Raw genomic sequence first — 195,013 nt, 5'->3', positions numbered from 1 at the left:
CACCGCCTTGCTGCGGTGGCAGCAGCGGCTCGATCACCGCCCACGCTTTATCCGTCAACTCACCGCGACCAACCACCGGACACGACTACCAGAGGTCCAGCTCAACCACTTACAGGACACGCCCTAGACGAACGAAGCGCCACGGAATCGACACGACTAGCGTGCCGGGTATGAGCGACGTGAGCCGGTTTCCGGTGGTGGAACTCGAAGACCTGCCCGAAGACCTGCGTGCGCGCGTCGGCGTGATCGCGGAGAAGTCCGGGTTCACGCCCAACATCTTCCGCGCCCTCGGCCACCGCCCCGCCGAGCTGCGTGCCTTCCTCGACTACCACGACGCCCTCATGGAACGCTCCGACGGCTTGAGCAAGGCCGAACGCGAGCTCGTGGTCGTCGCGACCTCCGGGGCGAACCACTGCACCTACTGCGTTGTCGCGCACGGCGCCATCCTGCGCATCCGCGCCAAGGACCCCGAGCTGGCCGACCGCGTGTCGAGCAACCCGTGGCAGGTCGAGCTCGACGAACGCGGCCGCGCCATCGTCGACCTCGCGCTCGCCCTGGCCCGGGAGTCCGCCCTGTTCGGCGAGGGTGACATCGAGGCCGCGCGCAACGCCGGCCTCACCGACGACGAGATCTGGGACGTCGGCGCGATCACCGCGTTGTTCGCGATGTCCAACCGGCTCGCGCACCTCACCGCGCTGCGCCCGAACCCGGAGTTCTTCCTGCTCGGTCGGGTGCCGCGCTAGAACGTCAGGCGCCAGGTCTCGTCGGTCAGCTTCGGGCCCCAGTCGTCGAAGTCCTGTTCCGCCACGAGCTCGAACCCGGTCGCTCGGTAGATCGAGCGCGCCGCGGTGAGGATCGAGACCGTCGACAGCTCCATCCCGCGGTAGCCGTGCGCCTTGGCGAAGGAAACGCACTCGCTGACCAGCCGCTTGCCGACGCCGTGGCCGCGGGCCGACGGCTCGAGCAGCAACAGCCGCAGCTTCGCGGTGCCGGTGTCCGGCCCGCGCGTGCACGCGATGCCGCCGACGCGCTCGCCGTCGAGCTCGGCGATCCAGAACGCCTGCCCGGGATCGTCGCGCGTGTCGACGAAGTCGGCGACGATCCGGGCCACGAGCCCCTCGAACCGGTCGTCGAAGCCGTACTCGCGGCCGTAGAGCGTGCCGTGCCGTTCCACCACCCAGCCGAGGTCACCCGGTCGTGGCGGGCGGAGCACGAGGGCCGGGTCGCGACGGCGGTCGCCGACGAGGTCGCCGATCGTGCGCATCGCGGCGAGGAGACGCTGCTGGTCCTCGTCGGCGAAGCGGCGCAGCAGGCCGCCGATCTGTTCGGTGGACCGGGCGTTCAGCACCGCGAAGGCGCCCCGGCCGGCCGGCGTCGGGCGCACGAGCTGGCGACGGGCGTCCTCATCGGACCGTTCGCGGGTGATCAACCCGCGGGATTCGAGGCGGGCGAGCAGCCGGCTCGCGTAGCCGGCGTCGAGGTCGAGGCGTTTCCGCAGCTCGGTCACCGGCAGCGGGTCCTGGTGGGCCAGTTCGAAGAGGACCCTGGCCTCCGGCAGCGAGTACTCGGCGTCGGCCGGGCCCTCGTCGAGCACCCCGATGACTCCGGTGTACAGCCGGTTGAAGGCCCGGACCTCGGCCACCCGGTCGGTTAGCTGCGCGTTGTTCATTGACCACCTCAACAAACTCGTTGACGAAGTCAAAGAATACTGCGGAAGCCGGCGGCGGCAAGGGGATTTCGTACCCCGGACATGGGAAACCCCGCGATGCTGCCAGGTCGGGGGTCCGCCAGCATCACGGGGTCGTAGTGGGTATCGACGCGGCTTCGCGCGGCGTTACACCTCGCACACTATGTGGCATAGGTCACTCGAATGGGCGACCGCCACGGGGTGAGTGTCAGCGCATGTAGCCCGAGCGAGCCTGCGCGATCGCGATGAGTTCCTGACGGACCGTCGCGGTGGCGGCGGTGTCGATCGCCCGGTTCAGCGCCCGGCGAGTGCGAACCTCGGCGCGACGGGCACGGAGCTTGGCGGCGATGTTGTTCATCGGTTTCTGCATCCCCTTCGAGGGTCTTGGTGGCTTGTGCCTTAAGTATGCTCCTTTTTTCACAAAGATTCCAACGGATATCCGGTGATGTGCGGCACTTGCCGATGAATCGTCGGCGACGGGGGCGTACAACCGGATGAATCGTGGTGTCGGCGGTCACGCTGAAGCAACCCCGCTACGGGGTTCTAAGTAAATCTAGAGATTTTCCGATACTCGGCTAGCGATGGCGAGAGTCAGTCGCGTCCGAGCAGGTAGTGGCCGAAGTGCGGCACGGTGAAGGCGATCTGCCCGCGCTCGGCGGAGTAGACGAGGCCCTTCTTCATGAGGCTGTCGCGGGCCGGCGACAGCGACGACGGCTTCCGCCCGAGGAACACGGCGACGTCGGCGGTGCCGGCGGGCTCGTCGCGGCCCTGGGTCAGCTCGGCCATCGCCTGCAGGTACTCGCGCTCGGCCGGCGTCGCCCGGTCGTAGCGCGACCCGAAGAAGCCGACGGCCAGCTCGGACTCCGCCTCGGGCGCCGCGACCTGGACGTCCTTGACGGTGATCGGGTCGGACGGCGCCGCGTCCCAGGCCGCCTTGCCGTAGGCCTGGATGAAGTACGGGTAGCCGCCGGACGCGTCGAAGAGCGCGTCGAGGGCTTCCGGCTCGATGCCGGCTTCCTCGCGCTCGATCGGCGCCATCACGGCGTAGTCGGCGTCCTCGCGGTCGAGCCGGTCGATGCGCGCGTACCGGAAGAGCCGCTCGGAGTACGACTTCGACGCCGAGAGCACGGCGGGCACGTGCGGCAGCCCGGCCCCGACGACGACGAGCGGCGCCCCGGACTGCGAAAGCTCGTGGCAGGCCGCGCACAACGCCGAGACGTCGTCGGGCTGCAGGTCCTGGATCTCGTCGATGAACAGCGCGGCCCCGGTCCCGACGTCCGCGGCCAGCTCGGCGACGTCGGTGAACAGCTCGACGAGGTCGATCTCGATGTCCCCGGAGTCGGCGCGCCCCTGCGCGGCGGGCACGTCGATGCCCGGCTGCCACCGGTCGCGCAGCTTGGCGTCGGCCTTGTTGGCCCGCAGCGCAAACGCTTTCAGCACGCCGAGCACCTCTTCGACGCGGTCCGGCGCGCGGTGCCGCACGGCGAGGTCCCGGATGGCCCGGTGCAGCGCGGCGGACAGCGGCCGCCGCAGCTCGGCGTCCGGGCGGGCTTCGATCTTCCCGGCACCCCACTTGTGCCGCACGGCCATCGCGCGCAGCTCCCCGAGCAGCACGGTCTTCCCGACCCCGCGCAGCCCGGTGAGGACGAGACTGCGTTCGGGTCTCCCCCGCGCCACGCGTTCGAGCACGACCTCGAAGGCCTTGAGCTCGCGCTCGCGACCGGCCAGCTCGGGCGGCCGTTGCCCGGCGCCCGGCGCGAAGGGGTTGCGGATGGGGTCCACTCTGCCAAGCTATCGACGTATCTAGCGCGAGCCCGATATTCCGCCATAGACGGCTAGGCGTGTCGCCGAGGTTCGACCGGATGGCCGTACATAGGGACGAACAGGTCTGCAGCCCTGCTCGTCCCTACCCCCAGCGCGCACTACGACGTCGCGCTACTCGCCGAGGTTCCGTTCCGCGTAGATCTTCATCGCGTCGCGCACCAACTCCGCCGTCGCGCCTTCGAGCCCGTAGCGCGGGTCGTCGACGTACAGCTGTCCCAAGCCCGCGAAGTAGCCCGCGGACACCGACGACACCGCCGGTCGCAGCCACGCGTGCAGTCGCCGCGTGATCGCCTGGACGTCGTCCGAGCCGGCCGCGAGTCCGGCCGCGTGCGCCGCGCCGAACGCCGCCGCGATGTCGGCCTGCTCCTGCTGGTGGGCCTTCTTCTCGTCGGCCGAGAGCGAGCGCCACCACTCGTCGCCGCGCCGGTACGCGTCGGCGCCCCAGCGCGTGGTGACTTCCTTCTCGTACTTCGTGTGGTCGAAGCCGTCGAAGACTTCCTCTGCCATCAGTCGTTCACCTCCCTTCAGTTTCCGCAACGTGGTCCGGACCGAGCCGATCTGCCGTTCGATCCGCAGCTGCTCCTGTTCGAGCAGCTCCAGGTGGGTCTCGAGCGCGGCGACGCGGTCGCGTTGCCCGGCCAGCACCTCCGCGATGGCCGGCAGCCCGAGGCCGAGTTCGCGCAGCAGCAGGATCCGCTGCAGCCGGACGAGCGCCTGCTCGTCGTAGTAGCGGTAGCCGTTGCTGCCGACGCGGCTGGGCTCGAGCAGGCCGACCGCGCCGTAGTGGCGCAGCGTCCGGCTCGTGGTCCCGGCCGAGCGGGCGATGTCCTGGATCGACCACTCCATGTCGAAGACGATAGAAGTTGACGCAGCGTCAAGGTCAACCGCTAAAGTTTTCTAGGCCTATCTAGCGTCCGGCCGATATTCGCGCAGAAACACCGATGAGGGTTCGAGCGCGGGCCGAGCGGGCACTCAGCGAGTAGGTTCGACCAGGCAGCGGCCCGTACGAGGAAGGCAACGACCGTGATACTCCGTCGACTGGCACGTCCCCTGCTGGCAGCGATGTTCGTGACCGGCGGGATCAATGCGCTGAGGCACGCCGAGGGGCACGCGAAGGCGGCGGAACCGTTCCTCAACGGCGCCTTCGACAAGGTCGGCGACGTCGTGCCGGAGCAGGTCCCCCGCGACCCGGTGACGCTCGTCCGCATCGACGCCGCCGTGAAGATCAGCGCCGGCCTCGCGCTGGCCACCGGCAAGGCGCCGCGGCTCGCGGCCGGGCTCCTGCTCGGCAGCCTGGTGCCGACGACGCTCGCGGCGCACAGCTTCTGGACCATCAAGGACCCGGAAGAGAAGCAGAAGCAGCAGATCCAGTTCTTCAAGAACGCGAGCATGGCCGGCGGCCTGCTGCTCGCGGTCAGCGACACGCACGGCAAGCCGTCGGCGGCTTGGCGCGCGAAGCACGCCGCGAAGGACGTCGGCCGCAGCGCCGAGCGGCTGAGCCGCCGGGGCCAGAAGCGCGCCAAGAAGCTCGCGAAGCGAGCCGAGAAGGCCCTCCCCAACTGACACTTTCATAGGGAAAGTGCCGCCCCCGAGGTCCCGGGAGGCGGCACTTTCCCTATGAAAGCTACTTCTCGAGGATCGCGGTGACGCCCTGGCCGCCGGCCGCGCAGATCGAGATCAGGCCGCGGCCGGACCCCTTCTCGTGCAGCAGCTTCGCCAGCGTCGCGACGATCCGGCCGCCGGTCGCGGCGAACGGGTGCCCGGCCGCCAGCGACGAGCCGTTGACGTTGAGCTTCGCCCGGTCGATCGAGCCGAGCGGCGCGTCCAGCTCCAGCTTCTCCTTGGCGAACGCCGGGTCCTCCCACGCCTTGAGCGTGGCCAGCACCTGCGACGCGAACGCCTCGTGGATCTCGTAGAAGTCGAAGTCCTGCAGGGAGAGCCCGGCACGCGCGAGCATCCGCGGCACGGCGTACGCGGGCGCCATGAGCAGGCCCTCGTCGCCGTGGACGTAGTCGACGGCCGCGGTCTGCGAGAACGTCAGGTACGCCAGCACCGGCAGCTTGTGGGCCTTCGCCCACTCGTCGGTGGCGAGCAGGACGGTCGACGCGCCGTCGGTCAGCGGCGTCGAGTTGCCCGCCGTCATCGTGCCGTCCGGGCCGCCGAAGGCCGGCTTGAGCTTGGCGAGCTTCTCCGCGGTCGAGTCCGCGCGCAGGTTCTGGTCGCGCGCGAGCTTGAGGAACGGCGTCACGAGGTCGTCGAAGAACCCGCGCTCGTAGGCGGCGGCGAGGTGCTGGTGGCTGGCGGCGGCCAGCTCGTCCTGCGCCTCGCGGGTGATCTCCCAGGCCTTCGCCGTCAACGCGGCGTGCTCGCCCATCGAGAGGCCGGTGCGCGGCTCGGAGTTGCGCGGGATCGCCGGCACGATGTGCCCGGGGCGGATCTTCGCGACGAGCTTGAGCCGGTCGCCGAGCGTCTTCGCGCTGTTGAGCTGGATGAGGATCTGGCGCAGGTCCTCGTTGACGGCCAGCGGCGCGTCGGACGTGGTGTCGACGCCGCCGGCGATGGCCGAGTCGATCTGCCCGAGCGCGATCTTGTTCGCGACGTTGACGATGGCCTGCAGGCCGGTGCCGCACGCCATCTGGACGTCGGACGCGGGCGTCGCGGGCGAGAGCTTGCTGCCCAGCACGCTCTCGCGGGCCAGGTTGAAGTCCTTCGAGTGCTTGAGCACGGCGCCGGCGGCGACCTCGCCGATCACCTCGCCCTGCAGTGAGAAGCGGCTGACCAGGCCGTCGAGGGCGGCGGTGAACATGTCCTGGTTCGACGCCTTCGCGTACGGGCCGTTGGACCGCGCGAAGGGGATCCGGTTGCCCCCGATGATCGCGACCTTGCGTACAGCGGGAGTCTTCTTCGGCGGCATGACTTCACCTCTCTGGTCGTGTCCCTCACACTGTAACCTACTCGGGAGTAGGTTAGACTGCGACGTGACGCAGACTGCACGGGAGGCAACCGATGGCTGACAGGTACCAGCAGTTCACGAAAACCCCGGTGGGGAAGTTCGTGGTGCCGAAGCTCGGCCTGCCCAACCCCGCCACGCTGCGCCGCTACAAGCCCGGGCAACCCGCCCTCGAGGGTCCCGCACTTCTCGGCGCCGCGCCTGGCGGACGCCTGGAGAAGACCCTGCGCGACCAGCTCGCCGACGCGGGCATCGACGTCGTCACGGCCGCGGTCGACCGGCACGCGGCGCTCGTCTTCGACGCCACCGGGATCACCGACCCTTCGCGGCTGCGTGAGGTCTACGACTTCTTCCACCCGGTGATCCGCAAGGTCGGGCCGTCCGGTCGCGTCGTCATCCTCGGCACCCCGCCGGAGCAGGTCGAAGGCCGCGAGCGGATTGCTCAGCGCGCTCTCGAGGGCTTCGTGCGTTCCGTGGGCAAGGAGCTGAAGCGCGGCGCGACGGCTCAGCTCGTGTACGTCGCCGAAGGCGCCGAAGAGGCGACGGAGTCGACCGTGCGCTTCCTGCTGTCGGCGAAGTCGGCGTTCGTCGACGCGCAGGTCATCCGGATCGGCGCCGAGGGCAAGACGGCGGCCGCCCCCGCGAGCTGGGAGAAGCCCCTCGACGGCAAGGTCGCGCTGGTCACCGGCGCGTCTCGCGGCATCGGCGCGGCGATCGCCGAGGTGCTGGCCCGCGATGGCGCGCACGTCGTCGCGCTCGACATCCCCGCCCAGGGCGGCGACCTGTCGAAGGTGGCCAACAAGATCGGTGGGTCGTCGCTGCAGCTCGACATCACTTCGCCGAGCGCGCCCGCGAAGCTCGCGGAGTACCTGAAGGAGCGGCACGGCGGCGTCGACGTCGTCGTGCACAACGCGGGCATCACCCGCGACAAGACGCTGGGGAACATGAGCGAGAGCGCGTGGGACTCGGTGATCGCGGTGAACCTGGCCGCGCAGCTCGCGGTGAACGACAAGCTGCTCGCGGACAAGGTGCTGAACGAGAACGGCCGGATCATCGGCGTCTCGTCGATCGCGGGCATCGCCGGCAACGTCGGCCAGACGAACTACGCGACGTCGAAGGCGGGCGTCATCGGCATGGTGAACGTCGGCGCCCCGCAGCTCGCGGCGTACGGCGGCACGATCAACGCGGTCGCGCCCGGGTTCATCGAGACCAAGATGACGGCGGCGGTGCCGCTGTTCATCCGCGAGGCCGGGCGTCGGCTGTCGAGCCTCGGCCAGGGCGGGCTGCCGGTCGACGTCGCCGAGACGATCGCCTGGTACGCGAACCCGGCGTCGGCCGCGGTGAACGGCAACGTTGTCCGCGTCTGCGGCCAGGCCCTGCTGGGGGCGTGACGTGGTGATCCGCGAACTCGACAGCACGCCCAGCCTGGCGACGCTGTACCCGAAGGCCCTGCTCGGCTTTCGCAAGACGGGCTCGTCGCTGCCGGAGACGGAGCTGGTGCGCGCCGGTGTCGTCGTCGACCCGGCGCACCTGGCGGCGTACAACACGGTGTGCGGCTTCCGGCTGAGCGACGAGCTGCCGGCGACGTACCCGCACATGCTGGCGTTCCCGCTGCAGATGGCGTTGATGACCGAGCCGGGGTTCCCGTTCCCGCTGCTGGGCATGGTGCACGTGGCGAACCGGATCACGCAGCGCCGGCCGTTGCGGCTCGATGAAGCCCTGACGATCCGGGTGCGCGCGGAGAACCTGCGGGCGCACGAGAAGGGCCGTCAGTTCGACGTCGTCAGCGAAGCCTGGGCCGGCGACGAGCTGGTGTGGGTCGACGTCAGCACGTACCTGCGTCGCGGGGGCGGCTCTTCTGCCGGCCGGCGCGACCAGCTGGTGCCGCCGACGCCGGACGCGATCTGGCGTGTGCCGGGCGACATCGGCCGCCGCTACGCGGAGGTCTCGGGCGACCGCAACCCGATCCACCTGCACCCGCTGACGGCACGCCTGTTCGGCTTCCCCCGCGCGATCGCCCACGGCATGTGGACGAAGGCGCACGCCCTGGCCGCGTTCGAAGGACGGCTGCCCGCGGCGTTCACGGTGGATGTCCGCTTCAAGCAGCCGGTGCTGCTGCCGACGAAGGCGGCCTTCACGTCGTGGTCGTCCCCGGAGGGCTGGGCGTTCGAGCTGTGGAGCAAGGCGAAGCCGCACCTGGACGGCACGATCACCTCACTCTGACGGGAAGCGGCCGGCGATCGCCAGGTTGACCGCGGCGATGTCGAACGCCGCTGGGTCGAATTCGTCGGCCGCTTCCAGTCCGAGCCAGTCCAAGGTCTCTTCGTGGTCCTCGTGGCCGGGGTCGGCGAGGACGTCGAGCAGCTCTTCGTAGCCGCCGATGCCGCCGCAGTCCTCCGGCGGCCCGGCCCGGCGGCCGTCGAGGCAGCGGGGCCGGCCGCGCCCCGGTTCGCGGGCTTCCAGCGTCACCTCGTGCAGCCAGTCGTCCCCGAAGTCGTACAGGTAGCTCAGTGTGTCGGCGGGAGCGTGGAGCAGTTCGCCGATCCGCTTGGACCGGGCGTCGGCGTGGCCGAGCTCGGGATCGGGAAGCCCGTATGCGCCGTCCGCCGTCTCGAACACCCACAGGTGACTGCGCTCCCAGCCGAAGGCGTCCTGAATCAGCTCGTGCACGTCGGCCAGCGAGAAGTCGTCGGGAACAGCGACCCGCCGCCAGATCTTCGGCTTGCTGCCGGCCAAGGTCACTTTCAGCGTGAGTGCGGTCATGCGTTACTCCGAAGGTTTCCAGACTTCGCCCTCGATGAGGTCGTTGAAGCCCAGCCAGACGAGGTTCATCAGCCAGGACGCCAGGACGCCGTCGGAGATGTCGGGGTGATCGAGGGCCCAGTCGGCCAGCGACTCGGCCGCCCCGACCAGCGCCGCGGACAGGCCCTCGCCGGAGAACTCGGCCTGCTCGCCGACGCCCTTGCGGGTGCCCGCGGACACCACGAGCGCGGCGACCAGCTGGATCGCGCGCGCCCGCATGTCGGTGATCTCCGCGGCGAACGCCCCGCCGACGGTGAGCGCCTGCCGGTGCAGCACCGTCCACGACTCGCGGTACTCCGCGACGAAGCGGTAGAACGACCGCAGGCCGTGCCAGAGCTGCATGTCCGGCGGCAGGTCGGGCTGCACGCCGGCCTGGATGGCCTCGAGCAGCCGCGTCGCCTCGCGGCGGATGCACGCGCCGAACAGGTCTTCCTTGGAGCCGAGGTAGGTGTAGATCATCGGCTTCGAGACCCCGGCGACGTCGGAGATCTCGTCCATGGAGGCGGCGTGGTAGCCGTGACGGGAGAAGACCTGGACGGCCGCGTCCAGGATCTGCCGCTCGCGCACGGCGCGTGGAAGCCGCCGGGCCCGTTCGGGCGGACGCTGATCATCCTCTGACACGCTGGACCTCCCTGTTGCTGCCGAGAGACGGTACCGGGCGCTGCCCCGGCAGGGTGATTTCGGCACGCTTGCCCGCCTACCTACTGGCGGGTAGCCTTACGCGTGGGTAACTGGAGAGGGAGTGACGATGGCCGAAACCAGTGCTGATCAGGTCTCGGGGCTCCGCGGGGCGGCGCTGCTGGACGCCCTGGAGCGGCTCGACCCGCTCGGCCGCGAGGCACACGCCCTCGACGTCAACACCCTCGCCGACGCGGTGAACCCCCGCGATCTCGGCAAGGACGACTTCCGAAGACTCTTGAGCGCGCTGCTTCGCCTGGCGGAGCGAGCGCCCGCGTTCGACCTGAGCAAGGTCGACCCGGCGCGCTTCGCCACGTTGGTGTCTTCGGCGTCGCGCGCGCAGCTGGAGAGCGTCGTCGCCGAGCGTCCCCTGCGCGAGCGCGTGCTGGACGAGATCTTCGCCCGGATGGGCGCCCACATCCGCCCGGAACGGGCCCGCGACCTGCACGCGGTGGTCCACTGGCGCCTCTCGGGCGGAGTGGGAGAAGGCGGCTACGACCGCTACGAGACGGTCATTTCGCACGGCGCGTGCACGGTGAGCCGCGAGATGCATTCGCCGCCCCGGGTCACGATCACGCTGGCCCCGGCGGACTTCTTCAGGCTCATCACGCACCAGGCCACCCCGGCGGTGCTGTTCGTGACGGGAAAGATCAAGGTCAAAGGCGATTTGGCGTTCGCGGCGGGCTTGATCGGCTACTTCGACCTCCCGCACCCCGTATAGTCCGACGCCGTGCCCCGAAAAGCGAAATGGCGCCTTTCCCGGCCCCGCGGCGCGCGCGCCGGCCACGCGGTCAACGCGTTCGCGGACAAGCTGGTCATCGCCAACCTGACGCCCGCGCAGTTCATCCAGGTCCTGGAAACACTGCACATGCTGGGTTCGGCGGGAGCGGGCATCGAGCTGAGCTCCCTGACAACGGACGTCCTGGTGGACGTGGTCGGACGCTGTTCCCGAGACCAGCTGAAGGCAATCGCCGACCACCCCGAGCTCCGCGCGGTGTTCCTGGACGAGATTTTCCGCCGAATGTCGGAGCATTTCCTGCCGGAGCGAGCCCGCCACGTGGACTTCGTGGTTTCTTGGCGCTTTTCGGAGGGAACAGGAGAAGACGGCTACGACCGTTTCCAGACGGTGATCGAGGACGGCCTGTGCGTTTCTTCACCGGACTTGTCGAGAACCCCGGACACGACGATAACGCTGTCGGTGGACGACTTCATCAGGATGGCAACGGGCAACGCGGCAGTAGCGGCGATGTTCGTGACGGGCCGGGTGAAGGTGAAGGGCGAGTACGCCCCGGCGGTCCGCTTCTCAAGCTACTTCGACATCCCCAGGCCGACCGTGGACTAACCTAGTTCTCGACGATCCGCCCCTCGATGACGGTCGGCTGCTCCCGCCGGCGCTCCTGCGGCGGAACCACCTCGCTGTCCACCACCATCACCGGCCCCCGTCGCTGGTTGGCGAACCGCACCGCTCGCTTCTCCATCCGCCGCAGCCACCACTTCCGCGCCACCGCGCGTGACGGCGGCAGCATCAGCAGCAACCCGAGCACGTCGCTCACGAAGCCCGGGACCAGGATCAACACCCCGCCGAGTGCGACCAGCATCCCGTCGGTGAGCTCCTTCTCCGCCGGGCGGCCGGAGCGGGCTGCGGACAGGAACGCCCCCATGGCCCGCGCGCCCTCGCGGCGGGCGAGCCATGAGCCCAGGAACGCGCCGGCCAGGAGCAGGCCCAGCGTGCCGAGTACACCGACAGCCGAGCCCACCGCCCAGATCGCGGCGATCTCGGCGATGACGTAGAGCAGGAACGCGACAGCCATACCCGGTCAACGAACAACCTGTCCGATTTGCTCCCGGGCCGTCCGGCCACCGGCTAGTCTCACCCCTCGTGTCCGACTGGCTCCGCTGGCTCCTGATCGCGTTGTGCCTGGTCCTAGCCCTGCTGATCGTCACGCGGGGACATCGGCGGGGGTTCATGTTCCCCGGGGTCACGTGGACCCGCCCGCCCCGGAAAGCTGTTCGGCGCGGGATGGTCGTGTCCGTCGTCGGCTGGCTCGTTGTCGCCCTGCTCGTCGCCGGGGTGACCGGGGGTGGCCTGCTCTGGTTCCTCGGCTGGCCGCGGCTGCCCAGCGCCGCGCAGTTCGACGTCGGCCAAGTGCTCGACCTGCTGAAGATCGCCCTCTCCGTTGTCGCCGGGTTCGGTGGTGTCGTGCTGCTGGCCGTCAACTACCGCAGGCGGCGGGTCGCCGAAGACGAGCACGACCTCGCTGTTCAGCGCGCCGACCGTGAAGCCGTCCAGAAGTTCAACGAACGGTTCGGCAGCGCCGCCGAGCAGCTGGCCAACGACAACGCCGCTGTCCGGCTCGCCGGGGTCTACGCCATGGCCGGCCTCGCCGACGACTGGGCCGACAAGCGCCAGGTCTGCGTCGACGTCCTGTGCGGCTACCTCCGCATCACGCGCGCGGGCGAAGGCGAGGCCGAGGTCCGCGAGGGGATCCTGCGCGTGATCCGCGACCACACCCGCCAGAGCGCGAAACTCTCCTGGTCCGCGCTCGACTTCGACTTCACCGGCGTGACCATCGAGAACGCCGATTTCGCGCGTCGCGAGTTCAGCGGTGAAGTCCTCTTCGACGGCGCGGAGTTCGTGGGCGGGGTCACTTCCTTCGCCGGTGCCGAATTCGGGAAGCTGAGTTGCCACGGCACCCGGTTCTCCGCGGCCGAAACGACCTTCGCCGGCCTGACCATCAGCGGCGGCAAAGCCGAGTTCGTCGGCGCCGAGTTCACCGGCGAGAAGGTGGACTTCGCCGACGGGTACATGCGGTCCTCGTCGGTCGCCTTCTTCCGCTGCCGGTTCGCGGCGCCCCGGGTCGACTTCTCGGCGCTGGACTTCACCTTCGGACGGCTGGTGTTCGACCGTTGCGACTTCGCCGACCTCGAGCTCGACCTCTCGGTCGGCCTCGGCGACCAGCCGTCCTCCCTCGTGCCGGTGCTCGCCGAGCACTGCCGGTTCGAGCGGTGCCGGATCGAGCTGGGCCGGGGTGGCCAAGGGGTCAAGCTAGCGGACTGCGTGCTCGACACCGTGACCGTCCACGACACCGGGGAACACCCGCAGACGCACTCGTGGCCGGGCAACGAGCTGCGCGGTGGCACCTCGCTGCCCGGCCACTACGCGACGCCCTAGCTCGGCACCTCGTCCAAGTACGCCCGCGCCTGGAGCGTGAACAGCTCCGCGTACCCGGCCTTCGCGGCCATCAGCTCCTCGTGCGTTCCGTACTCGGCGACCTTCCCGCGATCGAGCAGCAGGATCCGCTCCGCCTGCCGGACGGTCGAGAACCGGTGCGAGATGTACAACGTCGTCCGGCCCTCGGACAGCTCCCGCAGCCGCGAGAACAGGTCGTGTTCCGCCTGCGCGTCCAACGCCGACGTCGGTTCGTCGAGGATCAACAGAGGTGCCTCTCGCTGGAACGCCCGCGCCAAAGCGATCTTCTGCCACTCCCCGCCCGACAACGAAACGCCCTGGTCGAACCAGCGCCCCAGCGGGCTGTCGTAACCGGACGGCAGGCGCTCGATGCGCTCGTCCGCGCCCGCGCGGCGGGCCGAGTCCTCGATGTGCGGGCGGTCCTCCAGCCGTGCGAGGTCGCCAAGGCCGATGTTCTCCGCCGCCGTGCCCTGGTACGTCACGTAGTCCTGGAACATCGCGCTGATCCGCCTCCGGAGCTCGACCGGGTCGTACTCGCGGATGTCCACGCCGTCGAGGCGAATGACCCCGCCGGTCGGGTCGTACAGCCGGCACAGCAGCTTGAACAGCGTCGACTTGCCCGCGCCGTTGCGGCCCACCACCGCCACCGTCTCGCCCGGGCGGATCTCGAAGCTGACGTCGTCCAGCGCCGGCTCCTCCGCACCCGGGTAGGCGAAGGTCACCGAGTCGAACTCGATGTGACCTTCCACTGTGGACGGGAAGGGTCGCGGTGACGCAGGTGCCGTGATCTCCGGTTTCGTGTCCAGGAAGCGGTACAGCGTGTCCAGGTACAGGTTGTTCTCGTACATCCCGGAGAATGCCGTGAACAGCCCGGACACCGACGTCTGCACCGAAGTCGCCGCGGCCGTGTACAGCGCCAGGTCGCCCAGCGTGAGCCGGCCGCCGACCGCCTCCAGGGCGATGTACAGCGCGATCGCCGAACCCGCGAACGTGCTCAGCAGGCCCCAGGACGTCGAGCTGACGTTGCGCTTCACCGTCAGCTTCCGCTGCCGCTCGTAGGACACGAGCCCGAGCCGGCGGAACCGGTCGACGAAGTACGGGCCGAGCCCGAACAGCTTCGTCTCCTTGGCGTAGGTGTCCGTCGTGACCAACGAGGACAGGTAGTCCATCCGCCGCTTGATCGGCGACATCAGGAACGTCAGCCAGAACGCGCGCGAGCCGTACTTCGACTGCGAGATGAACGCTGGGATCGGCGCCAGCAGCGCGACCAGCGCCAGCAGCGGGCTGATCGAGACGAGCAGCGCGACCATGCTGCCGAACGTGATGAGCGTCCGGACCAGGCCGAGTGCCGAGTTCATCATCGACAGCGGCCGCGTCGGCGCTTCCTGCGCGGCCTGGCGCAGCATGTCGTAGGACGTCGAGCCCTCGAAGTACGCCAGGTGCAGCTCGCTCGCGTGCGCCATCACCTGGTGGCGGATGGTCAGCGTCATCCGCTCCTGCAGCAGCGACTGCGCGATCGATGTCATGGCGCTGCTGAGCGCGGTCGCGGCGAGCACGCCGAACTGGAACAACGCGACGTTCACGATGTCGCCGGTCGTGCCCTTGTGCTGGATCGCCGCGACGACCGAGTCGAGCAGCAGCTTCGCGACGTACGCGGTCACCGTCGGCAGGAGGCCCGACAGCAGCGTGATCAGCGCCAGGAGGATCGTCAGGACCGGGCTGGCCTGCCAGGTCAGCTTGACGACCTTCGGCAGGCCGCGGACCGTGCCCGCCACCGACGTCTTCGCGCGCTTGAGCCGCGAGCGCAGGTCCTTTGGCTGGTCTTCCGGCTTCGGTTCGGGGATTTCGACGGGCCCGGTGAGGCCGCTCTCCGGGACCGTCGACGCGTGCCGGCGTCGTCCTCGCCGCGACAGCATGAACTCCATGCCGCCCCCACCACCCGGGATCACGCGGCCTCCACGGCGCCGTGCAGGAGCACGTCGACCACCTGGCGCGTGGTGGCGGGGTTGTCCTCCGGCGCCATCCGCCGGCCGCCGAACAGCAGGGTGAGGAAGAGCGCCGCCAGCTGCTCCGGCGCCAGCCGCAGCCGGTCCTTCTCGGGTTCGAACAGTTCGGTGATCGCGCCACGCATCGCGGCCATCGACTCGCTGCGGCCGCCCTTCATGGTGCGGTTCTTGAGGCGCTGCTCGGGGTCGCGCTGCTTGTGCCGACCGGACGCGTGCAGGGCGCCCATCAGCGCACCCATCCGCTCGAAGTGGGCGCCGAGCGCTTCGGCGGCCTCGACGAGCCGGTCGGCCAGGGGCTGCTCGATGGGGATCTCGGCGATCGCGTCGAGGACGTGGTCGGGGCGCAGCACCTCGGCGGTGCAGGCGTCGAACAGCTCGTCCTTGTCCTTGAACGCGCGGAAGATGGTGCCCTCGCCGATGCCGGCGGCGCGGGCGATCTGGCTGGTCGTGACCGCGGTGCCGTGCTCGATCAAGAGCGGCAGCACCGCGTGCACGATCATGGCGCGCCGGTCTTCGGCGCTCATGCTCGGCGCTCTGCGCCGGGTTTCGGGTGCTGGTGTCATGCCACCAGTGTGCGGAGTGAGTGCTCACTCCGTCAAATGAGTATGCCGGGAGACCAGGAGCGGAACGTTGCCGAGGGCTAGTCCCTGTCGATCTGCGACGACGTCGTTGCCGGGCCTCGCGACACGTACGCCACGGCGCGGAAGATCAGCTCTGTCATGTGGGGGCGCCAGCTCTCGGGGACCAGATCGGGCAAACGGGCAGCCGATGCGGCGTCGGTGGCCACGATGAACGGCTGCCGTGCCGAGTCGGTGAAGATCGACGCGTCGGTTCGGTCGTCGTGCTGGAGGACTTTTTGCGCCTGGACGCTGAACCTGTCCTGACCCGCGTTGACGGTCAGATCCATGATCTCACCGACCTGTGGCCGCATGAATTCCATTTCGATCTCTCCGGCATCGTGGACACCTTCCGTGTGATACTAGCGTGAGTACGGGTCGATGACGTTCTTCTGCAGCACTTGGTAACTCTTTTGGAAGCGCCACTTCCGCACAAAGAGCCAGACAGTCAGTACGCTGAGTAGCAGTGCGACGCCGAGCAGGGCATTCCGCGAGAAGACTGTCATCAATTCGGGGGTGCACACCGCGGAGCCGGGGCTGCATACTCCGCGCCTGACGACAACGCCGAGCAGTGCGTAAAACGCTGACATCCCGACGGCGAGCAACCCGATCCTGCTCACCAGGGGAATTCGTGGCCTGATGTCGTCCTTGAACGCCCGGGAGAACCAGATCGACGCCAGGCCGGGCAGGGCGACGAACAGCGCGGCCACATCGATCCCCTTGGTGTCGGCGAAGACCAGACCGTCCCAGATCCGCCAAAAGAACCAGAAGAAGATGCTGGCGAACAGGGTCAGCCACATGACCAGCGCTGTCGTCCCCGGTGGACGTTCACGTAGCAGGGTGTACGCGTAGACTTGATCGCCGACCTTGCTGGGAAGATTGCGGGCGTACAGATGAGCCACCGGCCCGCCCGCTTCGTTTTCGCCCTGGGTGGTTGCTTCGCTTTTTCGCAGGCTCTCCTCGAACGTGCCCCGCTGGTGCGTCTTCGGCATGGTCAATGTCTGTTCGTACGCGAACCGCTGTTCGAGGAAGAAAGTGCCGGCGGGCGCGGTCTGGGTGAAGTGGTAGCTGGTGCACAGGCTGTGCATCGAGAGCGGGATCCTGAACTCGTACGGCTCCTGACCCACTGCGCGGCGAGCACCCTCGTCCAGCTGTTTGAAGATGCTCTTCGGTTGATATCGCCCTTTTCGCGGCTTGGGCGAATAGTCGGCAGAAAACCTCGTGCGGTACGAGACGCTGAGCCGAACCGCCTGACCTGGCCTGGCTTTGAGATGGAGCCAGATGAGGTGTCGCTTGGCCATGTAGTTGCCGACGTACTTGAGGCGACCGAGCGCCTCGGGGTAGAACGGCAGGCCGAGTGTCCTCAGTTCACAGACGACGTGCCCCACCCGCGCTTCGGCCGCGTCAGCGTCCAGCGCCGGAACCTCCAGGTACTTCCGCCCGAGTTCTTCGAGCCTGCCGGCGGTGTACGAGTTGCCGGGAGGGGTCAGGCCCACCACCTCCCAGAAGACCCGGAGCATGATCTGGGTCCGCTCCTGACCCTCCCGCTGGCCGCACAGGTAGAGCTTGGCGCCGGCCGGATCTTCGACGCAGAAGTGGTTCATCAGGCGGCCCTTGCGGGCGATGTAGATCGGCAGGACCAAGGTGGGGTTCAGCTCGTTGAAGGACCGTATCGTTTCGGAGTCCTGCATCCGCGGGTCGTCGTGGAGGGCCTCGGCGAGGGTGGGCAGGTGCCAGTCGATGGTCAACCGTCTTCGGCATTCACCGTGGTCGATCTCGACGTTCTCCGAGATGCGGGAAAACGGCCGGTCATTTTCATTGATCATGGCGATGGCGAGCGCGGTGGAATACGCCTTGGCGAGCTCATGAGCCTGTTCTCGGGGACTGCTGCCGTCAACAGGAGACTCGTTGAGGTTCAGGTCGGCAGTCACTGAATTCAGCTCCCGGTTTCGGCGGCTTGTTGACGTAGGTAGCTGTCGCCGGGACGCCGGTGCTTGTTACGTTCAGTTACTGCTTTCCGAGCCCGTCGAATCCTTCGTCAGGGCATAACGCGATGTCATCTGTTCGTGACAAAGGGGGTGTCTCCGAATTCGGAGACACCCCCTTCGCGGACTGAAAACTCAGTACGTCATCGCCATCGCCGGGTCGGCCAGCAACGCGCCGACGTCGGCCAGGAACTCCGAGCCCTGCTGGCCGTCCACCACGCGGTGGTCGAAGCTCAGCGACAGCTGCAGCACCTTGCGGACCTTGATCTCGCCGTCGACCACCCACGGCTGGTCCTTGATCGCGCCGAGGCACAGGATCGCCGACTCGCCCGGGTTGATGATCGGCGTTCCCGTGTCGACGCCGAACACGCCCACGTTCGTGATCGTGATCGTGCCGTTCGCCATGTCCGCCGGGGACGTCTTGCCCTCGCGGGCGACGTCCGTCAGCTTCGTCAGCGACTCCGCCAGCTCCTTCAGCGACATCGAGTCGGCGTCGCGGACCTTCGGCACGATCAGCCCGCGCGGGGTCGCCGCCGCGATGCCGAGGTGCACGTAGTCCTTGTAGACGATCTCCTGCGCCGCCTCGTCCCAGACCGCGTTGATGTCCGGGGTCCGCTTCGCCGCCAGGCACACCGCCTTCGCCGCGAACGTCAGCGGCGTGACCTTCACCCCGGCGAACTCCCGCGACTTCTTCAGCTTCTCGCGGAACTCCATCATCGGCGTGACGTCGATGGTCAGGAACTCCGTGACGTGCGGAGCGGTGTACGCGCTCTGCACCATCGCCGCCGCGGTCATCTTGCGGACGCCCTTGATCGGCACGCGCCGCTCGCGGGCGCCACTGTCCACAACGGACTCGACGACCGGGGTGCCGTTGGCCGCCCGCTCGACGTCGTCCCGGGTGATCACGCCACCTGAAGCGCTCCCGGTCAGCGCGTGCAGGTCGACGCCCAGATCCTTCGCCAGCTTCCGCACCGGCGGCTTCGCCAGCGGGACGTATCCGCCGCGCGGAGCAGCAGGCGCGGGAGGAGCGACAACAGCAGCAGCCGGAGCCGGAGCGGCGGGTTCAGCGCCCTTCCGAGCCCGCCGCTGGGTCACGACGGCCTTGGAGCCGTACCCGACCAGCGGCTTCATCTCTTCTTCTTCAACCGGCGCGGCGGCGGCAGGCGCGGCCGCGGGAGCAGGGGCAGGAGCCGCCGCCCCACCGGGGTCGACGTCGATGGTGAGGATCGGCGTGCCGACCTCCACCGTCTGGCCCGGCTCGACGTGCAGCTCCGTGACCACCCCGGCCCACGGGATCGGCAGCTCGACGGCCGCCTTCGCGGTCTCGATCTCGACCACGATCTGGTTGACCGTCACCGTGTCGCCCGGCTTCACGTGCCAGTTGAGGATGTCGGCTTCGGTCAGCCCCTCGGCCGTGTCGGCCAGGGGGAACTGTTTGTACGTAGGCATTGCGCGGAAATCCCCCTTACCAGGCGAGCGAGCGGTCGACGGCGTGCAGCACGCGGTCCAGGTCGGGGAGGTAGTGCTCCTCGAGCTTGGCCGGCGGGTACGGCGTGTCGAACCCGGTCACCCGGAGGACGGGCGCTTCCAGCGAGTAGAAGCACTCCTGCTGGACACGCGCCGCGATCTCCGACGTCAGCGACGACTCGGACGGCGCCTCCGACAGCGCGATCAGCCGGCCGGTCTTGCGGACCGACTCGAACACCGGGCCGAGGTCCAGCGGCGAGAGCGTGCGCAGGTCGATGACCTCGAGGGACTTGCCCTCGTCCTCCGCCGCGGCGGCCGCGTCGAGCGCGACCTTCACCGAAGGCCCGTACGCGACGACCGTCGCCGTCGTGCCTTCGCGCACGACCTGCGAGGAGGTCATCTTCTGCGGCGGGCCCGCGACGTCGATCTCCGCGCGCAGCGCACCCGAGTGGTACAGCCGCTTCGGCTCGAAGAACAGGATCGGGTCGTCCGACTTGATCGCTTCCTGGATGCCCCAGTACGCGTCGACGGCGTTCGAAATGGACACGACCTTGAGGCCGGGGATGTGCGCGAACAGCGACTCCGGCGACTCCGAGTGGTGCTCGACCGCGCCGATCCCGCCGCCGAACGGCACCCGGATCACGACGGGCATCTTGACCTTGCCCTGCGTCCGGTAGTGCAGCTTCGCCAGCTGCGACGAAATCTGGTCGAAGCCGGGGAAGATGAAGCCCTCGAACTGGATCTCGCAGACCGGCCGGAAGCCGCGCACGGCCAGGCCGACCGCGGTGCCGATGATGCCGGACTCCGCCAGCGGCGTGTCCAGCACGCGCTGTTCGCCGAAGTCCTTCTGGAGGCCGTCGGTGATCCGGAAGACGCCGCCGAGCTTGCCGACGTCCTCACCCATGATCAGGACCTTGGGGTCTTCTTCCATCGCGCGGCGCAGGCCGAGGTTGAGCGCCTTGCCGATGGTGAGTTTCTGGAGGTCGGTCATCAGTGCTCACCCGCCGTTGCGAAGCCGTCGAGGTAGGACAGGAACTCTTCGCGCTGCGCGTCCAGCACCGGGTTGCCCTCGGCGTAGACGTTGCTGAAGATCCGCTCCGGCGGCGGCTCCGGCATGTTGAACGTGTATTCGCGCAGGTCGGCCGCGAAGGCGTCGGCCTCGGCCTGGACCTGGTCGAAGAAGTCGTGGTCGGCGTAGCCGTTGCGGGCCAGGAACGCCCGGACGCGTTCGATCGGGTCCTTGAGCTTCCACTCCTCCAGCTCGTCGGAGAGCCGGTAGCGGGTCGGGTCGTCGGTGGTCGTGTGCGCGTCCATCCGGTAGGTGAACGCCTCGATCAGGACGGGCCCGTTGCCGTGGCGGCACTCGTCGAGCGCCCAGCGCGACACCGCGAGGCACGCGAGGACGTCGTTGCCGTCGACGCGGATGCCGGGGAAGCCGTAGCCGCGGGCGCGCTGGTACAGCGGCAGGCGCGACTGGCGCTCGGTCGGCTCGGAGATCGCCCACTGGTTGTTCTGGCAGAAGAACACCAGCGGCGCGTCGTAGACCGCGGCCCAGACGAATCCTTCGTGGACATCGCCCTGCGAAGTCGCTCCGTCACCGAAGTAGCAGATGGTGGCTTCGCCGTCGTCGTCGCCGACCTTGCCCTCGAACTTCTGCCCCATCGCGTAGCCGGCGGCGTTGAGCACCTGGTTGCCGATCACGATGGTGTACGGGTGGAAGCCCGTGCCCTGGTAGTCCCAGCCACTGTGGTCGGTGCAGCGGAAGATGCCCAGCAGGTCCTTCATGTCGACCCCGCGCGCGTACGCGACACCGTGTTCGCGGTAGCTGGGGAACGCCATGTCGTTCTTCTTGAGCGCCCGGCCCGAGCCGATCTGCGCGGCTTCCTGGCCGAGCAGCGGGACCCAGATGCCGAGCTGGCCCTGGCGCTGCATGGCGTTCGCTTCGCGGTCGGCGCGGCGCACCAGCACCATGTCGCGGTAGAGGCCGCGCAGCGCTTCGGCGTCGACGTCCTCGACGTACTTGTCGAACTGGGGCGAGGGGACCCGTTCGCCTTCGGGGGTGAGCAGCTGAGTCAGCTCAGCGCCACCTTCGCTGGTTGCCCGCAATCCGGCGATCACCTGCTCGGGGGAAGGCTGGGCCGCTACGGCGGCCGGCCCGTCTCCAGGCTCCGGGTGCGTCCACTGTTCGGACGGCATGCGCAGTACTCCTCGGTGTCGGTGCCTCTGGCGGCCGCTTGTGGCGACCACAGCGACTGCACCGGCGGGGACCAGCGCATCGGGTCCGAAGCGCTCGGTCACCGTCGGCGTTGACGGTTCACGCCGACATCCTGGCACGAAGGTCCGCGCTTTGGTGAGTCACGGATGCTGATTTGTTGCTGAGAAAGGGGGTCTGAACAGGCAAAACGTTTGGAAGCCCGAGCATCGGACCTACGAGAGTAGGGAGCCGGTCCGCGCGCTCACCAGGCGTGGCCGCGTGGCCACCCGGCACGGACCTGGCGTGATCACCCACATCGGGTACGACGTTGTGATGTGCCGCACGCCGGAACGCCCGTGGCACGATGGCTCTCGTGGAGCAGAAATCCGTTCGTGAATCCGTCGTGACGTCGTGGACCGGCGACGTCATCCCGAGCCTGTCCGGGCTGGTGGCCATCCCCGCCTTGTCCCCGGCCTTCGACGCCGAGTGGGCGAAGAGCGGTCACCTCGCCGCGGCCGTCGACCACGTCCGCGAGTGGATCGCCGCGCGCGACCTGCCCGGCGCGACCCTGGACGTCGTGCAGCTCGAAGACCGCACCCCGCTGCTGCTCGTCGACGTCCCGGCGACCCCGGGCGCGGCGGACAAGGGCACCGTCCTGATGTACGGCCACCTCGACAAGCAGCCCCCGGTGGGCGGCTGGTCCGAGGGCCTCGACCCGTGGACGCCGGTGATCCGCGACGGCCGGCTCTACGGCCGCGGCTCCGTCGACGACGGCTACTCCGGCTACGCGGCGACGACGGCGATCGAAGCCGTGCACGCGGCCGGCGGCGAGCACGCCCGCATCGTCGTGCTGCTGGAGACCGGCGAGGAGTCCGGCAGCCCCGACCTGCCCGCGTACGTCGACCACCTGGCCGACCGCATCGGCGACGTCTCGCTGGTGGTCTGCCTCGACGCCGGCGGCAGCGACTACGAGCGGTTGTGGCTGGTCACGAGCCTGCGCGGGATGCTGCACCTCGACGTCACCGTGCAGCTGCTGGGCTCGGCGCAGCACTCCGGCGTCGCCAGCGGTGTCGTCGCGAGCTCTTTCCGCGTCCTGCGGAAGCTGCTCGAGCGGCTCGAGGACAGCGCGACCGGGGAACTGCTGCTCGACGAGCTCAAGGTCGACGTCCCGGCGAACCGGCTGTCGGAGCTCAAGGCCGTCTCGCAGGACTTCCCGGGGGCGCTGGCCGAGGCGTTCCCGCTGGTCGAGGGCGGCCGGGTGATCACCGAAGACGCGCTGGAGCTGGCCCTCAACAACACCTGGCGCCCGACGCTGTCGATCATCGGCGCCGACGGCTTCCCCAAGCCGGCCGACGCGGGCAACGTGCTCCGCGAGAGCACGACGTTGACGCTGAGCTTCCGGCTCCCGCCGACGGCCGACGCCGAGAAGGGCCTCGAAGCCGTCAAGAAGGCGCTGACCACGGACGTGCCGTACGGCGCGAAGGTCACCTTCGGCGACAACCCGCAGGCGGAGGACGGCTGGAACGCGCCGACCGAGGCGCCGTGGCTGACGGCGGCCCTGCGCACGGTCAGCGACGAGGTCTTCGGCCGCCCGCACCGCGCGACCGGCATGGGCGGGTCGATCCCGTTCATGGGCCTGCTCTCGCGCAAGTACCCGGAGGCGCAGTTCCTGGTCACCGGCGCCTGCGGGGCCGACTCGAACATCCACGTGCCGGACGAGTGGCTGCACCTGGACTACGCGCAGCAGGTCACCGAGGCCGTCGCGCACATCCTGGACGCGCACGCCCGAGGCTGACGAACGCCCCAATGTGGCCTTCGGTGCGTGAGACGCACCGAAGGCCACATTGGGTGCGTCAGACGCAACCAAGGCCACATTGGGGCGCTAGGCCAGCCGGGTCAGGTGGACCGAGACGTCCAAGGTCGACTGCCCACCCCCGGTGAAGATCCCCTTCAACGGCGCCACATCCGCATAGTCCCGCCCCATCGCCACCCACACGTGCCGCGGCCCCACCGCGATGGCGTTCGTCGGGTCGTAGGCCCACCACCCGCCGGTCCAGACATCGACCCAGGCATGTGACTCGCCCTCGACCACCTCGCCGAGCTTCGCGTCCGGCTTCGTGTGCAAGTACCCCGAAACGTACCGGGCCGGCACCCCGATCGCCCGCAACATCACCAGCGTCACGTGCGCGAAGTCCTGGCAAACCCCTTCGCGTGCCTTCCACGCGTCCGTCGCCGTCGAGTGCACGCCCGTCGTTCCCGGCTGGTACTTCAGCTGCTTGTGCACCCACTCGCACACCGCCAGCACCGACTCCGCCGGATCCAGCCCGCGCCGCAACGAGCGGGCCTCGCGGGCCAGCGCGGCATCACGCGGCGTGTAGTCCGTCGGCGTCAGGTACTCCGTGCGGTGGTCGACGACCGTGTCCGAACGCAGGTCCGGCCACGACGCCGTGCGGATCGGCTCGGCTTCGTCCGCCGTCTCGACCACCGACGTCGCCAGCACCGTGAACTCCGTGTGCGGTGCGTGCAGGTCGAACGACGTCACGACCGTGCCCCAGTAGTCCGTGTACCGGTACGCGCGGGTCGCGGGGGTCGTCTCGATGCGCGTCGCCACCGTCGTCTGGCGGCGGTCCGACCGCGGCGTCAGCCGGGCCTCGTTGTACGACTGCGTCGCCGGCGTCGCGTACCGGTACCCCGTGCGGTGCGCCACCCGCAGCTGCCACGTCACAGCGAAACCTCCGCACCGCTCCACGCCACCCACGGCGACGTGCTGAAGTACTGCAACGACACCGCTTCCCCGATCTCCTTGATCGACGTCTGCAACGCCCCGAGCCGCCCCGGCAGGTTGGTGAGCAGGTCCGACGCGCGCAGGAACTCCAGCTCGCTGCGGGCCCGGCCGAGCTGGCGCAACGCCTCGGACTTCTCATTGCTGCGCGAGCCGCCACCCGGGTCGAGCCGCTGCAGGCAGTCCTCGGCCTGCCGCAGCGCGTGGAACACCGAACGCGGGAACAGCGTGTCCCGCAACAGGAACTGCACGACGCGCCCGGCGTCCAACGCGCCTCGGTACGTCCGGAGATAGGTGTCCTGCGCGCCGGCCGAGCGCAGCACCGTGATCCAGCCCGGCGACGACGCGCGGTCCGCGACCCGGGACAGCAGCAGCCGCACCACCATGTCGGCGCGTTCGATCGACCGGCCGAGCACCATGAACAGCCAGCCGTCGTCGCGTGACATCGTCGAGTCGGCGAGCCCGGCGAACATCGCCGCGCGCTCCTCCACGAACGACAGGAACGCGTGCGGCCCCGCGCGCCGCGCGTAACGCTGCCGGTCGGGCACCGCGTTCCACGTCGCGTTCAGGCATTCCCACAGCTCGGTCGAGACGACTTCGCGCGCGCCGCGCGTGTTCTCGCGTGCCGAGTTGATCGAGCCGACGATCGACGCCGGGTTGTCCTTCGCGTACGCCACCAGCTCGGTCAGCTTCCAGACGTCCAGGGCGTCGCCGTCGGGCGTGTCGATGCCCAGGACGGCCAGGAGCTGCCGGCTCGCGTAGTCCGAGTCCACGGTCGCGTCTTCCAGCAGCTGGTGGACCGAGACGTTGAGGATCCGGGAGGTGTCGTCGGCGCGTTCGACGTACCGGCCGATCCAGTACAGCGACTCCGCGTTGCGTGCGAGCATTCGAACCTCCCTAACCCTGTTGCTGCTGTTGCTGCTGCTGGGACGACGACAGCTCCGGTCCCTGCTCGGCGACCAGTCCGTCCACAGTGGACATCGTGCCGAGCGCCGGCTGCTCCAGCTCCCGCTCGGCGCTCGACGCCCGGGAGGCCAGCACCCACGTGTCCTTCGACCCGCCGCCCTGCGACGAGTTGACGACCAGGCTGCCCTCCGGCAGCGCCACCCGCGTCAGCCCGCCGGGCAGCACGAAGATCTCCTTGCCGTCGTTGACGGCGAACGGCCGCAGGTCGACGTGCCGCGGCGCGAGCCGGTCGTCGACCTTGGCCGGCACCGTCGAGAGCTGGACCACCGGCTGCGCGATCCAGCCGCGCCGGTTCGCCCGCACCTTCCGCCGCAGCGCGGCCAGCTCCGCCGGCGTCGCCTCGGGCCCGAAGACGATCCCGTACCCGCCCGAGCCCTCGACCGGCTTGACGACCAGCTCGTCCAGGTGCGCCATGACGTGCTCGAACTCGTCCGGCAGCCAGCACCGGAAGGTGTCCACGTTGGGCAGCAGCGGCTTCTCGTTCAGGTAGTACTTCACCATCTCCGGCACGTAGGTGTAGACGAGCTTGTCGTCGCCGACGCCGTTGCCGATGGCGTTCGCGACGACGACGTTGCCCGCGCGTGCCGCGTTGAGCACGCCGGCGATGCCGAGCACCGAGTCCGGCCGGTAGTGCACCGGGTCGAGGAACTCGTCGTCGATGCGCCGGTAGATGACGTCGACCTGGCGCTCACCCTCGGTGGTCCGCAGGTAGACGACGTTGTCGCGGCAGAACATGTCGCGGCCTTCGACCAGTTCGACGCCCATCAGCCGCGCGAGCAGCGAGTGCTCGAAGTACGCCGAGTTGTAGACGCCCGGGGTGAGCACGACGACCGTCGGGTCGGCGACGTTCGCCGCGGCCGCCGCGCGCAGCGCCCGCAGCAGGTGCGACGCGTAGTCGCCGACCGGCCGGACGCGGTGCTGGGCGAACAGGTCGGGGAAGACCCGGGCCATCGTCCGCCGGTTCTCCATCACGTACGACACCCCGGACGGGTTGCGGAGGTTGTCCTCCAGCACCCGGAACGTGCCCTCCTCGTCGCGCACCAGGTCCACCCCGGACACGTGGATGCGCACGCCGTTCGGCGGGTTGATGCCGAACGCCTCCCGCTGGAAGTGCTCACAGGAGGTGATCAGCCGCCGCGGCAGGACGCCGTCGCGCAGGATCTGCCGGTCGCCGTAGATGTCGGCGAGGAACGCCTCGAGCGCGCGGACGCGCTGGGCGACGCCGCGCTCGAGCTTCGTCCATTCGGCCGCCTGGATCACCCGCGGCACCAGGTCCAGCGGGAACGGCCGCTCCTGCCCGGACAGCGAGAAGGTGATGCCCTGGTCGACCATCGCCCGGTCCAGCGCCAGCGACCGCGACTGCAGGTCGTGCGCGTCGAGCGCGGCGATCGACTCGTACAGCGCGCGGTACGGGCCGCGGACCGTGCCGTCCGGGGCGAACATCTCGTCGTAGGCGCCGGCGTGCGGCCGCTCCGGCGAGAGGTACCCCTCGAACCGGGCGCCCGGCCGGGTGATCCGGCGGGTCGTGACCTTCCTCGCACGTCGACCGGACGGGGGCAGCCGAGGCGGGGTGGGGTTCATGAACGACATCCTCACTCACACGAGGCCTCATGCGCGACACTCGCCCGCTGGTGGGCGCGGTGCGAAACGTCGCTGTAACTCGACAGTGCTGTGCTTTGGTATGGATGAGTGGCAATATGCGTGCTCTCACGAACTGAGAACTACGAGGAGTGACGACGTGGCCCGAGCAACCCACCTCAAGGCGCTCGCCCTGCTGCCTGCGTTCGCCCTGGTCGGCATGACCATGGCCTGCGGCGCGGGCGGGAGTGGCGCCGGCGACGTCGGCACGAGCAGCTCGGCTGCCGCCCCCGGCACCGGATCGGGTGACGTGGGCACGGTCGCCAAGGACGACGCGCTCGCCGCCATGGTCCCCGCCGACGTCAAGTCCGACGGCAAGATCCTGGTCGGCCAGGACCAGAGCTACCCGCCGAACGAGTTCCAGGACAACGGCAAGGCGGCCGGCTTCGACGTCGACCTCGGCACCGCCATCGGCCAGGTGCTCGGCGTGCAGATGGAGTTCCAGAACGCCTCGTTCGACGGCATCATCCCCGGCATCGGCTCGAAGAAGTACGAGCTGGCGATGTCGTCGTTCAGCATCACGAGCGAGCGGCTGCAGACGGTCGACATGATCTCGTACTACAAGGCCGGCACCTCGCTGGGCGTGCTGAAGGGCAACCCGGACGGCATCAAGGTCGACGACCTCTGCGGCAAGAAGGTCGCCGTGCAGAAGGGCACCACCCAGGTCGAGGACCTCGACAAGAAGAACGCCGCCTGCACCGGCGGCGGCAAGCCGGCCATCGAGATCACGCAGCTGCAGGCGCAGACCGACGTCAACCTGGCCCTCACCGCCAAGCGCGTGCAGGCCGAGCTGGCCGACTCGCCGGTCGTCGACTACGCGGTGAAGCAGACGAACGGCGCGCTCGAGGTCGTCGGCGAGCCCTACGACACCGCCCCCTACGGCATCGTGCTCGGCAAGAACAGCGGTGACTTCGGCAAGGCCGTCCAGGGCGCGGTCCAGAAGCTGATCGACAGCGGCGCGTACAAGAAGATCCTCGACAAGTGGGGTCTCTCCGCGGCCGGCGCGGTCACCAAGTCGGAGATCAACCCGGCTTCCTGAGTCAAAAAGGACTGAGTTCGTGAGCTCCTCCGAAGCGCCTCCCCCCGAGGCGCCGATCGACGCCGAGCCCATCAAGGCCGTCCCGGTGCGCCACTACGGGCGCTGGGTGGCCGGGGTGATCATCCTGTTCCTGGCGTTCATCGTGGTCCGCAGCGTGATCACGAACGACGCCCTGCAGTGGCCGGTCGTCGGGGACTACCTCTTCGACGACCGGATCCTGCGCGGCCTGCAGAACACGCTGATCCTGACGGTGATCTCGATGCTGATCGGGATCATCGGCGGGATCCTGCTCGCCGTCATGCGGCTGTCGCCGAACCCGCTGACCTCGGGTGCGGCGGCCATCTACATCTGGCTGTTCCGCGGCACGCCGCTGATCACGCAGCTGATCATCTGGAACTTCCTCGGCCTGGCCTACTCGCGGATCGGGCTCGGCATCCCGTTCGGGCCGACGTTCGTCAGCTGGGACACCAACGTCCTGATCACGCAGTTCACGGCGTCGCTGCTGGGCCTCGGCCTCAACGAAGCCGCGTACATGGCGGAGATCGTGCGCGGCGGCATCCAGTCGGTCGACGACGGTCAGCTGGAAGCGGCGAGCGCGCTCGGGATGAACCGCACCAAGACCCTGCGGCGGATCATCCTGCCGCAGGCCATGCGGGTGATCATCCCGCCGACCGGCAACGAGACGATCTCGATGCTGAAGACGACGTCGCTGGTCGTGGCGATCGGGTACTTCGAGCTGATGGTCGCGGCGCAGACCATCTACTCGCAGAACCTGAAGACGGTGCCGCTGCTCATCGTCGCCGCGCTCTGGTACCTGTTCATGACGTCGGTGTTGACCCTGGTCCAGATGCAGATCGAAAAGCGCTTCTCCCGCGGCACCTCGCGCGGCGAGGCCACGAAGAACAAGTGGGCGGGCCGGATGCTGGGCTTCCGGTTCGGCTCCGGAGCGAGCGGCGGAGGGGGGAAGGCCTGATGACTCCGGTCGTTTCCGCGCAGAAGATCTGCAAGAGCTTCGGCAGTGTCGACGTCCTCAAGGGCATCGACCTCGAGGTGCACGAGCGCGAGGTGCTCTGCCTGATCGGGCCGTCCGGCTCGGGCAAGTCGACGCTGCTGCGCTGCATCAACCACCTCGAAAAGATCGACGCCGGCCGGCTCTACGTCGACGGCGTGCTCGTCGGCTACCAGCAGCGTGGTGACAAGCTGCACGAGCTGCGCGAAAAGGAAGTCGCGTTGCAGCGCAAGGACATCGGCATGGTGTTCCAGCGCTTCAACCTCTTCCCGCACATGACCGCGCTCGAGAACGTCATGGAGGCGCCGATCCAGGTGCGGCGCGAGCCGAAGGCCCAGGTGCGGCAACGCGCGTTGGAGCTGCTTGACCGCGTCGGCCTCGGCGACAAGGCGAAGAACTACCCGTCGCAGCTGTCCGGCGGGCAGCAGCAGCGCGTCGCGATCGCCCGGGCGCTCGCGATGGAGCCGAAGCTGATGCTGTTCGACGAGCCGACGTCCGCACTGGACCCGGAGCTCGTCGGCGACGTCCTCGGCGTGATGAAGCAGCTCGCCAAGGACGGCATGACCATGGTCGTCGTCACCCACGAGATGCAGTTCGCGCGCGAGGTGGCGGACAAGGTGCTCTTCATGGACGGCGGCGTCGTCGTCGAAGAGGGCCCGCCCGACCAGGTCATCGGGAGCCCGCGGGAAGAGCGGACCAAGTCGTTCCTCGCGCGGGTGTTGAACCCGAACGCCTGACGAAAAGCGTCCGGATTCGCTAGTTTGAAAGCGGGTGATGGAGGGGGCCGCCGTTTTGACGACCGAAAGCGCGCTGCCCCCTCTCGACCCGTTCGGCGGCATCCCGGACCGGCGCTACGAGGTCAAGGCGTCCGACCTGCTGAAACCCGGCAACGCGGGGTTGCTGCGCTGGCGGCGGACGGCCACGAACGCCCCGATCGTCTACGTCGAGGACGCCTACATCACCGGCACGCTCGACCTGCGTGCCGCGGACCTCAAGTACCTCTTCCGGTTCGAACGCTGCCGGTTCGAGCACCCGCCGGACGTGCGTGAGGCGAACCTGCTCGGGCTCGTCTTCCGCAAGTGCTGGCTGCCCGGGCTCAAGGCCCGCAACATGCGCAGCCGCAACGACGTCCGGCTGATCCGCTGCGTCGTGCAGGTCGACGGCGCCGACCGCGAGATCGAGGAGACCACCGTCCAGCGCGGTGACGACCGCGAACGCGGGATGCCGAACGCCGCGGTCAACCTGACCGACGCGGTGATCGAGGGGTCGATGGTGCTGACCCGCACGGTCATCTCGCACCCGCACGGCAAGGCGATCCAGGCGGACCGGCTGGTGCTGACCGGCGCGCTGCTGGCGTACCGGATGGTCGCGAACGGCGAAGTCCGCCTCCCCGGCCTGCGGACCGGCGGTAACGTCAACTTTTCGGGCGCCACGCTCAACAACCCCGACGGGTTCGCGCTCAACGGCAACGGCCTGCACATCGGCGGCAGCCTGCTCTGCGAAGTCGACAACTACGGGCCGGCCAGCCAGCGGAAACGCTTCTCCGCGACCGGGATCATGTACCTGCCGAGCGCCACCGTGGACAGTGACATCGTGCTGCGCGAGGCGAAGCTGACGGTGTCGCAGCACGGCCCGATCGCGGTCGACGCGTGGAAGTCGAACGACCCGTACCTCGACCCGCGCCCGGCGCTGGTCTTCGACCGGATGCGCGTCGACGGGAACGTCGAGCTGTCGGACGGCCTGCAGGCGCTGGGCACGTTGCGCATGGTCAACGCCCGGATCGGCGGCTCGCTGCGGCTGGCCGGCGCCGAGGTGAGCGTCGTGCGCGGCAAGTCGCAGCCGTACTACGACCGCGCGCTGCACCTGGACGGCACCGAGATCGGCGGCGACATCGAGGCGACGAGCCTGCGCGTCCCGGCCGGTCAGCTGCGCCTGGCCGACGTCACGGTCGGCGGCAACTTCCTGGCCTGGAACTCGATGTTCCGCCACCCGGGCCGCGACGTGTTTTCCGCGCGCCGGTCGAAGATCGCCGGGAACTTCCAGCTCACGGACGCGACGATCCACGGCACCCTGCGGCTGCAGGGCGTCGACGTCGGCGGCTCGATCAACCTGGCCGGCACCCGGCTGACGGAGCCGGGCCTGCGCGCGACCAGCAGTTTCTCCTTGGACGTCCGAACGGGCCGGATCGGCCGCGACCTGACGCTGCGCGACAACAACAGCCGCCCGTTCGTCGCGGAGGGCGGCGTCAACCTCGACGGCGCCCAGGTCGCCCGGCGCGTGGACCTGCGGGGTTCACAGCTGGGCTCGCTGCCCCCGTTCGCGGTGGCCCTCGACGCGGGCGACGTCGCGGCGGACGAGTTCACGCTGACCCCGAGCGCCCCGCCCGCCGGCCGGGTCGTGCTGCGCCGGGCCCACTGCGGAACCCTGACCGACAACGAGGCCTTCTGGGCGGCGTCCGGCGGCATCGAGCTGGAGGACTTCCGCTACGACGCACTGGGCAAGGGCATCCCCCTGGCCGACGACAAGGCCTTGGACCACCGGATCGAGCTGCTGAGCAAGGCCATGCGCGGCTACCGGCCCGGCCCGTACGACCAGCTGGCCCACATGCTCCGCGCGGCGGGCAACGAAGAGCACGCGTCGACGGTGGCGTTGCGCAAGCAGCAGTTCAGGTACGAGGCGCTGGCCCGCGGCTTCAAGTTCTTCGGCCCGGGCGTGCGGCTGTGGAGCTGGCTGCAGCGGTCGATGGTGGGCTACGGATATCGTCCGGTGCGGGCGCTGGGCTGGCTGTTCACCCTGCTGGTGCTGGGCAGCCTGTGGTTCGGCTTGCGCTCGGACGACTGCGTGCACTGGACGGCGTCGAACCCGGCGCACCAGATCATCGCGAACGGCGACCGGTGCGTGGTCAACCAGCAGGACACGGGGCTGCAGTGGAACCCGGTGATCTACACGGCGGACCTGCTGGTCCCGATCGTGGACTTCGGCAACAAGTCGAGGTGGTACATGCACGGCCCGGACAACTGGGTGGCCGCGGGCTTCACGGCGTCAGGCTGGATCCTGGCGACCACCGTGGCGGCCGGGGTCAGCCGGATGCTGCGCCGCGAGAGTTGACCTTTCTGCGGCTTTCTAGTGTTGGCCCGATACAAGGCCAGATTGCGGTAGCCCTGTGCCGGCCGCCCGGACTCCCGACACCACCCCGAGCGGCGGACCCCGGAAAGAGGGTGCGCCCTTCACCCTGCTCGGCAGCCTCTTTCCGTTGCTGGAGAACCTTTCAAGCTGTCGACCAGGCGCGGCAGCACGGTGTCCGCGTCGGCGGTGCCCGGAACGGTGACGGCCTGCTCGCCGAGCGCGGTCAGCTTGCGGCGGCCGGCCTTGGCGATCCCCGCCGGGCCGCCGCAGCGGGAGAGGGTCTCCGACACCGCCGGATGCGAGATCTGCGAGCTGGGCTGTCCGGTGTCGACGATCAGCCGGGAACTGGACCGCAACCAGCAATCCGAGGGGACGACCGCGATCACCCGCAGCGAGACCCCGGGGTTCACGGACCCGGTCAGCGATCCGGATCCGCTCGTGCACGCTTACAAAGCGTGCCGACACCACCGGCGGCGCCGGTGGAAGTACTGCGGCCTGGGCGGCCTCGGCGCGCCGACGTTTCGCTCTCCGGTAGTCGACCCCAACCTGCCGGGCCGCTTCCCTGCTGCCTGTTCCCGCTTCCATCAGCGCAAAGCAGGCCACCCGCTCAACGGCCTGGAAGGCCACCGCAGCGCGCAGCTGTCCACATCACCCGAAAGGCATCCACAGGGCTTCACATAACCACGGTCTCTGACATACCCTCGGTATGTCCCTCGACGTGGAGGTCCCATGACCGCACCCAACGCCACCGGCCGGATCGAGATCGACGCCGCCCCGGACGCCGTGTACGCCCTGGTCAGTGACCCCGGCCGGCTCGCCGAAGTTGCCGAAGAGTACGCCGGGCACCGGTGGGTCGGGGGTGCCGCCGGGCCGGTCGTCGGGGCGAAGTTCAAGGGGAGCAACCGGCGTGGCTTCCGGCGTTGGAGCACTCTGTCCACCATCACCGACGCCGATCCCGGGCGGCGGTTCGGCTTCGAGGTGACCTCGGTCGCCGGCCTGCCCGTCTCGCGCTGGCAGTACGACTTCGAACCCCTCGGCGAAGGCTGCGTCGTCGTCGAAAGCATGTGGGAGCGGCGGCCGGCCTGGTTCAAGGTGCCGACCTCGACCGTCACCGGCGTCTGGAACCGGGACACGGCCAACGCCGGCAACATCGCCGCCACCCTGGCCCGGCTGAAGCAGGTCGCCGAAGCTAGTCGATGAAGCGGGACCAGAACGGTATGTACCGCGGGCCGTCCGGCGGGGCCGTGCTGATGCCGCCCGTCGCGAACTCGCGCCGCAGGTAGTCCCGCAGGTCGCTGCCGTAGACGATGATGTCCGTCTGGTAGACCGACAGCACCGGGTAACCCACCGTGTCCGGCAGGCCGGGCAGGTACCGGTGCCCGCAGACCGGCACCAGCTGCGGCACGTCGGCCAGGCGCCGCCGGGCCTCGCGGACCGCGTCCTCCGGGCCGACCGGCCGCGTGCCCCAGTCCGGCAGCCAGCACCCGTTGTGCTCGACGTCGTACAGCACCCCGTCGACCGGCCATGCCAAACGTTTGCGCAGCTGCTCGGCGTTGCCGCAGCGCCAGTCCGGCCAGCGGTCGCCGATCGGGACGCCGGCGGCCAGGAACGTCCGGTGGTCCGCCGCGAAGCGGAAACCGAACCGGCGCTCGACGTCGTCGAGCTCGGCTTCGCTCAGCCCGGGACGCACGGGTTCCCGGAGGTTCTCCTGCAGGTGCCGCGCCTCCTCGGGGGTGAGGGCGCCGGCCGGCTGGACGGGGGTCATGAGGTGAGCCTAAGCGGCGGCTCAGCCCGCCGCGCGTTCTTTTCGCCGCCATCCCGGGGCACCCCCATGGGGTGAGTTTGTTCTCTCATCGGCTGGACTTCGGAACACAGCGTGAGCGCGTGTAGTTCACTCTTGCCGTGACTTCACCCCGACCGCAGGCCCGCGTGCGCGCTCCCGAGCTGCGCGGCGACGTCTGGCTGAACACCGGCGGCCGTCCGCTCACCCTCGCCGAGCTGCGCGGACGCATCGTCCTGCTGGACTTCTGGACCAGCGGCTGCATCAACTGCCTCCACGTGCTGGACGAGCTGCGCCCCCTCGAAGCCGAGTTCGCGGACGTCCTGGTCACGATCGGCGTCCATTCGCCGAAGTTCCTGCACGAGGGCGAGCGCGCGTCGATCGAAGCCGCCGTCCGGCGCTACGACGTGCACCACCCGGTGGTCAACGACCCGAAGATGGAGCTGTGGTCGCAGTACGCGGTCCGCGCGTGGCCGACGCTCGTCGTCGTCGACCCCGAGGGCTACGTCGTGCACGTCGCCGCGGGCGAAGGGCACGAAGAGGCACTGCGGCGCGTCATCGCCGACCTCGTCGCGAAGCACGAAGCGAAGGGGACGCTTCGCCGCGGCGGCAGCCCGTACGTGGCGGTCGAGGAGCAGCACAGCGAGCTGCGGTTCCCGAGCAAGGCCGTCGCGACGGCCGAGGGGCGCGTCCTCGTCGCGGACACCGGCCACCACTCGGTCGTCGAGTTCGCTTCGGACGGCGAGACGGTCATCCGCCGCTTCGGCAGCGGCGAGCGCGGCGGGCAGGACGGCCCGTTCGACGTCGCGACCTTCGCCGAGCCGTCCGGCATCGCGCTGCTGCCCTACGACGTCGCCGAGCGCGCCGGCTACCACGCCGTCGTCGCCGACACGGCCGGGCACCGGCTGCGCGGGCTCGACCTGATCACCGGCGAAGTCCGGACGGTCGCCGGCACCGGCGCGCAGTGGCGCAGCGGACCGGATTCGGGCAAGGGCGTCGACGTCGACCTCACGAGCCCCTGGGACGTCGCCTGGTACGGCCCGGCCGGCGGGATCGTCGTCGCGATGGCCGGCAACCACACGCTGAGCGTGTTCGACCCGGTCTCGGGCGCCATCCGCCGCTTCGCCGGCACGACGGTCGAGGGGCTCAAGGACGGCGACGTCGGCGAAGCGTTCTTCGCGCAGACGTCGGGCCTCGCCGCGGACGGCGACAAGCTGTGGCTCGCCGACGCCGAGACGTCGGCGCTGCGCTGGATCGAGCCCGACGGCGAGTCGTTCACGGTGCACACCGCGATCGGCGTCGACCTCTTCTCGTTCGGCCACACCGACGGCCCGGCCGACCAGGCGCTGCTGCAGCACCCGCTCGGCCTCGCGGTGCTGCCCGGCGACAAGATCGCGATCGCCGACACCTACAACGGCGCCGTCCGCCGCTTCGACGTCTTCACCCGCGAGGTGACCACGATCGCCACCGGGCTCGCCGAGCCGCAGGGCCTGCTCCTGCACGACGGCGAGCTGCTGGTGGTCGAGTCCGCGGGCAACCGCGTCGGCCCGCTGCCGGCGACCGAGCCGACGGTCGTCACCGGCGACGCGCACGCGGTGCGCCGGCCGCCGACCGTGCTCGCGCCGGGCGAAATCGACTTCTCGGTGGTGTTCACCGCGCCGCCGGGCGAGAAGCTGGACGACCGCTTCGGCCCGTCGACGCGGCTGGAGATCAGCGCGTCGCCGCCCTCGCTGCTGGCCGGCGGCGACGGCACCGGCACCGACCTGACGAGGAAGATCCGCCTCGCCGCAGGGGTCACCGAGGGCGTGCTGCAGGTCGTCGCGCAGGCCGCGAGCTGCGACGACGGCGGTGAGCACCCGGCGTGCCGCATCACCCGCCAGGACTGGGGCGTGCCGGTGCGGCTGGAGGCCGGCGGGGCGCGGGAGCTGAGCCTGGTCATGGCGGGTGAGCCCGCCGAGTAGCATTCGAGCCGTGTCTGACGGGCCGAAACTCGAGATCCAGATGCTGCACGACCGGGTGCTCGTGCGGCTGTCCCCGGAAGAAGGCGAGCGCCGCAGCAGCGGTGGCATCGTGATCCCGGCCACCGCGCAGGTGGCGCGCCGGCTGGCGTGGGGTGATGTACTGGGCGTCGGCAACAGCGTGCGGAACGTCAAGGTGGGCGACCGCGTGCTCTTCAACCCGGACGACCAGCTCGAGGTCGAAATCCAGGGCGAAGGGCACCTGGTGATGCGCGAACGCGACATCCACGCGACGGCGACGGAGCGCACAGAGCACGGAACGGGGCTCTACCTGTAGGCGGGGGCGTGGCGGACGACGAGGTGGCGGAGCGCGACAAAGCACCCGAGCCGGCGCCGTCGCAGGCTGAAGACGTGGTCGCGGAGAACGAACCCGCGGCCGAAGAGGCTTCGGCTGCCGAGCCACCCGCAGCTGAGGCCGAGCCGCCCGCTGCCGAGCTGCCCGCTGCTGAGGTCGAGCCGCCCATTGCCGCGGCCGAGCCGTCCGCAGCCGAGCCCACGCTCGTGAATGCCGAGACCTCGCCACCCGAAGCCGAGCCAGCGGCCGGGCCGGAACCCGTCGCCGGCACCGATCTCTTCGCCGATGACCTGCTCGGTGAGCTTCTCGAAACCCCCGCGCTCCCGCCGCCGCCCGAAACGCCCGCTCGCAAGCTTCGCAAGGGCCTCGCGCGCTCGATGATGGTCATCGGGCTCGCGCTGGGGCTCTTCGTCATCCTCTACGCCATCGATCTCATCGCCAGCGCCGGCGACGTGCCGCGTGGGGTCACCGTCGCGGGGATCGACGTCGGCGGGCTCACCCACGCCGAGGCCGAAGCGAAGCTGCGCAAGGAGCTCGAGCCGCGGCTCACCCGGCCCGTGCTCGTCCGGGGCGGGGATGTCCGGGCCGAGCTCGTGCCGGCGCAGTCCGGGCTTGGGCTCGACTGGCCCAACACCCTCGGCCTCGCCGGGCACCAGCCGCTCAGTCCGATCACGCGGATCATGTCCTTCTTCACCAGCCGCGAGGTCGGCGTCGCGACGCGGACCGATCCCGGCCAGATCAGCCAGGCCGTGCGGGCGCTCGCCGACGGCAAGATCAACCACGCCGCCACCGAAGGCGCCGTCGGGTTCATGCCGATCCAGGGCAGCGACGGCGGCGTCACCCCCTACCCGATCCTGCCCCGGCAAGGCCAGCAGCTGACCGACCTCGACCGGGCCGTGCGGACCGTCACCGACCACTGGCTCGACCGCGGTGGCGTCGACCTGCCGATGGCGATCACCCCCGTCAAGGCCACCGCCGCCGGGGTGCAGGCCGCCTTCCGGCAGATCGTGCAGCCCGCCGTCGCCAAGCCCGTCGTCGTGCACGGGCAGGGCAAGGACGTCCCCCTCAAGCCCGACGCCATCGCCGGCTCGTTCCAGTTCGCCGCCGTCGAGGGCGGGGCCGTCGAGGTCCGCATCGACCAGGGCAAGCTGCAGGCCGCCCTCAAGGACGGCCTCGCGAGCACCGAAACCGATGGCCGGAACGCGCAAATCGTCTTCACCGGCGACCAACCGGCCGTCGAACCCTCCGAAGACGCCCGGAAAGTCAACTGGGAGAAGACCTTCCTGCCGCTCATCGACGTCCTCAAGAAGACCGACGGGCGCGATCTCCCCGTCGTCTACAGCGCGTCGAAGCCGGCCGTGACCACCGACGCCGCCGGGGCGCTCGGGATCAAGGAGGTCATCGGCGAGTTCACCACCGGTGGCCTCGCCGGCCCGGCCGCGACGAACAACCGGACGCTCGCCGCCCGCGTCTCCGGCACCATCGTCAAGCCCGGCGAGACCTTCAGCCTCGGCGGCCGCTCCGGCCCGCGCACGGCCGACAACGGCTACGTGCCCGCGCCCGTCGACGAGGACGGCACCGGCGCCGCCGTGGTGGGCGGCGGCGTCTCGCAGCTCGCGTCCACTTTGTACAACGCGGGCTACCTCGCCGGCCTGGCCGACGGCGGCCACCTCGAACACGACCACTACCTCGACCGCTACCCCGCCGGCCGCGACGCCAAGGCCGTCAACGCCGACGGCAGCCCCGTCGAGCTCCAGCTGACCAACGACTCGCCCACCGGGATCGCCATCCAGGCCACCGTTTCCGGTGACTCCGTGACCGTCCGGATCTGGGGCACCCGCCACTACCGCGTCGAGAGCCAGACCGGCGCGCAGACGCCCGGAGATCCCCCACCGGTGCAGTTCGGGGGCACCGAGCCCTGCGCGCCCTCGATCGGCACACCCGGCTTCAGCGTCACCGACACCCGCGTGCTCTACGACGTCGCGAGCGGCGCCGAAGTCCGCCGGACGACGCACACCGCGACCTACGGCCCGCGCCCGACCATCCTCTGTTGAGTTGTCAGCGAAGGACCATGCACCCCGCCTCCTCGAAGTCGCGCAGCCACGCCGGCTCCCGGAAGTGCTTGTTCCACCGCAGATCCAGCTTGTCCAATTTGGACAGCGAAGCCAGTGACGCCGGCAACGTCGTCAACGCGTTCTCCCGCAGGTCGAGCTGACGCAGCTCGGCCAGCGAGCCGATCGACGACGGCAGCGAAGCCAGCTGGTTTCCGCGCAGGTGCAGCTCTCGCAACGCGCCGAGCGCGCCGATCGAGTCCGGCAACGCCGTCAACCTGTTGCGGTACAACCGGAGCTCGCGCAACGAAGAGAACCCGCTGAGGTCCGAAGGCAGCGCCGAAACGTGGTTGTCCGTGCACCCCAGGTACCGCAGCCGACCCAACCCGCACCACGCCGACGGGAACTCCGTCAGCTGGTTGTCACTGACGTACAGGTACTCCGTGAGCCCCGCCAGCTCACCCAGCTCATCCGGCAGCACGTCGAACCGGTTGTGCGCCAGATCGAGCGTGTGCACCGACTTCAACGCCGAAATCCCCGGGGGAAGCGAGGAAAGCCGGTTCGTCGCGAGGTTGAGCACCTCCAGCCCGGTCTGCTCCCACAGCGACTCGGGCACCGCCGAGAGCGCGTTGTCGTACAGGTCGAGGCGGGTGAGCCCGGGTGGCAGCGCGGGGAACGACGTCAGCCCCTGGCCGTTCAGCTCGAGTGCCGTCATGACGACCTCCGCGTCGAAGGCAGCAGCGCCCAGGTGGCCGGGTCGTCCGGAGTCGACACCTGGATCCGCAGGCCCGGCGCCTCGGACACCGCCAGCTCGGTCAGCCGGAGGTTCAGCCGGCCGGCCTGCGGGTGGTTCAGCCGCCGCAGCCGGGCCTGGGGTTCGGCGACCTCGTGCCGCGCCCACAGCCCGGCGAACTCCGGGCTCAGCGCCGACAGCCGGCGGATGTCCTCCTCCCAGGACGGGTCGCCGACGTGCCGGCCGTACTCGGCCCGCATCCGCGCGACCATGTAGGGGACCTCCTCGTCGTAGTTCAGGAAGAACCCGCGCGCGTTCGGCTCGGTCACGCAGCACCACAGCAGGTTCTTGTGCAGGCACGGCAGGCTGTGCCACTCCCAGAACAGCTCCTCCTGCGCCGCGTTCGACGCCAGGATGTCGAACCGGCCGTTGACCACCGTGGCGGGCAACGGATCCAGCGCGCGCAGCACCTCGCGCACCGTGTCCGGCACCAGTTCCACGGTCGAGGGCAGCCGCGACGGCGTGAGCTCCGCCAGCCGGTACAGGTGCTCGCGCTCCGGGTGGTCCATCCGCAGCGTGCGCGCCACCGCGTCGAGCACCTGCGCGCTCGCGTTGATCGGCCGCCCCTGCTCCAGCCACGTGTACCAGGTGATGCCGACGCCGGCGAGCAGCGCCACCTCCTCGCGGCGCAACCCGCTGAGCCGACGCCGGGGGCCGGGCGCGAGCCCGACCTCCGCCGGGCCGATCCGCGCCCGGCACGCCTTGAGGAACTGGCCGAGTTCCTCTCGGCGGCTGGTGTGGACCTGCGTCTGGGTCATGCGGACATCGTGCCCGAGGGGTACGACAGTTTTGGACGGCTCAGCGGACGAAGCAGGTGCTGGCAGTACCAGCATCCCCAGGCTCTCTCCGGAAACAACCGTGGAACCCCAAGGTCGGAGCCATGACTCTGACCACCCCTGTCCCGGCCACCGACCGGGCCGTCCGGTCCGACCGGCGACCGTGGTTCATGCTGGCCGTCCTGCTGCTCGGCCAGTTCATGGCGCTGCTCGACGTCACCGTCGTGAACGTCGCCATGACCGACATCCGCACCGACCTGCACGCGTCCGGCGCCGCGCTGCAGCTCGTCGTGTCCGGCTACACCGTGGGCTACGCGATGCTGCTCATCACCGGCGCCCGCCTCGGCGAGCTGTACGGCCGCCGACGGCTGTTCGTCACCGGCACGATCGCCTTCACCGTCTGCTCGCTGCTCTGCGGCCTGGCGCCGGGCGAAACGATCCTCATCGTCGCGCGGATCGCCCAGGGCGCCGGCGCCGCGCTGATGATGCCGCAGGTCATCAGCCTCATCCAGGCGCGCTTCACCGGCGCCGCGCGGGCCAAGGCGCTCAGCGCGTACACCGCGGTCATCTCGGTCGCGTTCGTGGCCGGCCAGGTGCTCGGCGGCGTGCTCGTCGGGGCGGACCTGTTCGGCGCGGGATGGCGGCCGGTCTTCCTGGTCAACGTCCCGATCGGCGTGCTCGTGGCCGTGCTCGCCGCCAAGCTGGTGCCCGGCTGCGTCGCGAAGGCCGGCCGCCGCCTCGACCTCGCGGGCCTCGCGATCGCCGTGCCGGCTGTCGTGCTCGTCGTGCTGCCGCTGGTGCTCGGGCACGAAACCGGCTGGCCGGCCTGGACGTTCGCCTCGATGGCGGTGGGCGCGCTGCTCGCCGTGCTGTTCGTGGTCGTCGAACGCCGGGTGGCCGACCCGCTGGTCGACCTCGCCGTCCTCCGGATCCGCGGGGTCGCCCCGGGACTGGCGACGCTCGCGGCGGGCGTCGCGTCCTACGGCGGGTTCCTCTTCTGCGTGTCGCTGCACCTGCAGTCGGGCCTCGGCAAGACGGCGATGGCCGCCGGGCTGGCGATGGCGCCCGGCGGCGTCGTCTTCGGCCTGTGCGGGTTCTTCTGGAACCGGCTGCCCCAGCGCGTCCACGCCTGGCTGACCCCGTGCGGCTACGTCGGATCCGCGGTCGCCTACGCGTTGCTCGGTCTGGGCCGCGACGGCGGGACCCTGTTCTTCGTGGCCCTGCTGCTGTTCGGCCTGTCGATGGGACCGGCGTTCGGCTCCCTGATGGTGAACGCGCTGACGCACGTCCCGCTCGAGCGCGCGGCGGACGTCAGCGGCCTGCTGACCACGACGCTGCAGCTCGGGCAGGTCGTCGGCGTGGCCACGTTCGGCAGCCTGTTCCTGACCCTGGCCGTGACGTCTTCGGCGACCGCGATCACCACGGCGATGGCCTGCGCCGCCGCGCTGCTGCTCGTCGGCGCAGGCCTTTCGCTCAAGCGGTAGTGCGGTGACCGCCCTTGACCTTGGCGTAGATCGCCGAGGCCGCGATGACGCCGACGACCGCGGCGACGACCTGGAAGATGTGCCGGATCCAGTCGATGCCCGCGGTGTCGCGGACGCCGAACACCCCGGCCAGCCAGTTGCCGATGAACGCGGCGACGATGCCGACGACGATGGTCAGCCAGATCGGGATCTTCTGGTCGCCGGGTGCGAACAGCCGGCCCAGCACGCCCAGGATCAGGCCTACGATGATCGTCGAGATGATGCCCCAAAGTCCGCCGAGCACAGCTGCCTCCTCGGATAGGCGATGAGCGCCACGGTCGCACCGATCCGGGCGCGACGCGCGCGCTGACCCCCGATGGAGTGAGGCGGGAAAGAGAAGACCCGGCCCGGTCCGCCCCCGACAGCGGACCGGACCGGGCCGGGTCTTCGACTGAGTGCCTACCTGGTCACGCCGCGGCGGCCGTAGGCGCCGGCGGCGATGCTCACGCCGATGGCGGCGAGGACGACCTGCGTCAGGATCTCGAGCCAGTCGATGCCGTTGGTGTCGGCGTACCCGAGACCACGCGCGATGGCCGTGCCGATGAAGGCGGCGATGATGCCGATCACGATGGTCAGCCAGATCGGGATGCTCTGCTTGCCGGGTGCGACCAGCCGGCCGAGGACACCGATGATCAGCCCGACGATGAGTGCGCTGACGATGCCGGCAACAGTCATCACTTGCTCCTCTCAGGGATCCGCGGACCCGGCCATTCGGGTCCGTCGGACTCGGTGAGCGGAGTGCCCCCGTAGCGCGGCGCCGAAACGCGAAAAGGGCCCTCCCCACACGGGGAGAGCCCTTTTCGTGACCTGTCAGAAAGCGGCTTCGTCCAGCTCCATCAGCGCGTTGTCGGCGGCTTCGACGATCGCCCGGCGCGACGTCAGCTCCGGCAGCACCTGCTTCGAGAAGAACGACGCCACGGCGATCTTGCCCTCGTAGAACGGGACGTCCTTGGCGGACGCGCCCGCGTCGAGCTTGCCGATCGCAACCTCGGCGTGCTTGAGCAGCTGCCAGCCGATGAGCAGGTCGCCGACCGACATCAGCAGGCGGACCGTGTGCTGGCCGACCTTGTTGATGTTCTGCGGGTCTTCCTGCGACGACGTCAGGTAGCCGATCAGCGAGCCCAGCATGCCCTGGGTGTCCTCGAGGGCCTGCTTGAGCAGCCCGCGCTCGTTCTTGAGCCGGCCGTTGCCCGCCTCGGACTCGATGAACTTTGTGATCTCGCCGGCGACGAAGGCCAGGGACGCGCCCTTGTCGCGGACGATCTTGCGGAAGAAGAAGTCCAGCGACTGGATCGCCGTGGTGCCTTCGTACAGCGAGTCGATCTTGGCGTCGCGGATGTACTGCTCGATCGGGTAGTCCTGCAGGAAGCCGGACCCGCCGAGGGTCTGCAGCGACTGCACGAGCTGCTCGGTGGCGCGCTCGGAGCCGACGCCCTTGACGATCGGCAGCAGCAGGTCGTTCACGCCGTGCGCGACCTTCTGGTCACCCTCGCCGGTCCACAGCTGGTCCTGGAACGACGCCGTGTAGAGGTACACCGCGCGGAGGCCCTCGGCGTACGCCTTCTGGAGCATCAGCGAGCGGCGGACGTCCGGGTGGTGCGTGATGGTGACGCGCGGGGCGGCCTTGTTCAGCATGTTCGGCAGGTCGGCGCCCTGGACGCGGTCCTTGGCGTACTCGAGCGCGTTGAGGTAACCGGTCGACAGCGTCGCGATGGCCTTGGTGCCGACCATCATCCGGGCGTACTCGATGACCTGGAACATCTGCGCGATGCCGTCGTGCACCTCGCCGAGCAGCCAGCCCTTGGCCGGGGTGCCGTGCTGGCCGAAGGTCAGCTCGCACGTCGTCGAGGCCTTGATGCCCATCTTGTGCTCGACGTTGGTCACGTAGGCGCCGTTGCGCTCGCCCAGCTCACCGGTCTTGGTGTCGAAGTGGAACTTCGGCACGAGGAACAGCGAAAGGCCCTTGGTGCCCGGCTTGGTCTCGATGCCGGGACCCTCGGGGCGCGCCAGCACGAGGTGCATGATGTTTTCGCTCATGTCGTGCTCGGCCGAGGTGATGAACCGCTTCACGCCGTCGATGTGCCAGGAGCCGTCCTCCTGCTGCACGGCCTTGGTGCGGCCCGCGCCGACGTCGGAACCGGCGTCCGGCTCGGTCAGCACCATCGTCGCGCCCCAGGCGCGGTCGATCATCAGCTGCGCCCAGTGCTTCTGCTCTTCGGTGCCGTTCTTGTCGACGATCATCGCGAAGTTCGGGCCCGCCATGTACATGAACAGCGGGGCGTTCGCACCGAGGATGAGCTCGGAGGCGGCCCACTGCACGGTCGGGGGCAGGCCGAAGCCGCCGAGGTCGTTGGTCAGGCCGAGGCGCCACCACTCGCCCTCGATGAGCTGCTGGTAGCTCTTCTTGAACGACTCGGGGATCTTGACGCTGAAGGTCTTCGGGTCGTACACGGGCGGGTTGCGGTCGGCGTCGGCGAAGGACTCGGCGAGCGGACCGGTCGCGAGCTTGTTCAGCTCGGACAGCACCCCGCGGGCGGTCGCCTCGTCGGACTCGGCGAGCACACCCTTGCCCAGGCGCTCCTGCACGCCCAGGACCTCGAAGAGGTTGAACTCCAGGTCTCGGACGTTGCTCTTGTAGTGGCCCATGTCGTCACTCCAATGTGTTCGGCTCCCCGGCCGGGCACATGTTCGCCTTACTCGCCGGTAACTTCAGGATATTACCTGCGGGTAACTGGAGCAAGCAGATCCGCACTTCCGAGTACGAAAATCCGCACGTTTACCGGGTCAACGCTGCCCCGGGAGCGCGGTTGTGTCGGCAGTCACCGGCACGTGACCGTCCTCCGCGCGGGCGACCAGTATCCCGCCGCGGAAGGCGATCGTGACGGCGTGCGTCCGGTCCCGCGCGGAGAGCTTGCGCAGGATGCTCTTCACGTGCGTCCGGACCGTCTCGACGGACAGGAACAGCAGCTTCGCGATCGCCGAGTTCTCGAGACCCTCGGCGACCAGCTGGAGCACCTGGTACTCGCGCCGGGACAGCGGCATCCCGCCACGCGGCGCGGGCGGGCTGTCGTGGGCGAGGCCGTCCTTCGGCACGGTCGAGCGCTTCGGCCGGGCGGTGAGCGCGGCCAGCGCCGGGTCGATGTACCGGCGTTCGGTGTGGGCGCGCCGGATCGCTTCGGCGAGCCGCCGTGAGTCGATCGACCGCGGCACGATCGCGTGCGCGCCGGCGGCGATCGCGGCCGCCAGGTACTGCTGCGTGCGGTTCGTGTCGCGGATGAGCGTGACGAGGATCAGCGCCGGGTCGCCGGCGTTGAGCAGCTTCGTCAGGTGGCAGTTCGGGTCGAGCGCCGAGTCGAGCACGACGACGTCCGGTTTGACCTGCTCGCACAGCTGCAGCGCGGCGTGGTGGCTGGCCGCCTGCCCGGCCCAGTGCAGCCCCTGGCTGCGGTGGACGAGCGCGGCGAGGCCGTCGCGGAAGATCGGGACCGGGTCGACGACCGCCACGCCGAGACTTCGCCCGCCGGGTCCGGTCGGCCCGATCGGCCTGCGGGTGGGCTCGATGCCGTGCATCGTGGGCCTCCGTCTCTGCGCCGTCACTCCTGGGACGCCTGACGCGACCCCTCGGTTCACGCGTCCGGCACCATCCGGTTCCCCCTGCCGGGACCGGCCAAAAGTGACTCCTCCTGTTGGGTACGAGTCGCGATTGCGCAGCTCATGACGCCATCTCCCCCTCATGGCCTAATCGCCCGGTCACAGCAAACTCTAGGTAGAAGACGATCTTGAAGTGACGGTTCGGGTGGGGTGGAGCGGCCCCGATGGGGCGGTTGGCGCTACTGAGGGTTGCCCGCTCTTCGTTCAACGATTTCGACGCTCACCGGATGCGGCTCGCAGCCGCCCGAACTCGGCCGCGAGCCCGGCCGGCGTCCAGTGCGCGTTGAGGCCGCTCGGGTTCGGCAGCACCCACACGTGGGTGTCCCCGATCCGGTGGTCCTGGCACCCGACCCGCGCCTTCGGGAAGCCGAACGCGGTCCGGTACGCGGTGATCCCGACGACGGCCAGCCACCGCGGCCGGTACTCGAGGACCTTCGCTTCGAGGAGCTTGCCGCCTTCGCGGAGTTCGTCGCCGGTGAGTTCGTCGGCCCGGGCGGTCGTGCGGGCGACGACGTTGGTGATGCCGAGCTTCAGCTCGAGCAGCTGCTCCTGTTCGGCGGGCGCGTAGCGGCGTGGCGTGAAGCCGCCGGCGTGCAGGGCGGGCCAGAAGCGGTTGCCGGGCCGCGCGAAGTGCTGGTTGACGGCGCCGGAGTAGAGACCGGGGTTGATCCCGCAGAAGAGGACGTCGAGACCGGGCGCGATGACATCGGCGATGGTCGTGTTGTGCGCGGCGGCCAGCTGGTCCTTGGTGGGTCGGGTGCTCACGGGTCCAGTTTCCGGCACGCTCAGGGTGGAGGCCGCTGAAGCCGGAACCAAGAGTTCGGCCGGGCCGGAGATCGTCCGCGTGTTGCCGGGGCGAGCGCCCGTTCGTCGAGCTGGCCGAGGCTGCTCGACCGGGCGGCCAGCTGGTCCTTGGTGGGTCGGGTGCTCACGGGTCCAGTTTCCGGCACGCTCGAGGGATGGAGGTCACCGCGGACGGGTGTTCGGTCGAGGTCTACCTGCTGCTGCCGCCGGCCGGTGAGCCGGAGATCGTGCACCGTGCCGTGCCGCCGGGGGCGTCGATCCTGGAGCTGGGGTGTGGCACCGGCCGGGTCACCCACCCGCTGGTCGAGCTGGGGCACGAGGTCGTGGCGGTGGACGACTCACCCGCGATGCTCCGGCACGTGCGCGCCGAGACGGTCTGCGCGCGGATCGCCGACCTGCGGCTCGGGCGGACGTTCGACGCCGTGCTGCTCGGCAGCCACCTGATCAACACCGAGCGGGAAGCGGATCGCCGCGCGATGCTCGCGGCCGCGCGGCGTCACCTCGCGCCGGAGGGGCGGCTGATCGTCGAGTGGCACCCGCCCGAGTGGTTCGACACGGTGTTGTCCGGCCAAGGCGGCCGGCTGGGCGAGGTGGAGCTCGAGCTGGCCGACGTGACCCGCGACGGCGACCTGCTCTCGGCGACGGTCCGGTACGCGGCGCGCGGGCGCCGCTGGAACCAAGAGTTCACCTGCCGCCGCCTCGGCCTGGATACCGTCCTGACCTCCGCCGATCTCACCTTCGACGGCTGGCTCACCGCTGACCGGAACTGGTTCGCCGCCCGTGATCGTCGCGGGGGGTGGCGAAGTGACCACGGACCTGCGTAACCTGTTGTGATCTCCCGCACAGCGCCGTACCGAGGAGGATTTCGTGCAGCTTCCGATCATCCTCGGGCTGGTCGCGCTCATCCTGGCCGTCGCCGCGCTCGTTGTCGTGCTCGAGGATCGGCGGGCCGCCAAGCGGGCGGCGCTGCAGCGGAAGGCGCGGCTAGCGCGTCTGGGCGAGGTGGACCCGCTCGCGCCGAGCCGGCTGCACGCGGACCGGTGAACGCAGCAGGGCCAGCAGCAGCGCGCCGAACACCCAGCCGACCCCGGCGCCGAACGTGTTGTTCATGAGGTCGTCGACGTCGAAGATGCGGTAGACGTACGGCGCCGTCCCGAAGTTGGCCGTGACCTGCGTGATCTCGATGAGCAGTGACGCCGTGAAGCCGATCAGGACCGTGCCGGTCAGGCCGCGGCGCCACAGGATCCGCGCGAACACCCCGAGCGGGACGAACAGCAGCACGTTCAGGCAGGCCTGCTGGAACGTCTGCGTCAGGAACCACTCCGAACCGTGCTTGAGCATCTCCGTGTGGATGTCGGCGATCCACTGGAACGGGTGCAGCTGCACCGTCTGGCTGAGCCGCCGGGTGCCCGGGCCGGGCAGCGGCAGGAAGACGACCGCGAGGGTCATGCACGTGTAGAACAGCACCGCGCCGGTGCTGACGATCGCGCGCAGCCGGAGCCCGCTGTGCCGCGCGAGCTGGGTGATCAGCTGCGGCACCAGCACCACGGTCCACAGCGCGAAGAAGCCGATGAGCCCGTACTGCAGGGCGGTGACCTGTGCGTTCGTCATGCCACCGACGTTATGGATCTTGCCCGGCGGTCACTTCGGTCGAAGAGCCGGACGGCCCGGGCGCCCATCGGCCGGTCGGCCGACCCGCGACCGGGCCGATCGGTCAGTCGTCTTCGTTCTCCTCGCCGCGCTCGGCCCGCCAGGCGCTGAACACCGTGCCGCCGATGAGCAGCACGACCACGGCCAGCACCACGAGTACGACCTCGATGCCCATCTGTCCCCCACACGCCGGATTGCCCGCCTCATCGCGCCGGAGTTAATGGGTGTTACCGAACCGGGTGGACGTGCGAACCTGCGGCGATGATCCAGGTGCGACGACTGACTCCGGACGACGGCCCGGTGCTGCGTGAAATCCGGCTCCGCGCGCTCGCGGACACCCCCGAGAACTTCGGTTCGCTCGTCGCCGCCGAAGGCGCGAAGCCGGCCGAAGAGTGGCGAAGCTGGCTTCGCGACCGCGCTTGGTTCGCCGCGTTCGACGGCGAAGACACCGTCGCGCTCGTCTGCGGGTGGCCCGGCGAGCTCGAATGGCTCGTCTTCTCGATGTGGGTTGCGCCACAAGCGCGGGGCCGCGGGCTCGCCGCGGACCTCATCGGCGCCGTGCGCGAGACGGCCGAAGTCGCGGGCGCGGAGGCGATCGTCCTGCACGTCTTCGAGGGGAACGACCGCGCGCGGCGGGTTTACGAGCGGCTCGGCTTCGTCCCCACCGGTGAGTCCGAAGTCATCGACGGCAAAGGGAGACGTAACCGGATGCGGCTTGCGCTGAACCGGGAATGACCACGACGCTCGGCACGTCGAAGTCTTGTGCAGGGCAACGAAAGGAACGCTCATGGCTCCGGTCCGGGTCGGCATCGTCGGGCTCAGCGCGAACGGCGGCTGGGCCGCCACCGCGCACGTGCCCGCGCTGGCCGCGGTGGACGGCTACGAGCTCCGCGCGCTGAGCGGGAGCAGCGCCGAGTCGGCGCGGGTGGCCGGGGAGAAGTACGGCGTGCCGTTGACCTTCGGGGACGCCGGGGAGCTGGCGCGGCACCCGGAGGTCGACCTGGTCGTCGTCGCGGTCAGGGTGTCCGAGCACCAGGCGCTGATCGAGCCCGCGCTGGCCGCGGGCAAGCAGGTGCTGAGCGAGTGGCCGCTCGGCGCGAGCCTCGCCGAAACCGAGGCGCTGGTCGAAGCCGCTCGCGACCAGCGGACCGCCGTCGGTCTGCAGGGCCGGTCCGCGCCCGCGTTGCGCTACCTGCGCGACCTCATCAAGGACGGTTACGTCGGGCGCGTGCTCTCGACGTCGTTGATCGGCTCGGGCGGCAACTGGGGGCCGTCGGTCCGGGCCGGGCGCGACTACCAGCTGCACCCCGAGGGCGGCGCCACCATGCTGACCATCCCGTTCGCGCACACCGTCGACGCGCTCGACATGGTGCTCGGCGGCTTCACCGAGCTGTCGGCGACGGTCGCGACCGTCCGGTCACGCGTGCGGGACGAGGTCACCGGCGAGTCCGTCGCGATGACCGCGCCGGACCAGATCGCCGTCGGCGGCGTCCTGAAGGGCGGCGCGGTGGCGTCGCTGCACCTGCGTGGCGGGACGTCGCCCGCGACCGACTTCCACTGGGAGATCAACGGCACCGAGGGCACGCTGGTCGTCAACGCCGCGGATCCGCTGTTCTGGATCGCGAAGCTGACGTTGCGCGGCAGCCGGACCGGGACGCTCGAGAAGCTCACCGTGCCCACCCGGTACGAGCTGCCGCAGCTGGCCGGGCGCAGCGCCGAGCCGTCGTACAACGTCGCGCACGCCTACGCGCGGCACCTCAAGGGCGACCTGCCGGACTTCGCGCACGCGCTGCGCGTGCACCGCGTGCTCGACGCCGTCCAGCGGTCGGCGGACGCCGGCACCCGGGTTCACCCGGACGCGGAGTAACTGTTACTAGCGGTTGTAGCTTTTCCGCTGCCCCGGACTTACTCTCGGGTAATGGACGACGTTGTCTACGACCGCGCGGGCCGGGGCGAGCCGCTGGTGCTGATCCACGGCATCGGCCACCGCCGTCAGGCGTGGGCGCCGGTGGTCCCGCTGCTCACGCCGCATCGCGACGTCATCGCTGTGGACCTGCCGGGCTTCGGCGAGTCACCCGAGCCGTCCGGCGGGTACGGCGTCGAACCCGCGCTGGTGATGTTCAAGGAGCTCTTCACCGAGCTGGGGCTCGACCGGCCGCACGTCGCGGGCAACTCGCTCGGCGGCCTGCTGTCGCTCGCGCTCGGCCAGGCCGGGCTCGTCCGCAGCGTCACGGCGTTGTCGCCGGCCGGGCTCTGGAGCCGCCCCCAGAAGACGTACGCGATCGCCACGCTGAAAGCGCACCGCGCGCTCGCGCGGCGCACGCCACCGCACATCGTGCGCCGCATTGCCGCGACGGCGGCCGGCCGCAAGGCGCTGACCGGGATGATCGTCGGGAAGCCGGCCCTGCTGACCCCGGACGACGTCGTCGAGGACGCCCACGCGCTCGCGACCGCGCCCGGCTTCGAGCCGACGGCCGCGCAGTCCCGCGGCGACTTCCGCTTCACGGGCCCGGTCACCGGCGTCCCGGTGACGATCGCCTGGGCCGAACACGACCGGATCCTCGCCCGCCCCCGCGTCGCCGACCTGCGGCAGGTCGCTCCACAGGGGACGTTCCGGCTGCTGCCCGGCTGCGGGCACGTGCCGATGAACGACGACCCCGCGCTCGTCGCGAAGGTGCTGCTCGAAGGAAGCTGTTAGGTGACATTCGCTTTACGTCCGTCTTTTGACCCTGGTAGCTGACCTCTTCGCGAGGCAGAATCCTCCGCCGTGCGCCCGTTGGGGACCTTGGGCGCGAATCGGAGGAAATACGCATGAGGCTTTCAACCCGGCTCGTGGTGCTCGCCGCGGCCGCGCTGGCGACGACGGCGGTGACCACCGCACCCGCGTCCGCGGGCCAGCGCCCGGACCCCACCACCGACGTCCGGATCATCGGCTTCAACGACCTGCACGGCAACCTCGAGCCGCCGGCCGGCTCCAGCGGCCGCGTCACGCAGTCCGACGGGACCACTGTGGACGCCGGCGGTGCCGCTTACCTGGCGACGCACGTGAAGCAGCTGCGGGCGCAGGTGCGCAACTCGTTCGTCGTGTCCGCCGGCGACAACGTCGGCGCGTCGCCGCTGACCTCGGCGCTGTTCCACGACGAGCCGACCATCGACTTCCTGAACATGCTGGGCGTCAACGGCTCCGTCGTCGGGAACCACGAGTTCGACGAGGGCTACAAGGAACTGCAGCGCATGCAGTTCGGCGGCTGCCACCCGACCGACGGTTGCCAGTTCGACAAGAAGTTCAAGGGTGCGGACTTCCCGTTCCTCGGGTCCAATGTGTACTTCACCAACGGCCTGCCCGCGTTGTTGCCGTTCACCGTCAAGTTCGAGGGTGGCGTGCCGATCGGCGTCATCGGCGCGACGCTGAAGGACCTGCCCTCGGTCGTCACGCCGGAGGCGATCAAGGGCCTGAAGTTCGGCGACGAGGTCGAAGCGATCAACCGCACCGCGAACCTGCTCGACTACTTCGGGGTCAAGTCGCAGATCGTGCTGCTGCACCAGGGTGACAGCACCGAGCTCGAGGGCCCGAACGACTGCAAGGTCCTGCCGGGCCCGGCCACCGCGATCGCGAAGGCGGTGACCCCGAAGGTCGACGCGATCTTCACCGGCCACAGCCACCAGCAGTACAACTGCGTGATCAACGACCCGGCCGGCCAGCCGCGCACGGTCATCCAGGGTGCGTCCTTCGGCCGGCTCCTGTCGGTCGTCGACCTCAAGATCAACCTGAAGACGCGGGACGTCGTGCGGTCGCAGACCAAGGCGCACAACGAGATCGTCACGCGCACGGTCACGCCGGACCCGGCCGTGGCGGCGCTGGTCGCGAACGCCGTGGCGAAGTCCGGCCCGATCGCGAACAAGCAGGTCGGCACCATCACCGCGGACCTGAAGGCGGCGGGCAACACCGCCGGCGAGTCGGCGCTCGGTGACGTCATCGCCGACGCGCAGCTCGCGGGCACGCAGTCGAACAGTGCGGTCATCGCGATGACCAACCCGGGCGGCATCCGCGCCGACCTGAACTACGCGTCGTCCCCGGCCGGTGAAGGCAACGGCGTGGTGACCTACGGCGAAGCGTTCACCGTGCAGCCGTTCTCGAACATCATGCAGACGATCACGCTGACCGGCGCGAACCTCAAGAACGTGCTGGAGCAGCAGTGGGCGCCGGGGGTGAACCCGAAGTTCCTGCAGATCTCGAGCTCGCTGCACTACAGCTGGTCGGCGTCCGCGCCGCAGGGCTCGCGGGTCTCGAACCTCACGGTGAACGGCACGCCGGTCGACCCGGCGGCGACGTTCCGCGTGTCGGTGAACAACTTCCTCGCCGCCGGCGGGGACGGCTTCACCGAGTTCACCAAGGGCACGAACCTGGCCGGCGGACCGGTGGACCTGGACGCGCTGACCGCGTACCTGGGCGCCCACCCGAACCTGGCCCCGCCCGCGGCGGACCGGATCACGCAGCTGCCGTGATCCGCTTTTTCCAAGACGTCGTGGTGACAATGGAGCCATGACGACCTGGGAAGACGTCGTACGCCTGGCCTCGGCACTGCCCGAGGTCGAGGCGTCGACCTGGTACCGCACGCCCGCGCTGAAGGTGGCGGGCAAGGGGTTCGCGCGGTTGCGCACCGAGGCCGAGGGCGGCCTGGTCGTGCTGTGCGGGCTCGACGAGAAGGCCGCGTTGCTGGATTCCGGCGACGCGGCCTTCTTCACGACCGCGCACTACGACGGGTACGGCTCGATCATCGTCGACCTCGATCGCGTGAACGTCGATCAGCTGCGTGAGCTGCTCGAAGAGGCGTGGCGGCTGAAGGCGCCACGCCGGCTCACCACTTGAGCTCGCCCTTGAGCATGCTCATCAGGATCATGTCGTGCCGCCGGCCGTCACCGGCGACGAACGCCTCGCGGTGGCGGCCGTCTTCGGCGAAGCCGACCTTGCGGTAGACGTGCCGCGCGCGTTCGTTCTCGGCGACGACCCAGAGCGTGATCATGTGCAGCCGCATGGAGTTGAAGCCGTAGCGGCACATCAGGCGCAGCGCCTCGGTGCCGTAGCCGCCGCCGTTGCGGTATTCGGCGTCGCCGATGTAGATGTCCAGTTCGGCGTTGCCGATCTCGGGGGTGGCGTCGCGGAGGTCGACGATGCCGATGAGCTTGCCGTCGGCCTCGATCCCGAGGACGACGAGCTCGTAGTTGTTGACCGGGCGTTCTTCGGCCTTCTTGCGCACCTGCGCGAGCGACCGCGGGTAGCCGCGGTGCATCCACCGGCCGACCTCGGGATCGGACACGAACGCGTGGATCCGCTCGGCGTCCTCCGGCTCCAGCGCGCGCAGCCGGACGAGATCCCCTTCGAGCATGGCTCCCCCTACTCCCGCTTCAGCAGCAGGAAGTCGTGGACGTTCAGCAGGCCGAGGAAGTGCCGCACGGGCGTGGGCATCGCTCGGCGCGACTCATCATGCACGAGCTCGGGGGAACGCACGCGGTAATTACGCCGCCGAGTGACCACGGTGCAACTCTCCGCGGCCAGCACGTTCTTCACCCAGTCGGTGTCGGGGCCGTAGGTGAGCGCGACGACGAAGCCGTCGTCCGTGCGGAAGACGTTCAGCGGGGTCCGGTACTCCCGGCCGGACTTCCGTCCCTTGTGGACGATCATGCCGAAGCCCGGAGCCCAGTTGACGACGTACTTGTTGATCCGGTTGGTCACCACGCGGTTGAAGCGGGCGAGTCCCTTGGGCAGCACCATGCCGCGATAATATCAACGCGTGATGAATTATTCGACCGGGTGACCCCGCTTCCCGGCGCGAGGTCGCCCGATGGTGGGATATGGCGCATGTCGACCGCATGGCCGCTGCGCCAGGACCCGGAAGCGCCGGTGATCATCGCCCTCGCCCTGGTCAACGACCCCGACGCGCTGGGCTTCGTCGTGCTGGACGACGAAGACGACTGGTTCATCAGCGACGGCACCGAGCTGTCCGACGACGTGCTGGTCAACCGCGAGAGCTTCGGCAAGCTGTCGGTGCGGGAAGCCTTCGAGCTGCTCCCGCAGCTGGCCGCGCTGGCCGAGCTGCCGACGGGCATGGCCGCCGACTGGGACCCCGAGCGCCGCACGTGGCTGCTGTCGTCGGTGACCGGCTCGGACGACGAGGACGAGGACATCCGCCTGCTCACCCAGCGCCGCGCGGCCTGGGAGTTCGAGGGCTCCCCCGACGACGAAGCCCAGATCAGCAGCGGTCTCACCGAGATCCCGACCGGCCCGGACGCCCCGGCCCGCGTGGTCCGCCAGGTCGTCCGAGAGCAGGACGGCACCTGGCTGTTCGTCGGCTTCGAGGTCCCGGAAGCGGAGGACTTCGAGGTCGAGGGCCTGGAGCTGGAGCACGTGGCCAAGCTGTACCCGGACGTCCGCACGGTCCTCAAGGCGGCGCCCGGTCAGGTTTACGACCGCGCGACGCCTGAGTCGGCCTGGGAGCTCGTCGAGGGCTAGAGCTTGACCGGCAGGTGGAAGAGCCCGCGTGTGATGGGGCTCGGCCACCACGTCAGCTCTGCTTCGGGCACCGCGAGCCGCGCGGTCGGCAGCCGGCGGAGCACGGTCTCGAAAGCGATGTCGGCCTGCAGCCGGGCCAACGCCGCGCCGATGCACAGGTGCGGCCCGGCGCCGAACGCGATGTGCCGCCGGTCGGCCTGACGTCGTCCCGGCCGGAACGCGTCGGCGTCCTCGAAGGCGGCGGGATCGCGGTTGGCCGCCAGCACCGAGACGAGGATCGGATCGCCGGGCCGCATGACCTGCCCGCCGACCTCGACGTCCTCGGTGGGGAACCGCCAGGTCGCGTTCTGCAGCGGTGCGTGCAGCCGCAGCGTCTCCTCGATGACGGCGGTCCGGTGAGCCGGGTCGGTACGGGCTTTCGCGGCCTCGTCCGGGTGGGTCAGCAGCGCGAGCAGGCCGGTGGAAACCAGCCCGACCGTCGTTTCGTGGCCACCGATCAGGATCAGGAAGGCCGTCGACGTCACCTCGTCCGCGGAGAGCGTGCCCGTGGCCTCCTGCGCGACGAGGTCGCTGATCAGGTCGACGGCCGGCGTCGCGCGCTTGGCGTCGACGACCTCGGTGACCAGCCGTTCCAGCACATCGGTGGCTTCGCGGACCTTCGAGCCGTCGGTGTCGTCGGCCGAGTCGATGACGAGCGACCACTCGTGGACGTCCTCGCGGTAGCGCTCCGGCACCCCGAGCAGGTCGCAGATGACGGCGATCGGCAGCGGGTAGGCGAGTTCGGTGACGAGGTCGCCGTGCCCGCGCCGCTCGACGACGTCGACCAGCTCTTCGGTCACCCGCTGGGCGCGATCGCGCAGGTGCGCCATCCGGCGCGAGCCGAACGCGCCGGCGCAGGCACGGCGCAACCGGGCGTGGTCGGGCGGATCGGCGTTGATCATGTTGGACGCGAGCGACGGCCGGTGGTCGAGCGGCAGGCCCATGCCCGAGCGCTGCCAGTCTTCGTTGCCGGCGAAGGGACTCTTGACCAGGGCGGGGTGGTTGAGGGCCGCCACGGCGTCGTCGTACCGCGTGACCAGCCAGGCCCAGGTGCCGGTCGGGAAGTCGAGCCGGTGCGGTGGCCGTTCGCGCAACCACGCGTACGCGGGTGAGGGGTCGCGATCGAAGTCCGGACCGAACAGCGCGGGCTCTCCCATGCCGGCCACCCTGCCCGGGAAACTTTCTTCGCGGCAAGTGTCCAGCCGCGCGTTCGTCCGTTCGTCCTTACAGTGAGAGCCGGCGATCGGCGCCGGTCAGGATCTGTGAGGAGCTGTCATGCCCCAGTACGCCGCGATCATCTACGCCTCCGACGTCGACCCGACGAAGCCCGAAGCCGCGGACATGATGAAGGACTACAACGACTTCCACGCGGTCGCGGAGACGGTGATCCGCGGCGGCGCGGCGCTGTACCCGACCGCCACCGCGACCACCGTCCGCGTCACCGGCGGCAAGGCCGGCGACATCGTCACCACCGACGGCCCGTACGCGGAGACGAAGGAAGCCCTGACCGGCTTCTACCTGCTCGAGTGCGCGGACCTCGACGAAGCCGTGAAGCTCGCGGCGCAGATCCCCGGCGCCTGGGACGGCGCCGTCGAGGTCCGGCCGATCGTCGACTTCGGCCAGTGACCCACGCCGGTGACGCGGTGGCGCGGCTGGTCCGGGACGAGGGCACCCGGGTCCTGGCCACGCTGGTCCGCGTCACCGGCAGCGTCGACCTCGCTCAGGACGCGGTCCAGGACGCCGTGGTGCGCGCGCTCGAGACGTGGCCGCGCGACGGCGTCCCGGCCAACCCCCGCGGCTGGCTCCTGGTGGCGGCCCGCCGCCGCGCGGTGGACGTCGTCCGCCGCGAAGCGAAGCGGCTCGGGAAGGAGGCGGACGCGATGCCGGCGATCGACCCGCACCCCGACCCGGTCTCCGTCCGCGACGACCTGCTGCGGCTCGTCTTCACGTGCTGCCACCCGGCGTTGTCGCTGGACGCCCAGGTGGCGCTGGCGCTCCGGACGTTGGGCGGGCTGTCGACGGCGGAAGTCGCGCGCGGCCTGCTGGTCCCCGAAGCGACGATGGCGAAGCGCCTGACGCGCGCGAAGCAGAAGATCACCCAGGCCCGGATCCCGTACCGCGTGCCGGCCGCGGAGGAACTGCCTTCGCGCCTGGCCGGCGTGGCGTCGACGGTGTACCTGATCTTCAACGAGGGCTACACGGGCCGCGTTTCGCTGCTGGCCGAGGGAGTCCGCCTGGCCCGCCTGCTGGCGTCCCTGATGCCCGACGAGCCGACGGCGCTGGGGCTGCTGGCGCTGGTGTTGCTCCAGGATGCCCGCCGCGAGGCCAGGTTCTCGGCCGGGGCACCGGTGCTGCTGGCCGACCAGGACCGTTCGGTGTGGGACTTCGAGCTGATCAAGGAGGGCATCGAGCTGGTGGGCCAGGGCCTGCGCCGAACCCCGACGATCCCCAACCTGTACGTGATCCAGGCGGCGATCGCGGCCTGCCACGATTTGGCGCCGTCGTACGCCCGAACGAACTGGGACGCGGTGCTCTCCTGGTACGACGTCCTGTTGTCGGTCCAGGACACACCGGTGGTCCGCCTGAACAGAGCGGCAGCGGTGGCCGAGCGGGACGGCCCATCGGCGGCATTGGCTTTGGTGGACGCCTTGCCGGGGCTGTCGGATTATCCGTGGTGGCACGCTTCGCGGGCGGAGTTGTTGCACCGCTTGGGTTCCGCGTCGGCTTTCGAGGCGTTGGCGCGCGCGGAGGAAACGGGACTGCCCGCGGCGCACGCGGCCCATTTGCGGGCCAGAATGGAAAACGAAAACCCCGGGCAAATGGCCCGGGGTTTCGATGAGAGCGGATGACGGGAATCGAACCCGCGTATTCAGCTTGGGAAGCTGATGTTCTACCATTGAACTACATCCGCAGTGCGTCGCCAGCATACACGGCGGCGTGATCCCCTTGTCCAGGCCCTCCCTCCTTGACTCCTCCGCCTCAAGTGACAACACTTGTTGTCGACCTCGGAGGTGGGTGGCGATGGACGAGCCCGAGCTGTTCCGCCAAGGTGGGTTCCGGCTCGCGTCGCGGCTGTTCATCGATGGTGACATCCGAGGCGACGAGCGGCAGGTCGCGCGGCTGCGGGAGTTCGCGCAGGTCGAGGATCGGCTCGCGGACGACGTCGTCGCCTGGATGGCGCGGCAGCCCAAGGGGCAGGGGCACCGGCTCTTCGAAGACGCGCTGCGGGACGGCGCCGCCGCGGAAGGGCCCTTGAAGGCCTTCTTCGACGAGGTCAACGCCAAGCCCTACTGGGTCGACGACGAGCGGCTCGAGCGCGGCGCGAAAGCCATCACCCGCGCCGGATTGCTCGGTCTCTTCCCGCTCGGTGACATGTCGCTGATGGGTGGCTACCTCGCCTCCCGCGCCACGAAAGCCCTGGTCGGGACCGGGCAGATCGAGTACAAGGCCACCAAGCGGCTCGTCGAGACCGCCACCTGGTGGATCGACGTCACCACGCCCGGCGCCCTCAAGCACGGCGGCCAGGGGTACGCCTCCGCCCTGCGGATCCGGCTCGTCCACGCCCACGTGCGCGCCGCCATGAACCGGCGGGACGACTGGGACTACGCGGCCTGGGACCGGCCCGTCAACCAGGTCCAGACCGCCGGCACCCTGCTCCTCTTCTCCCTCGTCTACGTCTTCGGCACGCAGCTGCTCGGCCTCCGCTACTCCGCCCGCGAGCGCGGCGACATCCTGCACCTCTGGCGCTACATCGGCTGGCTCATGGGCGTCGACGACGAGCTGCTGCCCACCTCCGAAGAGGACGCCTGGCGGCTGCTCTGGCTGCTCGCGGCCACCGAGTTCATCCCGGACGACGACTCGAAGCGCCTCGCCAAGGCGCTGGTCGAGGCCAACGCCGCCGTCGGTGAGGGGCGCGGGGCCGTCGGGAAGGTGCTGTCCCACGTCTCCGTCGCCGTGCACTCGTCGATCAGCCGGCTCGTGCTCGGGAAGACCAACGCCGACTTCCTCGAGCTGCCGAACGACCCGGTCGCGCAGGCCTTGATCGTCGGGGTGGCGGGCGTCAACTTCGCCGCCGAGACCGTGCGGCGGCTCATCCCCGGCGCCACCGCGCTGCAGGAACGGCTCGGTGAGGCCGGGCGCCGCGGGTACGTGAAGCGGCTCGAGAAGGTCTTCGCGCCCGATACCTCCTATGTGCAGCACATGCGGGTCGCCTGAACCCACCGGATAGGCTGCCGGGCGTGCTGCTCAGTGACCGTGACCTCCGCAAAGAGCTCGACGCCGGCCGGCTCGGCATCGACCCCTTCGACGCCGGCATGGTCCAGCCGTCGAGCATCGACGTCCGGCTCGACCGGTTCTTCCGCGTCTTCGACAACAGCAAGTACACCCACATCGACCCGCAGCTGCAGCAGGACGAGCTGACCTCGCTCGTCGAAAAGGAGGGCGACGAGCCCTTCGTGCTGCACCCGGGCGAGTTCGTCCTCGGCTCGACGTTCGAGCTCGTCACCCTCGCCGACGACCTCGCCGGCCGCCTCGAAGGCAAGTCGTCGCTCGGGCGCCTCGGGCTGCTCACGCACTCGACCGCCGGCTTCATCGACCCCGGCTTCTCCGGGCACATCACGCTCGAGCTGTCGAACGTCGCCAACCTGCCGATCACGCTCTGGCCGGGCATGAAGATCGGCCAGCTCTGCATCTTCCGGCTCTCCAGCGCGGCCGAGCACCCGTACGGCTCGAGCGAAGCCGGCTCCCGCTACCAGGGGCAGCGTGGCCCGACCCCGAGCCGCGCGTACAAGAACTTTCACCGCGTCGACACCTGGCGCTAGACGGAAACCTTCTCGTCCCAGTCGATGCGGTGGTCCCACATGAAGGCGTTCGGGTCCTCGTCGAACGGCTTCGCGAACGCCCGCTTGATGAAGAAGTCACGCACGACGCGGCCGACCGGGCCGATCACCTTCTGCTCGCCGTTGCGCTTCCCGGCCGCGACCACGGCCTCCACGCGGCCACGCCGCAACCCCTCGTAGGTGGCCAGCGCCTGTCCGACGTCCGGCACGTCACGAAGGCATTTGCCCAGCGTGACGGCGTCTTCGATGGCCATCGACGCGCCCTGGCCCGCCGCCGGTGACGTCGCGTGCGCCGCGTCGCCGATGATCACCATGCGGCCGCGGTGCCAGACCGGGACGGTCGGGAAGTCGAACGTCGGCCACGCCGGGTAGATCTCGCGGGTCGCGCGGATGACCTCGGTGGCCGGCGTCCGGTCGGGCGCGACCAGGTGCAGCAGTTCGGCGCGCAGCTTGTCGCCGGCCAGCGTCGCCAGCTCCGAACCGGTCGGCTCGGTCTTGCGCGCGGGGTTCGCGAACCACCAGACGCGCCCGTCCGGGCTCACGACGTGGCAGAAGAACACCCGCTTGCCGAACACCATGTTCAGCACGCCCGGCTCGTCCGGCAGGGACAGGCCTTCGGCGAACCCGCCGGTGTTGAGCAGCGGCACGTACCGCGGGGCCGGCGCGTCCGGGTCGATGATCGTGCGGACCCGCGAGCGGAGGCCGTCGGCGCCGACCAGCAGGTCGCCGGTTGCCTGCGAGCCGTCCGAGAAATCGGCTCTGACCTGCGAATCCGTCTGGCTCGCGCCGATCAGGCGCTTGCCGTACTCGGCGTGGATCCCGCGTCGCGCGGCTTCGTCGCGCAGTGCGACGTAGAGGTCGGAGCGCAGCACGGTCTGGCTGACCGTGCCGTCCGGGAGCGGCCCGCCCAACGGGAATTCGGCCAGCTTCGTACCGTTGCCCAGGCCGATCGCCATGCGCGGCGAGTCGAAGCCCGCGCCCTTGACGACGTCCTTCAGGCCGAGCGGGAACAGCGCGTCGAGGCCGTTCACGGCCAGGGTCAGGAACGCGCCGACGCCCTCCGCGCCGCGGTCGTACGCCTCGAACAGCAGCGGTTCGTGCCCGGCTTCGTGCAGGGCGATGGCCGTGATCGTGCCCGCGATGCCGCCTCCGATGATCAGTGCCTTCGTCATGTCGTTCGTCCCCTCGAATCTCTTAGAAACTAATTCGTTCTGTCGAACTAAAGAGTGGGCTAAGCTGACGCCCGTGTCAAGCGAGCGAGCGCGGCTGGTCGAAGAAGTCCTGTTCAAGTCCCGGGAGCTGTCGACCGAGACGGTCATGTTCCACACGGCGATCGCCGAGACGCGCGGGCTGTCGGCGGTCGACACCAAGGTCCTGGACTACCTCGCGCGGTTCGGGCCGCAGACGCCCAAGGACCTGGCTCGGCTGTCGGGCCTGGCGCCCGCGTCGGTGACGGCGATGATCGACCGGCTGGAGCGCAAGGGCATCGTCGACCGGCGACCGCACCCGGACGACCGGCGCCGGGTCCTGATCGCGCTCGACGAGCAGACGATCGCGAACGGCGTGCACCTCTGGGACCACCTCGTCAAGCGCATGTACGAGCTGTGCGACCGCTACACCGAGGACGAACTGCGCACGGTCATCGGGTTCGTCGAAGGCGCCACGGCCCTCACCCACGAGTCGACGGCGAAGCTGACCGGCGCCACGGACGGGTGAGAACCGGCGCGTAACCCCCTCTTCCGTGCCAAGCTCCGAAAGGTCGTCCCGGCCCCGGAGGTAGCGAGGAATGCGGTTGTCCGATAGGCCGCTTCGCTGGATTCCCGTGCTGGCAATGATCTTTTCGGTCGCGGCGGTGACGCCCGCGGCCGGCGCGGCCGACGCGCCACCGTTCGCGGTGGGCTACGACGACGTCGTCTACGGAGACTTCCTGTACGCGGGCAACGGCGTCCTGCGCTGCCCGCTCGATGCCGACCGCGCGCCGGCCACCGGCGCGGTGGCGACCCCCGCGGCGTGCGCGAACACCGCGGACCGCAAGGACACCCTGGCCAACGACGACTTCTTCATGCAGTGGGCCGACGTCGACGCCGACCCCGGCACGTTCGACTCGGCCGGCGCGGCGGTGCGCATCCCGCCCGGCGCCCGGATCGCGTTCGCGCGGCTGAACTGGGCGGGCAACACGACGGCGAAGACCTGCGGCTCACGCGAAGGTCTCCCCGCGGTGCTCCCGGCCGGGACACCCGCGAAGCAGAACGTCCGGCTTTCGGTCGGCAGCGCGAAACCCGTCGACGTCGCGCCTTCGGCGTTCACCGAAGAACCGGGTCAGTACTACTCCGCCCACGCCGACGTGACCGACCGGTTCGCGAACGCGCCGACCGGGACGCCACTGGCGCTGACGGTTGGCAACGTCTGGGCGCCCAAGGGGTTCGACTGCGCCGGCGGCTGGTCGATCGCGCTGGTCTACGCCTACCCGGAGCGCAACCCGGACTTCGCGCCGAACAAGCGCAAGGTCGTCGTCTACGACGGGCACGTCCGGCAGACCGTCGGCGCCCCGCCGGCGGAGACGACGATCACCGGCTTCCGCGCCGCGGCCGCCGACGCGCACCTCGGCGTCACCGCCTACGACGGCGACTGGGGCGGCTCCGGCGACCAGTTCCTGGTCGACGGCGCCCCGGCCGCCGAGCCCGCCACCGGCGGGACGTCGAACTTCTTCATCGCCAACGCCGACAACGCGACCGCGCCCGGCGTGAAGAACAACTTCAGCGTCGACGCCAAGGCGTTCGACGTCGACACCGTCCCCGCGGGCGCGACGAGTGCGAAGCTCGGCTTCGTCACCAGCGGCGACACCTACCTCGCGCAGAACCTCGCGTTTTCGGTGCCGGTGCCCGAACTCCACGTCGCCGTGCACGCGAACCCGCCGAAGGCGCACGCCGGCGAGCCGGTGCCGTTCGCCGTCGCGGTGACCAACCCGGGCACCGTCCCGGCGTCCGGAGTGCAGGTCACCGACGACGTCATCCCGGCCTGCGCCAAGCCACTCGGCACCCTCGCCCCGGGCCAGACGGTCACCTACACGTGCGCCGGCCCGGCCCCGGCCGACGACTTCACCAACGTGGTGAAGGCGACCGGCGCGAGCACGCTCGGCGACCAGCTCGACGGCGCCGCGTCCGCCCGCGTCGACGTCCTGCACCCGGCCGTGGGCATCACGAAGGCGGCCGACCGGCCCGCCTACCACGCCGGCGACACCGCGAACTTCACGATCAAGGTCACGAACACCGGCGACACCGGGCTCCACGACGTGCGGATCAGCGACCCGAAGACGCCTTCGTGCGCGCTCGCCGGCGCCCTCGCCCCCGGCGAAAGCCGGACGGTCACGTGCGCGGCGAAGGCCCCGATCGCCGACGGCGTCAACACCGCGAGCGTCACCGGCGCCGACGAGCTCGGCAAGCAGGTGACGGCCACCGCCGACGCACCCGCGCCGACGATCGCCCCCGCCGTCGAGGTCACCAAGACCGCGACCCCGCCGGTGATCCACGCGGGCGACACCGTGACGTTCTCGGTGTCGGTGAAGAACACCGGCGACAGCCCGCTGGCGCCGGTCGAGGTCACCGACGACACGACGACGTCGTGCTCGCGCGCGTTCGACGGCCTCGCCGCGGGCGCGACGCAGACGTACACGTGCACGGCGAACCCGTCCGCGACGACGACGTCCCACGTGACGGCCACCGGCACCGACCTGGCCGGCCGGCCCGTGACCGCGACCGCGCCGGCCACCGTCACGGTGCTCACCCCGGCGCTGACCCTCGCGAAGGACGCGACGCCCGGCGTGGTCCGCGCGGGCGACCCGGTGACCTACACGATCACCGTCGCCAACGCCGGCGACGCCCCGCTGACCGAGGTCGCCGTCACCGACGACCGCACCCCGGCGTGTGCCAAGGCGATCGGCGCGCTGCCGCCGCAGGGCAAGCAGACCTACACCTGCACCGCCCCGGCACCCGCGGACGACTTCACCAACACGGCGGCCGCCTCGGGGAAGGACGAGCTCGGCCGCACGGTGAAGGTCACCGACGACGCCGTGGTCGACGTGATCCACCCGGCACTCGCGCTCGCCGCGCAGGCGACACCCGCGCAGGTCCGCGAAGGCGACACGGTGACGTGGACGCTCACCGCGACCAACACGGGCGACGTGCCGCTGACCGGGGTGACGGTCACCGACGACATCGCCGCCTGCGCGAAGCCGCTCGGCACGCTGCCGCCGCGCGAGACGCGGACGTCGACCTGCACGACGGTCGCGGGCGCCACCGGCCTGACGAACAAGCCGTCGGTGACCGGCACGGACCCGACGGCCCGCCCGGTGACGGCCGCCGCCGAGGCCGCGTTCGTGGTGCAGCACCCGGCCGTGGCGATCACAGCGCAGGTGACTGCCGGCCCGTTCCGCGAGGGCGACACGGTGCCGCTGCGCATCACGGTGCGCAACGCGGGTGACGTGCCGCTGACCGGCCTGCGCGTCACGGACCCGCAAGCGACCCCTGCGCGAAGCGGGAAAGCCCTGGCCACCGGCTGCGCCCAAGTCCTGGACGGCGCCCTGGACCCCGGCGCCACCCGCGACTTCAGCTGCACCCTCACCGCACCGGCCGACGACGTCACCAGGACCATCCAGGTCGCAGCCACGCCACCCATCGGCGCCGCAGTCACCGCCGAAGCCGCCGCGAAGGTCGACGTCATCCACCCCGCCGTCGCGATCAACCGGACCGTCGATCCGGCGGTCGTGCGTGCCGGGGACACCGTCACCTCGACGATCACCGTCACCAACACCGGCGACAGCGCGCTCCGGGACGTAGCTGTGGTCGACAAAGCAGCGCCAGGTTGCGCCAAAACCCTGGGCCCGCTCGAACCGCGGGCCAAGCAGACCTACAGCTGCACCGAAGTCGCCGGGAACGCCGACTTCACCGCCACCGGGGAAGTGACCGGGACCGACGCCACGAACCGTCCGGTGACTGCGACCGCCGGCGTACCGGTTCGGGTGATCCACCCGGCGATCTCCATCACGAACGACGCGGCACCCGCCCAGGTCCGGCAGGGCGACACCGTCACGTTCTCCCTCGTCGTCGCGAACACCGGTGATGTCCCACTGACCGACGTGTCCATTGCGGACAGTCGCGTTCCGGCGTGCGCTCAGTCCATCGGCACCCTCCCTCCCGGTGCTCTCCAGCACCACTCCTGCACGGTAACCGCGACCACCGACAATTTCGCGAACCCGGCGACCGCCACCGGCACCGACCCGACGAACCGCCAGGTCAGCGCCACCGACGACGCGTCCTACACCGTCGTGCACCCCGGCCTCGCGCTCACCCAGGACACCCAGGGCCCCTTCCGCCAGGGCGACGCCGTGCCGCTCGCGATCACCGTCACCAACACCGGCGACGTCCCGCTCACCGCCGTCGACGTCACCGGCGAACCAGCCTGCGCGAAGACGTTCGGCAAGCTGGCACCGCAAGAAGTCCAGAAGTACGACTGCGCCACGACCGCGCCGGAAGACGACCGCGTCAGCACCGCCGAAGCCACGGCTGCGGCCCCGGTCGGCCCGCCGGTCACGGCCGAGGCCACCACGAAGATCGACGTCATCCACCCCGCCGTGAAGCTCGCGAAGGAGCCAACCCCCGCGGTTGTCCGCGTAGGCGACGAAGTCACGTTCAAGGTCACCGTCACCAACACCGGTGACGTCCCGCTCGCCGCCGTCGACGTCACCGGCGAACCAGCCTGTGCCAAGAAGTTCGACCGCCTCGCCCCCGCCGCGACCCAGACCTTCACCTGCACCGGAATAGCGCCCGACGACGACTTCACCACCGCCGCCGATGTCACGGGAATGGACCCGACCGGTCGCCCGGTGCAATCGAAAGCCACCGCAAAAGTCGATGTCGTCCACCCCGAGATCGCGTTGATGAAGGACGCGACGCCGTATGAAGTCCGGGAAGGCGGCACCGTCACGTTTTCGGTTCTGGTCAAGAACACCGGTGACGTCCCGCTGACCGCCGTCACCGTCGTGGACGACCACACGCCGTCGTGTGCGCACACCGCCGCCGACCTGGCCGTGGACGCCGAAATCACCTACACCTGCACGACGGTTGCTGGCAAGGAAGGCTTCACGGGCAAGGCGACTGTCACCGGCCAGGACCCGACCGGGCGGCCGGTGTCCGCTTCCGGCGACGCCACGTTCGTGGTCAAGCGCGGCTGAACGGAGTAACGGGCAAGCGTCCGATTGCCGCGAAAAACGAACCCCTCACCGCGGAGAAATGTGACCAGTGCGTTCGTAGGGTTCTCGCCGTAATCGTCCCGTGATACGTTCCTGCGCCGTGTCCCCCATTGGTGAACGTGGTCGCGTGGTGATGGTGTCACTCAGTGTGCTGCTCGGCGTCTTTTCCGCCGCGACAGGCACTTGGATGGCCACCGCGGAAGGAAACACCGCCGAGCTCGGCGCCGCGGCGCTCGTGCTGCCCGACGCGCCGGGTGGCGCCGGTGGCGGCAGCAGCACCGACGTCGCGGGCGGCCAGACCTCGCCCGCCAAGCGGCCCACGACGGAGGCGTCCGCGCCGACGACGTCCAGCGCGGCGCCGACCCCGACCGAGACGTCCGCGGCACCGGCGCCGACCACGTCCGAAGCCCCGCCGCCGACCACGAAGCCCGCGGCCCGCGTCGCGCCCTCGACCGCCGCCCAGGTGCTCTCCCTGGTCAACGCCGAACGCGCCGACGCCGGCTGCAAGCCGCTGACCGAGGAAGCGCACCTGACCACGGCCGCGCAGGACTACAGCGACCAGATGTCGGCCGGGAACTTCTTCTCCCACACCAGCCCCGACGGCACGACGTTCGACCAGCGCATCAAGAACGCCGGCTATTCGAAGCCGGGCGCGGAGAACATCGCGAAGGGCCAGACGTCGGCGGCGCAGGTCATGGACGCGTGGATGAACTCCGAGGGCCACCGCGCGAACATCCTGAACTGCTCGCTCACCAAGCTCGGCGTCGGCTTCACCAAGGCGGGCAACTACTGGGTCCAGGACTTCGGATACTGAAGCGCTACTGACCCTGGCTGTTCCACCGCTCGGCGATCTCGCCGTAGCGGGCCAGCACGGTCGCGCGCAGGTCGGGATCCGTCCGCGGCACCGGCTCGATGAACACCTCGGTGACGTCGTTGAACGACCCGATCAGCTCGCCCGCGAGCCGGACGCAGGTGCGTTCGAGGTCGCCGGCGCTCAGCGAGTCGTCGAAGTCGACGCGGGTGCAGACGAGGACCTGGTCGGTGCCCATCAGCATGGTCTGCAGGTCCACGACGGCCTCGATCTCCGGCGCGGCCGAGAGGTGGTCGCGGACGCCGCGGACGATCTCCGGGTTGGCCTGGCGGCCGATGAGCAGGCCGCGGTTCGTCCGTCCGAGCAGGTAGGCGACGAAGGCGAGCAGCACACCGATGACGATCGACGCGACGCCGTCCCAGACCTCCGAGCCGGTGAGCTGGTGCAGGCCGATGCCGGCGAACGCGACGAGCAGGCCGATCAACGCGGCCGAGTCCTCGAACAGGACGGTCTTCGGGGTCGGGTCGTCGATCAGCCGCAGGTAGGCCCAGAACGACCGGCCTTCTGCCTTGGACTCGCGGACCGTCTGGCGCACCGCCTGCACCCACGACGTGCCTTCGAGGCAGAACGCCACGGCCAGCACGATGTAGCTGAGGATCGACGTGCTCTGGGCCTCGCCGTGCCCGAACAGCGTCGAGACGCCTTCGTAGAGCGCGAACATCGAGCCGGACGCGAAGATCGACACCGCGGCCAGCAGCGACCAGAAGTAGCGCTCCTTGCCGTAGCCGAACGGGTGCACGCGGTCGGCCGGGCGGTCGGAACGTTTCAACGCGGTCAGCAGCAGAACCTCGGTGAACGTGTCGGCCACCGAGTGCGCCGCTTCGGACAGCATCGCGCCCGAGCCGGTGATGATGCCGGCGATCAGCTTCATGATCGCGATCGCCAGGTTCACGCCCCCGGCGAGCAGAACGGTCAGAGTACTTTCGCCACCGGAGTTCCCGGATTCCTCGCTCACGGTCCGAGCGTAATGGTCAAAGGCGGCGCAGGCCGTGCAGCACGCGCTCCATCAGCGCCAGCGCCGGCCGGCCGTCGGTGCTCACGCGGCTGTCGTGGATCGTGACCAGGCCCTGCTCGGCCATGTCGTCGAGCAGCACGCGGACGACGCCGAGCGGCACGCCGATCGTGGCCGCGACCTCGGCGACCGAGCGCGGGCGGTGGCACAGCGTGCGCACCGAGCGGAACTCGCCGGTGATCCGCGCGCCGTTCCAGTGCGCCCCGGCCCGCGTCGAGACGAGCGCTTCGATCGCCAGGTGCCGCCGCGACTGCGTCCGGCCGCGCGTGAGGACGTACGGGCGGACGAGGGTCCGCGGGGCGTGGTCCTGCCGGGGGATCACGGGTTCGACGTCCGGGCCGGCGAGGCGGTCTTCGATGTCGGACGGGGTGATGTCGGACGGGCGCGGGGTGCGGAGGGCGTGCCGACCGGTCGACGGGTGCTGACCTTCCGCGGCCCTGGTCACCGTGGTCCGCCGGTCCTCGCGCATCCTCGCTGCCCCCTGATTCCGTGATCGTTGAAGTCGTCCTCGCTGGCAGCGTCGGCGGCGAGGGAAACGTCAGGATACGCTCATTGTCCAGTCTGGAAACCCTTGTTTGTCATTGTCCCGATGGGCCATTTCGGTGAATATCGTGAACCTTCTTCAGGTAATCGATTTCCGCGACGAAATCCCAGCTAGTGGACGCGTTCGGCTGCGATAAGTGCGCGACTTCGGCGGGCGGTGACCGCGAGTAGCGCGACGGCTACGACAATGAGGATCGACTGTTCGATTATGGCCGTTGTCCCGTGCGGAATCGTTGATTTCAGTCCGAGCCAGCAATAGGTCGACAATGCCCCCGCGGCCAGCGGGAACGCGGGCGGCCGCAGCCGCCGGACGACGACGGCCGTGCCGGCTTCGAGCGCCAGGAGCACCCCGACGAGCAGCCACGGGAAGCCGTCCACCCCGCGGAGGAGCTGGAACGCGCTGCTCGCGCCGAGGCCGAGCGCGAACGCCACCCAGGGGTTGCCCGGCGTCGACGACCACGCCGGCGCGCGGAACCGGAACGCGGCGAAGACCAGCGCGCCGACGACCACTGCGGCGCCGGCGAGCTGTGCCGGGCGGGCCACGAAGTGACCGAAGGAGTAGGTGACGGCGAAGGTCGCGACGGCGCCGAGCACGAGCGACACGCTCCAGAGGCTGACGCCGACCTTCCTCAGCCACGGCTCACGCCCGAACAGTGCTTCGGCGATCGCGATCGGCGCGCCGATGCTCCACACGACGTGCAGCGTGAGGACGTAGACCGTCCACGGCCCGCCGATGCCGAGCCACCGGACGTGTCCGGCCGACAGCAGGTCCAGGCCGAGGTAGTGCGGGTTGAACAGCGTCTGCGTCAGCAGGCCCTCTTCGAAGACGCCGAAGGCGAGCGCGAGCACGAGCATCGTGGGCCAGCCGCGGCCGGCACGTCGCACGGCTTCGCGGATCAGCAGCGCGGCGGCGCCGTAGAAGGCGGCGAAGAGCGCGAACATGCCGAGCTGCCGGCCCAGCTCGGGCGGTCCGGCGAGGTACTGGTCGCCGAGCAGGAACTCGGCCGTGAACGGCGCGAGCAGCACCAGGAGGAGGATGCGCATCCACTCATCGTCGAGCGGTTCCCGGGGCACGCCCTGGGCCAACGGTCACGGCCCGGCCACGACGAATGTCATGACCGGGCCGCGGATCCGTCAGCCTTCTTCGACAGCCGCCTCCGCGAGCGACGGCGCTCCAAGCGCGATCGGCTTCGGCTCCGGCTTGCGCTTGACCGCCTCGAGCAGCATCTGCGCGACGTCGACGATCTCGACCTTCTCGCTCGCCGTGCCGTCGCTCTGCCGTGCGGTGAGGCCGTCGTTCAGCATCACCTTGCAGAACGGGCAGCCCGTCGCGATCTTCGACGGTGCGGTGCCGAGTGCCTCGTCGACGCGCTCGACGTTGATCCGCTTGCCGATCTTCTCTTCCATCCACATCCGCGCGCCGCCCGCGCCGCAGCACATCGACTTGTCGCCGTGCCGGGGCATCTCGCGCAGCCGCGCGCCGGTCGCGCCGACCAGCTCGCGCGGCGCCTCGTACACCTTGTTGTGGCGGCCGAGGTAGCACGGGTCGTGGTAGGTGACGTCCTCGGCGACCGGCGCCACCGGCACCAGCTGCTTCTCGCGCACCAGGCGGTTCAGCAGCTGCGTGTGGTGCACGACGTCGAACTGGCCACCCAGCTCCGGGTACTCGTTGGCGAGGGTGTTGAAGCAGTGGGCGCAGGTCACGACGACCTTGCGCGTCTTGCGCTCACGGCCCTCGAACACCGAGTTCAGGATCTCGACGTTCTGCTGGGCGAGCATCTGGAACAGGAACTCGTTGCCCGCGCGCCGCGCCGGGTCGCCGGTGCAGGACTCCTCCGAACCGAGCACCTTGTACTTCACGTCGGCCATGTGCAGGAGCTCGGCGACCGCGCGGGTCGTCTTCTTCGCGCGGTCCTCGAACGCGCCGGCGCAGCCGACCCAGAACAGGTACTCCGCGTCTTCCATGTCGCCCTCGAACACCGGGACCTCGAAGTCCAGGTCCTCGGTCCAGGCCAGCCGGTCCTTGGCGTTCTGGCCCCACGGGTTGCCCTTGTTCTCCAGGTTCTTGAACATGCCGTTCAGCTCGCTGGGGAACGACGACTCGATCATCACCTGGTAGCGGCGCATGTCGACGATGTGGTCGACGTGCTCGATGTCGACCGGGCACTGCTCGACGCACGCGCCGCAGCTGGTGCAGGACCACAGGACGTCGGGGTCGATGACGCCGCCGTCGTCGCCGATCAAGGCCTTCTGGGACTCCGCGATCGCGAGGACGTCGATGCCCGCGTACATGTTGTCGCCGGACAGACCCACCTCGTCGCCCGCAATGTCGCGCTTGCCGCCGGCCATCAGGTACGGCGCCTTCGCGTAGGCGTGGTCACGCAGCTGAGTGATGAGCAGCTTCGGCGACAACGGCTTGCCCGTGTTCCACGCGGGGCACTGCTCCTGGCAGCGGCCGCACTCGGTGCACGTCGAGAAGTCCAGCCAGCCCTTCCAGCTGAAGTCCTCGACCTTGCCGACGCCGAAGGTGTCCTCGTCCGGGTCGGCTTCCTCGAGGTCGAGGACCTTGCCGCCGCTCATCATCGGCTTGAGCGCGCCCAGGGCGACGCCGCCGTCGGCCTCGCGCTTGAAGTAGATGTTGAAGAACGCGCTGAACCGGTGCCACGCGATGCCCATGGTCATCGTGCGGGCGACCACGATCAGCCAGACCGTGGCGCTCATCAGCTTGACGAACGCGAACACCGTGACCAGGTTCGGGCTGGCCGGCAGCAGCTCGCCGACCGGGTTGGAGACGAAGGCGGCCCAGGTCGGCGTCTCGTGCGCGCCCAGCGCCGCCTTGGCGGCGCGGACGCCGATGATGCCGATGCCCTCGATCAGGACGACGGCCTCGATGAAGTACGCCCACTTGAAGTTCGAGCCCTGGAAGCGCGACTGGCGGTCGGCGCGGCGCGGGTGGTTGCGCTGGCGGATCGCCATCAGCACCAGGATGCCGACGATCGTCCCGACCCCGAGCAGCTCCATGAGCAGCTGGAACGGCGGGAAGTCGTCGAGGATCGGCCAGCCCCACGTCGGGACGAAGACCTCGCCGTACGCCTCGAACAGAGCGAGCGAGCCGAGCAGGAAGCCCCACATGACGAGCCAGTGGGCCGGGCCGACGCTGCGCTTGCGGTTCATCCGCGTGTGCGCGGCGAACTCCTTGATCAGCGTCTTCATGCGCGCCGCGAAGGGCCCGTTGCGCGTCGAATCGGGCTGCCCGAGGCGGATCACCCGCACGAAACGGGCGATCGTCGCGGCGAACATGCCCCAGGCGACGAGGCCGAGCACGACGGAGAGCCCGCCGAGCGTCAGTTGCAGAGCGCCCATCGTTCGGGTGCCTTTCGTCCGGTTCAAAACTGTGGTGGTGCCGGGAGACTAACCTTCCTTACTGATGAGTAACCCGTTGAGTGGGCCTAAGTCCCACCGATGTGGTGTACGTCGCTCTTTGTTTTGGGACGATCGTTCAGGTAGTTTTCACCCTATGGGTGCGTACCTTCTGCTCGCGCTGGCGATCGCCGCCGAGGTCTCCGCGACGGTGTCGCTGAAGCTCTCCGAGGGCTTCTCGAAGCTCGGACCGTCGATCATCGTCGTGGCCGGCTACGCCGTCGCGTTCGTCGCGCTGTCGTACGTGCTGAAGCTGGGCCTGCCGGTCGGCGTCGTCTACGCGATCTGGGCCGCGGCCGGCGTCGCCCTGGTGGCGATCATCGGCGTCGTGTTCCTCAAGGAGGCGATCAACGCGACCATGATCGCCGGGCTCGCGCTGGTCATCGGCGGCGTGGTGCTGATCGAGATCGGGAGTGCGTCGACGTGAAAATGCAGGTCGACGGGCGGAAAGCCCGGGGGGACAAGCGGCGCGCGGAGATCATCGAGGCCACGCTGCGGATCATCGAGCGCGACGGCGTCGCGGGCGTCACGCACCGGACGGTCGCGGCCGAGGCCGGCGTGCCGACGACGTCCACGACCTACCACTTCTCCTCGCTGGACGACCTCCTGATCGCGACGCTCATCTCGTGCGCCCGCGACATGGCCACCGAGGTCTACTGGATGATCGACCGCGCCCGGTCGCGTGGGAGCCGCGGGGCCGAAGAGGTCGCCGGCCTGCTGGCCGAGGCGCTGGGACCGCGGCGCGGGCGCACGATGGCCGAATACGAGCTGTACCTGCTGGCGGCGCGCAAGCCCGAGCTGCGCCCGGCCGCGCGGCGCTGGCTGGACGTCCTGACGTCGATGGTCCGCCACGACGACGAGGTGGCGTTCCGGGTGTTCCTCGCGGGCATCGACGGCCTGCTGATCCAGGGCCTGATCGACGACGAGCCGCCGTCGGCGGAAGAGCTGCGTCCGGTGGTGGATTACCTGCTGAAACCGCGTTGACGCCGGGCTTAGTTTCGGATCATGCGGACTTTTGGTGAGTACGAGCTCGACGACGATCGGACGCGGCCGGACCTCGACGTGGTGTGGAAGTTCCTCTCCACCGAGGCCTACTGGGGCCGGTGGCGCACGCGTGCGCAGGTCGAGGCCGCGATCGACGGCTCGTGGCGGATCGTCGGCGCCTACCGCGGCGCCGAGCTGGTCGGCTTCGCCCGCGCGTTCTCGGACGGCGTTTCCTCCGCCTACCTGGCCGACGTCTTCGTCGTCGACTCCGCCCGCGGCACCGGGCTCGGCAAGGAGATCGTGCGCGAGATGATCGACAACGGCCCGGGCGCGGGCTTCCGCTGGATGCTGCACACCGCCGACGCGCACGGGCTGTACCGCCAGTTCGGCTTCGGCGAGCACACCAAGGGCCGCTACCTCGAGCGCGAAGGCGTCAACAAGGAAGCCCTGCGCTGAAGGCCGTAGTAGATCGCGCCGGGCACGGCGAGGCCGATCAGCCACGAGATGTCGGCGCCGCCGAGTAGCGGCGCCATCGGGCCGACGAAGATGCCTTCGACGTTCGAGAACGGGATCTGCACGGCGATCCCGACGAAGTACGCGATGAGCGCCGGCGCGGCCCAGCGGCCGTAGCGGCCGTTCGGGTCGTACATCGCTTCGAGGTCGTAGGCCTCCTTGCGCACCAGGTAGAAGTCGACCAGGTTGATCGAGCTCCACGGCGTCAGGAAGTACAGCAGGAAGTCCAGGAACAGCACGAAGTTCCCGAGGAACTCCCCGCGCCCGAGCACCGCGATGACCCCGCCGAGCACCCCGACGACGGCGATGTAGCCGACGCGGGCCCCTTGGGAGAGCGCGGCTTTGCGGCTGAACGCGGTGAGCGCGGTCGCGACCGTCACGTAGCCGCCGTAGATGTTCAGGACGTTCACGGTGAACTTGCCGAGCGCGATCGCCAGCAGCAGCGGGATGAGCAGCGCTTCCCCGCCGAGCCCGACGACGTACGCGACTTCGTGGCCCTTGAACGCCTTCCCGGCGACGGCGTACGCGAGCGCGCCGAACGACATCGCCCAGGTGGCGCCGAGGACGGTGCCGCCGTAGGTCCACCAGAACGTCTCGCGCACCGAAGTGGCCGACGGCAGGTAGCGCGAGGTGTCGGCGACGTACGGGCCGAAGGTCAGCTGCCAGGACGCGGTCAGGGAGAGGGCGAGGAGGAACTTCGGGAAGTCGAGCGTCGGCGCCCCGAGGACGGCGCCCAGGTCGTGGCCGCTGACCAGCCGGATGGTGAGGTAGACGAAGACGACCACGGACAGCGCGGACGCGACCCAGCCGAACCGGTGGATCAGCCGGTAGCCGACGATGGCGATGAGCGCGGAAAGGGCGGCGTAGACGCAGATCGAGGCGTCGGTCGGCAGGCCGGTGATCTCCGCGACGGCCTGCCCGCCCAGGACGTTCCCGCTGGCGAAGTACCCGAGGTACATCACGACGACCAGCACGAGCGGCAGGATCGCGCCGTAGACGCCGAACTGCGCGCGTGACTGGATCATCTGCGGGATGCCGAGCTTCGGCCCCTGGGCGGCGTGCAGTGCCATCGGGATGCCGCCGAGGACGTTTCCGCCGAGGACGGCGACGAGCGCCCACAGCGGGTGCACGCCGACGAGCACGGTGAGCGCCCCGGTGACGGCCGAGGTGATCTGCATGTTCGCCGCGAACCAGAGGGTGAAGAGGCTGCGCGGGTGGCCGTGCCGTTCGGTTTCCGGGACCGGGTCGATGGACCTGCGTTCGAGCGTTGCCGCCACGGGTGCCTCCACTGCGTTGTGCTTGGAGGTATTAACCGTGTCGGCGGGCTTCGGCCCTAGAGCGTTGGCCGCGATTCCGTCTGGGATCCCAGACCGACGAGCAGCGCGTCCCACGATCGGGTGGAGATTTCGAGCGTTCCGCCGGGACGGTCCTTGGTGTCACGGATCCGCACCACCTGAGCCAGCGCAACTTCCACGCAATCGGCCTCTTGGCCGCTGTAGGTCGACTTTCGCCAGGTCACGTCAGGCCTCCAGTTCGGCGATCACCCCCTCGACGCGCGCGCGGGATGCGTCCGCGTCCAAGGCGAGGGATGTCACGGTCTTCGCGGCAGACTTGTAGTCCGCCACCTGATCCTCATCGTAGATGTAGGCGCTCCCGCGATGCTGGTCCAAGAAGACGATGGAGGGCAGGTCGGAGTACTCCAACACGGCGAAGGAACCGTTGAGCCCGGGATGGAAGTCGCCGCCGGAGGGGACGACTCGCACCGCGAGCTTGGGTGGCAGGTCGAGCAGGTACCGGAGCTGGTCGAGCAGGGTTTCGGTCCCGCCGATCCGCTGCCGGAGTGCGATTTCGCTGAGCAGGAAGATGCATTGCGGCGCGCGGTGGGCGCGGATCGCCGCCTGGCGGATCATGCGCACCCGCAGCCGCTGCTCCACCAGCTCCGCGGGAGAACCGCCGTACGCCAGGATCGCCCGCGCGTAGTCGGCCGTCTGCAGCAACCCGTGCACGACCATCGGCTGCCAGCTGACGATCGACACCGCCGTGCGCTCATATTCGGCGAGCGTGGTGAGGATCGCCGGCGCGTCCGGCATGTCCTTCTCGAGCCAGTTGGGCTCCCGGGCGTACTCCGCCAGCTCGAACAGCCGCTCCCGTTCGGCCACTCCCACCCGCAGCTGCCCGAGCAGGAGCGCGACCTCCTCCACCTTGGGAACCCGCAGTCCGAGCTCCCAATTGGACAGTTCCGCCGGGTGCACGCCGGTGGCCCGGGCCAGCTCGCGCAGCCCCATCCCGCGCTCCTTGCGCGTCTTCCTCAGGCCGAACCCCAGTGCTCTCGACCTCGGTGTCGCAATCGGTGGTGACATGACCGCAGTGTGTCATCGGCCACCGACGAAAACGGGCCCGGCACCGTCGCGGATTCGCGACAATGCCGGGCCTGTCGGCGAAAACTCAGCCCTTGTTCTCGTAGACCGGCGTGATCACCGCGCGAGCCAGGGTGTGGCCGAACATGGTGAACCCGAGGAACGCCGGCGTCGCGTCCTCCGGCACCTCCAGCTTGTCGACGTCCAGCGCGTGCACCGCGAAGTAGTAGCGGTGCGGGCCGTGCCCCGGCGGGGGCGCCGCGCCGAGGAACTGCTTGACGCCGCCGTCGCCCTTGAGCGTCACCGCGCCTTCGGGCAGGCCCGAGCCGTCGCCCGCGCCGGAGGCCAGCTCCGTCACCGAGGCCGGGAGGTTGAACACGGCCCAGTGCCAGAACCCGCTGCCGGTGGGGGCGTCCGGGTCGTAGCACGTCACCGCGAAGCTCTTGGTCCCCGCGGGGAAGCCCGCCCACGCCAGCTGCGGCGAACGGTCCTCGCCGCCGGCGCCGAAGATGCCGGACAAGTGGGGCGTGGCCAGGGTTTCGCCGTCGGCGACGTCGGCGCTGCGGAGGGTGAAGGACGGCACGTCGGGAAGGGATTCGTACGGGCCGGGTGCTTGCGGCATGGATCCTCCTGATCATGGAACTTCGAGCCTGGCGCCAGGTTAGGCCCCTCGGGCCACCCCCGCGTGTCAGGGACGGATCTCAGGGTCTTTCGGGGGGTTACCCCCATGTACTGGGACTTCACCCGGCCATAACGTTTCTCACGCAGAGGGAACGAACTGAGGGGACCAACGACCATGGCACGCCCGCTATTGGCTGTAGGTGGCATCGTCCTGATCGGCGTCGGGCTGGCGACCGCGTTCGGCTGGGGCTGGGGAGCGGACTTCGAGAACAGCAAAACCCTTTCGGAGACGATCCGGAGCGTGAAGCTGGAAGGCGACTCGGGCTCGGTGAAGATCCGCACCGGGACCGGCCCGTCGACGGTCCACGAGAAGGTCAACTACCACTGGCGCAGCAAGCCGGGTGACACCTTCTTCCGCGTCGACGGCGACCAGCTCGTGCTCACCGACTGCGGGAACAACTGCTCGGTCGACTTCGAGGTCGTCGTGCCCGCCGGGGTGCCGGTCAGCGGCCAGGTCGACTCGGGCGGCCTCGACATCGCCGGAGTGGCCAGTGTGGACGTCCGGGCCGACTCCGGGCACGCCCGCGTCGAGGATGTCACCGGCCTGGTGAAGCTGCGGCTCGAAAGCGGCGGGATCGACCTCCGTGACGTCGGCGAGGTCCAGCTGCACGCCGAATCCGGCAGCATCAACGCGACCGGCGTACGCGGCCCGGTCGACGTGACGTCGTCGAGCGGCAGCGTCGACTTCTCGCTGGCGGAAGCCAACAACGTCAAGGTGAAGGCCGACAGCGGCAGCGTCGAGGTCGAGGTGCCGGGCGGGCCGTACCGCGTCGTCGGCGACAGCGACAGCGGGCACCGCGACATCGACGTCCCGACCGACAGCTCCGCGCCGCACACGCTGGACCTCACGACCGACAGCGGCTCCGTGACCGTCCGCGCGGCCTGACTTTTCTTACACACAGGGGAATTCTCATCATGGGCAAGATCGAACGACGGGTGCTCGTCGCCGCGCTGCTGGGGGCGGTCGCGATGTTCGGGGTCGTGGGGGTCGCGAGGGGGGAGGGAACCGCGGCGCCGGCGCAGGGGGTGCCGGTCGCCGCGGATTCCCACTATCGAGTGACTTCCTGGGTCGGCACGCCGGCGGAAGTCGTTGTACAGCAAGGAAACTCCGAATCTCCCGCTTCTTCCTGGACCGTCCGCCGCTCCTGAACCGTCGGTGGTCGCTGTTAGGAAGGAAGCACGCCGAAGGCCGGCGTGCAGGGGGAGGAACCAGATCATGAACGTGCGCCGGGTCGCCGCGGTCTTCGCGGCGGTCGTCTTCGTGGCGGCGGTACCGGCTGTCGCTTCGGCATCTTCGCTGAAGTGGGAGCCGTGTGCGACACAGCAGGAACCGACAGCGGAGTGCTCGGCGGTCGAAGTGCCGATCGACCGCGCACACCCGGAGCTGGGGGCGGCGCGGCTCGCGCTGGCGCGGCTGCCCGCGCTCGATCCGGGCCGGCGGATCGGCTCGCTGCTGGTGAACCCCGGCGGGCCGGGCGGCTCCGGCGTCGGGTTCGTGCAGTTCGGCGGGCTTGCCTCGCCGGACCTCGCGCGGCTGCGGCAGCGCTACGACATCGTGGGCTTCGACCCGCGCGGCGACTGGTTCAGCACCCCGCGGATCACGTGCGACCCGGCGACCTTGTTCGATCCGGCGCTCGACCGGTTCCCGGCTTCCCGCGCGGGTTTCGAGGCGCTGGTGGCGCACAACCGCGCGGCGGGCGAAGACTGCCTGGCCCGCACCGGGCCGCTGGCGGCGAACGCGGACACGCAGAGCGCGGCCGAGGACGTCGAGACGATCCGCGTCGCGCTCGGTGAGCCGAAGATTTCGTGGCTGGGCCTGTCGTACGGCACCGAGCTGGGCGCGGTCTATGCGTCGAAGCACCCCGACCGGGTGCACGCGATGGTGCTCGACGGCGCGGTGGACCACGCCCGCCCGCTGCGCCAGGCGATCCTCGAGGAGGCGGCGGCCACCGAAGACGCCCTGGTCCGGTTCGCGGACTGGTGCCGCGGCTCGGCGGACTGCGTCCTGCACGGCCAGGACGTGCTGCGGTTCTACGACGACGTCGTGGCGCGCGCCGGGCGCGGGTCGGTGTGGGCGAGCGACCTCGGCCGCTCCGCGACGGCCGACGAGATCTCGGCGGGTGTCTACAACCACCTCTACATCCGCGAGGAGTGGCCGGCGCTGGGCAAGGCGCTGGCCGCGGCCGGCGGCGAGTTCCCGGACGCTCGCGGGCTCACCGAGCGGAACCAGTTCCTGTCCCCGATCTACGGCGCGTACCGGGTGATCGGCTGCCACGACTTCCCGTCGCCGTTCACCGGGCCGGCGGACCTGGGTGTCATGGCGGGGCTCCTGCGTGCGGTGGCGCCGCACAGCTGGCGGTACTCGGAGTACTGGGACTTCACGAGTGGCTGCACGGGCTGGCCGATCCCGGCGAAGAACCCACCGCAGCCCCACCCGGTCCACGACGCCCCGCCGATCCTGGTGGTGGGCGGCGCGCACGACCCGGCGACACCGCTGGCGTGGGCGCGCGGCCTGGCGTCGGGCATCGACGGCGCGGCGCTGCTGACCCGCACCGACGACGGCCACACGGGGCTGTTCAACTCGGCGTGCGCCCGCGCGGCGGAGGTCGAGTACCTGGTGAGCGGCGCGGTGCCGGCGCGTGGGGCGGTCTGCCGGTGAGCCGACCACGCTCCGGGCTCTGCTCGCGGGCGGCTCGGCCGGGAGGCGGCAGGCGGTTGCCGGGTGCGGCGGTCGGCCGCGTCACCGGAGCCGCCGCGAACGACCGCCTCGCCGGGTTCCGTCGCCGGGGTGCGCCACGGCGGCACCGAACGCAGGTGAAATGCCTGGTGAGCGGCATCACACCGACTCTGGGCGGGAACGGCCGCCCAACCCGGGAACAAGAACCCGGACCGGCTCGTTAGGCTGGGTACGCAGGTTGAGCGCAGTCGACTCAAGTCCGGCTTGACGAGACGTGCGGAGGCCCGACTAAACTTGCCAGAGCCCCGCTCAAGGCGGTGGCGAACGTGCAGGTCACGAACATAGCAGGCTTACACAGGAGGAAAGCACCATGGCGCGAGCGGTCGGCATCGACCTCGGCACGACCAACTCGGTCGTCGCCGTCCTTGAGGGCGGCGAGCCGACGGTCATCGCCAACTCTGAAGGATCCCGGACCACCCCCTCGATCGTCGCCTTCGCCAAGAACGGTGAAGTGCTGACCGGTCAGCCGGCGAAGAACCAGGCCGTGACGAACGTCGACCGGACCATCCGGTCCGTGAAGCGGCACATCGGCACCGACTGGAAGACCGAGATCGACGGCAAGAACTACACGTCGCAGGAGATCAGCGCGCGCGTGCTGATGAAGCTCAAGCGCGACGCCGAGGCGTACCTGGGTGAGACCATCACCGACGCCGTGATCACCGTGCCCGCGTACTTCGAGGACGCGCAGCGGCAGGCCACCAAGGAGGCCGGGCAGATCGCCGGCCTGAACGTGCTCCGCATCGTCAACGAGCCGACCGCCGCCGCGCTGGCGTACGGCCTGGACAAGGGCGAGAAGGAACAGACCATCCTGGTCTTCGACCTCGGTGGTGGCACCTTCGACGTCTCGCTGCTGGAGATCGGCGAGGGCGTCGTCGAGGTCCGCGCGACCTCCGGTGACAACCACCTCGGTGGTGACGACTGGGACGAGCGCATCGTCAAGTGGCTGGTCGACAAGTTCAAGGCCACGAACGGCATCGACCTGACCAAGGACAAGATGGCGCTGCAGCGCATCCGCGAGGCGGCGGAGAAGGCGAAGATCGAGCTCTCCAGCTCGAACTCGGCCGGCATCAACCTGCCCTACATCACGGTCGACGCCGACAAGAACCCGCTGTTCCTCGACGAGCAGCTCTCGCGCGCCGAGTTCCAGAAGATCACCTCGGACCTGCTCGAGCGCACCCGGAACCCGTTCAACAACGTGATCCGCGACGCGAACATCGCCGTGGGCGACATCGACCACGTCGTGCTCGTCGGTGGCTCCACCCGCATGCCGGCCGTGTCGGACCTGGTCAAGGAGCTGACCGGCGGCCGCGAGCCGAACAAGGGCGTGAACCCGGACGAGGTCGTCGCGGTCGGCGCGGCGCTGCAGGCCGGTGTCCTCAAGGGCGAGGTCAAGGACGTCCTGCTGCTGGACGTCACCCCGCTGTCGCTGGGCATCGAGACCAAGGGCGGCGTGTTCACCAAGCTCATCGAGCGCAACACCACGATCCCGACCAAGCGCTCGGAGATCTTCTCCACCGCGGACGACAACCAGCCGTCGGTGCAGATCCAGGTGTTCCAGGGTGAGCGCGAGATCGCCGCGCACAACAAGAAGCTCGGCATGTTCGAGCTGACCGGCCTGCCGCCCGCCCCGCGTGGCGTGCCGCAGATCGAGGTCACCTTCGACATCGACGCCAACGGCATCGTGCACGTCCTGGCCAAGGACCTGGGCACGAACAAGGAGCAGTCGATGACGATCACCGGTGGCTCCGCGCTGCCGAAGGACGACATCGAGCGGATGGTCAAGGACGCCGAGGCGCACGCCGAGGAAGACAAGACCCGGCGCGAAGAGGCCGAGACGCGCAACCAGGCCGAGACCCTGGTCTACCAGACCGAGAAGTTCCTCAAGGACAACGACGACAAGCTGCCCGAGGACCTCAAGGGCAAGGTCAAGTCCGCGATCGACGAGTCGAACGAGGCGCTCAAGGGCACCGACTCGGCGAAGATCCGCGAGTCGATCGAGAAGCTGAACACCGCTTCGCAGGAGCTGGGCACCGCCCTGTACGCCAACGCGAACGCCGCTCAGCCGGGTGCCGAGGGCGCCGCGGGCGCGGGTGCGGCCGGCGACGCCGGTGCGGCCGGCGGCCAGGCCAAGGCCGATGACGTGGTGGACGCCGAGATCGTCGAAGAGGACGAAAAGAAGTGACCCACAGCTACGACGAATCCGAGGACCAGGGCCGCGGCCCCGAGGAGCCGGTGGTCGTGCGGGATCGGCGCCGGGTGGACCCCCAGACCGGGCAGGTCCGCCCGCCCGGTCCGGCCCACGCCGCGCCGGAGCCGGAGGAGGCGCCCGTGGAGCACGCGGGCCCCTCGCTCGGCGAGTCCATTGTGGACGAGTCGGTGACGGTCGTCTCCGACGTCGAGAAGGAGCTGGCCGAGCGCACCGCCGACCTCCAGCGCCTGCAGGCGGAGTACGCCAACTACCGCAAGCGGGTCGAGCGTGACCGCGAAGCGGTCGTGCTGGGCGCGAAGGCGACCGTGGTCAACGACCTGCTGCCGCTGCTCGACGACCTCGAGCGGGCGGAGCAGCACGGTGACCTCACCGGGGCATTCAAGGCGGTCGGCGACAAGCTGATCAGCGGGCTGCAGCGGGCGGGCCTGGAGTCGTTCGGCCTCGAGGGCGAGGCCTTCGACCCGAGCGTCCACGAAGCCGTGCAGCACAACACCTCGCCGGACGTGGCGGGCCCGACGGTCACCGTGGTCATGCGCCGCGGCTACCGCTTCGGAGACCGCGTTTTGCGGGCGGCGCTGGTCGGCGTGACCGACCACGAGCCCGGCGCGGCCCCGGTGGACCCGCCCGTCGGTGGCGAGCTGCCACTCGGCGGCGGACTCGATGACCAGCAGCAGTAAGCAGTATCCGGTTCCAGTGAGAGGAGGAGACGCCCGATGAGTGCTCGGGAATGGGTCGGCAAGGACTTCTACCGTGAACTGGGCGTCTCCTCCGACGCCACGGCCGACGAGATCAAGAAGGCCTACCGCAAGCTGGCCAAGGAGAACCACCCGGACGCGAACGCCGGCAACGCGCAGGCGGAGCAGAAGTTCAAGGCGGTCTCCGAGGCCTACGGCGTGCTCTCCGACGCGAGCAAGCGCAAGGAGTACGACGAAGCGCGGCGGCTGTTCGGCAGCGGGGGCGGGTTCAACTTCCCCGGTGGCGGCGGTGGCGGCAGCTTCGACATGGGCGACATCTTCGGCCAGGCCGGCGCCGGTGGTCAGCAGGGCGGCTTCGGCGGGCTCGGCGACATCCTCGGCGGGCTGTTCGGCCGCGGCCGGACGACGGCGGGCGCGACGGCCAACCGGCCGCAGCGCGGCGCCGACGTCGAGACGGACGTCCGGATCGACTTCGTCGAGGCGGTCAAGGGCGCGACCCTGCCGCTGCGGCTGTCGAGCCCGGCGACCTGTTCGACGTGTGGCGGCAACGGCGCGAAGCCGGGCACGTCGCCGCGGACCTGCCCGACCTGTTCCGGGTCGGGGCTGGTCAGCCGCAGCCAGGGTGCGTTCGCGTTCTCCGAGCCGTGCCGCGACTGCCGTGGGCGTGGGCAGATCATCGACGACCCGTGCCCGGAGTGCGGTGGCGAAGGCGTCAGCACGCGGACCCGCACGCTGACCGTCCGGATCCCGCCGGGCGTCGACGACGACCAGCGCATCCGGCTGGCCGGTCAGGGCGAGCCGGGCCGGGGTGGCGCGCAGGCGGGCGACCTCTACGTCCGGGTGCACGTCGCGCCGCACGCGCTGTTCGGGCGCAAGGGGCTCGATCTGACGATCACCGTGCCGGTGGACTTCACCGAACTGGCGCTCGGCACCACGATCACGGTGCCGACGCTCGAAGCCAAGGTCTCGCTCAAGGTGCCGCCGGGCACCGCGACCGGGCGGGTGCTGCGCGTGCGCGGCAAGGGCATCGCCAAGCGCGACGGGTCACAAGGTGACCTGCTCGTCACCCTCCAGGCGGCGGTTCCCGCCAAACTGGACGACAAGGCGCGCGAGGCACTGCAGGCGTACGCCGAGTCGATGGCCGGGCACGACCCCCGGCCCGAGATCACTGAGCTGCTCGAAGGCAGGTGAGTGTGATGTTCGGCGGGATTCCGCAGGAAGGCGACGAAGAGACGCCGGTGTTCGTCATCTCGGTGGCGGCCCAGCTCGCCGGGATGCACGCGCAGACGTTGCGCACCTACGACCGGCAGGGCCTGGTGTCACCGGGCCGCACCTCCGGTGGTGGGCGGCGCTACTCGATGCGGGACATCGCGCTGCTGCGCGAAGTCCAGCGGCTGTCGCAGGAAGACGGCGTCAACCTGGCCGGCATCAAGCGCATCATCGAGCTGGAGAACCAGGTCGACGCGCTGCGGGCCCGCCTGACGGAGCTCACCGAAGAACTGGCCGCCGCCTACCTGGCCGGCGAGCAGGCCGCGGCGGCGGCGCACGCGTCGTACCGCCGGGACCTGGTCCCGCTCAACCAGCAGACGGCGATGGTGGTCTGGCGGCCCAAGCGCCGCTGACGCCCAAGACACCGAAGGCCTCCCCGATCACCGGGGAGGCCTTCGTGCGTCAGAGGGTCAGCCGCGGCCAAGCCGCGAGGTCGGCCAGCATGCGTCGGTCGTGCGTCGCCACGACGACCGCGGCCGGGGTGGCGAGCAGCGCCTCGGTCAGCTCCTCGACGAGCACGGCCGACAGGTGGTTGGTCGGTTCGTCGAACACCAGCACGTTCGGGCGCCCGGCCAGCTTCAGAGCGAGGTCGAGCCGTCGCTGCTGGCCCTGGGACATCCGGCCGACCGGCGTCCGCAGGGCTTCCGTGTCCAGCAGGCCCATCGCCGAAAAGGGGACGCCGGCCCGCTCGAACAGCCGCCTGGCGGTGAGTTCCTCCGGCCAGGCCGGGACTTCCTGGCCGATCAACGCCACCTTCGCGCCGGCCAGGTGCCGGATCGAACCCGCCGTCGGCGCCAGCTCTCCCGCGAGGGCCGACAGCAGCGTCGACTTGCCCGCGCCGTTCTCGCCGGTCACGAGCAGCCGGTCGCCGCGGTCCAGGGACAGCGTCACCGGGCCGGCGAGCCGTCCGGTGACGGTCATGTCGTGCACGCGGACCAGCGCCGTGGCGCCGGCGCCGAGATCGGGCCACCTCAGCACCAGAGGTGGCTCGGGCACGGTGACGCGGTGCGCGTCCAACGCAGCGCGCTCCCGGTTGAGCGCCTGGACGACGCCGGGTGCGCGGGACTGGCGCTGGTGCCGTCCGGTGCCCTTGTCCGGCCGCCAGCCGGTGCTGAGCCGGTCGCGGGCCTGGTTGACCGCCAGCGTGAGCTGCTGGTGCGTGGCCCGCTGTTCCTCGAACTCCTGCACCCAGCGTTCGCGGTCGCGGCGGCGGCCGTCCTGCCAGGCGTCGTAGCCGCCGGCGTAGGTACGCGGCCGGCCGTCCTCGCTGGGGTCGAGGTCGAGGAACTCCGTGGCGACGTCGGCGAGCAGCGCGCGGTCGTGGCTGACCAGCGCGACACCGCCGTCGTGACCGCGGAGGCGTTCGGTGAGGAACGCCAGACCGCCGGCGTCGAGGTGGTTGCCGGGCTCGTCGAGCAGCAGGAAGTCGTGGCGCGCGCCGAGCAGGCAGGCCAGCCGCACGCGGTAGCGCTGCCCCACCGACAGCGTGCTCAGCTCGCGGGTCCGGTCGGGGCACGCGCCGAGGGCTTCGAGGGCGATGTCGACGCGGCGTTCGGCGTCCCACGCGTCGAGGCGCGTGGCCGCCTCCAGCGCGGCCGCGTAACGATCTTCGTCGAAGTCCGAAACCGCGGCGTCGAGTGCGCGCAGGGCGTTGTCGGCTTCGCGCAACGCTTCGGTGGTCAACGTCCCGACGGTCTCGCCGGACCGGAACGGCAGCGCTTGCCGCGCGACGCCGATGGTGCCCGCCCGGTGGACGGTGCCGTGGTCGGGCGCGCGCAGCCCGGCGAGGACGTGCAGCAAGGTGGTCTTGCCCCGCCCGTTCTCGCCGACGATCGCCAGCCGGGACCGGGCGGACACGGTGACGCTCACGTCGTGCAGGACGCGACGCGAGCCGAGGGTGACGCCGACGTTCTCCGCCCGCAGATGGGCGTGGTCGATTGCGAGGGATTTCAAAAGATGCTCCGCAGCTCGGGAAGGAGCCGGGCAGCACGAGAGCGGCCGCCCGGCGATGGCCGGAACGGCGGGCAGGGATGAGCAGTGCGCCGCCGTCAGCGGCGGCTGCGCAACCTCGCGAAGACGGCGAAGGAGTACATCATGATCGTGAGGCTAACGGCCGGGAGCGCGCCGGCCAACGGAATTTCGGCCGGCGCGCTCTTGGGCCTCAGGCTTTGGCGTTCAGCAGCTGTTTGACCTCCGCCGTCCGGGAGTCGATCACCCGGCGGGCCAGGTCGCGGGCTTGGGCGTTCACGCCGCCGCCCTCGCCGTTTTCCGTCTGGGCCAGCTCCACCGCGCCCTGCTGCTGGCCGGTGAGCACGTCCACGAACTTGCGCGTGAACTCGGCGTCGGACACCGTCTTCAACGGGCCGACGAGGTCGGGTGACGTCATCTTCATGCCCCCGTGGCCCGCGTGGGCTTGGGGGTTCATGTCCATGGTCTCGGGCTGGGCCCAGGCGCGGAGCCAGCCCTTCATGTCGTCGATCTCCGTGCGCTGGGTCGCTTCGATCGCCGCCGCCAGCTCCTTCAGCGACGCCGGGAGCGGGCGCTCCGCGGCCAGCCGGACGATCTCGATCCCTTGCTGGTTCTGGGGAATCAGCATCTGCAGGAACATCACGTCGGCCGCGTTGAACGCGGGCGGTGCCGCCGTCGCGCCGCAGCCGGTGAGCAGCAGCGCGACGACGGCCAGCAGCACTCTCACTGGCGCTGCCACAGGGCCGGCGTGTTCGGCGGCTCCCAGCCCGCGATTGCCGTGTGCGGCTGCAGGCAGCGGTAGCTCACGCCGTTGTAGGTGACCACGTCACCGGCCTTGTACGCCGTGCCGGCCGACCACGTGCCACTCGACGGCGGCGGCGTGGTCGGGGTCGTCGTCGTCGGCGGGCGGGTCGTGGTCGGGGGCGGCGTGGTCGTCGTGGTCGGCGGCGGAGTCGTCGGGCCGCCGCCGCCGATCTGGAGGTCGACGCAGCTGTAGAACGCGTTGGCCGTGTCGGAGATGTTCCAGATCGCCAGCACCTTGACCCGGCCCGAATAGCCGGCCAGGTTCACCGTGTGCTGCACCGTCGCCGGTGGCTGCTGGCCGTTGCCGTTGAACGACGCCACGAGCGTGTTGCCGACGTAGTACTCGTAGCTCTTCGTGGCGTGGCGCGCGGTGAACACCCAGTTGAACGTCACCGACGTGCCGACCGACTTGGCCGGCCACGGCTTCGACTCGTCGGCCAGCTCGGCGAACTGCGACAGCCCGGCGTTGCAGCTGCGCAGGCCCTTCGGACCTTCGACGCTCTGGGGTTCGTAGACGATCTGGCCGCAGTTCGGGACCTTCCCGGCCGCGCAGTTGGCCTGCCGGCTGGGCGGGTCCGAGACGTAGCCGTGCGCGCTCGCGGTGGTGGCGGGGAGGACGACGACCAGCACCGGGGCGAGCAGGACACCGGCGGCGGCCGCCAAAAGCTTTCTGTTCCAGGTCATTTCGGCTCCTCGAGGGGGAACAGCTCTGTTCCGAAGGGAGGACGAACGAGCACATCCGGGGAAGATGTGGTCTAGACCATAAGGCGATTCGGGCACAACGGTCAACGAACTACCGCCGTTCGGCGAACCGGCTACCCCGCTCGGCTCAGTGCGAAGGTCGGGCCGGTTGCTGCAGGTGTTCGCCGAAGAACGACGTCACTCGGCGCCACGCGTCCTCCGACGCTTCGTGGTGGTAGGTGAACCCGACGACCTTGAGCAGCAGGTTCAGCGGCGCGGCGACCTCGAGCTTGTTGGCGAACCCGTGGCTGGCGCCCGGGTACTCCTTGACGTCGTGCGGGATCTCGCGCTCGGTGAGCGCCGTCTCGAGCTTCGCCGCCGCGCCGCGCAGCGAGAAGTCCTTCTGGCCGAAGCTGGCGACGATCGGGCACGCGTCGTCGAGCACCGACAGGTTCTTCGGCAGCTGCCCGTAGTACGGCGCCGACGCCTCGAAGCCGCGTGACGCCGCGACGAGCGCGAAGCCGCCGCCCATGCAGAACCCGGCGATGCCGATCCGGCCCGTGCAGTCCTCGCGGCCGGCGAGCAGCGCGCGGGACGCCTCGATGTCGTCGAACGCCCGGCCCTGGTTCGCGAACATGTCCGAGAACACCCGGCGCACGCACCGGCGGAAGCCGCCGCGCGAGTACAGGTCCGGGCTGAGGGCGAGGAACCCTTCGCCGGCCATGCGGTCGGTGATGTTCTTCGCGTCCTGGCTCAGCCCGAACGCGTCGTGGATGAGCACCACGCCCGGGTGCGGTCCCTCGCCGGCGGGCTCCGCCAGGTAGCCGCCGATCGTGCCGTCCGAAACCGGAATAGTCATCTCCATATCGGCGACGATAGCGAGATCGGGCACCGGGCGCGCGCCCCGCTGAGAGTTCCTCAGTCCAGGGTGAACGGGTCGAAGCGGATGCGTTCGAGCTCGACGCCGGCGGCCAGCAGCTTCGCCACCGTCGCCCGGATCATCGCGGGTGAGCCGGAGACGAGGATGTCGTGGTCGGCCCAGGAGCCGCGCTGGGTCACCGCGTGGGCGAGCGTGCCGCGGTCCCCGCCCGGGATCGCGCCCTCCTCGGTCACCGGGGTGACCGTCAGCCACTTCGACACCGCGGTCAGCCGCCGGAGGTCGTCCAGCGCGTACAGGTCCTCGGGTCTTCGGCCGCCGAAGAACAGGTGCACCGGCGGGTTGCGCTTCCAGTGCGCGAGGTCGTCGAGGATGGAGACGAACGGGGTGACGCCGGTCCCGCCGGCGATCATCAGCAGCCGCTTCCGGGTGGCCGTCGGACGCACGGTGAGCGCGCCCATCGCCGGCCCGAGCTTCCACGTGTCCCCCGGTTTCGTGTGGTTGACGATGGCGCCGCTGACCCAGCCGCCGGGCACCGTGCGCACGTGGAACGTCATCTGGCCGTCGCCGCGTGGCGCGGTCGCCGGGGAGAGGTAGCGCCACATCCGCGGCCGCTGCGGCACCTCGACACTGATGTAGCTGCCCGCGCGGAAGGGCAGCAGCCCTTCGGTCTGCACCCGGACCATCGCGACGTCGCGGGACAGCTTGCGGTGGTCGAGCACCCGCGCCGCCCACGACGCCGGCCCGGTTTCGGCCTGGGCGGCCTCGCGCATGGTCTTGGCGATGATCCCGTACGCGGTCGTCCACGCGGACTCCACCTCGTGGGTCCACTTCTCCTTGAGGAACCGTTTCAGCGCCGCCAGCAGCGCGACGCCGACCGCGTCGTAGTGGCGGCTGACCACGGCGAACTTCCGGTGGTCGCGGCCCAGCTGCGCGAGAAAGGTGGTCAGCTCGTCGGGCCGGTCGACCATCTGCACCACGTACACGATCGCGCGCAGCAGCCTGCTCCGCTGGGTGGCCATGGAGACCGGGAACATGTCCCGGCAATCCGGCGCGACCACGAACAACGCGCCGTAGAAGTACTGCGCGAGTTCTTCGGATTTGGGCTCTATCTCCGCGAAGCTTTCCCGGATCAACCGGGTCAGTTCGCGACCTTCCACGGCCGAAACGGGAACGGTCGTGGGTGGTGCGGTGATCTTCAGGGAATCGGCAGTCATCGGGAACGGCAATCTCCAGTCGTGCAAGGCTTTTTTTCGCACCGTGCCTGCGACATCGCTGTGGCGGTGTCGCCCCCGAGGGTTCCCGACTGTAGGCGAATTCCCGTGCAGATGCGCGTGATTACGCGCGGTCCCGCTCGAACGGAGCAATTTCGCCACGGCGGGTCAACCCCAGCTGGCGCTGCGTGAAAATGATCTACGGGTCCGATTTAAGCCGGTCTCGTGAGGTATTTTCCGAAAAAGCCGGAAAGAATTGTCCAGCCGAGGTGACTAGTCGATCGTGAACGGGTCGTACTGGATCTGGTCCAGCGCGCTGCCCGCGACCAGCATGCGCGACACCGTCGCGCGGATCATCGCCGGCGAGCCGGACACGAGGATGTCGTGGCCGGGCCACGAGCCGAACCGGGTGACGGCCTCGGCGAGCGTGCCCTGCTCGAACCCGGGGACGTCGCCGCCGCGCTCCACCACCGGCGTCACGCTCAGCCACGGGTTGGTCGACGCGAGCGCGCGCAGCTCCTCGAGGTCGTAGAGGTCCTCGCGGGACGGCCCGCCGTAGAAGAGGCGCGTCTTCGGGTTCTCGCCCCACAGCGCGAGGTGGTCGAGGATCGACCGCAGCGGCGCGATGCCGGTGCCGCCGGCGACCATCAGCACGCCGCGCGGCCCTTCGCGGTCGACCGCCAGCCGGCCGAGCGGCGGCCCGAGCCGCCAGACGTCGCCGGGCTGGGTGTGGCTGACTATCGCCCTGGACACCCAGCCGCCGTCGATCGCGCGGACGTGGAACTCGATGCCGCCGTCCTCACGCGGCGCGTTCGCCGGCGAGAGGTAGCGCCACAGCCGCGGCCGCTGCGGGACTTCGACGCTCACGTACTGGCCGGGGTGGTAGGGCACCGGCTGGTCGGGCACCAGGCGCACCAGCGCGAGGTCCCAGGTCAGCCGCCGGTGCTCGACCACGGTGGCCGACCACGACGGCGGGTTCGTGTCGGCCGCGGCGGCGTCCTGCATGGCCCGCGCGGCGATGGTGAACGCCTCGGCCCAGGCCCGTTCGACCTCGGGGGTCCACTCCCGGCCGAGGTGGTTCTTGAGCGACGCCAGCAGGGCCGTCCCGACGGCTTCGTAGTGCCGGGGCACCACGCCGAACTTGCGGTGGTCGCGGCCCAGCTGGCGCAGGAACGGCGCGAGGTCGTCGGGGCGGTCGACCATCTGCACGATGTGCACCAGCGCGCGCACCAGCCGGCCGCGCTGGATCTCCATGTTGATCGGGAAGAAGTCGCGCGTGGTCGGCGCGAGGGTGAAGAGCATCCCGTAGAAGAACTGGGAGATGTCGGCGATGTAGGGCTCCGACTTGGCCCAGCTGTCCCGGATGAGCTTGACCATCGCGACGACGGCCGCGGGGGCTTCACGCGGGGTCGACGACCGGGGGAACGGGCTGACCGAATCGGCTGTCATGTGGTGTTCGCTGGTCGGGGACGGCTGGACGATGGCACCCGGTCAGGCACTGCCGCCTCCTGAGTCCATCGCCACCGCAGCCACCTCGTTACTCGTCCGGGCCACGCGCGCAGCCCGTCCGCAGGGTAGCCGCCAAGCAGCCTTTTGCCCGCATTGTTGCTCCGACCGGGTGTATTCGCCCCGGTCACGGCGTGGTCGACCTCACCGGAGAGATCCTTGTCCGCGCAAGCGTCGGGCAATAAACTTGTATTGCACAAGTAATAGCGTTTCGGGGGTTCCGGGTGGCGGAGCCCCCGGCCCGGGGCGGAGCCCCGGTGCAACACTGCTGGGGCAGGAGGGTCCGATGGGCTTCCACGACACCGACGACGACGTCCGGGTCGAGCTCATGCGTGAGCTGAAGACCGCGTCGCAGCTCCAGCACGCCTGGGTCATGCAGGCGTGGCAGGACCAGCCGGGGCTGCACCCGGCGGCCGCGATGCTGCTGTCCGACCTGGCGAAGAACGGCGAGGCGCGGCCGTCCGAACTGGCGAAACGCCGGTACGTCGACCTCTCGGTGGTCAGCAGGCAGATCACCCAGCTCTCCGCCGCCGGGCTGGTCGACCGCCGTCCCGCGCCGGAGGACGGCCGGGCCTCCCTGGTGAGCGTCTCCGAGAAGGGCCGGGCCGAGCTCGCCCGCTGGCGCGTCAACTACCTGGAGTTCATGGAGCGGGCGCTCGGCGGCTGGGACGACGAGCGCGTCACCGAGTTGACCGGCCGGCTCGCCGAGATGAACGCCGACCTCCGCAGCGCGCTCGGCAGCGCCGCGTGCCTCGCCGACACGACCAAGTGACATCCCGCGATTCGGTAACACCGGGAGTTGCATTTTGCACACCGGAAAGTGTCCGTTCGGGCCTGACTTCGCGGTGTGCCACGGAGTTAACGTCGGTGGGTGACGCGTAGCCGGGTCGCACTGCTGTGCGCGTTGGGGATCGACAACTTCGGCTCAGGTCTGTTCCTCCCACTGGCCCTGGTCTACGTGACCCAGGTCGTCGGCGTGCCGCTGGCGATGGCGGGCACCGCCGTCACGCTCGGCACCGTCGGCGGGCTCCTCGTGCCGCCGCTGGCCGGCCGGCTCGTCGACCGCGTCGGCCCGCGGGTCGTCGTGATCGGCGCCCAGCTGCTGCAGGCCGCCGGCGCGGCCGCCTACCTCTTCGCCGACGGCGCGGGTCCGGTCGTGGTCGCCGCCGTGCTGCTCGCCACCGGGCAGCAGCTGTTCTACAGCTCCCTGTTCGTGCTCATCGCGGACGTCGCCGGCGACGTCCCGAAGGATCGGCCGTTCGCCGAGGTGGGGATGGTGCGGGCTGCCTGCTTCGGCCTCGGTGGGCTCGTCGCGGGCGTGTTGCTGACCTGGCTCGGCCCGGCCGGGTACCGGGTCGCGCTGGTCCTGGACGCCGGGACGTTCGTGGTGGCCGCGGTGGTCCTCGCGCTGTTCGTCCACCTCGCGCGCCCGCACCGGACGCCGTGCGAACGGACCGACCGGGTGCTGCGCAACCGCCCGTACCTGGCGTTGATCCTGTTCAGCGGGCTCTTCGGGCTCTCGCTCGACTTCTTTCTCATCGGCACGCCGGTGTTCGTGCTCGACCGGCTGCACGGCCCGGCGTGGCTGCCCGGCGCGATCCTCGCGCTGCTGACCGTGCTGACCAGCGTCGGCGGCACGCTCGCGCTGCGCCTCACCGCGCGGCTGACCCGGATCGCCGCGATGCGCGCGGGGTCGGCGTTGTTCGCCGCGTGGTGCCTGGTCAGCCTCGGGGTGCTGCTGGTGCCCGACGGCTGGCAGGTGGTGTACCTGCTGGCGGCGACGCTGGTGTTCGCCGCCGGCGACCTGGTCTTCGGGCCGCGTTCGGGCGCGTTGGCCGAGGCCGCGGCACCTCCGCTGGCCCGCGGGCGTTATCTGGCTGCGTACCAGTACGCGTTCACGGTGGCGCAGGTGCTCGCGCCCGCCGTGGTCGCGTTGTTTTCGGTGGCCGACTGGTTACCCTGGGTGCTGGTCGGGGCTTGTGCCGGGCTCGCCGTGGCCGGGCTCGGCACGCTGGGCCACCGGCTGCCGGCGAGCGCCGTGGCTCCCGGTCAAAGTTGAGCGGAACAGACTCAAGTTTTCCTGCGTTAAGGATAGTGTCAGGTCATGGTCAGGCCTGTCACCAGGACTTTCAGTGTACCGAGCATGAGGTGAGGGATGGACGCTTTCAACCCGACCACGAAGACCCAGCAGGCGATCTCGTCCGCGGCGCAGGCGGCCACCATGGCCGGCAACCCGCACGTGTCGGCCGCCCACCTGCTGGGCGCCCTGCTGGCGCAGGGTGAGGGGCTGACCGCACCGCTGCTGACCGCGGTCGGGGCGGACCCGGGGGTGGTGCACAAGGAGCTCGAGCCGATCATCGCGGCGCTGCCGTCGGCGACCGGCGCGACCGTGTCGAGCCCGCAGTTCGACACCTTCGCCGTGAAGTCGCTGACGCACGCGCAGAAGCTGGCGACCGAGCTGGGCGACGAGTACGTCTCGACCGAGCACCTGCTCGTCGGGCTCGCCACCGAGGGCGGCCAGGTGGCCGACCTGCTCAAGCGCCACGGTGCGACGCCGGACGCGCTGCGCGAGGCGTTCGCCAAGGTCCGCGGCTCGGCCCGGATCACCAGCGCGGACCCGGAGAGCACGTTCAAGGCGCTCGAGAAGTACGGCGTCGACCTCACCGCGCGGGCCCGCGCCGGCGAGCTCGACCCGGTCATCGGCCGCGACACCGAGATCCGCCGCGTCGTGCAGGTGCTGTCGCGGCGCACCAAGAACAACCCGGTCCTGATCGGCGAGCCCGGCGTCGGCAAGACGGCCATCGTCGAGGGCCTGGCCCAGCGCATCATCGCCGGGGACGTGCCGGAGTCGCTGCGCGGCAAGCGCGTCGTCGCCCTCGACCTCGGGTCGATGGTGGCCGGCGCGAAGTTCCGCGGCGAGTTCGAGGAGCGGCTGAAGGCCGTGCTCAAGGAGATCACCGACTCCGCGGGCGAGGTCATCACGTTCATCGACGAGCTGCACACGATCGTCGGCGCCGGCGCGACCGGCGAAGGCGCGATGGACGCGGGCAACATGATCAAGCCGATGCTCGCCCGCGGCGAGCTGCGGATGGTCGGCGCGACCACCCTCGACGAGTACCGCCAGCACATCGAGAAGGACGCCGCCCTGGAGCGGCGCTTCCAGCAGGTGCTCGTCGGCGAGCCGTCGCCGGAGGACACCATCGCGATCCTGCGCGGGCTGAAGGAACGTTACGAGGTCCACCACGGTGTCCGGATCACGGACGCCGCGCTGGTCGCCGCCGCGACGCTGTCCGACCGCTACATCACCGCGCGCTTCCTGCCGGACAAGGCCATCGACCTGGTCGACGAGGCCGCGTCCAAGCTGCGCATGGAGATCGACTCGCGGCCGGTGGAGATCGACGAGGTCGAGCGCGCGGTGCGTCGCCTGGAGATCGAGGAGATGGCGCTCGCGAAGGAGAGCGACGCCGCTTCGAAGGAGCGGCTCAACGCGTTGCGCGCGGAGCTGGCCGAGAAGCGCGAGACGCTGACCGCGTTGACCGCGCGCTGGCAGAACGAGAAGGGCTCCATCGAGAAGGTCCGCGAGCTCAAGGAGCAGCTGGAGCAGCTGCGCGGCGAGTCCGACCGGGCCGAGCGCGACGGTGACCTCGGCCGGGCCGCCGAGCTGCGCTACGGCCGGATCCCCGCGCTGGAGAAGGAGTTCGAAGCGGCCACCGCGGCGAACGAGGTCAGCCAGCAGAACGTGATGCTGAAGGAAGAGGTCGGCGCGGACGACGTCGCCGACGTCGTGGCCGCGTGGACCGGCATCCCGGCCGGCCGGCTCCTCGAGGGCGAGACCGGCAAGCTGCTCCGGATGGAAGAGGAGCTGGGCCGGCGGGTCATCGGGCAGCGGGAGGCCGTGCAGGTCGTCTCGGACGCGGTCCGCCGCACCCGGGCCGGCGTCGCCGACCCCGACCGCCCGACCGGCTCGTTCCTGTTCCTCGGCCCGACCGGCGTCGGCAAGACCGAGCTGGCCAAGGCGCTGGCCGAGTTCCTGTTCGACGACGAGCGGGCGATGCAGCGCATCGACATGAGCGAGTACGCCGAGAAGCACTCGGTGGCGCGCCTGGTCGGCGCCCCGCCGGGGTACGTCGGGTACGACCAGGGCGGGCAGCTGACCGAGGCCGTCCGGCGGCGGCCGTACTCGGTGGTGCTGCTCGACGAGGTGGAGAAGGCCCACCCTGACGTCTTCGACGTGCTGCTGCAGGTCCTCGACGACGGGCGGCTGACTGACGGCCAGGGCCGGACGGTGGACTTCCGCAACACCATCCTGATCCTGACGTCGAACCTCGGCTCGCAGGCGATCGCCGACCCGTCGCTCGACGAGCGGCAGCGCTCCGACGCGGTGTTGCAGGTGGTGCAGCGCCAGTTCAAGCCGGAGTTCCTCAACCGGCTCGACGACATCGTCGTGTTCCACTCGCTGGGCACCGAGCAGCTGACGTCCATTGTGGACATCCAGGTGGCCCGGCTCGCCGCGCGGCTCGCGCAGCGGCGCCTGCACCTGGAGGTCACCGACGGCGCCCGCGAGTGGCTCGCGCTGAACGGCTTCGACCCGATCTACGGCGCCCGCCCCTTGCGGCGGCTGGTCCAGTCGGCGATCGGCGACAAGCTGGCGAAGGAGCTGCTGTCGGGTGAGATCCGCGACGGCGACACCGTGCGCGTCGACATCCCGGAGCTGGAAGCCGGGGACGCGCTGACCGTCACCCGCGTCTGACGGCTCGTGAGTGTTTGGGGCGGTTCTAACCGCCCCAAACACTCACGAGGCCGGGCGTCCACAGTAGAGATTTGTCGACAGGGTGCGTCGAAATGAGCCGAATGGGCCCGGCGACACGGGTACCGGCGATCATCTCTTCGGCGTAGCAGGCGATACCCTGCACGTCGTGGGTATTCCGGCGTGGATCTGGTTCGTCGTCGCGGCCGTCGCCCTGGTGGCGGGCCTCGGGCTGCTCGCGGCCGACCGGGCGAAGGAGGGCTCGCGCAACCGCGAGCGCATGCGGTGGGCTCAGCTGCGCGGCTGGCAGTTCGTCGAGGAGGACGAACGGCTGCCGCAGCAGTGGTCCGGCGGAGCGATCGGCTACTTCGGCGCCGACGCCGCCGTGAACGTCGTCGCGGGCTCGACCTTCACCTCCGACGGCCGCCGGCCCGTGTTCATCTTCGACATCGAGTCCGAGGGCCAGATCCCCGCGGTCGTCGTCGCCGTGCGGTGCAACAAGAAGCACCGGATCCCCATCGAGATGTGGCTGTCCAGCGTGCCGTTCCAGCGCGCGGACATGCCCGAGATGCTCGGCCCGATCGGCTCACGTTACGCGTTCGCGGACGACGCCGACGGCGCCCGCGTGGTGATCACCCAGGAACTGGTCGACGCGGCGGACCAGCTCGGCGGCGACGTCGGCGTGGCCTGGCTCGAGGCCGAGTGGGTGCTGGCCAGCGTCGTCCCGACGGCGGGCCCGTCCCGCCTCGAGCGGCTGCTGCGCGACCTCGGCGAGATCGCGGACATCGTCGACCCGTTCGACGAGGACTACGAAGCGGGCCGCCACCAGGCGGGCGCCCCGATCCCGGCGGCCGGCCCGGTCCCGCCTGCTTCGCCACCGACTCCGGCCGCGGGGACGCCGGTCCAGCAGCCGCCCGCGGAGCCGCCGGCCCCGCAGGACTAGAGCGGCCGGTCGAGCAGGCTGCCCGAGAAAGACGGGGTCAGCGTGCCGCGCACGCTCGTCACTGCGCCTTCGGCGTGGATCACGTGGTCCACGCCGAGGTCGCCGCTGATCGAGCCCGACGAAAGGTCGTGGGACGCCTTCACCAGGCCCGCGGCCGGGCCCAACTGACCGCCTGCCTCGTGCTGCTGGCCGAAGTCCAGGTCGCCGGTGAACTGGCCGTGTTGCTCCGATGACGTGCCGACCGCGCCCAGGCCGCCGAGGTCGACCGCCTGGCCCGACGAACGGCGGACCGCGAGCCCGCCCGCCAGGTCGCCGGTGAACCGGCCCGTGGGCCGCAGACCCGTGTCGACCTGCTCGGCGTTCTCGCTCAGCACGTCGACGCCGTTGCCCAGCCAGACGCCGTGGTGGGTGCGCTCGCCCGTGCCCAGCCGGGTCAGGTCGGTCGCGGCCGCCGCCATGCGTTGTTCGTTGGCCGTGACCGCCGTGACCTGGCCCAGGCGGACGTCGTGGCGGCCGCTGCGGTCCGCGAACGCGCCCACCGGGCTCACGCCCGCGGCCTCCGCGAGGTCGGTGGCGGCCCGGGCTTCGCCGATCTGCTTGGTGACGACGTCGCGGCGGGACGCGGCGAGGCCGTCGCCCTCGAGGGAGCCGGCGTGCTGGTGGTCGACGGGGAGCGAAATCCCGTCGAGGGGCAGGGTGAGGTCCTGGGCCGCGAGCGCGGTCGCGGGGGCCGCGAAGAGGAGGGCGACGGGCGCCGCGCCGGCGGCGACCTTGGGCAGGTAGCCGCTCTTGCGCCTGCTGTGCTTACCCATGATCGGGACGATAACCCGGGTGGGAAACGGCTGCACCCGGAGGCCCTGACCTGTGGGTATCGTTCACCCACATGACCACCACCGCTGTGATCACCGGAGCCACCGCGGGCATCGGCGCGCAGTTCGCGCGCACGCTCGCCGCCGAGAAGCACGACCTGGTGCTCGTCGCGCGCGATACCGCGCGCCTGGAAGCCTTTGCCGCTGAACTGCGGGAAAAGCACGGCGTCGCCGTCGAGGTCCTGGCCGCCGATCTGTCCGAAGTGGACGGACGAACGGCAGTCGAGGAGCGGCTCGCCGCCGGGCCGGTCGACCTGCTCGTCAACAACGCCGGGTTCGGGCTGAACGGCGACTTCTGGACCATCCCGCCGGACGCGCTGCAGCGCCAGCTCGACGTCAACGTCACCGCCGTCCTGAGGCTGACGCGGGCCGTCCTGCCCGGCATGATCCAGCGCGGCCGCGGCGACATCATCCAGGTCAGCAGCGTCGCGGGCTTCTTCAGCGGCCGCGGTTCGACCTACACGGCGAGCAAGAACTGGGTCACGTCGTTCACCGAAGGCATCGCCGCGTCGCTGCCGAAGGACGTCCGGATGATGGCGCTCTGTCCCGGTTTCACCGCGACCGAGTTCCACCAGCGGGCCGGCATCGACAAGCCCGGCCCGAAAATCGCCTGGCTGGGTGTCGAACAGGTGGTCGGCGAGGCGCTCGCGGACCTGCGCCGCGGCAAGGTGATCTCGGTGCCGAGCCTGCAGTACAAGGCCGTCGTCGCGATCGGCGGCCTGCTGCCGCGCGCGGTGCTGCGCCGGATCAGCGGCGGCTTCGGCGGCAAGGGCCGTACCTGAGTAGGGCTGTCCCTACCTCGAAGACGCGCGTCCGCACCAGGGTGATCCGGGGGCTGCCTCAATAGCGTTTTCCGCATGACGAATGAGGCGGTTCGGCTCGAGGCCGTGCGCAAGGAGTACGGCGGCGTGGTCGCGCTGGACGGGGTCTCGATCTCGTTCCCGCGTGGCGGGTTCACGGCGGTGATGGGCCCGTCCGGTTCGGGCAAGAGCACGTTCCTGCACTGCGCGGCCGGCCTCGACCGGCCGACGTCGGGCCGGGTCGTCCTCGACGGCCAGGACCTCGACGGCAAGAGCGAGACCTACCTGACGAAGCTGCGCCGCGACCGCGTCGGGTTCGTCTTCCAGGCGTTCAACCTGCTCCCGGCGCTGACGGTCGAGCAGAACGTCGTGCTGCCGCTGCAGCTGGCCGGCCGGCGCCCGGACAAGCGGCTGGTCGCGCGGATCCTCGCGCACGTCGGCCTCGACGGACGCCGCAAGCACCTGCCCGGGCAGCTGTCCGGCGGGCAGGCGCAGCGCGTCGCGATCGCGCGGGCACTGGTCACCGACCCGGCCGTGCTCTTCGCCGACGAGCCGACCGGCGCGCTGGACACCCGCACCGCCGCCGACGTGCTCGGCCTGCTGCGCGACTCGGTCCGGACCTCGGGCCAGACGGTGATCATGGTGACGCACGACCCGGTCGCCGCGTCCTACGCCGACCAGGTCGTCTTCCTGGCCGACGGCCGGATCGCCGGGCGGCTGGTCCACCCGACCGCGGAAGCCGTCGCCGAGCGGATGACCCACCTCGGCGCGTGGGACCGGGTGGCGGTCTGATGTTCTCCCTCGCGATGCGGACGCTGCGCCTGCGCAAAGGCGGCTTCCTGGCGACGTTCGTCGCCGTGTTCTTCGGCGCGTTGATCGTCTCGGCGTGCGGTGGCCTGATGGAGACGGGCATCCGGTCCGAGACGCCGGTGCAGCGGCTGGCCGCGGCGCCGATCGTCGTCGGCGGGCTGCAGTCGCTCGCGCTGCCCGAGGACGACCCGGCGACGCTGGACCCCGAGGACAAGCACAAGTTCGAGCACGCGACGCTGCCCGAGCGCGTCCGGGTCGACGCGGCGCTGGCCGACCGCCTGCGCGCGGTCCCCGGGGTCACGAAGGTGGTTGGCGAGGTCAGCTTCCCGGCGCAGGCCGGCGAGGCAAGCGCGCTCGGGCACGCGTGGGACTCCGCGGCGCTGACGCCGTACGCGCTGAAGGGCGAAGCGCCGAAGCCGGGCGAAGTCGTCGTCGATGCCGCACTGGGAGTCGGCGTCGGGGACACGCTGCCCGTCGCGGCACACGGCGTCGTCGGCCAGTACCGCGTCTCGGGGATCGCCGAAGCACCGCAGGCCATGCGGGACTCGGCGCTGTTCTTCGCGGCTCCGGACGCGGAACGGCTGTCGGGACACCCCGGGCAGTACGACACCATCGGCGTCTTCGGCGGGGACGTCGGCGCCGTGACGGCCGCGGTCGGGGACGCCGGGGTCGTGACCACGGGCGTCGACCGCGGCGCCCTGGAGTTCCCCGAGGTGAACAAGAGCGGCGAGGACCTGATCGTCCTGGCGGCGGTCTCGGGCGGGCTGTCGGCGATGGTCATGGTGTTCGTCGTCGCCGGCACGCTCACGCTGTCGACCCAGCAGCGCCAGCGCGAACTCGCCCTGCTGCGCGCGATCGGCACGACCCCGCGGCAGCTGCGGCGGATGGTGCTCGGCGAGGCACTGGTCGTCGGCCTGCTCGCGGTCGCCGCGGCGGTCGCGCTCGGCCCGGTGCTCGGCGGCTGGCTGTTCGACCAGCTCGCGGCCAACCACGTCGTGCCCGACGTGCTGCGGTTCGGGCAGGGCTGGATCCCGGCGATCGTCGCCGCGGGCGCGTCGTTGCTGGCGGTCTTCGCCGCGTCCTTCGTGGCCGGACGGCGGGCGTCGAAGGTCCGCCCGACCGAGGCGCTCGCCGAAGCCGCCGTCGAACGGCGCTGGCTGACGCCGATCCGGCTGATCACCGCGATCCTGTGCTTCGGCGGCGGGACCGCGCTGGCGATCGTGACCGTCGCCGTGATGACCGGCCCGGTCGCGGCCAGCACGGCCGGGCCCGCGGTGATGCTGTGGGCGTTCGGCCTGGCGGCGCTCAGCCCCGGCGTCACCAAGGTGATGGCGATGCTGCTGCGCTGGCCGGTCCAGGCGGTCAGCGGGGTCACCGGCCGGGTCGCGCTGCACAACACCCGCGTCGGCGCGGTGCGGACGGCCGGCGCGGTCACCCCGATCATGCTCGCGGTCGGCATCGCGACCGCCAACATCTACCTGCAGACCACCCAGGAAGCCGTCTCGAACCAGGCGTTCACCGAGGACCTGCGCGCGGACGCGGTCGTCGCCGGCCCGGGCGGGCTGGACCCGTCGGTGCTGGGGCGCGTGCGCGCGACCCCGGGGGTCGCCGGCGCGTCGGAGTACGTCACGAGCACGGTGTTCGTCGAGCGGCCGTACGACTCGAACCAGGACAACGACGGCTGGCCGGCGCTCGGCGTCAGCGAGCTGACCGGGAACGCCGTCGAGGTGCCGACGACGTTCGGCCGCCAAGTCGGCGACACGCTGTCGCTGCGGCTCGGCGACGGGACACCGGTGGCCGTGCGGGTGTCCGCCGTCGTGGCCCAGCGCGCCGGGTTCGAACGGCTCGTGCTGCCGGCGTCACTGCTGGCGCCGCACACGACGATCGGGCTCGCGCCGCAGCTGCTGGTACGGGCGGCCGAAGGCGTCGACACGGCAACGCTGACTTCGCGCCTTCGCGCGGCGACGGCCGGGCTGCCGGTGTCCGTCGGCGACCGGGACAACCTCATCGCGGCGCACGCGAAGGGCAACGAGGTCGGCGCGTGGGTCAACTACCTGCTCGTCGGGATGATCATCGCGTACACGGTGATTTCGGTGGTGAACACGCTGGTGATGGCCACGGCCAAGCGGCGCCGCGAGTTCGGGCTGCAGCGGCTGAGCGGGTTCACCCGCGGCCAGGTGCTGCGGATGGCCGGCGTCGAGGGCGGGCTGATCGCGACGATCGCGGTGCTGCTCGGGACGCTCGTCGCGGCGGGCTCGATCGTGCCGTTCTGCCTCGTGGTGAGCGGCTCGCCGCTGCCGTCCGGGCCGTTGGCGGTCTACCTGGTGGTGCTCGCGATCGCCGTGGTGCTCTCGCTCGTGGCGATCCTGGTCCCGGCCTGGGCGGCGACGCGCGGGCGTGCGGTCGACGCCACATCCATCGGGGAGTGAGCGCGGGCGTGTGTAAGACTCTCGGCCGTGGCGAACCCCGGGTTGGATCAAGCGGCGAAACTCGAACTGGCCAGGCTGGTCACCGATCTTTCCGTGGTGCACGGAAAAGTGACCCTGGCGTCCGGCAAGGAAGCCGACTACTACATCGACCTCCGGCGGGCGACGCTGCACCACACGGCCGCGCCGCTGATCGGCAAGCTCCTGCGCCAGCTGACGGCGGACTGGGACTACGTGGCGGCCGGCGGCCTGACGCTCGGCGCCGACCCGGTCGCGCTGTCGATGCTCCACTCCGCGGCGAACGATGGTGTGGTGCTGGACGCGTTCGTCGTCCGGAAGTCCGTCAAGGAACACGGCATGCAGCGGCGCATCGAGGGCATGGAGGTCCGGGGCCAGCGCGTGCTGGCGGTCGAGGACACCTCGACCACGGGCGGCAGTGTCCTCGAAGCCGTCGCGGCCCTGCGTGAAGCGGGCGCGAACGTGATCGGCGTGGTGACGGTGGTCGACCGCGACACCGGCGCGCGGGAGGCCATCGAGAAGGAAGGCCTCGAGTACCGGTACGTCCTCGGCAAGGACGACCTCGGCCTCGACTGACCCGGCGGGCCGGGGACCGCCACCCGCGGTCCCCGGCTCCGGCTCACTTCCCGAAGAGGTCCTTCGCGGCGTCCTTGACGTTTTCGACCGCGCCCTTCAGCCCGGCTTTCGCCTGGTCGGCCTGGCCTTCGGCCCGCAGTTCCTCGTTGCCGGTGGCGGACCCGGCCGCCTCCTTGGCCTTGCCGCCCAGCTCCTCGGCCTTGTTGCCGATCTTGTCACCCAACGACATCGGGCACCTCCTCCTGCGGTGGCGTCCCGGCGGGACGCCCTGGTGCCGTGAAGACCACCGGGACGCGGGATCGTCACGGACTCGCCCCGGTGACGCGGCTCACCCACAATCACTCCGTGACGTTTTCCGCCCGCCGGTGTCCTCCTGCCGAGGAGGTGCCGTGACGACCGCTGCCACACCGCTTGACGACGCGACCCTCGTCAGTCGTGCCCGGGACGGGGACGTCCGGGCGTACGAGCAGCTCGTGCTGCGCTACCAGGGCCCGATGTTCCGGCTCGCCGTGAAGATGCTCGCGCACCGCGGCGACGCCGAGGACGTCGTGCAGGAGGTCTTCCTCAACGCCTGGCGCAAGCTCGCGCAGCTCACCGACGACGCGGCGTTCGTCGGCTGGCTCTACCGGGCCACCACGAACCGCTGTCTCAACGCGATCCGCGCCCGGAAACCCCAGGCGGACGTCGACCTCGACACCGCCGAGTCGCCGCGGGTGGACCTCCAGCCGGAGCGGGCCGCGCAGGTGAGCGAGCAGCTCGCGGCGTTGAACGCGGCGCTGGCGCAGCTGACCCCGGAGCAGAGAGCGTGCTGGCTGCTGCGTGAAGTGCACGGCCGGTCCTACGACGAGATCGGCGAAGTCGTCGGCGCGAACGCGACCGCGGTCCGCGGCCGGATCGCGCGGGCCCGAGCCCAGCTGGCGGAGGTGATGAAGCCATGGCGATGACGGACTACGAGCTGCCCTGCGAACGTGACGTCGAGCAGGTGTGGGAGCGGCTCGACGCGGTCGGCGCCGGGCAGGCCGACGAGCACGAGCTGACCTGCCCCCACTGCCGGGCCGCGCGCGAGAGCCTGCTGGCGCTGCGCGAGGCGACCGCGGAACTGGTGGCCGAGGAGGACGTGCCGCCGGCCTTGTTCGGCCGGATCATGTCCGCGGTGCGGGCCGAGGTGCGGCGTGGCTCGATGGTGTCCCTGCCGACCCCGGAACCCGGGTTCGTCGAGATCAGCGAGCAGGCGGTGGCGGCCGTGCTGCGGTACGCGGCGGACACGGTCGACGGCGTCCGGGCGCGGCGTTGCCGGGTGCGGACGGGCGCCGACGGAGTCGTCGAAGTGGAACTCACCCTCGCGGTGAGTCTGCGGAACGTCACCGGCGGTGAAGCGTTGGCGTTGGTGCGGGAGCGGGTGACCGCGGCGGCCGCCGCCCGGGTGGGGCTGACGCTGGCGAAGCTCGACCTGCTGGTGGACGACATCTACGACGAAGACACGGCGGGGGAGCCAGGGGAATGAGCGTGGACTACGTCATCGCCGATCCGGTGATCGCCAGCGTGGCGGCCCGGGCGGCGATCGAGACGCCGGGCGTGGTGCGGCTCGAACCGGGGCTGCGTGGCCTGGTGACGGCGTGGACGCGTGCGGCCCGCCAGCGCTGGAAGGGCCTCGACCCGGCCCCGGCCGACGGCGTCCGGGTGCGCACGGCCGACGGCCGGCTGAGCGTCGAGGTCGACCTGGTGACGTCGGCGGCCGACCAGGCGGCGGCGGTGGGCCGGGCGGTGCAGCGCGCCGTCGGCCGGGCGGTCGCCGAGCAGACCGGCCTGGTCGTCACCGACGTTTCGGTGTCCATCCTGGACATCGAGGCCCGGTGACGGCCGAGGAAGCCGCCGAGAAGATCGTCGGCGCCCTGACCGCGTTGGACGGCCTCCGCCCGGCGACCTGGTTGTCGGCGGCCGCGGCGGTCGACCTGTCACCGGAGCTGGTGCAGGTCCGGCTGATCGCGACCCGGCTGCCGCTCCCGCCGCTGCTGGAGCGGGCGGCCGAGCTGGTGCGGCCGGTGCTGGCGGGGACGGTGTGGGAGCGGTGCCCGCTCCGGCTGGTCGTCACCGACCTCGACGGCGCGGCGTTCGCCTGAGCTTCCACCGCGCGTGACGCTTCCGTCACCGCCGGGGTGAATGGGTTGCTCCGCTGGGTTAAACATCACACAGCCGGGCACTCGGAAGGGCGGCCGAACCCGATCAGCGGAGTAAAGTCGCTGGTAGGGGGACGGTGAAGGGGGAGTGCGATGGCGAAGTTCCTGGCCGAAGTGACCGTCGCAGTACACATTCTGGCCCTGCTCCTCATCGGGTTCGGCGGGTTCCTCGCGTGGCGCTGGCCGAAGCTGATCTTCGTCCACATGCTGGGTGTCGCCTGGGGTGTGCTCGTCAACGTCGCGCCCGTGCCGTGCCCGTTCACCGCGCTGGAGAACTACTTCCGCCACCAGCAGGGCCTCGGCGACCTGCCCGGCGGGTTCAACGCCTACTACCTGTACGACACGGTGTTCCCGCGGGCGTGGCTGCCGGTGATCGGCGTCGTCGCGATCGCGGTGGTCGTCTACTCCTACGTCGGCGTGTACCACCGCTGGCGCCACCGCGACCACAGCGAAGACGCCCGGACGCACCGGGTCCGCCTCGGCTAGGCGACAATCGTCCGGGTGAGCGCATCGCACGACGTCGGACCCACCGAGTGGGTGAGCCGCGAAGAGGTCGGCGTCGGCCCTTGGCCGGGTGAGTGGCCGGCCGACGAACGGTACGACCCGGACCTCCTGCGCGAAGGGGACCGCCGCAACGTCGTGGACGCGTACCGCTACTGGCGGCGCGAGGCGATCGTGTCCGATGTGGACTCCCGGCGGCACCCGTTCCACGTCGCGATCGAGAACTTCCAGCACGACCACAACATCGGCACGGTGGTCCGCACGGCGAACGCGTTCGCGGCGGCGGAAGTGCACATCGTCGGCCGCCGCCGCTGGAACCGCCGCGGCGCCATGGTGACCGATCGCTACCAGCACCTCCGCCACCACGACGACGTGTCCGGGTTGGTCGCGTTCGCGGCTTCGCAGAACCTGGCGGTGGTCGCGGTGGACAACACGCCGGGGTCCGAGCCGGTCGAGACGGCGTCGCTGCCGCGTTCGTGCGTGCTGGTGTTCGGCCAGGAAGGGCCGGGGTTGTCGGCGGGCACGCGGGACGCGGCGGCGCTGACGGTGTCGATCGCCCAGTTCGGGACGACCCGGTCGATCAACGCGGGCGTCGCGGCGGGGATCGTCATGCACGCCTGGATCCGGCAGCACGCCGACCTGTCGACGGCCTGGTAGCTACACCGGGGCGACCTCGACCGGGATCCCGTTCAGCACCGTGGTCCCGGACGGCACGTCGAGCAGGGTCTCGTCGGCGACCAGGTTCGAGTTCACCCCCGGGTTCGCCCGCGCCACCCGCGTCCGCGAACCGTCGGCGTCGTGGCCCCAGCCGTGCGGGATGCTGACCACACCCGGGCGGACCTCGTCCGTCACCTCCACCGGGACCTCCAGCTTGCCCGCGCGGGACGTCACCGACGCCAGCGCGCCGTCGGTCAGGCCCAGGCGCGTCGCGTCGGCCGGGTGGATCAGGACCGTGCAGCGGTTTCCGCCGCGGACCAGCGGTTTCAGGTTGTGCATCCACGAGTTGTTCGAGCTGAGGTGCCGGCGGCCGATCAGCACCAGGCCGTCGTCCTCGGGCTTGGCGAGCTCTTCGCGCAGGCGCGGGACATCGGCGACGATCGTCGCCGGCGCCAGCTCGATCCGGCCGGACGCCGTGCACAGCACCTCGGGGATCCGCGGCTTCAGCGGCCCGAAGTCCATCCCGTGCGGCGCGGCTTCGAGGTCGGCCAGCGTGACGTCGTACGGGCCGGCCCGCAGCATCAGGTCGACCAGCCGCGCCGGGCCGGTGCGGTCGCGGGTGACCTCGAGCTTGGCGCGGCGCGCGACGTCGGCGGCGACGAAGTCGTCGAGTGCTTCGACGTCCGCCTCGGGGCCCTGACCGGTGACGATGCCGGTGAGCCGCAGCATGGTCTCCCACTCCTGCGGCAGCTTCGACGGCAGTGTCGCGGGTGTCCAGTTGGCCACGTTGCGGACCGACAGCTGGTAGAAGGCCAGGTCGAAGTGCGGGCGCTCGAGCGGCGACGGGCCGGGCAGGATGACGTCCGCCTGGCGCGACGTCTCGTTGAGGTAGACGTCGACGGAGATCATGAAGTCGAGGCCCTTCAGGGCTTCGCTCAGCCGGCCCGCGTTCGGCGTGCTCAGGCACGGGTTGCCGCTGACGGTGATCAGCGCGCGGACCTGGCCGTCGCCCGGGGTTTCGATCTCGTCGGCGAGCGTCGCGACCGGCAGTTCGCCCACGACCTCCGGCAGCCCGCGCACCCGGCTGTGCCAGCGTCCGACGGCGAAGGGCCGCCGGTTGCCGGTCGGCTGGCACGCGGCCAGCGGGAACATCGCGCCGCCCGGCTCGTCGAGGTTGCCGGTCAGCACGTTGAGGACGTCGACGAGCCAGCTCGCGACCGTGCCGAACGTCTGGGTGGTGGTGCCGATCCGGCCGTAGACGACGGCGTTGTCCGCTTCGGCCAGCTCTCGCGCGAGCCGGCGGATCTCGTCGGCGTCGATTCCGGTGCGCTGGGCGACGGCTTCGGGCGTGAACGGCCTGGCCAGCTCGCGGACGTCGTCGAGGCCGTTGAGGTGTGCTTCGAGCTTTCGCGGTCGGGCCCGGTTCTCCGCGAACAGGACGTTGACCAGGGCGAACAGCAGCAGCGCGTCCGTGCCGGGCCGGATGGCGTGGTGTTCGTCGGCGAACTGCGCGGTGCGCGTGCGCCGCGGGTCGACGACGACGATCTTGCCGCCGCGCTCGCGGATCCCGCGCAGCCGGCCGCGGATGTCCGGCGCGGTCATCAGGCTGCCGTTCGAGACGAGCGGGTTGGCGCCGAGGATAAGCAGGTGCCGCGTGCGGTCGAGGTCGGGCACGGGGATGGCGAGCGGGTCGCCGAACATGGTCCCGGACGAGTAGTGCTTCGGCAGCTGGTCGACCGACGTCGCGCTGTAGAAGTTCTTGGTGCCCAAGGCTTTGTAGAGGACGCGGCCGTAGAGCGTGAGCGCGATGTTGTGCACACCGGGGTTACCCGCGTAGACGGCGACGGCGTCCCGGCCGTGCTCCTCGAGGATCGGCGGGAGGCGGCGGTCGATTTCGTCGTAGGCTTCCTGCCAGCTGACCTCGACGAACTCGCCGTCGCGCTTGAGCAGCGGCGCGGTCAGCCGGTCGGGATCGTGGTGCAGCGCGCCGAGCGACGCGCCCTTGGGGCAGATGTAGCCCCGGGAGAAGACGTCGTTGTCGTCGCCCTTGACCCGTGTGACCTGCTGGTTCGCGTCCAGCGTCACTTCCAGGCCGCAGGTGGCTTCACACAGCGGGCAGGTCACGTGGGCCGTCGTCATGGCACCCGAACATACCGAGCGGTATGTCGATGGGCAAGGCACGATTGCGTCATGGACGTCTCGGCCGCGGAACACGCGGTGACCTCGCGCCACCTGCGACGGGTGTGGGCCCTCCCCGGCACGGTCCTCGGCCGCAGCGGCTGGCCGCCGTCGGTGGGCCAGCGGCTGCACTGGCACTGGAACTACTGGTGGCAGGCCCACCTGCTGGACACGCTGGTGGACGCGCAGCTGCGTGCGCCTTCAGCGTCCCGGCTGGCGTTGATCCGTTCGTTCGTGCGTTCGGTGCGGCTGCGCAACTTCGGCCGCTGGACGAACGATTATTACGACGACATCGCGTGGCTGGGCCTTGCACTGCAACGGGTTTCGTCGTTGGGCATCGACGTCGGTCCCGCTTTGGCGGCGATCGACACTCAGCTCCTGTCGGGCTGGACGTCCGCGGCGGGCGGCGGAATCTGGTGGCGCCGCGGCGACGAGTTCAAGAACGCTCCCGCGAACGGCCCGGCGGCGATTTTTCACGCGCGGTCGGGGAACCTCGCCCGCGCTGGGGAGATGACTTCGTGGATGACGTCCACTTTGGTCGATCCCGCGTCCGGACTTGTCTGGGATGGTATTCGGACGGATACCGGGGAGATCGTCAAGCACATTTATACGTACTGCCAGGGTGTTTATCTCGGGGCCTGTCTGGAACTGTCCTCAATGGACGCTGCGGCGCGGACGGTGCGGGCGGTTGCTTCACATTGCGCGCCGGGAGGGGTGATCGTCGGCCAGAGCGGCGGAGACGGCGGCCTGTTCGCGGCGATCCTGGCACGGTACCTGGCGTTGGCGGCGCGGGTGTTGCCCGGCCCGGAAGCGTCCACGGCCCGCGAGCTGGTGCTGAAGTCGGCAGAGGCATGCTGGTCCGGCGCGGCACCCGGGCCGGTGTTCAGCGCGTTTTGGGACCGGCCGGCGCCTTGGCCGTTGCCGGTGGATGCCCCGGAGCGGGACATGTCGGTCCAGGTGGGCGGCTGGATGCTGCTGGAAGCCGCGGCGACGTTGAGGAATGAATAACGGACTGTTCCGCGTGTAGGCGTTCGCGGAAGTTGGTGTTGCCAGTGCTGGTGCTGGTGCTGATCAACGAGGTGACGCTCAACAAGGTGTACGCCAATTTCGGTCTGCGTAGGCACCTCGGTCGCCGGCGGGCCGAATCGTCACCAGACTTCGCCGGCCCGCCAGTCGGCGACTAACTCGCCGTCCAGATCGAGCGGCTCCCGCCCCGGGAACACGTAAATGCCGCCGTCCTCGTCCGCTGTCCGCCGAACGCCACCCGGTGTCAGCGCGAAAGTCGGCCCGCGCCACACCTGCCACCCCCGGCTCGCGTACATCGGCGCGCCGTCGGACGACGCGCTCAACGCGCCCACGTCGTACCCGCGCAGCAACTCCTCCAGCGAGCCCATCAGCGCTCCCGCGATGCCGCGCCGTCGATACGCCGGGTGGACCGCGACGCCTTCCACGTACCCCGTGTTCAGCACGCGGCCGTCGTGGAGAAGACGGCGTTGGACGAGTGCCGCGTGGCCGACCAGGTGCGGACCGTCGAAGGTCAGGGCGTGCATGCCGCCCAGGGTGTTGTGCCAGCCGGGCAGGTCGAAGTCGTCGAAGACCGACTCCAGCAGGGTGCGGGTCGAGGTCAGCAGGTCAGGCGGAAGTTGCCCGGTGTGGAGGAGCACCCCACCAGTTCAGCACCCGCAGGACGCGCCGTGCAGGAACCGCGGCGCCAGCGACACCGACTCCGCCGGCCGGTCCGGGTCCGAGATCCGGGACAGCAGCAACTGCACCGCCCGGTGCCCCATGTCCGCCACCGGCTGGGCCACCGTCGTCACCGCCGGGCTCACGCGGCGCGCCCAATCCATGTCGCCGTACCCGACCACCGCCAGCTCGGACCCGATGCGGATGCCGCGGCGGTGGGCCTCGTACTGGACGCCCACCAGCATCGACTCGTCCGCCACCACCAGGGCCGTCGGGGAGGGCCAGCCGTCCAGGAGCTTGGCCGCCGCGCGGGCCGCTCCGCCCGGGTTCGACAGGCCCGACTCCATCAGCTCGCGGTTGAAACGCAGCCCCGCCTGCTCCAAGCCCAGCCGGTAGCCGCGGACGCGCTCGCGGCTCGTCTCCAGGCCCTCGTCGCCCGAAATCAAGCCGATCTTGCGGTGGCGGCGCTCCGTCAGGTGGCGGACCAGCGACGCCACCGCGTGCACGTTCTCCGTGCCCACCTGGTCGACGTCGTTGCGGGCCGCGACGCGGTCGACCAGCACCGTCGGGACACCCATCCGGACCAGGCCGTTGATCACCGCTTCGTCACCCGGCGACGGGACCAGCAGCACGCCGTCCACCATGTCGGCCCGCAGCGCACGCACCAGCGCCGCCTCTTCACTGACCGTGTCTCCCGTGTCGGCCAGCGTGACGTCGCACCCCGCCTGCGCCGCGGCCGCCCTGATCGAGCGCAGCAGCTCACCCGAATAAGGGTTCGCGTGCGTACCCATCGCGACGCCGATCCGGTAGGTGACCGGGGGGTCCCACAACCGGAGCTCCGGCGAAAGTGCGGTCATAAGCCCTCGCAGACGCTCAGCCGAAAGGTAGCCGCTGAACCTCCACGCCGTGCCGGGAAAACTCCAGAATCACTGATGTGAGTGAACCGAAGGGCAGCCGCACGACTCGCGGTGACGCAGAGTGGGTGCCAGCCGTACGGTTTCGGCCTTCCTGCCCGGATCGTTGATCCGCGCCAGCAGCAGCCGCACCGCCTGCCGGCCGATCTCCTCGATCGGCTGAGCCATCGTCGTCAGCGGGGGATCCACGAGATCCGCCCACTCGACGTCGTCGTAGACCACCACCGGCAGGTCGCGGCCGATCTTCAACCCGCGCCGCCGCGCCTCGTGCAGCACCCCGACCATCATGCTGTCGTTGCCGACCACCAGCGCCGTCGGCGGCTCGGGCAGCGCCAGCAGCTGGCTCAACGCCAGCGCGCCACCCTCGTGCGACGAGTTCCCGCAGGCCACGAGCTCGGCCGACCAGGTCAGCCCGGACCGGCCGAGCCCCAGCCGGTAGCCCAGCACCCGCTCCTCGCTCGTCGACAACCCGGGCGCGCCGCTGATCATCCCGACCCGCCGGTGCCCGAGCGTCGCCAGGTGCGCGGTCAGCGCCGACGTCGCCTGGATGTTCTCCGTGCCCACCTGGTCGACGTCGCCGCGGGTGGTCAGCCGGTCGATCAGCACCGTCGGCACGTCCAGGGACACGAGCTCGCCGATCACCGGGCCGTCGCCGGGCGCCGGGGTGATCAGGAGGCCGTCGACGCGCCGCGAGCGCAGCGCTCGCACCGTGTCACGCTCCGTGTCCGCGGTGTCGTGCGTGTCGGCCAGCAGGACGGTGTACCCGTGCGCCGACGCCTCCCGCTCGATCGCCTGCATCAGCGTCGCGAAGTACGGGTTCGCGACCAGCGAGATCGCCATCCCGATCGAGCGGGTCCCGCCGGTCACCAGCGAGCGCGCGATCGCGTCGCCGGTGTAGCCGGTCGTTTCGATCGCCCGCAGCACGGCCGCCTTGGTGTCCTCGGCGACGGCGCGCGTCCCGTTCACGACGTGGGAAACCGTCGTGATCGAGACGCCGGCGAGCTCGGCGATGTCCCGCTGGGTCGGCCGCGATGATCTCGGCTGGGGCATGCCAATCCTTTCCGGCAAGCGTTTGCGCAAACGCTTGCGTCAACAGTGCAGTCTGTCTACCTTCCGGTCCATCGGCAAGCTTCGACACGACTGAGTCATTGAACAAAGGGTGGGCACCCATGAGACAGCGAAGTCTCACCGCCGTCGTGCTGGCCGCCGTCCTCGCCGCGACGACCGGCTGCACGGTCGAACGCCACTGGGGCGGCAACACCAACACCGGCGGGAGCGGCAAGGCCAAGGTCGGCCTGGTCACCAAGACCGACACGAACCCCTACTTCGTCGCGTTGCGCGACTCCGCGAGAGCGACCGCGCAGGCCAACGGCGCCGACTTCAGCGCGCTCGCCGGCCAGTTCGACGGTGACAACGACGGCCAGGTCCGCGCCATCGAGAACCTGGTCCAGCAGGGCGCGAACACCATCCTCATCACGCCCAGCTCGTCGACCGGTGTGCTCAAGGCGATCAAGGACGCGCGTGACGCCGGCATCCTGGTCATCGCCCTCGACACCGCCACCGAACCGCCGGACGCCGTCGACGCGACCTTCGCCACCGACAACTTCGCGGCCGGCCAGCAGCAGGGCACCTACGTGAAAGCCGCGCTCAAGGGCGTCCCGCCCAAGCTCCTGATGGTCGACGGGACCGCCGGCAGCTCGGTCGACACCCAGCGCCACGGCGGCTTCCTCAAGGGCATCGGGCTCACCGACGGCTCGCCGGAGATCAAGGGCCACACCGCGGCCAACGGCGACCAGAGCCTCGCCCAGCAGGGCATGGAGAACCTGCTGCAGCGCAGCACCGACATCAACGCCGTCTACTCGATGAACGAGCCGATGGGCCGCGGCGCGTACGCGGCGCTGAACGCCCGCGGGCTCACCGGCCAGATCGTGATGGGCTCGATCGACGGCGGCTGCGAAGGCGTCCAGAACGTCAAGAACGGCCAGTTCGCCGCCACCGTCATGCAGTTCCCGAAGAAGATGGCGGAGCAGGGCGTGCTCGCCGCCGTCGAGTACGCGAAGACCGGCAAGAAGCCGTCCGGCTTCGTGAACACCGGGTCCGCCGTGATCACCGACAAGCCGCTGCCGGGGATCGAAAGCCACGATTCCGCGTGGGGCCTGCAGAACTGCTGGGGAGGCGCGAAGTGACAACTGCGGTGGCAACCAAGGAACGCGAATCCCTCGGCGACTTCCTCCTCCGCGCGCCGGCGGTCGGCCCGGCGCTCGCGCTGGTCGTCGCGATCGTGGTGTTCTCGCTCGCGACGGACACGTTCTTCGACCTCGACAACCTGTCCACAGTGGTCCAGCAGTCGCTGGTCGTCGGAACACTCGCGTTGGGACAGACGCTCGTCATCCTCATCGCGGGCATCGACCTGTCCAACGCGTCGTCGATGGTCGTCGCGACGCTGATCATGGCGAAGCTCGCCGCGGCGGGGACGAACGGCTTCGTCGCGCTGCTCGCCGGCGTGGTGCTGACGATCATCGTCGGCATCTTCATCGGCGGGCTCGCCACCCGGATCAAGCTGCCGGCGTTCATCATCACGCTCGGCACGTTCACCATGCTGACCGCGGTGTCGAAGCTGATCGCGGGCGGCCAGGCCGTGCCGGTGACCGACGGGCTGCTGCAGTGGCTCGGCACCAAGCGCTACCTCTTCGGCGGCATCCCGATCACCTACGGCATGACGCTGGCGCTGCTGATGTACCTCGGCGTCTGGTACGCGCTGACGAAAACCGCGTGGGGCAAGCACGTCTACGCGGTCGGCAACGCACCGGAGTCCGCGCGGCTGTCCGGCATCAAGGTCAACCGCACGGTCCTGTCGGTGTACATCGTGGCCGGGCTGACCTTCGGCATCGCGGCCTGGCAGGCACTCGGCCGGACGCCGAACGCCGACCCGAACCAGTTCCAGCTCGGCAACCTCGACTCGATCACCGCCGTCGTCCTCGGCGGGACGAGCCTCTTCGGCGGCCGCGGTTCGGTGCTCGGGACGCTGATGGGCGCGCTGGTCGTGGCGGTGCTGCGGTCGGGCCTCACGCAGATGAACGTCGACGGCAACTACCAGGACCTCGCCACCGGCGCCCTGCTGATCGCCGCCGTCGTGGTGGACCGGATCGCGAGGAGGCAGCAGCAGTCATGACCGAACCGATCCTCCAGGCCCGCGGGCTGGTGAAACGCTACGGCCGGGTGACCGCCATCGACGGCGCCGACTTCGACCTGCTGCCCGGCGAAGTGCTCGCCGTGGTCGGCGACAACGGCGCCGGGAAGTCGTCCCTCATCAAAGCCCTTTCGGGCGCGGTGATCCCCGACGAAGGGGAGATCAAAGTGGACGGCAAGACCGTCCACTTGCGATCCCCTTTGGACGCTCGCCACTACGGCATCGAGACGGTGTACCAGGACCTCGCCGTCGCACCCGCGCTCGACATCGCGTCGAACATGTTCCTGGGCCGGGAAAAGCGGCTCAAGGGCCCGTTCGGGCTGTTCCGCAAGCTCGACACCGCGACCATGCGGTCGGAGGCGCAGCGGATCCTCGACGAGCTGGGCATCAACATCAAGTCGATCACCCAGCCCGTCGAAACGCTCTCCGGCGGGCAGCGCCAAGGTGTCGCCGTCGCGCGGGCCGCGGCGTTCGGCACCAAGGCCGTGATCATGGACGAGCCCACCGCCGCGCTCGGCGTCGCCGAGTCCGGCAAGGTGCTCGACCTCATCGGCCGGATCCGCGACCGCGGCCTGCCGGTGGTGCTGATCAGCCACAACATGCCGCACGTGTTCGACATCGCCGACCGCATCCACGTGCACCGCCTCGGCAAGCGCGTCGCGGTCGTGTCTCCGAAGACGCACTCGATGAACCAGGTCGTCGGCCTGCTCACGGGTGCGTTGCGGCTCAACGAGAACGGCGAAGTCGAAGAAGCCGGCGCGACCCACGTGGCCGGCTTGAAGTGAAGGTGCTGCTGGCGGGACTGTGCACTGTGGACGTCGTCCAGCGGGTCGACGAGCTGCCGGCGCCGGGCGAGAAGGTCCAGTCGCTGCGGGTGGACGTCGCGGCCGGGGGGCCCGCGACGAACGCCGCGGTGACGGCGGCCGCGCTCGGCGCCGAAGCGACCCTGCTGACCGTCCTCGGCGCACACCCGCTGGCGGCCCTCGCCCGAGCCGACCTCGAAGCCCACGGCGTCCATTTGATCGACCTCGCCCCCGACCTGCCCGACCCGCCCCCGGTCAGCGCGGTGGCGGTCCGCGACCGAGACGGCGAACGCACCGTCGTCGCCCGCAACGCCCAGGACCGCACTTTCATAGGGAAAGTGCCGCTTTTGGCAGCCGATGTCGTTTTGCTTGATGGGCACTATCCGGAGCTTGCGCTGGCTGTCGCGAGGGGGACCGAGGCGCCGGTGGTGCTCGACGCCGGGAGCTGGAAGCCCGTGTTCGACGAGTTGCTGCCGCTGGTCGATATCGCTGCCTGCTCCGCGCACTTCCACGCGCCGGAGCCGGGCCTGCACGAGCGCGGCGTGCCCACCGTCATCACCACCGACGGGCCCGGCCCGGTGCGGTGGTCCACAGCGGACGGCAGCTCGGGTGAGGTGCCTGTCGCGAGCGTCGAAGCGCGAGACACACTAGGTGCGGGCGACGTCTGGCACGGCGCGCTCGCCGTGGCCGTGACGCGCGAACCGACGGTGACGGACCGGATTCGCTTCGCCAACGAGGTGGCCGCCGAACGGGTGCGGCAGGTGGGACCGCGGTCGTGGACGACCGCGATCGCAGGAAGGAACAGGACATGACGGCGTTCGACGACCTGCTGGCCCGGGCCGAGGGCCTGACCGTGCGCGGGCAGCGCAACGTGCTGGGCATCATCGGCGCACCGGCGTCCGGCAAGACCACGCTGGCCTGGGCGATCGCCAACGCGCTGGGCTCGCGCGCGGCCGTGGTCGGGATGGACGGCTTCCACCTCGCGCAGGTCGAGCTGCGCCGGCTGGAGCGCACCGAGCGCAAGGGCGCGCCGGACACGTTCGACGCGGCCGGGTACTACCACCTGATCCGCCGGCTCGCCGAAGGCCGCGAGACGGTCTACGCGCCGGAGTTCCGCCGCGAGATCGAGGAGCCGATCGCCGGCGCGGTGGCGGTGCCGCCGGAGGTCCAGCTGGTGATCACCGAGGGCAACTACCTGCTGCTGCCGGACGACCCGTGGAGCGGCATCCGCCCGCTGCTCACCGAGGCCTGGTTCCTCGCGCCGGACGAGCCCGAGCGCATCGAACGCCTGGTGTCGCGCCACCGCCGCTACGGCCGGTCACTGGTCGAGGCGCGGCAGCGCGCGCTCGGCTCCGACCAGCGCAACGCCGACCTGATCTCGCAGACGCGGGACCGCGCGGACCTGGTGCTGGAGAACCTGCCGCTGGTCAACTTCGCGCTGTGAGCGTCCTGATCGTCATCCGGTGATCTATTGACCGAATAACCTGTGGATCTCGAATAGTTCACCGTCGGAGGCCACCCATTTACGGATAGTCAACTGTGTGCTTACCCTCGGAGCACAGTAGGGATGTCGAAGCTGCTCGAGGGAAGGCTCCGGCTGATGCTGAAAGGTCTGATCCAGTGGTTTGACGAGCAACTGTTGGCCAAGGGGACGGCGGCGACGGTCCGGTCGATCTTCGCGATCATGGGTTTCTCGATCGCGTTGGCCGCCATTCCCGGCGTCCCCATGATCAAGGCCGGAGTGCTCGCGCTGGCCGTCGTGCTGGCGCTGATCTTCGCCTTGGTGTTGCTCCGCGATCGGATCGCCCTCAAGCAAGAGGCTCAAACCTACCGGCAGCTACTGGCGCGTTACTGCAAGTTCATTGCGGGGCACCCCAAAATTCCCTACCGGGTCGCAAGCTGGGAAGAACTGGCAGTCGTCGCCGAGAACGGCGACACCGACGGTGAGGTGGTCGTCGAGCTGGTGACCGTGCGGAAGGCCATCTACTTCCTGCAGTTCAAGTTCCGCGCGGGCTGGCAGCAACCGCCGAAATACTGGAAGAAGGCCAAGGTCGACCTCCACCTTCTGCAGGACAACGGCGACCGGGTGCCGGACTCGGAAGTCACCAAGACCTGGGACTCCGACGGCAGGCTTGACGTCATCTACCACCTGCATCGACCTGTTCCGTCGGGAACGAAGCTGAGACTGCAGATCTCCTGGCGCTGGCCCGGGAAGTCGCTGCCGCTCATGTCACGAAAGACCGATTCGTTCTTCTTCAACTTCACCAAGGCTTTGCCGGTCGACTACGCGTCCTACGTCGTCGTTCTGCCAAAGGGTTTCGACGCGCACTACTCGCCCATCGGGTTCGATGCGTCGGACCCGCGGTTCTCGTTGATCGCCCGTACGGACAAGGGGCGAAAGGAGTTCGTCTTCGAAGGGGTTGACGTGCCGCTCAACAAACAAGTCGGGATGTTGCTGCAGCTCAAGTAGGAGCGGGCACTGGTTGCGGCCAGTGCCCGTCCGCGGCAAGGTCACGCTGACCTAGTTGCCGCTCTCCCCGCCGAGCTTAGTCATGGTGCACGTTCTCCGATTTTGATCGAACTTCTCCAGCATGTGCTGGCGGTGATCCGGGTCACCGTGGGCAAGATCGCACGAGGTTACACCTGCCTTGATCATGTCGATCGCAGGCTCCCCCTGGCGAGTCGCTGATCGACACGATGGCGTTAACGGTCGGTGGCAGGCTGGTTGAATTGAGCCATGAACGGTGTCCTGATCGTCACCGGTGGCAGCCGGGGCATCGGCGCCGCCATCTGCGAGCTGGCCGCGTCGCGTGGCTACGACGTCGTCGTGAACTACTCCGGTGATCCCGTGCCCGCGGAAGACGTTGCCGCCCGGGTCCGGGAGCACGGGCGGCAGGCGGTGTCGGTGCGTGCGGACGTCTCGGTCGAAGAGGACGTCCGCGCGCTGTTCGACGCGGCCGCCGAGCTGGGGCCGGTGACCGCGCTGGTCAACAACGCGGCCGTCACCGGCAACACGCCCGGGCGGCTCGACGCCTACGACGTCGAGGTCGTCCGGCGCACGCTCGACGTGAACGTGACCGGGGTGTTCCTGTGCTGCCGCGAGGCGGTGCTCCGCATGTCGACGCGCTACGGCGGCGCGGGCGGCGCGATCGTGAACGTCTCCTCGACGGCCGCGCGCACCGGGTCCGCCGGCGAGTGGGTGCACTACGCCGCGTCGAAGGCCGCCGTCGACACGCTGACCTTCGGGCTCGCGCAGGAGGTCGGTGGCGAGGGCGTGCGGGTCAACGCGGTGCGGCCGGGCATGATCCGGACCGGCCTGCACGACGCCGCCGGCCTGCCGGACCGGCTCGACCGGCTCGCGCCGTCGATCCCGATGGGCCGGCCCGGTGAGCCGGCGGAGATCGCCGAGGCGGTGCTGTTCCTGCTGTCACCGGCGTCGTCGTTCACGACGGGCGCGGTGCTGGAAGCCGGTGGCGGCCGGTGACCGATCGGATACTCTCCGATATTCGTGAATGACCTTCGGTCACCGGTGTCCGCCTGCTGAGACGCGCGGAGACGGCGAGATCACGATTGACCGGGGAATTGGTCACCCTGGTTTCGGCAGGCGAACGCTGTGCAACTCTGGGGAGCCGCCACGCGAAAGGACGGCTTCGAAAGCCATGGCGAAACTCATGTCCGTGCACCACCTGGCGCTCACCGTGACCGATGTGGACCGCAGCGTGCCCTGGTACGTCCGCGTCCTCGACCTCGAGGAGGTCACCCGGCGCGAAGAGCCGGACACGGGTCTGCGCAAGGTCGTGCTCCGGTCCGCCGGGGACGAGTTCTCCGTGGTGCTGGTCCAGCACGCGGACACCGGCAGACGCGGCTTCGACGAGCGCAGAACCGGCCTCGACCACGTCGCGTTCCGAGTCCAGACGACGGCCGAGCTGGCCGACTGGGAGAGCCGGCTCGCGGAGTTCGGCGTCTCGTACCTGCCGGCGGCGCCGTCGAGGACCTTCGAGGGCTCGCACGTCCTGGTGTTCCGCGACCCGGACGGCATCCAGCTGGAGATCTGGGCCGACCCGCAGGTCTGAGGCTCAGGCGCGCGCGTCGTCCGTCTCGGCTCGACTTCGGCCCGGGCGCCGCTCGCTGAGGTGCTGCAAGTCGGCCGCTCTTCGAGCCTTGCCGTTCCGCCCGATGCGGGCTTCCCGCCTGGTTATGTCGTGAAACGACTCGCTCAGGACGTGTTGTGGCCGGATGGATCTTTCAAACATTCGGCCGAGCCGCGTCATCGCGAGCGACTTCGGCCTGGGCACCACTCGATGCGGGCTTCCCGCCCCGGTGAAGCCGTGAACCACTTGTTCAGGGCGAAAGGTCAGACAAAGCATCCGGGCCGGACACCCACCACGCGCCACTCAGGCGCGCGCGTCGTCCGTCTCGTCGACCGGGCGGCGCATCTCCTGCCGGTACCGCAGCACCCCGTACCCGGTGCCGAAGACGAAGAACGCGATGCTCACCCACAACGCCGCCGTCTTCAGCCACGGCAGCGCGTCCAGCAGTCCCGCGCCGTAGTACCCGAGCAGCACCAGCGTCGGCACCCACAGCAGGCCGCCCAAGGCCGTCGCCGCCATGAAGCGGCGGGGGTCCATCCGGGCCGCGCCCGCGATCAGCGGGGCCAGCGTGCGGATCCACGGGATCCACCGGGCCGCCACGATCGCGAAGAAACCCCTGCGGTCCAAGAACCGCTGCGCGCGGTCCAGGTTGTGCCGGTTCAGCACCTTGCCGTCGCGGCGGGCGATCAGCTTCGTGCCACTGCCGCGGCCGATGTAGTAACCGATCTGGTTGCCGAGCACCGCCACGATCAACGCGGCGCCCGACAGCAACCACGCGTTGGCGTCCGAACCGTGCTGGGCCAGCACCACGCCGGCGCCGAACAGCAGCGAGTCACCGGGCAGGAACAGCCCGACGATCAGTGCGCACTCCACCAGCACGAAGCTCAGCACGATCACCCAGACGAGCAGGGGCCCCGCGGTGTCCAGCCAGCTCACGCCGACGCCCGCGGCCTCGATGCTCACGACGTTCACACCCGGAGCCTACGTGGCCCAGGTGAACGGGCCACGGCGAACGGTCGAATCGAACGCACCGGGATATTCAGGATCCACGAACGGTGAAGGCCCCCTCACCAGCGGTGAGAGGGCCTTCGTTGACCGAAAACCTCAGAACTGCGGCAGCGATTCGCCTTGCACCGCTTCGATGTCCAGCTCGACCTTCACGGTCGTGCCGACCGCCGCCACCCCGGCCCGGACCATCGCGCTGTAGTTGATCGCGAAGTCGTTCCGGTGCAAGGTCGTCTCGGCGTGGAACGCGACGCGCACGCCACCCCACGGGTCCGGGCCCCAGCCGCCGTAGCTCAGCTCCAGCTCGATCTCGCGGCGCTCGCCGTGCAGCGTCAGCTCGCCCAGCAGCGTCCACGAGTCGACGCCACGCTGGCGCAGCCCCGTGCTCGTGAACGTGATCACCGGGTGCACGTCGACGTCGAGGAAGTCCGCCGAGCGCAAGTGGTCGTCGCGCATCCGGATGCCGGTGTCGATGGTCGCCGCCTTGATCTCGGCGTGCACCGACGACCGCTCGGCCGGGCGGCCGATCTCGATCCGGCCGGACACGTCCGGGAACCGCGCCTTGATGCTCGCGATGCCCAGGTGCCGGGCGGTCGCGACCACCGACGAGTGCATCGGGTCGATCACCCACGGCCCGGCGGGCGGCAGGTCGATCGCCTCGGCGACCGGGGCCAGCACGACGTCGCCGAGCGAGCCGGAGCCGTCCGAGGCGACCTGCGTCATCCGGGCGATCGGCGTGTAGCCGGCCGCCGTGACGACCGCGGTGTAGGTGCCCGCCGGGAGGGCGTCGGTGACGACCTCCCCGCGGACGTCGGCCGCCTGCCGGGCGACCTGCCGCCCGGCCGGGTCGGTGACGGTCAGCACCGCGTGCTCCACCGCCCAGCCCTCGGCCGTGCGGAAGGTCGCGCGCAGGCCGGTCATGACCGGTCGACCAGCTCGTCGAGGGCCTGGTCGTAGCTCAGGCGGACGTCGTGGCCCGCTTCGCCGCCGGTGAGCTCCACCTGGCTGGTCGCCGGCGGGTAGCCGCTCGCGACCACGGTGTACGCGCCCGCGGGCAGGTCGCTGACCAGGTAGCGGCCTTCGCTGTCGGTCCGGGCCACGGCCGCGACGTTGCCTTCGGCGTCGAGCACGGTGATCCGCGCGTCCGGGACGACCCGGTCGCCTTCGGTCCGCGCGACGCCGCCGAGCTGCACCGAACTGGACAGCTCGACGTCGTGGCGCAGCACGCCGCTGTCCGGCACGGTCAGCGTCACCGCGACGGGCCGGTAGCCGTTGCCGCTCGCGACCAGGGTGTACGCCCCGGCGCCGACCCCGACGAAGGCGTACGTGCCGTCCGCGGTCGTGATGAACGCGCCGTTCACCTCGCCCCGGCCGTCGGTCAGCGTCACGGTCACGTTCGCCAGCGGGGAGCCGGTCACGGCCGCCCGCACGGTGCCGGTCAGCTCACCGGAGCCGGTCAGCGTGACGTCGACCGTCGCCGGCCCGTTGCTGATCACGACGCTGGACGCCTGCGGCTGGTGGCCGTGGGCCGACACGATGAGCACGTACGCGCCCGGGCCCTGGCTGGGCACCGAGTAGCTGCCGTCCGCGGCGCCGGTGGCCCGCGCGACCTGGCGGCCGCGCTGGTCGATCAGCGTGAGCGCGGCACCCGAAACGTGCGTGCCGTCCTGGCGCCGGACGTGCCCGGTCACGGGCACGCCGCCCGCTCCGACGGGGGTGTCCAGCTCGGCGTTCGCGACGGAGTTGGTGACCGCCATCGGCAACGCGCCCGACACGGCCTGGTAGTCGCCGTGCCCGTTGGTGCTCAGTGCGTGCTTCCCGCCGCCGACCAGGGCCGGCTCGCGGTCGACCGGCGTGACCGGCTCGACGATCTCGGTGGGCTCGTCGGTGAAGTCGTGCTCGTCCGCCTCGAGCAGCGCCTCGCCGCCCTCCATGGCCGCCGCGGCCGGGGCCGCGTTGGTCAGCGGGATCTCCTTCATGAACAGCAGCACGACCGTGGCCAGCAGCGCCACCGCGCCCGCGATGTAGAAGACCGTGGTGATCGACTCGGTGAAGCCGATCAGCACCGGGGTCCGGATCGCCTCGGGCAGGCTCTGGATGTTGCTGGTGTTCTCGGACAGGTTGCCGATGCCGGCGCCGGCGCCGGCGGGCAGCTTGCCGCCGAACGCCTTGGTGATGTTCGGGAGCAGGGTGTTGAACAGGACCGTCAGGAAGATCGCGACACCGGCGGTACCACCGATCTGGCGGAAGAACGTCGCCGACGCGGTCGAGACGCCCATGTCGCTGCGCGGGCCCGCGTTCTGCACCGCGATGATCAGCGTCTGCATGCACTGGCCGAGGCCGAGACCGATGATGGCGGCCGCGACCAGCGGGTGCCACAGCGGCGAGTCGTACTTGACCTGCGCGAAGAAGAACGCGCCACCGGCGATCAGGATCGTGCCGACGATCGGGAAGATCTTGTAGCGCCCGGTCTTCCCGGTGAGCCGGCCCGACACGATCGAGCTGGTCATGATGCCCGCCATCAGCGGCAACATCAGCAGCCCGGACTCGGTCGGCGTGTAGCCCTGCACGACCTGCATGAACTGCGGGATCATCGTGATCGCGCCGAACATCGCGACACCGACGATGATGCCGCCGATGATCGCCACGGTGAACGTCGAGTTCTTGAACAGCCGCAGCGGGATCAGCGCGGCGTCCTTCATCAGCTTCTCGACCAGGATGAACGCGATGACGCCGACGCCACCCACGACGTAGCAGAGGATGGCCTTGCCGTCCCCCCAGCCCCACTTCTGGCCCTGCTCGGCGACGATCAGGAACGGCACGACCGCGACGACCAGCGTCAGCGCGCCCCACCAGTCGATCTTGTGCTCGTGGCGCTGGTGCGGCACGTTCAGGACCTTGGCCACGACGAACAGCGCGATGATGCCGATCGGGACGTTGATCAGGAAGACCCAGCGCCAGCCGTGCAGGCCGGCCAGGTTGTCGATGCCGGCGAAGAAGCCGCCGAGCACCGGGCCGAGCACGGTCGACAGGCCGAACACGGCCAGGATGTAACCCTGGTACTTCGCGCGTTCACGCGGCGGCACGATGTCGCCGAGGATGGTCATGGCCAGCGACATCAGACCGCCGGCGCCGAGGCCCTGCACCGCGCGGAACGCGGCCAGCTCGTACATCGACGTCGAGAAGGTCGACGCGGCGGAGCCGGCGACGAAGATGCCGATCGCGGCCAGGTAGAACGGCTTGCGGCCGTAGATGTCGGAGAGCTTGCCGTAGATCGGCGTGACGATCGTCGAGGTGATCAGGTACGCCGTGGTCGCCCACGCCTGCAGGTCGAAGCCGTGCAGGTCGTTGGCGATCTTGACGATCGACGTGCCGACGATCGTCTGGTCCAGCGCGGCGAGGAACATGCCGCACATCAGGCCGCTCAAGATCGTGACGATCTGGCGGTGGCTCAGCCGAGGTGGTTCCTTCACCTCGACCGGAGCCGCTTCGGTGGTGGTGCTCATGCGTTGGCCCCCTTGGCCGGTGCACCGGCGGACGCCTGGGCGTCGGCCAGCTGTGGAGAGTGGTTCTCGATACCTGTGTTGAGCCGGCCGAAGAGCCGGTTGAGGGTCTGGATTTCCCCGTCCGTCCAGTCCCCGAGCACTTCGGCCAGCCAGTGGTTGCGCTGCTTGCGGTTCTCTTCGAACACCCGCATGCCCTCGGCCGTCGGCGCGAGGAGGCAGGCCCGCCCGTCTTCGGGGTCGGCCTGGCGCTCGACCAGGCCGTGCTGCACCAGGGAGCTCGACTGCCGGCTGATCGTGGAGATCTCGGAGTGGAGCGACTCGGCGAGCCGGCTGGTGCGTTGCGGGCCCTCGTGGATGAGGGTGAAGAGGATCGCGTAGGCCGCCCGCTCGATCCCGTCGGGACCCTGCTTGGACACCTGCGACTTCGCCTTGTTGATCAGGCGGACCAGGCGCACGAGCTCGTGGCCGAGCTGGTCGGCGAGGTCGAGTTCGGCCGTGGGCCGGGTGGCGGAGCTGTTCGGTGCCATGCTGGATCCTTCACGCGGGCGAGGCGTTGGTTGGCGGCTGCAACTAGTTGCCTACGGCAAGGATGTGCCTTCACGGACAGTTGTGCAAGCCATGAGCTGCCCGATGTGTCACAACACACTTTAGTTGCCCAATGCAAGCAGATTTCCGCGCCCCCGTTCGTCCTTTTTGTTGCGCTATGTGGGGCTGATCAGCACTTTCGAGTGAGCCGGATACCCGCCCGGGGCCGGAACAAAGCGGGCCATCCGGGGTTGAAAGGGGTATGACCGACGACACAGCGCTGAAGGACTTCCTCGCCACGCACCGCCACGGCGTCCTGGCCACGATCCGCCGCGACGGGCGGCCCCAGCTGTCCACGATCACGCACCTGTACGACGCGGAGTCGGGCACGATCATCGCGTCGATCACCGAGACGCGGGCGAAGACGAAGAACATGCGCCGCGATCCCCGCGTCACCTACCACGTGGGCAGCGAGGACGGCTGGAGCTACGTCGTCGCCGAGGGGCAGGCGTCGCTCACCCCGCCGGCGGCGTCACGGGACGACGAGACGGTCGAGGCACTCGTCGACTACTACCGCCGGGCGGCCGGCGAGCACCCCGACTGGGACGAGTACCGCGACGCGATGGTCAGCGACCAGCGCGTGCTGCTGCGGGTGCACGTCGACAAGCTGCTGGGACTGGTCCGGTAGGGGCGGTTTTGAAATAGAAGTTCCGCAGTGCGGACTAGCCGGGCTTACGATGAGGCCATGAGCGACGAAGCTTTGGTCACCCGGCTCCGCGACCTGATCGGCAAGAGCGCCGTGCTCACCGACACCGACGTCACCGCGTCCTACGCGCGCGACATGATGCCGCTGGCGCCGTCCGGCCGGCCCCTCGCGGTGGCGCTGCCGGCGAACGTCGAGGAGGTGCAGGCCGTCGTCAAGGCCTGTGCCGAGGCCGGGGTGCCGATCGTGCCGCGCGGGGCGGGCAGTGGCCTCTCCGGCGCCGCGAACGCCATCGACGGCTGCGTGACGCTGTCGCTGACCAAGCTGAACGAGATCGTCGAGATCGACCCGGGCAACCGGCTGGCCGTCGTGCAGCCGGGCGTCGTCAACCTCGATTTCCGCAACGCCGTCGAGAAGCACGGGCTGTTCTACCCGCCGGACCCGTCGAGCTACGACTGGTGCACGATCGGCGGCAACCTGTCGACGAACGCCGGCGGGCTCTGTTGCGTGAAGTACGGCGTCACGACGGACTCGGTGCTCGGCCTCGAGGTCGTCCTGGCCGACGGCTCCCTGCTCAAGACCGGCCGGCGGACGGTGAAGGGCGTGGCCGGGTACGACCTGGCCCGGCTGTTCGTGGGCAGCGAAGGCACGCTGGGCGTCATCACGCAGGCGACGGTCCAGCTGAAGCCGCTGCCCCAGGCCCCGGCGACGCTCGTCGCGGGCTTCACGACGACCGAGGCCGCGGGCGAGGCGGTGGCGCGGATCGTGCGGGAAGGCCTGGTGCCGTCACTGCTGGAGATCATGGACGCGTCGTCGATCAAGGCGTCCGAGACGTACCTGAAGACGGACCTGGGCGCGGGCTCGGACTGCCAGGCGCTGCTGCTGGGCCAGTCGGACGCGGGCGGCGAGGTGGCCCGCCGCGAGCTGGCGGCGATCGAGCAGATCTGCACCGACTGCGGCGCGGACCTGGCGTACACGACCGAGGACCTCGAAGAGGGCCGGATGCTGCTGCAGGCCCGCCGGGTGGTGCTGACGGCGCTGGAGACGTACGGCCTGTGGCTGACCGACGACGTGTGCGTCCCGCGCACGCGCATCGCGGAGCTGATCCGCGGCTGCGAGAAGATCAGCGCGGAGGTCGGCCTGCGCATCGCGGTGGTGGGCCACGCGGGCGACGGCAACATGCACCCGACGATCGTCTACCAGCCCGACGACCCGGACGAGTTCGCCCGCGCGCAGAAGGCGTTCGACGCGATCCTCGAGGTCGGGCTGTCCCTGGGCGGGACGGTGACCGGTGAGCACGGGGTCGGGAAGATCAAGCGGGAGTGGCTGGAGCGCGAGATCGGGCCGGTGGGGATGCGGGTGCACCGGCAGATCAAGGCGGCGCTGGACCCGGAGAACCTGTTCAACCCGGGCTCGATGTTCTCGATGACCTGAACCACGCCGACAGGGGTCCCCTCCCGGGGGACCCCTGTTTTCACGTTACCGCGAGGGTCCGACAAAAGGGCCCCACCGCCGACCGGTGGGGCCCTTCCCGTGGAGCAAAACCTCAGTCCCGCACCCGCGGGATGCGCTGGGTGACCTCGGGATCGGTCTCGACGCCGGCGTTCTTCTTCTCGCGCCGCGCCTTCAGGTACTCCAGCGCGATCGGCACCACCGACACCAGCACGATGAGCACGAAGATCGCGTCGACGTTGTTCGCGATGAACGGCACTCCGCCGAGCAGCGAGCCCAGCACCGTGATGCCCGCGGCCCACAGGATGCCGCCGATCACCGTGTACGTGAAGTAGCGCTTCGGGTCCATGCGGCCGATGCCCGCGATCCACGTGATGAACGTCCGGACGAACGGCACGAACCGGGCCAGGACCACCGCCTTGGGACCGTGCTTCTCCAGGAACTCGTGCGTCTTGTCGACGTACTCCTGCTTGAAGATCTTCGAGTCCGGCCGGTTGAACAGCTTGGGTCCGGCGAAGTAGCCGATGTAGTACCCGACCACGTTGCCGAGCAGCGCCGCGACCGTCACCAGCACGCACACCAGCCACAGCGGGGCGTGCAAGGTCTTGTTCGCGATGAACAGCCCGGCCGTGAACAGCAGGGAGTCACCGGGCAGCACCGGGAAGATGCTGCTCTCGATGAAGATGATCAGGCACAGCACCGCGATGACCGGCACTGTCAGACCGCTCAGCAGGTGCTGCGGGTCCAGCCATGACGGCAGCAGCGACATCGTGTTGACCGTGCTCTGGGCGAGAATCACCTCAAAAACGGTACAGGGTCACCCTGAGTCGTTACTGAGACCCGGTCAGACCAGCGTGAGCAAGCCCACCACGGACCCCGCGGCCAGGCCCAGCAGCACCGCCAGCAGCAGGATCCAGTACGCGGGCAGCTGCGCCGACGGGCGCGGTGGCGGCGGCGGCGTGTAGGCCGTCGGGGCTTCGGCGACCGGGTCCAGTGCCGCGCGCTCGCGCTCCAGCGAGTCCGCGCTCGCCCCGGACAGCAGCCCGTACGCCGACGGCAGCTCGTTGATCGCGCTGGTCGGGACGGCGTCCGTGCCCGGCTCGGGGGTGCGAGCCGGCGCCGGGGACGCCGAAGGGGCGAAGACCGCCTGCGCGCGAAGGGCGTCCGCCAGCAACTGCTCGGGGTCCTTCGGCTCGCTCATCTCCGCCCAATTCGCTCGTCCGTATCAGGTACTCAAGGTAGCCGTACCCACCTCGGCGACCCACTCACCCCGGCGCAGCACCTTCGCGGGCCGCAGGTCCTGGTCGAGGACCACGATGTCGGCCACGTACCCCTGGCACAGCATGCCGGTGTGATCGGCGATGCCGAGCAGCTCGGCGGGCCGTTGCGACGTCGCGTGCACCGCGTCGAGGATGCCGAGTTTCGCACCCCGGACCAGATTGCGGAAGGCGGTGTCCATCGTCAGGGTGCTGCCGGCCAGCGAGCCGTTGTCCGCGAGCGTCGCGACGCCGTCGTGGACGTCCACCTCGAGGCGGCCCAGCGTGTAGCGGCCGTCGGCGGCGTCGGTCGCCGACATCGCGTCCGTGATCAGCACCGTGCGGTTGCGGCCCGCGTGCTTCGCGGCCAGCCGGACCACCGTCGGGTGCAGGTGGACCAGGTCGCAGATGAGCTCGATCGTGATGCGCTCGTCGTCGAGCAGGGCCCCGACCGGGCCCGGCTCGCGGTGGTGCAGCGGCCGCATGCCGTTGAACAGGTGCGTCGCCACGGAAGCACCCGCGTCGATGGCCGGCAGCAGCTGCTCCTCGACGCCGTCGGTGTGCCCGATGGCGGCGATGACGCCCGATTCGGCGAGCTGCCGGACGGCCTTGACGCCGCCGTGCAGCTCGGGGGCGATGGTGACCATCCGGATCGCGCCCTGGCCCGCGCGCAGGAGCTTCTCGACCGTCCCGGTGTCCGGTTCGAGCAGCGTCTCCGGGTCGTGCGCCCCGCAGCGGGCCTTCGAGATGAACGGCCCCTCCAGGTGGATGCCCGCGACCTCGCCGTCCTGGACGATTTCACGCAGCGCGGCCACCTGGTCACGCAGGATGTCGACCGGGTCGGAGACCAGGCTGGCGAGCATGGTCGTGGTGCCGTGACGGCGGTGCGCTCGCACCGCCGTCAGGAGCTCCTCCGGATCGAGGGAGGTGAACGAAGCACCTCCCCCGCCGTGGCAGTGGGTGTCGACGAACCCTGGCACGACCAATGCCCCGCCGACGTCGACGTGTTCGCCCGACGGCGGGTTCCCGGAACCCACGCCGGCGATCCGCCCGTCGGAGACGGCTACCCAGCCGTCATCGAGTACACGGTCCGGGGCGGCGACCCGGCCGCCCATGATCACGAAATCTCCGGCGCCTCTCACGCACCCCAGCATATATTGGTCTGGACCAAGCATGGTGATACGACTCAGTGATCGGAATGGTCCACCCGGGTCACTGTGGGGCCTGCATGGCCTTCTGGAGTGCCTCGAGCGCCCGGCTGGCGGTCGACTTAACGGTACCCTTGGAAATGCCTGCGGCCTCAGAGATTTCGGCCTCGCTCAGCCCACCGTAGTAACGCAGCACCAGCACTTCGCGCTGGCGGGGCGGCAGCTTGGACAGCGCGCTGACCACGGCCTGGTGCTCGCTGGAGAGCATCGCGAGGCTCTCGGCGGAGCGCGCGTTGACCGCGTGCGGCGGCACGTACTCGCGGGCGGTCTTGCGCCGGCGCAGCACGCTGCGCGACCCGTTGACCACCGCGGTGCGCAGGTAGCCGACGGCGGCCGCGGCGTCCCGCAGGCGCCCCCAGTTGCGATGCAGGCCGGTGAAGGCCTCCTGGACGACGTCTTCCGCGGTCGCGGGCTCGTCGACCAGCAGAATCGCCAGCCGGACCAGCCGCATGCGGTGCTGGCGGTAGAGGTCTTCGAGGGTCAGCGGTGTCGGCGCCTGCGCCGGGGCCGGACCGTCCATCACCCGCAGGTGGCCGAGGGTCGCCTCGACACTGCGTTCCGCATTGCCCTCGAGCATGAACCCCTGCCTGTCCTCGACCCCGGTTTGCACGGTGCGTCGCGTCAGCAGGCTCCCGGTATTCACAGCGTTCACACAGCTACTGACGCACGCCCAGCCTATCGGGTTGGCTTGCCGTCGCCACAGATCGGCTGCCGCGACACGGGTAGGTTCGGACGCGTACCGCCCGCGCGACCCCGGAGAGCCCCCATGGCCTGGTTCCTCGTCGAAATCACCTACGTCCAGGAAAAGATGCCGGACGTCCGGCCTCGGCACCGCGAATTCCTCCGGAACCTGGCCGCCGAGGGACGGGTTGCGGTCGCCGGGCCGCTCGGCGACGGCTCCGGCGGCCTGACGCTCTACCAGGCCGACGACGAAGCGCACCTCAAGGAGACGATCGACCAGGACCCCTACCTCCTGGAGGGCGTCGTCGCGGAACGGACGATCCGCGAGTTCAAGCCGGTCATCGGCGCCTGGCTGCCCCAGGGGTCATAGGTCGAGCACCGCGGTGCCGCGGTCGACGCAGATCCGCGTCGACCCGCCGTCGGCCGTCGGCACCGCGCAGGTCCCGCAGAAGCCCTGGCGGCACGAATAGGGCGTGCCCGGCCGGGCTTCGAGCAGGACGTCGAGGGCACTCCGGTCGGCCGGGACTTCGAAGACTTGCCCTGACCTGCGTAAAGTCAGCTGGAACGGCTCGCCGGCGACGATCGGCGGCGGGGCGAACCGCTCGAAGTGCACGGCTTTCGCGCCGGTCAGCGCCAGGTCGACGCGGACGCCGGTGATCATCGGCACCGGACCGCAGCAGTACACCGCGGCCCCTTCGGGCAGATCTTCCAGCAGTTCCGCGCCCGAGGCCGGGATGCCGTACTCGGTGTCCGGGCGGATCCGGACGCGGTCGTCGTCCGGCAGTTCGTCGAGGAACGGCATCGACTCGCGGCTGCGGCCGGTGTAGACCAGCCGCCAGTCCGCGCCCATCGCGGCGGCGTGGCGGACCATCGGCAGGATCGGCGTGATCCCGATGCCGCCGGCGATGAACCGGAACGGCCCGGCGCCGACGAACGGGAACGCCGTCCGCGGGCCGCGCACGGTCACCCGCGTGCCGGGCGTGAGCGTGTGGACCTCGGCCGACGCGACGCCGATCTTGCGCACGGCGATCCGGTAATGATCCTTTTCGGACGGATCGCCACACAGCGAGTACTGCCGGACCAGGCCCGATGGCAGCACGAGGTCGAGGTGCGCGCCCGGTCGCCAGCCCGGCAGCGGCGCGCCGTTCGCCAGCCGCAGGCTCACGACCCCCTCGGCTTCGGACCGCACCTCTTCGACCACCAGGTGCAGGTTCCGGTCCACGGCACGCACCGGCGGCCGCCGCCGCCCACTGAATCCCGACATCCGGCGATAAGCGCCCACAACACCGACCAAAGTGGACATCAGCAGGTCGGTCCGGCCGCTCCCGTCCAGCCGGGCCGGCCGGCCGAGAGCGGAGCTTTCACGTGAAAGCTCCGCGCCCAGGTCGCCGCTTTCACGTGAAAGCGTCACTCCGCCGCCCGGGCGGCCGGGGAACTCGCCAGGTACGCCACCGCCTGCTCGGTGTTCCCCGTCTCGGTCGGGTGGTAGGTCTTCCGGAAGTACGGCCGGATCTCCCGCAGCAGCTGGCGTCCGGTCGGCAGCAGTCCCCGCTTTGCCGCCCGGCGATAACCCCGCAGCGAAGCGCGGCCTGGCCGGGTCGGATCGTTATGCATCAGATATCGCGTGCCTCGGGAAAACACCCACGCCAGCACCGGCGTCACCGCCGCCATGCTGCGCACGCGTCGCGTGTACCGCCCGTCGAGGTGCATGAAGAGGTCGAACGCGACCGACCGGTGTTCGACCTCCTCGGCGCCGTGCCAGCGCAGCAGGTCGAGCATCACCGGGTCGGCGTCGACGTCCTCCAGCGGTGCGTCGAGCACCCACTGGCCGAGGAACGCCGTGTAGTGCTCGATCGCGGCGATGATCCCCAGCCGTTCGACCAGCCACTCCTCGGCCGCGCGGCCGGTCAGGTCGCGGTCGCCGAGCAGCTTCCGGAACAGCCACTCCATCTGCGCGATGAACGGCCGCACCGGCACGCCGGCGGCTTCGAGGTGCGCCGCCGCGCCGTCGTGCGCCTGCGCGTGCACCGCTTCCTGGCCGATGAAGCCGAGGACGTCCGCCTTGAGCCGCTCGTCGCGGATCAGCGGCACCGCCTGCTTGAACACCTCGACGAACCAGCGTTCGCCTTCCGGCAGCGCCAGGTGCAGGACGTTGATCGTGTGCGTGGCCTGCGGCTCACCGGGGATCCAGTGCATCGGCAGCGCCGCCCAGTCGAACTTCACGTCCCGCGCGTGCAGGACGAGCTGCTCGTCCTCGGCGGTCATGACGAGCGGCCGGACAGCTCGTAGTCGGCCGGGTCGACCTTGCGCGTCTCGAGCCAGTAGCGCCAGGTGAAGCCGGGCCAGATCGTCCGGTTGACGCCCTTCGCGTCGAGGTACCAGCTCTTGCAGCCGCCCTGCGTCCAGACGCCCTTGACCAGCTTGTCCTGAATGTCCCGCTGGAACTTCTCCTGCACGCTCGGCCGGACGTCGAGCGCGGCGGCGTCGCGGGAGTCGGCGAGCTTGATCGCGTCGACGACGTACCGCGACTGCGACTCGATCATGAACACGACGGAGTTGTGGCCCAGCGCGGTGTTCGGGCCGAGCAGGAAGAACAGGTTCGGGAAGCCGGACACCGTGATGCCCTTGTGCGTGTGCATCCCCGCGGCCGCCCACTCCTTGGCGAGGTCGCGGCCGTCGACGCCGGTGATGTCGAGGTACTCGAGTGCGTCGGTGACCTTGAAGCCGGTGCCGTAGATGATCGCGTCGACCTCGTGCTCGACGCCGGCGGCGTCGACGATTGAGTGCGCCTTGACCTCCTTGACGCCGGCGGTGTTCACGTCGACGTTCGCCCGGCCGAGCGCCGGGTAGTAGTCGTTGGAGATCAGGACGCGCTTGCAGCCCATCGTGTAGTCCGGCGTGACCTTCTTGCGCAGCGCGCGGTCCTGGATGCCCTTTGCGATGTTGCGCTTCGCGATCAGCTCGCCTGCCTTCATGATCGCCGGGTGGCCGTTGAAGCCGATGGCCCGCGCTTCGAGCAGCCAGTACAGCGCGTTGCGGTAGAGGCGCTGGGTGCCGGGCACGCGCTTGAACAGCGTCTGCGCCCACGACGGCATCGCGTGATCGGGCTTCGGCATGATCCACGGCGGCGTCCGCTGGAAGAGCGTCAGCTCGGCGACGTCCGGGGCGATCTTCGGGACGAACTGGACCGCGCTGGCGCCGGTGCCGACGACCGCGACCTTCTTGCCGCGCAGGTCGTACTCGTGGTTCCACTGCGCCGAGTGCCAGGTCTGGCCCTTGAACTTCGCGATCCCGGGCAGCTCGGGGACCTGCGGGATGTGCAGGCCGCCGACGCCGGAGACGAGGAACTGCGCGACGAACTCGCGGCCGTCCTTCGTGGTCGCCGTCCAGCGGCGTTCGCCCTCGTCCCAGTGCGCGCCGGTGAGCTCGACGCCGAACCGGATCTTCTCGCGCAGCCGGTACTTGTCCGCGACGCCCTTGAGGTAGTCGAAGATCTCCGGCTGCGGCGAGAACGACCGCGACCAGCCCGGGTTCTGCTCGTAGGAGAACGAGTACATGTGCGACTGCACGTCGCACGCGCACCCGGGGTAGGAGTTGTCGCGCCAGGTGCCACCCACCTCGGTGGCCTTCTCCAGGATCACGTAGTCCCGGATGCCGGCCTTTTCGAGCTGGATCGCCTGGCCGAGCCCGGAAAACCCGGTGCCCACGATCACGACCTTGAACCGCTCGGTCATCTGTCGGCCTCCGCTGCGTCGAGTTGGCTGCCCAGATGACGTTACCTCAGGTAACAGTTACTTGGAAGTACTACCTACCGATCAGTATGTCCCGCCGAGCTTGGTGTGGTCCCAGCTGACGATCTTCGTCGGGTGGAAGATCAGGCCGATCCGTTTCGGGGCCTGACCTGCGATGAAGGCGCTCAGCTCGGCCGGGACGGGGGCGCCGGGCTTGGCGCCGGCGTAGCGCTGCATGAGCGTGATCCCCATCCGGGTGACTTCTTCGGTGTCCTCGACGAGCTGGACGTCGGCCTCGAGTGAGACGCCACGGAGCTTCTCGTAGCTGTCGCCGTCCTCGATGAGCACCGTCGCCTCCGGCAGGCGCCGGAGGTTCTTCGCCTTCTGCGAGGTGCCGTACGTCCAGGTCGCGACGCCGTCCTCGTGCGGGAAGTACCAGAGCGGCGCGAGGTGCGGGCGGCCGTTCGGGCCGACGCTGGCGACGTTGATGACCTTCTGCTCATCGAAGTACGCGCGCACTTCGTCCTCGGTCATCCGGATCTGGTCGCGACGGGACATCTTCACCCCTTGGTGGCGGCCCGGCCGCCGTGGCCGGTGACCGCCGACTCGAACGCGCCGCGCGCCTCGATGTCGGCCAGCGCGGCCTTGTCCGCCGAAGGTACCCGGCTGCGGGAGCCGATTTCGATGATCGGCGGCAGGAACGCGCGGAGCAGCTTGAGCCCGCCGACCCAGCGCGGCACGTGGATGGTCCGGGCGCGCTTGAGGATGCCGGCTTCGAGGTCGTCCAGCGCGGTGTCGAGCGGGTAGGTCTTGCCGATCAGGCCCGGCATCGACGCGCGGAGCTTGCCGAACACCGGGTGCGCGTCGGCGCTCTCGACCAGGTCGGTGCGGATCCACGTCGGGTGCGCGACGCCGACCTTGACGCCCAGGTGCGCGACCTCGGCGCGGAGGCTGTTGGCGAAGGCTTCGACGCCGGCCTTGGCGGCGGCGTAGTTGGCCATGCCCGGCGCGTGCGTGATCGCGGCGAGGCTGGAGATGGCCACCAGGTAGCCCTTGCGCTCGATGACGTGCGGGAGCGTGACGCGGAACGTCCGCCAGACGCCGAGCAGGTCGACCTCGATGACCTTCTCGAACGCGGCGCGGTCGACCGAGCGGACGAAGCCCGCGGTCGCGATGCCGGCGTTGGCGATGACGATGTCGATCCCGCCGAAGTGCGCGACGACGCCCTTGGTGGCGGCTTCGAGCGCGTCCCAGCTGGTGACGTCGGCTTCCCAGGCGTGCGCGTTCGGGCCGATCCGGTCGGCGACCTTCTGCTGCTCCTCGGCTTCGAGCCCGACGAGGGCGACCTTCGCGCCGCGCGCGGCGAGCCGCTCGGCCAGGCCGGCGCCGATGCCGCGGGCGGCGCCGGTGATCAGCACGACCTTGCCGTCGACCTTCTTGGTGCCGCTCAGCAGCGAAAACGGGTTGGCCACGGTGCCCTCCTAGACGTCACTTGAGGGCACCGTACCCCAACTTACCCAAAGTAAGCTACCCAAGAGTAGGCGGCACTTTCCCTACGAAAGTGACGCTACTTCGTCTGGAGTCAGGGTGAGGGAGACCGAGGCGATGAGGTCGGCCAGCTGCTCGGTGGTCCGGGCGCTGGCGATCGGCGCGGCGACCGTCGGCTGCTGCCGCAGCCAGGCGATGGCCACCGCGGCGACCGAAGCGCTGTGCGCCTTCGCCACCTCGTCCAGCACGGCCAGGACGCGCTCGCCGCCGTTGTCCAAATAGGACTCCGCGCGGGCGGCCCGCGGGCTGTCGGTGACGTCGCCCTTCGTGCGGTACTTGCCGGTGAGAAAGCCCTTCGCCAGGGCGAAGTACGGCAGCGTGGCGAGGCCTTCGCGCTCGACGAGCGGGGCGAGGTCACGCTCGTAGCCGCGCTCGACGAGGTTGTAGTGCGGCTGCAGCACGGCGTACCGGGCGAGCCCGTTCTGGTCCGAAATGGACAGTGCCTCGGCGAGCCGTTCGGCGGTGTAGTTGGACGCGCCGAGGTGGCGCACCTTGCCCGCGCGGACCAGCGCGTCGAACGCGCTCAGCGTCTCCTCCAGCGGGGTGCCGGTGTCGTCGATGTGCGCGTAGTAGAGGTCGATGTGGTCGGTCTTGAGCCGGCGCAACGAGTCCTCGGCCGCGGCCTGGATGTTCTGCGCGCTCAGGCCCGGCCGGCGGTCCCAGCCGCCGACCTTGGTCGCGACCACGACGTCGGCCCGGTTGCCGCGGGCGGCCAGCCAGTTCCCGAGGATCTCCTCGGACCGGCCGCCCCCGCCGTAGAGGTCGGCGGTGTCCACGAAGTTGCCACCGGCCGCGGCGTAGGCGTCGAGCACGGCGAAGGACTGCGGCTCGTCCGCCGTCCAGCCGAAGACGTTGCCGCCGAGGTTGAGGCCGTAGACGTCGAGGTCGGTGTTGCCCAGCTTGGTCATGGTTCCGACGTTAGTCTTCCCGCGTAGTGGGAGCCGGGAGGAAAATCCGTACTTCGTGCGTTGGAGTGTTCCATGGCTATCGAACTGGGCAAGCTCGGGATCTGGCGGTACCACGCGAACGTCGACGCGAAGTTCGCGGCGGAAGCGGAGAAGCTCGGCTACGGGGCGATCTGGCTGGGCGGCTCACCCAGCGGCGACGACCTCGCGTCGGTGGACGGCATCCTGGAAGCGACGGACTCGCTGGTCATCGCGACCGGCATCGTGAACATCTGGCAGGACGAGCCGGCCGACGTCGCCCGCGTGTACGAGCGCATCGCGGCGAAGTACCCGGACCGCTTCCTGCTGGGCGTCGGCGCGGGCCACCGCGAAGCGACGAAGGAGTACAAGAAGCCGTACGCGGCGCTGGTCGAGTACCTGGACGGCCTGGACGCGGCTGGTGTGCCGGTTTCCGGGCGGGCGCTCGCGGCGCTGGGCCCGAAGGTGGTTTCGTTGTCCGGTTCGCGCACGGCGGGCGCGCACCCGTACCTGACGACGCCGGAGCACACCCGCTCGACACGCGAGATCCTCGGCGCGGGGCCGCTGCTGGCGCCGGAGCACAAGGTCGTCTTGTCGACTGACGCCGCGGAGGCGCGCGCGATCGGCCGGAACACGGTGAAGTACTACCTCGGGCTGTCGAACTACGTCGCCAACCTGCGGAAACTGGGCTTCTCGGACGAGGACCTCGCAGGAGAGGGCAGCGACCACCTGGTGGACGCGCTGGCCCTCCACGGCGATGCTTCCACGGTGGCTCGCGGGCTGGCGGCCCATCTGGACGCGGGGGCGGACCAGGTGGTCGTCCAGGTGCTGAACGAGGACCCGTGGCCCGGCTACCGCGCGCTGGCCGCCGAGCTGCTGTGATCTCCGTCCGGCCGCCGGCGCGCCCGGCGGCCGGACGCACCCCTTTCTGAACCGATCCCACGTGCGGAAAAGTTTCTGCGCGGGGACCGGTGTGCGGCGGCGGTACACCTCGTACGATGCGGTCGGGACCCATCCCTGCCAAGGAGGAATACCGATGCCCATCGCGACCCCCGAGGTCTACGCGGAGATGCTGGACCGGGCGAAGGCGAACGAGTTCGCCTACCCGGCCATCAACGTGACCTCGTCCGAGACCGTGAACGCCGCCATCCGCGGGTTCGCCGAGGCGGAGAGCGACGGGATCATCCAGTTCTCCACCGGCGGCGCGGAGTTCGCGTCGGGCCAGAAGGTCAAGGACATGGTCGTCGGCGCGACCGCGCTCGCCGAGTTCGCCCAGGTCGTGGCCGCGAAGTACGGCGTGAACGTGGCGCTGCACACCGACCACTGCCCGAAGGACAAGCTGGACGGCTTCGTCCGCCCGCTGATCGAGATCTCGGCCGAGCGCGTCAAGAACGGCCAGAACCCGCTGTTCCAGTCCCACATGTGGGACGGCTCGGCGATCGACCTCGACGAGAACCTCGAGATCGCGTCGGAGCTGCTGGCCAAGACGGCGGCGGCGAAGATCATCCTCGAGGTCGAGATCGGCGTCGTCGGCGGCGAAGAGGACGGCGTCGAGGCGGAGATCAACGAGAAGCTGTACACCGCCGAGGGCGACTTCCTGAAGACGATCGACGCCCTGGGCGACGGCAACCGCGGCCGCTACCTGCTGGCCGCGACGTTCGGCAACGTCCACGGCGTGTACAAGCCGGGCAACGTGAAGCTCCGCCCGGACGTCCTGAAGGGCGGCCAGGAGGCGGCGGCGAAGAAGCTCGGCCTGGACGCCGGCTCGAAGCCGTTCGAGCTGGTCTTCCACGGCGGCTCGGGCTCCCTCCCGGAGGAGATCCGCGAGGCGGTGTCGTACGGCGTGGTGAAGATGAACGTCGACACGGACACGCAGTACGCGTTCACGCGCCCGATCGTGGACCACTTCTTCAAGAACTACGACGGCGTGCTGAAGATCGACGGCGAGGTCGGCAACAAGAAGGTCTACGACCCGCGGTCGTACCTGAAGGCCGCTGAGGCCGGCATGGCTCAGCGTGTCGTGGAGGCTTGCCAGGCGCTCGGTTCGGCGGGCACGAAGCTGAAGTAGTCACGCGCGAAGGGGCGGCACTTTCGTAGGGAAAGTGCCGCCCCTTCGTCGTGTTCAGACCTCGACGACTTCGAGCAGGCTCTCGAGGCCGCGGAAGTCCTTCGCGTTGCGGGTGTACAGCGGCAGGCCGTGCACGGAGGCGATCGCGGCGATCATCAAGTCCAGTTGCCGTGACCGCGGCGACCGTCCCGAGGCCAGGGTCAAGGCGACCATTGTGCCGTACCTCGCGGCTGCTTCACCGTCGAAAGGCAACGGATCGTATTCGACCAGTGCCGCACCCAGCTGCTCGGTCCGCACGGCCTTCTTCGCCGGATCCGTGGTCATTATGACGCCTTGGTGGAGCTCGGCCATGGTCACCGCGGTGACTTCTGGGAACTCCGGCAGCTTCGCCGGGTCCAGCCGGTCCATCTCGATGCAGGCGCAGGTGTCGAGCACGCCGGCGACGTGGCGTTCAGCCACGGGTGCGCTCCCACGGGTTGTCGTCGTCGCCGATGCGGCCTTCTCCGAAGAACTCGTCGGCCTCTCGACGCATCTCGGCTGCGTCTACCCTGGGCAGTCGCTTGTGGCGCTCCACCAGTTCTTCTGCGGTGAATCGGCGCCGCTGGGTGAGTGGTCGCAGCTCGGCGATCTCCACGCCGTTGCGCGTGACGTGGAAGGTCTCGCCGGCTTCGACGGCGTCCATGACCGCGGCGGAGCCATTGCGGAGTTCACGCTGGCTGATGATCTTCACGAAGCAAGTGTAGCACCCTGTGCTACGCCTGGATCTCGTCGCGCGGTCCACCGCCGGGAAGCCGGACCGGCCGCCGCCCACAGCGCGAACACCCCCACCAGCACCACCAAAGCCGTCCAGTACGCCACCGGTGGGGCCGACTCCGTGTGCGCGTCGCCCAGGACCCACGGGCGGAACTGCGACTGCACCCAGAACGCCCCGTACCCGAACGCCGTCACCAGCAGCGCACCCGCTCCGGCCCGAACCACCCCGATCCCGACAGTGAACGCCAGATCCACCGCGAGACCCACGAAGACCAGGTAGAACGGCACCGTCGACACCGGGAAGCCCAGCCAGAGCAGCAGCGGCCACATCACCGACCGGTACGCGACATAAGCCAAGGCGACAGAAGTCGCCGCCCAGCGGAAGCCCAAAGTGCGCCGCGCCAAAGCCAAGATCAACGCCATCACCCCGATGCCCCAAACCGGGTACACCCACGAAGGAATCGGCATCGTGAAGTGCAGGATCGCCGCGCGGTCGACCGGGTGGCCGATCTGGTTGGCCGCGAACGAAAGCAGCGACGGCTCGGCCTCCGGCGCCCCGCGTTCCCACGCGCGCAACCCCAGGATCCCGTACTCCTGCTGGCCGTTCGGGAAGAACGTGTTCTCCAGGAAGAACGCCCACAGCGCGAGCAGCACGCCCGTCCGGAAGCGGCCCGGTGGCGACAGCCGCAGCCAACCCAGCAGCACGCCCGCCTGCATGATGCCCGTGCCCAGGTACAACATCATGTGGGACGGGCTCCACGCGGTCAGGTCCAGGCCGTTGACGCGGTGGTTGATCACGTCCAGCGGCGCCGCCACCAGGAACACCAGCAGGCCGATCTGCATCAGCCGCAGTGAGCGGCGATCACACCCCAGGCCCGTGTAGCTGTGGATCGCCACCAGCACGACGATGATCACCGTGCCGACCGTGTTGATCAGGTGCGGGGGCGCCAGGTCGTCGCGTAGCCACATGAAGTGCCACGACATGTCCCACGACGAGCCGAGCAGCTTGAACGCGAACGCCGCCAGCCACATCCCGTAGCAGAACCGGAGCACCCAGTCCGGCGTCGGCTGCCCGGGGGCGCCGCGGTGCCAGTGCCGCGTGAAGAACAGCCGCGTCTTGCCCAGGGGGCTGCGCGGGATCACGTCCACCGGGACGTCGACTGCCTTGGCCATGCCGGACATCATGGCCGGTCATGGTCACGAGTGGGCCAAGAGCGTGGCAAAGGACGCGAAAATCGGGATTCACCCCTAAGGGTGGACGATTTGCGTTCGACGCGCGCGAGTTGGCAGGGTGTGCCGCCATGATGCCGAAACGAGTTGTGGCCGCCGTCCTGGTCGGCGCGCTGATCCTGGCCGGTGGCGGGGTGCTCGGAGCCCTTTTCTTCTGAGGGCAGAATGGGCGGCATGACGCACAACCTGCTCGGCCCCGAGCCGACGCTGCTGCCCGAGCACACCGCCGCCCAGGCCGCGCTCGACGCCGGGACCGACCCGGCCGCCGTCGCCGCCGAACACCCCGACTACAGCGAGGCGTGGGCTTCGCTCGCCGAGAAGGCCTTCGAGGCGGGTGAGACCGTCGCCGCGTACGCCTACGCGCGCACCGGGTACCACCGCGGGCTCGACCAGCTGCGTCGCGCCGGCTGGAAGGGCTTCGGCCCGGTGCCCTGGTCGCACCGCCCCAACCAGGGGTTTCTGCGTGCCCTCGCCGTGCTGGGAAAGGCCGCCGGGAAGATCGGCGAGACCGAGGAGTACGACCGCTGCCGGACGTTCCTCGCCGACTCCGACCCGGCCGCCGCGGAAGCCACCGGCCTCAAGTGACACCCGGCCTCGTGAGTGTTTAGGGCGGTTCTAACCGCCCTAAACACTCACGAGAGCCGCGGCAGACCTCAGAAGAGGCCGCAGTTGCCGAAGGCCGGGAGACCCGCGAAGCGCGCCTCCAGCCAGGCGAACGCCTCCGGGTACGCCCGCACCGCGCCGAGCACGTGCGTCGGCACCAGCGACGTGCTGAACTGCACCTTCACGCCCTTGCCGCACCACGTCCGGCCCAGGTCGCGGTCCTGCGCGTAGGGCACGATGTCGTCGAGTGCGCTGTGGACGATCAGCACCGGCGCCGACGGCTTCAGCGACCCGATCTTCTGCTCGGCCACCCGCGACCGGTACGGCTCTTCACCGAGGTAGGCGACGAGCGAGCGGCCGTCGTTGGTCAGCGTCGACGACTGCGTGAACGCGTGCGCGACGATGGCTTCCACCGTGCACTCGGTGCGCACCTGCTCGAACAGCTGCTTGCCGCGGGCGTTGAGCAGCGCCGGGATGTTCAGCTCCGGGTACGCGTAGTTCATGCTGACCAGCGCGAACCCCAGGAAGCCGACCGCGTAGTGGCCGTCGAGGTTCTTCGCGACCGAAGCGAGGTCCGCCGGCACCGCGCCCGCGTACGCGCCCTTCAGCTTCAGCTCGGGCGCGTAGCTCGGCTGCAGCTCCGCCGCCGCGGCCGACGCGCCGCCGCCCTGGGAGTAGCCCGCGATCGCGACCGGGCCGTCGTCCGGCAGGCCTGCTTCCGGCAGCCGCTGCGCCGCGCGGATCGCGTCGAGCACCGCGTGCCCTTCCGCCGCGCGGTTGACGTACGTGTGGTCGCCCGGTGTGCCGAGCCCCTCGTAGTCGGTCACGACGACGCCGTAGCCCCGCGCCAGCAGCCCGGCGATGAACGGCCCTTCGTACTCGAAGCCGGCGGCAAGCGCTTTCGACGGCGCGCAGTCGTCGCCCTCGCCCTGCGTGCCGACGGCGTAGGAGACGATCGGACGCGCTCCCGAGCCGGACCAAGCCGACCGCGGGGTCAGCACCGTGCCGGTGACGGCGATCGGCGAGCCGTGCGTGTCGGTGCTGCGGTACATGATCCGCTGGACCCCGGCGTCGGCCTTGATCAGCTTGACCGGGTCGATGTAGAACGTCGACGTCTCGTGCCGGATGACGTCGCCGTCGCTCCCGGCCGGCAGGGGTGACGGGGGATCGTAGAAGGACGCGGCGGAGGCGCCGGGTGTCGCCAGGACCAGGACGGAAACCGTGGCGACCGCCGCGGAGAGGGCGCGGCGAGAGAAGATACGCATGCTTGCTCCTCGTTGAGCAGGACTAGTGCGCGGGGAACACCTTTTCAGACAGAGGTGTCGGAAAAAGAATCACGTGAGGTGGGCCACCATGTCAAGCCCGGCGCCGCGCGGACGGCCGCGCAAGCTCCCGGTCGGGGAGCAACGCGCCCGCGTGCTGACCGCGACGGCGAAGGTCGTCGCGCAGCACGGGATGCAGGGCGCGACGATCGAGCAGATCGCCCGCGAAGCCGGCGTCTCGCGCCAGGCCGTCTACGAGCAGTTCGGCGACCGCGCGACGCTGTTCGCCGAGGTCGTGGCCGAAACCGAGGAGCGGGCGTTCGAAGCCATCGCGGGCCCGTCGGTGACCGACCCGCAGCCCGGGCTGCGGGCCTGGGCGCGGGACAACTACGCCAACATGGTCACCTTCGTCGCGGACTCCCCCGAGGCCTACGGCGTGCTCCGCGCGGCCGAGCGCGCGGGCGACCCCGCCCTCACCCGGTTGAGGGAGCGGCTGGCCGTCGTCTACGCCGACGCGAGCCGCAAGCGGTGGGCCGCGCACGGCATCGACTCGGGCCGCGCCGACCGCGCGCTCGTCACGTTGTTCTTCGCGATGACCGAGTCACTGGTCCAGGCCACCTGGGACGGCGCGCCGCCCGACCAGGAGGCCCTGATCGACCTGCTCACCGAATTCACCGTCGGCGGCGTCGCCCGCCTGCAGACGAAGGCGAGCGACGTGATCGACCGGCTCAGGTAGGGCGCTAAGCCGCGGCCATCAGCGCCGGGGACCCGACCACCCGGTTGCGGCCGCCGTGCTTGGCCGCGTAGACGGCGGCGTCGGCCGAGGACATCACTTCCTCGATCGACGACCCGTCGAGCGGGTAGGCGGCGACGCCGATGGACGCCGTCTGGCGTTCGATGTCGACGGCGGCGCCTTCGTTGGTCGTGGTGCTGATGATCAGCTCGCTGACCCGCTGCCGGATCCGCTCCGCCGTGACGATGGCGTCCTCTTTGGACGTCGCGGGCAGCAGCGCGACGAACTCCTCGCCGCCGAACCGGCCGACCAGGTCGTGGGCCCGGGTCTCCTGCTTGACCACGGCGGCGACCGCCTTGAGCACGTCGTCCCCCGCGAGGTGCCCGTAGGTGTCGTTGATCCGCTTGAAGTGGTCGAGGTCGATCATCATGGCGCCGAAGCTGCCCTGTTCGCGCTGCGCGCGCGAAATCTCGCGCTGGGCGCCGTCCTGCCAGGTGACGGCGTTGAGCAGCTGCGTCTTCTGGTCGGTGGTGGCCAGCTCCTCGAGCCGCTTGATCAGCACGGACCGCTGCAGGATGTAGAGCGGCAGGATGACCAGGACGGACAGGTACGGCTCGTCGGCCAGCATCATCGTCAGCAGCCCGCCGACCGACAGCAGCGCGAGCTCCAGCAGGTTGTCGTCCATGGTGCCCAGGCAGGACGCGAGGGTGGCCTTGGCCGGGTCCGCGCAGTACAGGCCGAGGCCGGTGAGCGCGGTGTTGACCGCGAAGAACACGAGCGCCGCCGCGCCGACGGTCGCCACCGTGTGGCCGGTCCCCACCGGTCCCACGAGGTTCGCCGCCAGTCCGGAAAGGATCGCCGTCGTCATGTTGGCGGCGACGCGGTGCGGCTGTCCCGGCCGGGTGCCGGACCAGCTGCGGAAGGCGAGGTAGACGTAGAGCACCAGGCCCAGCGCGGCGACGAGCTGCGGCGGCAGGAGCAGGCTCGCCGGCACCAGCCACACCGACGTGGTGCTGATGTGCGGGCCCTTGCTCAGGCTGCGGCGCTGGCGCTCGATCCGGCGGCTGATCTCCGTCTGCGCCACGGCGAGCCCGGTGATCAGCGCGAACATCCCCAGCGCGCCGCTCGTCACCGGAACCACCACGACCGTGGCAGCGGTCCAGACCACCATCACGGACATCGCCGCGAGCGTGACCGCGATCCACATGCGTGGCCGCGTCCACAGAGCCCAGTTACGGATCAGAGAAACCGAGCCTTGTCCAGTCTGTTCCCCCGATGTAATCATCTTTCCCCCATTGGCTTGCGCAACTATGCCGTGACAAACTACTCACGCACAGTTTCAGCCCGTTTGCCGCCTGTCCACAAGGGGCGAAGGTGTGTACCTTTTCTCTGACGCCGGATGAAGGGTGACCAGCGATGCGCACGAAGGAACAGTGACCGACTAGCCGCACCGCCAAGGTCGCGCAGGTCAGGCCCACGCGCTGGGGCATGTCATGCATGTTCCGCGCGTGTGGCTTCTTCGTCGACCCATCGTCCGGGGTTCCCGCCCAGGCTCCGCTGCCAGACCAGAGCCAGTGGCAGCGTGATTACGATTCCGACAAGACCGAAGATGCCGACGGTGCTCTGTGGGCTGACGTGGTCCGCCAGCAGCCCGCCGATCAACGGGCTGATGCCGAGCATCGTCGTCAGACCGGTGTTGGACAGCCCCATCGTCTGAGCGCGGGTCTCGTCGGGCACCGCCAGCGTGAGCGACGCCGTCGCCTGCAGCAGCGCGATCGTGCCGAACCCGCCGGAGACGACGAACAGCCCGATCGACACCCACGGCCCGGGCTGCAGCAGGCACAGCAGCAGCGGGATCGCGCAGAGCAGCGACATCAGCCCGATCAGCCGCGGCCGGACCTTCGCCGGCACCCAGCGGGTGTAGATGAACGTGCCGATCACGCTGCCGACCGGGTCGGCGGCCAGCAGCAGGCCGATCGCGGCCGAGCCGCCACCCGCCGAAGCGACGTACGGCGCCGCGATGCCCTCGTACACCGGGAGCAGGCCCATCAGCCAGGTGAACAGCACGAGCGAGCACAGCGCCGAGTCGCGGAAGGCCACGGCACCGCCGGTGCTGATCATCGCGAGGAACTTCTTGCGCTTCTCGCCGGTCGCCGCGGCGGGCCGGGCGTGCAGGCCGAGCCGGACGACGAGCGCCGAGAGCAGGAACGTCGCCGCGTCGATGGCCAGCGCGATGCGTGGTTCGACGGCCAGCAGCAGTGCGCCGCCGCCGGCGAAGCCGAGCAGCTGGGCCGACTGCACGGTCATGCTGCGGATGCCCATGCCGACGACGAACCGGTCGCCCTCGAGCACCTGCGGCAGCAGGGCCAGCTGGGACGCCTTGAACGGCGGGTTCAGCAGCGAGACGCCGCCGACGAACACGCACACGAGCCAGAAGGGCAGGCCGGGCAGCACGACGAGGCCGATGAGCACGGCGCGGGCGACGTCGACGGCGACCATCACCGAGCGGCGCGGGAAGCGGTCGGCGAGGCCGGTCAGGAAGATGCCGCCGACCAGCGACGGGGCGAACGTCAGCGCGTAGGTGAGGCCGGTGAGCGTGGCCGAGCCGGTACCGGTGAACACGAGCACGGACAGCGCGACTCTCGCGAGCTGGTCGCCGGCCATCGACAGCAGCTCCGCGAACCAGAGCGCGCGGAACTCGGCGATCCCGAACACCTCGCGGAACGTGACCCGGTCCGGCGGTGCGGCCATGCGTTTCTCCCGACCTCTTGTGCAGACCGCGGCGCGCCTGACCAGCGGTGGCGCACGAATCAGCCGGTCATGGGGCAGTCACGGTACGTGAGTTACTCCAGCTAGTGTCCCGTGACTGTTGGTGAATCTCTAGGTTCTTTTGCCGGTATCGAAGGTGTCACGGAGCTCCCCGAACGTGTCAGACGATAGCCCGCAGTGTCCGACCGGTCGCCCAGGAGTCACCAATGGATCATTCCGTACCCCTTGGCCCAGGACCAGAGGCAAAAGTAGCCACCTCGCGGCCGCGAGGTGGCTACCGGGGGAACGACGCTGGATCAGCCGTCGACGGCGAGGGCGTCCTCCGCGGGTGTCCGCGGGTGCGAAGCGGCTCGTGCGGCGTCTCGCTTGGCCACCTCTTCCCGGACGATCGGGATCACGTGCCGGCCGAAGTCGATCGTGTCGCCGAGCATGTCGTAGCCGCGCGCCGACAGGATTTCCACGCCGAGGTCGTAGTAGTCCAGCAGGGCCTGCGCGACCGTCTCCGGCGTCCCGACCAGCGCGTTCGAGTTGCCCGCGCCGCCGGTCGCGGCGGCCGTCGGGGTCCACAGCGCGCGGTCGAACCGCTCGCCCTGGGCCGCCAGCGCCAGCAGCCGCTGCGAGCCGGTGTTCTCCGGCTCGGTCAGCTTGTGGCGGCGGGTCAGCGGCCGGCCGCCCTTCGTGCGGTCCTTGATCGCGCCCACCGTCGCGTAGGCCTTTTCCCAGGCCAGCTCCTCCGTCGGCGCGATGATCGGCCGGAACGCCACCTGGATCCGGGGCACGTCCGCGCGGCCGGCGGCCAGCGCCGCCGCCTTCACCGACTCGATCTGCTCGGCGGTCTGGGCCAGCGGCTCACCCCAGAGGCAGTAGATGTCGGCCTCGGCGCCACCCGCGGCGTACGCGGCCGGCGACGAGCCACCGAAGGAGACGCCGGGGCGCGGCTGCTGCACGGGCTTGATGTCGCTGACGTAGTCCGCGAAGCGGTAGTACTCGCCTTCGAAGCCGAACGGCTCGTCCGACGTCCAGGCTTTCTTGATGATCCGGATGGCTTCGCGGGTGCGTGCGTAGCGCTGGTCCTTCGTCAGGTAGTCGCCTTCGCGCTGCTGCTCGTGGTCGTTGCCGCCGGTGATGAAGTGCACCGTCAGGCGGCCGTCGGAGATCTGGTCCAGCGAGGCGAACGTCTTGGCCGCGAACGTCGGGTACGAGACGTTCGGGCGGTGCGCGAGCAGGATCTGCAGCTTGTCGAGCTTCGTGGCGACGTACGCGGCCGCCTGCGCGGGATCGGGCGAGCCGGAGCCGTAGGCGAACAGCACCCGGTCCCAGCCGAAGTCCTCGTGCGCGCGGGCCAGGCGCAGCGTGTACTCCTTGTCGAACACCCCGCCGGAGCGCGCGTGCGTCTCCGACCCGTCGTGCGTGCCTCCGATGCCCAGGAATTCGACCGGCATTTCGTCCCCTTCGCTCGCGTCGGTACCGCCAGAGCTACGCCTGACGCGAGGTGCACGGCAACGAGGTCCGCAGGGTGGAACTCAGGCCCGGTGTCGCTCGATCACCTCGATCGACGCGCGGACCTGCTCGAAGGTGGGCGGGGCCGCCCGGTTGAACACAACGGTCAGGGACCGGCGCGGGACGACCACGAACTCGACGTCGACCCCGGCCGCCTCCGCGGCGGCCTGGACGACGTCCCGCCAGTGCTTCGGGTCGATCCCCTCCGGATCGGCCCACTCGTGCGCGAAGATCGCCCAGTTGCCCCTGAGCAGGGTGCCGACCACGTCCTGCGCGGTGTGGACGCGGTTCGGCGGACTGATCTCACCAGTCACGTCTTCGCAGCCGCGGCAACGCTGTGAAGCCCGCGGCGCCTCGGTGGACTTCGGACAAATCCGCTCCTCTCGCCGTCGTGCCCCGGGGATTCGGCGCCGCACACCGAACTGCTTGGTCCCTATTCCCGGGGTTCCGAACAGTGGGAAGGACGTCCGGCGGCGGAACCCCCGCGTAGCTTCGGCTTCATGGCCGACGCGCCGTTCACCCTCGCCGTCGTGGGCGCCGGACCCCGGGGGGTCGGCGTCCTCGAACGGCTCGGCGCGAACGCGGACCTGCCGGCCGGACGGCGGCTCGAGGTGCACCTGATCGACCCGTTCCCGCCGGGGCCCGGCCGGGTGTGGCGCTACGACCAGTCGCCGCTGCTGCGGATGAACTCCATGCCCGAAGACGTCACGATGTTCACCGACGAGTCGGTGCAGATGGCCGGCCCGGTGCGCCGGGGACCGACGCTGCTGGAGTGGGCGCGCAAGGTGCGTGACGGCGCGCTCGCCGCCGAGGTGCCGCCCGACGTCGTCGCCGAGCTGACCGCGCTCGACAGCTTCGACTTCCCGACCCGCCGGCTGCAGAGCGCCTACCTGACCTGGGTCTACCGCGAGGTCCTCGGCGACCTGCCCGAGGGCATCGACGTCGTCGAGCACGCGGCGCGGGCGGTCGGCGTCGACGACCGGGCCGTCCGCCTGTCCGACGGGACGTCGCTGGCCGCGGACGCCGTCGTGTTCACCGTCGGGCACCTCGACGCCGAACCGGACGACCGCGAGCGGGAGCTCGTCACGTTCGCCGCGCGGCACGGGCTCGCCTACTACCCGGCCGGCTACACCGCCGACGTCGACTACTCCGGCATCGCGCCGGGCGAAACCGTGCTGGTGCGCGGGTTCGGGCTGGCGTTCGTCGACCTGATGCTGCTGCTGACCGAGGGCCGCGGCGGCCGGTTCGAGGACCTCCCGGCCGGCGGCCTGCGCTACCACCCGAGCGGCGCCGAGCCGGTGCTGCACGTCGGCTCGCGGCGCGGCGTGCCCTACCACGCGAAGATCGGCTACCGGCTGCGCGGGAACCCGGTGCGGCTGCCCAGGTTCTTCGACGCCTACGCGATGGACGCGCTGGCCGGACCCGCCCTCGACTTCCGCGCCGACGTCTGGCCGCTGATCGCGAAGGAGCTGGCCTGGGGCTACTACAGCGAGCTGTTCACCGGGCATCCGGACCGCGTGCGCATGGACTTCGTCGTGTTCGCCGACGCCTTCGCCGACCTGCCCTGGGACTCGCCGGGCCTGCGGGACCTCGTCGCGAGGGCCGTGCCGGCCGAGGCCGACCGGCTCGACCTGGACCGCCTCGACCGGCCGTTGTCCGGGCGCGAGTTCGGCACGGCGGAGGAGTTCGGCAAGCACCTGCGCGAGTACGTCGAAGCCGACCTCGCGCGGCGCGCGGACCAGGAGTTCAGCGCCGACCTCGGCGCGTTCACGGCGTTGCTGTCGGTGTACGCCCAGCTGCCGGTGCTGGTCCAAAAAGGACGGCTGGCCGCGTCGTCTCAGGTGTCCGATATGGACGGTTGGTTCCACGGGTTCTTCTCCTACTACGCCAGCGGGCCGCCGCCGCGCCGGCTCGAGGAGCTGCTGGCCCTGCACGAAGCCGGCGTGGTTTCGTTCGCCGGCGCGGACATGACGGTGACGGCGGAGGACGGCGTCTTCGTGGCGTCCAGCACGAGCTACCCCGGGACGGTCCCGGCGCGGACGCTGGTCGAAGCGCGGCTGCCGGGCCCGAGCGTGACCCGCGCGGCCGACGGCCTGCTCCGGCAGCTGCGTGACGCGGGTGAGCTGGCCGAGGAGACCGTGGCGGACCCGGTGACCGGCGCGTTGCTGCCGTCGGGGCGGATCCACACGCGCGTGTCGGACTCCCGATTGCTGGACGGCGCCGGTCGCCCGCACCCGCACCGCTTCGCGGTCGGCCCGCACACGAGCGCCCGCTCGGCGGCGGCCTTCACCCGGCCCCGCACGAACGCGATGTCCTTCCGCCAGAACGACGCCGTCGCCCGCGAGATCCTGGCGCTGGTCAGCCCGCCCAGCTGACGATCTCGGCGAGCACCTGTTCGGGCGACGGCATCTTCGCGATCTCGGCCGCGACGCCCTGGGCGAGCTCGCGGGGTTTCGGGTCGGTGCGCAGCTCCCGGGCGGCACTTTCGATGGCCGGGATCCGGATCGCGTCGCCCACCAGGGACTTCGCCGCGCCGAACGCTTCCAGGGTCGCCGCGTTCGCGAACTGGTCGGCGCCCTGCGGCAGGACCAGCTGCGGCAGCCCGGCCGCCAGCGAGGCGAGGACGGTGCCGGTGCCGCCGTGGTGCACGACCAGGCCCGCGTGCTTCAGCACCTCGGCCTGCGGCACGAACCCCGTGGCGCGCACCCGCGCCGGCAGGTCCCCGAGCGCCGCCGGGTCGCCGGGGCCGAGGGCCACCAGCACGTCGACGTCGAGGTTCGACAACGCGCGGATCGCCCCGCGCAGGACGTCCGTCGCGCCGAAGACCACCGTGCCGAGCGTGAGGTAGACGAAGCCGTCTTCCGGCAGGGGCGGCAGCGGGACGTCGGGGTCGTACGGCGTCGGGCGCATCCGGAACACCTTCGGGACGGCCGCGGTGCCCGGGTCGCGGAGGCGGTCCGGCCAGACGTCGACGCAGGCGTCGCCGAGCAGCGCGTCGGCAGGCAGCTCGCCCCAGAGCGGCCGCAGCCGTTCGGCGGCGACGGCCAGGACCCCGGGCGACATGGACCGCCCGATCACGACGGAGACGGCCGGGATGCCCGCCCGGCGCGCCGCGATCCCGGCGCCGACGTCGCTCATCTCGTAGACCACCAGGTCCGGACGCAGGTCCGGGAGCAGCGGCGTCAGGTCGGCGAGCACGGCCTTCGGCAGCAGCTCGGCGAACATCGTGATGCCGACGTCGAGGAAGCCGGCGTCCTCGCCGTGCCGTTCCTTGGCTTCGGCCTCCGCCTCACCGATGCCGATCCCGGCTCGGTGGACCGCGAAACCGAGGTCGCGCACCTTCCCGGCGAACGCCTCACCGGTGCCGAAGACGACTTCGTGCCCCGCCGCTTTCGCCGCGTTCGCCAGCGGCAGCAGGGGAAAGAGGTGACCGTACGCGGGGCGGCACGTGAACAGGATCCGCACCACCCCGAGCGTACTCGTCAGCCCTTCACGACCGGAGCGATTTGCTGCGCCCACTGCTGCGGCGCCGACGTCCCGCCGGGCAGGGAGTTGAAGTACTCCCAGCCGTCGATGCCGCCGAAGTCCGCGTACTTGCTCTTGAGGCCGCGCACGGTCGACTGAAGGGTCGACATGGCGACGTAGCCACTGCAGTTGGCGGGGTTGGTGACGGTCCCGGCGACGACCTTGCTCGCGGGCACGATCCCGCGGCGGATGATGTTGTCGTAGCCGGAGGTGCTGTTCAGGGAGCCCCAGCCGCAGTAGAACTGCGCGTTGAACCAGGAGATCTGGCTGCCACGGTCGCGGTAGAGCGTGTCGTAGTTCAGGCCGGAGAGCCCGCCACCGCCGCTGAGTTCGGTGGCGACCGGGGCGAGGGTGACGAGGAACGAACTGCCGAAGTCGGCCCGGAGCGCGTCGATCAGCTTGTTGAGGGCGGCGTTCGACATGTGCTCTTCGACGTCGAGGTCGATGCCGGAGAGCGAGTAGGTGCGGATGAGGTTCCGCAGCAGCGGGTAGTAGGTGTCGAACTGGGTTTCGAGCCGCTGGAAGCTGCCCGCGGCGGCCCCGCCGACGAAGGCGAGCACGTGCACGCCCTGGCTGCGCAGGGTGGCGAGGTCCTGCCACATCCGCGTGAACTTGGCGGCGTTCGGCGGATCGTCGTTGAGGTGGACAACGCTGCCGGCATCGAGGTGGATGGCTCCGACGATGACGTCCGTGGCCCCGGCGTCGCGCAGCGGGAGCGGCGAGACGTAGGTGGAGCCGTTGTAGATGGTCTGGTAGTAGAGGACAACCCTCCGCCCGGCGGCGGCCGAGGCCGGCACCGCACCCGAAATCATCAGCACCAAGGCCACGAAGGCCACGCCGATCCTCCGCATGGTCCAGACCATACGTCGCTGTGGGTGGTTGGGGAAACACTCACCGTGGATCCTGTCCGGTTTCTGTCTCAGCCCACCTCCTGCACCGAACGCCCGGGAATCGCCGCCAGCAGCTCCTTCGTGTACTCCGCCCGCGGCTCCTCCAGCACCTGCGCCACCGGACCCAGCTCCTCCAGCTTGCCCGAGCGCATGACGCCCACCTGGTCCGCCAGCTGCCGCACCACCGCCAAGTCGTGGGAAATGAACAGGTACGACAACCCGAGTTCGGCTTGCAAATCCGCCAGCAACGCCAGGATCTGCGCCTGCACCGAAACGTCCAGCGCCGACACCGGCTCGTCGCACACCACCAGGTCCGGCCGCAACGCCAACGCCCGCGCGATCGCCACCCGCTGGCGCTGACCGCCCGACAGCTCCGCCGGCTTGCGGCGCGCCACCGAAGCAGGCAGCGCCACCTGGTCCAGCAGCGCCGGGACCCGGTCGCGCGGCAACCCGAACGCCCGCAGCGGCTCCGCCACCACGTCCTCGATCGAGAACTTCGGGTTCAGCGACGCGTACGGGTTCTGGTACACGATCTGCATCCGCCGCCGCAGCCGGCGCAGCTCGGCGCCACCCAGCGAGGTGATGTCCTGGCCGTCGAACGTCACCGAGCCGGCGGACGGCGTTTCCAGCCGCAGCAGGAGACGCGCCGTCGTCGACTTACCCGAGCCCGATTCGCCCACCAGGGCCAGGGTCTGGCCGCGGGGGATGTCGAACGAGACGCCGTCGACCGCGCGGATGCCGTCGAACGATTTCGCGAGGTCGCGCACCGACACCAGTGGCTCGGCCGGAGGCGCGGGCGGCCGCAGCGTGCTCGACAGGCTCGGTGCCGCCGCGATCAGCTGCCGCGTGTACGGGTGCGTCGGCGCGCTGACCACCGACGTCCCCTCCTCGACGACCGAACCCTTCGACAGCACCACCAGCCGCGACGCGCGATCCGCCGCGACGCCGAGGTCGTGCGTGATCAGCAGGATCGCCGTCCCCGACTCGCGGGCGAGTGACGTCAGGTGGTCGAGGATCCGGCGTTGGACCGTGACGTCCAGCGCCGACGTCGGCTCGTCCGCGATGATCAGCTTGGGCCGGCCGGCCAGCGCCGACGCGATCAGCACCCGCTGCCGCAGCCCACCCGACAGCTGGTGCGGGTACTGCCGGGCCCGCAGCTCGGGCTGGGGAACACCCGCGCGCTCCAGCAGCTCGATCGCCTCCGAAGCAGCGGTGCGCCGGTCCGCGAGCCCGTGGATCTTCAGCACCTCCGCGACCTGGTCACCGATCCGGTGCACGGGGTTCAGCGACACCGCCGGGTCCTGCGGGACCAGCGCGATCTCGCGCCCGCGCACGCCGCGCCACCGCTTGTCGGAGAGGGACAGCAGGTCCCGGCCGTCGAAGGTGATCGAGCCGCCGTCGACGCGCCCGCCGCGCGGCAGCAAGCCGATCGCCGCGTGCGCTGTGGTCGACTTGCCCGAGCCCGATTCGCCGACGACGGCGACCACCTCGCCCGCGTCGACGTCGAAGCCGACGTCACGCACGGCCGGAATCCCCTGGTAGGAAACGGCCAGGCCCGAAATCCGCAGCAGGGTCATCGGTCTCCTCCGTCCAGCGCGCGGGACAGCCGGTTCGCGGCGAGCACCACCGCCGCGACCGTCAGGCCCGGGAACGTCGTCATCCACCACGCGGTGGCCAGGAAGCTGCGGCCGCCCGCGACGAGTGAGCCCCACTCCGGCGTCGGCGGCGTCGCGCCGAAGCCGAGGAAGCTCAGCGCCGACACCTCGAGCACGGCCGTGCCGAGCGTCAACGTCGCCAGCGCGAGCACCGGGCCCGCCGCGTTCGGCAGGACGTGCCGTAGCAGCACGCCTGACCAGCGCACCCCGGAAGCCCGCGCGGCCTCGACGAACACGCCGTTTCGCACGCGAAGCACCTCCGCGCGCATGACTCGCGCGAAGGACGCCAGGTTCGCGATGCCGACGGCGATCGCGACGTTCGTCGTGCCGAAGCCCAGAGCCGTGACCAGCGCCAGCGACAGCAGGATCGGCGGGATGGCCAGGAAGACGTCGACGACCCGCATGATCGCGGTGTCCGCCCAGCCGCCGCGGAACCCGGCGAGCAGGCCGAGCGCCGAGCCCGCGACCAGCGCCACGAGCACGGCGATCGCGGTCGCCCGCAGCGACAGCGACGCGCCGTGGATCACCCGCGCGTAGACGTCCCGGCCGGTCTCGTCGGTGCCGAACAAGTGGTGCGGCGACGGCCCCTGCAGCCGTTCGACCGGGACGCCGGTGATCGGGTCGTACCCGGTCAGCAGCCCCGGCACGAAGGCCGCGAGCGGCACGAACACCAGCACCACCCCCGCCAGCACCAACCCGGGCGGAGCTTTCACGTGAAAGCTCCGCTTGTCCACAGCGAGGTCAAGCACGGGCCACCTCCGGTGTCCGGGCGATGCGCGGGTCGAGTAGGGGGTAGAGGAGGTCGACGACCAGGTTCAGCACCACGAACACCAGCGCGGCCAGCACGATCACCGCCTGCACCACCGGGACGTCCTGCGCGGTGACGGCGGCCGCGGTGATCCGGCCGACGCCGTCGCGCGAGAACACTGTCTCGGTGATCACCGAACCCGCGACGAGGTTGCCCGCCACCACGCCGGCGACAGTCAGCGTCGGCACCGCCGCGTTGCGCAACAGGTGTCCGAAGTGGACACGCCAGCGGCTCGCGCCCTTCGCCGCCGCGATCTCCGCGTACGGCTCCTCCTGCTGCGTCGCGAGGCTCTTCGCCAGCACCTGGCCGATGATCGCGCCGGTCGGCAGCGCGAGGGTGATCGCGGGCAGGATGATCGTCGCGAAGCCCTGCGTGCCCAGCGCCGGCAGCAGCCGCAGCCGGAACGAGAAGAACTGGATCAGCAGCAGCCCGACCCAGAACGGCGGCAGCGAGATCGCCAGCGACGGCAACGACAGCAGCGCCTGTCGCAGCCAGCGGAACCGGGTGAACGTGCCGAGGAACGCCGACCCGCCGCCGAACAGCACCGCGAACACCAGTGCCAGGCCGGTCACCGCGAGCGTCGGCGGCAACGCCGTGACGACCATGTGCGACGCGTCGTCGCCGGTCGAGACGCTGCGGCCGAAGTCGCCGTGCAGTGCCGAGACCAGGCGTTTCAGGTACTGGACCGGCAGTGGCGAGTCGAGGCCGTACTCCGCGCGGGCGGCGGCGAGCTGCTCGGGCGTCGCCGACGACCCGGCCTCCCCGCTGGCGAGCTTCGCCGAAACGGCGTCGCCCGGGAGCAGGTAGAGAATCAGGAACGACAGCGTGAACGCCGCCCACAACACGAACACCGCCTGCCCGACGCGGCGGAGCAGGTAGCGCCTCACGACAGCCACGCGTCGAAGAGCTGCAGCCGCGACGACGCCTCGAAGTCGACGGCGTGCGCCTGTGAGCTCAGCGCGACGACCTGGGTCAGCTCGAACACCGGGATGGCGTAGGCGTGCTCGAGGATCAGCTTCTGCACCTCGTCGGCCGACGGCTTGCGCTTGTCCTTGTCCACAGTGGACGACTGGGCGTCGAGCGCGACGTCGAGCGGGTTGCCCGGGGTGAGCTTGCTGCGGTTGCCGGCCTTGGTGGAGAACTGGCCGCGCAGGATGTCCGGGTCGGCGCGCGTGACGTTGTACCAGAGGAAGTCGTAGTTGCCGGACAGCTGGATCTGCGTGGTCTCGGCCGTCGTGTGCTGCTCGATCCGGAGGTCGAAGCCGATCTTGCGCAGCTGCTGCTGGACCAGCTCCAGCACGCTGCGGTTCTGGTTGAAGACCGGCGAGAACACGACTGACGCGCTCAGCGGCTGCCCGTTCTTGACGCGGATCCCGTCCGGGCCGGGCACCCAGCCGTCGGCGTCGAGCAGCGCGGCCGCGCCCTTCTGGTCGTACGCGAGCTGCTGCGAGAGGTCGTCGTAAAGCGGGGTCGCCGAGCCGAGGATGCTGGTGGCGGGCTTGTAGGACGCCGTCAGCACGGTGTTCACGACCTCGGTGCGGTCGACGCCCTTGAGCACGGCCTGGCGCACCTTCTCGTCGGTCAGCACGCCGCGGGTGGTGTTGGCGTGCAGGTTGAACACGACGCCGGGGTTGGGCCGGATGTTCTCGCTGAAGCCGTTGCCGGTGAACTGCGGCTCGTCGACCGGCTGGATGTCGGTAGCCGCGTCGAGCTGGCCGGAGGCCAGGCTGCCGGTGCGGACACCGGGCTCGGGCACGATCTTGTAGTCGATCTTGTCGAGGTAGGCCTCGCCCTGGTGCTTGAACAGCGATGAGCCCCAGTTGTAGCCCTTGCGCTTGGCCAGCACGATTTCCTGGTTCTGCTTCAGGCTTTCGAAGACGAACGGCCCGGAGCCGATCAGGCCGTTGCCCTGGCAGCGCTGCTCAGGCGTCTTCTTGAACGCGGCGGGCGCGAGGACACCGAGCGACATCGTCGAGCTGGCCTGCAGGAACTGCGCGCTGGGCGCGGAGAACTCGATCCGGACCGTGTGCGGATCGACTACGGTCGACGTCTTGTACGCGGCGAGGTAGCCGTAGCCGAGCTGGGCTTTCGTGCCGAGCGCCTTGATGCCGTCGAAGCTGGTCTTGACCGCGGCGGCGTCGACCGGGCTGCCGTCGGAGAATGTCGCGCCGGCCCGCAGGTGGAAGGTGAACGCCGTCGAATCGGCGCTGACGTCCCACTTTTCGGCCAGCCACGGCTTGATCTCACCGGACTTCGGGTCCTGGTCGGTGAGGGAGTCGACGAGCTGGCGCGCGACGTTGATGGACGCGTTCGTCGCGGTCTGCTGCGGGTCGACGCAGTCGGGCGCCGACGAGATGCCGAGGCGCAGCGTGCCGCCGGGTTTCGGCGGACCGGATGCGGCTTGTTCGGTGCCGGCGGCGGAGCACGCGGTCAGCAGGACGGGCAGGGCGAGCAGGGCCGCGGCGTTGCGGGCGCGGAAGAAGGGGGACACCGGACGGCCTCCAGCGGGGAGCGGTTGCGTCTTCGATGAGCGACGCTAACCACGCGCTGAAGGCCGTCCCACAGAGCGAACCGCGGTCCCAAAGCCTGGCACCGCAAGGATTCGCCCTTGACACCGATCAGCAGCGGCCGAGCATGTCCGTCAACGCGGTCTTCTCGGCGGAGTTGATCGTCAGCTTGAACTTGGCCTTCACCGCGACCCACATCTTCGCGTAGGTGCACCAGTAGCTGGTGAGCGGCGGCTTCCACTGGTCGGGCGACTTGTCGCCCTTCTCCTGGTTGACGTTGTCCGTCACGGCGATCAGCTGCGGGTCGGTGAGGTCGTTCGCGTACGCCTGGCGCTGCGCGGTCGTCCACCCCGACGCGCCGGTGCGCCACGCGTCCGCGAGCGGCACGACGTGGTCGATGTCCACATCGGACGTCGCGGTCCAGGTTTCGCCGTCGTACGGGCTGAACCAGCTGCCGGAGGTCGCCGCGCAGTCGGACCCGGTCTGCACGTTCGTGCCGTCGCGCTTGAGGACCAGCTCGCGCGTGTTGCAGCTGTTGCCCTGGTCGATCCAGTGCGGGAACTTGTCCCGGCTGTAGCCGGTCTGGGAACCGTCGGCCTTGACGGTTAGGGACGCGAGGTCGGACTTCGCCGTCGCGGTCGACGGGATGCCCGGCGGAGTGGCCTCGGCGACGCTGACCAGCGTTCCGGAGAGCACGGCGGTGGCCGCAAGGACGGTCAAGGATTGACGAACAGAACGCCTGGTTGGCATTTTGCTGCCTCCGTGTCAGGTGTGGGGACAGCTAACCCTGATACACGGGAGTGGCGAGTGCAACACGTATAGGTGACATGTTGCTGCCCGTTGGTGAACGATGCGTGACCCGTGGCTCACCCCGACGTGAAAACCGCAGGTCAGACCGCGCCACGCACCAGCCGCAGATCTTCGGTGTGCCGGTACCAGGTCCACTTGTTCACCGCGCGGTCGTGCACGACGTCGTCGCTGACCGGCCGCGTCGGGATGCAGCCGATCTGGAACGCGCGCGCGTAAAGCGTCGACGGGCGCTTGAAGATCGTGCCCTTCACGACGCGGATCGCGAGACCGGGGCCGTCCGGGTCCGGCGTCACCTCGACCGACGCGGCGGGCCCGCGCAACGCGACCTGCTCGTCGGCGTACGCGACGCCCCGGACCAGCCGCAGCAGCCCGCGGCCGACGAGCACGCCGCCGACGTCGTCGCGGATCAGCGGCACCGGGTCGACCTCACCGCGCAGCGCCAGCGCGAGGGCCTGCAACGGCGTCTTCGGCAGGCCCCAGAGCGCGGCGACCGAGGAGTCCGGCGCCGACGGCACGAACCCGACCGACACGCCCGGGAGCGCGTCCTTGCGGAGCAGTCGCAGCACCACCGCGGCGAGGTCCGCGTCCGTGCCTGACACGACCAGGTGATCGTGTTCGCCCAGCAAGGGGTCGATTTCCGCCTTGCCGGGCCGGCTGGGGACGCGGACGGATTCGACGTCGTCGACTTCTTCGAAGCCGGCCGCGTCATCGCCACAGGCCACCACTATTCCGCGCACCCGCAGGTCCTCCGTTACAGTCATGCACCGGCATTTCCACAGCGCCACCGGTGTCCGTCCGGGACACTAAACCTCACGTCCTCGAACACCTTGGAGTGTCACATGCCGGCCATCGTGCTCATCGGTGCCCAATGGGGAGACGAAGGCAAGGGCAAAGCCACCGACCTGATGGGTGACCGCGTCCAGTGGGTCGTCCGCTACCAGGGTGGCAACAACGCCGGTCACACGGTCGTCCTGCCGAACGGCGAGAACTTCGCCCTCCACCTCATCCCGTCGGGCATCCTGACGCCGGGCGTGACGAACGTCATCGGCAACGGCGTGGTGGTCGACCCGGGTGTGCTGCTCGACGAGCTCTCCGGCCTCGAAGCGCGGGACGTGGACACGTCCAAGCTGCTGATTTCGGCCGACGCGCACTTGATCATGCCGTACCACGTGGCGATCGACAAAGTCACCGAGCGCTACCTCGGCAGCCGCAAGATCGGCACCACCGGCCGCGGCATCGGCCCGTGCTACCAGGACAAGATCGCCCGCGTCGGCGTCCGCGTGCAGGACCTGCTCGACGAGAAGATCTTCCGCCAGAAGGTCGAAGCCGCGCTGGAGTTCAAGAACCAGGTGCTGGTGAAGGTCTACAACCGCAAGGCGCTCGACGCGAACGAGGTCGCCGACGAGGTGCTGAGCGCCGGCGAGAAGTTCGCGCACCGCATCGCCGACACGCGCCTGCAGCTCAACCAGGCCCTCGAGCGCGGCGAAACCGTGCTGCTGGAGGGTTCCCAGGGCACGCTGCTCGACGTCGACCACGGCACCTACCCGTTCGTGACGTCGTCGAACCCGACGTCCGGCGGCGCCAGCGCGGGTTCGGGCATCGGCCCGGGCCGGATCACCACGGTGCTCGGCATCCTCAAGGCGTACACCACCCGCGTCGGCTCGGGCCCGTTCCCGACCGAGCTGCACGACGAGTCCGGCGAGTACCTGCGCAAGCAGGGCGGCGAGTTCGGCGTCACGACGGGCCGTTCGCGGCGCACCGGCTGGTTCGACGCGGTGATCGCGCGCTACGCGGTGCGCGTCAACGGCATCACCGACTACTTCCTCACCAAGCTGGACGTGCTATCCGGGCTCGAAAAGGTCCCGGTGTGCGTGGGCTACGAGGTCGACGGCTTCCGCACGCCGGACATGCCGATGACCCAGACCGACGTGCACCACGCGATCCCGATCTACGAAGAGCACCCGGGCTGGTTCGAGGACATCTCGGGCTGCCGCACGTTCGAGGAGCTCCCGGCGAACGCGCGCGCGTACGTCGAGCGCCTGGAAGAGCTGTCGGGCGCCCGGATTTCGGCGATCGGCGTGGGCCCGGGCCGCGACCAGACGATCGTGCGGCACACGTTTGTCTAAGGCGCTGTTGTCTAGGTCAGCTTGGTGCTGACCGGCGTCTCGTTGCGGAACAGGTCGAGCACCGGGCAGTGCTCGTCGACCTCGCGCTTGAGGTCTTCGTAGCGCTCCCGGCTCGCCGGCCCTTCGAGTTCGACGGAGATCCGCACGTCCCCGAAGCCGGGGCGGGTGTTGAAGGAGAAGCCGAAGAAGCCGTGCAGGTCGAGGTCGCCGTCGACGGTGACCTTGACCGAGTCGAGCGGGATGCCGCGCTTCGCCGCCCAGAACTGGTAGGTGACGACCTGGCAGGAACCGAGGGCGGCGAGCGCGTACTCGACGGGGTTCGCGGCCTGGTCGGTCCCGCCGAGCGCGGGCGGCTCGTCCACGGTGAAGCTGTGGTCCCGGACCTGGACGTGGACCTCGGTCTTGGTGCCGGGCTTGAGGGTGTTGGCCACACTGAAGGAGACGGCGGCGTTGTGCGGGTCGGCGTCGACGGCCTTGCGGGTGCCTTCGATGACGTCGGTCAGCGACATGGGCTCTCCTCGGTGATCGGTATTTCGCCACAGGGTGGGCGAAACTCGCGGGGTGTGCTCGGGTTCTCAGTTCCTGGGAGCGGCGATGCACTCGACCGGGCGACACGGGAGCGGTAACACCGGCGGTAACAGCGCGATAACGAGAGGGACGGACACCGCAGCCACACCGCAGGAGATTTCTTTCGTGGAGACGCACAGCCGAGGCCCGATCGACGTGACCGGGGTCGCCGGGTTCCGCACCGCCACCGCCGATCCGGAGGACTTGCGGCGCGCGGTGGCCGCTTCGCCGGGCTTCGCGCACGTGGATCAGCAGGCGGCGGTGCTCGAGTTGGTTCTGCAGGCGGGGACTACTCAGCCGCGCGGGCGGCTTCGCTCCCTGAAAAGGCTTCTGGGCCGCCGACGTTGATCTCAAGTCCTGGGACGCCGGAAATCGGTGGCGGCGCTCGTTAACTTGGGTTCATGACCATCGGAGTCACGCTGCCCTCGGGCGACACCGAGTCCTCGCCGAACCTCGTCGACGAGCTGATCGCCCAGACCCGCCAAGCCGCCGACGCCGGCCTGAAGTCCGTCTGGTTCTCGCAGCTCCCGCTCAGCCAGGACGCCATCGCGGTCGCCGCGCTGGCCGGGCGGGAAGTGCCCGGGATCGAGGTCGGGACCTCCGTCGTGCCGACCTACCCGCGGCACCCGCTGCTCGTCGCGAGTGCCGCGCAGACCGCGCAAGCCGCCACCCACGGGAACTTCACCCTCGGCATCGGGCTCGGCTCGAAGGGCTTCCTCGGTCCCGTCTACGGCGTCGAGTACCCACCACCGATCCGGCATCTGCGCGAGTACCTGACCGTCCTGAAGCGGGTGTTCGCCGGGGAAGCCGTCGACTTCGAGGGCGAGACCGTGACCGCGAAGTCCCTCGGACCGTCCACAGTGGCCGGCGGGAACGACATCCCGGTCATCGTCGCCGCGATGGGGCCGCAGGCGCTGAAGGTCACCGCCGAGCTGGCCGACGGCACCTTGCCCTTCCTCGCCGGGCCGAGAGCGCTTTCCGAGCTGATCGTCCCGGCGCTGGCCGGCAAGCGGATCCTCGCCGCCGTCCCCGCCATCGTCACCGACGACCCCGACGCCGTGCGTGCGAAAGCCGTCGAGCAGATGTCCTTCTACGGCCAGATCCCCTCCTACCGGCGGATCCTCGACGCGGAAGGCGTCGGCCACGCCGCCGACCTCGCGATCATCGGCGACGAGAAGACCGTCCTCGCCGGGCTCCAGCGCTACTACGACGCCGGCGCCACGGACGTCCTCGTCTCGCAGACCGGCATCCGCTCCGCCGAAGAACGCCGGCGGACCTGGGAGGTCATCAGCTCATTCGGTTCGTGAGGGTCGCCGTCACCGACATCTCCTCGAGGTCCAGTTCGCGCAGCACCTTCTGCAGGACGTCGTCGTCGAGGCGGCCCGCGCGGTTCTCGTCGATCATCGCCTTGCGCTGGATGACCAGCAGCTCCTTGCGGGCCTTCGCGAACTGGGCCTGCGGTGTGCCGGGGCGGTCCTCGCCCGACAGCTTGATCGTCGCTTCGGCGAACCGGTAACGCGTGTCGACCAGCCGTTCCAGCCGCTCCTTGAGCCGCTGGACCTTCTCGGGCGGCAAGTCCAGCGACGCCAGCCGCTCGCGGCTGATCTCGCGCAGCCGTTCGTGCGCCGCCTTCTTCGCGACCTCGCGCGCGGCGAGCTCCTCGGCTTCGTCGCGCGACGCCTCCGACGGGTCCTGCACCTTCAGCACCCGGATCAGCGGCGGCAGCGTCAGCCCCTGGATCAGCACGGTCCCGATCGCGACGGTGAACGCGAACAGCTGGATCTCCTCGCGTCCCGGCGTGCCGGCGGGGACACCGGCCGCCGCGGCCAGCGTGACGACGCCACGCATGCCCGTCCACGACAGCACCGCCAACGAGCGCCACGCCGGGGCCGCGCGCCCGCGGCCGAACAGGCGCATCGCCCGCGGCAGGTACGCGAAGACGGCCACCGCGGGGATCCGCACCAGCATCGTCACCAGCAGCACGACGACCGCGACCAGTGCGAGCGTCCCGTTGTCGCGGGCCGCGTGCTGGGCGCCGTCGAGCACGAACGGCAGCTGCAGGCCCATCAGCGCGAACACCAGCGCCTCCAGCAGGACGTCGATGGACGCCCACACCGATCTGTCCTGCATCCGCGTCGCGGGGGACGCGTACAGCGAGCGCGCCCCCAGGTACAACCCCGCGGCGACGACCGCCAGCACGCCCGACCCGCTGAACTCCTCGCCGAACGGGTGCAGGTGTTCCGCGGTGACGTACGCGGCGAACGGCACGATGATCCCGAACGCCGACTCCATCAGCGGGTCGTCGAGCTGCCGCCGGATCAGCACCACGGCCGCGCCGATCGCCAGCCCGACGCCGATGCCGAGCACGGTCGCCACGCCGAACACCGCGAACCCGTGCCCGGCCGAACCGGCGGTGCCCGCGACCGCGGCCAGCGCGACCTTGTACAGCGTCAGCGCGGCGGCGTCGTTGACCAGGCTTTCCCCGGTCAGCACGGTCATCAGCCGCCGCGGCAGGCCGAGCTTGCGCCCGATCGCCACCGCCGTCACCGCGTCCGGCGGCGCCACCACCGCGCCGAGGACCAGCGCAGACGCGAACGGCACGTCCGGCAGCAGCAGGTGCACGACGAACGCCACGACCACCGCGGTCACCGCCACCAGCGCCACGCCGAGCGCGACGATCGGGCGCAGGCTGTTCTTGAAGTGCGTCAGCGAGCTTTCCAGCGACGTCGAATAGAGCAACGGCGGCAGCACGACCGTCAGCACCAGCTCGGGCTCCAGCTCGAACCGCGGCACCCCGGGGATCAGCGCGACCCCGAGCGCGACGACCACGACCAGCAGCGGCGCGGACAGGTTGTAGCGCCGGGCGAGCGCGGTGAGCGCCAGCGAGCCCGCCAGCACCCCCATCAGCGTCAGGATCTCCACCCGCGTGATCCTCGCGCAGGTGAGAAGCCCGCGCTCGGCTTCCGGTGAATGGAAGTGACCTGGATTACGTCGTACCCCCTGTGCATACTTGTTCGCGATACGCACACCTGTGCGGATCACGTGCACTGACGCGCATCCGGAGGTTCCCCATGTCCCCTGGCGCCCGCTCCTGGGTCGTGCCCCTGGCCTGGACCGCCGTCCTGCTCGACGGGTTCGACCTGGTCGTGCTCGGCTCCGTGCTGCCCGTGCTGCTGCGAGATCACGTCTGGGGCCTGACTCCCGCGTCGGCCTCGGTGGTGTCGACGGTCGGGCTGGCCGGAATGACGCTGGGCGCCGTGGCGATCGGCACCGTCACCGACCTCCTCGGCCGCCGGAAGTCCCTGATCCTGTCGGTGGCGTTGTTCTCGGTGTGCACGCTGTTGTGCGCGTTCGCGCCTTCGACGTTCCTCTTCGGGCTGCTGCGGTTCGTCGCCGGCCTCGGCCTCGGCGGCTGCCTGCCGACGGCGATCACGCTGGTCACGGAGTACGCGCGCAGCGGCAAGTCCGGCAGCGCGACGACCACGGTGATGACGGGCTACCACGTCGGCGCGGTGCTGACCGCGTTGCTGGGCCTGGTGCTGATCGCGCCGCTGGGCTGGCGCGCGATGTTCGTCGCCGGGGCGCTGCCGGCCGTCGTGCTGATCCCGCTGATGCTGAAGTTCCTGCCGGAGTCCGAGGCGTTCCGGCGTGACCGGTCGGCGGCGCAGGCGGTGGCCGGCGTCTTCCGCGGCGGGCTGCTGCGCGCGACGATCGCGTTCTGGGTGACGTCGTTCATGGGTCTGCTGCTGGTGTACGGGCTGAACACCTGGCTGCCGGAGATCATGCGCCAGGCCGGGTACCCGCTCGGCGCGGCGCTGAGCCTGCTGCTGACGCTGAACCTCGGCGGGATCGCCGGCCTGCTGCTGGCGGGCCGGGTCGCCGACCGCGTCGGGATCCGCCCGTCGGCCATCGCCTGGTTCTGCGCGGGCGCGGTGTTCCTGGCGCTGTTGAGCGTGAAGCTGCCCGCGGTGGGGCTGTACGCGGCGGTGTTCCTCACCGGCTGCTTCGTGTTCAGCGCGCAGGTGCTGGTGTACGCCTACATCGGCCGCGTCTACCCGGCGGCGATCCGCGCGACGGGCCTCGGCTGGGCGGCGGGAGTCGGCCGGATCGGCGCGATCTCGGGCCCCCTGCTGGGCGGCGCGCTGCTGACGGCGGGCATCGCGTACCCGTGGGGCTTCTACGCGTTCGCCGCGGTCGGCGCCCTGGGCGCGGCGGCCGTGACGGTGGTCCGCCCCGGCCGCCAGAGCCCGGTCGACGACGTCAGCCCAGCTCCTTCAGCTCCTGCTCCACCGCAGCCAGTTCCGCCTCGGACCCCTGGACCTTCGGCCCCGTGAACCACTTCCGGGCCGAGAGCACCCACCACAGCGCGGCGCCGCCGAGCACGACCAGGAAGGCGATCGGTGTGTAGTTGAAGGAGTCGGCAGTCACCGGGGAAACCTGCGGCAGCATGAACAGCACGAAGATCACCACGACCCACGCCGTCGCGATGATGCCGACCGGCTTGCCCCAGCGGCCGAGGTGCCAGGGACCGCGCTCGAAGTTGTCGCCCTGGCGGACCCGCAGGAACACCGGGATCACGTAGGCGACGTACAAGCCGACCGTCGCGATGGACGTCACCGCCGCGTAGGCCGTCGTGCTCCACAGGTACGGCAGGGCCAGGATCAGCGCGCCGCCGGCGCCCAGCCAGACGGCGTTCGTCGGCGTCTGCGTGCGCTTGTTGATCTTGTGCCAGAAGCCCGACCCGGGGATGGCGCCGTCGCGGGCGAACGCGTAGATCATCCGCGAGTTCGCCGTCACCGACGCCATGCCGCAGAACAGCTGCGCGCCGATGCAGATCAGGAGGAGGAACTTGCCGGTGACGGCGCCGGTGGCGTCGATGAAGATCTGCGCGGGCGGGACGCCGGTGGCCGAATTGACCGCGCCGTCGTAGTCCTGGATGGCGAAGGTCAGGCCGATCAGCAGGATCCAGCCGGCCACGAGCGACACGACGATCGACATCACGATGCCGCGCGGGCCCGCCTTCGCCGCGCTCTTCGTCTCCTCGGTCATGTGCGCCGAGGCGTCGTACCCGGTCAGGGTGTACTGCGCGACCAGCAAGCCCAGCGCGAAGACGTAGAACGCCGAACCCCAGCCCGTCTGGTTGACGAAACTGCCGAAGACGAACGAAGCGTCCTGGTGCTTGGCCGGCACGAAGATCAGCACGCCGACGATCACCAGCACGCCGATGAGGTGCCACCACACGCTGACGTTGTTGAGGATCGCCACGATCCGGACGCCGAAGGTGTTCAGCAGGCCGTGCACCACGAGGATGATCGCGAGCAGCAGGATCGTGTGCCCGGGTGTCGCGGTGAAGCCCCACTGCAGATCGAGGAACGCGTTGAGGAACAGCGCCGCGCCGAAGTCGATGCCGGCGGTGACCGCGATCTGCCCGATGAGGTTGAACCAGCCGGTGAACCACGACCACGCGGCGCCGTTCTTCCGCGCCAGCCGCGCCGCCCAGTAGTACAGCCCGCCCGCGGTCGGGTAGCTGGAGCAGACCTCGGCCATCCCGAGGCCGACCAGGATCACGAACAGCCCGACCAGTGGCCAGCCCCAGATCATCGCGGCCGGCCCGCCGGTCTTCATGCCGAAGCCGTAGAGCGTCAGGCAGCCGGAGAGGATCGAGATGATCGTGAACGAGACGGCGAAGTTGGAGAACGCCGACATCGTCCGTTTGAGCTCCTGCGCGTACCCGAGCTGGTGGAGGCGCGCGCTGTCGTCGTCGGGGGTGGTCTGCTGGTCGGAAACATCCATCGGGCACCTCTTGAAAGGTATGCGGCCAGACCATTGAATTCGCCGAAGGTAGCCCCGGTCCCGAAGGGTGTCAAGGCTTCGTCAAATACTCGTCCAGCTGCTTGAGCAGGGGCCCGCCACCTCGGTGGTCGTTCGAGATCAGGGTCGCGGTGAGGCCCGATGACGGCTGGTGGTTGCTCCGGAACGTGACGCCGTGGTCGCCGCCTTCCAGCCGCACCACGCCCGGCCGCGGCAGCCAGAAGCCGAGCCCGTAGCCGTCGCCGCGCAGCATCCGGTCCACCCACTCGCCCGGCACGATCCGGCCGTCGAGGAACGCGGGCCAGAACTTCCGGAAATCGGGCGCGGAGCTGTAGATGCCGCCGTCGCCGAAGCCCACGACGGGCAGGCTGAACACGTTGGTGCGGCCGTCTTCGAGGTAGCCGGTGGCCGTCCGGGCGGGCAGGGCGTCCGAGCGGAGGAACGCCGTGTCGGCCATCCCGGCGGGTTCGGTCACGCGGGTCCGGACGAGGTCGGCGAAAGGTATGCCCGCGATCCGTTCGGCGATCAGGCTCAGGACGGCGAAGGCGCTGTTGTTGTACTGGAACCGTTCGCCCGGCGGGAACTGCTGCGGGTAGCCGTCGAGCGCGGCGAGGTAGTCGGCCGACGTGGCGAGCAGGGGCGTGGGCGGCGGGTCTTCCGCTTCGTCGCAGTAGTCCCCGATGCCGGACGTGTGCGTGAGGAGGTGCTCGACGGTCACGCGGTCGTCGATCAGCGGGAGGTCGCCGCCGAGGACCTCCCGCGCCGTGGTTCGGAGCGAGAGGCGTCCTTCGGCGATCAGGCCGACGACGACCAGCGCGGTGAACCCCTTGGTGCCGCTGGCGATCGCGAACCGCGTGTCGACGGTGTTCGCGACGCCGTGCGCGATGTGCGCGTAGCCGGACGCCTCGGCGACCAGCGTCTCGTCGCCGCGGCTGACCAGGATCACACCGGAAAAGGGCGCTGCCACGGACTCAGCGTCCACGGCAGCGCCCCGCACGGCAAAAGGTTTACCGGCCCAGGAACGCGTGCAGCGACTCGAGGGCGGTGTCGGGCTGGTCGGCGAAGAAGCCGTCGACGCCGGCCTTGAGGAACGCGGCCTCCTCGGTGAAGACGTCACCGAAGGCGTCCGGCTCGGCCGACGAGCGCAGGTTCGCGGGCAGGAACGGGTTCTCGTTCCGGAACGTGTACGGCTGCACCTTCAGGCCCGCCTTGTGCGCGTCCGCGACGATCGCGGACGGCTTGGTCAGGTTGCCTGCCGCGTCGAGCGGGATGATCTGGCCCTTGTCCGGCCCGAGGTACTCCGCGTACTTCGCGACGTCACGCAGCCCGGAAGCCGACACGATGTCCTTGTACGTGCGCGGGTCGCCCTTCGCGACGAAGTCCGCCGGCGCGCCGCTCGCCGACGTCAGCTGCAGCAGCGGCGTGCGGATCTGCCGGTGCAGCGCGACCAGGTTCGACACCTCGAACGACTGGATGATCGCGGGCGCGTCCGGCCGGTCGAGGCCGTTGCGCTTGAGGATCGACACCAGCTTCGGCTCGGTCGGGTTGCCGATCGAGGAGAAGAACGTCGAGTGCTTGACCTCGGGGTAGGTGCCCAGCGTCCGGTGCAGCTCCTTGCCGAGCCGCTTGGTCAGGTCGAGCACCTCCTGGAAGGTGGCGATCCGGTAGCGGCCGTTGTAGAGCGTGTTGTGCGGCCGGTTCGCCGGGATCCGCTCGACCGCGCGCAGCGTCTTCAGCTCGGCGAGGGTGAAGTCCTGGGTGAACCAGCCGGTGGTGGGGACACCGTCGATGACCAGGGTCTTCTTGCGGCCGGCGAACTCGGGGTGCTTCGAGACGTCGGTGGTCCCGCTGATCTCCGGCTCGTGCCGGGCGACCAGCTGGCCGTCCTTGGTCGGGACGAGGTCGACGTCCACGTAGCTGACGCCCATCCGGTAGGCGAGCTCGTAGGAGGCGAGGGTGTGCTCCGGCCGGTAGCCGGGGGCACCGCGGTGTCCGACGATCACGGGGTCATCGTGGCCCCGCCCGTGCGCGGCCGCATCGGCGGACCCCCCGCTCTCGGCCGCACTCGCCGACCCGACGGCCAGCCCGGTGACGCTCAGCAACGCCAGTCCGGCCAGTGCCAGTACGCCGACACGTTTGCGCTTCATCTGGTGACCTCTTTTCACACAGGGTTGACCCTGACTACTCGCGCCACCCTTGATGTCGCAAGCGTCCGAAGTGCGTATCCGGGCAAACGCGGCGGTGAACGGAGCGTGGACTCCTCCACCCGAGGGACGGCGAAATGTCCGCCCCGAACCCGCCGGATACGCTGTGCGGCGTGCGCGTACTGGTAATCGGGTCCGGCGCCCGCGAGCATGCTCTCGTCCTCGCTGCTTCCGGCGACCCCAACGTCACCGCGCTGGCCTGCGCGCCCGGCAACGCCGGGACGGCCGCCATGGCCGAGCAGCTCGGCGTCGAAGCCGCCGATCCCGAGGCGGTCGCCGCGCTCGCGAAGAGCTGGCAGGCCGATCTCGTCGTGGTCGGTCCCGAGGTGCCGCTCGTCGCCGGGGTCGCCGACGCCGTGCGCAAGGCCGGCATCGCCTGCTTCGGCCCGTCGGCCGCCGCCGCGCGGATCGAAGGGTCCAAGGCGTTCGCGAAGGACGTCATGGCCGCCGCGAACGTGCCGACCGCGCGCAGCGAGGTGGTCGACAACCCGGCCCGCCTCGACGCCGCGCTCAACCGCTTCGGCCCGACCTGGGTGGTCAAGGACGACGGTCTCGCCGCCGGCAAGGGCGTGGTCGTCACGACCGACTACGACGTCGCGCGCAAGCACGCGATCATGCTGCTCGACGGCGGCCACCCGGTCCTGCTGGAGTCCTTTTTGGACGGTCCGGAAGCCTCCCTGTTCTGCTTCGTCGACGGCCGCACCGTCGTGCCGCTGCTGCCGGCGCAGGACTTCAAGCGCGTCGGCGACGACGACGCCGGGCCGAACACCGGCGGCATGGGCGCCTACGCGCCGCTGCCCTGGGCGCCCGAAAACCTGGTCGACGAGCTGGTCGAGCGGGTCGTCCAGCCGGTCGCCGACGAGCTGGTCGCGCGCGACGCGTCGTTCTCCGGCCTGCTCTACGCCGGGCTCGCGCTGACGTCGGACGGCCCGCAGGTGATCGAGTTCAACTGCCGCTTCGGCGACCCGGAGACGCAGGTCGTGCTGGCCCTGCTGCGCACCCCGATCGCCGGGCTGATGCACGCCACCGCCACCGGCAAGCTCGCCGAGCACCCGCCGCTGGAGTGGTCCGGCGGCACCGCGGTCACGGTCGTGATCGCCGCCGACGGCTACCCGGGCAAGCCCCGCACCGGCGACGTCATCGGCGGCGCCGAGCTCGAGGGCGTGCTGCACGCCGGCACCCGCCGCCGTGACGACGGCGCGGTCGTCTCCGCCGGCGGCCGCGTGCTGTCGGTCGTCGGCACGGGCAAGACGCTCAAGTCGGCGCGCAAGCACGCGTACGAGACGGTCGAGAAGGTCCACCTCGCCGGCTCGCACCACCGCACCGACATCGCGCTGAAGGCGGCGAACGGCGAGGTCAGCGCCCCGGCGGCGAGCCAGCGCGCCTGATTCCGCGGATCGGGGAACCGGCGGGCGACGAAGTTCGTCCAATCACAGGCTGCCGCTACACCCAGGTTGGTAGCCTCGAGCAGGAGCCGGCCGGTCACCGTCCGTATGACGTGAAGGGGAGCGCATGTCAGGACCCTCGTACGACCTCAGCACGGCCGTCCCGGTGGCGCCGGCGGCCGCGGACGTCCTGGTCCACCCGGACAAGCTGCTCGACGTCGCCCGGATCGTCGAAGACCAGGCGAACGCCCTGGAGGACCAGCTCCTGACCAAGCTCGGCGAGCTGCGGATCGACGCGCCGTCCGCCGACGTGATCAGCACCCAGGCGATGCAGGCGTGGAACTCCCTCATCGCCGACGGCGACCGCTCCTACGCCGGGCAGGTCCGCGAGTACGTCGCCGGGCTCAAGCGGCTGGTCTCGCAGCTGCGGGACGCGGCGAAGGACTACCAGGTCAGCGAAGACGAAAAGGCGGCGGTGTTCGGTGACCGCGGCAAGCACGGTGTCTAGCCGGCGGCTGAAGATCACCGGGGGTGTGCTCGCGACAGCGGCGCTCGCCGGCTGCTCGGCGGGCGCCGACGGCACCGCGTACCCGGTCGAGACGGCCGCCACCGCGGCGTCGCAGAGCGCCAAGGCGGCCCAGCTGCCCCAGCGGCCCGCCGACCTGCCGCTGAAGGACGTCAACCTGTGCGAGGTGTTCTCGCAGGTGGACCTCGACTCGCTCAAGATCACCAGCGTGCCCCGGGCCGCCCCACCGGAAGACGGCCCGACGTGCGTGTTCGACGCCGACGGCGCCGAGCCGATGCACTCCTACCACGTGCGGGCCGTGCCGGCGGACCTCCAAGAGTGGATCACCGGCGCCCGCAAGAAGAACAGCATGACCACCGAGCCGAAGAACATCGGTGGCTACCCGGCGTTGACGAACTACCGAGCGGCCGGCGACCCGGCCGACTGCGAGACGCTCGTCGGCGTCGCGAGGGGCCAGACGCTGGCCGTCCAGACCTTCGCCATTTCCCGCGGCCAGCTCACGCAGCCGCAGCTGTGCGAGATGTCGGTGCACGCCGCCGACGTCGCGCTGCAGTCCCTGAAAGCACGCAACTAGGGAGGGCGCGTGGAATTCTCCGAGCTCGCGGCCGGGATCCAGAACCACCGGTTCGACGGCTGGACCAACACCGCGATCGCCGACCAGATCACGCGGATGATCAACGGTGACGGCACCGGCAGCATCGGCACCGCGGTCGACGCGCTGAAGGCCGTCGCGACCGCGCTCGCCCACACCGACCAGACGCTGCGGGCCCAGCTGCTCAAGCTGGGCGTCGAGTGGCAGAGCCAGGCCGGGGGCGCGGCCAGCCAGGTGCTCACCGAGCAGGCCGGGTTCTCCCAGGACGCCACCACGAAGGTCGCGCACGCCGCGGAAGCGGTCTTCGAGCAGGGCGAGTCGTTCAACCGGACCAAGTACAAGCTGCCGGACGCCGAAACGGTGCGGAAGGGCGCGGGTGGCTACACGCTGACCGACGGCCTGCTGCTCAGCTTGATCGGCTTCGAGACCGACCACGCCCGGCAGGTCGAGGCGGCGAACAACGCCAAGGCGCAGGCGACCCAGGCGTTGAACGACTACGCGAGCGAGAGCGGCACGAACCTGCTTTCGACGCAGTCGCTGTCCGACCCCGAGTCGCTGAAGCTGTCCGCCCCCGGTGTCGCGCCGGGTGTGCTGGACGTCGCCGGCGCGGCGGTCGCGGTGACGCCGGACGGCAGCGTGCGGCCGGCGTCGGACAAGGTGCGGTCGGTGCACGTCGACCCGCCGGTGGTGCAGCCGGTGTCGCACACCGTCCGGGCCGACCCGCCGACCCCGGTCTACGGCGTCGCGGCGCAGGCACCGGCGCCGTCCCGGCCCGTCGCCCAGCCGCCGCGGCAGACCGGCGCGGGCGCCCCGCCCCCGCAGCAGCACACGACACCGAGCTCGTCGACGACGCCGGCGGGCGTGAAGCCGCCGACGTCGACGCCCGGCCCCGGCTGGGTCAACGCGCCCGGGCGCGGCCCGGCCGCCGGCGACTCCAGCCACTTCTCGCCCGGCCTGGCGGTCGGGGGCGGCGGCGAGCAGTTCGTCCCGCCGGGTGCGCCCGGCTCGCTGCCGCCGGGGGCGTCCCCGGCGACGGCGCCGATCAAGTCGCTCGGCGGCGGTGGCGCCTCCGGCGGTTCGACGGGGGTCGACGGCTCGCTGAGCGGCGCCAACCGCGGCCCGGAAGGGCTGCTGGGCAAGGGCCGCACGGTCGGCGCCATCCCGCAGGCCCCGATCCCGCCCGGCCAGTTCACGGCCGAGCGCGGCTTCGCGGCGAAGCCCGGGGTCTCGCCGGGCGAGCTGGGCGCGGGCGCGGCGGCGGTCGGCGCGGGCGCGGCCGGTGGCGCGCTGAGCGGCGACAAGGAACGCGGGCGGCGGGAGAAGGGCCAGCCGAAGGGCCCGGTGCGGCCGCTGCCGGTCGGCGAGCTGCCCGAGGAAGAGGCCGCCGCGCTGCGGAAGTCGGAGCAGATCAGCCCGAAGCAGAAGCCCGGCGAGTCGAGGTTCCTGTCGGAGGCTGCACCGCAGGAGGAGGACGCCGAGCACGTCCGCCGCTACGGCGTCGACGACCAGGACCTGTTCGCCGACCAGCGGATGGTTTCCCCCGACGTGATCGGTGACCACGGCGGGGATGTGCGCTGACCGTGTCGCTGGTCTTCTCGGCCCTCGAGTTCGACGTGCTCTGGGAGTCGCTCGAGCTGCCGCGCCGGCACGTCGCGCTGGACGTGCCGAGCGCGGGCACCACCCGCACCGAACGCGCCGGGCTCGTGGACGCGGCCTGGGCGTCGCTGAGTGACCGGCGCCTGGCCCGCAACCGCCGCGTCTCGGGCGAGGTGGCGGACCTGCTCAACCTGCTGGCCCGCCCCCAGTCCGCCCTCGACGTGTGGGTGTGGGCGGAACGCGAGATCCGCGGCCGCGCGGCGAGCGTCCGCAGCCAGGCGGTGCTGGCGGTGGTGGACAACGACGAGGTCTGGCTGATCCCGGCGACGGAGGACGGCCTCCCGGAGGCGGCGGTCTCGGTGGCGGGCGACCTGGGCCCGGGCATCGGCCAGACGGTGAGCATCCCGTATTCGGTGCTGCGTGAGGCCGATGCCGCGGCGAAGGGCGAGCCGAAGGCGCTGGTGACGGCGTTGGAGGACCGTGGCGTGGTGCTGTTCCAGGCCCAGGAGCTGTCGGGCATGCTGCTGGGTCAGGAGGCCCGCGGCCAGTTCGGCGCGGAGCGAACCGGCCGCGACGGCGTGGTCCACCGCGCGGGCCGAGTGGTGGCGTTCTTCGACACGGACGCGGGCCGGTACTTGTTCCAGGTGGAGCGGGACCGAGAAGGCCGCGAGTGGGCGACGGTGACACCGGCGGACAACGCGCTGCTGGCGACGCGGATCCGGGAGCTGATGGCGGAGGCCTGAGCTACTTCACCGGCGGTAACCGGGAAACCACGCTGCCGACGAACTTCTCGGCCGCTGGGCAGACGCCTGCCGCATCCGCCGGTTGGGGGTCAGGGGTGAAGACCAGGCTGAACTCCTCCGTGTAATACGCGTCGATGTTCCGGTGCGTCCAAGTGATCGTGCAGCGGCGGGTCCCCCCTTCCCGGTCGTCGAGCTGTTCGTACACCATCACGCCGGCCACCTCGGCCTTCCGCTGGCTTCCGTCGCCGAGGACTCGGCCGGGATTGCCCGCGAGGCTGAGGATGTACGAACCGGTCCCGTCGATGAACCACTGGCATTCGTGCAGCGCTCCGGAGTTCAGGTAGCCCGCCGGCTTTCCCTCGGGGCTGACCGGACTGCTGATCTCGCGACACAGATCGAGGTACATGGCCGAACCGGGCGCCGCCGGGTACCGGGCGACGGTTCCGGCCGCGATTTCCTTCAGGACCACGGCAATGGCCTGCTTCGGAGTTTCGCAGGGATCGCCGGAGGTTCGCAAGGAATTCGCGGTGATCATGGTTTCAGGTGCGTCCGGAACCTTGAAAGCGGCGTAACAGTGGGTACCGTTCCGCTCCAGGTACACCGGGCGCTCACCGATCTGCGTTGGCTCGACATCCTCGAGCGGGATCTTGTTCTCCAGGTTGATTTCCACACTGGGACTGCGTGTCTGGTCAGTCGTCGAGGCGAACCCGAAAGTGCACCTGGCGAACGAACCCGGCCCGTGGTCGGGGCGGTTGACCCGGCCGGTGCCGGGCAGCGAGTCGGGTGGCAGCAGCTGACACGGATCGATCTGCCGGAGATCGGCGATGCTGAAAGGAGTAGGTGCGGGAGGGTTGGTGGACGAGGTGGGAGCAGCTCCGGCGTTCGACCGGTCGCTGTTCGACGCGACCAGAGCCACCGTCGCTCCGGCGATGACCACCACGGCGACCACGGCCGCGGCGATCGGCCAACGCCGCCGCTTCACACCTTCAACCGGTGGCGGTTGCGGGATCGACAGGGCTTGGCTGACCTGCGCCTTCTGCGTGCCGATGAGAGCGTGAACGGCCGGCGGCCACGGCGTCACGCCGGGTGGGACCGAGCCGAGAAAATCCAGGATCTGCGCCGGCGTCGGGCGCTGTGCCGGGTCCTTCGCCAAGCACGGTTCCACCAGGCGCCGCAGTTCCGGCGGCAAGGATCCGAGGTCGGGGTGGCTGTGCACCACGCTGTAGAGCACCTGCGGAGTCGATCCGCCCCCGAACGGCGCCCGGCCCGTCGCGGCCATGACCAGGAGCCCGCCGAGTGAAAAGACGTCGCTCGCCGCGGTGACGGTCCGCCCGTCGGCCTGTTCGGGCGACATGAAGCCGGGCGACCCGATGATCGAACCGGTGTGGGTCAGTTCCGAGTCACCCTCGGCGGCGCGGGCGATACCGAAGTCGATCACCCGCGCGCCGTCGTCGGTGAGCAGGACGTTGCTCGGCTTGAGGTCGCGGTGGACCAGGCCGGCCCGGTGGATGTCGACGAGCGCGGACGCCAGCCCGACCGCGAGGATCCGCACGGACGCCGGCGGCAGTGGACCCGCCGCCTCGACGGCTTCCTTCAGTGACGGCCCGGCGACGAACATCGACGCCAGCCACGGTGTCGACGCGTCCGGATCGGCGTCCATCACCGCCGCCGTGTAGGCACCGGAGACCATCCGCGAGATCCGGACTTCCCGGCGGAACCGCGACCGGAAGGCATCGTCGTGCGCGAAGCCGGCGTGCACCTGCTTGACCGCGACGAGCCGGCCGTCCGGCGACACGCCGAGCAGCACCCGGCCCATGCCGCCCTCGCCCAGTGCGGCGACCAGCCGGTACCGCCCGACCTGTCGTGGTTCGTCCGGATTCAGTGGTTTCATGATCGATTTCCTCCCCGCGGGACATGCTACAAAGCGTGTCCCGCGCCCGCTGGGGTGGAAGTTGGCGGAGATCCGCACGCGCTGCCCGGAGGAAGTCATAAAGTAAGCGCGGGAACCGTCCTGGTCATGGCGACGTCTGATCGGGCGGAGACAAGTTGCCGAAGGGGATGACGAACCGTGCCTGTCTACGACCCGGACTCGATGGCCATCGCGGCCCGTCACGTCGAGAAGCTCAAAGACGAGTTCGAGAAGTCGAAGAAGCACCTGACCGGAGTCGACGACGAGAAGGAAAGCCCGTTCGGGACGATGGGCGGCTCTCAGGACGTGCACGGCGCGGTCGGCGACTTCAAGCAGGGCGTGCACTCCGAATTCGACGCGGCGGGAAAGCTGATGGAGGCGACCAGCTTCGTCCTGAAAAAGGCTGCTGGGCTGGTCGCGGAAGCCGACCAGGTCGGGGCGAGCGACCTCAAGCTGCACGAGCACGGGAACCAGTGAGCGCACGGACGGCCCCGTCGGGCCAGGATGACAAGGGGGCGGCACCGTGGGTGGGCTGATCGACTTTCCGCCGAACTGGCCGGACATCGAGGCCAAGAAGAAGCAGGTCGAAGGCATCAAGCCGGAGTCGATCGAGAAGGCGGCCCAGCAGTTCAAGACCGCCGCCACGCAGGCCGGCGACCACGGCGCGGCGCTCAAGTCGGCCACGGACTCACTGTCCGCCGGCGTCTGGAAGGGCCCGGCCGCGGATGCCTTCGTCGGCTACGTCAAGCAGATCACCACCGCGGGCGACAAGGTGCAGACCCACCTCACCGACGTCGGGAACGACCTCAGTTCGCTGTCGTCGCAGCTGAGCGACATCAAGAGCAAGGTCAACGACGCCTACGAAACCGCGAAGACGGCGATCCAGAACCGCATCAACGCGGAAACCCCGAAGGCCCAGGCCGCGATGAACGCGGAGGCGGAACACGCGAGGGACGAGCACAAGCCCGCCCCGAGCCCGTCGTCGACGCAGATCGTCGACACCGCCAACAAGGCGAACCAGAACGACGCCACCACCGCACTCGGGAAGATCGACCCGCTGCTCGCCAGCGCGGACGACCTGGTCAAGAAGTCCCAGGCGCTGATGAAGACCCAGATCGAGGGTGGCTACTCGAAGGTGCCGCTGCCCAACAGCGACGGCACCGTCCCGCAGAGCACCGGCGGCATCCACAGCAACGGCTCCTCCCACCACGGCGGTGGCGGCGGAGGCGGCGGTGGTGGTGGAGGCGGCGGCGGTGGCGGCCTCGGCCCGAGCGGCGGCCCGCCGTCCTCCCCGCCCCCGGGGAACGTCCAGCAGTGGATCCAGGAGGCCATCAAGGCCCTTCAGGCCGCCGGCGTGCCGGTGACCGACGCCGACATCCCGAACATCTGGGCGATCATCCAGCACGAGTCCGGCGGGAACCCGAACGCCATCAACAACTGGGACTCGAACGCCGCGGCCGGGCACCCGTCCAAGGGCCTGATGCAGTGCATCGACTCGACGTTCAACGCCCACAAGCTGCCCGGGCACGACAACATCTACAACCCGGTCGACAACATCATCGCCGGGGTCAAGTACTCGATCGACCGGTACGGCGGCCTCGGCAACGTGCCCGGCATCAAGGCCATGGCTCACGGCGGTGCCTACCAGGGCTACTAGCCTGGCCGCATGGCCGACCTCGAGGCGGGGCCCGCGCTGCGGGCCGGCGTGCCGCCCTTCCACGTCATGGACGTCCTCTCCGCGGCGGGCGCCCGGCAGCGCAGTCACGGCGATCTCGTGTCGCTCGCCGCCGGGCAGCCGTCCGCGCCCGCGCCGAAGCCCGTGCTCGAGGCCGCCGCGAAGGCGCTCCAGACCAGCACCCTCGGCTACACCGAACAGCTCGGCATCCCCGAGCTGCGCGAGGCCGTCGCCGGGCACTACCAGGCGAAATACCGCCTCGACGTCAGCGCGCAGGACGTCGTCATGACGACCGGGTCCTCCGGCGGGTTCCTGCTCGCCTTCCTGAGCGCCTTCGACCCCGGCGCCAAGGTCGCGATGGCCCGGCCCGGCTACCCCGCCTACCGCAACCTGCTGTCGGTGCTCGGCTGCGAGGTCGTCGAGTTCGCGACCACCGCCGAGACGAACTTCCAGCCCACCGTCGCCCTGCTCGACGAGCTGGGCCCGATCGACGGCCTGATCGTCGCCAGCCCGAGCAACCCCACCGGCACCGTGCTGCCGCCCGGGGAGCTGGCCGCCATCACCGGCTGGTGCGCGTCACACGGCGTGCAGCTGATCAGTGACGAGATCTACCACGGCATCTCCTACGGCGCCGAGCTCGACTGCGCATGGCAGTACGGCCGCGAGCCGCTCGTGCTGGGCAGTTTCTCGAAGTACTTCGCGATGACCGGCTGGCGGCTCGGCTGGATACTCGCGCCGCGGCGGCTGCACCGCGCGATCGACGTCCTGACCGGCAACTTCACCATCTGCCCGCCCGCCGTCTCGCAGTACGCGGGCCTCGCCGCTTTCACGCCGGAGGCCTACGCCGAGGCCGACGCGCACGTCGAGCGGTACCGGGCCAACCGCGACCGGCTCTTCGCCGGCCTCCAGAGCATCGGCCTGGACAAGCTCGCGCCCGCCGACGGCGCCTTCTACGCCTACGCCGACGTCAGCGCGTACACCGAAGACAGCCTGAGCTGGTGTCAGCGGCTGCTCGCCGACACAGGCCTCGCCATCACGCCCGGCGTCGACTTCGACCCGGTCGACGGCGGCAAGTACGTGCGGTTCTCCTTCGCCGGCAGCGCCGAGGACATCGACGAAGGCGTCCGGCGGCTCGGTGGGTGGCTGCGCCAGGGGGAACCCTGATTCATCCCTGAACGTTGGCTCGACGAGGGGAGTTTCCCCGGCCGAGGTGCCACAGTGGAGGCATCGGGGCCGGAGGGGCCACGGGAAGACTTCGGAGGAAGCCATGTTCTGGAAGATCGTCGGCGGCCTGATCGTCGCCTGGGTGGCGTTCATGGTGCTGGGCGCCGTGATCGGCTTCGTGTTCAAGGCCGTCCTGTGGATCGCCATCATCGGCGGCATCGCCTTCCTCGGCGCGGCCGGCTACAAGGCGCTCACCGGCGGCAAGAAGGACCCTCGCCGCATCAACCGCTACTGAGCGGCGAGGACCACCGGGCGTGGCTCACTCGAGCCACGCCCGCGCGGCGTCGGCGCCGTTCCACAGCTGCGCCTTGAGCCCGGCCGCCCGCGCGCCGTCCACATTGGACTGCCGGTCGTCGAAGAACAGGCAGTCGGCCGGCTCGGCGCCGAGCTCGTCCAGCAGCAGGCGGAAGATCTTCGCGTCCGGCTTGACGCAGTGGACGTCGCCGGAGAACAGCGTCACGCGGAAATGCCGCGCGAAGTCCTGCGCGCGGGCCCACTCGCCGAACACCGCGGGGGCGTTCGAGAGCAGCGCCAGCCGCGCGCCGGCTTCGGACAGCGCTTCGAGCAGCGCCTCCGCGGCCGGTTCCAGGTGACCCCAGCCGTCGATGTCGACGCGGGTCAGCTCGGCCGACAACGCCTCGTCGACCGGGACACCCAGCGCGGCGCCGACCGCCTGCCAGTACTCGAGCGGGGTGCTCCCGGCGTCGTACGGGATGCGCAGGTCCCAGTAGACCTGCTCGAACTCCGGCAGTGGCGCGCCCAGCAGCGCGGCCAGGTCCGGGCGGGCGGCGCTCGGCTTGCTCAGCACGTCGCCGTAGTCGAACACGATCCAGTTCACGCTGCTCCTCACGCGCCGGTCTTGATCCGGCGCACGGCTTCTTCGACGTCGGTCGCGCTCACGTCCCGGTGGGTGACGAACCGGACCTTGCCCTCCATCGGCACCGCGCGGACCCCGAGCGAGTCGAGCCAGCTCAGCGCGGTCGGGATGTCGGGGACTTCGGCGAGCACGATGTTGGTGTCCGGGACGTTCGTCGGCCAGCCGTGCTCACGCAGGCCTTCGGCGAGCCGCCGGGCGTTCTCGTGCGTCTCGGCCAGCTCGGGGAGGCGGTCCAGGGCAACCAGGCAGGCCGCGGCCAGGACGCCGCCCTGCCGGACGCCGCCGCCGAGCATCTGCCGCATCCGGCGGGCCCGTTCGACGAAGTTCGCGCTGCCCGCGACGACCGAGCCGACCGGCGCGCCGAGGCCCTTGCTGAAGCAGGCCGACACGCTGTCGACGCCGACGGTCAGTGCCGCCGGCGGCACCTCGAGCGCGACCGCGGCCTGCCAGAGCCGGGCGCCGTCGAGGTGCACGGTCAGGCCGGCTTCCTTCGCGACGGACAGCAGCTGCGCGTGCTCGTCGGGCGGGGTCACCGCGCCGCCGGCCGCGTTGTGCGTGTTCTCGAGGCAGAGCAGCTTTGTCCGTAATGTGAAGTACGGCCCGGGGCGTCCGATCGCGGCCGCGAGGGCGTCGGGAGAAGGGCGGCCCGGGCCGCCGTCGTGCTCCAGGATGTCCGGCATCCCGCCGGCCAGCCAGGCCCCCGAGCCGAGCTCGTTGGTCAGCACGTGGGCGCCGCGCGTGGCCAGGAACCGGTCGCCGCGCTCCAGGTGGAGGCTCAGCGCGATCAGGTTGGCCATCGTCCCGCTCGGCACCCACAGCGCCGCCGGCATGCCCAGGACGTGGGCCGCCCGCTCCTCCAGCGCCGCGATCGTCGGGTCGTGTTCCAGCACGTTGTCCCCGACTTCGGCGGACGCCATGGCCGCTCGCATCACATCATCCGGACGGGTGACAGTGTCGGAGCGGAAGTCCAGCGGCGGGAGGGTGAAGGTCACGGAGCGATCACATCACACCCACCGGCCGGGGATCAATGAGCCCTTGAGTGGTCGAACCCACTCGGTCCGTGCAACCGTGGACGCCCCTGATTCCGTCCTACCCACCGACGACAACAGAGCGGAGCACGACTGCGCGTGGACCAGCGCGACGAGGAGGAGTTCGCGGAGTACTTCGCCGCCAGGCGGGACGCCGTGCGCCGGACCGCGTACATGCTCTGCGGTGACTGGCACCGGGCGGACGACCTCGCGCAGACGGCGTTCGTCGCGCTGCACCGGAGGTGGAAGAAGATCAGGGATCGGGCGGCGACCGACGCGTACGTCCGCACGACGCTCGTGCGGGCGTCGATCGACGAATCGCGGCGCCCGTGGCGGCGCGAGTGGCAGACCGAGACGCTGCCGGAGCCGGCCGACGACTCGCCCGGCCTCGACGACCTCGTCGCGACCAGGGAAGACCTGCTCGCGGCGTTGAAGGAAGTGCCGCCGAAGCAGCGGGCGGTGCTCGTCCTGCGGTACTTCGAAGGACTGGACGTGACCAGCGCGGCGAAGGAGCTGGGCTGCAGCGAAGGCAACGTGAAGAGCCAGACCGCGCGCGGGCTGGCCAACCTCAAGCAGGTGCTGGAACGGGAGGTGGAGACCAATGGATGAGCAGGAGCTGCGCTCGTTGTTCTCCGCCGCGCCCGGCGAAGCGCCTTCGCCCGGCTTCACGCAGGACGACGTCGTCCGCGAATCCCGCCGGCAGACCCTGCGCCGCCGCAACCGGATCACCGCCGGGGTGAGCGCCGCGGCCCTGGTCGTCGTCGGGTTCGGCGCTTACGGCGTCCTCACCGGGGGTACCCCGAAGGAGATGACGGCGGCCGGCGACAGCGCCGGGTCCGCGCAATCGGCGCCCGGTTCCGGGCAACCCGGGCTGGACCCGGCACGTCCTGAAGTCGGTGGGGAGTCACCGAACTTCTCGTCCACGCCACCCCAGCAGGGGGGTGACCAGGGCGGGAAGACCGGCCACTTGGCCGAAGGCGCCTCCGGGTGCGAACAGGTGGACGGGGAGCTCGCCATCGCCCTCGCTGGCGAGCTCCCCGTCCCCGTCGCCGTTACCCAGGCTGTCCCGGGCGGCGCCTGTTCGACGGGCTCCCGGTCCGCCGGGTTCCCCGTTCCGGGTGGTCAGGTCGCCGCGGCGGTGTACCCGAAGGGCATTCCGGCGGTGTTCAAGTCCCAGCCGGCCGGCACGGTCACGACCCAGGTCGCGACGGCGTCCGGCGGGCGGTTGGTGCTGGTCAGCGTGCCTTCGGCCGGTGGGGCAGCGCCGTACGGCGGTCAGGTCGAGGCGTTCGCGCACGCTCTCGCGCCCCGCTTCTGAGCCCGGGTCCGCCCGGTTGGCAGAATGACCGCCCATGACCGCTGCGACCACCCCGAAAGGGGAGCGACGGCGCGCCGCGCTCGTCGAGGCCGCCGCGAAACTGCTGGTCGAGGGCGGGTTCGACGCCATCCGGCACCGGGCGGTCGCCGAGCGCGCGGGCTTGCCGCTCGCCTCGACGACGTACTACTTCGACTCGCTGGAAGAGCTGGTCACGGCGGCCGTCGAGCACCACTCGAACGCCGAGCTGGCGGCCGGCCGGCGTCGGCTGGAGGAGCTGGCGACCCGCAACCGCGGCGTGCAGGCGACCGTCGACCTGGTGCTGGAGATGCTGCTGGGCCCGGAGACCGATGACGCCGAGGCGGACGCGGAAGCGGTGCTCCTGCGGTACGAACGCCTGGTCGCGACCGGTCGCCGGCCCTACCTGCGGCCGTTGATGCGGACGCTGTCGGCGCAGCTCGACGAGCTGCTGACGGAGATCTTCGCGCGGTCGGGCACGCCGGTGTCCGCCGACGAGCTCGAACGGCTGGTGGCGCTGGTCGACGGCGCGGTCGTCAACGCCCTGATCGCGATCGACCCGGCCCCGCGCGCGGCGGCGTCACGCATGCTCCAGAACGCACTCGACGGCACCTAGTCGTTACTGTCGCTCAGGTGGACCTGAACCTGCTGACGGCGTTGGACGCGTTGCTGGAAGAGAACTCGGTGCAGGCCGCGGCCGACCGCCTGCACCTCACGCCGCCGGCGATGAGCCGCACCCTGGCCCGCATCCGCGCGACGACCGGCGACGACATCCTGGTGCGCACGGGCCGCACGATGACGCCGACTCCCCGCGCGCTGGCGATGCGCGACGAGGTGCGGACGCTGGTGGCGCGCGCGAACCGGGTGCTGGCCCCGGCCCGCACGGTCGACCCGGCGACGCTCCGGCGCACGTTCACGATCCAGGGCCACGACGCGTTGCTGGCGGCGCTGTTCCCGGCGTTGCTGCGGACGGCGTCGGCGGAGGCGCCGGGGATCGGTCTCCGGCTGCTGGCGGAGGCGCCGGTGGACACGCCGGACCTGGCCCGCGGGCACGTCGACCTGGAGGTCGGCGCGACGGTCCCGGCCTCGCCGGAGATCAGCCACCTCGTGGTCGGCGAGGACCGCCTGGTGCTGGTGTCCCGGGCGGGGGTGCGCCTGGACGTCGAGGAGTTCGCGGCGGCGGAGCACGTGATCGTGTCCCGTCGCGGCCGGCTGCGTGACGCGGTGGACAAGGCGCTGGCCGAGCTGGGGTTGCGCCGCCGGGTGGCGGCGGCCCTGCCGACGGCGGCGCTGGCGCTGCAGGCGATCGCGCACAGCGAGGTGGTGGCGGCGCTGGCGGACCGGGCCACGGCCCAGGCCCGCGCGGACCTGGGCCTGACGGCCACGGAGCTGCCGCTGGAGCTGCCGGGCGCCCCGATCGTGCTGAGCTGGCACAGCCGCTACGACACGGACCCGGCCCACGAGTGGCGGCGGGGTCACGGCCCCACCGCGGGGCCCGCCGTGCGGTGGTGTTGGTTCAGGGCGGTTAGACCCGCCCTAAACACTCACGACCACTTGCGCCGGGGCTTACTCGGGGAGCGCTACCAGCACTTCCCCGCGCGGGCCGTCCTCGGCCGCGTCGAGCATCGCCGCCGCGACCGTCGCATGGGTCACCGAAGCGGGGAACCACCGGCGGGGCGCCGAGCCGATCGGCACCGCACGCCCGGCCGGGCTGACCGGACCGCTCTTCATCGGGCCCGCGTGGACCACCGTGCCGCCCATTCCGAGGATCGCCGCGTCCGCGCTCACCTTGTCCGGCAGTTCCGCTTTCATGAACTGCGAAAGCAACGTCCGGGTCAGCCAGCCGGCCGCGTCGGCCGACGGGCCCGTGCCGAACGCGCCCACCGACACCGCCCGCGCGGGCCCCGCCGCCACCACCGCGCGAGCGCCCGCGGTCAGCACGCCCGGTGGATCGCCTTTGCGCAACCCCAATGCGTCGAGCACGATCTCGCTGCCCCGCAACGCATCCGCGATCCCGGCGGCGTCGTGGACGTCGGCCGCGACCGAAGTCAGTCGCTCACCCGTAGCCGAAGCACGACGGCTGATCGCCACTACTTCGTGCCCGCGCTCGAGCGCCTGCTTCACCAGCTCACTGCCCACCGCGCCCGACGCGCCGAGCACCGCCACCCGGCTCACTTCAGCACCGCCAGTGCCGCGGCGTGCAGACCCGGTGCGGCGACGAGGATGTCCGCGGAGTTGACGTCCCAAGGCCCACCCGACAGGTCCGAAACAACCGCCCCCGCCTCAAGAGCGAGCAGCGAACCGGCAGCCGACCCGGGCAAATCGGGTTCGTACTGCCAGAAGACGTCGTACTGCCCGGCGGCGAGGCCGAGCAGCGGGAACGTCGTCGGGATCGTGTTGCGCACCAGCAACGCCTCCGCGGCCATCGCCGCCCAGGCGCCCGCGAACCGCTCGTAGACCGCCGGGGAGTTGCCCGCCTGGCTCGCCGTCACCGCCGCGGCCGCCAGCTCCGTCTTGGCCGACACCCGCAACGGCACACCGTTGCGGAACGCCCCCTGGCCCCGGGTCGCCGTGTACGTCAGGTCGCCGATCGGCTGGCGGACGACCGCCAGCTCCGGCCGCCCGTCCGCGACCAGGGTGATCGTCACGCCCCACTCCGGCAGGCCGTGCACGTGGTTGACCGCGCCCTCGGTGCCGTCGACCACCCACCACCGCCCGGGCGGCACCTCCCGGCCGCGCTCGTCCTCGTCCCACCAGCCCACTTCGGGCACGGCGTCGAGCGCCTCGCGCACGATCGCCGTCGAAGTCGCTTCGAGGCGGGTGCCGGCCTCGTACATCGCCGCCCGGTCCGGGGGCCGGCTCGCCGGGTCGAACGAAGCCAGCAACGCCTGTCCGGCCTGCTCGGCCGCTTGCACCATCGTCTTCAGAACTTCAGTCATGCACCCATTACGGCACGACCTGAAGCCTGATTCAAATGCAACTTTGTTACTCGACGAATTACCCTCGTGCAGGTTTCCGCTGAGCCTTCGCCAGGTCGTCGCGGGACTTCGTGACCAGCGCGAGCATGGCCTGCTCGGCCGCCGCCGGGTCGCCGGCGACGATCGCGTCGAACACCTTGCGGTGGCTCGGCACCGGGTCCTCCGCCGCCGACGCGCCGTGCACCAGCTTGTCGCGCTCGGCCAGCCCGATCGCGATGACGCGTTCCATCCGCATCAGGAAGTTGTTGTGCGTGGCGGCCATCAGCTGCCGGTGGAACGCCAGGTCGGCCTGGACGCTCGCCTCGGCGTCGTCGGCCGCGGCCATGTCGGCCAGCGCCTCCCGCAGCGAGTCGACGTCCTCGTCCGAAGCCCGCTCGGCGGCGATCCGCGCCGCCGCGGGCTCGACGACCGCGCGGACCTCGGTGAGCTCGTCGAGCAGGCCCGGGTCGTCGGCGGCCGCGGTCTGCCAGCGCATGACGTCGGCGTCGAGCATGTTCCACTTCTCGCGCGGCTGGACGAACGTGCCGCGCTTCTGCCGGGCGTCGATCATGCCCTTGGCCGCCAGCACCTTCAGCGCCTCACGCAGCGCGGTCAGGCTGATGTCGAGCTCTTCGCGCAGGGCGGGCAGGTCCAGGACGGTGCCCTCGCCCCACTCGTCGGAGAGGATCCGGCTGGCCAGTGCCTCCACGGTCTGGCCGTGCAACCCGCGTGGCCGGTGTTCGGTCAATGGAGGGCCCTCTCGGCTGGCGGAACTGGCGGAACGTCATCCTACGCTGCCCTCGAAGTCGTCATAAATTATGAATACATCTTGACACCGGCGTCGCCCGGTTGCACTCTTTGGCAGCAGTTACGCCCGTCCGGGCACCCACGACAAAGGGGTCATGACATGACGAGTGCAGGCCTGTCCCGCCGTCGTTTCCTGCGCAACGCGAGCCTGGCCGGCCTCGGCGCCATCGGCTCGGGCAGCTTCCTGGCCGCCTGCGCGACGTCCGCGTCCAGCGGCCCGGTCAAGCAGGCCGCCGGCGCGGTCACCGTCCAGTCGAACCTCTCCTCGCCCGAGGCGAAGAAGGCGATCGAGGCGCTGGCCAAGGCGTTCGGGGACAAGGGCGGCGCGACGGCGACGGTCAACACCGTGGCGTCGGAGACCTTCCGCACCCAGCTGCCCAGCTACCTCACCGCGGCCAACCCGCCGGACACCTACACGTGGTACCCGGGCTCGCTGCTGTCCGGCTACGCGCGCAAGGGCCTGCTGCTCGACGTCGGCGACGTCTGGCAGACCATGGGCGACTACAGCGCCGCCTTCCGCAACCTCTCCGGCGACGGCGCCGGGCACCAGGTCTTCGTCCCGACTTCCTACTACTGGTGGGGCTTCTTCTACCGCAAGTCCAACTTCGCGAAGTGGGGCGTGCGGCCGCCGACGAACTGGAGTGAGTTCCTCGCCCTGTGCGAAACCCTGAAGGGCAAGGGGATCGCGCCGATCGGGCTTGGCGCGGGCGGCAACACGCCGTGGACCGCGTCGGCCTGGTTCGACTACCTGAACATCCGGATCAACGGCGCGCCGTTCCACCGCGAGCTCCTCGCCGGCAAGCAGCGCTTCGACGACCCGCGCGTCAAGAAGATCTTCGACCCGTGGCGCCAGGCCCTGCCGTACTTCGACCCGAACGGCACCGCGATCGCGTTCCAGGACGCGACGACCGTGTTGCTGCAGGGCCGCACCGGCATGGTCCTGACCGGCACGTTCTTCGCCGACGCCGCTCCGAAGGACGCGCTCGACGACCTCGACTTCTTCCAGTTCCCGATCCTCGACCCGGCCGTCCCAGTCGCCGAAGAGGGCCCGACCGACGGCTTCTTCGCCAGCGCGCGCACCCCGCACGTCGCCGAGGTGAAGGAGTGGTTCAAGTACGTCGCGACGGCCGAGGCGCAGGAGCTCTACATCAAGAACTCCTCCGGCACGGTCCTGCCGACCAACCCGAAGGCCAAGGACAACGGCACCCCGCTGGTCCAAAAGGGACGCAAGATGCTCGCGGACGCCAAGGAGATCACGCAGTTCTTCAACCGCGACTCCTCCGACGCACTGCAGCCGACCGCCGACGCGGCGCTGATCCGGTTCATCCAGAAGCCGAACGAGCTCGACTCGATCCTGAGCGACTGGCAGACCGCCGCGCAGAAGGTCTGGCAGTCCTGAGATGGCGGTGCTGACCGCCGAACGGCCGAAGACCGCGGCGCGGGCGCCCAAGCGCCGGCGCCGGGTCTCGCCCGTGCTGCTGGCGTTCGTCCTGGTGCCCCTCGCGGTCGAGGGGTTCTGGGTGTTCTGGCCCGCGCTGCAGGGGTTCTACCTGTCGCTGACGAACTGGGACGGCGTCTCGGCGCCGGAGTTCGTCGGCCTCGGCAACTTCGCCGAGATGTTCTCCGACGACATCTTCGGCACGGCGGCGTTCGACACGGTGCTCTGGCTCGTGCTCTTCGGCGGCCTCTCGGCCGTCGGCGGGCTCGCGCTGGCGACCCTGCTGCAACGCGAGCGCCGCGGGGTGGGCTTCTACCGCGCCGCGCTGTTCACGCCGGTGGTGTTCTCACTGGTCGCGACGTCGCTGATCTGGCAGGTGATCTACCAGCCCGACGGCGTCTTCAACAAGGTGCTCGGCGCGATCGGGCTCGGCAGCTGGCAGCACGCCTGGCTCGCCGACCCGAAGACGGCGCTGTACGCGGTGCTCGTCCCGGCGCTGTGGCGGCAGCTCGGCTACGTGATGGTGCTGTACCTGGCCGGGCTCAAGGGCATCGACCCGGCGCTCTACGAAGCGGCCAAACTGGACGGTGCCACCGCGTGGCAGCAGTTCCGCAACGTCACCTGGCCGCAGCTGCGCAGCGTCAACTCCGTGGTCCTGTCGGTGATCATCATCGACTCGCTGCGGTCGTTCGACGTCGTGTGGTCGATGACCAAGGGCGGCCCGTACCACTCGTCCGAGCTGCTCAGCACGTACATGTACGCGACCGCGTTCCAGTCGCTGCGGCTCGGTTACGCGTCCGCGCTGGCCGTGGTGATCTTCGTGCTGGCGTTCGGCGTGATCGTGACCTACCTCGTGCGCGCGTTCCGGGAGGATGACTCGTGAGGACCCGGACTTTCGGCTTCCACCTGGTCGCGGGCGGGCTCGCGGTGCTGTGGCTGCTGCCGATCCTGCTGGTGCTGACCACGAGCGTCCGGTCCTTTTCGGACATCGCGTCGAACGGGCTGGGCGCGCTGCCGTCGTCGTTCTCGCTCGACGGCTTCGGGCAGGCGTGGGGCGAAGGGGGCGGCGGGCACGCGATGCTGAACAGCCTGCTCGTGACCATCCCGACCGTGTTCCTGGCGCTGCTGCTCAGCTCCGCGGCGGCGTTCGCGCTGAGCCGGTACGAGATCCCGTTCCGCCGCACGATCATCCTCGTGATGCTGGCCGGCAACCTGCTGCCGCCGCAGATCCTGCTCGTGCCGGTGGCGAAGCTGGCCGAGCTGCTGGGCATCTACGACACGCTGACGGCGCTGATCGTCGTGCAGGTCGGGTTCGGGCTCGGCTTCTACACGTTCGTGCTGCAGGGGTTCATGCGCTCGATCCCGGGTGAGATCCAGCAGGCGGCGCTGATTGACGGCGCCGGCGTCGCGCAGATCTTCTGGCGGATCATCCTGCCGATGACCCGCCCGGCGCTGGCCGCGCTCGGCGCGCTCGCGTTCACCTGGACGTTCAACGACCTGCTGTGGTCGATCACCGTGCTGCGCACCGGCACGGTGATGCCGGTGACGCCGGCGCTGCTCGGCCTGCAGGGGCAGTACGTGTCCAACTGGAACGTGATCGCGGCGGGCTCGGTGATCGCCGCGGTGCCGACGGTGGCGGTGTTCCTGCGGTTCCAGAAGCACTTCATCTCGGGCCTGGCGATCGGGGCGATCAAGTGACGTGGACCGTGCCCATGAAGTCCACTTCGTACACCGTGGCGCTGGACCCGTCTTCGCGCTGGGCCGAGCTGGTCGCGTGGGGGCCGCACGGCGTCGAAGACGGGCCGTCGGTGTTCACGAACACCGGTGACGTGCACTTCATCACCGAGGCCGACGCGGCCCCGGTCGAGTACGCGCCGCTGGGGCTGCGCCCGTTCTCCGGCGCGGACGTCGCCGTGCGCGGGGGCTCGTGGTGGCGGTTCGACTCGGCGTCTTCGGAGGACGGTCTGCGACTGACCTTTGTGGACGAGGTCTCGGGGTTGCGCGCGGTGCTCTGCTACCGGCCGGTGCCCGAGACGGACGTGCTCACCCGCTGGGTCGAGTTCACCAACGCGGGCCCGTCGCCCCTGGAGTTCGACCGGCTCGGCTCGGCGGGGGTGTGCGTCCCGACGACGTCGGGCGCGCGGTTGACGTACTTGACCGGCCAGTGGTCGCAGGAGTTCACGCGGCAGTCGGTGTCGTTGCCCGCCGGGGGCTTCCGGATGGAGAGCCGGTTCGGGGTCCCCGGGCACGCGCACGTGCCGTGGCTGGCGGTGCAGGACGCTTCCGGCGGGCCCGCTTACGGCGTCTCGCTGGAATGGCCGGGTTCGTGGTCGATCGAGGCGGACGTCGAGCCGTCGGGGCTGACGCGCGTCCGGGCCGGCCGGCTGCCTTCGCCGGGGCCAGTGCTTCTGGAGCCGGGGGCTTCGCTGGTGACGCCCGCGGTCGCGCTGGCGTCCAGTGTGGACGGACTGGCCGGGCTGGCTTCGGTGTGGCACGACTACGACCGGGTGCTGGCCGGTGCACGCTGGCGGCGTCCGCGTCCGGTGCTCTACAACTCCTGGGAGGCCACGGGCTTCGACGTCCGGAGCACGCACCAGCTGGAGCTGGCGAAGCGGGCGGCGGACATCGGCGTCGAGTTGTTCGTGGTGGACGACGGCTGGTTCACCGGCCGCGACGACGACACCGGCGGCCTCGGCGACTGGACGCCGGCGGAACCGTCGTTCGGCTCGTTCGTCGAGTCGGTGCGGGAGCTGGGCCTGGAGTTCGGGCTGTGGGTCGAGCCGGAGGCGGTGAGCCCGAAGTCGAAGCTCTACGCGGCGCACCCGGACTGGGTGTACCGGATCGACGGGCGCCCGCTCACGTTGATCCGGAACCAGCTGCTGCTGGACCTGGGACTGCCGGCCGTCGTCTCGTTCGTGAAGTCCACTTTGGACTCACTGCTGGCGGCGTACCCGATCTCGTACCTGAAGTGGGACATGAACCGCCCACCGACGGAACGCGGCCGGCCCGGAGCGCCGTTCGCCGACCTGGACGCCGAGCACGTCGCGGGCTACCTGTCGGTGCTGGACCACCTGCGTGAGGCACACCCGCACGTCACGATCGAGGCGTGCGCGGGCGGCGGCGGCCGGACGGACCTGGCGACGGTGGCTCGCGCGGATGTCGTGTGGCCGAGCGACAACACCGGCCCGCTGGACCGCCTCGCGATCCAGGACGGGTTCCTGCTGATGCACGCGCCGCACCTGATGAGCTCGTGGGTGACGGACGCGCCGGGTGTCTTCGATCCACGGCCCCGGTCGTTGCGGTTCCGGTTCGTGACGGCGATGGCGGGGGTGCTGGGGATCGGCGCGGACCTTTCGCGGTGGACTCCTGAACAGCACGCCGAGGCGGCGTCGCTGATCGAGGTGTACAAGTCGATCCGGGACGTGATCCACCACGGCGTGGCCCGGGTGCTGGCCGGCCCGTCGGAGCCGACGGCCGCGACGCAGTACACGTCCGAGGACGGCGACACGGTGGTCGTGCTGGCGTGGAGCACGGGGGCGTTGACGGGTGCGCCGCTGACGCCAGGACGGTCGTCCAGGGTGCGGCTCGACGTGTGCCCGGAGGCGTCCTATGTGGATGCGGCGGGGGCTCGGTACTCGGGGGCGCATCTGAAGCACGCGGGCCTGCCGTTCGACTGGACGGCTGCCCACGACGCGGACGTGATCGTGCTCCGCCGGGCATAGCCGGGACCTTGCCGCCCGCCCGGGATCGCGCTATACGTGGACCACGAGGGGGAGGTTCCGATGGCCGAAGTGGATTGGCACGCCGTTCCCGGGCCGGCCGGCTGGTACGACCCGGACACCGTCGGGCCCGCGTTGCGCGACCTCGCCGCCGCGACGTCGGTGCGCGAAGCGTCGTCGCCCAGCTCGGTGCTCTTCAACTCCGGCGTGCTCCACGAACACAGCGGCACCCTCTACCCGGCGGCGGCGTACGCGGCACCCGCGCTGCTGGACATCGTCGAGCACGGGCACCCGGTCGTCCGGGTCATCGCCGCCGACCTGCTCACCTACGCCATGGAGTTCGGCCCCTCCAGCGACTATCCGCTGGCCGACGGGGTTTCGGTCTGCTGCGCGGTCGCGGCGCACGTCCGGGCGCGTCGGGCCGCGCTCACCCAGTGGCCCGAGCTCCGGCGGGAAGCCGACCGGCACCGGCCGCCGGACAGCTGCCCGGTGACCTAGGGCAGGGACACCGGGAGCACGAACGTCGGCGAGCCCGTCGGGTAGTGCTTCAGGTCCGCCTCGCCCGACGCCGTCAGCGTGAACGCCGTGATCGCGTCCGCCGACTGCGCCGCGACGTAACACGTCCCGTCCACCAGGGCGAAGTGGCGCGGGTTCGCGCCGCAGGACTGGTCGGCGACGGCCAAGGCCTCGTCGAGCGCGAACTCCGTCACGCAGTCCGGGCCGCGGTTCGACACGTACATCCGCGTGTCCGCCAGTTCCAGGTGGGCCACCAGGTTGGGCGTCACCGAAGACAACGTCGACGCGGTCACCGCCACCACGTCGAACGCGCCCGGCGAAGTCTCGCGGACCGTCACCACGGTCCCGGCCAGCTCGCCGACCACGTACGCCAGGTCCGTGCCCGGGCGGCGCACGAGCTGCCTCGGGCCGGTGCCCGCGGGCAGGGACGACACCGCCGGCAGCGAGAGATCACCCGACGCGGACAGCGTGTAGCTGCGGATTTCGTCCGTGCCCAGGTCGACCGCGCTCACGATGCCGGGGCCGGGCACCGCCATGTGGACGTGCGCGGCCTCCTGGCGGTCGGACACCGGACCGTTCCCGTGGTGCTGCGCCAGCGCGGTCCGCGAAAGCAAAGCGCCGTCAGGAGCCAGCGAGAACACCGCCAGGCTGCCGCCGGTGTAGTTGGCGCACAGCAGGAACCGGCCGTCCGGTGTCACCGCCAGGTGGCACGGGTGCGCGCCGCCCGTCTCCAGCGTGCCCAGGACCGAAAGCGAACCCGACGGTGCGATCGACAACGCCGTGACCGCGCCCGAAGCGGTCTCGTTCACCGCGTACAGCACCGGCAACGTCGGGTGCTTCACCAGCCACGAAGGGCACTCCAGCGGCAGCGAAGTCACTTCCGTCAACGAACCGGAAGCCGACCGCGAGAACGTCGTGATCCCCGTGCCGTTCCCGGCGTCGCCGGTGTAGCACCCGACGAAGACCAGCTCAGCCATGCGCGCTCCTCAACAGCGTCTCGACCCGGGCGGAGATTTCCGCGGTGGTGCCGCGGGTCAGCGCCGAGCCGACCCCGCACGCCACCGCGCCCGCCGCCAGCCAGCCTGGCACGTCCGCCGGCCCGATGCCGCCGGTGGGCACCAACGGCGCCTGCGGCAGCGCCGCCCGCACGTCCTTCACCCAGGACGGACCGAGCGCGGACGCGGGGAAAACCTTGACCGCGTCCGCACCTTCTTCGAGCGCGCGCACGATTTCGGTGACCGACCCCGCGCCGGGGAAGGCAGCGGCGCCGTACCGGTGAGCGGTACGGATGACGGCGGCGCCCACCGACGGCGACACGAGGAACCGCGCGCCCGCCCGGATCGCGAGCACCGCGGAAGCCTCGTCGAGCACGGTGCCGGCGCCGATGGTCGCGTCCGGGTAGGCCGCGGCGAGCCCGGAGATGGCGTCGAGCGCGCCCGGGTTCGTCAGCGGCAGTTCGATCGAGCGCAACCCGGCCTCGAGCGCGGCACGCGCGGCGGACACCGCCGACTCCGCGTCGTGGGTGCGCACGATCCCGACGACGCCCTGGCGCAGGGCGTTCGCGGTGATCTCCCAGCGATAGCTCATCGGCCGAGCATACCCCGTGAAATCTTAATTTAGGATTTATTCTTGACGGCAGCCGAGACGCCCCGGCATGCTGCTCCCCGGCTCGCTCGACGCTGTTTCACTGGAGAAGGGTGTCCGGCAACATGCTCCTGAAGAGATCCCTAGCGGTCGTAGCAGCGGCAGCCGCCGCGCTGACCGCCGTAGCGATCCCGGCTCAAGCAACCCCGGCCGTGGACCAAGGCGCTCCCGACTACTACGACAGCGGGGTCGCGAAGACCCCGTACATGGGCTGGAACACCTACTACGGCCTCGGCGCGCCGAGTGAGGCGTCGGTGAAGTCCGTCGCGGACTTCCTCGTCTCCAGCGGCTTGCGCGACGCCGGCTACCGCTACGTCTGGATCGACGGCGGCTGGACCGCCCCCGATCCCCGCGACGCGCAGGGCAACCTCCACGAGGACAGCGCGAAGTTCCCGAGTGGACTGTCCACTTTGGTCAACTACCTGCACGGCAAGGGCCTGAAGGCCGGCATCTACACCGACGCGGGCGCCTCCGACGGCAAGAACTGCGCGGCCGGCTCCGGCGGCTACTACGAGCAGGACACCAAGCGGTTCGCGAGCTGGAAGTTCGACGCCGTCAAGGTCGACTTCCTCTGCGGCATCGCCCAGAACCTCAAGCCCGCCGAGGCGTTCACGCAGTTCAGCAAGGCTCTGGCGAAGGCCGGGCGCCCGATGGTCCTCAACGTCTGCAACCCCGTCACCGACGAGTGGGGCACCCCGCACGGCCCGGACCAGGTCGCCGGCATCGCCTACAGCTACGGCCCGCTCGTCGCCGACTCGTGGCGCACCAGCACCGACATCGCGTTCGGCACGCCGTACGAGGGCATCTGGAAGGACGTCCTGCGCAACATGGACGCCAACGCCGCGCACCCCGAGGCGAACGGGCCGGGCCACTACAACGACCCCGACTACCTCATCCCGATGCGCAAGACCGAGCAGGGCACCTACGAGCTGAACGAGGAGGAGTCGACCACCCAGTTCGTCATGTGGGCGGAGATGGCCTCCCCGCTGATCCTCGGCTCCGACCCGCGCACGCTCCCGGCGTCGATGCTCAAGACGCTGAAGAACCCGGAAATCGTGGGCGTCAACCAGGACCGGCTCGGCACCCAGGGCGTCCGCGTCGCCACCAACGGCAGCACCGACACCTACAGCAAGGTCCTCGACCGGGACGGCGACCGCGCGGTCGTGCTGCTCAACCGCGGCGAGACGGCGACGCAGATGACGCTGAACTTCGCCGACGCCGGGCTCAAGGGCCGAGTGTCCATTCGCGACCTCCGCGCCCGCGCCGACCGCGGCAGCGCGAGCGGTTCGTACACGGTCACGGTTCCCGCGCACGGCACGGCGTTCCTGCGCCTGCACGGCACCGACCTCGTCCCGGGTGACGACCTCGGCGGGACGGCGTCCGCCAGCCCGGCGATCGTCCGCGCCGGCGGCAAGACGGTGACGTTCGTCCGCGACCGCGCCGGAAACCTGCAGCAGACCGGCCTCGACGGGCCGCGTCAGGTCGGCGGCAAGTTCCTCGGCCAGCCCGCCGCGGTCGCCACCGCGCGCGGCGTCGACGTCTACGTCCGCGGCCTCGACAACGCGCTCTACCAGCGCAGTTACGCCAAGCGCTGGGGTGACTGGAAGCGGCTCGGCGGCACGCTGACCGACTCACCGTCCGTCACCGCCGACGGCACGGTCTTCGTCCGCGGCAGTGACGGCCAGGTCTGGCAGCGGACCAGTGCCGGTCAGTGGTCCGGTCTCGGCGCGCCCGGCGGCCAGCCGATCTACGGCCGGCCCGGCGCGGCGACGTCGACCAGCGGCACGGTCGTCGCGGTCCGCACCGCCGACGACAGCGTCTGGGCCCGCACGAAGACCGGCGACACCTGGTCGGACTGGACCGGCATCGGCGGCACGGTCAGCAGCAGCCCGACGCTCGTCGCGGTCGGTGCGAAGGTCGCGCTCACCGCGTCCGCGAGCGACTACTCGCTGTGGGCCAACGACTGGTCCGGCTCGTGGGCCGGCTGGTTCAAACGGCCGGAGTACCCGAGCGGGAGCATCGTGGGAACCCTGGGCGCGGCATCCGACGGCGCGTCGCTGTGGTTCGCCGCCCGCGGGCCGGACGACCATGTCCACGTAGCCAAGTTCTAGGAACGGGAGAGGCGATGTCCACGCGTACCGCGGTGGTGACCGGAGCGGCGTCCGGGATCGGGCTGGCGACGGCCCGCAAGCTGCTCGAAGACGGCTATCGCGTGCTGGGCGTGGACATCGCCGAACTCCCCGACGGCGTCGTCCCGATCCGGGGCAGCGTCACCGACGAAGCGACCTGGGCGGACATCGGCGAGGTGGACGCCCTGGTCAGCAACGCCTACGTGCCGAGCACCGGGCCGCTGCACGAGATCGGCCGCGCCGAGTGGGAACGCCAGCTCGACGTCAACCTGACCGGCACCTACCTCGCCCTGAAGGCCTGCCTGCCGTCGCTGCGGAAAAAGGGCGGCGCGGTCGTGCTGGTCTCCTCGGTGCACGCGCACTTCGGGCTGCCGGGGCACCCCGCGTACGCCGCGAGCAAGGGCGCGCTGGTCGCGCTGGCCCGGCAGCTCGCCGTGGAATACGCGCCCGAGGTGCGGGTCAACTCCGTGCTGCCGGGGCCGGTGCGCACCGAGGCCTGGAACCGCATCTCGGCGGAAGACCGCGAGCGCAGCGCCCAGGCGACGCCGGTGGGCCGGCTCGGCGACCCGGCCGAGGTGGCGAACGTGATCGCGTTCCTGCTCTCGGCCGCCGCGTCGTTCGTCACCGGGGCCGAGCTGACCGTCGACGGCGGCTGGTCCGCCGCCAAGGATTCCGCGTAGATGGGGGACAACGGGTGAAGATCACCGGAGTTGAAACGTTTCTGGTCGCGCCGCGCTGGCTGTTCCTCAAGGTCAGCACGGACGAGGGTGTCAGCGGCTGGGGCGAGCCCGTGGTCGAGGGCCGCGCGGAGACCGTGCGCGCGGCCGTGCACGAGCTGGCCGAGCTGCTGATCGGCCAGGACCCGCTGCGCATCGAGGACCACTGGCAGGTGCTGCGCCGCGGCGGCTTCTACCGCGGCGGCCCGGTGCTCTCGAGCGCGCTGGCCGGGTTCGACCACGCGCTGTGGGACATCGCCGGCAAGGTGCGCGACGCGCCGGTGCACGAGCTGCTCGGCGGCCCGGTCCGCGACCGCGTCCGCGTCTACAGCTGGGTCGGCGGCGACCGCCCGGCCGGCATCCGCGAAGCCGTGTCCGCGCAGGTCGAGGCCGGGTTCACCGCGGTGAAGATGAACGTCGCCGGCCCGCTGACCGCGATCGCGTCGCCGGCGGAGGCCGACGCCGCGGTGGCGCGCGCGTGGGAGGCGCGGGAGGTCCTCGGCCCGCACCGCGACCTCGCGATCGACTTCCACGGCCGCGTCTCGCCCGCGATGGCGCGGCGGCTGGTGAAGCTGCTCGAAGACGTCCAGCCGATGTTCGTCGAGGAACCGGTGCTGCCGGAGACGCAGGGCGACGCGCTGCGCAAGGTCGTCGAGGCGTCCACCGTGCCGATCGCGGTCGGTGAGCGGCTCTACTCGCGTTGGGAGTTCAAGCCGGTGCTCGACGCCGGAGTCGCGGTGGTCCAGCCCGACCCGTCGCACGCCGGTGGCATCTCCGAGCTGCGGCGGATCGGCGCGCTGGCCGAGATGTACGGCGCCGCGCTGGCGCCGCACTGCCCGCTCGGGCCGATCTCGCTGGCCGCGTCGATGCAGGTCGCGTTCGCGACGCCGAACTTCCTGATCCAGGAACAGAGCGTCGGCATGCACTACCACGAGGGCCAGGAGCACCAGTACCTCGTGGACCCGTCGGTGTTCGCGTTCCGGGACGGCTACGCGGCCCGGCCGCTCGGCCCCGGGCTCGGCATCGAGGTCGACGAAGCAGCCGTCCGCCGGGCCGACGAGGTCGGGCACGCCTGGCGGTCGCCGGTGTGGCGCCACGACGACGGCGGGCTCGCCGAATGGTGATCTGGCTCGACCGCGGCGACCTGCGCCTCGGCCTGGTCCCGGAGCTGGGCGGCCGGCTCCTCTCGGTGCGCCATCGCGGCGTCGAGCTGTTGTGGCGCAACGAAAACCTGCTCGGCGACGACCTGCGCGGCGAGTACGCGCCGAACTCGGGCCGGATGGGCGACTGGGTCAACTACGGCGGCGACAAGACGTGGCCCGCGCCGCAGGGCTGGTCCGGCCCGGACGAGTGGGCGGGCCCGCCGGACCCCGTCCTCGACTCCGGCCCGTACGCCGCGGTGGTCGACGGCCACACGGTCACCATGACCAGCGCGCCGGACCCGCGCACCGGCCTGCGCTTCACCCGCGCGATCACGATCCTCGACGACGGCTACGAGCTGCGGCTGCGCGCCGAAAACACGTCCGGGCGCCGGATCCGCTGGGCCCTGTGGAACGTGACGCAGCTGCCGGGCGGCCGCTCGGTCACGGCCGGGCTCCGCCGGCCCGGCGTCGTCGCGCTGGTGGCCGGGACCGGCACGCCGGAGTACATAGTGGACGGTGAACGGCTGGTCGTCCCGGCGCAGGACGTCGTCGGCAAGCTGGGCGTGCCGGGCACGGCAGGCTGGGTGTCGTACGGCGCGCTGACGTTGAGCTTCGCCGTCGACCCGGCAGGCGAATATCCGGATCAGGGCTCACCACTGGAGATCTGGCTGGAGCACCCGCTCCCGGAGCCGTTGGCGGAACTGGGAAATCTGGATCCGCCGGCGCGGATCGTCGAGCTGGAGGTCCTCGGCCCGCTGACCACCCTGGAACCCGGGGAAGGCACCGAGTTGTCGATTCGTGCCGAAGTCCGGGAAGATGACGTGTGCCCTTCACCGTCCGAAGCCTGACCGCCGCGGTGTTCGCGCTGGCCGTCACCGCCGCCCTCCCCGTCACGGCCCACGCGCAGGAAGCGCCGGAATGCCCGGCGAACCTCGACTGCCGGTTCGTGCCCGCCGCCTACGACTGGGCGAGCGAGGACCACGCGAACGCCAACGACTACGGCAACTACGACCCGGCGAACCGGCCCGCCGACGGCCAGCGGATCCAGTACATCGTCATCCACGACACCGAAAGCGTGCCGGGCAGCGGCGCGAGCCCGTACGACCAGGCCATCGCCACCTTCCGGAAGCCGGCGAGCGGCTCGAGCGCGCACTACGTGATCCGCTCGTCCGACGGCCAGGTCACGCAGATGGTGCCGACGAAGGACGTCGCCTGGCACGCGGGCAACTGGACGATGAACGAGCACTCGATCGGCATCGAGCACGAAGGCATCGCCGCCGAGGGCGGCACCTGGTACACCGAGCAGATGTACCAGGCCTCGGCGAACCTGGTGAAGTACCTGGCGGCGAAGTACGACATCCCGCTGGACCGCGAGCACATCCTCGGCCACGAGGACATCTCCCGCGAGCGCACGGCGAACTTCTCGGCCGCGCACTGGGACCCGGGCCCGTACTGGGACTGGAACCACTACCTGGACCTGCTCGGCGCGCCGGGCAAGGCGACCGGCGACCAGGCCGTCACGATCCACCCGGACTACGCGACCAACCAGCCCCCGATGACCACGTGCTCCGGCAGCACCTGCACGCCACTGCCCGCGCACGGCGCGAACTTCGTCCACCTGCACACGGCGCCGGACGCGGCGGCACCGCTGATCACCGATCCCGTGGTGCACCCGGACGGCTCGGCCGGCACGACCGCGATCGACGACTGGAGCGACAAGGCGGTCGCGGGCCGCACCTACGCGCTCGCCGGGGAGCAGGGTGACTGGACGGCGATCTGGTACGGCGGCCAGAAGGCGTGGTTCTCGAACCCGGGGCACAGCATGACCTTGCCCGCGCAGGCCCGGCGGGTGACCGCGGCCACTTCGGTGCCGCTGTACGGGCGGGCGTTCCCCGAACAGTCCGAGTACCCGGCGGACATCCCGTTCGACCCGATCTGGACGGTCGGCGCGATCCCGTGGACGCTGCCCGCGGGCCAGAGCTACGTCGTCACCGGCGAATTCCGCGCGGAGAACTACTACGCGCGCTTCGACCCGGCG

General features: G+C 70.4%; 194 protein-coding genes, 1 tRNA gene and 2 pseudogenes (1 of these 197 only partly in view). 101 read left to right on the top strand and 96 right to left on the bottom strand.

Annotated features, from left to right (window positions below; translation table 11 throughout):
* Positions 1-170: 170 nt before the first annotated feature.
* Positions 171-743, top strand: a complete 573-nt coding sequence (locus tag M8542_RS30445) for a peroxidase-related enzyme (protein ID WP_257923703.1) — start codon at positions 171-173, stop codon at positions 741-743.
* On the opposite strand, the gene M8542_RS30440 is transcribed toward M8542_RS30445, so the two are convergent.
* The 4 genes from M8542_RS30440 to M8542_RS30425 form a co-directional block, all read right to left on the bottom strand.
* Positions 740-1,669, bottom strand: coding sequence for a bifunctional helix-turn-helix transcriptional regulator/GNAT family N-acetyltransferase (locus tag M8542_RS30440; RefSeq protein WP_257923702.1), 930 nt, complete (start codon positions 1,667-1,669; stop codon positions 740-742). The two genes, M8542_RS30445 and M8542_RS30440, sit on opposite strands and share 4 nt — an antisense overlap.
* Positions 1,670-1,895: 226 nt before the next feature.
* The gene (locus tag M8542_RS30435; RefSeq protein ID WP_167379635.1) at positions 1,896-2,045 is read right to left on the bottom strand and encodes a hypothetical protein; all 150 of its coding nucleotides are present in this window, start codon (positions 2,043-2,045) and stop codon (positions 1,896-1,898) included.
* 233 nt (positions 2,046-2,278) lie between these two features.
* Positions 2,279-3,469, bottom strand: a complete 1,191-nt coding sequence (locus M8542_RS30430; RefSeq protein WP_257923701.1) for an ATP-binding protein — start codon at positions 3,467-3,469, stop codon at positions 2,279-2,281.
* A gap of 153 nt (positions 3,470-3,622) precedes the next feature.
* Positions 3,623-4,357 (bottom strand): MerR family transcriptional regulator, encoded by a 735-nt coding sequence (locus M8542_RS30425; RefSeq protein ID WP_257923700.1) that lies wholly within the window; start codon positions 4,355-4,357, stop codon positions 3,623-3,625.
* Positions 4,358-4,573: 216 nt separating this feature from the next.
* Here M8542_RS30425 and M8542_RS30420 point away from each other — a divergent pair, with 216 nt between their 5' ends.
* Positions 4,574-5,074, top strand: coding sequence for a DoxX family membrane protein (locus tag M8542_RS30420; RefSeq protein WP_372508640.1), 501 nt, complete (start codon positions 4,574-4,576; stop codon positions 5,072-5,074).
* 61 nt (positions 5,075-5,135) lie between these two features.
* Here M8542_RS30420 and M8542_RS30415 read toward each other — a convergent pair whose 3' ends face one another.
* A complete protein-coding gene (locus tag M8542_RS30415; RefSeq protein ID WP_257923698.1) occupies positions 5,136-6,425 on the bottom strand; it encodes an acetyl-CoA C-acetyltransferase in 1,290 nt (429 codons plus the stop codon).
* Positions 6,426-6,517: 92 nt separating this feature from the next.
* On the opposite strand from M8542_RS30415, the gene M8542_RS30410 reads away from it, so the two are divergent.
* The gene (locus M8542_RS30410) at positions 6,518-7,852 is read left to right on the top strand and encodes a 3-oxoacyl-ACP reductase (RefSeq protein ID WP_257923697.1); all 1,335 of its coding nucleotides are present in this window, start codon (positions 6,518-6,520) and stop codon (positions 7,850-7,852) included.
* 1 nt (position 7,853) lies between these two features.
* Complete coding sequence (locus M8542_RS30405; RefSeq protein WP_257923696.1) at positions 7,854-8,684, top strand: MaoC family dehydratase; 831 nt, start codon at positions 7,854-7,856, stop codon at positions 8,682-8,684.
* Here M8542_RS30405 and M8542_RS30400 read toward each other — a convergent pair.
* Together M8542_RS30400 and M8542_RS30395 are read right to left on the bottom strand one after the other, a co-directional pair.
* Positions 8,676-9,224 carry a plasmid pRiA4b ORF-3 family protein gene (locus M8542_RS30400; RefSeq protein WP_257923695.1) on the bottom strand — a complete coding sequence of 183 codons (549 nt, stop codon included), beginning with the start codon at positions 9,222-9,224 and terminating at the stop codon, positions 8,676-8,678. The two genes, M8542_RS30405 and M8542_RS30400, sit on opposite strands and share 9 nt — an antisense overlap.
* A 3-nt stretch (positions 9,225-9,227) precedes the next feature.
* Positions 9,228-9,605, bottom strand: a complete 378-nt coding sequence (locus tag M8542_RS30395) for a hypothetical protein (RefSeq protein WP_504970533.1) — start codon at positions 9,603-9,605, stop codon at positions 9,228-9,230.
* Positions 9,606-10,011: 406 nt separating this feature from the next.
* On the opposite strand from M8542_RS30395, the gene M8542_RS30390 reads away from it, so the two are divergent.
* Positions 10,012-10,662, top strand: a complete 651-nt coding sequence (locus M8542_RS30390; RefSeq protein ID WP_257923693.1) for an SCP2 sterol-binding domain-containing protein — start codon at positions 10,012-10,014, stop codon at positions 10,660-10,662.
* A 9-nt stretch (positions 10,663-10,671) separates the two neighbouring features.
* Positions 10,672-11,283: an SCP2 sterol-binding domain-containing protein gene (locus tag M8542_RS30385; RefSeq protein ID WP_257923692.1), complete on the top strand. Its 612-nt coding sequence runs from the start codon at positions 10,672-10,674 to the stop codon at positions 11,281-11,283.
* A gap of 1 nt (position 11,284) precedes the next feature.
* On the opposite strand, the gene M8542_RS30380 is transcribed toward M8542_RS30385, so the two are convergent.
* Complete coding sequence (locus M8542_RS30380) at positions 11,285-11,752, bottom strand: FxsA family protein (RefSeq protein ID WP_257923691.1); 468 nt, start codon at positions 11,750-11,752, stop codon at positions 11,285-11,287.
* A gap of 68 nt (positions 11,753-11,820) precedes the next feature.
* On the opposite strand from M8542_RS30380, the gene M8542_RS30375 reads away from it, so the two are divergent.
* Entirely contained in the window at positions 11,821-13,113 is a 1,293-nt protein-coding gene (locus M8542_RS30375; protein WP_257923690.1) for a hypothetical protein, read from the top strand.
* On the opposite strand, the gene M8542_RS30370 is transcribed toward M8542_RS30375, so the two are convergent.
* The 7 genes from M8542_RS30370 to pdhA form a co-directional block, all read right to left on the bottom strand.
* Positions 13,110-15,056, bottom strand: coding sequence for an ABC transporter ATP-binding protein (locus M8542_RS30370; RefSeq protein ID WP_257923689.1), 1,947 nt, complete (start codon positions 15,054-15,056; stop codon positions 13,110-13,112). The two genes, M8542_RS30375 and M8542_RS30370, sit on opposite strands and share 4 nt — an antisense overlap.
* Positions 15,057-15,076: 20 nt before the next feature.
* Positions 15,077-15,661: a TetR/AcrR family transcriptional regulator gene (locus M8542_RS30365; RefSeq protein ID WP_257923688.1), complete on the bottom strand. Its 585-nt coding sequence runs from the start codon at positions 15,659-15,661 to the stop codon at positions 15,077-15,079.
* Between the two features lie 116 nt (positions 15,662-15,777).
* Positions 15,778-16,044 (bottom strand): hypothetical protein, encoded by a 267-nt coding sequence (locus M8542_RS30360; protein WP_257923687.1) that lies wholly within the window; start codon positions 16,042-16,044, stop codon positions 15,778-15,780.
* A 72-nt stretch (positions 16,045-16,116) separates the two neighbouring features.
* A complete protein-coding gene (locus M8542_RS30355; RefSeq protein WP_257923686.1) occupies positions 16,117-17,685 on the bottom strand; it encodes a hypothetical protein in 1,569 nt (522 codons plus the stop codon).
* 189 nt (positions 17,686-17,874) lie between these two features.
* Entirely contained in the window at positions 17,875-19,188 is a 1,314-nt protein-coding gene (locus M8542_RS30350) for a dihydrolipoamide acetyltransferase family protein (protein ID WP_257923685.1), read from the bottom strand.
* Positions 19,189-19,204: 16 nt separating this feature from the next.
* On the bottom strand, positions 19,205-20,197 hold the full coding sequence (locus M8542_RS30345; RefSeq protein WP_257923684.1) for an alpha-ketoacid dehydrogenase subunit beta: 993 nt from the start codon (positions 20,195-20,197) through the stop codon (positions 19,205-19,207).
* On the bottom strand, positions 20,197-21,402 hold the full coding sequence (gene pdhA / locus M8542_RS30340; RefSeq protein ID WP_257923683.1) for a pyruvate dehydrogenase (acetyl-transferring) E1 component subunit alpha: 1,206 nt from the start codon (positions 21,400-21,402) through the stop codon (positions 20,197-20,199). The genes M8542_RS30345 and pdhA overlap by 1 nt, the downstream gene beginning before the upstream one ends.
* A 371-nt stretch (positions 21,403-21,773) precedes the next feature.
* Between pdhA and M8542_RS30335 the strand changes: the two genes are divergently transcribed.
* Positions 21,774-23,195 carry a M20/M25/M40 family metallo-hydrolase gene (locus M8542_RS30335; RefSeq protein WP_257923682.1) on the top strand — a complete coding sequence of 474 codons (1,422 nt, stop codon included), beginning with the start codon at positions 21,774-21,776 and terminating at the stop codon, positions 23,193-23,195.
* A gap of 87 nt (positions 23,196-23,282) precedes the next feature.
* On the opposite strand, the gene M8542_RS30330 is transcribed toward M8542_RS30335, so the two are convergent.
* The 3 genes from M8542_RS30330 to M8542_RS30320 are packed head-to-tail and all read right to left on the bottom strand — an operon-like array spanning position 23,283 to position 26,738.
* A complete protein-coding gene (locus tag M8542_RS30330) occupies positions 23,283-24,125 on the bottom strand; it encodes a transglutaminase family protein (RefSeq protein WP_257923681.1) in 843 nt (280 codons plus the stop codon).
* Positions 24,122-25,069 (bottom strand): alpha-E domain-containing protein, encoded by a 948-nt coding sequence (locus tag M8542_RS30325; protein WP_257923680.1) that lies wholly within the window; start codon positions 25,067-25,069, stop codon positions 24,122-24,124. The genes M8542_RS30330 and M8542_RS30325 overlap by 4 nt, the downstream gene beginning before the upstream one ends.
* A gap of 10 nt (positions 25,070-25,079) precedes the next feature.
* Positions 25,080-26,738 carry a circularly permuted type 2 ATP-grasp protein gene (locus M8542_RS30320; RefSeq protein ID WP_257923679.1) on the bottom strand — a complete coding sequence of 553 codons (1,659 nt, stop codon included), beginning with the start codon at positions 26,736-26,738 and terminating at the stop codon, positions 25,080-25,082.
* A 181-nt stretch (positions 26,739-26,919) separates the two neighbouring features.
* On the opposite strand from M8542_RS30320, the gene M8542_RS30315 reads away from it, so the two are divergent.
* Genes M8542_RS30315 through M8542_RS30300 form a run of 4 tightly spaced genes read left to right on the top strand, consistent with a single transcriptional unit; the run spans position 26,920 to position 31,942 of the window.
* The gene (locus tag M8542_RS30315) at positions 26,920-27,825 is read left to right on the top strand and encodes an ABC transporter substrate-binding protein (RefSeq protein ID WP_276587320.1); all 906 of its coding nucleotides are present in this window, start codon (positions 26,920-26,922) and stop codon (positions 27,823-27,825) included.
* Positions 27,826-27,844: 19 nt separating this feature from the next.
* A complete protein-coding gene (locus tag M8542_RS30310; protein WP_257923677.1) occupies positions 27,845-28,798 on the top strand; it encodes an amino acid ABC transporter permease in 954 nt (317 codons plus the stop codon).
* Positions 28,798-29,571, top strand: a complete 774-nt coding sequence (locus M8542_RS30305; protein ID WP_257923676.1) for an amino acid ABC transporter ATP-binding protein — start codon at positions 28,798-28,800, stop codon at positions 29,569-29,571. Before M8542_RS30310 ends, M8542_RS30305 begins: the two co-directional genes overlap by 1 nt.
* Positions 29,572-29,626: 55 nt before the next feature.
* Positions 29,627-31,942, top strand: coding sequence for an oxidoreductase (locus tag M8542_RS30300; protein ID WP_257923675.1), 2,316 nt, complete (start codon positions 29,627-29,629; stop codon positions 31,940-31,942).
* Positions 31,943-32,060: 118 nt separating this feature from the next.
* Here the strand turns inward: M8542_RS30300 and M8542_RS30295 are convergent.
* A pseudogene (locus M8542_RS30295) lies at positions 32,061-32,268 on the bottom strand (IS110 family transposase); the annotation flags it as partial.
* A 16-nt stretch (positions 32,269-32,284) separates the two neighbouring features.
* On the opposite strand from M8542_RS30295, the gene M8542_RS30290 reads away from it, so the two are divergent.
* Positions 32,285-32,641 carry a hypothetical protein gene (locus M8542_RS30290; RefSeq protein WP_257923721.1) on the top strand — a complete coding sequence of 119 codons (357 nt, stop codon included), beginning with the start codon at positions 32,285-32,287 and terminating at the stop codon, positions 32,639-32,641.
* A gap of 48 nt (positions 32,642-32,689) precedes the next feature.
* On the top strand, positions 32,690-33,160 hold the full coding sequence (locus M8542_RS30285) for an SRPBCC family protein (protein WP_257923674.1): 471 nt from the start codon (positions 32,690-32,692) through the stop codon (positions 33,158-33,160).
* Here the strand turns inward: M8542_RS30285 and M8542_RS30280 are convergent.
* Positions 33,150-33,725 carry a hypothetical protein gene (locus M8542_RS30280; protein WP_257923673.1) on the bottom strand — a complete coding sequence of 192 codons (576 nt, stop codon included), beginning with the start codon at positions 33,723-33,725 and terminating at the stop codon, positions 33,150-33,152. The genes M8542_RS30285 and M8542_RS30280 overlap by 11 nt on opposite strands.
* Before the next feature lie 164 nt (positions 33,726-33,889).
* Between M8542_RS30280 and M8542_RS30275 the strand changes: the two genes are divergently transcribed.
* The 3 genes from M8542_RS30275 to M8542_RS30265 all read left to right on the top strand — a co-directional run bounded on the left by M8542_RS30275 (position 33,890) and on the right by M8542_RS30265 (position 38,107).
* Positions 33,890-35,701, top strand: coding sequence for an NHL domain-containing thioredoxin family protein (locus tag M8542_RS30275; RefSeq protein WP_257923720.1), 1,812 nt, complete (start codon positions 33,890-33,892; stop codon positions 35,699-35,701).
* A 1-nt stretch (position 35,702) separates the two neighbouring features.
* Positions 35,703-36,035, top strand: a complete 333-nt coding sequence (locus tag M8542_RS30270; protein ID WP_257923719.1) for a GroES family chaperonin — start codon at positions 35,703-35,705, stop codon at positions 36,033-36,035.
* Between the two features lie 224 nt (positions 36,036-36,259).
* A complete protein-coding gene (locus tag M8542_RS30265; protein ID WP_372508643.1) occupies positions 36,260-38,107 on the top strand; it encodes a VanW family protein in 1,848 nt (615 codons plus the stop codon).
* 4 nt (positions 38,108-38,111) lie between these two features.
* Here the strand turns inward: M8542_RS30265 and M8542_RS30260 are convergent, their stop codons facing one another.
* Both M8542_RS30260 and M8542_RS30255 read right to left on the bottom strand, forming a co-directional pair.
* Positions 38,112-38,819, bottom strand: coding sequence for a leucine-rich repeat domain-containing protein (locus M8542_RS30260; protein WP_257923671.1), 708 nt, complete (start codon positions 38,817-38,819; stop codon positions 38,112-38,114).
* Positions 38,816-39,655, bottom strand: a complete 840-nt coding sequence (locus M8542_RS30255) for a helix-turn-helix transcriptional regulator (RefSeq protein WP_257923670.1) — start codon at positions 39,653-39,655, stop codon at positions 38,816-38,818. Before M8542_RS30255 ends, M8542_RS30260 begins: the two co-directional genes overlap by 4 nt.
* A gap of 122 nt (positions 39,656-39,777) precedes the next feature.
* On the opposite strand from M8542_RS30255, the gene M8542_RS30250 reads away from it, so the two are divergent.
* Positions 39,778-41,157 (top strand): MFS transporter, encoded by a 1,380-nt coding sequence (locus tag M8542_RS30250; protein WP_257923669.1) that lies wholly within the window; start codon positions 39,778-39,780, stop codon positions 41,155-41,157.
* Here the strand turns inward: M8542_RS30250 and M8542_RS30245 are convergent.
* The 5 genes from M8542_RS30245 to mug form a co-directional block, all read right to left on the bottom strand.
* Positions 41,147-41,440 carry a GlsB/YeaQ/YmgE family stress response membrane protein gene (locus tag M8542_RS30245; protein WP_257923668.1) on the bottom strand — a complete coding sequence of 98 codons (294 nt, stop codon included), beginning with the start codon at positions 41,438-41,440 and terminating at the stop codon, positions 41,147-41,149. The genes M8542_RS30250 and M8542_RS30245 overlap by 11 nt on opposite strands.
* A gap of 155 nt (positions 41,441-41,595) precedes the next feature.
* Positions 41,596-41,871: a GlsB/YeaQ/YmgE family stress response membrane protein gene (locus tag M8542_RS30240; protein ID WP_086671054.1), complete on the bottom strand. Its 276-nt coding sequence runs from the start codon at positions 41,869-41,871 to the stop codon at positions 41,596-41,598.
* A 135-nt stretch (positions 41,872-42,006) separates the two neighbouring features.
* On the bottom strand, positions 42,007-43,842 hold the full coding sequence (locus M8542_RS30235; RefSeq protein ID WP_257923667.1) for an acyl-CoA dehydrogenase: 1,836 nt from the start codon (positions 43,840-43,842) through the stop codon (positions 42,007-42,009).
* Between the two features lie 138 nt (positions 43,843-43,980).
* Positions 43,981-44,766 (bottom strand): response regulator transcription factor, encoded by a 786-nt coding sequence (locus tag M8542_RS30230; RefSeq protein ID WP_257923666.1) that lies wholly within the window; start codon positions 44,764-44,766, stop codon positions 43,981-43,983.
* Between the two features lie 285 nt (positions 44,767-45,051).
* Positions 45,052-45,612: a G/U mismatch-specific DNA glycosylase gene (mug, locus tag M8542_RS30225; RefSeq protein WP_257923665.1), complete on the bottom strand. Its 561-nt coding sequence runs from the start codon at positions 45,610-45,612 to the stop codon at positions 45,052-45,054.
* 194 nt (positions 45,613-45,806) lie between these two features.
* Between mug and M8542_RS30220 the strand changes: the two genes are divergently transcribed.
* Entirely contained in the window at positions 45,807-46,475 is a 669-nt protein-coding gene (locus M8542_RS30220; RefSeq protein WP_257923664.1) for a class I SAM-dependent methyltransferase, read from the top strand.
* A 43-nt stretch (positions 46,476-46,518) separates the two neighbouring features.
* The gene (locus M8542_RS30215; protein ID WP_257923663.1) at positions 46,519-46,695 is read left to right on the top strand and encodes a hypothetical protein; all 177 of its coding nucleotides are present in this window, start codon (positions 46,519-46,521) and stop codon (positions 46,693-46,695) included.
* On the opposite strand, the gene M8542_RS30210 is transcribed toward M8542_RS30215, so the two are convergent.
* Complete coding sequence (locus M8542_RS30210) at positions 46,636-47,262, bottom strand: VanZ family protein (protein ID WP_257923662.1); 627 nt, start codon at positions 47,260-47,262, stop codon at positions 46,636-46,638. The genes M8542_RS30215 and M8542_RS30210 overlap by 60 nt on opposite strands.
* Positions 47,263-47,562: 300 nt before the next feature.
* Between M8542_RS30210 and M8542_RS30205 the strand changes: the two genes are divergently transcribed.
* The 5 genes from M8542_RS30205 (at position 47,563) to M8542_RS30185 (ending at position 52,171) form a co-directional block, all read left to right on the top strand.
* The gene (locus M8542_RS30205; RefSeq protein WP_257923661.1) at positions 47,563-48,036 is read left to right on the top strand and encodes a GNAT family N-acetyltransferase; all 474 of its coding nucleotides are present in this window, start codon (positions 47,563-47,565) and stop codon (positions 48,034-48,036) included.
* 52 nt (positions 48,037-48,088) lie between these two features.
* Positions 48,089-49,168 (top strand): Gfo/Idh/MocA family protein, encoded by a 1,080-nt coding sequence (locus M8542_RS30200; protein ID WP_257923660.1) that lies wholly within the window; start codon positions 48,089-48,091, stop codon positions 49,166-49,168.
* 51 nt (positions 49,169-49,219) lie between these two features.
* The gene (locus M8542_RS30195; protein WP_257923659.1) at positions 49,220-49,999 is read left to right on the top strand and encodes an alpha/beta fold hydrolase; all 780 of its coding nucleotides are present in this window, start codon (positions 49,220-49,222) and stop codon (positions 49,997-49,999) included.
* Between the two features lie 113 nt (positions 50,000-50,112).
* Positions 50,113-51,807, top strand: a complete 1,695-nt coding sequence (locus M8542_RS30190; protein WP_257923658.1) for a bifunctional metallophosphatase/5'-nucleotidase — start codon at positions 50,113-50,115, stop codon at positions 51,805-51,807.
* 37 nt (positions 51,808-51,844) lie between these two features.
* Positions 51,845-52,171, top strand: coding sequence for an MmcQ/YjbR family DNA-binding protein (locus tag M8542_RS30185; RefSeq protein WP_257923657.1), 327 nt, complete (start codon positions 51,845-51,847; stop codon positions 52,169-52,171).
* On the opposite strand, the gene M8542_RS30180 is transcribed toward M8542_RS30185, so the two are convergent.
* Together M8542_RS30180 and M8542_RS30175 are read right to left on the bottom strand one after the other, a co-directional pair.
* Positions 52,161-52,688 carry a GNAT family N-acetyltransferase gene (locus tag M8542_RS30180; RefSeq protein ID WP_257923656.1) on the bottom strand — a complete coding sequence of 176 codons (528 nt, stop codon included), beginning with the start codon at positions 52,686-52,688 and terminating at the stop codon, positions 52,161-52,163. The two genes, M8542_RS30185 and M8542_RS30180, sit on opposite strands and share 11 nt — an antisense overlap.
* Positions 52,689-52,696: 8 nt before the next feature.
* Positions 52,697-53,074, bottom strand: coding sequence for a nitroreductase family deazaflavin-dependent oxidoreductase (locus M8542_RS30175; RefSeq protein ID WP_257923655.1), 378 nt, complete (start codon positions 53,072-53,074; stop codon positions 52,697-52,699).
* Positions 53,075-53,161: 87 nt separating this feature from the next.
* Between M8542_RS30175 and M8542_RS30170 the strand changes: the two genes are divergently transcribed.
* The gene (locus tag M8542_RS30170; RefSeq protein ID WP_257923654.1) at positions 53,162-53,812 is read left to right on the top strand and encodes a hypothetical protein; all 651 of its coding nucleotides are present in this window, start codon (positions 53,162-53,164) and stop codon (positions 53,810-53,812) included.
* On the opposite strand, the gene M8542_RS30165 is transcribed toward M8542_RS30170, so the two are convergent.
* Positions 53,809-55,008, bottom strand: coding sequence for a cytochrome P450 family protein (locus tag M8542_RS30165; RefSeq protein WP_257923653.1), 1,200 nt, complete (start codon positions 55,006-55,008; stop codon positions 53,809-53,811). The two genes, M8542_RS30170 and M8542_RS30165, sit on opposite strands and share 4 nt — an antisense overlap.
* Before the next feature lie 118 nt (positions 55,009-55,126).
* On the opposite strand from M8542_RS30165, the gene M8542_RS30160 reads away from it, so the two are divergent.
* Both M8542_RS30160 and M8542_RS30155 read left to right on the top strand, forming a co-directional pair.
* The gene (locus M8542_RS30160) at positions 55,127-55,477 is read left to right on the top strand and encodes a YciI family protein (RefSeq protein ID WP_257923652.1); all 351 of its coding nucleotides are present in this window, start codon (positions 55,127-55,129) and stop codon (positions 55,475-55,477) included.
* Positions 55,474-56,700: an RNA polymerase sigma factor gene (locus tag M8542_RS30155; RefSeq protein WP_257923651.1), complete on the top strand. Its 1,227-nt coding sequence runs from the start codon at positions 55,474-55,476 to the stop codon at positions 56,698-56,700. The genes M8542_RS30160 and M8542_RS30155 overlap by 4 nt, the downstream gene beginning before the upstream one ends.
* On the opposite strand, the gene M8542_RS30150 is transcribed toward M8542_RS30155, so the two are convergent.
* Positions 56,692-56,762 (bottom strand) — tRNA-Gly (locus M8542_RS30150). The two genes, M8542_RS30155 and M8542_RS30150, sit on opposite strands and share 9 nt — an antisense overlap.
* Positions 56,763-56,872: 110 nt before the next feature.
* Here M8542_RS30150 and M8542_RS30145 point away from each other — a divergent pair.
* Together M8542_RS30145 and dcd are read left to right on the top strand one after the other, a co-directional pair.
* Entirely contained in the window at positions 56,873-58,066 is a 1,194-nt protein-coding gene (locus tag M8542_RS30145; RefSeq protein WP_257923650.1) for an oxygenase MpaB family protein, read from the top strand.
* Positions 58,067-58,089: 23 nt separating this feature from the next.
* On the top strand, positions 58,090-58,671 hold the full coding sequence (gene dcd, locus M8542_RS30140; RefSeq protein WP_257923649.1) for a dCTP deaminase: 582 nt from the start codon (positions 58,090-58,092) through the stop codon (positions 58,669-58,671).
* On the opposite strand, the gene M8542_RS30135 is transcribed toward dcd, so the two are convergent.
* The gene (locus tag M8542_RS30135; protein ID WP_257923648.1) at positions 58,668-59,861 is read right to left on the bottom strand and encodes an FAD-dependent oxidoreductase; all 1,194 of its coding nucleotides are present in this window, start codon (positions 59,859-59,861) and stop codon (positions 58,668-58,670) included. The genes dcd and M8542_RS30135 overlap by 4 nt on opposite strands.
* Positions 59,862-59,934: 73 nt before the next feature.
* Here M8542_RS30135 and M8542_RS30130 point away from each other — a divergent pair, with 73 nt between their 5' ends.
* The 3 genes from M8542_RS30130 to M8542_RS30120 all read left to right on the top strand — a co-directional run bounded on the left by M8542_RS30130 (position 59,935) and on the right by M8542_RS30120 (position 65,750).
* Entirely contained in the window at positions 59,935-60,405 is a 471-nt protein-coding gene (locus M8542_RS30130; RefSeq protein ID WP_257923647.1) for a MarR family transcriptional regulator, read from the top strand.
* Between the two features lie 115 nt (positions 60,406-60,520).
* Entirely contained in the window at positions 60,521-64,918 is a 4,398-nt protein-coding gene (locus tag M8542_RS30125) for a CLIPPER-2 domain-containing protein (RefSeq protein WP_257923646.1), read from the top strand.
* Positions 64,919-65,063: 145 nt separating this feature from the next.
* The gene (locus tag M8542_RS30120) at positions 65,064-65,750 is read left to right on the top strand and encodes a CAP domain-containing protein (protein ID WP_257923645.1); all 687 of its coding nucleotides are present in this window, start codon (positions 65,064-65,066) and stop codon (positions 65,748-65,750) included.
* 4 nt (positions 65,751-65,754) lie between these two features.
* Here the strand turns inward: M8542_RS30120 and M8542_RS30115 are convergent, their stop codons facing one another.
* From M8542_RS30115 to M8542_RS30100, 4 genes are all read right to left on the bottom strand, one after another.
* Entirely contained in the window at positions 65,755-66,762 is a 1,008-nt protein-coding gene (locus M8542_RS30115) for a cation diffusion facilitator family transporter (protein WP_257923644.1), read from the bottom strand.
* A 16-nt stretch (positions 66,763-66,778) separates the two neighbouring features.
* Complete coding sequence (locus M8542_RS30110) at positions 66,779-67,288, bottom strand: DUF742 domain-containing protein (protein WP_257923643.1); 510 nt, start codon at positions 67,286-67,288, stop codon at positions 66,779-66,781.
* A 185-nt stretch (positions 67,289-67,473) separates the two neighbouring features.
* Positions 67,474-68,406 carry a hypothetical protein gene (locus M8542_RS30105; RefSeq protein WP_257923642.1) on the bottom strand — a complete coding sequence of 311 codons (933 nt, stop codon included), beginning with the start codon at positions 68,404-68,406 and terminating at the stop codon, positions 67,474-67,476.
* A 90-nt stretch (positions 68,407-68,496) separates the two neighbouring features.
* Positions 68,497-70,725 (bottom strand): (Fe-S)-binding protein, encoded by a 2,229-nt coding sequence (locus M8542_RS30100; RefSeq protein WP_257923641.1) that lies wholly within the window; start codon positions 70,723-70,725, stop codon positions 68,497-68,499.
* Positions 70,726-70,879: 154 nt separating this feature from the next.
* Here M8542_RS30100 and M8542_RS30095 point away from each other — a divergent pair, with 154 nt between their 5' ends.
* Genes M8542_RS30095 through M8542_RS30085 form a run of 3 tightly spaced genes read left to right on the top strand, consistent with a single transcriptional unit; the run spans position 70,880 to position 72,222 of the window.
* Positions 70,880-71,209, top strand: coding sequence for a DMT family transporter (locus M8542_RS30095; protein WP_257923640.1), 330 nt, complete (start codon positions 70,880-70,882; stop codon positions 71,207-71,209).
* On the top strand, positions 71,206-71,766 hold the full coding sequence (locus tag M8542_RS30090) for a TetR/AcrR family transcriptional regulator (RefSeq protein WP_257923639.1): 561 nt from the start codon (positions 71,206-71,208) through the stop codon (positions 71,764-71,766). The genes M8542_RS30095 and M8542_RS30090 overlap by 4 nt, the downstream gene beginning before the upstream one ends.
* Before the next feature lie 21 nt (positions 71,767-71,787).
* The gene (locus M8542_RS30085; RefSeq protein WP_257923638.1) at positions 71,788-72,222 is read left to right on the top strand and encodes a GNAT family N-acetyltransferase; all 435 of its coding nucleotides are present in this window, start codon (positions 71,788-71,790) and stop codon (positions 72,220-72,222) included.
* Here the strand turns inward: M8542_RS30085 and M8542_RS30080 are convergent.
* The 4 genes from M8542_RS30080 to M8542_RS30065 all read right to left on the bottom strand — a co-directional run bounded on the left by M8542_RS30080 (position 72,180) and on the right by M8542_RS30065 (position 75,258).
* Positions 72,180-73,556, bottom strand: a complete 1,377-nt coding sequence (locus tag M8542_RS30080; protein WP_257923637.1) for a purine-cytosine permease family protein — start codon at positions 73,554-73,556, stop codon at positions 72,180-72,182. The two genes, M8542_RS30085 and M8542_RS30080, sit on opposite strands and share 43 nt — an antisense overlap.
* A 56-nt stretch (positions 73,557-73,612) precedes the next feature.
* Complete coding sequence (locus M8542_RS30075; protein ID WP_257923636.1) at positions 73,613-73,798, bottom strand: DUF397 domain-containing protein; 186 nt, start codon at positions 73,796-73,798, stop codon at positions 73,613-73,615.
* A gap of 1 nt (position 73,799) precedes the next feature.
* The gene (locus M8542_RS30070; RefSeq protein WP_257923635.1) at positions 73,800-74,639 is read right to left on the bottom strand and encodes a helix-turn-helix domain-containing protein; all 840 of its coding nucleotides are present in this window, start codon (positions 74,637-74,639) and stop codon (positions 73,800-73,802) included.
* A gap of 85 nt (positions 74,640-74,724) precedes the next feature.
* Entirely contained in the window at positions 74,725-75,258 is a 534-nt protein-coding gene (locus tag M8542_RS30065; RefSeq protein ID WP_257923634.1) for a YbhB/YbcL family Raf kinase inhibitor-like protein, read from the bottom strand.
* 174 nt (positions 75,259-75,432) lie between these two features.
* Here M8542_RS30065 and M8542_RS30060 point away from each other — a divergent pair, with 174 nt between their 5' ends.
* The 7 genes from M8542_RS30060 (at position 75,433) to M8542_RS30030 (ending at position 82,580) form a co-directional block, all read left to right on the top strand.
* A complete protein-coding gene (locus tag M8542_RS30060; protein WP_257923633.1) occupies positions 75,433-76,203 on the top strand; it encodes a DUF4097 family beta strand repeat-containing protein in 771 nt (256 codons plus the stop codon).
* 29 nt (positions 76,204-76,232) lie between these two features.
* Entirely contained in the window at positions 76,233-76,466 is a 234-nt protein-coding gene (locus M8542_RS30055; RefSeq protein ID WP_257923632.1) for a hypothetical protein, read from the top strand.
* A gap of 67 nt (positions 76,467-76,533) precedes the next feature.
* Positions 76,534-77,976 carry an alpha/beta hydrolase gene (locus M8542_RS30050; protein WP_257923631.1) on the top strand — a complete coding sequence of 481 codons (1,443 nt, stop codon included), beginning with the start codon at positions 76,534-76,536 and terminating at the stop codon, positions 77,974-77,976.
* A 388-nt stretch (positions 77,977-78,364) separates the two neighbouring features.
* Positions 78,365-80,236, top strand: a complete 1,872-nt coding sequence (gene dnaK / locus M8542_RS30045; protein ID WP_257923630.1) for a molecular chaperone DnaK — start codon at positions 78,365-78,367, stop codon at positions 80,234-80,236.
* The gene (grpE, locus tag M8542_RS30040) at positions 80,233-80,940 is read left to right on the top strand and encodes a nucleotide exchange factor GrpE (protein WP_257923629.1); all 708 of its coding nucleotides are present in this window, start codon (positions 80,233-80,235) and stop codon (positions 80,938-80,940) included. Before dnaK ends, grpE begins: the two co-directional genes overlap by 4 nt.
* A gap of 36 nt (positions 80,941-80,976) precedes the next feature.
* The gene (dnaJ, locus tag M8542_RS30035; RefSeq protein ID WP_257923628.1) at positions 80,977-82,149 is read left to right on the top strand and encodes a molecular chaperone DnaJ; all 1,173 of its coding nucleotides are present in this window, start codon (positions 80,977-80,979) and stop codon (positions 82,147-82,149) included.
* Positions 82,150-82,154: 5 nt separating this feature from the next.
* Positions 82,155-82,580, top strand: coding sequence for a heat shock protein transcriptional repressor HspR (locus M8542_RS30030; RefSeq protein WP_257923627.1), 426 nt, complete (start codon positions 82,155-82,157; stop codon positions 82,578-82,580).
* 49 nt (positions 82,581-82,629) lie between these two features.
* On the opposite strand, the gene M8542_RS30025 is transcribed toward M8542_RS30030, so the two are convergent.
* The 6 genes from M8542_RS30025 to M8542_RS30000 form a co-directional block, all read right to left on the bottom strand.
* Entirely contained in the window at positions 82,630-84,180 is a 1,551-nt protein-coding gene (locus M8542_RS30025; protein ID WP_257923626.1) for an ABC-F family ATP-binding cassette domain-containing protein, read from the bottom strand.
* Between the two features lie 208 nt (positions 84,181-84,388).
* Positions 84,389-84,922, bottom strand: coding sequence for a DUF305 domain-containing protein (locus M8542_RS30020; RefSeq protein ID WP_257923625.1), 534 nt, complete (start codon positions 84,920-84,922; stop codon positions 84,389-84,391).
* On the bottom strand, positions 84,919-85,683 hold the full coding sequence (locus M8542_RS30015) for a lytic polysaccharide monooxygenase (protein ID WP_257923624.1): 765 nt from the start codon (positions 85,681-85,683) through the stop codon (positions 84,919-84,921). The genes M8542_RS30020 and M8542_RS30015 overlap by 4 nt, the downstream gene beginning before the upstream one ends.
* 145 nt (positions 85,684-85,828) lie before the next feature.
* Positions 85,829-86,545 carry a dienelactone hydrolase family protein gene (locus M8542_RS30010; protein ID WP_257923623.1) on the bottom strand — a complete coding sequence of 239 codons (717 nt, stop codon included), beginning with the start codon at positions 86,543-86,545 and terminating at the stop codon, positions 85,829-85,831.
* Positions 86,546-86,598: 53 nt separating this feature from the next.
* Positions 86,599-87,702 (bottom strand): globin domain-containing protein, encoded by a 1,104-nt coding sequence (locus M8542_RS30005; RefSeq protein WP_257923718.1) that lies wholly within the window; start codon positions 87,700-87,702, stop codon positions 86,599-86,601.
* Between the two features lie 342 nt (positions 87,703-88,044).
* A complete protein-coding gene (locus tag M8542_RS30000; RefSeq protein WP_257923622.1) occupies positions 88,045-89,220 on the bottom strand; it encodes a globin domain-containing protein in 1,176 nt (391 codons plus the stop codon).
* Positions 89,221-89,563: 343 nt separating this feature from the next.
* On the opposite strand from M8542_RS30000, the gene M8542_RS29995 reads away from it, so the two are divergent.
* From M8542_RS29995 to M8542_RS29980, 4 genes are all read left to right on the top strand, one after another.
* A complete protein-coding gene (locus tag M8542_RS29995) occupies positions 89,564-90,049 on the top strand; it encodes a MarR family winged helix-turn-helix transcriptional regulator (protein WP_257923621.1) in 486 nt (161 codons plus the stop codon).
* Positions 90,050-90,148: 99 nt separating this feature from the next.
* Positions 90,149-91,336 (top strand): MFS transporter, encoded by a 1,188-nt coding sequence (locus tag M8542_RS29990; RefSeq protein ID WP_257923620.1) that lies wholly within the window; start codon positions 90,149-90,151, stop codon positions 91,334-91,336.
* A gap of 96 nt (positions 91,337-91,432) precedes the next feature.
* A complete protein-coding gene (gene clpB / locus M8542_RS29985; protein WP_257923619.1) occupies positions 91,433-94,027 on the top strand; it encodes an ATP-dependent chaperone ClpB in 2,595 nt (864 codons plus the stop codon).
* 166 nt (positions 94,028-94,193) lie between these two features.
* On the top strand, positions 94,194-94,967 hold the full coding sequence (locus M8542_RS29980) for a TtfA family protein (RefSeq protein WP_257923618.1): 774 nt from the start codon (positions 94,194-94,196) through the stop codon (positions 94,965-94,967).
* Here M8542_RS29980 and M8542_RS29975 read toward each other — a convergent pair.
* Positions 94,964-95,779 (bottom strand): hypothetical protein, encoded by an 816-nt coding sequence (locus tag M8542_RS29975; protein WP_257923617.1) that lies wholly within the window; start codon positions 95,777-95,779, stop codon positions 94,964-94,966. The two genes, M8542_RS29980 and M8542_RS29975, sit on opposite strands and share 4 nt — an antisense overlap.
* A gap of 71 nt (positions 95,780-95,850) precedes the next feature.
* On the opposite strand from M8542_RS29975, the gene M8542_RS29970 reads away from it, so the two are divergent.
* The 4 genes from M8542_RS29970 to pyrE all read left to right on the top strand — a co-directional run bounded on the left by M8542_RS29970 (position 95,851) and on the right by pyrE (position 100,466).
* Entirely contained in the window at positions 95,851-96,618 is a 768-nt protein-coding gene (locus tag M8542_RS29970; protein WP_257923616.1) for an SDR family NAD(P)-dependent oxidoreductase, read from the top strand.
* 75 nt (positions 96,619-96,693) lie between these two features.
* Positions 96,694-97,428 carry an ABC transporter ATP-binding protein gene (locus M8542_RS29965; protein ID WP_257923615.1) on the top strand — a complete coding sequence of 245 codons (735 nt, stop codon included), beginning with the start codon at positions 96,694-96,696 and terminating at the stop codon, positions 97,426-97,428.
* Positions 97,428-99,875, top strand: coding sequence for an ABC transporter permease (locus tag M8542_RS29960; RefSeq protein ID WP_257923614.1), 2,448 nt, complete (start codon positions 97,428-97,430; stop codon positions 99,873-99,875). Before M8542_RS29965 ends, M8542_RS29960 begins: the two co-directional genes overlap by 1 nt.
* Positions 99,876-99,902: 27 nt before the next feature.
* The gene (gene pyrE / locus M8542_RS29955) at positions 99,903-100,466 is read left to right on the top strand and encodes an orotate phosphoribosyltransferase (protein WP_257923613.1); all 564 of its coding nucleotides are present in this window, start codon (positions 99,903-99,905) and stop codon (positions 100,464-100,466) included.
* A 43-nt stretch (positions 100,467-100,509) separates the two neighbouring features.
* On the opposite strand, the gene M8542_RS29950 is transcribed toward pyrE, so the two are convergent.
* The gene (locus tag M8542_RS29950) at positions 100,510-100,695 is read right to left on the bottom strand and encodes a CsbD family protein (RefSeq protein ID WP_257923612.1); all 186 of its coding nucleotides are present in this window, start codon (positions 100,693-100,695) and stop codon (positions 100,510-100,512) included.
* 160 nt (positions 100,696-100,855) lie between these two features.
* On the opposite strand from M8542_RS29950, the gene M8542_RS29945 reads away from it, so the two are divergent.
* The 6 genes from M8542_RS29945 (at position 100,856) to M8542_RS29920 (ending at position 103,801) form a co-directional block, all read left to right on the top strand.
* Complete coding sequence (locus tag M8542_RS29945) at positions 100,856-101,410, top strand: RNA polymerase sigma factor (RefSeq protein ID WP_257923611.1); 555 nt, start codon at positions 100,856-100,858, stop codon at positions 101,408-101,410.
* Positions 101,401-101,970, top strand: a complete 570-nt coding sequence (locus M8542_RS29940) for an Asp23/Gls24 family envelope stress response protein (RefSeq protein ID WP_257923610.1) — start codon at positions 101,401-101,403, stop codon at positions 101,968-101,970. The genes M8542_RS29945 and M8542_RS29940 overlap by 10 nt, the downstream gene beginning before the upstream one ends.
* On the top strand, positions 101,967-102,323 hold the full coding sequence (locus M8542_RS29935; RefSeq protein WP_257923609.1) for an Asp23/Gls24 family envelope stress response protein: 357 nt from the start codon (positions 101,967-101,969) through the stop codon (positions 102,321-102,323). The genes M8542_RS29940 and M8542_RS29935 overlap by 4 nt, the downstream gene beginning before the upstream one ends.
* Positions 102,320-102,586, top strand: coding sequence for a hypothetical protein (locus M8542_RS29930; protein ID WP_257923608.1), 267 nt, complete (start codon positions 102,320-102,322; stop codon positions 102,584-102,586). The genes M8542_RS29935 and M8542_RS29930 overlap by 4 nt, the downstream gene beginning before the upstream one ends.
* 150 nt (positions 102,587-102,736) lie before the next feature.
* Entirely contained in the window at positions 102,737-103,129 is a 393-nt protein-coding gene (locus M8542_RS29925) for a DUF2784 domain-containing protein (RefSeq protein WP_257923607.1), read from the top strand.
* A 15-nt stretch (positions 103,130-103,144) separates the two neighbouring features.
* A complete protein-coding gene (locus M8542_RS29920; protein WP_257923606.1) occupies positions 103,145-103,801 on the top strand; it encodes a TrmH family RNA methyltransferase in 657 nt (218 codons plus the stop codon).
* On the opposite strand, the gene M8542_RS29915 is transcribed toward M8542_RS29920, so the two are convergent.
* Positions 103,802-105,940 (bottom strand): molybdopterin oxidoreductase family protein, encoded by a 2,139-nt coding sequence (locus M8542_RS29915; RefSeq protein ID WP_257923605.1) that lies wholly within the window; start codon positions 105,938-105,940, stop codon positions 103,802-103,804.
* A gap of 51 nt (positions 105,941-105,991) precedes the next feature.
* On the opposite strand from M8542_RS29915, the gene M8542_RS29910 reads away from it, so the two are divergent.
* Positions 105,992-106,987, top strand: a complete 996-nt coding sequence (locus M8542_RS29910) for a glycoside hydrolase family 76 protein (protein ID WP_257923604.1) — start codon at positions 105,992-105,994, stop codon at positions 106,985-106,987.
* Between the two features lie 140 nt (positions 106,988-107,127).
* Here the strand turns inward: M8542_RS29910 and M8542_RS29905 are convergent, their stop codons facing one another.
* The 3 genes from M8542_RS29905 to M8542_RS29895 form a co-directional block, all read right to left on the bottom strand.
* Positions 107,128-107,643 carry a GNAT family N-acetyltransferase gene (locus M8542_RS29905; protein WP_257923603.1) on the bottom strand — a complete coding sequence of 172 codons (516 nt, stop codon included), beginning with the start codon at positions 107,641-107,643 and terminating at the stop codon, positions 107,128-107,130.
* 9 nt (positions 107,644-107,652) lie between these two features.
* A complete protein-coding gene (locus M8542_RS29900; RefSeq protein ID WP_257923602.1) occupies positions 107,653-108,519 on the bottom strand; it encodes a LacI family DNA-binding transcriptional regulator in 867 nt (288 codons plus the stop codon).
* A 69-nt stretch (positions 108,520-108,588) separates the two neighbouring features.
* Positions 108,589-109,626, bottom strand: a complete 1,038-nt coding sequence (locus M8542_RS29895; RefSeq protein WP_257923601.1) for a LacI family DNA-binding transcriptional regulator — start codon at positions 109,624-109,626, stop codon at positions 108,589-108,591.
* A 119-nt stretch (positions 109,627-109,745) separates the two neighbouring features.
* Here M8542_RS29895 and M8542_RS29890 point away from each other — a divergent pair, with 119 nt between their 5' ends.
* From M8542_RS29890 to M8542_RS29855, 8 genes are all read left to right on the top strand, one after another.
* Positions 109,746-110,762, top strand: a complete 1,017-nt coding sequence (locus M8542_RS29890) for a substrate-binding domain-containing protein (RefSeq protein ID WP_257923600.1) — start codon at positions 109,746-109,748, stop codon at positions 110,760-110,762.
* An 8-nt stretch (positions 110,763-110,770) separates the two neighbouring features.
* Entirely contained in the window at positions 110,771-111,748 is a 978-nt protein-coding gene (locus M8542_RS29885) for an ABC transporter permease (protein ID WP_372508641.1), read from the top strand.
* On the top strand, positions 111,745-112,551 hold the full coding sequence (locus M8542_RS29880; protein WP_257923598.1) for an ATP-binding cassette domain-containing protein: 807 nt from the start codon (positions 111,745-111,747) through the stop codon (positions 112,549-112,551). Before M8542_RS29885 ends, M8542_RS29880 begins: the two co-directional genes overlap by 4 nt.
* A 2-nt stretch (positions 112,552-112,553) precedes the next feature.
* Positions 112,554-113,381 (top strand): PfkB family carbohydrate kinase, encoded by an 828-nt coding sequence (locus M8542_RS29875; RefSeq protein ID WP_257923717.1) that lies wholly within the window; start codon positions 112,554-112,556, stop codon positions 113,379-113,381.
* Positions 113,378-114,013, top strand: coding sequence for a nucleoside/nucleotide kinase family protein (locus tag M8542_RS29870; protein WP_257923597.1), 636 nt, complete (start codon positions 113,378-113,380; stop codon positions 114,011-114,013). Before M8542_RS29875 ends, M8542_RS29870 begins: the two co-directional genes overlap by 4 nt.
* Positions 114,014-114,136: 123 nt before the next feature.
* Positions 114,137-115,039 carry a hypothetical protein gene (locus M8542_RS29865; protein ID WP_257923596.1) on the top strand — a complete coding sequence of 301 codons (903 nt, stop codon included), beginning with the start codon at positions 114,137-114,139 and terminating at the stop codon, positions 115,037-115,039.
* A gap of 267 nt (positions 115,040-115,306) precedes the next feature.
* Entirely contained in the window at positions 115,307-116,053 is a 747-nt protein-coding gene (locus M8542_RS29860) for an SDR family oxidoreductase (RefSeq protein ID WP_257923595.1), read from the top strand.
* 175 nt (positions 116,054-116,228) lie between these two features.
* Complete coding sequence (locus tag M8542_RS29855; protein ID WP_257923594.1) at positions 116,229-116,642, top strand: VOC family protein; 414 nt, start codon at positions 116,229-116,231, stop codon at positions 116,640-116,642.
* A 321-nt stretch (positions 116,643-116,963) separates the two neighbouring features.
* Here the strand turns inward: M8542_RS29855 and M8542_RS29850 are convergent, their stop codons facing one another.
* The 4 genes from M8542_RS29850 to M8542_RS29835 all read right to left on the bottom strand — a co-directional run bounded on the left by M8542_RS29850 (position 116,964) and on the right by M8542_RS29835 (position 121,698).
* On the bottom strand, positions 116,964-117,632 hold the full coding sequence (locus M8542_RS29850; RefSeq protein WP_257923593.1) for a DedA family protein: 669 nt from the start codon (positions 117,630-117,632) through the stop codon (positions 116,964-116,966).
* A 132-nt stretch (positions 117,633-117,764) separates the two neighbouring features.
* Entirely contained in the window at positions 117,765-118,586 is an 822-nt protein-coding gene (locus tag M8542_RS29845) for a YceI family protein (protein ID WP_257923592.1), read from the bottom strand.
* On the bottom strand, positions 118,583-121,171 hold the full coding sequence (locus M8542_RS29840; protein WP_257923591.1) for an MFS transporter: 2,589 nt from the start codon (positions 121,169-121,171) through the stop codon (positions 118,583-118,585). Before M8542_RS29840 ends, M8542_RS29845 begins: the two co-directional genes overlap by 4 nt.
* Positions 121,168-121,698, bottom strand: a complete 531-nt coding sequence (locus tag M8542_RS29835) for a MarR family winged helix-turn-helix transcriptional regulator (protein ID WP_257923590.1) — start codon at positions 121,696-121,698, stop codon at positions 121,168-121,170. Before M8542_RS29835 ends, M8542_RS29840 begins: the two co-directional genes overlap by 4 nt.
* 260 nt (positions 121,699-121,958) lie before the next feature.
* Here M8542_RS29835 and M8542_RS29830 point away from each other — a divergent pair, with 260 nt between their 5' ends.
* Entirely contained in the window at positions 121,959-122,384 is a 426-nt protein-coding gene (locus M8542_RS29830; protein ID WP_257923589.1) for a PPOX class F420-dependent oxidoreductase, read from the top strand.
* A 57-nt stretch (positions 122,385-122,441) separates the two neighbouring features.
* Positions 122,442-123,833, top strand: coding sequence for an FAD-binding oxidoreductase (locus tag M8542_RS29825; protein ID WP_257923588.1), 1,392 nt, complete (start codon positions 122,442-122,444; stop codon positions 123,831-123,833).
* Positions 123,834-123,945: 112 nt separating this feature from the next.
* Here M8542_RS29825 and M8542_RS29820 read toward each other — a convergent pair whose 3' ends face one another.
* From M8542_RS29820 to M8542_RS29805, 4 genes are all read right to left on the bottom strand, one after another.
* Positions 123,946-124,650 (bottom strand): DedA family protein, encoded by a 705-nt coding sequence (locus M8542_RS29820; RefSeq protein WP_257923587.1) that lies wholly within the window; start codon positions 124,648-124,650, stop codon positions 123,946-123,948.
* 45 nt (positions 124,651-124,695) lie between these two features.
* On the bottom strand, positions 124,696-125,052 hold the full coding sequence (locus M8542_RS29815) for a hypothetical protein (RefSeq protein ID WP_257923586.1): 357 nt from the start codon (positions 125,050-125,052) through the stop codon (positions 124,696-124,698).
* Between the two features lie 24 nt (positions 125,053-125,076).
* Positions 125,077-126,228 carry an N-acetylglucosamine-6-phosphate deacetylase gene (nagA, locus tag M8542_RS29810; protein ID WP_257923716.1) on the bottom strand — a complete coding sequence of 384 codons (1,152 nt, stop codon included), beginning with the start codon at positions 126,226-126,228 and terminating at the stop codon, positions 125,077-125,079.
* 91 nt (positions 126,229-126,319) lie between these two features.
* Positions 126,320-126,892 carry an RNA polymerase sigma factor gene (locus M8542_RS29805; protein WP_199191266.1) on the bottom strand — a complete coding sequence of 191 codons (573 nt, stop codon included), beginning with the start codon at positions 126,890-126,892 and terminating at the stop codon, positions 126,320-126,322.
* A gap of 189 nt (positions 126,893-127,081) precedes the next feature.
* Between M8542_RS29805 and M8542_RS29800 the strand changes: the two genes are divergently transcribed.
* Positions 127,082-127,366: a YciI family protein gene (locus M8542_RS29800; RefSeq protein ID WP_257923585.1), complete on the top strand. Its 285-nt coding sequence runs from the start codon at positions 127,082-127,084 to the stop codon at positions 127,364-127,366.
* Here the strand turns inward: M8542_RS29800 and M8542_RS29795 are convergent.
* The 6 genes from M8542_RS29795 to M8542_RS29770 form a co-directional block, all read right to left on the bottom strand.
* Positions 127,361-128,299: a PDR/VanB family oxidoreductase gene (locus M8542_RS29795; protein WP_257923715.1), complete on the bottom strand. Its 939-nt coding sequence runs from the start codon at positions 128,297-128,299 to the stop codon at positions 127,361-127,363. The two genes, M8542_RS29800 and M8542_RS29795, sit on opposite strands and share 6 nt — an antisense overlap.
* A gap of 104 nt (positions 128,300-128,403) precedes the next feature.
* Positions 128,404-129,261 carry a metal-dependent hydrolase gene (locus M8542_RS29790; protein ID WP_257923584.1) on the bottom strand — a complete coding sequence of 286 codons (858 nt, stop codon included), beginning with the start codon at positions 129,259-129,261 and terminating at the stop codon, positions 128,404-128,406.
* The gene (locus tag M8542_RS29785; RefSeq protein ID WP_257923583.1) at positions 129,258-130,730 is read right to left on the bottom strand and encodes a flavin-containing monooxygenase; all 1,473 of its coding nucleotides are present in this window, start codon (positions 130,728-130,730) and stop codon (positions 129,258-129,260) included. Before M8542_RS29785 ends, M8542_RS29790 begins: the two co-directional genes overlap by 4 nt.
* An 81-nt stretch (positions 130,731-130,811) precedes the next feature.
* Positions 130,812-131,285, bottom strand: a complete 474-nt coding sequence (locus M8542_RS29780) for a pyridoxamine 5'-phosphate oxidase family protein (protein WP_257923582.1) — start codon at positions 131,283-131,285, stop codon at positions 130,812-130,814.
* 2 nt (positions 131,286-131,287) lie between these two features.
* The gene (locus tag M8542_RS29775) at positions 131,288-132,199 is read right to left on the bottom strand and encodes an SDR family oxidoreductase (protein ID WP_257923581.1); all 912 of its coding nucleotides are present in this window, start codon (positions 132,197-132,199) and stop codon (positions 131,288-131,290) included.
* An 81-nt stretch (positions 132,200-132,280) separates the two neighbouring features.
* On the bottom strand, positions 132,281-133,183 hold the full coding sequence (locus M8542_RS29770) for an aldo/keto reductase (RefSeq protein ID WP_257923580.1): 903 nt from the start codon (positions 133,181-133,183) through the stop codon (positions 132,281-132,283).
* A gap of 72 nt (positions 133,184-133,255) precedes the next feature.
* On the opposite strand from M8542_RS29770, the gene M8542_RS29765 reads away from it, so the two are divergent.
* Positions 133,256-134,080 carry an LLM class F420-dependent oxidoreductase gene (locus M8542_RS29765; RefSeq protein ID WP_257923579.1) on the top strand — a complete coding sequence of 275 codons (825 nt, stop codon included), beginning with the start codon at positions 133,256-133,258 and terminating at the stop codon, positions 134,078-134,080.
* 154 nt (positions 134,081-134,234) lie between these two features.
* On the top strand, positions 134,235-135,266 hold the full coding sequence (gene fbaA / locus M8542_RS29760; protein WP_257923578.1) for a class II fructose-bisphosphate aldolase: 1,032 nt from the start codon (positions 134,235-134,237) through the stop codon (positions 135,264-135,266).
* 54 nt (positions 135,267-135,320) lie between these two features.
* Here fbaA and M8542_RS29755 read toward each other — a convergent pair whose 3' ends face one another.
* The 3 genes from M8542_RS29755 to M8542_RS29745 are packed head-to-tail and all read right to left on the bottom strand — an operon-like array spanning position 135,321 to position 137,192.
* On the bottom strand, positions 135,321-135,725 hold the full coding sequence (locus M8542_RS29755; protein WP_257923577.1) for a type II toxin-antitoxin system VapC family toxin: 405 nt from the start codon (positions 135,723-135,725) through the stop codon (positions 135,321-135,323).
* Positions 135,718-135,996 carry a type II toxin-antitoxin system Phd/YefM family antitoxin gene (locus M8542_RS29750; protein WP_257923576.1) on the bottom strand — a complete coding sequence of 93 codons (279 nt, stop codon included), beginning with the start codon at positions 135,994-135,996 and terminating at the stop codon, positions 135,718-135,720. The genes M8542_RS29755 and M8542_RS29750 overlap by 8 nt, the downstream gene beginning before the upstream one ends.
* Positions 135,993-137,192: a hypothetical protein gene (locus M8542_RS29745; protein WP_257923575.1), complete on the bottom strand. Its 1,200-nt coding sequence runs from the start codon at positions 137,190-137,192 to the stop codon at positions 135,993-135,995. Before M8542_RS29745 ends, M8542_RS29750 begins: the two co-directional genes overlap by 4 nt.
* Positions 137,193-137,423: 231 nt before the next feature.
* On the opposite strand from M8542_RS29745, the gene M8542_RS29740 reads away from it, so the two are divergent.
* On the top strand, positions 137,424-137,834 hold the full coding sequence (locus M8542_RS29740) for a DUF3151 domain-containing protein (protein WP_257923574.1): 411 nt from the start codon (positions 137,424-137,426) through the stop codon (positions 137,832-137,834).
* A gap of 68 nt (positions 137,835-137,902) precedes the next feature.
* On the opposite strand, the gene M8542_RS29735 is transcribed toward M8542_RS29740, so the two are convergent.
* The gene (locus M8542_RS29735) at positions 137,903-139,117 is read right to left on the bottom strand and encodes an alpha/beta fold hydrolase (protein WP_257923573.1); all 1,215 of its coding nucleotides are present in this window, start codon (positions 139,115-139,117) and stop codon (positions 137,903-137,905) included.
* 88 nt (positions 139,118-139,205) lie between these two features.
* Between M8542_RS29735 and M8542_RS29730 the strand changes: the two genes are divergently transcribed.
* Positions 139,206-139,850, top strand: a complete 645-nt coding sequence (locus M8542_RS29730) for a TetR/AcrR family transcriptional regulator (RefSeq protein WP_257923572.1) — start codon at positions 139,206-139,208, stop codon at positions 139,848-139,850.
* Positions 139,851-139,854: 4 nt separating this feature from the next.
* Here M8542_RS29730 and M8542_RS29725 read toward each other — a convergent pair whose 3' ends face one another.
* The 4 genes from M8542_RS29725 to M8542_RS29710 form a co-directional block, all read right to left on the bottom strand.
* Positions 139,855-141,054 (bottom strand): GGDEF domain-containing protein, encoded by a 1,200-nt coding sequence (locus M8542_RS29725; RefSeq protein WP_372508637.1) that lies wholly within the window; start codon positions 141,052-141,054, stop codon positions 139,855-139,857.
* Between the two features lie 284 nt (positions 141,055-141,338).
* A complete protein-coding gene (locus M8542_RS29720; RefSeq protein WP_257923571.1) occupies positions 141,339-142,598 on the bottom strand; it encodes an MFS transporter in 1,260 nt (419 codons plus the stop codon).
* A 314-nt stretch (positions 142,599-142,912) separates the two neighbouring features.
* Positions 142,913-144,058, bottom strand: coding sequence for an LLM class flavin-dependent oxidoreductase (locus tag M8542_RS29715; protein WP_257923570.1), 1,146 nt, complete (start codon positions 144,056-144,058; stop codon positions 142,913-142,915).
* A gap of 81 nt (positions 144,059-144,139) precedes the next feature.
* Entirely contained in the window at positions 144,140-144,430 is a 291-nt protein-coding gene (locus M8542_RS29710; RefSeq protein ID WP_257923569.1) for a transporter substrate-binding domain-containing protein, read from the bottom strand.
* Between the two features lie 186 nt (positions 144,431-144,616).
* Here M8542_RS29710 and M8542_RS29705 point away from each other — a divergent pair, with 186 nt between their 5' ends.
* On the top strand, positions 144,617-146,491 hold the full coding sequence (locus M8542_RS29705; RefSeq protein ID WP_257923568.1) for an FAD/NAD(P)-binding protein: 1,875 nt from the start codon (positions 144,617-144,619) through the stop codon (positions 146,489-146,491).
* On the opposite strand, the gene M8542_RS29700 is transcribed toward M8542_RS29705, so the two are convergent.
* From M8542_RS29700 to M8542_RS29665, 8 genes are all read right to left on the bottom strand, one after another.
* Positions 146,475-147,581 (bottom strand): glycosyltransferase, encoded by a 1,107-nt coding sequence (locus tag M8542_RS29700; RefSeq protein ID WP_257923567.1) that lies wholly within the window; start codon positions 147,579-147,581, stop codon positions 146,475-146,477. The genes M8542_RS29705 and M8542_RS29700 overlap by 17 nt on opposite strands.
* A gap of 17 nt (positions 147,582-147,598) precedes the next feature.
* Positions 147,599-148,492, bottom strand: coding sequence for a glycoside hydrolase family 18 protein (locus tag M8542_RS29695; protein WP_257923566.1), 894 nt, complete (start codon positions 148,490-148,492; stop codon positions 147,599-147,601).
* Positions 148,493-148,560: 68 nt separating this feature from the next.
* Positions 148,561-150,108, bottom strand: coding sequence for a dipeptide ABC transporter ATP-binding protein (locus M8542_RS29690; protein WP_257923565.1), 1,548 nt, complete (start codon positions 150,106-150,108; stop codon positions 148,561-148,563).
* A complete protein-coding gene (locus M8542_RS29685) occupies positions 150,105-150,899 on the bottom strand; it encodes an ABC transporter permease (RefSeq protein WP_257923564.1) in 795 nt (264 codons plus the stop codon). Before M8542_RS29685 ends, M8542_RS29690 begins: the two co-directional genes overlap by 4 nt.
* 28 nt (positions 150,900-150,927) lie before the next feature.
* On the bottom strand, positions 150,928-151,881 hold the full coding sequence (locus tag M8542_RS29680; RefSeq protein ID WP_257923713.1) for an ABC transporter permease: 954 nt from the start codon (positions 151,879-151,881) through the stop codon (positions 150,928-150,930).
* Entirely contained in the window at positions 151,878-153,485 is a 1,608-nt protein-coding gene (locus tag M8542_RS29675; RefSeq protein WP_257923563.1) for an ABC transporter substrate-binding protein, read from the bottom strand. The genes M8542_RS29680 and M8542_RS29675 overlap by 4 nt, the downstream gene beginning before the upstream one ends.
* Positions 153,486-153,612: 127 nt before the next feature.
* Positions 153,613-154,251 (bottom strand): HNH endonuclease family protein, encoded by a 639-nt coding sequence (locus M8542_RS29670; protein WP_257923562.1) that lies wholly within the window; start codon positions 154,249-154,251, stop codon positions 153,613-153,615.
* 140 nt (positions 154,252-154,391) lie between these two features.
* Positions 154,392-155,072, bottom strand: a complete 681-nt coding sequence (locus M8542_RS29665; RefSeq protein WP_276587262.1) for a hypothetical protein — start codon at positions 155,070-155,072, stop codon at positions 154,392-154,394.
* Between the two features lie 78 nt (positions 155,073-155,150).
* Here M8542_RS29665 and M8542_RS29660 point away from each other — a divergent pair, with 78 nt between their 5' ends.
* Positions 155,151-156,437 (top strand): adenylosuccinate synthase, encoded by a 1,287-nt coding sequence (locus M8542_RS29660; protein WP_257923561.1) that lies wholly within the window; start codon positions 155,151-155,153, stop codon positions 156,435-156,437.
* Between the two features lie 11 nt (positions 156,438-156,448).
* On the opposite strand, the gene M8542_RS29655 is transcribed toward M8542_RS29660, so the two are convergent.
* A complete protein-coding gene (locus tag M8542_RS29655) occupies positions 156,449-156,946 on the bottom strand; it encodes an OsmC family protein (RefSeq protein ID WP_257923560.1) in 498 nt (165 codons plus the stop codon).
* A 184-nt stretch (positions 156,947-157,130) separates the two neighbouring features.
* On the opposite strand from M8542_RS29655, the gene M8542_RS29650 reads away from it, so the two are divergent.
* Both M8542_RS29650 and M8542_RS29645 read left to right on the top strand, forming a co-directional pair.
* Positions 157,131-157,352 (top strand): hypothetical protein, encoded by a 222-nt coding sequence (locus M8542_RS29650; protein ID WP_257923558.1) that lies wholly within the window; start codon positions 157,131-157,133, stop codon positions 157,350-157,352.
* A gap of 53 nt (positions 157,353-157,405) precedes the next feature.
* Positions 157,406-158,311: a TIGR03564 family F420-dependent LLM class oxidoreductase gene (locus tag M8542_RS29645; protein ID WP_257923557.1), complete on the top strand. Its 906-nt coding sequence runs from the start codon at positions 157,406-157,408 to the stop codon at positions 158,309-158,311.
* Here the strand turns inward: M8542_RS29645 and M8542_RS29640 are convergent.
* A complete protein-coding gene (locus M8542_RS29640) occupies positions 158,292-159,926 on the bottom strand; it encodes a Na+/H+ antiporter (RefSeq protein WP_257923556.1) in 1,635 nt (544 codons plus the stop codon). The two genes, M8542_RS29645 and M8542_RS29640, sit on opposite strands and share 20 nt — an antisense overlap.
* 149 nt (positions 159,927-160,075) lie before the next feature.
* Here M8542_RS29640 and M8542_RS29635 point away from each other — a divergent pair, with 149 nt between their 5' ends.
* Positions 160,076-161,338, top strand: coding sequence for an MFS transporter (locus M8542_RS29635; protein WP_257923555.1), 1,263 nt, complete (start codon positions 160,076-160,078; stop codon positions 161,336-161,338).
* On the opposite strand, the gene M8542_RS29630 is transcribed toward M8542_RS29635, so the two are convergent.
* The 3 genes from M8542_RS29630 to M8542_RS29620 form a co-directional block, all read right to left on the bottom strand.
* Entirely contained in the window at positions 161,265-162,797 is a 1,533-nt protein-coding gene (locus M8542_RS29630; protein WP_257923554.1) for an amino acid permease, read from the bottom strand. The genes M8542_RS29635 and M8542_RS29630 overlap by 74 nt on opposite strands.
* 70 nt (positions 162,798-162,867) lie before the next feature.
* Positions 162,868-163,782, bottom strand: coding sequence for a serine hydrolase domain-containing protein (locus M8542_RS29625; protein WP_257923553.1), 915 nt, complete (start codon positions 163,780-163,782; stop codon positions 162,868-162,870).
* 40 nt (positions 163,783-163,822) lie between these two features.
* Entirely contained in the window at positions 163,823-164,962 is a 1,140-nt protein-coding gene (locus M8542_RS29620) for a glycerophosphodiester phosphodiesterase (RefSeq protein ID WP_257923552.1), read from the bottom strand.
* 170 nt (positions 164,963-165,132) lie between these two features.
* Between M8542_RS29620 and purD the strand changes: the two genes are divergently transcribed.
* From purD to M8542_RS29595, 5 genes are all read left to right on the top strand, one after another.
* Positions 165,133-166,407 (top strand): phosphoribosylamine--glycine ligase, encoded by a 1,275-nt coding sequence (gene purD, locus M8542_RS29615; RefSeq protein ID WP_257923551.1) that lies wholly within the window; start codon positions 165,133-165,135, stop codon positions 166,405-166,407.
* 124 nt (positions 166,408-166,531) lie between these two features.
* Positions 166,532-166,912, top strand: a complete 381-nt coding sequence (locus M8542_RS29610; protein WP_257923550.1) for a hypothetical protein — start codon at positions 166,532-166,534, stop codon at positions 166,910-166,912.
* Positions 166,913-166,937: 25 nt separating this feature from the next.
* On the top strand, positions 166,938-167,504 hold the full coding sequence (locus M8542_RS29605) for a DUF3558 domain-containing protein (RefSeq protein ID WP_308210302.1): 567 nt from the start codon (positions 166,938-166,940) through the stop codon (positions 167,502-167,504).
* A 9-nt stretch (positions 167,505-167,513) separates the two neighbouring features.
* Complete coding sequence (locus tag M8542_RS29600) at positions 167,514-169,100, top strand: hypothetical protein (protein ID WP_257923548.1); 1,587 nt, start codon at positions 167,514-167,516, stop codon at positions 169,098-169,100.
* Positions 169,101-169,102: 2 nt separating this feature from the next.
* Positions 169,103-169,861, top strand: coding sequence for an ESX secretion-associated protein EspG (locus tag M8542_RS29595; RefSeq protein ID WP_257923547.1), 759 nt, complete (start codon positions 169,103-169,105; stop codon positions 169,859-169,861).
* A 1-nt stretch (position 169,862) separates the two neighbouring features.
* Here M8542_RS29595 and M8542_RS29590 read toward each other — a convergent pair whose 3' ends face one another.
* Positions 169,863-171,752 carry a serine/threonine-protein kinase gene (locus tag M8542_RS29590; protein ID WP_257923711.1) on the bottom strand — a complete coding sequence of 630 codons (1,890 nt, stop codon included), beginning with the start codon at positions 171,750-171,752 and terminating at the stop codon, positions 169,863-169,865.
* Positions 171,753-171,929: 177 nt separating this feature from the next.
* On the opposite strand from M8542_RS29590, the gene M8542_RS29585 reads away from it, so the two are divergent.
* From M8542_RS29585 to M8542_RS29570, 4 genes are all read left to right on the top strand, one after another.
* A complete protein-coding gene (locus M8542_RS29585; RefSeq protein WP_257923546.1) occupies positions 171,930-172,247 on the top strand; it encodes a hypothetical protein in 318 nt (105 codons plus the stop codon).
* 55 nt (positions 172,248-172,302) lie between these two features.
* The gene (locus M8542_RS29580; protein ID WP_257923710.1) at positions 172,303-173,427 is read left to right on the top strand and encodes a transglycosylase SLT domain-containing protein; all 1,125 of its coding nucleotides are present in this window, start codon (positions 172,303-172,305) and stop codon (positions 173,425-173,427) included.
* 9 nt (positions 173,428-173,436) lie between these two features.
* The gene (locus M8542_RS29575; protein WP_257923545.1) at positions 173,437-174,609 is read left to right on the top strand and encodes a pyridoxal phosphate-dependent aminotransferase; all 1,173 of its coding nucleotides are present in this window, start codon (positions 173,437-173,439) and stop codon (positions 174,607-174,609) included.
* 103 nt (positions 174,610-174,712) lie between these two features.
* The gene (locus M8542_RS29570; RefSeq protein ID WP_257923544.1) at positions 174,713-174,904 is read left to right on the top strand and encodes a hypothetical protein; all 192 of its coding nucleotides are present in this window, start codon (positions 174,713-174,715) and stop codon (positions 174,902-174,904) included.
* Positions 174,905-174,928: 24 nt separating this feature from the next.
* Here M8542_RS29570 and M8542_RS29565 read toward each other — a convergent pair whose 3' ends face one another.
* Positions 174,929-175,507, bottom strand: a complete 579-nt coding sequence (locus tag M8542_RS29565; protein ID WP_257923543.1) for an HAD family hydrolase — start codon at positions 175,505-175,507, stop codon at positions 174,929-174,931.
* 8 nt (positions 175,508-175,515) lie between these two features.
* Entirely contained in the window at positions 175,516-176,538 is a 1,023-nt protein-coding gene (locus tag M8542_RS29560; RefSeq protein ID WP_257923542.1) for a threonine aldolase family protein, read from the bottom strand.
* A 135-nt stretch (positions 176,539-176,673) separates the two neighbouring features.
* On the opposite strand from M8542_RS29560, the gene M8542_RS29555 reads away from it, so the two are divergent.
* The 4 genes and pseudogenes from M8542_RS29555 to M8542_RS29540 form a co-directional block, all read left to right on the top strand.
* Complete coding sequence (locus tag M8542_RS29555) at positions 176,674-177,183, top strand: SigE family RNA polymerase sigma factor (protein WP_257923541.1); 510 nt, start codon at positions 176,674-176,676, stop codon at positions 177,181-177,183.
* Positions 177,176-177,892, top strand: coding sequence for a hypothetical protein (locus M8542_RS29550; protein WP_257923540.1), 717 nt, complete (start codon positions 177,176-177,178; stop codon positions 177,890-177,892). Before M8542_RS29555 ends, M8542_RS29550 begins: the two co-directional genes overlap by 8 nt.
* A 34-nt stretch (positions 177,893-177,926) precedes the next feature.
* Entirely contained in the window at positions 177,927-178,523 is a 597-nt protein-coding gene (locus M8542_RS29545) for a TetR/AcrR family transcriptional regulator (protein WP_257923539.1), read from the top strand.
* A gap of 17 nt (positions 178,524-178,540) precedes the next feature.
* Positions 178,541-179,314: pseudogene (locus tag M8542_RS29540) on the top strand (LysR family transcriptional regulator); the annotation flags it as partial.
* A 159-nt stretch (positions 179,315-179,473) separates the two neighbouring features.
* On the opposite strand, the gene M8542_RS29535 reads toward M8542_RS29540, so the two are convergent.
* The 3 genes from M8542_RS29535 to M8542_RS29525 are packed head-to-tail and all read right to left on the bottom strand — an operon-like array spanning position 179,474 to position 181,612.
* A complete protein-coding gene (locus M8542_RS29535; RefSeq protein WP_257923538.1) occupies positions 179,474-180,082 on the bottom strand; it encodes an NAD(P)-dependent oxidoreductase in 609 nt (202 codons plus the stop codon).
* Entirely contained in the window at positions 180,079-180,846 is a 768-nt protein-coding gene (locus tag M8542_RS29530) for an inositol monophosphatase family protein (protein WP_257923537.1), read from the bottom strand. Before M8542_RS29530 ends, M8542_RS29535 begins: the two co-directional genes overlap by 4 nt.
* Positions 180,847-180,904: 58 nt before the next feature.
* The gene (locus tag M8542_RS29525; RefSeq protein ID WP_257923536.1) at positions 180,905-181,612 is read right to left on the bottom strand and encodes a FadR/GntR family transcriptional regulator; all 708 of its coding nucleotides are present in this window, start codon (positions 181,610-181,612) and stop codon (positions 180,905-180,907) included.
* 159 nt (positions 181,613-181,771) lie between these two features.
* Between M8542_RS29525 and M8542_RS29520 the strand changes: the two genes are divergently transcribed.
* Genes M8542_RS29520 through M8542_RS29500 form a run of 5 tightly spaced genes read left to right on the top strand, consistent with a single transcriptional unit; the run spans position 181,772 to position 187,326 of the window.
* On the top strand, positions 181,772-183,070 hold the full coding sequence (locus M8542_RS29520; protein WP_257923535.1) for an ABC transporter substrate-binding protein: 1,299 nt from the start codon (positions 181,772-181,774) through the stop codon (positions 183,068-183,070).
* Between the two features lies 1 nt (position 183,071).
* Positions 183,072-183,992 carry a carbohydrate ABC transporter permease gene (locus M8542_RS29515; protein WP_257923534.1) on the top strand — a complete coding sequence of 307 codons (921 nt, stop codon included), beginning with the start codon at positions 183,072-183,074 and terminating at the stop codon, positions 183,990-183,992.
* Positions 183,989-184,807 carry a carbohydrate ABC transporter permease gene (locus tag M8542_RS29510; protein WP_257923533.1) on the top strand — a complete coding sequence of 273 codons (819 nt, stop codon included), beginning with the start codon at positions 183,989-183,991 and terminating at the stop codon, positions 184,805-184,807. The genes M8542_RS29515 and M8542_RS29510 overlap by 4 nt, the downstream gene beginning before the upstream one ends.
* Positions 184,808-184,821: 14 nt before the next feature.
* A complete protein-coding gene (locus M8542_RS29505; RefSeq protein WP_257923532.1) occupies positions 184,822-186,831 on the top strand; it encodes an alpha-galactosidase in 2,010 nt (669 codons plus the stop codon).
* A 60-nt stretch (positions 186,832-186,891) separates the two neighbouring features.
* Positions 186,892-187,326 carry a hypothetical protein gene (locus tag M8542_RS29500; protein ID WP_257923531.1) on the top strand — a complete coding sequence of 145 codons (435 nt, stop codon included), beginning with the start codon at positions 186,892-186,894 and terminating at the stop codon, positions 187,324-187,326.
* On the opposite strand, the gene M8542_RS29495 is transcribed toward M8542_RS29500, so the two are convergent.
* A complete protein-coding gene (locus M8542_RS29495) occupies positions 187,323-188,321 on the bottom strand; it encodes a lactonase family protein (protein ID WP_257923530.1) in 999 nt (332 codons plus the stop codon). The genes M8542_RS29500 and M8542_RS29495 overlap by 4 nt on opposite strands.
* Positions 188,314-188,931 (bottom strand): bifunctional 4-hydroxy-2-oxoglutarate aldolase/2-dehydro-3-deoxy-phosphogluconate aldolase, encoded by a 618-nt coding sequence (locus M8542_RS29490; protein ID WP_257923529.1) that lies wholly within the window; start codon positions 188,929-188,931, stop codon positions 188,314-188,316. Before M8542_RS29490 ends, M8542_RS29495 begins: the two co-directional genes overlap by 8 nt.
* A 209-nt stretch (positions 188,932-189,140) precedes the next feature.
* On the opposite strand from M8542_RS29490, the gene M8542_RS29485 reads away from it, so the two are divergent.
* The 5 genes in view from M8542_RS29485 to M8542_RS29465 are tightly spaced (at most 14 nt apart) and all read left to right on the top strand, a layout consistent with a single transcriptional unit that may run on beyond the window.
* Entirely contained in the window at positions 189,141-191,099 is a 1,959-nt protein-coding gene (locus M8542_RS29485; RefSeq protein ID WP_257923528.1) for a DUF8189 domain-containing protein, read from the top strand.
* A gap of 14 nt (positions 191,100-191,113) precedes the next feature.
* Entirely contained in the window at positions 191,114-191,797 is a 684-nt protein-coding gene (locus M8542_RS29480) for an SDR family NAD(P)-dependent oxidoreductase (protein WP_257923527.1), read from the top strand.
* A 14-nt stretch (positions 191,798-191,811) separates the two neighbouring features.
* On the top strand, positions 191,812-192,957 hold the full coding sequence (gene dgoD / locus M8542_RS29475) for a galactonate dehydratase (RefSeq protein WP_257923526.1): 1,146 nt from the start codon (positions 191,812-191,814) through the stop codon (positions 192,955-192,957).
* On the top strand, positions 192,951-193,823 hold the full coding sequence (locus M8542_RS29470) for a DUF4380 domain-containing protein (protein ID WP_257923525.1): 873 nt from the start codon (positions 192,951-192,953) through the stop codon (positions 193,821-193,823). Before dgoD ends, M8542_RS29470 begins: the two co-directional genes overlap by 7 nt.
* On the top strand, positions 193,799-195,013 hold the 5' portion of the coding sequence (locus M8542_RS29465) for an N-acetylmuramoyl-L-alanine amidase (RefSeq protein ID WP_257923524.1). It continues 108 nt past the right edge of the window; the window shows 1,215 of its 1,323 coding nt (coding positions 1-1,215); it begins with the start codon at positions 193,799-193,801; its stop codon lies beyond the right edge, outside the window. The genes M8542_RS29470 and M8542_RS29465 overlap by 25 nt, the downstream gene beginning before the upstream one ends.

Source organism: Amycolatopsis iheyensis, assembly GCF_024703995.1.
Classification (GTDB): Bacteria; Actinomycetota; Actinomycetes; order Mycobacteriales; family Pseudonocardiaceae; genus Amycolatopsis; species Amycolatopsis iheyensis.
Note: the sequence above shows the minus strand (reverse complement) of the source record. Positions and strands in the feature narration are given on the sequence as shown.

Bases quoted from the DNA above. Each gene is read 5' to 3' on its own strand.
- M8542_RS30255 (WP_257923670.1), bottom strand. From the start codon at position 39,655: ATGACCCAGACGCAGGTCCACACCAGCCGCCGAGAGGAACTCGGCCAG.
- M8542_RS29730 (WP_257923572.1), top strand. From the start codon at position 139,206: ATGTCAAGCCCGGCGCCGCGCGGACGGCCGCGCAAGCTCCCGGTCGGG.
- M8542_RS30410 (WP_257923697.1), top strand. From the start codon at position 6,518: ATGGCTGACAGGTACCAGCAGTTCACGAAAACCCCGGTGGGGAAGTTC.
- M8542_RS30400 (WP_257923695.1), bottom strand. From the start codon at position 9,224: ATGACCGCACTCACGCTGAAAGTGACCTTGGCCGGCAGCAAGCCGAAG.
- M8542_RS29845 (WP_257923592.1), bottom strand. From the start codon at position 118,586: ATGACCGGCCTGCGCGCGACCTTCCGCACGGCCGAGGGCTGGGCGGTG.
- M8542_RS29795 (WP_257923715.1), bottom strand. From the start codon at position 128,299: ATGTCCACTTTGGTCGGTGTTGTGGGCGCTTATCGCCGGATGTCGGGA.
- M8542_RS30360 (WP_257923687.1), bottom strand. From the start codon at position 16,044: ATGGATCTGACCGTCAACGCGGGTCAGGACAGGTTCAGCGTCCAGGCG.
- M8542_RS30015 (WP_257923624.1), bottom strand. From the start codon at position 85,683: ATGACCTGGAACAGAAAGCTTTTGGCGGCCGCCGCCGGTGTCCTGCTC.
- M8542_RS29805 (WP_199191266.1), bottom strand. From the start codon at position 126,892: ATGCTCGAGGGCAATGCGGAACGCAGTGTCGAGGCGACCCTCGGCCAC.
- M8542_RS30105 (WP_257923642.1), bottom strand. From the start codon at position 68,406: ATGCGCATCCTCCTCCTGGTGCTGCTCGCGCCGTTCACGGCCGAGTTC.
- M8542_RS30030 (WP_257923627.1), top strand. From the start codon at position 82,155: ATGTTCGGCGGGATTCCGCAGGAAGGCGACGAAGAGACGCCGGTGTTC.
- M8542_RS29895 (WP_257923601.1), bottom strand. From the start codon at position 109,626: ATGCCCCAGCCGAGATCATCGCGGCCGACCCAGCGGGACATCGCCGAG.
- M8542_RS30095 (WP_257923640.1), top strand. From the start codon at position 70,880: ATGGGTGCGTACCTTCTGCTCGCGCTGGCGATCGCCGCCGAGGTCTCC.
- M8542_RS29860 (WP_257923595.1), top strand. From the start codon at position 115,307: ATGAACGGTGTCCTGATCGTCACCGGTGGCAGCCGGGGCATCGGCGCC.
- M8542_RS29660 (WP_257923561.1), top strand. From the start codon at position 155,151: ATGCCGGCCATCGTGCTCATCGGTGCCCAATGGGGAGACGAAGGCAAG.
- M8542_RS29830 (WP_257923589.1), top strand. From the start codon at position 121,959: ATGACCGACGACACAGCGCTGAAGGACTTCCTCGCCACGCACCGCCAC.
- M8542_RS30070 (WP_257923635.1), bottom strand. From the start codon at position 74,639: ATGTCACCACCGATTGCGACACCGAGGTCGAGAGCACTGGGGTTCGGC.
- M8542_RS29900 (WP_257923602.1), bottom strand. From the start codon at position 108,519: ATGACCGCACTTTCGCCGGAGCTCCGGTTGTGGGACCCCCCGGTCACC.
- M8542_RS29620 (WP_257923552.1), bottom strand. From the start codon at position 164,962: ATGAAGCGCAAACGTGTCGGCGTACTGGCACTGGCCGGACTGGCGTTG.
- M8542_RS30280 (WP_257923673.1), bottom strand. From the start codon at position 33,725: ATGACCCCCGTCCAGCCGGCCGGCGCCCTCACCCCCGAGGAGGCGCGG.
- M8542_RS30060 (WP_257923633.1), top strand. From the start codon at position 75,433: ATGGCACGCCCGCTATTGGCTGTAGGTGGCATCGTCCTGATCGGCGTC.
- M8542_RS29505 (WP_257923532.1), top strand. From the start codon at position 184,822: ATGAAGTCCACTTCGTACACCGTGGCGCTGGACCCGTCTTCGCGCTGG.
- M8542_RS29950 (WP_257923612.1), bottom strand. From the start codon at position 100,695: ATGTCGTTGGGTGACAAGATCGGCAACAAGGCCGAGGAGCTGGGCGGC.
- M8542_RS29870 (WP_257923597.1), top strand. From the start codon at position 113,378: ATGACGGCGTTCGACGACCTGCTGGCCCGGGCCGAGGGCCTGACCGTG.
- M8542_RS29590 (WP_257923711.1), bottom strand. From the start codon at position 171,752: ATGAAACCACTGAATCCGGACGAACCACGACAGGTCGGGCGGTACCGG.
- M8542_RS29635 (WP_257923555.1), top strand. From the start codon at position 160,076: ATGTCCCCTGGCGCCCGCTCCTGGGTCGTGCCCCTGGCCTGGACCGCC.
- M8542_RS29630 (WP_257923554.1), bottom strand. From the start codon at position 162,797: ATGGATGTTTCCGACCAGCAGACCACCCCCGACGACGACAGCGCGCGC.
- M8542_RS30185 (WP_257923657.1), top strand. From the start codon at position 51,845: ATGACGACCTGGGAAGACGTCGTACGCCTGGCCTCGGCACTGCCCGAG.
- M8542_RS30425 (WP_257923700.1), bottom strand. From the start codon at position 4,357: ATGGAGTGGTCGATCCAGGACATCGCCCGCTCGGCCGGGACCACGAGC.
- M8542_RS30050 (WP_257923631.1), top strand. From the start codon at position 76,534: ATGAACGTGCGCCGGGTCGCCGCGGTCTTCGCGGCGGTCGTCTTCGTG.
- M8542_RS30415 (WP_257923698.1), bottom strand. From the start codon at position 6,425: ATGCCGCCGAAGAAGACTCCCGCTGTACGCAAGGTCGCGATCATCGGG.
- M8542_RS29965 (WP_257923615.1), top strand. From the start codon at position 96,694: ATGACGAATGAGGCGGTTCGGCTCGAGGCCGTGCGCAAGGAGTACGGC.
- M8542_RS30200 (WP_257923660.1), top strand. From the start codon at position 48,089: ATGGCTCCGGTCCGGGTCGGCATCGTCGGGCTCAGCGCGAACGGCGGC.
- M8542_RS29570 (WP_257923544.1), top strand. From the start codon at position 174,713: ATGTTCTGGAAGATCGTCGGCGGCCTGATCGTCGCCTGGGTGGCGTTC.
- M8542_RS29715 (WP_257923570.1), bottom strand. From the start codon at position 144,058: ATGCCGGTCGAATTCCTGGGCATCGGAGGCACGCACGACGGGTCGGAG.
- M8542_RS30175 (WP_257923655.1), bottom strand. From the start codon at position 53,074: ATGGTGCTGCCCAAGGGACTCGCCCGCTTCAACCGCGTGGTGACCAAC.
- M8542_RS29530 (WP_257923537.1), bottom strand. From the start codon at position 180,846: ATGACTGAAGTTCTGAAGACGATGGTGCAAGCGGCCGAGCAGGCCGGA.
- M8542_RS29840 (WP_257923591.1), bottom strand. From the start codon at position 121,171: ATGAGCACCACCACCGAAGCGGCTCCGGTCGAGGTGAAGGAACCACCT.
- M8542_RS29670 (WP_257923562.1), bottom strand. From the start codon at position 154,251: ATGCCAACCAGGCGTTCTGTTCGTCAATCCTTGACCGTCCTTGCGGCC.
- clpB (WP_257923619.1), top strand. From the start codon at position 91,433: ATGGACGCTTTCAACCCGACCACGAAGACCCAGCAGGCGATCTCGTCC.
- M8542_RS29960 (WP_257923614.1), top strand. From the start codon at position 97,428: ATGTTCTCCCTCGCGATGCGGACGCTGCGCCTGCGCAAAGGCGGCTTC.
- M8542_RS29975 (WP_257923617.1), bottom strand. From the start codon at position 95,779: ATGGGTAAGCACAGCAGGCGCAAGAGCGGCTACCTGCCCAAGGTCGCC.
- M8542_RS30135 (WP_257923648.1), bottom strand. From the start codon at position 59,861: ATGACGAAGGCACTGATCATCGGAGGCGGCATCGCGGGCACGATCACG.
- M8542_RS30250 (WP_257923669.1), top strand. From the start codon at position 39,778: ATGACTCTGACCACCCCTGTCCCGGCCACCGACCGGGCCGTCCGGTCC.
- M8542_RS30395 (WP_504970533.1), bottom strand. From the start codon at position 9,605: ATGCAGCTCTGGCACGGCCTGCGGTCGTTCTACCGCTTCGTCGCGGAG.
- M8542_RS30305 (WP_257923676.1), top strand. From the start codon at position 28,798: ATGACTCCGGTCGTTTCCGCGCAGAAGATCTGCAAGAGCTTCGGCAGT.
- M8542_RS29610 (WP_257923550.1), top strand. From the start codon at position 166,532: ATGTCAGGACCCTCGTACGACCTCAGCACGGCCGTCCCGGTGGCGCCG.
- M8542_RS29495 (WP_257923530.1), bottom strand. From the start codon at position 188,321: ATGGCTGAGCTGGTCTTCGTCGGGTGCTACACCGGCGACGCCGGGAAC.
- M8542_RS30110 (WP_257923643.1), bottom strand. From the start codon at position 67,288: ATGCGCGAGGACCGGCGGACCACGGTGACCAGGGCCGCGGAAGGTCAG.
- M8542_RS29835 (WP_257923590.1), bottom strand. From the start codon at position 121,698: ATGGCACCGAACAGCTCCGCCACCCGGCCCACGGCCGAACTCGACCTC.
- M8542_RS29815 (WP_257923586.1), bottom strand. From the start codon at position 125,052: ATGAGCGAGCCGAAGGACCCCGAGCAGTTGCTGGCGGACGCCCTTCGC.
- M8542_RS29935 (WP_257923609.1), top strand. From the start codon at position 101,967: ATGAGCGTGGACTACGTCATCGCCGATCCGGTGATCGCCAGCGTGGCG.
- M8542_RS29545 (WP_257923539.1), top strand. From the start codon at position 177,927: ATGACCGCTGCGACCACCCCGAAAGGGGAGCGACGGCGCGCCGCGCTC.
- M8542_RS30190 (WP_257923658.1), top strand. From the start codon at position 50,113: ATGAGGCTTTCAACCCGGCTCGTGGTGCTCGCCGCGGCCGCGCTGGCG.
- M8542_RS30320 (WP_257923679.1), bottom strand. From the start codon at position 26,738: ATGTCGTTCATGAACCCCACCCCGCCTCGGCTGCCCCCGTCCGGTCGA.
- M8542_RS29550 (WP_257923540.1), top strand. From the start codon at position 177,176: ATGGATGAGCAGGAGCTGCGCTCGTTGTTCTCCGCCGCGCCCGGCGAA.
- M8542_RS30240 (WP_086671054.1), bottom strand. From the start codon at position 41,871: ATGACTGTTGCCGGCATCGTCAGCGCACTCATCGTCGGGCTGATCATC.
- M8542_RS30380 (WP_257923691.1), bottom strand. From the start codon at position 11,752: ATGGCTGTCGCGTTCCTGCTCTACGTCATCGCCGAGATCGCCGCGATC.
- M8542_RS29745 (WP_257923575.1), bottom strand. From the start codon at position 137,192: ATGGCCAAGGCAGTCGACGTCCCGGTGGACGTGATCCCGCGCAGCCCC.
- M8542_RS29970 (WP_257923616.1), top strand. From the start codon at position 95,851: ATGACCACCACCGCTGTGATCACCGGAGCCACCGCGGGCATCGGCGCG.
- M8542_RS29500 (WP_257923531.1), top strand. From the start codon at position 186,892: ATGGCCGAAGTGGATTGGCACGCCGTTCCCGGGCCGGCCGGCTGGTAC.
- M8542_RS29735 (WP_257923573.1), bottom strand. From the start codon at position 139,117: ATGCGTATCTTCTCTCGCCGCGCCCTCTCCGCGGCGGTCGCCACGGTT.
- M8542_RS29925 (WP_257923607.1), top strand. From the start codon at position 102,737: ATGGCGAAGTTCCTGGCCGAAGTGACCGTCGCAGTACACATTCTGGCC.
- M8542_RS30325 (WP_257923680.1), bottom strand. From the start codon at position 25,069: ATGCTCGCACGCAACGCGGAGTCGCTGTACTGGATCGGCCGGTACGTC.
- M8542_RS29520 (WP_257923535.1), top strand. From the start codon at position 181,772: ATGACGAGTGCAGGCCTGTCCCGCCGTCGTTTCCTGCGCAACGCGAGC.
- M8542_RS30350 (WP_257923685.1), bottom strand. From the start codon at position 19,188: ATGCCTACGTACAAACAGTTCCCCCTGGCCGACACGGCCGAGGGGCTG.
- M8542_RS29995 (WP_257923621.1), top strand. From the start codon at position 89,564: ATGGGCTTCCACGACACCGACGACGACGTCCGGGTCGAGCTCATGCGT.
- M8542_RS30125 (WP_257923646.1), top strand. From the start codon at position 60,521: ATGATCTTTTCGGTCGCGGCGGTGACGCCCGCGGCCGGCGCGGCCGAC.
- M8542_RS29470 (WP_257923525.1), top strand. From the start codon at position 192,951: ATGGTGATCTGGCTCGACCGCGGCGACCTGCGCCTCGGCCTGGTCCCG.
- M8542_RS30180 (WP_257923656.1), bottom strand. From the start codon at position 52,688: ATGCTCGAAGGGGATCTCGTCCGGCTGCGCGCGCTGGAGCCGGAGGAC.
- M8542_RS30210 (WP_257923662.1), bottom strand. From the start codon at position 47,262: ATGACGAACGCACAGGTCACCGCCCTGCAGTACGGGCTCATCGGCTTC.
- M8542_RS29645 (WP_257923557.1), top strand. From the start codon at position 157,406: ATGACCATCGGAGTCACGCTGCCCTCGGGCGACACCGAGTCCTCGCCG.
- M8542_RS30370 (WP_257923689.1), bottom strand. From the start codon at position 15,056: ATGGAGTTCATGCTGTCGCGGCGAGGACGACGCCGGCACGCGTCGACG.
- M8542_RS29515 (WP_257923534.1), top strand. From the start codon at position 183,072: ATGGCGGTGCTGACCGCCGAACGGCCGAAGACCGCGGCGCGGGCGCCC.
- M8542_RS29725 (WP_372508637.1), bottom strand. From the start codon at position 141,054: ATGTGGATCGCGGTCACGCTCGCGGCGATGTCCGTGATGGTGGTCTGG.
- M8542_RS30100 (WP_257923641.1), bottom strand. From the start codon at position 70,725: ATGGGCGCTCTGCAACTGACGCTCGGCGGGCTCTCCGTCGTGCTCGGC.
- M8542_RS29490 (WP_257923529.1), bottom strand. From the start codon at position 188,931: ATGAGCTATCGCTGGGAGATCACCGCGAACGCCCTGCGCCAGGGCGTC.
- M8542_RS29855 (WP_257923594.1), top strand. From the start codon at position 116,229: ATGGCGAAACTCATGTCCGTGCACCACCTGGCGCTCACCGTGACCGAT.
- M8542_RS29910 (WP_257923604.1), top strand. From the start codon at position 105,992: ATGGACGTCTCGGCCGCGGAACACGCGGTGACCTCGCGCCACCTGCGA.
- M8542_RS30445 (WP_257923703.1), top strand. From the start codon at position 171: ATGAGCGACGTGAGCCGGTTTCCGGTGGTGGAACTCGAAGACCTGCCC.
- M8542_RS29765 (WP_257923579.1), top strand. From the start codon at position 133,256: ATGGCTATCGAACTGGGCAAGCTCGGGATCTGGCGGTACCACGCGAAC.
- M8542_RS30085 (WP_257923638.1), top strand. From the start codon at position 71,788: ATGCGGACTTTTGGTGAGTACGAGCTCGACGACGATCGGACGCGGCCG.
- M8542_RS29705 (WP_257923568.1), top strand. From the start codon at position 144,617: ATGGCCGACGCGCCGTTCACCCTCGCCGTCGTGGGCGCCGGACCCCGG.
- M8542_RS29800 (WP_257923585.1), top strand. From the start codon at position 127,082: ATGGCCTGGTTCCTCGTCGAAATCACCTACGTCCAGGAAAAGATGCCG.
- M8542_RS29780 (WP_257923582.1), bottom strand. From the start codon at position 131,285: ATGTCCCGTCGCGACCAGATCCGGATGACCGAGGACGAAGTGCGCGCG.
- M8542_RS30055 (WP_257923632.1), top strand. From the start codon at position 76,233: ATGGGCAAGATCGAACGACGGGTGCTCGTCGCCGCGCTGCTGGGGGCG.
- M8542_RS29770 (WP_257923580.1), bottom strand. From the start codon at position 133,183: ATGACCAAGCTGGGCAACACCGACCTCGACGTCTACGGCCTCAACCTC.
- M8542_RS30145 (WP_257923650.1), top strand. From the start codon at position 56,873: ATGGACGAGCCCGAGCTGTTCCGCCAAGGTGGGTTCCGGCTCGCGTCG.
- M8542_RS29790 (WP_257923584.1), bottom strand. From the start codon at position 129,261: ATGACCGCCGAGGACGAGCAGCTCGTCCTGCACGCGCGGGACGTGAAG.
- M8542_RS30170 (WP_257923654.1), top strand. From the start codon at position 53,162: ATGTCGACCGCATGGCCGCTGCGCCAGGACCCGGAAGCGCCGGTGATC.
- M8542_RS29695 (WP_257923566.1), bottom strand. From the start codon at position 148,492: ATGCGGAGGATCGGCGTGGCCTTCGTGGCCTTGGTGCTGATGATTTCG.
- M8542_RS29720 (WP_257923571.1), bottom strand. From the start codon at position 142,598: ATGGCCGCACCGCCGGACCGGGTCACGTTCCGCGAGGTGTTCGGGATC.
- M8542_RS30220 (WP_257923664.1), top strand. From the start codon at position 45,807: ATGGAGGTCACCGCGGACGGGTGTTCGGTCGAGGTCTACCTGCTGCTG.
- M8542_RS29575 (WP_257923545.1), top strand. From the start codon at position 173,437: ATGGCCGACCTCGAGGCGGGGCCCGCGCTGCGGGCCGGCGTGCCGCCC.
- M8542_RS30165 (WP_257923653.1), bottom strand. From the start codon at position 55,008: ATGGGAGAGCCCGCGCTGTTCGGTCCGGACTTCGATCGCGACCCCTCA.
- M8542_RS30230 (WP_257923666.1), bottom strand. From the start codon at position 44,766: ATGCACGGCATCGAGCCCACCCGCAGGCCGATCGGGCCGACCGGACCC.
- M8542_RS30345 (WP_257923684.1), bottom strand. From the start codon at position 20,197: ATGACCGACCTCCAGAAACTCACCATCGGCAAGGCGCTCAACCTCGGC.
- M8542_RS30420 (WP_372508640.1), top strand. From the start codon at position 4,574: ATGTTCGTGACCGGCGGGATCAATGCGCTGAGGCACGCCGAGGGGCAC.
- M8542_RS29480 (WP_257923527.1), top strand. From the start codon at position 191,114: ATGTCCACGCGTACCGCGGTGGTGACCGGAGCGGCGTCCGGGATCGGG.
- M8542_RS29825 (WP_257923588.1), top strand. From the start codon at position 122,442: ATGAGCGACGAAGCTTTGGTCACCCGGCTCCGCGACCTGATCGGCAAG.
- M8542_RS29690 (WP_257923565.1), bottom strand. From the start codon at position 150,108: ATGACCCTGCTGCGGATTTCGGGCCTGGCCGTTTCCTACCAGGGGATT.
- pdhA (WP_257923683.1), bottom strand. From the start codon at position 21,402: ATGCCGTCCGAACAGTGGACGCACCCGGAGCCTGGAGACGGGCCGGCC.
- M8542_RS30160 (WP_257923652.1), top strand. From the start codon at position 55,127: ATGCCCCAGTACGCCGCGATCATCTACGCCTCCGACGTCGACCCGACG.
- M8542_RS30010 (WP_257923623.1), bottom strand. From the start codon at position 86,545: ATGGAGATGACTATTCCGGTTTCGGACGGCACGATCGGCGGCTACCTG.
- M8542_RS30000 (WP_257923622.1), bottom strand. From the start codon at position 89,220: ATGACAGCCGATTCGGTCAGCCCGTTCCCCCGGTCGTCGACCCCGCGT.
- M8542_RS29655 (WP_257923560.1), bottom strand. From the start codon at position 156,946: ATGTCGCTGACCGACGTCATCGAAGGCACCCGCAAGGCCGTCGACGCC.
- M8542_RS30365 (WP_257923688.1), bottom strand. From the start codon at position 15,661: ATGAGCGCCGAAGACCGGCGCGCCATGATCGTGCACGCGGTGCTGCCG.
- M8542_RS29785 (WP_257923583.1), bottom strand. From the start codon at position 130,730: ATGACCGAGCGGTTCAAGGTCGTGATCGTGGGCACCGGGTTTTCCGGG.
- M8542_RS29865 (WP_257923596.1), top strand. From the start codon at position 114,137: ATGTCGAAGCTGCTCGAGGGAAGGCTCCGGCTGATGCTGAAAGGTCTG.
- M8542_RS30195 (WP_257923659.1), top strand. From the start codon at position 49,220: ATGGACGACGTTGTCTACGACCGCGCGGGCCGGGGCGAGCCGCTGGTG.
- M8542_RS29915 (WP_257923605.1), bottom strand. From the start codon at position 105,940: ATGACGACGGCCCACGTGACCTGCCCGCTGTGTGAAGCCACCTGCGGC.
- M8542_RS30440 (WP_257923702.1), bottom strand. From the start codon at position 1,669: ATGAACAACGCGCAGCTAACCGACCGGGTGGCCGAGGTCCGGGCCTTC.
- M8542_RS30260 (WP_257923671.1), bottom strand. From the start codon at position 38,819: ATGACGGCACTCGAGCTGAACGGCCAGGGGCTGACGTCGTTCCCCGCG.
- M8542_RS29665 (WP_276587262.1), bottom strand. From the start codon at position 155,072: ATGACTGTAACGGAGGACCTGCGGGTGCGCGGAATAGTGGTGGCCTGT.
- M8542_RS30285 (WP_257923674.1), top strand. From the start codon at position 32,690: ATGACCGCACCCAACGCCACCGGCCGGATCGAGATCGACGCCGCCCCG.
- fbaA (WP_257923578.1), top strand. From the start codon at position 134,235: ATGCCCATCGCGACCCCCGAGGTCTACGCGGAGATGCTGGACCGGGCG.
- M8542_RS30235 (WP_257923667.1), bottom strand. From the start codon at position 43,842: ATGGGCCACTACAAGAGCAACGTCCGAGACCTGGAGTTCAACCTCTTC.
- M8542_RS29740 (WP_257923574.1), top strand. From the start codon at position 137,424: ATGACGCACAACCTGCTCGGCCCCGAGCCGACGCTGCTGCCCGAGCAC.
- M8542_RS29880 (WP_257923598.1), top strand. From the start codon at position 111,745: ATGACCGAACCGATCCTCCAGGCCCGCGGGCTGGTGAAACGCTACGGC.
- M8542_RS29890 (WP_257923600.1), top strand. From the start codon at position 109,746: ATGAGACAGCGAAGTCTCACCGCCGTCGTGCTGGCCGCCGTCCTCGCC.
- M8542_RS30435 (WP_167379635.1), bottom strand. From the start codon at position 2,045: ATGAACAACATCGCCGCCAAGCTCCGTGCCCGTCGCGCCGAGGTTCGC.
- dnaK (WP_257923630.1), top strand. From the start codon at position 78,365: ATGGCGCGAGCGGTCGGCATCGACCTCGGCACGACCAACTCGGTCGTC.
- M8542_RS30065 (WP_257923634.1), bottom strand. From the start codon at position 75,258: ATGCCGCAAGCACCCGGCCCGTACGAATCCCTTCCCGACGTGCCGTCC.
- dnaJ (WP_257923628.1), top strand. From the start codon at position 80,977: ATGAGTGCTCGGGAATGGGTCGGCAAGGACTTCTACCGTGAACTGGGC.
- M8542_RS30390 (WP_257923693.1), top strand. From the start codon at position 10,012: ATGGCCGAAACCAGTGCTGATCAGGTCTCGGGGCTCCGCGGGGCGGCG.
- M8542_RS30205 (WP_257923661.1), top strand. From the start codon at position 47,563: ATGATCCAGGTGCGACGACTGACTCCGGACGACGGCCCGGTGCTGCGT.
- M8542_RS29940 (WP_257923610.1), top strand. From the start codon at position 101,401: ATGGCGATGACGGACTACGAGCTGCCCTGCGAACGTGACGTCGAGCAG.